Source organism: Flavobacterium pectinovorum (assembly GCF_006438875.1).
Classification (GTDB): Bacteria; Bacteroidota; Bacteroidia; order Flavobacteriales; family Flavobacteriaceae; genus Flavobacterium; species Flavobacterium pectinovorum_A.
This window is the reverse complement of record NZ_RCZH01000003.1, coordinates 115,344-346,029: the sequence shown is the minus strand read 5'-3', so window position 1 is coordinate 346,029 and position 230,686 is coordinate 115,344. Positions and strand designations below refer to the sequence as shown.

203 protein-coding genes and 1 pseudogene (1 of these 204 running past the window's edge) are annotated in these 230,686 nt (G+C 33.5%); 118 read left to right on the top strand and 86 right to left on the bottom strand.

Going from position 1 to position 230,686, the window contains the following annotated elements; genetic code table 11:
* The 4 genes from EAH81_RS05900 to EAH81_RS05885 form a co-directional block, all read left to right on the top strand.
* Positions 1–1,278 carry the 3' portion of a hypothetical protein gene (locus EAH81_RS05900; protein WP_140504787.1) on the top strand. It extends 15 nt beyond the left edge of the window, so the window shows 1,278 of its 1,293 coding nt (coding positions 16–1,293); its start codon lies off the left edge, out of view; its stop codon occupies positions 1,276–1,278.
* A gap of 91 nt (positions 1,279–1,369) precedes the next feature.
* Positions 1,370–1,780, top strand: coding sequence for a hypothetical protein (locus tag EAH81_RS05895; RefSeq protein WP_140504786.1), 411 nt, complete (start codon positions 1,370–1,372; stop codon positions 1,778–1,780).
* Between the two features lie 40 nt (positions 1,781–1,820).
* Positions 1,821–2,768 carry a prolipoprotein diacylglyceryl transferase gene (gene lgt / locus EAH81_RS05890; RefSeq protein ID WP_140504784.1) on the top strand — a complete coding sequence of 316 codons (948 nt, stop codon included), beginning with the start codon at positions 1,821–1,823 and terminating at the stop codon, positions 2,766–2,768.
* Between the two features lie 185 nt (positions 2,769–2,953).
* Positions 2,954–3,337, top strand: a complete 384-nt coding sequence (locus tag EAH81_RS05885) for a DUF1573 domain-containing protein (protein ID WP_140504782.1) — start codon at positions 2,954–2,956, stop codon at positions 3,335–3,337.
* A 230-nt stretch (positions 3,338–3,567) separates the two neighbouring features.
* On the opposite strand, the gene EAH81_RS05880 is transcribed toward EAH81_RS05885, so the two are convergent.
* The 4 genes from EAH81_RS05880 to EAH81_RS05865 all read right to left on the bottom strand — a co-directional run bounded on the left by EAH81_RS05880 (position 3,568) and on the right by EAH81_RS05865 (position 10,103).
* The gene (locus EAH81_RS05880; RefSeq protein ID WP_140504780.1) at positions 3,568–4,650 is read right to left on the bottom strand and encodes an efflux RND transporter periplasmic adaptor subunit; all 1,083 of its coding nucleotides are present in this window, start codon (positions 4,648–4,650) and stop codon (positions 3,568–3,570) included.
* Positions 4,647–7,892: an efflux RND transporter permease subunit gene (locus tag EAH81_RS05875; protein ID WP_140504778.1), complete on the bottom strand. Its 3,246-nt coding sequence runs from the start codon at positions 7,890–7,892 to the stop codon at positions 4,647–4,649. Before EAH81_RS05875 ends, EAH81_RS05880 begins: the two co-directional genes overlap by 4 nt.
* A 6-nt stretch (positions 7,893–7,898) precedes the next feature.
* Positions 7,899–9,284 carry a TolC family protein gene (locus EAH81_RS05870; protein WP_140504776.1) on the bottom strand — a complete coding sequence of 462 codons (1,386 nt, stop codon included), beginning with the start codon at positions 9,282–9,284 and terminating at the stop codon, positions 7,899–7,901.
* Positions 9,285–9,698: 414 nt separating this feature from the next.
* On the bottom strand, positions 9,699–10,103 hold the full coding sequence (locus tag EAH81_RS05865) for a hypothetical protein (protein WP_140504774.1): 405 nt from the start codon (positions 10,101–10,103) through the stop codon (positions 9,699–9,701).
* 335 nt (positions 10,104–10,438) lie between these two features.
* Here EAH81_RS05865 and EAH81_RS05860 point away from each other — a divergent pair, with 335 nt between their 5' ends.
* The gene (locus tag EAH81_RS05860) at positions 10,439–10,897 is read left to right on the top strand and encodes a sensor of ECF-type sigma factor (protein WP_140504772.1); all 459 of its coding nucleotides are present in this window, start codon (positions 10,439–10,441) and stop codon (positions 10,895–10,897) included.
* A gap of 114 nt (positions 10,898–11,011) precedes the next feature.
* Here the strand turns inward: EAH81_RS05860 and EAH81_RS05855 are convergent, their stop codons facing one another.
* Positions 11,012–12,064: an alpha/beta hydrolase gene (locus EAH81_RS05855; protein WP_140504770.1), complete on the bottom strand. Its 1,053-nt coding sequence runs from the start codon at positions 12,062–12,064 to the stop codon at positions 11,012–11,014.
* A 392-nt stretch (positions 12,065–12,456) separates the two neighbouring features.
* On the opposite strand from EAH81_RS05855, the gene EAH81_RS05850 reads away from it, so the two are divergent.
* The 3 genes from EAH81_RS05850 to EAH81_RS05840 all read left to right on the top strand — a co-directional run bounded on the left by EAH81_RS05850 (position 12,457) and on the right by EAH81_RS05840 (position 16,074).
* Positions 12,457–12,660 (top strand): hypothetical protein, encoded by a 204-nt coding sequence (locus tag EAH81_RS05850; RefSeq protein ID WP_140504768.1) that lies wholly within the window; start codon positions 12,457–12,459, stop codon positions 12,658–12,660.
* Between the two features lie 56 nt (positions 12,661–12,716).
* Complete coding sequence (locus EAH81_RS05845) at positions 12,717–14,510, top strand: T9SS type A sorting domain-containing protein (RefSeq protein WP_140504766.1); 1,794 nt, start codon at positions 12,717–12,719, stop codon at positions 14,508–14,510.
* 79 nt (positions 14,511–14,589) lie between these two features.
* Positions 14,590–16,074 (top strand): hypothetical protein, encoded by a 1,485-nt coding sequence (locus tag EAH81_RS05840; RefSeq protein ID WP_241676516.1) that lies wholly within the window; start codon positions 14,590–14,592, stop codon positions 16,072–16,074.
* A 990-nt stretch (positions 16,075–17,064) separates the two neighbouring features.
* Here the strand turns inward: EAH81_RS05840 and EAH81_RS27695 are convergent.
* The 10 genes and pseudogenes from EAH81_RS27695 to dnaK all read right to left on the bottom strand — a co-directional run bounded on the left by EAH81_RS27695 (position 17,065) and on the right by dnaK (position 28,953).
* Positions 17,065–17,394, bottom strand: a complete 330-nt coding sequence (locus EAH81_RS27695; RefSeq protein ID WP_194150813.1) for a hypothetical protein — start codon at positions 17,392–17,394, stop codon at positions 17,065–17,067.
* Positions 17,395–17,475: 81 nt separating this feature from the next.
* Positions 17,476–17,733: a hypothetical protein gene (locus EAH81_RS27690; protein ID WP_194150812.1), complete on the bottom strand. Its 258-nt coding sequence runs from the start codon at positions 17,731–17,733 to the stop codon at positions 17,476–17,478.
* A gap of 875 nt (positions 17,734–18,608) precedes the next feature.
* Positions 18,609–21,995 (bottom strand): type II CRISPR RNA-guided endonuclease Cas9, encoded by a 3,387-nt coding sequence (gene cas9 / locus EAH81_RS05825; RefSeq protein WP_161595784.1) that lies wholly within the window; start codon positions 21,993–21,995, stop codon positions 18,609–18,611.
* A 130-nt stretch (positions 21,996–22,125) separates the two neighbouring features.
* Positions 22,126–22,437, bottom strand: a pseudogene (locus tag EAH81_RS28105) (hypothetical protein); the annotation flags it as partial.
* Positions 22,438–22,922: 485 nt separating this feature from the next.
* Positions 22,923–23,327 (bottom strand): hypothetical protein, encoded by a 405-nt coding sequence (locus tag EAH81_RS05820; protein ID WP_140504762.1) that lies wholly within the window; start codon positions 23,325–23,327, stop codon positions 22,923–22,925.
* 532 nt (positions 23,328–23,859) lie between these two features.
* Entirely contained in the window at positions 23,860–24,201 is a 342-nt protein-coding gene (locus tag EAH81_RS05815; RefSeq protein WP_140504760.1) for a helix-turn-helix domain-containing protein, read from the bottom strand.
* Positions 24,202–24,308: 107 nt separating this feature from the next.
* A complete protein-coding gene (locus tag EAH81_RS05810) occupies positions 24,309–25,058 on the bottom strand; it encodes a hypothetical protein (RefSeq protein ID WP_140504758.1) in 750 nt (249 codons plus the stop codon).
* A gap of 5 nt (positions 25,059–25,063) precedes the next feature.
* The gene (locus EAH81_RS05805; RefSeq protein WP_140504756.1) at positions 25,064–26,314 is read right to left on the bottom strand and encodes a site-specific integrase; all 1,251 of its coding nucleotides are present in this window, start codon (positions 26,312–26,314) and stop codon (positions 25,064–25,066) included.
* On the bottom strand, positions 26,311–26,865 hold the full coding sequence (locus tag EAH81_RS05800) for a helix-turn-helix domain-containing protein (protein ID WP_140504754.1): 555 nt from the start codon (positions 26,863–26,865) through the stop codon (positions 26,311–26,313). Before EAH81_RS05800 ends, EAH81_RS05805 begins: the two co-directional genes overlap by 4 nt.
* A gap of 204 nt (positions 26,866–27,069) precedes the next feature.
* Positions 27,070–28,953, bottom strand: coding sequence for a molecular chaperone DnaK (gene dnaK / locus EAH81_RS05795; protein WP_140504752.1), 1,884 nt, complete (start codon positions 28,951–28,953; stop codon positions 27,070–27,072).
* A 370-nt stretch (positions 28,954–29,323) separates the two neighbouring features.
* Here dnaK and EAH81_RS05790 point away from each other — a divergent pair, with 370 nt between their 5' ends.
* From EAH81_RS05790 to EAH81_RS05760, 7 genes are all read left to right on the top strand, one after another.
* On the top strand, positions 29,324–30,592 hold the full coding sequence (locus EAH81_RS05790; protein WP_140504750.1) for a Na+/H+ antiporter: 1,269 nt from the start codon (positions 29,324–29,326) through the stop codon (positions 30,590–30,592).
* 207 nt (positions 30,593–30,799) lie between these two features.
* Positions 30,800–31,252: a carboxymuconolactone decarboxylase family protein gene (locus EAH81_RS05785; protein ID WP_140504748.1), complete on the top strand. Its 453-nt coding sequence runs from the start codon at positions 30,800–30,802 to the stop codon at positions 31,250–31,252.
* 37 nt (positions 31,253–31,289) lie between these two features.
* A complete protein-coding gene (locus EAH81_RS05780; RefSeq protein ID WP_140504746.1) occupies positions 31,290–31,640 on the top strand; it encodes a YciI family protein in 351 nt (116 codons plus the stop codon).
* A 248-nt stretch (positions 31,641–31,888) separates the two neighbouring features.
* The gene (locus EAH81_RS05775) at positions 31,889–33,124 is read left to right on the top strand and encodes an RNA polymerase sigma factor (RefSeq protein WP_140504744.1); all 1,236 of its coding nucleotides are present in this window, start codon (positions 31,889–31,891) and stop codon (positions 33,122–33,124) included.
* Between the two features lie 276 nt (positions 33,125–33,400).
* Complete coding sequence (locus EAH81_RS05770; RefSeq protein WP_140504742.1) at positions 33,401–33,991, top strand: hypothetical protein; 591 nt, start codon at positions 33,401–33,403, stop codon at positions 33,989–33,991.
* A 72-nt stretch (positions 33,992–34,063) separates the two neighbouring features.
* Positions 34,064–34,501, top strand: a complete 438-nt coding sequence (locus EAH81_RS05765; protein ID WP_089354405.1) for an acyl-CoA thioesterase — start codon at positions 34,064–34,066, stop codon at positions 34,499–34,501.
* Between the two features lie 88 nt (positions 34,502–34,589).
* Positions 34,590–35,435 carry a mechanosensitive ion channel family protein gene (locus EAH81_RS05760; RefSeq protein ID WP_140504740.1) on the top strand — a complete coding sequence of 282 codons (846 nt, stop codon included), beginning with the start codon at positions 34,590–34,592 and terminating at the stop codon, positions 35,433–35,435.
* A 238-nt stretch (positions 35,436–35,673) separates the two neighbouring features.
* Here EAH81_RS05760 and EAH81_RS05755 read toward each other — a convergent pair whose 3' ends face one another.
* Positions 35,674–36,366 carry a hypothetical protein gene (locus tag EAH81_RS05755; RefSeq protein WP_140504738.1) on the bottom strand — a complete coding sequence of 231 codons (693 nt, stop codon included), beginning with the start codon at positions 36,364–36,366 and terminating at the stop codon, positions 35,674–35,676.
* Between the two features lie 294 nt (positions 36,367–36,660).
* On the opposite strand from EAH81_RS05755, the gene EAH81_RS05750 reads away from it, so the two are divergent.
* From EAH81_RS05750 to EAH81_RS05725, 6 genes are all read left to right on the top strand, one after another.
* The gene (locus EAH81_RS05750) at positions 36,661–37,653 is read left to right on the top strand and encodes an alpha/beta fold hydrolase (RefSeq protein ID WP_140504736.1); all 993 of its coding nucleotides are present in this window, start codon (positions 36,661–36,663) and stop codon (positions 37,651–37,653) included.
* A gap of 154 nt (positions 37,654–37,807) precedes the next feature.
* On the top strand, positions 37,808–38,197 hold the full coding sequence (locus EAH81_RS05745; RefSeq protein ID WP_140504734.1) for a DUF1398 domain-containing protein: 390 nt from the start codon (positions 37,808–37,810) through the stop codon (positions 38,195–38,197).
* 34 nt (positions 38,198–38,231) lie between these two features.
* Positions 38,232–39,086, top strand: a complete 855-nt coding sequence (locus EAH81_RS05740; RefSeq protein ID WP_140504732.1) for a ThuA domain-containing protein — start codon at positions 38,232–38,234, stop codon at positions 39,084–39,086.
* Between the two features lie 12 nt (positions 39,087–39,098).
* Positions 39,099–39,947 carry a sulfurtransferase gene (locus EAH81_RS05735; RefSeq protein WP_140504730.1) on the top strand — a complete coding sequence of 283 codons (849 nt, stop codon included), beginning with the start codon at positions 39,099–39,101 and terminating at the stop codon, positions 39,945–39,947.
* 136 nt (positions 39,948–40,083) lie between these two features.
* A complete protein-coding gene (locus EAH81_RS05730; protein WP_140504727.1) occupies positions 40,084–41,325 on the top strand; it encodes an ATP-binding cassette domain-containing protein in 1,242 nt (413 codons plus the stop codon).
* 9 nt (positions 41,326–41,334) lie between these two features.
* A complete protein-coding gene (locus EAH81_RS05725; protein ID WP_140504725.1) occupies positions 41,335–41,949 on the top strand; it encodes a family 16 glycoside hydrolase in 615 nt (204 codons plus the stop codon).
* 194 nt (positions 41,950–42,143) lie between these two features.
* Here EAH81_RS05725 and EAH81_RS05720 read toward each other — a convergent pair whose 3' ends face one another.
* Both EAH81_RS05720 and EAH81_RS05715 read right to left on the bottom strand, forming a co-directional pair.
* Entirely contained in the window at positions 42,144–43,187 is a 1,044-nt protein-coding gene (locus EAH81_RS05720; protein WP_140504723.1) for an RluA family pseudouridine synthase, read from the bottom strand.
* A complete protein-coding gene (locus tag EAH81_RS05715) occupies positions 43,177–43,800 on the bottom strand; it encodes a PASTA domain-containing protein (RefSeq protein ID WP_140504720.1) in 624 nt (207 codons plus the stop codon). The genes EAH81_RS05720 and EAH81_RS05715 overlap by 11 nt, the downstream gene beginning before the upstream one ends.
* A gap of 381 nt (positions 43,801–44,181) precedes the next feature.
* On the opposite strand from EAH81_RS05715, the gene EAH81_RS05710 reads away from it, so the two are divergent.
* The 3 genes from EAH81_RS05710 to EAH81_RS05700 all read left to right on the top strand — a co-directional run bounded on the left by EAH81_RS05710 (position 44,182) and on the right by EAH81_RS05700 (position 46,893).
* Positions 44,182–45,153, top strand: a complete 972-nt coding sequence (locus EAH81_RS05710) for a D-alanine--D-alanine ligase (RefSeq protein WP_140504718.1) — start codon at positions 44,182–44,184, stop codon at positions 45,151–45,153.
* A gap of 405 nt (positions 45,154–45,558) precedes the next feature.
* On the top strand, positions 45,559–46,017 hold the full coding sequence (gene coaD / locus EAH81_RS05705) for a pantetheine-phosphate adenylyltransferase (protein WP_140504716.1): 459 nt from the start codon (positions 45,559–45,561) through the stop codon (positions 46,015–46,017).
* Between the two features lie 297 nt (positions 46,018–46,314).
* The gene (locus EAH81_RS05700; RefSeq protein ID WP_140504714.1) at positions 46,315–46,893 is read left to right on the top strand and encodes a PhnA domain-containing protein; all 579 of its coding nucleotides are present in this window, start codon (positions 46,315–46,317) and stop codon (positions 46,891–46,893) included.
* Between the two features lie 164 nt (positions 46,894–47,057).
* On the opposite strand, the gene EAH81_RS05695 is transcribed toward EAH81_RS05700, so the two are convergent.
* Both EAH81_RS05695 and EAH81_RS05690 read right to left on the bottom strand, forming a co-directional pair.
* Positions 47,058–47,504, bottom strand: coding sequence for a hypothetical protein (locus EAH81_RS05695; RefSeq protein ID WP_140504712.1), 447 nt, complete (start codon positions 47,502–47,504; stop codon positions 47,058–47,060).
* A 345-nt stretch (positions 47,505–47,849) separates the two neighbouring features.
* On the bottom strand, positions 47,850–49,199 hold the full coding sequence (locus tag EAH81_RS05690; RefSeq protein WP_140504710.1) for a DEAD/DEAH box helicase: 1,350 nt from the start codon (positions 49,197–49,199) through the stop codon (positions 47,850–47,852).
* Between the two features lie 313 nt (positions 49,200–49,512).
* On the opposite strand from EAH81_RS05690, the gene EAH81_RS05685 reads away from it, so the two are divergent.
* The 3 genes from EAH81_RS05685 to EAH81_RS05675 all read left to right on the top strand — a co-directional run bounded on the left by EAH81_RS05685 (position 49,513) and on the right by EAH81_RS05675 (position 53,626).
* Positions 49,513–51,240 (top strand): M14 family metallopeptidase, encoded by a 1,728-nt coding sequence (locus EAH81_RS05685; RefSeq protein WP_140504707.1) that lies wholly within the window; start codon positions 49,513–49,515, stop codon positions 51,238–51,240.
* Positions 51,241–51,444: 204 nt separating this feature from the next.
* Positions 51,445–52,068: a hypothetical protein gene (locus tag EAH81_RS05680; RefSeq protein WP_140504704.1), complete on the top strand. Its 624-nt coding sequence runs from the start codon at positions 51,445–51,447 to the stop codon at positions 52,066–52,068.
* Between the two features lie 325 nt (positions 52,069–52,393).
* Positions 52,394–53,626 (top strand): hypothetical protein, encoded by a 1,233-nt coding sequence (locus EAH81_RS05675; protein WP_140504702.1) that lies wholly within the window; start codon positions 52,394–52,396, stop codon positions 53,624–53,626.
* 185 nt (positions 53,627–53,811) lie between these two features.
* Here the strand turns inward: EAH81_RS05675 and EAH81_RS05670 are convergent, their stop codons facing one another.
* From EAH81_RS05670 to EAH81_RS05660, 3 genes are all read right to left on the bottom strand, one after another.
* Complete coding sequence (locus EAH81_RS05670) at positions 53,812–54,423, bottom strand: hypothetical protein (protein WP_140504699.1); 612 nt, start codon at positions 54,421–54,423, stop codon at positions 53,812–53,814.
* 9 nt (positions 54,424–54,432) lie between these two features.
* Positions 54,433–55,851, bottom strand: coding sequence for a hypothetical protein (locus EAH81_RS05665; protein ID WP_140504697.1), 1,419 nt, complete (start codon positions 55,849–55,851; stop codon positions 54,433–54,435).
* A 233-nt stretch (positions 55,852–56,084) separates the two neighbouring features.
* The gene (locus tag EAH81_RS05660; protein ID WP_140504694.1) at positions 56,085–56,504 is read right to left on the bottom strand and encodes a helix-turn-helix domain-containing protein; all 420 of its coding nucleotides are present in this window, start codon (positions 56,502–56,504) and stop codon (positions 56,085–56,087) included.
* A gap of 783 nt (positions 56,505–57,287) precedes the next feature.
* Here EAH81_RS05660 and EAH81_RS05655 point away from each other — a divergent pair.
* From EAH81_RS05655 to EAH81_RS05645, 3 genes are read left to right on the top strand one after another with little or no spacing between them, the layout of a single operon-like run.
* Positions 57,288–58,670, top strand: a complete 1,383-nt coding sequence (locus tag EAH81_RS05655) for an energy transducer TonB (protein ID WP_140504692.1) — start codon at positions 57,288–57,290, stop codon at positions 58,668–58,670.
* A gap of 43 nt (positions 58,671–58,713) precedes the next feature.
* A complete protein-coding gene (locus EAH81_RS05650; protein ID WP_140504689.1) occupies positions 58,714–59,208 on the top strand; it encodes a hypothetical protein in 495 nt (164 codons plus the stop codon).
* A 32-nt stretch (positions 59,209–59,240) separates the two neighbouring features.
* Complete coding sequence (locus EAH81_RS05645; protein ID WP_140504687.1) at positions 59,241–59,588, top strand: cyclic-phosphate processing receiver domain-containing protein; 348 nt, start codon at positions 59,241–59,243, stop codon at positions 59,586–59,588.
* 457 nt (positions 59,589–60,045) lie between these two features.
* On the opposite strand, the gene EAH81_RS05640 is transcribed toward EAH81_RS05645, so the two are convergent.
* Together EAH81_RS05640 and EAH81_RS05635 are read right to left on the bottom strand one after the other, a co-directional pair.
* Positions 60,046–60,588, bottom strand: a complete 543-nt coding sequence (locus EAH81_RS05640; protein WP_241676515.1) for a methyltransferase domain-containing protein — start codon at positions 60,586–60,588, stop codon at positions 60,046–60,048.
* A 596-nt stretch (positions 60,589–61,184) separates the two neighbouring features.
* Positions 61,185–61,796: an NUDIX hydrolase gene (locus EAH81_RS05635; protein WP_140504683.1), complete on the bottom strand. Its 612-nt coding sequence runs from the start codon at positions 61,794–61,796 to the stop codon at positions 61,185–61,187.
* 7 nt (positions 61,797–61,803) lie between these two features.
* Between EAH81_RS05635 and pyrE the strand changes: the two genes are divergently transcribed.
* From pyrE to EAH81_RS05620, 3 genes are all read left to right on the top strand, one after another.
* Positions 61,804–62,448 (top strand): orotate phosphoribosyltransferase, encoded by a 645-nt coding sequence (gene pyrE / locus EAH81_RS05630; RefSeq protein ID WP_074657329.1) that lies wholly within the window; start codon positions 61,804–61,806, stop codon positions 62,446–62,448.
* Between the two features lie 244 nt (positions 62,449–62,692).
* Complete coding sequence (locus EAH81_RS05625; protein WP_140504681.1) at positions 62,693–63,085, top strand: SRPBCC family protein; 393 nt, start codon at positions 62,693–62,695, stop codon at positions 63,083–63,085.
* A 486-nt stretch (positions 63,086–63,571) separates the two neighbouring features.
* Positions 63,572–64,228, top strand: coding sequence for a hypothetical protein (locus tag EAH81_RS05620; protein WP_140504679.1), 657 nt, complete (start codon positions 63,572–63,574; stop codon positions 64,226–64,228).
* A gap of 188 nt (positions 64,229–64,416) precedes the next feature.
* Here EAH81_RS05620 and EAH81_RS05615 read toward each other — a convergent pair whose 3' ends face one another.
* Complete coding sequence (locus tag EAH81_RS05615) at positions 64,417–65,145, bottom strand: biotin--[acetyl-CoA-carboxylase] ligase (RefSeq protein WP_140504677.1); 729 nt, start codon at positions 65,143–65,145, stop codon at positions 64,417–64,419.
* Positions 65,146–65,238: 93 nt separating this feature from the next.
* Between EAH81_RS05615 and rsfS the strand changes: the two genes are divergently transcribed.
* The 14 genes from rsfS (at position 65,239) to EAH81_RS05545 (ending at position 86,331) form a co-directional block, all read left to right on the top strand.
* Positions 65,239–65,610, top strand: a complete 372-nt coding sequence (gene rsfS / locus EAH81_RS05610) for a ribosome silencing factor (RefSeq protein ID WP_007809313.1) — start codon at positions 65,239–65,241, stop codon at positions 65,608–65,610.
* Positions 65,611–65,625: 15 nt separating this feature from the next.
* Complete coding sequence (ftsH, locus tag EAH81_RS05605) at positions 65,626–67,551, top strand: ATP-dependent zinc metalloprotease FtsH (protein ID WP_140504674.1); 1,926 nt, start codon at positions 65,626–65,628, stop codon at positions 67,549–67,551.
* 114 nt (positions 67,552–67,665) lie between these two features.
* The gene (locus tag EAH81_RS05600) at positions 67,666–68,271 is read left to right on the top strand and encodes a lactate utilization protein B/C (RefSeq protein ID WP_140504672.1); all 606 of its coding nucleotides are present in this window, start codon (positions 67,666–67,668) and stop codon (positions 68,269–68,271) included.
* Between the two features lies 1 nt (position 68,272).
* Positions 68,273–69,163, top strand: coding sequence for a phosphatidate cytidylyltransferase (locus EAH81_RS05595; protein ID WP_140504670.1), 891 nt, complete (start codon positions 68,273–68,275; stop codon positions 69,161–69,163).
* A complete protein-coding gene (locus tag EAH81_RS05590) occupies positions 69,153–69,806 on the top strand; it encodes a phosphatidylserine decarboxylase family protein (protein ID WP_140504668.1) in 654 nt (217 codons plus the stop codon). Before EAH81_RS05595 ends, EAH81_RS05590 begins: the two co-directional genes overlap by 11 nt.
* On the top strand, positions 69,807–70,076 hold the full coding sequence (locus EAH81_RS05585) for an acyl-CoA-binding protein (RefSeq protein ID WP_140504665.1): 270 nt from the start codon (positions 69,807–69,809) through the stop codon (positions 70,074–70,076). It begins immediately after the preceding gene.
* A gap of 8 nt (positions 70,077–70,084) precedes the next feature.
* The gene (locus EAH81_RS05580; protein ID WP_140504663.1) at positions 70,085–70,864 is read left to right on the top strand and encodes a superoxide dismutase; all 780 of its coding nucleotides are present in this window, start codon (positions 70,085–70,087) and stop codon (positions 70,862–70,864) included.
* A gap of 237 nt (positions 70,865–71,101) precedes the next feature.
* Entirely contained in the window at positions 71,102–75,319 is a 4,218-nt protein-coding gene (locus tag EAH81_RS05575) for a hybrid sensor histidine kinase/response regulator transcription factor (protein ID WP_140504660.1), read from the top strand.
* 203 nt (positions 75,320–75,522) lie between these two features.
* On the top strand, positions 75,523–78,582 hold the full coding sequence (locus EAH81_RS05570; RefSeq protein WP_140504658.1) for a SusC/RagA family TonB-linked outer membrane protein: 3,060 nt from the start codon (positions 75,523–75,525) through the stop codon (positions 78,580–78,582).
* A 23-nt stretch (positions 78,583–78,605) separates the two neighbouring features.
* A complete protein-coding gene (locus EAH81_RS05565) occupies positions 78,606–80,075 on the top strand; it encodes a RagB/SusD family nutrient uptake outer membrane protein (RefSeq protein ID WP_140504656.1) in 1,470 nt (489 codons plus the stop codon).
* An 84-nt stretch (positions 80,076–80,159) separates the two neighbouring features.
* Positions 80,160–81,218, top strand: coding sequence for a glycoside hydrolase family 130 protein (locus tag EAH81_RS05560; RefSeq protein WP_140504653.1), 1,059 nt, complete (start codon positions 80,160–80,162; stop codon positions 81,216–81,218).
* Positions 81,219–82,505 carry an MFS transporter gene (locus EAH81_RS05555; protein WP_140504651.1) on the top strand — a complete coding sequence of 429 codons (1,287 nt, stop codon included), beginning with the start codon at positions 81,219–81,221 and terminating at the stop codon, positions 82,503–82,505.
* A 260-nt stretch (positions 82,506–82,765) separates the two neighbouring features.
* On the top strand, positions 82,766–84,478 hold the full coding sequence (locus EAH81_RS05550; protein ID WP_140504648.1) for a hypothetical protein: 1,713 nt from the start codon (positions 82,766–82,768) through the stop codon (positions 84,476–84,478).
* Between the two features lie 269 nt (positions 84,479–84,747).
* The gene (locus tag EAH81_RS05545; RefSeq protein ID WP_140504646.1) at positions 84,748–86,331 is read left to right on the top strand and encodes an alpha-glucosidase; all 1,584 of its coding nucleotides are present in this window, start codon (positions 84,748–84,750) and stop codon (positions 86,329–86,331) included.
* Between the two features lie 185 nt (positions 86,332–86,516).
* On the opposite strand, the gene EAH81_RS05540 is transcribed toward EAH81_RS05545, so the two are convergent.
* Positions 86,517–88,385: an alpha-amylase family glycosyl hydrolase gene (locus EAH81_RS05540; RefSeq protein WP_140504643.1), complete on the bottom strand. Its 1,869-nt coding sequence runs from the start codon at positions 88,383–88,385 to the stop codon at positions 86,517–86,519.
* Positions 88,386–88,859: 474 nt separating this feature from the next.
* Here EAH81_RS05540 and EAH81_RS05535 point away from each other — a divergent pair, with 474 nt between their 5' ends.
* The 7 genes from EAH81_RS05535 to EAH81_RS05505 all read left to right on the top strand — a co-directional run bounded on the left by EAH81_RS05535 (position 88,860) and on the right by EAH81_RS05505 (position 98,803).
* Positions 88,860–90,530, top strand: a complete 1,671-nt coding sequence (locus tag EAH81_RS05535; protein WP_410501099.1) for an OstA-like protein — start codon at positions 88,860–88,862, stop codon at positions 90,528–90,530.
* 237 nt (positions 90,531–90,767) lie between these two features.
* Positions 90,768–91,964 (top strand): aspartate aminotransferase family protein, encoded by a 1,197-nt coding sequence (locus EAH81_RS05530; RefSeq protein WP_140504640.1) that lies wholly within the window; start codon positions 90,768–90,770, stop codon positions 91,962–91,964.
* Positions 91,965–92,243: 279 nt separating this feature from the next.
* Complete coding sequence (locus EAH81_RS05525; protein ID WP_140504638.1) at positions 92,244–93,641, top strand: tetratricopeptide repeat protein; 1,398 nt, start codon at positions 92,244–92,246, stop codon at positions 93,639–93,641.
* Positions 93,641–94,390, top strand: coding sequence for a shikimate dehydrogenase family protein (locus EAH81_RS05520; protein WP_140504636.1), 750 nt, complete (start codon positions 93,641–93,643; stop codon positions 94,388–94,390). The genes EAH81_RS05525 and EAH81_RS05520 overlap by 1 nt, the downstream gene beginning before the upstream one ends.
* A 580-nt stretch (positions 94,391–94,970) precedes the next feature.
* On the top strand, positions 94,971–95,717 hold the full coding sequence (locus EAH81_RS05515) for a lipid A phosphoethanolamine transferase (RefSeq protein ID WP_140504634.1): 747 nt from the start codon (positions 94,971–94,973) through the stop codon (positions 95,715–95,717).
* A gap of 247 nt (positions 95,718–95,964) precedes the next feature.
* Positions 95,965–97,956 carry a DUF349 domain-containing protein gene (locus EAH81_RS05510; protein ID WP_140504632.1) on the top strand — a complete coding sequence of 664 codons (1,992 nt, stop codon included), beginning with the start codon at positions 95,965–95,967 and terminating at the stop codon, positions 97,954–97,956.
* Between the two features lie 427 nt (positions 97,957–98,383).
* A complete protein-coding gene (locus EAH81_RS05505) occupies positions 98,384–98,803 on the top strand; it encodes an OsmC family protein (protein ID WP_140504629.1) in 420 nt (139 codons plus the stop codon).
* Positions 98,804–98,983: 180 nt separating this feature from the next.
* Here EAH81_RS05505 and EAH81_RS05500 read toward each other — a convergent pair whose 3' ends face one another.
* Together EAH81_RS05500 and gyrA are read right to left on the bottom strand one after the other, a co-directional pair.
* The gene (locus EAH81_RS05500; protein ID WP_140504627.1) at positions 98,984–100,255 is read right to left on the bottom strand and encodes a tetratricopeptide repeat protein; all 1,272 of its coding nucleotides are present in this window, start codon (positions 100,253–100,255) and stop codon (positions 98,984–98,986) included.
* A 48-nt stretch (positions 100,256–100,303) separates the two neighbouring features.
* Positions 100,304–102,946 (bottom strand): DNA gyrase subunit A, encoded by a 2,643-nt coding sequence (gyrA, locus tag EAH81_RS05495; protein ID WP_140504625.1) that lies wholly within the window; start codon positions 102,944–102,946, stop codon positions 100,304–100,306.
* A gap of 258 nt (positions 102,947–103,204) precedes the next feature.
* On the opposite strand from gyrA, the gene EAH81_RS05490 reads away from it, so the two are divergent.
* From EAH81_RS05490 to EAH81_RS05475, 4 genes are all read left to right on the top strand, one after another.
* Positions 103,205–105,751: an ATP-dependent Clp protease ATP-binding subunit gene (locus tag EAH81_RS05490; RefSeq protein WP_140504623.1), complete on the top strand. Its 2,547-nt coding sequence runs from the start codon at positions 103,205–103,207 to the stop codon at positions 105,749–105,751.
* Positions 105,752–105,891: 140 nt separating this feature from the next.
* On the top strand, positions 105,892–107,262 hold the full coding sequence (gene rimK, locus EAH81_RS05485; protein ID WP_140504621.1) for a 30S ribosomal protein S6--L-glutamate ligase: 1,371 nt from the start codon (positions 105,892–105,894) through the stop codon (positions 107,260–107,262).
* A gap of 31 nt (positions 107,263–107,293) precedes the next feature.
* Complete coding sequence (locus EAH81_RS05480; RefSeq protein ID WP_140504618.1) at positions 107,294–107,914, top strand: hypothetical protein; 621 nt, start codon at positions 107,294–107,296, stop codon at positions 107,912–107,914.
* Positions 107,915–108,246: 332 nt separating this feature from the next.
* Entirely contained in the window at positions 108,247–108,762 is a 516-nt protein-coding gene (locus EAH81_RS05475; protein ID WP_140504616.1) for a DUF421 domain-containing protein, read from the top strand.
* Positions 108,763–108,812: 50 nt separating this feature from the next.
* On the opposite strand, the gene EAH81_RS05470 is transcribed toward EAH81_RS05475, so the two are convergent.
* Genes EAH81_RS05470 through hutH form a run of 3 tightly spaced genes read right to left on the bottom strand, consistent with a single transcriptional unit; the run spans position 108,813 to position 112,388 of the window.
* A complete protein-coding gene (locus tag EAH81_RS05470; protein WP_140504613.1) occupies positions 108,813–110,147 on the bottom strand; it encodes an inorganic phosphate transporter in 1,335 nt (444 codons plus the stop codon).
* A gap of 33 nt (positions 110,148–110,180) precedes the next feature.
* On the bottom strand, positions 110,181–110,825 hold the full coding sequence (locus EAH81_RS05465; RefSeq protein ID WP_134146523.1) for a DUF47 domain-containing protein: 645 nt from the start codon (positions 110,823–110,825) through the stop codon (positions 110,181–110,183).
* A gap of 48 nt (positions 110,826–110,873) precedes the next feature.
* Entirely contained in the window at positions 110,874–112,388 is a 1,515-nt protein-coding gene (hutH, locus tag EAH81_RS05460; RefSeq protein ID WP_140504611.1) for a histidine ammonia-lyase, read from the bottom strand.
* A gap of 914 nt (positions 112,389–113,302) precedes the next feature.
* On the opposite strand from hutH, the gene thrA reads away from it, so the two are divergent.
* From thrA to EAH81_RS05430, 6 genes are all read left to right on the top strand, one after another.
* Positions 113,303–115,750 carry a bifunctional aspartate kinase/homoserine dehydrogenase I gene (thrA, locus tag EAH81_RS05455; protein WP_140504609.1) on the top strand — a complete coding sequence of 816 codons (2,448 nt, stop codon included), beginning with the start codon at positions 113,303–113,305 and terminating at the stop codon, positions 115,748–115,750.
* Positions 115,751–115,880: 130 nt separating this feature from the next.
* On the top strand, positions 115,881–116,816 hold the full coding sequence (locus tag EAH81_RS05450) for a homoserine kinase (RefSeq protein WP_140504606.1): 936 nt from the start codon (positions 115,881–115,883) through the stop codon (positions 116,814–116,816).
* Positions 116,817–117,318: 502 nt separating this feature from the next.
* Entirely contained in the window at positions 117,319–118,608 is a 1,290-nt protein-coding gene (gene thrC, locus EAH81_RS05445) for a threonine synthase (protein WP_140504604.1), read from the top strand.
* Between the two features lie 260 nt (positions 118,609–118,868).
* Positions 118,869–119,297: a hypothetical protein gene (locus tag EAH81_RS05440; protein WP_140504601.1), complete on the top strand. Its 429-nt coding sequence runs from the start codon at positions 118,869–118,871 to the stop codon at positions 119,295–119,297.
* Positions 119,298–119,312: 15 nt separating this feature from the next.
* Positions 119,313–119,720 carry a hypothetical protein gene (locus EAH81_RS05435; RefSeq protein ID WP_140504599.1) on the top strand — a complete coding sequence of 136 codons (408 nt, stop codon included), beginning with the start codon at positions 119,313–119,315 and terminating at the stop codon, positions 119,718–119,720.
* 183 nt (positions 119,721–119,903) lie between these two features.
* On the top strand, positions 119,904–120,344 hold the full coding sequence (locus tag EAH81_RS05430; protein ID WP_140504596.1) for a hypothetical protein: 441 nt from the start codon (positions 119,904–119,906) through the stop codon (positions 120,342–120,344).
* Positions 120,345–120,504: 160 nt separating this feature from the next.
* Here EAH81_RS05430 and EAH81_RS05425 read toward each other — a convergent pair whose 3' ends face one another.
* Positions 120,505–120,897: a helix-turn-helix transcriptional regulator gene (locus EAH81_RS05425; protein ID WP_140504594.1), complete on the bottom strand. Its 393-nt coding sequence runs from the start codon at positions 120,895–120,897 to the stop codon at positions 120,505–120,507.
* Between the two features lie 701 nt (positions 120,898–121,598).
* On the opposite strand from EAH81_RS05425, the gene EAH81_RS05420 reads away from it, so the two are divergent.
* The 6 genes from EAH81_RS05420 to EAH81_RS05395 all read left to right on the top strand — a co-directional run bounded on the left by EAH81_RS05420 (position 121,599) and on the right by EAH81_RS05395 (position 129,043).
* Positions 121,599–122,597 (top strand): hypothetical protein, encoded by a 999-nt coding sequence (locus EAH81_RS05420; RefSeq protein ID WP_140504592.1) that lies wholly within the window; start codon positions 121,599–121,601, stop codon positions 122,595–122,597.
* Between the two features lie 770 nt (positions 122,598–123,367).
* The gene (locus tag EAH81_RS05415) at positions 123,368–124,309 is read left to right on the top strand and encodes a class I SAM-dependent methyltransferase (RefSeq protein ID WP_140504590.1); all 942 of its coding nucleotides are present in this window, start codon (positions 123,368–123,370) and stop codon (positions 124,307–124,309) included.
* Between the two features lie 20 nt (positions 124,310–124,329).
* Positions 124,330–126,846, top strand: coding sequence for an FAD-binding oxidoreductase (locus tag EAH81_RS05410; protein WP_206669074.1), 2,517 nt, complete (start codon positions 124,330–124,332; stop codon positions 126,844–126,846).
* A 17-nt stretch (positions 126,847–126,863) separates the two neighbouring features.
* Positions 126,864–127,451, top strand: a complete 588-nt coding sequence (locus tag EAH81_RS05405) for a hypothetical protein (protein WP_140504587.1) — start codon at positions 126,864–126,866, stop codon at positions 127,449–127,451.
* Between the two features lie 411 nt (positions 127,452–127,862).
* On the top strand, positions 127,863–128,369 hold the full coding sequence (locus tag EAH81_RS05400; protein ID WP_140504585.1) for a GNAT family N-acetyltransferase: 507 nt from the start codon (positions 127,863–127,865) through the stop codon (positions 128,367–128,369).
* Positions 128,370–128,494: 125 nt separating this feature from the next.
* A complete protein-coding gene (locus EAH81_RS05395) occupies positions 128,495–129,043 on the top strand; it encodes a HutD family protein (protein WP_140504582.1) in 549 nt (182 codons plus the stop codon).
* 212 nt (positions 129,044–129,255) lie between these two features.
* On the opposite strand, the gene EAH81_RS05390 is transcribed toward EAH81_RS05395, so the two are convergent.
* A complete protein-coding gene (locus tag EAH81_RS05390; protein ID WP_140504579.1) occupies positions 129,256–129,825 on the bottom strand; it encodes a Crp/Fnr family transcriptional regulator in 570 nt (189 codons plus the stop codon).
* A gap of 215 nt (positions 129,826–130,040) precedes the next feature.
* Here EAH81_RS05390 and EAH81_RS05385 point away from each other — a divergent pair, with 215 nt between their 5' ends.
* Positions 130,041–131,147 (top strand): polysaccharide lyase family 1 protein, encoded by a 1,107-nt coding sequence (locus tag EAH81_RS05385; protein WP_140504577.1) that lies wholly within the window; start codon positions 130,041–130,043, stop codon positions 131,145–131,147.
* A 317-nt stretch (positions 131,148–131,464) separates the two neighbouring features.
* On the opposite strand, the gene EAH81_RS05380 is transcribed toward EAH81_RS05385, so the two are convergent.
* From EAH81_RS05380 to EAH81_RS05370, 3 genes are all read right to left on the bottom strand, one after another.
* Positions 131,465–131,848: a DUF3037 domain-containing protein gene (locus EAH81_RS05380; RefSeq protein WP_140504575.1), complete on the bottom strand. Its 384-nt coding sequence runs from the start codon at positions 131,846–131,848 to the stop codon at positions 131,465–131,467.
* On the bottom strand, positions 131,838–132,620 hold the full coding sequence (locus EAH81_RS05375) for a HipA family kinase (RefSeq protein ID WP_140504572.1): 783 nt from the start codon (positions 132,618–132,620) through the stop codon (positions 131,838–131,840). Before EAH81_RS05375 ends, EAH81_RS05380 begins: the two co-directional genes overlap by 11 nt.
* Positions 132,621–133,255: 635 nt before the next feature.
* Positions 133,256–134,104 (bottom strand): NAD(P)H-hydrate dehydratase, encoded by an 849-nt coding sequence (locus EAH81_RS05370; RefSeq protein WP_140504569.1) that lies wholly within the window; start codon positions 134,102–134,104, stop codon positions 133,256–133,258.
* Positions 134,105–134,551: 447 nt separating this feature from the next.
* Here EAH81_RS05370 and gcvT point away from each other — a divergent pair, with 447 nt between their 5' ends.
* The 3 genes from gcvT (at position 134,552) to EAH81_RS05355 (ending at position 139,063) form a co-directional block, all read left to right on the top strand.
* Positions 134,552–135,634, top strand: coding sequence for a glycine cleavage system aminomethyltransferase GcvT (gene gcvT / locus EAH81_RS05365; RefSeq protein WP_140504566.1), 1,083 nt, complete (start codon positions 134,552–134,554; stop codon positions 135,632–135,634).
* A 297-nt stretch (positions 135,635–135,931) separates the two neighbouring features.
* Positions 135,932–137,962, top strand: a complete 2,031-nt coding sequence (locus EAH81_RS05360) for a S41 family peptidase (RefSeq protein ID WP_140504563.1) — start codon at positions 135,932–135,934, stop codon at positions 137,960–137,962.
* A 387-nt stretch (positions 137,963–138,349) separates the two neighbouring features.
* Entirely contained in the window at positions 138,350–139,063 is a 714-nt protein-coding gene (locus tag EAH81_RS05355) for a YebC/PmpR family DNA-binding transcriptional regulator (protein WP_140504561.1), read from the top strand.
* A 91-nt stretch (positions 139,064–139,154) separates the two neighbouring features.
* Here the strand turns inward: EAH81_RS05355 and EAH81_RS05350 are convergent, their stop codons facing one another.
* A complete protein-coding gene (locus EAH81_RS05350) occupies positions 139,155–139,898 on the bottom strand; it encodes a hypothetical protein (protein ID WP_140504559.1) in 744 nt (247 codons plus the stop codon).
* Between the two features lie 501 nt (positions 139,899–140,399).
* Here EAH81_RS05350 and EAH81_RS05345 point away from each other — a divergent pair.
* The 3 genes from EAH81_RS05345 (at position 140,400) to EAH81_RS05335 (ending at position 143,013) form a co-directional block, all read left to right on the top strand.
* A complete protein-coding gene (locus EAH81_RS05345) occupies positions 140,400–140,951 on the top strand; it encodes a hypothetical protein (RefSeq protein ID WP_140504557.1) in 552 nt (183 codons plus the stop codon).
* Positions 140,952–141,017: 66 nt separating this feature from the next.
* Complete coding sequence (locus EAH81_RS05340; RefSeq protein ID WP_140504555.1) at positions 141,018–142,316, top strand: hypothetical protein; 1,299 nt, start codon at positions 141,018–141,020, stop codon at positions 142,314–142,316.
* 85 nt (positions 142,317–142,401) lie between these two features.
* On the top strand, positions 142,402–143,013 hold the full coding sequence (locus EAH81_RS05335) for a hypothetical protein (RefSeq protein ID WP_140504553.1): 612 nt from the start codon (positions 142,402–142,404) through the stop codon (positions 143,011–143,013).
* Positions 143,014–143,175: 162 nt separating this feature from the next.
* Here EAH81_RS05335 and EAH81_RS05330 read toward each other — a convergent pair whose 3' ends face one another.
* From EAH81_RS05330 to EAH81_RS05315, 4 genes are all read right to left on the bottom strand, one after another.
* Entirely contained in the window at positions 143,176–144,090 is a 915-nt protein-coding gene (locus tag EAH81_RS05330) for a LamG domain-containing protein (RefSeq protein ID WP_140504551.1), read from the bottom strand.
* 410 nt (positions 144,091–144,500) lie between these two features.
* On the bottom strand, positions 144,501–145,367 hold the full coding sequence (locus EAH81_RS05325; protein WP_140504549.1) for a LamG domain-containing protein: 867 nt from the start codon (positions 145,365–145,367) through the stop codon (positions 144,501–144,503).
* Between the two features lie 323 nt (positions 145,368–145,690).
* Complete coding sequence (locus EAH81_RS05320) at positions 145,691–146,731, bottom strand: PLP-dependent cysteine synthase family protein (RefSeq protein ID WP_140504547.1); 1,041 nt, start codon at positions 146,729–146,731, stop codon at positions 145,691–145,693.
* Between the two features lie 70 nt (positions 146,732–146,801).
* The gene (locus EAH81_RS05315) at positions 146,802–148,862 is read right to left on the bottom strand and encodes a S9 family peptidase (RefSeq protein ID WP_140504545.1); all 2,061 of its coding nucleotides are present in this window, start codon (positions 148,860–148,862) and stop codon (positions 146,802–146,804) included.
* A 144-nt stretch (positions 148,863–149,006) separates the two neighbouring features.
* Here EAH81_RS05315 and EAH81_RS05310 point away from each other — a divergent pair, with 144 nt between their 5' ends.
* A complete protein-coding gene (locus EAH81_RS05310; RefSeq protein ID WP_140504543.1) occupies positions 149,007–149,327 on the top strand; it encodes a YbaB/EbfC family nucleoid-associated protein in 321 nt (106 codons plus the stop codon).
* A 191-nt stretch (positions 149,328–149,518) separates the two neighbouring features.
* Here EAH81_RS05310 and EAH81_RS05305 read toward each other — a convergent pair whose 3' ends face one another.
* Positions 149,519–150,538, bottom strand: a complete 1,020-nt coding sequence (locus EAH81_RS05305; RefSeq protein ID WP_140504541.1) for a threonine aldolase family protein — start codon at positions 150,536–150,538, stop codon at positions 149,519–149,521.
* A gap of 457 nt (positions 150,539–150,995) precedes the next feature.
* Between EAH81_RS05305 and prfB the strand changes: the two genes are divergently transcribed.
* The 4 genes from prfB (at position 150,996) to lpxD (ending at position 154,436) form a co-directional block, all read left to right on the top strand.
* Positions 150,996–152,094, top strand: a protein-coding gene (gene prfB, locus EAH81_RS05300; RefSeq protein ID WP_140504539.1) for a peptide chain release factor 2 whose coding sequence is annotated in 2 segments (ribosomal slippage) — positions 150,996–151,058 and positions 151,060–152,094 — 1,098 coding nt in all. Because the reading frame shifts where the segments join, the coding sequence is not laid out codon by codon here.
* Positions 152,095–152,259: 165 nt separating this feature from the next.
* Positions 152,260–152,706: a peptide-methionine (R)-S-oxide reductase MsrB gene (gene msrB, locus EAH81_RS05295; RefSeq protein ID WP_140504537.1), complete on the top strand. Its 447-nt coding sequence runs from the start codon at positions 152,260–152,262 to the stop codon at positions 152,704–152,706.
* 71 nt (positions 152,707–152,777) lie between these two features.
* The gene (locus EAH81_RS05290; RefSeq protein ID WP_140504535.1) at positions 152,778–153,323 is read left to right on the top strand and encodes a DUF1697 domain-containing protein; all 546 of its coding nucleotides are present in this window, start codon (positions 152,778–152,780) and stop codon (positions 153,321–153,323) included.
* 114 nt (positions 153,324–153,437) lie between these two features.
* Positions 153,438–154,436 (top strand): UDP-3-O-(3-hydroxymyristoyl)glucosamine N-acyltransferase, encoded by a 999-nt coding sequence (gene lpxD / locus EAH81_RS05285; RefSeq protein ID WP_140504533.1) that lies wholly within the window; start codon positions 153,438–153,440, stop codon positions 154,434–154,436.
* Positions 154,437–154,509: 73 nt separating this feature from the next.
* Here the strand turns inward: lpxD and EAH81_RS05280 are convergent, their stop codons facing one another.
* The 4 genes from EAH81_RS05280 to EAH81_RS05265 all read right to left on the bottom strand — a co-directional run bounded on the left by EAH81_RS05280 (position 154,510) and on the right by EAH81_RS05265 (position 156,185).
* A complete protein-coding gene (locus EAH81_RS05280; RefSeq protein WP_140504531.1) occupies positions 154,510–154,716 on the bottom strand; it encodes a hypothetical protein in 207 nt (68 codons plus the stop codon).
* A 34-nt stretch (positions 154,717–154,750) separates the two neighbouring features.
* Positions 154,751–155,059: a DUF3817 domain-containing protein gene (locus EAH81_RS05275; RefSeq protein WP_140504529.1), complete on the bottom strand. Its 309-nt coding sequence runs from the start codon at positions 155,057–155,059 to the stop codon at positions 154,751–154,753.
* A 7-nt stretch (positions 155,060–155,066) separates the two neighbouring features.
* Positions 155,067–155,525: a hypothetical protein gene (locus tag EAH81_RS05270; protein WP_140504527.1), complete on the bottom strand. Its 459-nt coding sequence runs from the start codon at positions 155,523–155,525 to the stop codon at positions 155,067–155,069.
* Between the two features lie 69 nt (positions 155,526–155,594).
* Positions 155,595–156,185 carry a TetR/AcrR family transcriptional regulator gene (locus EAH81_RS05265; protein ID WP_140504525.1) on the bottom strand — a complete coding sequence of 197 codons (591 nt, stop codon included), beginning with the start codon at positions 156,183–156,185 and terminating at the stop codon, positions 155,595–155,597.
* A 772-nt stretch (positions 156,186–156,957) separates the two neighbouring features.
* Between EAH81_RS05265 and EAH81_RS05260 the strand changes: the two genes are divergently transcribed.
* The 5 genes from EAH81_RS05260 to hemN all read left to right on the top strand — a co-directional run bounded on the left by EAH81_RS05260 (position 156,958) and on the right by hemN (position 161,687).
* Positions 156,958–158,586 carry an acyl-CoA carboxylase subunit beta gene (locus EAH81_RS05260; RefSeq protein WP_140504523.1) on the top strand — a complete coding sequence of 543 codons (1,629 nt, stop codon included), beginning with the start codon at positions 156,958–156,960 and terminating at the stop codon, positions 158,584–158,586.
* Between the two features lie 121 nt (positions 158,587–158,707).
* Entirely contained in the window at positions 158,708–159,130 is a 423-nt protein-coding gene (locus tag EAH81_RS05255) for a DoxX family protein (protein ID WP_140504521.1), read from the top strand.
* Between the two features lie 120 nt (positions 159,131–159,250).
* The gene (locus tag EAH81_RS05250; RefSeq protein ID WP_140504519.1) at positions 159,251–159,613 is read left to right on the top strand and encodes a hypothetical protein; all 363 of its coding nucleotides are present in this window, start codon (positions 159,251–159,253) and stop codon (positions 159,611–159,613) included.
* 113 nt (positions 159,614–159,726) lie between these two features.
* Entirely contained in the window at positions 159,727–160,203 is a 477-nt protein-coding gene (locus EAH81_RS05245) for a hypothetical protein (protein WP_140504517.1), read from the top strand.
* A gap of 119 nt (positions 160,204–160,322) precedes the next feature.
* Entirely contained in the window at positions 160,323–161,687 is a 1,365-nt protein-coding gene (gene hemN, locus EAH81_RS05240; RefSeq protein ID WP_140504515.1) for an oxygen-independent coproporphyrinogen III oxidase, read from the top strand.
* Here the strand turns inward: hemN and EAH81_RS05235 are convergent.
* The 8 genes from EAH81_RS05235 to EAH81_RS05200 form a co-directional block, all read right to left on the bottom strand.
* The gene (locus tag EAH81_RS05235) at positions 161,684–162,385 is read right to left on the bottom strand and encodes a sulfite exporter TauE/SafE family protein (protein ID WP_140504513.1); all 702 of its coding nucleotides are present in this window, start codon (positions 162,383–162,385) and stop codon (positions 161,684–161,686) included. The two genes, hemN and EAH81_RS05235, sit on opposite strands and share 4 nt — an antisense overlap.
* A 649-nt stretch (positions 162,386–163,034) precedes the next feature.
* A complete protein-coding gene (locus tag EAH81_RS05230; protein WP_140504511.1) occupies positions 163,035–163,484 on the bottom strand; it encodes a FixH family protein in 450 nt (149 codons plus the stop codon).
* Positions 163,485–163,496: 12 nt separating this feature from the next.
* Entirely contained in the window at positions 163,497–164,915 is a 1,419-nt protein-coding gene (ccoG, locus tag EAH81_RS05225; RefSeq protein WP_140504949.1) for a cytochrome c oxidase accessory protein CcoG, read from the bottom strand.
* Positions 164,916–164,927: 12 nt separating this feature from the next.
* Entirely contained in the window at positions 164,928–165,866 is a 939-nt protein-coding gene (locus tag EAH81_RS05220) for a cbb3-type cytochrome c oxidase N-terminal domain-containing protein (RefSeq protein ID WP_140504510.1), read from the bottom strand.
* A gap of 1 nt (position 165,867) precedes the next feature.
* Positions 165,868–166,062, bottom strand: a complete 195-nt coding sequence (locus tag EAH81_RS05215) for a CcoQ/FixQ family Cbb3-type cytochrome c oxidase assembly chaperone (RefSeq protein WP_140504509.1) — start codon at positions 166,060–166,062, stop codon at positions 165,868–165,870.
* A 7-nt stretch (positions 166,063–166,069) separates the two neighbouring features.
* Positions 166,070–168,256 carry a cytochrome-c oxidase, cbb3-type subunit I gene (ccoN, locus tag EAH81_RS05210; RefSeq protein WP_140504508.1) on the bottom strand — a complete coding sequence of 729 codons (2,187 nt, stop codon included), beginning with the start codon at positions 168,254–168,256 and terminating at the stop codon, positions 166,070–166,072.
* 3 nt (positions 168,257–168,259) lie between these two features.
* Positions 168,260–168,451, bottom strand: a complete 192-nt coding sequence (gene ccoS / locus EAH81_RS05205) for a cbb3-type cytochrome oxidase assembly protein CcoS (RefSeq protein ID WP_140504507.1) — start codon at positions 168,449–168,451, stop codon at positions 168,260–168,262.
* A gap of 109 nt (positions 168,452–168,560) precedes the next feature.
* Positions 168,561–170,954, bottom strand: coding sequence for a heavy metal translocating P-type ATPase (locus EAH81_RS05200; protein WP_140504506.1), 2,394 nt, complete (start codon positions 170,952–170,954; stop codon positions 168,561–168,563).
* Positions 170,955–171,158: 204 nt separating this feature from the next.
* On the opposite strand from EAH81_RS05200, the gene EAH81_RS05195 reads away from it, so the two are divergent.
* Positions 171,159–171,839 (top strand): Crp/Fnr family transcriptional regulator, encoded by a 681-nt coding sequence (locus EAH81_RS05195; RefSeq protein WP_140504505.1) that lies wholly within the window; start codon positions 171,159–171,161, stop codon positions 171,837–171,839.
* On the opposite strand, the gene mazG is transcribed toward EAH81_RS05195, so the two are convergent.
* From mazG to def, 3 genes are all read right to left on the bottom strand, one after another.
* Complete coding sequence (mazG, locus tag EAH81_RS05190) at positions 171,840–172,610, bottom strand: nucleoside triphosphate pyrophosphohydrolase (protein WP_140504504.1); 771 nt, start codon at positions 172,608–172,610, stop codon at positions 171,840–171,842.
* Between the two features lie 100 nt (positions 172,611–172,710).
* Positions 172,711–173,199 (bottom strand): DUF5606 domain-containing protein, encoded by a 489-nt coding sequence (locus EAH81_RS05185; protein ID WP_140504503.1) that lies wholly within the window; start codon positions 173,197–173,199, stop codon positions 172,711–172,713.
* A 69-nt stretch (positions 173,200–173,268) separates the two neighbouring features.
* The gene (def, locus tag EAH81_RS05180) at positions 173,269–173,859 is read right to left on the bottom strand and encodes a peptide deformylase (RefSeq protein ID WP_140504501.1); all 591 of its coding nucleotides are present in this window, start codon (positions 173,857–173,859) and stop codon (positions 173,269–173,271) included.
* A 201-nt stretch (positions 173,860–174,060) separates the two neighbouring features.
* Between def and EAH81_RS05175 the strand changes: the two genes are divergently transcribed.
* Complete coding sequence (locus EAH81_RS05175) at positions 174,061–176,283, top strand: FUSC family protein (protein ID WP_140504499.1); 2,223 nt, start codon at positions 174,061–174,063, stop codon at positions 176,281–176,283.
* 24 nt (positions 176,284–176,307) lie between these two features.
* Here EAH81_RS05175 and EAH81_RS05170 read toward each other — a convergent pair whose 3' ends face one another.
* The 6 genes from EAH81_RS05170 to EAH81_RS05145 form a co-directional block, all read right to left on the bottom strand.
* Positions 176,308–176,883: a cysteine hydrolase family protein gene (locus tag EAH81_RS05170; protein WP_140504497.1), complete on the bottom strand. Its 576-nt coding sequence runs from the start codon at positions 176,881–176,883 to the stop codon at positions 176,308–176,310.
* 93 nt (positions 176,884–176,976) lie between these two features.
* Positions 176,977–178,473: a malate:quinone oxidoreductase gene (locus EAH81_RS05165; protein ID WP_140504495.1), complete on the bottom strand. Its 1,497-nt coding sequence runs from the start codon at positions 178,471–178,473 to the stop codon at positions 176,977–176,979.
* Positions 178,474–178,594: 121 nt separating this feature from the next.
* Positions 178,595–179,011 (bottom strand): Holliday junction resolvase RuvX, encoded by a 417-nt coding sequence (ruvX, locus tag EAH81_RS05160; RefSeq protein WP_140504493.1) that lies wholly within the window; start codon positions 179,009–179,011, stop codon positions 178,595–178,597.
* Positions 179,012–179,035: 24 nt separating this feature from the next.
* Entirely contained in the window at positions 179,036–179,317 is a 282-nt protein-coding gene (locus EAH81_RS05155) for a type II toxin-antitoxin system RelE/ParE family toxin (protein WP_140504491.1), read from the bottom strand.
* Positions 179,307–179,591, bottom strand: a complete 285-nt coding sequence (locus EAH81_RS05150) for a hypothetical protein (RefSeq protein ID WP_241676513.1) — start codon at positions 179,589–179,591, stop codon at positions 179,307–179,309. The genes EAH81_RS05155 and EAH81_RS05150 overlap by 11 nt, the downstream gene beginning before the upstream one ends.
* Positions 179,592–179,712: 121 nt before the next feature.
* Positions 179,713–180,342 (bottom strand): PAS domain-containing protein, encoded by a 630-nt coding sequence (locus EAH81_RS05145; protein WP_140504489.1) that lies wholly within the window; start codon positions 180,340–180,342, stop codon positions 179,713–179,715.
* A 292-nt stretch (positions 180,343–180,634) separates the two neighbouring features.
* On the opposite strand from EAH81_RS05145, the gene EAH81_RS05140 reads away from it, so the two are divergent.
* The 3 genes from EAH81_RS05140 to EAH81_RS05130 all read left to right on the top strand — a co-directional run bounded on the left by EAH81_RS05140 (position 180,635) and on the right by EAH81_RS05130 (position 183,399).
* Positions 180,635–181,450, top strand: coding sequence for a 2,3,4,5-tetrahydropyridine-2,6-dicarboxylate N-succinyltransferase (locus tag EAH81_RS05140; protein WP_026982140.1), 816 nt, complete (start codon positions 180,635–180,637; stop codon positions 181,448–181,450).
* A 105-nt stretch (positions 181,451–181,555) separates the two neighbouring features.
* The gene (locus EAH81_RS05135) at positions 181,556–182,632 is read left to right on the top strand and encodes a glycosyltransferase family 9 protein (RefSeq protein ID WP_241676512.1); all 1,077 of its coding nucleotides are present in this window, start codon (positions 181,556–181,558) and stop codon (positions 182,630–182,632) included.
* Complete coding sequence (locus EAH81_RS05130; RefSeq protein ID WP_140504487.1) at positions 182,629–183,399, top strand: glycosyltransferase family 2 protein; 771 nt, start codon at positions 182,629–182,631, stop codon at positions 183,397–183,399. Before EAH81_RS05135 ends, EAH81_RS05130 begins: the two co-directional genes overlap by 4 nt.
* Here EAH81_RS05130 and EAH81_RS05125 read toward each other — a convergent pair.
* Positions 183,396–184,166: a Kdo domain containing protein gene (locus EAH81_RS05125; protein WP_140504485.1), complete on the bottom strand. Its 771-nt coding sequence runs from the start codon at positions 184,164–184,166 to the stop codon at positions 183,396–183,398. The two genes, EAH81_RS05130 and EAH81_RS05125, sit on opposite strands and share 4 nt — an antisense overlap.
* A 133-nt stretch (positions 184,167–184,299) precedes the next feature.
* Here EAH81_RS05125 and EAH81_RS05120 point away from each other — a divergent pair, with 133 nt between their 5' ends.
* The 4 genes from EAH81_RS05120 to EAH81_RS05105 all read left to right on the top strand — a co-directional run bounded on the left by EAH81_RS05120 (position 184,300) and on the right by EAH81_RS05105 (position 188,754).
* A complete protein-coding gene (locus EAH81_RS05120) occupies positions 184,300–185,400 on the top strand; it encodes a glycosyltransferase family 4 protein (protein WP_140504483.1) in 1,101 nt (366 codons plus the stop codon).
* Between the two features lie 352 nt (positions 185,401–185,752).
* Positions 185,753–186,715 (top strand): hypothetical protein, encoded by a 963-nt coding sequence (locus tag EAH81_RS05115; protein WP_140504481.1) that lies wholly within the window; start codon positions 185,753–185,755, stop codon positions 186,713–186,715.
* Between the two features lie 10 nt (positions 186,716–186,725).
* Positions 186,726–187,697 carry a hypothetical protein gene (locus EAH81_RS05110; RefSeq protein WP_140504479.1) on the top strand — a complete coding sequence of 324 codons (972 nt, stop codon included), beginning with the start codon at positions 186,726–186,728 and terminating at the stop codon, positions 187,695–187,697.
* A 238-nt stretch (positions 187,698–187,935) separates the two neighbouring features.
* Positions 187,936–188,754 (top strand): glycosyltransferase, encoded by an 819-nt coding sequence (locus tag EAH81_RS05105; protein ID WP_140504477.1) that lies wholly within the window; start codon positions 187,936–187,938, stop codon positions 188,752–188,754.
* 73 nt (positions 188,755–188,827) lie between these two features.
* On the opposite strand, the gene EAH81_RS05100 is transcribed toward EAH81_RS05105, so the two are convergent.
* The 6 genes from EAH81_RS05100 to EAH81_RS05075 are packed head-to-tail and all read right to left on the bottom strand — an operon-like array spanning position 188,828 to position 193,586.
* Entirely contained in the window at positions 188,828–189,463 is a 636-nt protein-coding gene (locus EAH81_RS05100; protein ID WP_140504475.1) for a sialic acid O-acetyltransferase, read from the bottom strand.
* Positions 189,463–190,473 (bottom strand): 3-oxoacyl-ACP synthase III family protein, encoded by a 1,011-nt coding sequence (locus tag EAH81_RS05095; RefSeq protein WP_140504473.1) that lies wholly within the window; start codon positions 190,471–190,473, stop codon positions 189,463–189,465. The genes EAH81_RS05100 and EAH81_RS05095 overlap by 1 nt, the downstream gene beginning before the upstream one ends.
* Positions 190,463–191,551, bottom strand: a complete 1,089-nt coding sequence (locus EAH81_RS05090; protein ID WP_140504471.1) for an aromatic ring-hydroxylating oxygenase subunit alpha — start codon at positions 191,549–191,551, stop codon at positions 190,463–190,465. The genes EAH81_RS05095 and EAH81_RS05090 overlap by 11 nt, the downstream gene beginning before the upstream one ends.
* 6 nt (positions 191,552–191,557) lie before the next feature.
* Entirely contained in the window at positions 191,558–192,295 is a 738-nt protein-coding gene (locus tag EAH81_RS05085; RefSeq protein ID WP_140504469.1) for an SDR family NAD(P)-dependent oxidoreductase, read from the bottom strand.
* 3 nt (positions 192,296–192,298) lie between these two features.
* A complete protein-coding gene (locus tag EAH81_RS05080; RefSeq protein ID WP_140504467.1) occupies positions 192,299–193,351 on the bottom strand; it encodes a 3-oxoacyl-ACP synthase III family protein in 1,053 nt (350 codons plus the stop codon).
* Between the two features lie 4 nt (positions 193,352–193,355).
* Positions 193,356–193,586: a phosphopantetheine-binding protein gene (locus EAH81_RS05075; RefSeq protein ID WP_140504466.1), complete on the bottom strand. Its 231-nt coding sequence runs from the start codon at positions 193,584–193,586 to the stop codon at positions 193,356–193,358.
* Positions 193,587–193,842: 256 nt separating this feature from the next.
* Between EAH81_RS05075 and EAH81_RS05070 the strand changes: the two genes are divergently transcribed.
* A complete protein-coding gene (locus EAH81_RS05070) occupies positions 193,843–194,919 on the top strand; it encodes a DegT/DnrJ/EryC1/StrS family aminotransferase (RefSeq protein WP_140504463.1) in 1,077 nt (358 codons plus the stop codon).
* A 41-nt stretch (positions 194,920–194,960) separates the two neighbouring features.
* Positions 194,961–195,533, top strand: coding sequence for an L-threonylcarbamoyladenylate synthase (locus EAH81_RS05065; protein WP_140504461.1), 573 nt, complete (start codon positions 194,961–194,963; stop codon positions 195,531–195,533).
* A 494-nt stretch (positions 195,534–196,027) separates the two neighbouring features.
* Here the strand turns inward: EAH81_RS05065 and EAH81_RS05060 are convergent, their stop codons facing one another.
* On the bottom strand, positions 196,028–197,152 hold the full coding sequence (locus tag EAH81_RS05060) for a cysteine desulfurase family protein (protein WP_140504459.1): 1,125 nt from the start codon (positions 197,150–197,152) through the stop codon (positions 196,028–196,030).
* Positions 197,153–197,238: 86 nt separating this feature from the next.
* Here EAH81_RS05060 and EAH81_RS05055 point away from each other — a divergent pair, with 86 nt between their 5' ends.
* On the top strand, positions 197,239–198,198 hold the full coding sequence (locus EAH81_RS05055) for a hypothetical protein (RefSeq protein WP_140504456.1): 960 nt from the start codon (positions 197,239–197,241) through the stop codon (positions 198,196–198,198).
* Between the two features lie 143 nt (positions 198,199–198,341).
* Here the strand turns inward: EAH81_RS05055 and EAH81_RS05050 are convergent, their stop codons facing one another.
* Complete coding sequence (locus EAH81_RS05050) at positions 198,342–198,893, bottom strand: Smr/MutS family protein (protein WP_140504454.1); 552 nt, start codon at positions 198,891–198,893, stop codon at positions 198,342–198,344.
* A complete protein-coding gene (locus EAH81_RS05045) occupies positions 198,883–199,068 on the bottom strand; it encodes a hypothetical protein (RefSeq protein WP_140504452.1) in 186 nt (61 codons plus the stop codon). Before EAH81_RS05045 ends, EAH81_RS05050 begins: the two co-directional genes overlap by 11 nt.
* A 124-nt stretch (positions 199,069–199,192) precedes the next feature.
* Here EAH81_RS05045 and EAH81_RS05040 point away from each other — a divergent pair, with 124 nt between their 5' ends.
* A complete protein-coding gene (locus tag EAH81_RS05040; RefSeq protein ID WP_241676521.1) occupies positions 199,193–199,459 on the top strand; it encodes a DUF2752 domain-containing protein in 267 nt (88 codons plus the stop codon).
* A 26-nt stretch (positions 199,460–199,485) separates the two neighbouring features.
* Here the strand turns inward: EAH81_RS05040 and EAH81_RS05035 are convergent, their stop codons facing one another.
* Positions 199,486–200,187, bottom strand: a complete 702-nt coding sequence (locus EAH81_RS05035) for a DUF1003 domain-containing protein (RefSeq protein WP_140504448.1) — start codon at positions 200,185–200,187, stop codon at positions 199,486–199,488.
* Between the two features lie 190 nt (positions 200,188–200,377).
* Here EAH81_RS05035 and epsC point away from each other — a divergent pair, with 190 nt between their 5' ends.
* The 3 genes from epsC (at position 200,378) to EAH81_RS05020 (ending at position 203,264) form a co-directional block, all read left to right on the top strand.
* Entirely contained in the window at positions 200,378–201,169 is a 792-nt protein-coding gene (gene epsC / locus EAH81_RS05030; protein ID WP_140504446.1) for a serine O-acetyltransferase EpsC, read from the top strand.
* Positions 201,170–201,171: 2 nt separating this feature from the next.
* On the top strand, positions 201,172–202,059 hold the full coding sequence (gene cysM / locus EAH81_RS05025) for a cysteine synthase CysM (RefSeq protein WP_140504444.1): 888 nt from the start codon (positions 201,172–201,174) through the stop codon (positions 202,057–202,059).
* A 218-nt stretch (positions 202,060–202,277) separates the two neighbouring features.
* Positions 202,278–203,264: an aldo/keto reductase gene (locus EAH81_RS05020; protein ID WP_140504442.1), complete on the top strand. Its 987-nt coding sequence runs from the start codon at positions 202,278–202,280 to the stop codon at positions 203,262–203,264.
* A gap of 254 nt (positions 203,265–203,518) precedes the next feature.
* On the opposite strand, the gene EAH81_RS05015 is transcribed toward EAH81_RS05020, so the two are convergent.
* Positions 203,519–204,574 (bottom strand): sensor histidine kinase, encoded by a 1,056-nt coding sequence (locus EAH81_RS05015; RefSeq protein WP_140504440.1) that lies wholly within the window; start codon positions 204,572–204,574, stop codon positions 203,519–203,521.
* A gap of 161 nt (positions 204,575–204,735) precedes the next feature.
* On the opposite strand from EAH81_RS05015, the gene rlmD reads away from it, so the two are divergent.
* The 3 genes from rlmD to EAH81_RS05000 are packed head-to-tail and all read left to right on the top strand — an operon-like array spanning position 204,736 to position 207,536.
* Positions 204,736–206,148: a 23S rRNA (uracil(1939)-C(5))-methyltransferase RlmD gene (gene rlmD, locus EAH81_RS05010; protein WP_140504437.1), complete on the top strand. Its 1,413-nt coding sequence runs from the start codon at positions 204,736–204,738 to the stop codon at positions 206,146–206,148.
* Positions 206,149–206,161: 13 nt separating this feature from the next.
* Positions 206,162–206,728 (top strand): DUF6452 family protein, encoded by a 567-nt coding sequence (locus EAH81_RS05005; RefSeq protein ID WP_140504434.1) that lies wholly within the window; start codon positions 206,162–206,164, stop codon positions 206,726–206,728.
* Entirely contained in the window at positions 206,700–207,536 is an 837-nt protein-coding gene (locus tag EAH81_RS05000; RefSeq protein ID WP_140504432.1) for a DUF6048 family protein, read from the top strand. Before EAH81_RS05005 ends, EAH81_RS05000 begins: the two co-directional genes overlap by 29 nt.
* 72 nt (positions 207,537–207,608) lie before the next feature.
* On the opposite strand, the gene EAH81_RS04995 is transcribed toward EAH81_RS05000, so the two are convergent.
* From EAH81_RS04995 to EAH81_RS04985, 3 genes are all read right to left on the bottom strand, one after another.
* Positions 207,609–208,301, bottom strand: coding sequence for an aspartate/glutamate racemase family protein (locus EAH81_RS04995; protein ID WP_140504430.1), 693 nt, complete (start codon positions 208,299–208,301; stop codon positions 207,609–207,611).
* Between the two features lie 265 nt (positions 208,302–208,566).
* Positions 208,567–208,803 carry a hypothetical protein gene (locus tag EAH81_RS04990; protein WP_140504427.1) on the bottom strand — a complete coding sequence of 79 codons (237 nt, stop codon included), beginning with the start codon at positions 208,801–208,803 and terminating at the stop codon, positions 208,567–208,569.
* Positions 208,804–208,895: 92 nt separating this feature from the next.
* Positions 208,896–210,059: a class I SAM-dependent RNA methyltransferase gene (locus EAH81_RS04985; protein ID WP_140504425.1), complete on the bottom strand. Its 1,164-nt coding sequence runs from the start codon at positions 210,057–210,059 to the stop codon at positions 208,896–208,898.
* A 133-nt stretch (positions 210,060–210,192) separates the two neighbouring features.
* Here EAH81_RS04985 and EAH81_RS04980 point away from each other — a divergent pair, with 133 nt between their 5' ends.
* Together EAH81_RS04980 and EAH81_RS04975 are read left to right on the top strand one after the other, a co-directional pair.
* On the top strand, positions 210,193–210,957 hold the full coding sequence (locus EAH81_RS04980; RefSeq protein ID WP_140504423.1) for a class I SAM-dependent methyltransferase: 765 nt from the start codon (positions 210,193–210,195) through the stop codon (positions 210,955–210,957).
* Between the two features lie 90 nt (positions 210,958–211,047).
* A complete protein-coding gene (locus tag EAH81_RS04975; RefSeq protein WP_140504420.1) occupies positions 211,048–211,716 on the top strand; it encodes a ZIP family metal transporter in 669 nt (222 codons plus the stop codon).
* Between the two features lie 252 nt (positions 211,717–211,968).
* Here the strand turns inward: EAH81_RS04975 and EAH81_RS04970 are convergent, their stop codons facing one another.
* The 3 genes from EAH81_RS04970 to EAH81_RS04960 all read right to left on the bottom strand — a co-directional run bounded on the left by EAH81_RS04970 (position 211,969) and on the right by EAH81_RS04960 (position 216,902).
* Positions 211,969–214,353 (bottom strand): outer membrane beta-barrel family protein, encoded by a 2,385-nt coding sequence (locus tag EAH81_RS04970; protein ID WP_140504418.1) that lies wholly within the window; start codon positions 214,351–214,353, stop codon positions 211,969–211,971.
* Between the two features lie 154 nt (positions 214,354–214,507).
* Positions 214,508–215,656, bottom strand: a complete 1,149-nt coding sequence (locus EAH81_RS04965) for a helix-turn-helix domain-containing protein (RefSeq protein WP_140504416.1) — start codon at positions 215,654–215,656, stop codon at positions 214,508–214,510.
* 100 nt (positions 215,657–215,756) lie between these two features.
* Entirely contained in the window at positions 215,757–216,902 is a 1,146-nt protein-coding gene (locus tag EAH81_RS04960; RefSeq protein WP_140504413.1) for a helix-turn-helix domain-containing protein, read from the bottom strand.
* Positions 216,903–217,007: 105 nt separating this feature from the next.
* On the opposite strand from EAH81_RS04960, the gene murQ reads away from it, so the two are divergent.
* The 10 genes from murQ to EAH81_RS04910 all read left to right on the top strand — a co-directional run bounded on the left by murQ (position 217,008) and on the right by EAH81_RS04910 (position 223,899).
* The gene (murQ, locus tag EAH81_RS04955; protein ID WP_140504410.1) at positions 217,008–217,820 is read left to right on the top strand and encodes an N-acetylmuramic acid 6-phosphate etherase; all 813 of its coding nucleotides are present in this window, start codon (positions 217,008–217,010) and stop codon (positions 217,818–217,820) included.
* Positions 217,821–218,187: 367 nt separating this feature from the next.
* Positions 218,188–218,409 (top strand): DUF6095 family protein, encoded by a 222-nt coding sequence (locus EAH81_RS04950; protein ID WP_140504408.1) that lies wholly within the window; start codon positions 218,188–218,190, stop codon positions 218,407–218,409.
* A 27-nt stretch (positions 218,410–218,436) separates the two neighbouring features.
* On the top strand, positions 218,437–218,667 hold the full coding sequence (locus EAH81_RS04945; protein WP_140504405.1) for a hypothetical protein: 231 nt from the start codon (positions 218,437–218,439) through the stop codon (positions 218,665–218,667).
* Positions 218,652–218,966, top strand: coding sequence for a type II toxin-antitoxin system RelE/ParE family toxin (locus EAH81_RS04940; RefSeq protein WP_140504402.1), 315 nt, complete (start codon positions 218,652–218,654; stop codon positions 218,964–218,966). Before EAH81_RS04945 ends, EAH81_RS04940 begins: the two co-directional genes overlap by 16 nt.
* Positions 218,954–219,526 (top strand): pentapeptide repeat-containing protein, encoded by a 573-nt coding sequence (locus EAH81_RS04935; protein ID WP_140504399.1) that lies wholly within the window; start codon positions 218,954–218,956, stop codon positions 219,524–219,526. The genes EAH81_RS04940 and EAH81_RS04935 overlap by 13 nt, the downstream gene beginning before the upstream one ends.
* Positions 219,527–219,649: 123 nt before the next feature.
* Entirely contained in the window at positions 219,650–220,225 is a 576-nt protein-coding gene (locus tag EAH81_RS04930) for a DUF1572 family protein (protein ID WP_140504396.1), read from the top strand.
* 31 nt (positions 220,226–220,256) lie between these two features.
* A complete protein-coding gene (locus tag EAH81_RS04925) occupies positions 220,257–220,721 on the top strand; it encodes a hypothetical protein (protein ID WP_140504394.1) in 465 nt (154 codons plus the stop codon).
* A 167-nt stretch (positions 220,722–220,888) separates the two neighbouring features.
* Positions 220,889–221,260: a DNA topoisomerase IV gene (locus tag EAH81_RS04920; protein WP_140504392.1), complete on the top strand. Its 372-nt coding sequence runs from the start codon at positions 220,889–220,891 to the stop codon at positions 221,258–221,260.
* A 90-nt stretch (positions 221,261–221,350) separates the two neighbouring features.
* The gene (locus EAH81_RS04915; protein WP_140504390.1) at positions 221,351–223,270 is read left to right on the top strand and encodes a DUF294 nucleotidyltransferase-like domain-containing protein; all 1,920 of its coding nucleotides are present in this window, start codon (positions 221,351–221,353) and stop codon (positions 223,268–223,270) included.
* 2 nt (positions 223,271–223,272) lie between these two features.
* Positions 223,273–223,899, top strand: a complete 627-nt coding sequence (locus EAH81_RS04910) for a PolC-type DNA polymerase III (RefSeq protein WP_140504389.1) — start codon at positions 223,273–223,275, stop codon at positions 223,897–223,899.
* A gap of 7 nt (positions 223,900–223,906) precedes the next feature.
* Here EAH81_RS04910 and EAH81_RS04905 read toward each other — a convergent pair whose 3' ends face one another.
* From EAH81_RS04905 to EAH81_RS04890, 4 genes are all read right to left on the bottom strand, one after another.
* Positions 223,907–224,239 carry a carboxypeptidase-like regulatory domain-containing protein gene (locus EAH81_RS04905; RefSeq protein ID WP_140504387.1) on the bottom strand — a complete coding sequence of 111 codons (333 nt, stop codon included), beginning with the start codon at positions 224,237–224,239 and terminating at the stop codon, positions 223,907–223,909.
* Between the two features lie 185 nt (positions 224,240–224,424).
* Entirely contained in the window at positions 224,425–227,142 is a 2,718-nt protein-coding gene (locus EAH81_RS04900) for a DNA gyrase/topoisomerase IV subunit A (protein ID WP_140504385.1), read from the bottom strand.
* A 207-nt stretch (positions 227,143–227,349) separates the two neighbouring features.
* Positions 227,350–228,573 (bottom strand): IPT/TIG domain-containing protein, encoded by a 1,224-nt coding sequence (locus EAH81_RS04895; RefSeq protein WP_140504382.1) that lies wholly within the window; start codon positions 228,571–228,573, stop codon positions 227,350–227,352.
* Positions 228,574–228,659: 86 nt separating this feature from the next.
* Positions 228,660–230,528 carry a DNA topoisomerase IV subunit B gene (locus tag EAH81_RS04890; RefSeq protein WP_140504380.1) on the bottom strand — a complete coding sequence of 623 codons (1,869 nt, stop codon included), beginning with the start codon at positions 230,526–230,528 and terminating at the stop codon, positions 228,660–228,662.
* Positions 230,529–230,686: the final 158 nt, after the last annotated feature.

The following is a 230,686-nucleotide window of genomic DNA, read 5'->3' as shown; positions in this document are numbered from 1 at the left end:
CAGATTATCTGTATTTTTTTGACAGTTACCAGTATGAGTGCCCAGCAGGAGAAAGGAATTATAGGCTACACCAACTGGCTGGACAACTGGACCGAATTTAAACCTCATAAAACAGAGTACGGCGATCCAAACCAAATTTTAGCAGGAAATATTAGTGTTAACACAAAATTGCTCAAGAGGAATATCTATGTGTTACAGGGAAACGTATATGTTACAAACAATGCTGTTTTAACCATTGAACCAGGTACCTTAATTATCGGTGATTTTGAAACAAAAGGCACGCTTGTAGTAACAAAAGGAGCGCAGATAATTGCCGACGGGCAGGAAACAGACCCAATTGTTTTTACTTCTAACCGCAGCATGAAAAAAGCAGGCGACTGGGGCGGGGTTGTAATCCTTGGCGATGCTCCGATCAATAAATTCGGAAATATTGGTTCTTACAACTTAGATCTTGACCCTTCACTTACCACCTATGGAGGCGATAACGCCTCTTCAAATTCGGGTATTCTAAGATATGTAAGGATTGAATTTGCGGGAAAAAAAGTAAAAGGATCCGATACTTTTAACGGCCTTACCATTGCAGGAGTTGGAAACAAGACCATATTGGAGAACATAATGGTGAGCTACTCGGGAGGTGATTCATTTGCCTTTTACGGAGGTGATGTAAATGCTACAAAATTTGTTTCTTATAAATCCATCAATGACGATTATAAATTCACACAGGGCATTCAATGCCGCCTGTACAACTCACTGGCAGTAAGATCTTCTTATTTATCAAGTAATAAAGACGGATCACGCTGCATGGAAGTAAAATCATACGAAAAGAAAAACGAGACCGATTTTACCAAAAACCAGACTCTTGTTACCGCTTCCAATATAACAATGCTTAACGACAGCGAGAACATCAAAGCCGATATTCAGTCAGGTTTGGTAAAAGAAGCTGTTTACGTAGGGGAAAATGCTTCCCTTGAAATGAAACGCAGCGTAATTTCAGGATTCAGCCCTGCTGTTTTATTGGACAGCAAAACAGAGGTTAATGATGTTAATCTGAAGAAAGTACAATTTCAGGAAATGTTTTTTAACCTGTGTAAGGGGAATATTTTTACCGAGTACAATACAAACAATGAAGATTTAGAGCACTGGTACGGCAACAGCCTGTTTTTTAATGTTTCCGCACAAAGCGACAACAAAGAAACCTTCGTTGATATTTTCAATGCAAAAAAACCGGACTTCCGATTACAATTAGGCAAAATTACGGCCTCCAGCGGAAACAGATAATTTTTTTATATTCAAGGGCGCCAAACTGCTTAAGGGGCGCCCTTCACATTTATGTATTTGTCGTAAACAAGACCAAAAAAACCAAAACATAATGGCCTTACCTCTAGAAAAATATTTTATCATCTTACTATGTTTTATTTCTCCTGCTGCCGCTAGTTTATCTGCGCAGAGTTTAAAAATCAAACCCCTTTCCAATCAACAAACCTATACTGCACAAACACCTGAAAATGAGTTACAAAAGCATACTGCTGCTGCATTGAGCATCAAAACGGATGCTTCATGTCATTCTCAAACAGCAGAAAAATATATCACTGCCAGGGACGCAGGGGCTGCAGTTAATTTGAACAGCATTTTAGAATATACTCCCTGTTCTATTCAGACAGCTTCCTATTCCGCGCTTGTAAAAAATATTGTTGAAAAATACAAATATGATTTTTCAGAAACATTTATAGAGATTTTGTTTTTTGAAAATATCGATTTGGCAAGGCAGCGTACTATATAAGCAAAAAAAGAGCTATTTTTTTTTATATTTCCAGATAATTATGATACAGGCACTTGCTATAATATGGAACCCTTCAGATGGGATTCAAATCGGTTTTTTCACACTTCACTTCTACAGCCTTATGTTTCTGATCGCATTTGGCACCGGATGGTTTATAATGAAAAAAATATACGACCGCGAGAATGAACCTGTGGAAAAGCTTGACAAACTTTTTATCTATACAATAGCCGCCACGATAATCGGCGCAAGATTAGGACACGTCTTTTTCTACGACTGGAATTATTTTTCCAAGCATCCTGAGGAAATCCTGCTTCCTTTTCGTTTTAAGCCGCAATTTGAATATACAGGTTTTACAGGGCTTGCAAGTCATGGGGCTGCCATTGCAGTGATTCTGGTTGTTATCTGGTACAGCAAAAAAATAATCCATAAGCCTGTGTTCTGGGTACTGGACCGTATCGTGATACCGGTAAGCAGCGGAGGAGTTTTTGTAAGGCTGGGAAATTTTTTTAATTCTGAAATTACAGGAAGACCGGTATCCTCCACATTTCCTACAGCCGTAAAGTTTGTGAGGGATGAAGACAATCTTTCCAGGGCCAAAGCCATGAGCATAACTGGTAAACAAGACTACAGTCAGGCCTATGATTTAATAGAAAAAGATCCCCGGTTTTCAGATATTCTCGCTGCCATACCCTACAAGCATCCCGCGCAGCTTTATGAAGCCGCAGGATACATCGTTGTTTTTATAATCCTTTACTATATGTACTGGAAAACCGATGCACGGACCCAGCCTGGATTGATCTTTGGAGTTTTTCTGGTTTTACTTTGGACAGTCCGCTTTTGTGTAGAATTTGTAAAGGCCAGCCAGGGAGGATTTGAGGGAAAAGACCCTGTACTGCTAACAGGCCAGTGGCTAAGTATCCCATTCATTTTAGTCGGTTTTTTTATAATTCTCAGATCACATAAAAGAAAATCACTTTTTAAGAACTGATATACATACAATTTATTTATATTAAATCACTATATTACAGCCCCTTTACTACAACTTATTTATTAATAATAACCATGTTTTAAAATTCCGGCCAGTAGATAATCAATACTTATATTGTATCGGGGAAACAGTTTTTTTTATTTAATTATGAAAGTAAATTTACTTACGTCTTAAAAACAATCCAAATGAAAAATATCAGCATTTTTATTGCAGTAGTATTATTCAGCACCGTTGGTTACTGCCAAAATGGTCCCAGAATTGAATTTGAAGATGCGGATAATACCATAGATTATGGTACAACTTCCAAAGCGGATAATAAAGTTCGTTCATTTGAATTTAAAAACACCGGAAACGCACCGCTGCTGATCACACGCGCAGAATCAACACTAAGTTCAATCGTTGTTACAAAACCTGCTTCGGCAATTATGCCGGGTAAAAAAGGAAAAATTAATATCAAATACAACAATCTGACTGAAGGCCCGATTCGTAAAACAATTACCGTGGAGAGCAATGCCGTAAACTATCCGGACGGCAGGGTTGCCTTAAGAATTAAAGGGGAAGTCCTTTAAAAATAAAAGCTTAAAATAGTGAATAGCTGTTTTTTGAAACTTTTGTGATATAAAATATAATGCACGAAGAGTAATAGCTTACTAAAACTTAAAAACAGAATTTATATTTAAAGACAAGACCAGATAATAATAAGGCTGCACTATTTGAAGGCAGCCTTATTAATCTACTAGAAATAATATGAGTCAGTTAGGAGCATCGGGGATTTAATTCCATTTTTTTGTTTCCTGTATTACTTGATGATTTCACCCTGTTTTATTTCTTCCCCGGCTTTTAAAATGATACGGTCTGATGGTGACAAAGCCCCAAAAATTTCTGTATCATCTTTACTTGTCATACCTTCCTTAACATCAACAAAGGTAGCCCTGCCCTTTTTAACTACAATGATATATTCTTTTTCCGTTGTCTGAACAATAGCCGTATTGGGCACCAGCAGGGACTTTGCACCGGATACCATAGCAATTTTAACCTCTCCATACATACCGGGTTTTAGTTTATTATCGCTGTTGATCACATCTATTTCTATGGCTTCTGATCTCATGCTTCCCAAAGCATTGGCAACACGGCTTATCTTTCCCGTATACTCTTTTCCTTGTATTGCATTAAAGTTAAAGGTTATGGCTTTATTCAGGTCAACTTTATCCACATAGTTTTCCGGAACAGCAACCTCCAGACGTAATTTTCTGGTATCCTGTAAAACCAGCATGGGCTGGTCACTGGCCTTCCCTGGTGCAACAAGGGCACCCGGGGATATATTTCGCTCTACGATCATGCCATCAAATGGTGCATATATATTAAGATAGCCCTGCATGGTTTTTACCGACTGGACATTTGATTTTTCGGAATTAGCCACTGCCATATCAGATTTCATCTTGGACATCGCGCTGTCCAGTTCAAGGTTCGATACCGAGCCCGGTTCGGCTGCGGCCTCTTTGAGCCTCTTATACTTCTCCTTACTCGCATTTGCAGTTTCCAGCGCCTGCAGATAGCGCGAATTTGCTGCCTGAAGCTGTGACTCCATCTCAGGGGCTTCCAGTGTCAGGAGCAGTTCTCCCTTTCTAACCTTTGAACCACGGTCAACATAGATCGATTTTACAAACCCGTTTACCCTGGGAAACAAATTCACTTCATTAAAAGGGTTCAACTGTCCGGGCAGACGAACATAACTGGACAAGGCTTTCTCTGTGATAGTTCCAATTTCATATTCACTTGAGTTATTTTTCTTTGTCTGGGTCAGGTCTACCGGTTTTTCACTCTGGCCACAGCCAGCCAAAAGAACAAGGGATAAACCCAGTATACTTAATTTTGCTTTCATTTTTTTACATCGTTTAAATTTAAAATAGGTGATTCTTCGGGCATTAATGAGGGCGACTTATAAGTTGACTTCTCCTGCATCCAGGCAAATACCAGCGGCAGGATAAACAAAGCTGCCAGAGTGGAGGCAAATAATCCCCCAATTACAGCGCGCCCCAGTGGAGCAGTCTGCTCGCCGGCCTCTCCCATTCCTGCTGCCATAGGGACCATACCTGCCATCATGGCTAAACTGGTCATAAGGATAGGGCGTAAACGTATTGCAGCACTGGTAATAGAGGCGCGGGTTGCATTTTGAAATTCCAACCTAAGCTTTTCGCCATTGGTCACAATCAAAATTGCATTGGCAACAGACACACCTGTCGACATTATCATCCCCATGTAAGACTGCAGATTAAGGGTAGATCCTGTTAACATTAATGCCGTTAAGGAACCTAAAATTACGGCCGGCACTGTTGAGAGTACGGTAAGTGAGAGCTTAAATGACTGATAATTTGCCGCCAGCAGTAAAAAGATAACCAGGATGGCAAAACCCAGACCCACCTGCAGACTATCCATGGTTTCGGTCAGTAAGTTGGACATTCCTTTTAATTCACATACTAAACCCTTTGGCGGTACTCCTAATCCCTTGAGGGCTTTTTCAACATCAGCTGTGGCAGTACCCAGATTCATTTTATGGATATTGGCACTCACTGTTAAAAACCGTCTTGGTCCGGAGCGGTCATATTCACCCGGGGCATAATTTATTTTAAAATCTGCCACTTCGCCAAGCGTAGGCGTGTTTTGTCCTTTCAGCAGTGGGATTTCCTTTAATTCTTCTATAGTATTCATCGTAGACTCAGGTATCTGAACCTGAACCTGATACGTATATTGTTTATCTTCGTCCAGCCATTGGTTTTTCTCGGTAAAACGGCTTGAGGAGGTGCTGGCTGTAACAGAACGCGCCACATCTGTCACATTGAGTCCAAATTGCGAGATTTTTTTTCGGTCAAGTGTAATGTCGATTACCGGTATTTTCAGTGGCTGCACAATCTGCACATCGCGCAGATAAGGAATCTGTTTTAGTTTGGCTACTGCCTTATGGGCATAACTTTCAATCTCCTGCATGTTTTTCCCTGTTACCCTTAATTCAATTGGTGTGGCAGCTCCCTGACTCATTATTTTCTCGGTCATGTCTATAGGCTCAAAGGTAATACGAAGCTCAGGTCTGGCATGACGTATGTTTTTTCGCAGTGCATCTTTGAGCTCGTCCATATTTACTTTATAATTTTCATCCAGTTTGACCTGCAGTACAGCTTCGTGGGTACCGGTATTAAAAATATAAAGGTTACTTGTTCCATAGCTGCTTGGAATTATTCCTACATAGCCCGAACTGATCTCAATATGGTGATCCACTGTTTTATCAATAATGGATAATACCTGCTTAAACTTATCTTCGGTTCGCTCCAGGCGCGTGCCATCGGGAGCCTTAATTCGGATAAGAAACTGGCCATTATTCACTTTTGGCATCATATCTTTTCCGATAACAACAAATCCAATCCCCGCTAAAACAATAACAGCAGCTAAATAAACAGAAACAATAAGTTTTTTCTTTGGCATCCAGTTTGTGATAATATTCATAAACTTCATTTTAACAGTCTCAAAAAAATCATTATCTTTTGGATGCTCCACTTCATTTTCCAAATGTTCATTCACCTGAATTATTTCCTCCTTATCCAGTGCCTCCCCGGCATGCGCGTGAAGCTGCTTATGATCATAATGCTGGTATTGCTCTTCTTTTATCAGCCAGTTGCTTAGAATAGGCACCACTGTCTGGGCAAGGATGTAGGAGACGATCATCGTTAAGCCAATTGACATTGATAATGGAAGGAACATGGCTTTGGGCACACCATTCATTAGGAATGACGGCGCAAAAACAGCCAGAATACATAGCAGGATAAGCAAAAGCGGGAAGGCTATTTCTTCACAGGCATCATAAATGGCCCGCTTTTTTGACTTGCCCATTTCAAGATGCTGATGGATATTCTCTATCGTTACTGTTGCCTGATCCACTAAGATACCAATAGCCAATGCCAGACCGCTTAAGGTCATAATATTGATGGTTTGTCCAAAGGCCCCTAAGAGCATAACACCTAATAAAATAGATACCGGAATAGTAATCACTACAATCAGACTGCTACGCCAGTCACGCAGGAACAACAGTACCATCAATCCTGTCAGCAAGGCCCCTAGGCTGCCCTCGGTTATTAAACTTTTCACCGCATTAATCACAAAAACAGACTGGTCAAATTCGTATGATACTTTTATGTCATCAGGCAGCAAACTCTGCATTTCAGGCAGTTTGCTTTTCAGGCCCTGCACGACAGACCAGGTAGAGGCATCGGCAGTTTTTACAACTGGAATATAAACAGAACGCTTTCCATTAATCAGCGCATAATCAACCGTAATATCAGATGCATCGGCTACACGCGCCACATCTTTTACCAATACTGAAATTCCATTTTTAGTTTTGATTGGAATTTCACCAAACTCCTCCGATTTTTTTACCAGTGAATTTATCGTAGTGGTAAACATCGTATTATCAATACGAAGGTTACCCGAAGGCGACATCACATTGAATTTAGCAAGCGCTTCGACAACCTGGTCCGGGGTAAGGTCGTAACTGCGCAGTTTTGCCGGATCAATATTGACGGTAATCGAACGTGAATTAGCCCCAAAGGGAGGAGGCGCCGATAATCCGGGTACAGAAGCAAACATGGGTCTGATACGGGTGGCTGCCATGTCATAAATTTCTTTCAGGCTTCGGTTTGGAGCTGACAACACCAGCTGCCCCACTGGCAATGAGGAAGCGTCATAGCGCACTACCTGAGGCGGGAGCGCGCCAGGGGGGAAAAACTTCATTGCCCGGTTAACCTGTAAGGCAACCTGAGCCTGCGCTTCGGCCATGTTCGTATTTTCATAAAAACTGATCTTAAGCATCGTGAGCCCCTGAATGTTCTTGGCAGAGATGTTTTTTATTCCATTAACATACAGGAACTGATCCTGCAGACGGGTACTGAAAAAGCCTTCCATTTGCTGGGGCGACATACCGCCGTAAGATTCTATTACATATATCGTGGGCAGGTTGAGCTGCGGAAAGATATCTATAGGGATCTTCACAGCGCTTAGTATCGCGAAAATCAAAAGGCTCAAGGTAATGACCACTGTAGTAATAGGCCGTTTGAGTGCTGAGGTAACCATTGACATAATAAACTAATTTAAAAGGTTTAAAAGCGAACTGACTTGATTTGTAGTAACCGCTTTTTGAAATAGGGCGCTGATGTAAGAGAACCGTGCCTGTGCATAATCAGTTTCGGAACGGTATAAAATAGTAAGTGCTGCGTTGAGATCAATGATATCAGTCAGACCACTTTTATGTAAAGACAGCTTTTGACGGTATCCGGCTTTGGCAGCCTGAAGCTGGTTTGGAATTTCAGCCAGACGCTGTTGGGCGGTTTTTAACTCAAGGTCAGCCTGGCTGACTCCTAATGCCAGTAATGATTTCTGGGCAGCCAGATTCTTTAAGGCATAGTCGGTAGCCTTTTTCTGTGTGCGTAACTTTAATTGCTGATGCCTCAGATCAAAAAGGCTGTAAGAGATTCCAACACCAACCAGGTAGTTGCTGCGGTCAAAATTGAGACCGGTCGATAATTTATTGAAATGATCCTCAGCATCCACGCTTGCCCCGCGCTCCCATGCAGCTGCTTCTAGTAAAACCTTAGGGTTATATTGTTTTTTGACTAGTTTTTCTCTATCACGGCTGTTGCTCACAAGAGCATTATAGTAATTAATTATAGGGTGATTAGTGGTATCGGAAACCATAAGCCCGGAGATATCGGCTCGCTCTATAAGCCGTGTTTCTGCCAGGGTATCGGGCAGGATATTTTCAAAAGGCAGATCACTGATTGCAGCTAATTGCAGCTGGGTTTGTTTTAACTCATTATCGAGTTCAATATAGGTTAAGCGTGCTTTGGAAAGCTCCGCTTCGGCAATACTGCTTTCTACAGCCGGCCGCACACCGCTTTTGACAAGGGATTTAATGGATCGCACTATCTCCTCGTTGCGTTTTATAGCGTGGGACTGTATAGAGCGAAAATCCTCTAAACGCAGCAGTTGCAGGTAATTGCCTATGGTATAGGCCTCGAGTTTATATTTGGCCTGCTGGAATTTATTTTTTTCAACTTCGATGTCCGATCTGGCTAAGTTATTCTGCGCCCGATAAGCCCCGAAATTATAGATTTCCCAGTCTAATGCAGCAATTCCTAAATTTGTAAGTACAGCACTTGTGTTGCTTTCAGTACGCACACCGCGTGAGTTGGACGGGACAATACCAAAACCAAAATAAGGCCCCGGTGTATTATTGTTTGTGCCTATATCAGCCTGGTAATTAAGCTTTAAAGTAGGCAGCCAGCTGGCGCGGGTCTCATTGGATCTTGCCTGTACAATAGCAATCGAAGCTGAGTCAGCAATTAAGCCTGGAGCTTTTTTATAGACGTTACTAAGGAGCTCTTTTAAGGTAATGTGCTGCTGTGCATGACTGGTTATGGCTGCAAAAAGGCATAACGCAATAAATGCGCTTTGTTTTAGATAATGCATCATGATGATATATTAAAGATTATGGGATAAAAAGATTTTCCTTTAAGCACAAGGGAACGGATCTTAACGCCCTATAGCTATCACATACCTTATCCTGCAAGAGAAAACAGTTATTGTCTTTATTCTATTGCACCTTGATCCCATTGAATCCATATAAGAAAAAAGCATACATGGAAATGTGCGCAGAAGAATCTGTGCCGTTTTCAATCTCATAAAATTTTACGAAAACGCAATACAAGGTCCAGACACATAAACTGCAATCTGTAAATCAGGATAGGCGATGTAAGAGGAATTGGAAATTTTACAGAATATGTAAAGCATCAGCATATAAAACATAAAGTAAAAAAAGCAAAAGCTTAATAACTCAAGAGGTTAAAGAAAGTGATAATCAGGAATCTGTAAAATGGTACAGTTGTGCTAGAATAGCTGGTAAAGATGCAGGTAATTGTTTCTTGATGCGTATTTTTTTACAATACCCTCACATTTTTGGGTATCATAAAAGGATTTTAAAGTAATCCATTCACTGGAATATAAATCCGATAACAGGTAATTGTCCAGGCTATCTGCGGGAATTGCCTTTCTATTGATCCCTTTGGCAACTAGTGGATGAAATACTTCAATTTTATCCAGTGCATGATAGTTAGAATAATCTATTTTTTGGACTCCTTCTAAAAAACAAAGTTCAGTCCCTAAAAACATTTTTTTTACAAATGTACTCTCTGCAGTAAAATTTACAGATACAGGTTCTGCCGCATTAGCAAAAGCATTTCCACAAACGGAAATCCAAAACAGAATAATGTAAATAATTTTAAGACATTTCATTTGGGCGTCAAAATGAGAAGTTAGTTTTTGGATAGAATTCTCGGGATCAAATTTACTGCATTACAAGGCTAAACCATAAACTTTAACATAAATTTATGGCTGTCAGCTTCCGCTGATCCCTTAATAAAAAAATAAATTATTTGCTTGCTCAAATTAAACCTTTTACTGTTTAAACCTTTTACTGTAAAACATATCTTATAATATGTAAAAGGATGTAAGCTGCAGCTGCACTTAAATAATGTAATGATGGAAAACCTCGAAAATTCAATCAAGAGCAGGAAAACAGCAGATAACCCAAATATTAGAAATTTAATTTCACAACAAAAACTAAAAAAATGAAAATCAAAAACATACTGCCGATACTTCTATTTTTGACCAGTTTCTCATTTTATGCACAAAATGAAAAAACAAACGAAAAACTCGAGAAAATTAAAGCTTATAAAGTTTCCTTTTTAACAGCAGATCTTGAACTTACTTCGGCAGAAGCGGAGAAATTTTGGCCTATTTATAATACGTATGACGATAAACAATATAAGCTGCGTCATGAAAAAATGAAAACATATTTACGAAAACTCAATGATGATAATATCAATTCAATTTCAGAAAAAGAAGCAGCAATACTATTGTCACAAATAGAAAATACCAATAGGGAATTATATTTATTGAAAAAAAATTATATCAGCAGTCTTCAAAAAATACTTCCGGCAAAAAAAATATTAAAGCTTAAAAAATCTGAAAATGATTTTAACCGAAAATTGTTAAAACAATATCGGGATAAAGCTGGTAAAAATTAATACTACAAAATAAACAACAGCGATAGGAACCCTATATAATAATACTTACTTTATTATTTAGGGTTCTTATTATTTTAACCAGATCCGGAAACAGAAAATACGATATGGTGATCTTTAATTACAATTTGTAATCCGGGGATTATTTAATGCACCACACTGGAAAGAATATTTACTCTGTGGATATAATGGAGAAGGATTATCGGTTACTTCGAGTGGAGACAATGCCTGCCCATTATAGCTCGGCATTGTTACCTGCTCTTTAGATCCATTGCCAAGGGCTGTATTTTTGGCAGTCAAATTTCCATTAAAACTATAATCGATCATGGCATCAAGTAATCTGTAAATACCATAATAGTCATATGCATCATACGAACTTTGCGTATTGGGAAGATTATGCTCAGCCGTGTAAGTAAAAGTCGGTAAAACTGATTTTTTTATTAAAATAAAATCTTTTTCAGAGTTTGGAATATTTATATTTTTAAAAATATCAATTGCCAGCCTATGATCATTTGTTACGTCATCATTATAGACCTGGGTTATTAATTTTGTATTTTCCGGGAATTCCTGTAATTCAGCCTGTGTAATTTGGTAAGAATACCATTGTGCCATTGCGAAAATAAAACGTCCGTTCTGCCCCCATCCTTCGTCAATAAATCCTCTGTGAGCCAAAGCAAAGGAGGCGCCTGCACCAAAGGAATGCCCCATAAAACCTACTTTTTTTGTGTCAATTATACCAGGATAATCTGTAACAGCTTTTTTGAAACTTTCCCATAGTGTCTCGTATCGTTCATCAACCGTTACACCCGCGGTTGGATATGGCGCAAATACTACCACGTACCCTTTCTTTGCAATAAACTCATACAGGCCTATATTATATGCACTTTCTTCACCTCCGTAAGGGTGCGAATAAAAAATAACAGGTTTCGGTGAAGTAATATCCTTTGGATAAAATATTTCAACATTTTTTCCACTGTATAAGGGGCTTGGAAAACTAATTTTTGCTACCTGATAATTGCCGTCCGAACCATATCCTGTTTTTGGCCTGGAAATAGGCCCTGCCAAATCATCATCTATATATGCAGAATCTTGATTTGACTCATCTGCGTCATTTTTTGAGCAGGATAATAATAGAAAAAAAGAGATAACAAATAAAATTGGGGTCTTCATTTTTTATGTATTTTAAGATTATTTTAATAAGACTGCTTTTATTTAAAATGGTTTAATTCGGATTTTAATATTTTGATTTGATACTTTTTTTATTCTATCAAGATTAAATTAAATCTTATTTTTTTTAGATTCAATATATTAAGTTTTTTTGTTTTTAGATGTGGGAATTATGTAACATTTAACTAAAAATTATGTAAGAGGAAAGCCAAATATTAGAGTCTACTTTGTAATGACCCAGATTTGATATTGTAATACAATAATTACAAACTTTTTTTAATGCTTTTTCTACTCTCTAGCTTACAGCAAATTAACAATACTAAGATTGAAAATGAAAGTTTAAAAACAAATCAGAAGGGAGACAGATAAATTTAATTTAAACCTGCACCTCAAAAATGAAAAAGTCACTTTTTTATACTATTTTTTTTTCAGCAATTTTACTTATTCAAAACATCGCTTTTGCTCAGAATCCACCACCTCCGGGATTGCCTGATGATCCAGTAGCGGCACCAATAGATTCATTTGTCTATGTATTATTTGCACTTGGAATTATTTTTGGGTTTTATATTATAGGTAAAAGAAAAAAAAGTAAGCTATAAGTGTTTCCTATCAAGAGAAGTCCTTATCCTTTAGTATTAAAAATAAAGAAAAAATCATGAAAAAAATATTACCATTATTTTTTGTTTTTATTTCTATTCAAACATTTTCACAAATATATATTGGTGCAAATTCTCCTTTATATGTTAAAAATGAAGTATTGTATGTAAATCAGAATATAGATTTAGCAACAAATTCAAATCTATATTTAAGAAATAACTCTCAGTTGGTCCAGGGTACTACGGGAGTATCCAACAATAGCGGGACAGGTATTGTATCTGTTTATCAGGAAGGTACTTCAGACAACTTTGAATATAATTATTGGTGTTCCCCTGTTGGAAACCCTATTGCATCAACAGGTAATACACCTTTTGGAATTTCACTGCTAAATAGGCCAACTACTTCAACTGCTGTGGTGCCTGCAACGATACTTCCACTTACAAATTATGATGGATCAGCAAGCCCACTTGCAATAGCGTCATATTGGATTTATAAGTTAACCAATGCCAATAACTACTCGCAATGGGTTCAGGTTGGAGGCGCTACAACAATAGCAGCTGGAGAAGGGTTTACAATGAAAGGCACAAGTGGTACCGATACAAGTGATCCAGAAGGAACCGGCATACTCAATAATCCTGGAACTGGAGCTCAAAGATATGATTTCAGAGGTAAGCCCAATGATGGAAATATAACAGTAGCCGTAGGAGCTGGAAATGCAGCAACACTTACAGGGAATCCTTACCCTTCGGCACTTCATTTAAATGCTTTCCTATTAGATCCCTCAAATGCAGCCTGCACTGGGGTTGCTTACTTTTGGGAGCAAGATAAAACGGTAAATTCCCATTATCTATCTGCTTATAGAGGAGGTTATGGTACTTATTCACCGGTAGCATTAGGATCCACAGGACTATATGTTGCAGCCACATTTAATAGCTATAATAGTAATGGCAGTTTAAACACTACCGGCACATCTTCTGGCTTAATAATAGAGCGAAAATACAGTCCTATTGGACAAGGTTTTCTAATTAATGGTGCAGCTAACGGTTCGGTTACTTTTAAAAATTCGCACCGTGCATTTTATAAAGAAGGTACTGGTTTATCTCAATTTGCAAAATTAACAAAAGATAAAGCTTTATATACTCCAGAGGAGAAAAATACTCCTGTGTCTCACTTTAAAATAAACACAATTATAAATAATCAATTTACCAGGCAACTTGCTTTGGCATTTATACCCGAAGCGACAGATGGGATTGATGTTGGGATTGATGCTTTAAACATGGATCAAAGCCTTCCTAGTGATATTTCATTTTGGTTGGAAAATTCCAACTATGTAATCCAAGGAGTTAATTTTGAACTCTCAAAGAAAATACCTTTAACCGTTAAAGCCACTGCTGGTACTACTCTGAAATTTTATATTCCTGAGATTGTTAATTTTGATTCTTCACAAAATATTTACTTATATGACGAATTAGATTCATCTTATCATGATATTAAAAATGGAACTTATCAGGTTGTTATTGCACCTGGCGTTTATTCTGACCGATTTAAAATAACTTTTACAAATCAGACCCTCGGTATTAATGAAGAAATAAAAAGTCAATTCTTAATAGTTCAAGACAATATTAATGAAGTCTTAAAAGCTTCAAATCCAAATAACATAGCTTTTGAATCATTTGTTTTGTTTGATATTCTTGGAAAGGCTGTATTAAACAAAAGTGATTTGGGAGTTGAACAAAATTATAATTTTTCAACTTCGGGCTTAAGTTCTGGAATTTACATTGCCACTTTTCTAACTTCTGACAATGAAAAAATAACCCAAAAAATTATTATATCAAATTCGGGCAAAAAATAAGTACTATTCCTGAATTCTTAATGCCCTATGTTGCTGATAAAATATCTTAATCTTCAAAAACTAATTAATAATAAAAATTATGGTAAATAAATACACTCAGAGACAGCATAAAATATTGCTGCTCTTTTTTTTCTTATTATCATTTTTAGGAAATGCACAAATCGGTATAGGTACCGTAACTCCGGCTGCAAGCTCTATTTTAGATATAACTTCTACTACCCAGGGCTTGTTAACACCACGTATGACTACTGGACAAAGAAATGCTATAGCTGCTCCAGCGGACGGGTTGATGGTCTATGATACAGATTTTAAATTGTTTTATTCTTATATATCGTCTTCATCATCATGGTTACCTATAAGTGGTGCACTACCGCGATTAAATTTTAAGCGTATTAGAGCTGGCGACAATTTAGCAACTGTATTAGCCACTGAACTTGCGGCAGGTGGTGGTGCTAAATATGTTTTGACATCGAATACTTTGTATGAAATTAATGGTCAGATTGTATTTAATTTTCCAATAGATTTAAACAGTGCTTATCTTGACGGTTTGGATGCTAATGAAGATATTATTGTGAAAACATCAGGAAATCTTTTTGATGGAACAACAGGCGGAAGCATAAGGAATCTTACCATTACGACACCAGGAGCTACAGTTTTCAATCTAAGCGGTACGGCGGCTCAAACTTTTTTGCTTAGAGATTGTATTATCGCCAATTCCAATAATATAGGGACTATATCTGGTTATGGTTTAGCTTTTCTAAGTATTGTTAATTTTTCAGGAAACACCAATGGAATTACCTATAATAATATCGGTCAATTGCTATTGAGTAACCAGGCATGGTTTAGCAATAATTCAGGTACTTATGAAAAATTTACAGGAACGTTCAATTTGATAGAAAAGCAAGGCGGTTTCTCAAATGTCAATACCGGAGCTTTTGGTCTTGATGTTTCTACGACAGGGCTTACTATCACAAGTGATGCTGTTTTAGAGTCAGTTGTTTTTACAGGACCAACTCCTGCAAATTATGTTAAGCCATATACAACGGGTAGTTATACAGGATACAATTTTAATAATAGCTGGAACGTTCGATCTGCTGGAATTCCAACTGAGACAGATGCAAATGCCAGTGCAGATTTTGCAATGGATTATGCAGTAGGAAGTGGTCTGGGAGTTGCTTTTAACAATTCAAATCCGAGCGATATTGTAAAAGTAGGGTCAGGTACACCGTCAACAACTTATTCCAATTTATTCAGATTTTCAACTGATTCCCCAAATAGATTAAGATACATAGGAAAAAAGAAAAGAATTTTTCAAATATCGGGTTCCATCTCTTTTCAGGTTCCAGCAGCAGGTACTTACATTGTTTATATAGCAAAAAATGGTACACTTTTAAGTCAATATAAAATTTATGGTAAGGGCGCATCTACAAATGATATTGTGGTTCTTCCTTTAAATGCTACAACTGAAATGTTAACTAACGATTATATAGAAGTTTATGCGCAGCGTTATACAGGAAGCAATGGAAGTATTGTAGTTCCTAATATGACAATTACAATTAAATAATTTATAATATATAACTTATATATTTCATTATAATAAAATAACACTTACATATTTAATAATGTAAAAATCAAACAAATCTTCATGAATTAAATATTTAAGAAACGTATTTTTTGCATAGAAAATTGCTAAAAAATGTAATTAAGTTGAAATATTCATCTATAACCGAAAAGAAACAAATTATAATTAATATAATCATCTTTGAAATTTGCTACATGATATCATAGTTATATATTTTGTAACTGTAAAGTATTTTTTTAGTTTCAATAATAATTTAAATTTTACGTTAAATCGTAGATTATGAATTATTTTAAAAACTGATTAGAAAAAGCTGTTATTTAAATCAATAAGATCATTTTCTTAATATGGCTTAAAATCTTGAAACTTTATTTTTTACAAAAAGCAGATTCAAAAATGATTCTGCGATTCAATTGATTTTAGAAATTTATGAATTTTGTAGTTAAACATATACTGGAAGATTATGTTTAATGGACAGCCCGTCAAGCATTTAGTGTTTGGCGGGTTTATTTTTAGTGCTTTGTGAGATTTTTATATTACTTCAAGTTTATTCCAAGTATACACTTTCGATTTGAAATTGCTACTTTTCGTGCTGAGAGATATATTTCCAGCCACAGTTTAGAACCCAAATTCTGTAGGCCACGCATTTACCGCAATTCTAATTTTCCAAAATTACTTATGCCACGATTTTGCCACAAAACTTAAAGTGTCTTTTTTTTACGCCCATTAACAATCTGTAAACTTTTATCTTATATTTACCTCACATGCATTTTGTATTATTTAATAGGTTCTGTCGCATCTGTCAGAATCAAATATAAGATTTTAAGTAATTTAATAATTAGCTCGCCAATTTACAAAAGGATTTAAACATAGTTTTCTCAGGATTAACCATCTGATTCTTTCTAAGCGTATTAACAACCTCAATACCGCTTAAAGTTCTCTTTGCAGATTCAAAATTTTTAAAACCTAAACCATTTAAAATCCTCCACTATTATGCTCAGCTGTGTAAGTAAAAGTCGGTAAAACTGATTTTTTTATTAAAATAAAATCTTTTTCAGAGTTTGGAATATTTATATTTTTAAAAATATTAATTGCCAGCCTATGATCATTTGTTACGTCATCGTCATAGACCTGAGTAATTAATTTTGTGTTTTCCGGGAAACTTTCTAATTCCTCCTGCGTAATTTGGTAAGAATACCATTGTGCCATTGCAAAAATAAAATGTCCGTTCTCCCCCCAGCCTTGGTCAATAAATCCTCTCTGAGCCAAAGCAAAGGAGGTGCCTGCACCAAAAGAATGGCCCATTAAACCTACTTTTTTTGTGTCAATTATAGCAGGATAACCTGTAACAGCTTTTTTAAAACTTTCCCATAGTGTCTCGTATTGTTAATCGACCGTTGCACCCGTGGTTGGATATGGAGCAAATACTACCACATACCCTTTCTTTACAATAAACTCATACAGGCCTATATTATATGCACTTTCTTCACCTCCGTAAGGGTGCGAATAAAAAATAACAGGTTTTGGTGAAGTAATATCTTTTGGATAAAATATTTCAACATTTTTCCCACTGTATAATGGGCTTGGAAAACTAATTTTTGCTACCTGATAATTACCGTCCGAACCATATTCTGTTTTTGGCATGGAAATAGGCCCTGCCAAATCATCATCTATATATGCAGAATCTTGATTTGACTCATCTGCGTCATTTTTTAAACAGGATAATAATAGAAAAAAGAGATAACAAATAAAATTGGGGTCTTCATTTTTTATGTATTTTAAGATTATTTTAATAAGACTGCTTTTATTTAAAATGGTTTAATTTGGATTTTAAACAAAGTTAGCAGATCCAAATTACGCAAGTTGTGAAAGAGCCGATGTTCATGAAAAGAGAATCCACAAACTTCTGCCACCTTTAGGAAAAGTAAGTGTACTTCGAATAACCAATAAACAATTTGGCAATATTTTATTTTTTTTGAGGGAAATCAGCATTACCATCAGCACCTCTATCCACACAACTGGAATTATTTTACTGCTGCTGCATTTACAATTATCAATAATATATCAACGTCCCAAAGCTTATTTACTAAACCTTACAATAGAAAAAATGCCGCAATTATGGGTTATCAATCCATAAAAGAGGCATTTTTCTGAACGACATTCACAACCAAAACCCTAAATAACAAATCAATTAATATCGTGTTTTTATAATCTTTAATCAAACCACAACTGATCTTTCTTTATCTATTTCTTTTGGTTCAATATCGTGTTTTCTAATCTTTAATCAAACCACAACTGACCTTTCTTTATCTATTTCTTTTGGTTTAATATCGTGTTTTCTAATCTTTAATCAAACCACAACTAGATTCTATAACAAGTGGTTTAGCTAAGAAATATCGTGTTTTCTAATCTTTAATCAAATCAGAAAACGTAAATGGTTAGAACCAAAATCGAATATCGATTATAGTTGTGGTTTGGATGTTTAAGACAGAAAATAGCATTAAAAAACTGTTTTTAAATTATACTTTTTGAATCTTTCCAGAAACTGAAACTTTTACTTTAATTGGTTTAAAAGTTTCCCATCCCGTTTTTCCATCACCAAAACTTTGAATTCTAACATAAAAAGGTTGAAAATTATTCTGTATAGATGACTCCGAACTTAATCTAAATTCATAAAATTTAGACGATAACTTTTGCACCCTAAATAGATTCTCTTTCAAATTTTCATAATCCGGATATTCCCAATCAATTGCCTCTTCATTTAAACGGAGTAAAAACATATCATTAATATGCAAAGTGGTAATTATTTCACTGCCATCTGCTGGTAATTGATAGATTGGAAGCCCTTTTCTTTTTCTTTCTGTAACTGTCCAAAATGTAACTACCTCTTCTTTTAAAATCCCTTTTTCATCTTTGTAAATTAATACATGATGATTATTTCTGGGATTTACCCATTGATTTAGATCATCTTTTAACTGCTCGGCTCCACCAATATTTTCTTTCATTCTTATTTTTAAAATAGGAACTGGGCTTCCATTTTTATTAGGCAAAAATATTTGTGGATGTTTAATTCCATTTTCATCAACGTTAAAAAATGTATTTGAAGGAATAGAGCCTTTTACAAATCCACCTAATTCTTGAATTCTTTTATGTATTAATTTTTTAATCGTTTGGTCAACTACTTTTTCTAATTGCTTTTCAGTTGTTAAACTATCAATTGCCTTTCTAACATGAAATGCTTCCTCTCCATTAAAGTTTCGCTTTCCAAAAACAGTTTCTTTATGCAATTGTCCTCTTGCTGCTACTCCAATATTTTTAAAAACAACTCCATTTTTTTTAACTCTGTGTGCCTTAATAGTTACAATATTATTGAGTTTTTTGTGTGAAATCAATATTTTGTCAACAGCTTTTTCTGCATCAAAATTAAAGCCAACCCAAGGCAGTGGGAAGTTCTTTAATTCTGATTTCCTGTCATATCGATTCCATCTCGACAATTCTTGCAAATAACTTGTCTTTACACATGCCATAACTAATGCATCAATAGCATGATGACGGTGATCTTCACGAGATTTAGCATCGTTATCTGTATTTAATATATGGTTCAATCCCCACTTTTGACGTAGATTAGAAGTCAGTTGTCCGGGTGATACATTTACTTTTTTACAAACTAGTGACAAATAATCTTTAGCTTCCTTGCTTATATGGTGAGTATCATTTAACTGGTAAGATGAAAAATCATCATCAAATTTTTGCTGCACAAATCTTTTAAATTTTTGATATGCATTTGGATACTCCTTTGTGTCAGAAAATAATTTTAATGCCCTTTCTTTAATACTTGGCCAATTAGACTCATCATTTCCATAAAACTCAAAGGGTGTTCTGTCTCCTTTAAGTATGTTTTCATCAGCATAACATAATGTCTTATTATTAAAGCTATCATTTAATGAGCGACTCCAAGGGTGAATATGTACTATTTGAATTTCACCTGTAAATAATTTAGTAATAGGAATTGGAATTCCAGTATACGCACATGTTTGTTTGCACTCCTCCCAAAGCTTAAATTTTAGAATGTTATCATGAGAAACTCTTGTATATTTTTCAACTTCCGCTTTAACTCTATCGTTTTCTCTTTCTAACCGTTTTTGATCCCTGCGAATTTTATTTCGTTGTGATTTAGATATTTTTAAATCGCGAGCCATTTCGACTTTTATTTCGTCAAGTTGTCCGTGGTCATCAATTAATTCATTAACGAGCCTACGCAATTCAAACAACGCAGTAATAACAATAGGATTTCTAATAGCTTGAATTTCCTTGTCCGCTTTTTTTCCAATTGGTAATTTCTCGAACAATGATGTTACATCATCTGCTACAGAATGTTGATAGAGTTTTTTTAGTTGTTTGTCATCAAACTCAAATTCTTTACGAAGCAAATCTTTTACTGTATCTATAAAGCTTCCAGAGTTTTTTGATCTGATAGTTCCTTCAATATTCTCAATTAAATCTAATTGCCTTTGATTATTTTCAACAGTATCGTTTTGCCATTTATCTCCAAAAGCATTTTTAACGCCTCCCATTACAACTGCAACATCATAGGTATATCCTTGTCGCATAAATGGCAAAATATTACCAATAGCTTTTCTGCTTAAACTCGCATAACCATCTTTTACATTGAACTTTGATATTGTATCAGCTTGCTCTTCTGTAAAACTCCAATTTTTAACCGCATATTCTCTAAGATTCGATTTACTGTCAAAAAAATACAAAACATGCCAGATATCTTCTTGCTGTTTATCTGAAAACTCAAACCATTTTTTACCAAAGAATTTTTTATTTGATAAATTAGAAATAGTGTATGTTCCAACAATTTTATCATCATCTTTATAATTAAATTTAAATTCAGCACTTTCTTTGCCAATTGCTTTTCGCAATTTTTTAAATTCTATTTTTTCAAATGATAATAGTTGTTCAATTAATTTTTCTTGTTCTTCTTTAGATACTTTCTTTCCATTATATTCAACTGTATTTACCCATTGATAAATGCTGAACATTTCAAAAGGAATTGCATTAATTGGGCATTTAGTTTTAGTTGGCTCAAAAGAACATTTACCAACCAAATGTTTTTGAGAGCGCAAAGGTCGCTGATGAAATAAAATTCCGTCTTCTTTGTAACCATCTAATTTCCTTCCACCAAATAAAATTTTCAATTCTTCATTTAAATTTGTATGGAATTGTGCTTGTTTACTCCATATTAGTTCAAATTCATCTACATACATTTTCCGTGTTGTATATCTATTTCTAATTCTTTCCAAACCATTTTGAAAAGGGCGGTTTTCTTTTGGATATATTTCAAATAGATATGCACCCAATGTTTTATCTTCTATACTCGCTAATGTATCATCAATTCCTATTTTTCCTTCTTTTTGATTTCCTTTAAAAATGGCTCCGTCATCAATACCCCCCTTTCTGCTATTACTCAAAAATCCACGTCTCTGAATCAAATGATAAAAAATTCTGCCAATTTCCTCTAATGATAATTTTTCGTTTAAGGCTTTGTGTCGAAGTTCGTATGGGTTTAATGCAAACCATTTTACTAGCTTAGCTGTTGGAAATAATTTTGTCTTTTTCCAATCTTCAAAATCTTGAGCATCCATTGGACACATATTATTTTCAGAAAGTTTTTGAAGTAAAATTTTCTTTCTTAATCTTCTCCTAAAAAATTGACGTCTAACTCCTCTTGCACCAGTTCTACTTGCATTTTTAGAAATTTCATTATCACCATCGCCAAGATTTTCAACTCCCATTGGAAATATTCTACTTCCTATCGCTAAAATCTTATTTAACTTATCGTCAATTAATGCCCAACCTATTGAGTTTGTCCCTAAATCTAATCCTAAAATTCTTGCCATAGTCATTAAAATTAATCTGCATGGATTTTACCATTAAAAAAAAATAAAGTAATTACTGTTTTCCTTATTCAAACCAATTTATTTTTTCTATACATTTGTAACTGATTAAAATTTCTAATCTTTAATCTTATCACAATAAGGCTATATGCCGTAGATGAAAATCTTTAGTCCTGCTTCGGTAGGACTTTTTTATTATGTCTCTATGTTGTACTACCTCTACTATTTTTGATATGGGTAAAGCTGAAACCCAAGCCTTAGAAGGTTCTTTCACTGTAAATTCTCTTTTTAAAATATTTGGAACAACGAAATGATTATGTTTTGAATTGGTTGTTACTTTAAATTTCTTACTCAATTTACTGTATAAACCTAATTGCTTCATGTATTTGGCTACCGTTATTCTGGATATTTGATACCCAATATTTTGCAGCTCTAAAGTAATCCTAGGGCTCCCATATCACTGTTTAGCAGTAAAATAGACGGAGGTTATTGTTGCTTTTATTAAAATTACTCCTTTATCTATTCCTGAAATAACTTGTTTTTCCATTTATAGTAACGGCTGTTAATTATTTCTAAAACTTTGCACCTCTTTCAATCGAATATATTTTTTCATGGTCTTTTATGAAAAGATAAATAATCGACCTCCCTTGGAAAAAATGCTTATTGCCTTTTCCAGGAAAACTTCCCGTTCTAAATTCTTGATAATTTTGGCGCCACTTATAACGCAAAACAGTTGTTATCTCAAGTTCCTTAGAAAGTTGAGAGATATTATCTCTTTCATAACTTAATTGAACTGCTTTCTCTTTGGAAAATGCGGTTGTAATTTTTGAGATTTTCTTTCATGGTCTACAGTTAAGATTTTGTCCTTAACTAAAACTCCGCGCTAAGTGAGCACATCACAAATAGAATCTGTAAAGTAATACGATTGTGCTAGAAGAGCTGGTAAAGATGCAGGTAATTGTTTCTCGAAGTATATTTTTTTAAAATACCCTCACATCTTCTGGTATCATATAGAGATTTTAAAGTAATCCAGTCACTGGAATATAAATCCGATAACAGGTAATTGTCTAAATTATCTTCAGGAATTGCCTTTCTATTGATAGCTTTGGGGGCTAATAGATGCAATACCTCAATTTTATCTAGTGTATGATCGTTACGATAGTTTATTTTTTTGACCACTTCGAAAAAACAAAGTTCAGTCCCTAAAAACTTTTCCTTTACGAAAGTATTTTCTGCAGTAAAGTTTTCACATACAGGTTCTGCTGCCTTACCAAAAGCATTTCCACAAACTGAAATCCAAAACAGAATAATGTAAAAAATTTTAAGACACTTCATTTGGGTGGCAAAAATTGAGAAGTTAATTTTTGGATAGAATTCTCGAGTTCAAATTTACTGTATTACAAGCCTCCACCAAAAACTTTAACACAAATTTAGAGAAGTCAAGGTTGTGCTAATATCTAAAAGAAAAACTCAGTTGGGAGAACTGGAGTTGATACCTTTTTTGCGACTGTGCAATAGAGCTTTTAATTTCTTATTTAGAAATATTCAATATTTTAAATTATTTGTAATACAAAAAAGAATAATACTATTGTCTTTTTATTAGTTAGTTTTGAAGTTTTTTGTAATTATTTAATATTGAAATAGTAAAAATTTGAATTTGGGTGCAGAATCGGTGCACTTTGTTCAAAGACATTTTATAAAATCCAGTATAGACAAGACTTCAGCGATAAAGTTAGAATCCTGCACTCTTTGAAACATTTGAAATCGTGTTACAGCAAAAAACACTGTATTTTTATTTAGATAAAATATCGCTTTCCATTAAATGCCTTTTGATTATCCAATAGAGTGATATAAGTATTCCTGCTGGCTATTTCTTCCGGTTATGATTAGATTTCATCGCTTCTGATTCGATTTCATGTATTGTTTTCTTTTTGCCTTTAGAAATCCATTCTAAAAGTTCTTCTTCAAAAAAGTACAGCTTTTTACCGTACTTATAGCACGGTATTTTTCTCTGCCTTACAAGAGTGTAAATTGTAGACTTTGCTTTTCCTATGAGCCGGCTTGCTTCTTCAATACCAATAGGAATACTTTTTTCTTTCGATTCATATACCTGTACATTCTGAATCATAAGTTTAATCTCGGCAATTTCTTTCACTAAGTGTGCTACTGCTTTGGGCAGGTTCTCAAAAGAGATTTCGTTTGTGTCCATAGCTATCGTTTTTAACAGTTATGGTGCAAATGAAAAAAGTGTTTCTGCTGGGTCCTTCTTCACAGCAAAAACACTTGAAAAACACAGTGCTTTATAGTTATTGGCATTTAAAAATCGGTAAAATCTTCCATAATTTTTATAAGACCTTTCTGTTCATCATCTTTGAGATGCGTTTTAATGCTTTTCTCTTCAACATCTTTTAAAGCGTCAGCAAAAGTCAGCTTTAAAAATTGTGCGGCTCCGTCCTGTCTGCTGACTTTAAAACAATTCCAGATATTCCAGCCAAAATGATACAGATCCAGATTGGACAGATCTTTAACTTTTATCGGTTTAATCTTTTCAAAATTTATGCCTTCAGCATATATGATTATATTCCTGCCCAATTGCTTCAAATCATCATCCGACGCATACAGCGCAAACTCCTGCTGTGCATAACGGATGGCAATATCAATTCTGGCTTGTTTTTGATTTTTGATTGTATTTTGCTGCTGCTCCCTTAACTGCTGAATATCGATGGCTGCATTTCTATTTTCAGGCATTTCGGGCTTAATTAAAGCATCCTGCAACTCCTCTTCTATTTTTTCAAGGTCTTCATTTGGAATCCGGCTTTCAGGCGATTCATTTTTTTTTGCACTCAAAAACCGATTCAGTAATCTCTCAGCCAAATCATTAAGAAATAAACTTAGAATTGCAAACATTAAAATTCCAAATCCAGTGCTGATCCAGAAAAAAACGCCGGCCGTATATTCATCCGCACCTTTTTCCAGCAGCACCAATCTTCCGATTACACCGACAAAGACGCAGACTAAAAAAACAGACAGGTAAACTGTGATATATTCAAAGTATTTAATTTTCATTGCGCTTATTTCTTTAAAGATTCCAATTGTATTGCCTGCGAAGCTCTGTTTTTCTTCTCATCTATTACTTTAGCGTAGATTTCAGTAGTTTTTACGTTGGTATGCCCCAGCATTTTGCTGACCGTATAAATGTCTGTCCCGCTTGATAGCTGCAGTGTTGCAAATGTATGGCGGAAGCAGTGGAAGGTAATATTTTTTTTAACGCCTGCAGATTCAACCCATTTTTTCAGAGGGCGTGAAATCCACGACGGGTCCGGCAGATCCTCAAAGACAAGCTGTCCGGGAAGTCTCGGTTCTCCGCAGAGATCTAAAGCCTGCTCAGAAATAGGCATGTATTCGACACCCTTTGTCTTTTTCTGCGTGAAATGCAGTTTGGCCCTGCCGTCTTCCAGACTTATCTCTTTCCAGCGGAGCTTCTGAATGTCGGAATGCCTCAGACCTGTAAGCGCTGAGAAAAGCGCGGCTCTTTTAAGGACGTCTTTTTCGCAGGGCGTTTGGGCCAACCCGTTCAATTCTTCAATGGTAAGATATTCGCGTCTTGATTCCTGCTCAGGTATGCCTCTTATTTTTGAAGATAAATCAACGGTTAAATATCCATCAATAAAAGCCTGTTTCAAAGCGGCTTTAAATATGGAAAAATACGTTCCCGCAGTGTTGCGGGAAATGGTTCCCTTTTTGCCTCCTCCGAGCGGCGCAGCCAGCAGAAACAGTTTAAAATCTTCCGCCATTCTGCTGTCAATCTGGGAAAATATAAGGCTGCCTTTGGAATAGCTTTTTAAAAATTCTCTGGTCCGCTGCCAATTGATCTGAATGGATTTTGAACTTCGGGCGTGTCTTTTAGCCGCTGTAGCAGCAATGTATTTAATAAAATCCTCTTTCCCTTTTTCTTTCTGTTGAGCCAATAGGTTCTCAGCATCACTGTACAGATCTGTATTATCGTATTCTTTCTGCCGGATTTTACGCACTGCATCCGCATAGAGCATTATCTCGCGGTCGCTTTCGCTGCTGCAGATTATTATTCCGTTATCGCTGCGTCTGGGTTTATAGGATTTTATACCCTCTGCATCTGTGCGGGCAGTTCTTTTCTTGTCCCACTCCACTGTTGTTACGGATCTGTTTAAATATTCACGGATTCTCTGGGGCGCTTTCTTTCCTGAAACCTCTACAGGATAGCTTTCTATGTAAACATACCATTCCTTTCGGTCTTCTGCCTTTCGGAGACGCACAGTCACCTTGGTTTTTGCTAATTGTTTCATATAAAATCATTTCCGTTATACAAATTATCAATTTCCGTTTTGGGGGCATATACATGCTTTCCGATCTGTCTGGTTGGGATTGAATATTTCCTGATATGGCTGTAGACAGAACCTTCTGATATCTGAAATCTCTGAGCTATTTCACCGATGGAATAGCAGTCTTCTTTTTCAAGGCTGTATAATTTTTTCTTCGGTATACTCTCAGCCTGCGGCAGGCTGCGCTCAGGGCCGAACATCCCTTCCATGACGGTGCGGTCTATCCTTACAAGGCGGGTTCCAAGATTAACTGACGGAACTTTTCCCTGGCCGACAAGCCTATAGAGGGTTCTTTTGGCAATGCCAAAAAGCATGCCAGCCTCAGAGACGGAAAGAAATGCCCTGTCCTGCGGTATTTTCTCTATCATCGCTTTGATTTCTGCTTCATTTTTAAGCTGCTTCATCTTCTGCTTGTATGCTTTTTTACTGCATTTTTGTGAGCAGTAGACAGAAGTTACGGTCTTGGGCAGAAACACTTCCCCACAGACAAGACATTGTTTATTTATTCTTTTCATCGCCTTTATCCCCAATTTAAGTGCCATAAGTATACATAAGTGCCACATTATCGCCTTTTAAGTGCCGGTACAAATATGGTACAAATATATGGCAAAAAATGATTAAAAAACAGCAGAAACAAAAAAGACTAAAAAAGAAAAACCGCTGTAAACATTTCGTTTACAGCGGTTTAGTACTTATTGTTAACTGATATTAATCAGTAATTATTTGACTTCTTCGAATTCAACGTCTTCAACATTGTCACCTTGCGATTGCTCTTGTTGTGGAGCTGCTTGTTGACCTTGTTCACCTTGAGCATACATAGCTTCTGTAGCTGTTTTCCAAGCTGCATTGATGTTGTCAAGAGCAGTTTGAATAGCTGGAATGTCTTGAGATTGGTAAGCCATTCTCAACTCAGTTAAAGCGTACTCAACAGCAACTTTATGATCGTCAGCTAATTTGCTTCCTAACTCTTTCAATTGAGATTCAGTTTGGAAGATCATACCGTCTGCTTCGTTTAATTTCTCAGCTCTTTCTCTTGCGATTTTGTCAGATTCAGCATTAGCTTCAGCATCTTGTTTCATTTTTTCGATTTCTTCAGATGTTAATCCAGAAGAAGCTTCGATACGAATATCGTGAGATTTACCAGTTCCTTTATCAGTAGCAGTTACTTTGATGATACCATTAGCATCAATATCAAAAGCAACTTCAATTTGAGGAACTCCTCTTGGTGCTGGTGGAATACCATCTAAGTGGAAACGACCGATAGTTTTGTTATCAACAGCCATTGCTCTAGCTCCTTGTAATACGTGAAGCTCAACAGATGGTTGAGAATCAGAAGCAGTAGAGAATACTTGAGATTTTTTAGTTGGAATAGTTGTGTTAGCCTCAATTAAGATAGTCATAACACCACCCATAGTTTCGATACCTAAAGATAAAGGTGTAACGTCAAGTAACAATACATCTTTTACATCTCCAGATAAAACTCCACCTTGAATAGCTGCTCCAATAGCAACAACCTCATCAGGATTAACTCCTTTAGATGCTTTTTTACCAAAGAATTTCTCCACTTCGTCAGCAATTCTTGGCATACGAGTAGAACCTCCAACAAGAATAACTTCGTCAATATCAGAAACAGATAAACCTGCATCTTTTAATGCTTTAGCAACTGGCTCCATAGAACGTTTTACTAAAGAGTCAGTTAATTTTTCAAATTGAGCTCTTGATAATTTTTTTACTAAGTGTTTTGGTCCTGAAGCTGTAGCAGTTACGTAAGGTAAGTTGATTTCAGTTTCAGCAGAAGATGATAATTCAATTTTTGCTTTCTCTGCAGCTTCTTTCAAACGTTGCAATGACATTGGATCAAGACGTAAATCAATACCTTCTTCAGCTAAAAATTCATTAGCTAACCAGTCAATAATTTCGTGGTCAAAATCATCTCCACCTAAGTGAGTATCACCGTTTGTAGACAATACTTCAAATACACCGTCTCCTAATTCAAGAACAGAGATATCAAAAGTACCTCCACCTAAATCGTAAACAGCAATTTTTTGATCAGTTCCTTTTTTATCTAATCCGTAAGCAAGTGCCGCAGCAGTTGGCTCATTGATGATACGCATAACTTTAAGACCAGCAATTTCTCCAGCTTCTTTAGTAGCTTGACGTTGTGCATCGTTAAAGTAAGCAGGAACAGTAATAACCGCTTCAGTTACAGTTTGACCTAAATAGTCTTCAGCAGTTTTTTTCATTTTTTGAAGAGTCATTGCTGACAATTCCTGAGCAGTATATAAACGACCATCAATATCCACACGTGGCGTATTGTTGTCACCTTTTACTACTTTGTAAGATACTCTTTTTGCTTCGTTTGTAGTCTCAGCAAAAGTGTGTCCCATAAAACGTTTAATAGAAGCAATCGTTTTAGTAGGATTCGTTACCGCTTGTCTTTTTGCAGGATCACCCACTTTAATTTCTCCACCTTCAACAAAAGCGATGATAGATGGTGTTGTTCTTTTTCCTTCTGCATTAGGAATAACAACTGCTTCGTTACCTTCCATTACAGAAACACAAGAGTTCGTCGTCCCTAAATCAATTCCGATTATTTTACCCATTTTTTATATATTTAATTTTTGATATACATTTTATAACTCAGGTGGCATAAGTCAATCTTTGTGCCAATATAAAAAACCAAAGTAAATTGTCAGTTTTCATGTCGAGACTCTAAAAACAATCTGACAACATGACATTTTTAAAACCTGACATCTGTGGCATATCAGTACGTTACGTGTCATTATCAGGAGCTTTTTCCTGCTCTTCACTATATCTTTTGTGGTGAACCCCACCACAAAAGGATGCCGTTCCTATCAGGGCTAGGGCAATTGTTTCCATCAGAAAATCATCCTAATTTGACAGTTTAATGTCTCTCAATGCTTTCAACTAAAACCCTAAATAGCTATATTAGCTACTTCAAATTTTATTTTAATGGAAAACTACAGCATCATTATTTTTATACTCGCCATCGTGATCGGACTTTCTGCTTTTGCAGATAAAGCCAAATTACCTTATCCAATTCTCCTTGTAATTGTTGGAATCGCAATTGGTTTTATTCCCACAATGACCGAAATAGAAATTAATCCCGAAATCATCTTCCTGATTTTCCTGCCTCCATTATTATATGATGCCTCGTTCAATATTTCGCACAAACACTTCAAAACCAATCTTAGTACAATAAGCACGTTAGCAATACCACTTGTCTTCCTGACCACATTCTGGATTGCTGTAGTGTCACATTATATGATTCCCGGTATGACCTGGTCCTTATCCTTTACACTTGGTGCCATACTTTCTGCTACAGACGCAGTTGCTGCAGTAAGCGTCACAAAGGGCCTCGGAATACCCGAAAAAACGATTACCATACTCGAAGGAGAAAGCCTCATTAATGATGCCTCAGCATTAGTTGCTTATCGTTTTGCCGTTGCAACTGCAATGGGTTCAGCCTTTATAATCTGGAAAGCAACACTACAATTTGTACTCTTATTAGGAGGCGGATTTTTAGTAGGCTTTCTAATGGCAAAAATCTTAGCTTTTATCCTTACAAAAGTCCGTAAAAACATAAACGTAACTGTTAGTTTTATGTTATTAATGCCATTTGTAACCTATTTAATAGCAGAACATTTGCATGTTTCAGGAGTAATTGCAGTTGTGTTTTTAGGATTATCTATTTCACGTTTCAGTAAAAAAATCTTTCCCGAAAGCTTAAAAAACAATTCAAAAAACCTTTGGGACGTCATTATTTTTATCCTAAACGGATTAATCTTTATCCTAATCGGACTCAATTTCAGATACATCCTCAAAGATATTGATGACCATATGATCTTGCCTTATATTGGCTATGCATTTATTATCACGATAGTTGCATTACTAACGAGAATGGTCAGAATCTTTTTTCAAAAATCAAATCTGCAGAAAAATTTTCTCAGCACAAATACCAAAAAACGAAAAGTTAGTGAACACGCTTTATTAGACACTAAAAACAGTCTTATTATAAGTTGGTCAGGAATGCGTGGTATTGTTTCTCTAGCCATCGCTTTAGGTTTGCCAAAACTACTTCCGGACGGAACGCCTTTTCCGCAACGAAACGCTATACTCTTTATTTCGGTTATGGTTGTACTAATAACAATCGTGGGACAAGGACTTACACTTCCGTGGATTGTCAAAAAAACAGGTATAAACGATCCAAAACCGGAATAAAGAATCATTTCTATTGTCCATTTATTTTATTGGACATTAACTTTATAAAAAAATAATTTCAAAAAACTCCAACATTTACAAGGCTTTACAAGTTTTTTAAAATAAAAGCTAAAATAATTTCAAAAAAAGTAAAACATTTTGTCCAATTCTGAAACTTCGATTGTTATTCCATTATAACAACATTTATAAACATTAAATTTAAACAAAATGGAAAATCGAATTAACATTCACGTAAAAGGACAAGAAGCAATAAAAACACTTTACCCAGTTGGAGGATATTTAAAAAAATCTCCACTAGAGCAATCTCTTATCGAATTGGTTCTTTTTAGAGTTTCACAAATCAACAAATGTGCCTATTGTTTAGACATGCATTATAAAGATGCAAGACACAAAGGCGAAACGGAACAACGTTTATACGGATTAAGTGCCTGGAGAGAAACTTCCTACTACAGCAACCGCGAAAGAGCTGCATTTGCATGGGCAGAAGCTTTAACAGCGTGTGACGTTACAGACGCAGTTTACAACGAAACAGCAAAAGAATTTTCAGAACAAGAATTAATTGATTTAACTTTAGCAATCACAAACATTAATACCTGGAACCGTATTAATCTTGCTTTTCCAAACGAACCCGGAACTTACAAAGTTGGGTTATTTGGTTAATTAAAAACGAAAATTATAACATTAAAAAAATAGCATTATGAACGAATTTGTATTAATATTTCGCAGAGATTATATCACAAAAGAAACACAGCCTTCACCTCAGGAATTACAGGATTCATTAAAATTATGGCAAGATTGGCTGGGCGGAATCGCTGCTCAGGACAAACTGGCAAAACCTTTGCAACGTTGGGATGGAGAAGGAAAAATTGTAACTACAAACAAAAGCGTAATCAACGGACCTTATGCTGAAATCAAAGAAGCAATTGGTGGATTAATCATGATAAAAGCCACAGATTACGACGAAGCTGTTGCAATTGCAAACGGATGCCCGATATTAGATCAGGGCGGAAATGTTGAAATACGTATGGCCGTTACCGGAACATACTAATTTCTAAATATTGCTTTAATTCTAATACATAGAATTATTTACTGCTTTTTTTCGCCACAAATTTCACTAATTTACACGAATTAAAAATATGGTAAATTACTGTAATACCATTGTTTATTTGCAATAGCACGAAATTGCAGCAATAATTTTACACAAGCAATAATCCAGAAAATCTCTTTAATCTGTAGCAAAAAAATAGCAAATAGAATTAGTGAAAATTCGTGAAATTCGTGGCAAAAAACAATTCTATGGAAGAAAGTCAGCTTTTACCACATTTATTCAGAACAGAGTACCGAAAAATAGTTTCGGTACTCTGTTATTTATTTGGAATCGATAATATCGAAATTGCCGAAGACATTACAAACGACACATTTCTCGCCGCAACCGAATTATGGAGCGTAAAAGGAATCCCTGAAAATCCAACCGCATGGCTTTATACTGTTGCCAAAAACAAAACCAAAAATTACCTCAAACGGAATTCCGTTTTTGAGCAGAAACTTTCCGTCGAAATAAAACATACCGCAAATAAATCCGAAGAAATTGAAATTGATTTGTCTGTTAAAAACATAAATGACAGTCAATTGGCCATGATATTTACAGTTTGCAACCCTGCAAATTCAACCGAAGCGCAAATTGCATTAGCTCTAAATTTACTCTGCGGATTTGGAATTCAGGAAATTGCCGACGGATTCTTAACCAATAAAGAAGTCATTTACAAAAGAATCAATCGAGCCAAAGAAAAACTCAAAGAAGCCAATATCAAAATTGAGCAGCCAACAATTTCTGAAATCAACAATAGATTAGAAACCGTTTTAACAACATTATATTTATTGTTTTCTGAAGGTTATTATTCGACATCACAAAATACTATTCTTCGAAAAGATCTTTGTGCAGAAGCCATGCGATTGACCTTTTTATTGATCGAAAATCCAACAACAAATTTGCCTGCAGTAAATGCTTTACTTTCTCTAATGTGTTTTCACAGTTCAAGATTTGATGCCAGAATCAATGAAAATGGAGAAACAATTTTGTATCAGGATCAGGACGAAACACTTTGGAATCAGGAATTAATCGAAAAAGGACAGCTTTATTTAGTTAAAGCATCTACGGGAAACAACCTTTCAAAATACCATCTTGAAGCCGGTATCGCCTACTGGCACACACAAAAAGAAGACACGCCTGAAAAATGGCAAAACATACTACAGCTTTACAATCGTTTGCTTATTTTAGAATATTCGCCTATCGCAGCTTTAAACCGAACTTTTGCCCTTGCCAAAACCAACGGTAAGAAAGAAGCCATAATCGAAGCCGAAAAACTAAACCTGACTAACAATCCTTTTTACTACTCCTTATTAGGAAATCTTTACACGGATATCGACAATAAAAAAGCTATAGAAAATTTCGAAAAAGCATTACAGATTACCAATTCTCCGGCTGACAAAGCCACAATAATCAAAAACATTAATTTGATTATTAGAAAATAAATAAATTTCACTGTCGTTATGTAAGACATATTTATATTTGTTTTTTGTTCCATCAGAACATCTCATCGGTAGCCCCAATAAAATATGGCATTTTTTTCGTTCCGTAGAAACGTTTGATTTTACAAATAATAATGATAAAAACATATCCAGATTACATATACAATTTTTCAAACGTCCCAATGGGACGATATTTCTCACGATGCATTTTTTCTCTACCGATGAAGTGTTCCGATGGAACAAATTTGACAAACCTGCAATTATCAAAAAAAAACCTTAATGACTAAATTTATCACGCTATTTTTTCTGTTATTTTCAGCAATTCTTTTTGCTCAAAATAACAACTTCAATAAAACAATCACAAAAGTAAAAGGCGATCTAAACAAAGATGGTTTAATTGATTATGTTCAAGTTTTACAAGATAGCATAAGCGAAACTGCGCCTTATAAACTCGAAATTTATTTTGCTGAAGCCAATGGTAATTTCAAAAAAGTTGTATCAACAACCCAAGCAATTGATGCGCAATATCCAGACGGAAGAAATGGTTATTATAACGGTAACTCTTTTTATAAAATTGATATAGTCAAAGGGATTTTAAGCATTCAGAATGAACTTATTCGTGGGAATTTTGAACATAAATTCAGATATCAAAATGGAAACTTTGAACTTATAGGTTTCTCCCAGGTGTATTCTGACGGACAAGGAACAATGGGTACAATCGATTTTAATCTCTCCACCGGAATTCGCATTAAAACTACAGAACCTTATGGCGAAGATGATTTTCCTAAAACAAATAGCAAGCAAAAAATCATGATTAAACCCTTGCCAAAATTACAGGACTTTTCACCGTTTAAAAATGAATATTACTAAGACTTTAACTTTTTAAAAAAGCCGCTTTTATATTTTTATTCGTAATTTCGGTTTTTATAAAAAATAAAAAAAATGGCTTCATTTATTAAAGAAATTTCTTTTCGCTGGTCAGATCTTGACCCAAATTTTCACGTTCGTCATAGTGCTTATTATGATTTTGGTGCGCAACATCGTATCGAAATCCTCGAAGAACTTGGCTTGACATTAAAAGTGATGCAAACACAAGGTTTTGGACCTGTTTTATTTAGAGAAGAATGCATCTTTAGAAAAGAACTAAAACTTTCAGACAAAATTTTCCTTCATACCAAAACTTCAAAAATGAAACCCGATGCTTCGCGCTGGTCAATCATTCACGAATTTAGAAGAGAAGACGATACACTTTGTGCAGTAATTACCGTTGATGGCGCATGGATGGATACCAAATTACGCAAATTAGCCTCTCCAACACCAGAAATTGCTATTGAAGCTTTAAGCATATTCCCAAAAAGTGATGATTTTGTTGGACTATAAAAACAAACTTCATTTTTCTTAACTTTATGAAATCCAAAAAACTATAATTTAAATATATGTTTTTTGGATTTTTTAAAATTCAAAACTTATGATCGATTACTTAAAAGACTTTAGAATAGCTATCATTATCGCCATAATCGCACTCGTAACAATCGTTCTGGGCGCAGTTACAGACAAAGTGCTTCGTTATTTTTTGTATCGAAAATTAACCGATAAAGAATATGATGCAACAGGATTTAGGTTTCTAAAACATTTAGTTATAACAGTAATTTACATTTTAGGTTTTGCCTTTGCGTTAATACAAATTCCGGAATTCAAAATTATCGGGCATTCATTTTTAGCTGGTGCCGGAGTGATTTCGTTAGTAGCAGGTTTAGCTTCTCAACAAGCTTTGAGCAATATCGTAAGCGGAATTTTTCTCGTCATTTTTAAACCTTTTCGTATCAATGATAAAATCACCATCAATAATTTTATAGGAACCGTAGAAGATATCAACTTAAGGCAAGTTGTTTTGAAAGATGCTGAAAATAACCGAATCATAATTCCAAATTCGGTAATAAGCAATCAGATTATTGTAAACACAAATATGCACGATACTAAATGCTGCAAAATCGTAGAAATCGGAATTGGTTATGAATCTAATGTCGAAAAAGCATTAGAAATCATGCAGGACGAAATTGCCAAACATCCACTTTTTATCGATACGCGAACTGCCGAAAATAAAAAACAAAAAACACCTCTCGTTGTAGCAAGAGTCGTAGCACTTGGAGATTCAAGCGTAAACTTAAAAGCCTGGGCGTGGGCAAAAAATTCAACAGATGGTTTTGTAATGTATTGCGATTTACTGCAAAGCATCAAAAAACGTTTTGATGAAGCAAAGATCGATATTCCGTATCCACAACGCGTAATCACGATCAAAAACGACAAAGAATAAAACAGTTCAAAAGAATATAAAGCAAACTGAAACGATGTAATTTCGCCAAGTTTTTTTGTATCACGCAGATTTAAAAAGATTTAAGCAGATCGAATTTTTCAAAATAAATCTGCTTAAATCTGCTTAAATCTTTTTAAATCTGCGTGAAACTTTTTAAATATTTTCAATTCTATGTATCGAATTCCATGGTTCAAAAAACCAGTGGTAATCTGTTTAACCCGTTAAAATCCGCGGGCAATTATTGAAATTTCAAACCAAAGTTTACCTTATCAAAAGTAGTACTGCAAGAAACGGCAAATCTGCCAATATTAAGCGTTCCAAAAATACCTCCGACTCCATGTCCGGAATAAAATCCACCGGTTGAAAATCGATCCATTTGGTATTTCAAAGCAATATCATTAACCCTGCTGCTCAATTGACCAAAAGCAATAACATGTGGAATAATCTCATAACTTGCAAAAACCTTTGGAACCAGTTTTTTATAGTAATCAAAACTTTCATCCGTTTCATAATCAACACTTGTAGAATGTAAGTTCTCTAAACTTGCACCTACAAAAGTATTCTCACCAAAGTGATATGAAACACTAAATCCGGTAAAAGTTCCCTGATAATCACTCCGGGAATCAACATAACCAATAGCAATAGTCGCTCTGAACTTATCGCATATTTTGCCTATATAGCCAACATAAGTTCGATCGATTTCAGACTTATCAATTCCGGCGCCTAAAATAATATCTTCATCACACATATCAAATGCATACTGAAAATAAGACGAATATTCGTCCTTATTGGCCGCAACGACGCTCCGACCATTATCGAGATCGATATTGGGAGATATTAATGTAGAGTTTATAACTGCGAAATCAAATGTATTGATTTCCTGGGCAAATGTGGGGACTGTGAGCAAGAGTAAAAGTATTGTTTTTTTCATAATACCTGTTTTAGCTGACAACATTCTAACTCTAATTTACAAATAAAATCCTATTAATAAAAAGAAATTCTTCGAAGTACAGCATTACTCGTTTAAGTGCAATAATTTCACAATCAAAAACTTACAAACTAAAAAATATCATCCTTAAATTTAAAAATTCAATAAATGAATAAGTATCTCATGTATAAAAACCTCATTTCTTTAATTTTTCTGATAATTTTAAGACTATATTTTTTGCATTTATAGATGCTTAACGGTAATTTTATAATCCTTAAATTCAAAATCTACCCGAAAATGAAAATTATAAAGTTAATAATCCTTCTATTTCCTGTTTTTTGTTTTTCGCAAGAAGTAAAAATCAAGTCATTAGACATTAATCTGACTAATTACGAATATCCTTTTCCTGTAAAATTCATAGAATTAAGCATTCAGCGCCAATCCTTAAAAATGGCTTATATGGATATCATTCCGGAGAATTACAACCATAAAAACATCGTTTTGCTTCATGGCAAAAACTTCAATGGAGCTTATTGGGAAACTACTATAAAAGCACTGACTGCAGAAGGATTCCGTGTTATCGTTCTGGATCAAATAGGTTTTGGAAAATCGTCAAAGCCGGATAATTTTCAATACTCGTTTCAGCAATTTGCTGAGAATACCAAAAAGTTACTGGATCATTTAGGAATCAACAAAGCAACTATTCTGGGACATTCTATGGGCGGAATGTTAGCAACAAGATTTGCCTTGATGTATCCTGAAACTACAGAGAAATTAGTACTCGAAAACCCAATTGGTCTTGAAGACTGGAAACTGGTTGTTCCGTACAAACCTGTTGATTGGTGGTATGAATCTGAATTAAAACAAAACTATCAGAACATAAAAAGCTATCAAATGTCAAATTATTATGATGGAAAATGGAATGCCGATTTCCAAAAATGGGCAGAACTAAGCGCCGGCTGGACAACGGCTCCTGATTATGACAGAGTAGCCTGGAACTCGGCACTTATGTATGATATGATTTTTACACAACCGGTTTTATATGAATTTAAAAACATCAAAAGTCCAACGCTTTTAATCATCGGAACAAGAGATAAAACGGCTTTAGGAAAACCATTAGTATCTGAAGAAGTTCGAAAAACAATGGGGAATTATTTGGAATTGGGCAAAAAGACACAAAAAGCAATTCCGTATTCAAAATTAGTTGAAGTTCCAAACACTGGACATTTGCCACATATTGAATCTTTCGATCAATTTATAAAACCATTAATTGTATTTTTGAAACAGTAATACTATTTTTCTTGCCACGAATTATTTTTTTTCGCCACGAATTTCACAAATTAGCACGAATTATTAGCTGAGTATTATGTAAATAAAAATTCGTGCTAATTTGTGAAATTCGTGGCAACCTTTTTTTTTAATCAATAATCTAAAACTAAAATATATGTTTACAATAGAACAAATCAAAGAAGCACATTCGAAAGTAAAAAGCGGAGCCGATTTTCCGAATTATATACAAGACTTAATCATTTTGGGCGTAAAAGGTTATGACACATTTGTACATGACGGACATGTTGAATATTATGGCGTAAACAATTACAACGTTACTTCTGACGAAAAATACGATGAAATCAAAGTGGCAGCTTTTGCAAATAAAGAACGTTTTATCGAATTTCTTGTTATACACCAAAGTGGACAAACCGATTATCTAACTTTTTGCAATCATGCCGCACAATGTGGTATTGCCAAATGGAGAGTTGATATTATCGAAATGACCTGCACATATTATGACAAATCCGGAGACGAAATATTGATTGAGAAAATTCCTGATTAATTCAAAAATTAACTAACCAAACCAACCACAATCAATGTCAATTTTCAGTCAAAAAACTTGTTTTCTAGCGACGCAAAGTATCTTAATCGTTCTTTTTTTTAGTTGCTTTTTAGGATATTCTCAGCAAAAAAAAAGTAAATCCAAATTTAAAGTAATTGCTTTTTATACCGCAAAAAATGATCAGGCACATATAAGTTTCGTTCATGAAGCCAATAAATGGTTTCCGAAACTCGCCGAAGAAAATCACTTTGAATACGATTCGACTAACAATTGGAACAATCTAAACGCTGAATTTCTGGCAAAATATCAAGTCGTTTTATTTTTGGATACAAGACCTGAAACACCAAGTCAGCGAGAAGCATTTCAGAAATACATGGAAAATGGTGGAGGTTTTATCGGTTTTCATTTTTCGGCATTTGCTTTAAATGATTCTGATTATCCGCAAAACTGGAATTGGTATCACAATACTTTTTTAGGCTCAGGCGAATACGGAAGCAATACCTGGCGACCAACATCGGCAGTTTTAAGAGTAGAAAATCAACATCCGGTTACGAAAGATATTCCCAAAACATTCTCATCGGCACCAAACGAATGGTACAGATGGAGTAACGATCTGACTAAAAATCCGGATATTAAAATTCTTTTGGCAATTGACGAAAGCAGTTTCCCATTAGGAACCGGACCAAAAGCGCATGAAATCTGGCACAGCGGTTATTATCCCGTGGTTTGGACGAATAAAAACTACAAAATGCTTTATGTAAATATGGGGCATAATGATATTGATTACGAGCACGGAACTAATAAAACACTTTCGTACACCTTTGAAAACAAAGTAGAAAGTCAATTAATATTGAATGCTTTGCTTTGGTTAGGAAATTCTAAAAAATAAAAATTATTTAAGATGTCAAAACTTTCCCCAATTATAAATCCCGAAGAATTATTAAAACTAAACAATGCTTCTGATTTTATTTTAATAGATGCCAGAGGCGGAGCTAACGCCGAAGAAAATTATAAAAACGAACATTTAAAAGGTGCTCGCTATATCGATTTGAATAAAGATTTAGCAACCGTAGAAACTGATCCTGCAAACGGCGGAAGACATCCTTTGCCTTCTTTCGAAAAATTTTCAGGTGTACTTTCAAAACTCGGAATTTCTCCTTTGAACCATGTTATTATTTATGATGATAAAAATGGCTCAAATGCCGCAGCAAGATTTTGGTGGATGCTAAAGGCAATTGGTCACGAAAAAGTGCAGGTTTTAAACGGAGGTTTACAAGCCGCAATAAAAATAGGTTATCCTGTAAGTTCAAAAACTGAAATTTTTGAAACAACTGAAAATTATCCAATATCCGAATGGAAATTACTTCTGGCCGATATTGAAGAAGTCGAAAAGGCACGAAATAACGATCAAAATATTGTAATCGATGTTAGGGATAAAAACCGTTTTGATGGTTTAACAGAACCTTTGGATTTAATTGCCGGACATATTCCGGGTGCTATAAATGTTCCTTTTAGTGAAAACCTAAATGAAGATGGATTTTTCAAATTGGCAGAAACATTAAATGAAAAATATAAAGATATTTTAGGTCATACAAAACCAGAAAATGTAATTGTACATTGTGGTTCAGGCGTTACAGCTTGCCATACTTTATTAGCAATGGATTATGCGGGAATTGAAATTCCAAAACTGTATGTTGGATCCTGGAGCGAATGGTCTAGAAACGATCGTGAATTGGCAACAAAAGTGTAAAATTAAACACATAGAAACATAGCTAGTTATTTGCCACAGATTAAAAGATTAAAATGATTAATCCACATAATCCTTTAACCTTTTAATCTGTGGCAAAAAAAACACAATCTATGCTCACATAAATAAATAATACAAAATGCAGCATTGGGATATACTTTTATCGAATCAGGTAAACAAAAAAGCTTTCATTGACACTTTACTTTCGGGCGAAGCCAGAGGAGAATTAGCCGTTTTTAACGACCAAAAAGGAATTCTGTTTTCGGACATTGCCATCGAGAAATTCATCGAAAAAGAATATCAATACGATATTGTAGAAGCTTCTCCGGAATCGCACAGACAATTGAGAACGTTTTCATCAGGCGAACGCAAAAAAGAATTCCTGAAATACTGCATCAATCAAAATCCGGATTTTATAATTTTCGACAATCCGTTTGATCATTTAGATCAGGCTTCGAGAATTGTTTTGGCACAATCTCTGGAGAAATTAACAGACAATATTGCGATTATTCAACTGGTAAATCGTTTAGTCGATGTTTTAGATTTTGTTCCGAATAAAGCGCAAATTAAAGACAATTCCTTTAAATTACATCCGATTTCAAAAACCGAAAATCATTTTAAAACCTTAAATACAGCGGCAATTCCAAAAGCTTTAGAACCGCATTCCTTCCACGAAAGTGTACTAATCAAAATGAACAATGTGTCTGTAAGCTATGACGGCCGAAAAATTGTAGATCAAATATCATGGACGATAAAACAAGGCGAATTCTGGCAATTAATTGGTCCGAATGGTTCCGGAAAAAGCACGATTCTATCTTTAATTACGGGAGATAATCCAAAGGGATTTGGTCAGGATTTATTTTTGTTCGGAAGAAAAAAAGGAACTGGAGAAAGCGTTTGGGATATCAAAAAACAAATCGGAATCTTTACTACTTCTATGACTGATTTGTTTCAAAAAGGACATACTTTAGAACAAATGATTCTATCCGGTTTCTTTGACTCCATCGGATTATATAACGAACCAACCACTTTACAAAAACAAAGTGTAACGCAATGGCTTGAAGTAATTGAAATGACAAGTCTGAGAAAAAAACGTTTCATAGATCTTTCTATCGGTCAGCAAAGAGTCGCATTGATTGTTCGCGCCGTATTAAAACATCCGCCATTATTAATTCTCGACGAACCTGTAGAAGGATTAGACGACGAAAATGTAGATTTGGTTATTCAGCTTATCAATACCATTAAACAAGAAACAAATGTTAGTATTTTGTACGTTTCACATCGTATAGAAACTGGCCTCGCTCCTACTTCGGTTTTTGAACTTTTACCAAATTCAACAGGATCAATCGGTAAAATAAAATACCATTCAGAGCTTAATTAAAATACAAAAATGAAAATTAAATATATCACATTATTAGTTTCATCACTAATAATGATTTCGTGTTCAACCACAATTTCCACAGCAAAAAAAGAATACAAAACAACTGAAGTTTCTAAACTAAAATCAGATTGGAATTTCGACTCAAAAGAATGGTTTCTGGAAAAAGATACCTTAACAGGAAATGGAGGTCCGATGCATTGGGGCGTTATAGAATCTAAAAAATTACTTCCTAAAAATTATGAAATCGATTTAAAAGTAAACATGACCAAAGAATCATTATTCGAGGTTATGCTCAACATCGATCAGGAAAAATACATCAGAACTTATCTGTATCAAATCGATCAGAATATTGTAATTGGTCAAGGTGTTTACAACAAAAATAGCGACGAATACGGTAAACGCGGCGGACCAACTTTGTTCAAAAAAACCATGAAATTAGAAAATAACAAATGGTATTCTATAAAAATTAGAGTTACAAACAATCAATTATACTTTTCAGTAAATAACGAAACCACATTAGAATGTTCCCTTGATAAAAGCAATCTAAGCCCACAAGGAAAACTAGGTTTCTTAACCAACGGCGAAGCAAAAATAACCGACTTAACAATTAAAACGCTTCAATAAAAAATATTTGAACCATTAAGAGATTAAGAAAAGTAAGCGTGATACTTATTTTTTCACCATTAAGAGATTAAGTTAGATTAAGGCACACAGCTTAATTTTCCTTAATCTCTTAATGGTAAACAAAAAAAAGCTCCATAAGGAGCTTTTTTAGTATATAACAAATTATCTAATTTTCTAATTGACAAATTATCTAATTAATTCTCGTCATCTTCCATATTATGCGTCTTCCCGTAATTGCGCCATTTCTCGATACAATCCTGAAAATCCTGAGGCAATTCAGTATCAAAACGCATCATTTCGCCCGTTGTTGGGTGTACAAAACCAAGCGTTTTAGCGTGCAAAGCCTGACGTGGCAAAGCTTTAAAACAATTTTCTATAAACTGCTTGTATTTTGTAAAAGTCGTCCCTTTCAAAATCAAATGTCCACCGTAACGTTCATCATTAAATAACGGATGTCCAATGTGTTTCAAGTGCGCACGAATTTGGTGTGTTCTTCCCGTTTCTAATCTGCAAGAAATCAAAGTTACATAACCAAAACGTTCCAAAACCTTATAATGTGTAATTGCAGGTTTCCCAATTTCAGGATCAGCAAAAACAGCCATTTGCATGCGATCTTTCAAGTGTCTGGCAAGATTTCCTTCAATCGTTCCCTCCTCTTCGGTCACATTTCCCCAAACAAGAGCAACATATTCACGTTCAGAAGTTTTAGCTTCAAATTGTTTCGCCAGATGCGTCATTGCTGCTTCCGTTTTGGCTACCACCAAAAGTCCGGACGTATCCTTATCAATTCGGTGAACCAAACCTGGACGTTCACTGCTGTTCATTGGCAAATTATCAAAATGATGCGCCAAAGCATTTACCAAAGTTCCGGTATAATTTCCGTGACCAGGATGTACAACCATTCCAGGTTCCTTGTTAATCAACAACAAAGCATCATCTTCATAAACAATATTAAGCGGAAGATCTTCCGGCAGAATATGGTTTTCAAACGGCGGATGCGTCAACATTACCGTAATAAGATCCAATGGTTTTACTTTGTAATTTGATTTTACAGGAATTTCATTTACAAAAACACTTCCTTCGCTTGCAGCATTCTGAATTTTGTTCCGTGTTGCATTCGGAATCATATTCATCAAATATTTGTCAATTCGCAAAAGCGCTTGACCTTTAGGTACATCAAATCTAAAATGTTCGAATAATTCGTCTTCCAGATCTAAATTTTCAATATTATTGTTCATCTTTTGGGGTTTCAGTAGCTGGCGCAGCTAAACTATCTGTGGCCTGACTTTCATCTACATAAGATGCTTTTCCGTCTCCTAAAACCAAGTCGATTTTAGAAGCCTTCAGCACGCGATCACCTACTTTTAAGTTTCTACCTTTATAACGCATCTCCAAAACCATATCCTTTCCAAGGTTCGGAATATAAGTAATCGTTCCTTCTTCAAGCCCTAAAGCCTTCAAAGTTGGAACCGCTTCACGATATGTTTTCTCAATTAAATCAGGAATTTTGACAGATGAAAACCCTGATGCATTAATTTTAATATATATTTTTCTTCCTACTTTTACCATTGTTCCCGGCAACGGATCTTGCTCAACAACACTGTATTTAGGGAATTCACTTCGGTAATCAACACTATCCAGAAGCACATAATCAAGATCTAATTCGTCCAATTTTGCCTCAACTTGTTCCTCCGTTAATTTCGTTAAATTCGGAACGGCAATTTCATGACCGTGATCAGTTGTAAAAGTCAACCAATGCATAAACAAATAACCTAAAACGGCAATAATAGCAGCCGCACTTAATACTTGCAGAAAAAATACCCGGCTCGTTAAATACTTACGTAAACTCATAAATTTATTTTTATTAGTGGCAAAGATAAAGCTATTTCGTTTCAAAAAAAATGATAATTTTGTTTTAAGTAACATTAGTAATATTATGTTACTAAATATTGAAAATTTTTGGAATTTTTAAATTTCGAATTTCGATTTCAGGAGCTATTTCCTGCTGTACGCTATATCTTTTCCTGGCTAAAGAAGCCAGAAAAAGGATACCGCTTCCATCAGGGCTAGGGCTTTAGGTTTCATAAGAAGATTTTTCTTTTTTTGTCATTTCTGACAAGCAAAACGAGAAACGCAATCCAAATAACACAAAGCAATTAGCGGAAATTCGTGCAATTCGTGGCAAAAAAACGATTAAACAATTACATAAATAAACGATTAAACATCAAATCAATGAAAAACATAGCCATCATCATGGGCGGATATTCAAGTGAATATAAAATTTCTCTTATCTCAGGAAACGTCGTTCACCAATATCTTGACAAAACAAAATACAACGGATTCCGCATTCATATTTTCAAAGAAAAATGGGTTTATGTAGACCAAAATGATGCAGAATTTCCAATCGATAGAAATGATTTCTCAGTTACGGTAAACGGAGAAAAAATCACTTTTGATTGTGTTTTCAATGCCATTCACGGAACTCCGGGAGAAGATGGTTTAATGCAGGCTTATTTTGAATTACTGGGAATTCCGCAATCATCTTGCGATTATTACCAGGCGGCGCTTACCTTCAATAAACGTGATTTATTATCGGTTTTAAAACCATACGGAATCAAAACGGCAATCTCTTATTACCTAAACAAAGGCGATATTATCAATACCAAAGAAATTGTTGCAAAAGTAGGTTTGCCATGTTTCGTAAAACCAAACAAAGCAGGGTCAAGCTTCGGAATCTCAAAAGTAAAAACTGAAGCTGAATTACCAATCGCAATTGAAGTTGCCTATAAAGAAGACAACGAAATCATCATCGAAAGTTTCCTTGACGGAACTGAAGTTTCTGTTGGAGTAATCAATTATAAAGGTGAAATCAAAGTTTTGCCAATCACCGAAATTGTTTCAGACAATGATTTCTTTGATTACGAAGCTAAATACGAAGGAAAATCACAAGAAATTACACCGGCAAGAATTTCAGACGAACTAACTAAAAAGGTGAGCGAAACTGCAAAACGTGCCTACGAAGTTTTAAAAATGAAAGGATTCTCAAGAAGCGAATTCATCATTGTAAACAATGAGCCATACATGCTGGAAATGAACACAATTCCGGGATTAACAACCGAAAGTTTGATTCCGCAACAAGCCAAAGCAGCCGGAATATCTCTCGAAGATTTATTCACAAATGCAATTGAGTTGGCGCTTTTGTAACTAAAAAGGTTCTGAGATTCTAAGTTGCTAAGGCACTAAGATCTCAGAACCTTTTTTTTTATTATAATATTGTCATTACAACGAAGGAAAAATCACATCTAGAGATTGACGCAGTGAATAGACGCAGCAAACGTAATTACTTGTGTGATTTCTCCTCCGTCGAAATGACAAGTTAGACGAAAAGATTCTTATGAAAATGATTGACCTAGCCCCGATAGAAGTGGAAATCCTTTTGTGGCGGTCCCGAGGCTTCGGGAGCCACAAAAGATTGAAACGGATAGCGGGATTAGCTCCTAAAAAAATTGCTTTTATTATAGAAATCAAAACGACTAAAAATTAAACTCTTTTAAGATGCAAAGAAACCTTAGAACCTTAGCGACTTAGAACCTTAGAACCTCAAAACAAATGCGAAAAGCCATATTCCCGGGATCATTTGACCCAATTACCCTAGGTCACGAAGACATTATCAAAAGAGGAATTTCCCTATTTGATGAAATCGTAATTGCGATTGGTGTTAATGCCGAAAAAAAATACATGTTTTCTCTTGAAGAAAGAAAACGTTTTATCGAAGAAACCTTCAAAGACGAACCAAAAATCTCCGTTATAACCTATGAAGGTTTAACAATAGATTTAGCAAAAAAACTAAAAGCCAATTTCATTTTAAGAGGTCTACGCAATCCAGCCGATTTCGAATTCGAAAAAGCCATCGCACACACCAACAGAAGACTTTCGAAAATAGAAACGGTATTTTTGTTAACCGCAGCAAGAACGTCTTATATTAGTTCCAGCATTGTTCGTGACGTATTGCGAAATGGCGGTGAATACGAAATGTTGGTTCCGGATTCGGTTAGGGTGAAAAAATAATTCAAGTACAAAGTCATTGCGAGGAACGAAGCAAACACACTAAAAAAGTATGATTTAGAGATTATTAAAACAGACAAACTAATATGAGATTGTTTCGTTTCTCGCAAAGACAGTTTCGCTAAAAAAAGCCTTACGCATAAATTATTTGTAATGATGGATTAAAATCCATCCATAATAATAACCCGCATTAATCCGTTCAACCCGTAAAATTCGCGGGCAAAAAACAAAACCCAAAAACATAAACTTGCAAGCAAAGCGAATTATAAGTAATTTCGCATTTTTAAATAAACAAAAATAATGAGCATCGAAAGAGAATTAAACAAACGTAGCGGATCGAAATGTGAACTTTGTGGCGCGGAGGAAAACCTAAAATTATATGAGGTATTACCAACTAAAAAAGGTGGTCTTGACGAAAGTATAATGGCTTGCAGTACTTGTATTGACCAAATTGAGAACCCGGACAATGTCGATTTAAATCACTGGAGATGTTTAAACGATAGTATGTGGAATGAAAATGTTGCGGTGCAAGTTGTTGCGTGGAGAATGTTAAGCCGTTTGCGTGCCGCAGGATGGCCTCAGGAATTACTTGATATGATCTATTTAGACGAAGATACTTTGGCTTGGGCACAAGCAACAGGCGAAGGCGAAGAGGACGAAAACAAAATCGTTCACCGTGATAGTAATGGCGTAATATTAGAACACGGAGATTCTGTGGTTTTAATCAAAGATTTAAAAGTAAAAGGTTCCAGTATGGTTGCCAAACAAGGAACTGCCGTACGTAACATCCGCTTAGACCACGAAAATGCCGAATATATTGAAGGAAAAGTTGATGGTCAGCAAATTGTGATTATCACGCAGTATGTGAAGAAGATATAAGGTTTTCAGTCTCAGTCGCAGTTTTCAGTCACACTGTAAACTGTAAACTGTAAACTGTAAACTGTAAACTGTAAACTGTAAACTGTAAACTGTAAACTGTAAACTGTAACAAAAAAAGGGCTATTCAAAATGAATAGCCCTTTTTTTGTATGTATGAGGATAAATTATTTTTGGAATAATTTACTAATCTGATCTTTTACAAATGGCTCAGAAACGCTGCTTGTCGCTGAAGAAGCATCTTTAGATCCAACCATAAACTGAACTGTTGCTTTTTCAGGAATAACACTTCCTGTGTAATGCAACCAAATATAGTTATTTGGTAATTCTAATTTAATATCATATAAAGGGTTTGCTGTAAAACCATTTACAATAATGCTATAAAGATTAGCATAATCATTATTAACATTTTTAAATGTAAACTTTCTCAAACTTGAAGATTCATCATCATTTTGAATACTTGTGTAATACACTGTATATTCATCTCCAATTTTCTGAATATAGTTGTTATTTACTTTTCCTAATTTTTCAACCGGTACAGTTTCAATAACTTTAATTTGTGCGAAAGACACAAAACTAAACAACAAAATAGCAATCGTAATAATTCTTTTCATAATTAATTTGGGGTTTATTATTTACCAGCACAAGAAACGCAGAATTTATGATAAATTAAAACCTAAACCGTTATTTTATTAACATTCATTTAAGATTGTTGTTCAAAATTAATCAAATCCCATTACAATATTCAATTAAAATACTGAAATTCAATTAATTAAAACCACCTAAAACAATATTAATTCCTCAGAAAAGGACCGATATTTAGTTGCAATTACACTTCAAAACGCACTTAAATCAATGCTATTTTGGTACAAATCTCACTTCTAAACTTCGTCAAAGTTTACAATTTTGACGTGGAGCTCTGAAAAAAAATCTGAAACCTGAAACTTGAAACAAAAAATCTATCTTTCCTCCTCTTTCTTTACCACTTTTCTGGCAACTTCAATTTTGAATTTCTTGCCTTTCATTTTTTCGTCTTTGATATTTTTAAGCAAGTCTATTACTTTATTATACCTAACAGCTGCAAATGAAATAAAATCTTTTACCTCGATTAAACCCAAGTCACCTTTTTCTAATTTCCCTTTTTGAGAAAAGAAACCAACAATGTCTATTTTATTCAGTTTTGTTTTCTTTCCGCCACTAATATAGATTGTTTGATATTCGGGTGGTTTTGGCAAAGTAGTCGTATTTTCAACTTTTAAAACTTCCATTCCGTAGTCAATATAATCCATTTTTTTTTCACTTTCGTGAATAATGATATATGCCGTTCCGGAAGCTTGCATACGAGCCGTACGACCGTTACGATGCGTAAATTCGTCTTCTTTTAAAGGTAAATGATAATGAATTACGTGTTTCATTTCCGGAATATCCAATCCACGAGCCGCCAAATCAGTTGTGATTAAATAACTCATACTTCCGTTTCTAAACTGAATCAAAGCACGCTCACGTTCATCCTGATCCATTCCACCATGATAATAGGTCGAATAAATCCCTTTTTCATTTAGCGTGTCGCTAATTCGTTCTGCCGCATCACGGTGATTACAAAAAATAATTGCCGATTGTGATTTCAACGAACAAATCAAATGGAACAAACTTTCTAATTTATCTTTGGCTGGTGAAACAACCATTTTCATCGAAAGATTTGCTTTTTCTTCTTCCTCAGGAATAAAATCCAAAACAGTAGGATTAACAACCCTCGTATATCTTGGAATCTCAATATCTGAAGTTGCAGATACCAAAACACGTTTGTTAAGCTTCGTTAATTTACCAATGATATAGGACATTTGCTCATGGAAACCCAATTGCAATGATTTGTCAAATTCATCCAAAATCAAAGTCTGAATTTTATCGGTACGAAAAGTATCTCTGTCAATATGATCTGCAATTCTTCCCGGAGTTCCAATTAAAACTGCAGGCGGATTACTCAAATTCTTTATTTCAGTATCAATTGAGTGACCTCCGTAACAAATGTTTACTTTATATTGCGTTCCCATTTTTTTCCAAACCTGCTCGATTTGCAAACCTAATTCGCGCGAAGGCACTAAAATTAAACATTGAACCGAAAGAATTTCAGGCTGTAATAATTCTAAAACAGGCAGTAAAAAAGCCAATGTTTTTCCCGATCCTGTTGGAGAAAGCAGTAAAACATTGTTATCGTTTAAAATAGCATCTTGCGCTACTTCTTGCATTTCGTTTAGGGTCTCAATTCCTAAATTCGAAAGTATGTTATTGGAATGGTGTTTTTTATTCATTTTGCAAAAGTAGTCAAAAAAAGTTGTTTCAGGTTTTTGTTTGTTTCAGGTTTCAAGTTGAAATGAGAGAAAGTTACTTTGAGACTTTACCGCAGAGTGGGCAAAGGTTTACGCAAAGTTCACAAAGCTATATTCACAAAGCTTTGCGATCTCTGTGTTTTTCACCACAATCAAAAAATAAAAAACTTTGTGCACTCTGCGGTAAAATGCTAAAGCTGCTCTATTCTCATTTCAACCTGAAACTTGAAACAAAACAAACAAAAACCTGAAACTAAATTTAATTATATTTGATTTTTCTATTAAAACCCAAATCATGAAACTTTTTACCCTTCCTATTTTACTTTTTACAATCGCAATTTTTGCCCAAAACAATAAAAAATACGACACTTTTTTTGAGAAAGGCAACGGAAATCAATCGGCTTCGTACGAAGAAACTATAAAGTATTATAAACTTCTTGCCAATGATTTTCCGACAATTCAAATTAAAGAAATGGGTTTGACCGATTCCGGTGAACCATTGCATATGGTGGTTTATAATCCTGAAAAGGAATTTGATTTTGAGAAAATTCAGAAAAACAAAGCAGTACTTTTTATCAATAACGGAATTCATGCCGGAGAACCTGACGGAATCGACGCAACAATGCAGTTCTACAGAGATTTGGCAATTGGAAAACTTAAAGCGCCTAAAAATACCGTTTTGGTTACGATTCCGGTTTACAATATTGGCGGAGCTTTGAATCGAAATTCGACTACAAGAGCCAATCAGGATGGACCCGAAATTTATGGTTTTAGAGGAAACGCCAGAAACTACGATTTGAACCGCGATTTAATGAAATCCGACACTCGAAATACAAAGAGTTTTGTGGAGATTTTCCAAAAGATAAATCCCGATGTTTTTATTGACAATCACGTCAGTAACGGATCTGATTATCAATACAAACTAACCTATATTATGACACAGCATAATAAACTTGGAACTGCTTTGGGCGATTTTATGAATACCGAAATGATGCCGGCTTTGGTAAAAGATTTACAGCAAAAGAAAATTGAAACTACGCCTTATGTAGATTCTTTTAAAGACACTCCTGACAAAGGTTTTGGGCAGTTTGTAGACAGTCCAAGATATACAACGGGTTATACTTCGCTTTTTAATACAATAGGTTTTGTGGTTGAAACACACATGCTGAAAAAATATGCCGAACGTGTAAAAATGACGTACGAATACACCAAATCAACTTTGGATTTTACGGATGCAAACTACCAAAAAATCAAAGAACTTAGAATTAAAAACCTGGAACAATATCAGCCTAAAAAGCCCTATACTTTAAAATGGGAATTGGATAGTACCAAAGCAACTAAGTTTACGTTTTTAGGATATGAAGCGGGTTACAAAAAAAGTGAAGCCACAACCGGAAATCGTTTGTATTATGACCGAAGCAAACCTTATAAAAAAGACGTTCCGTATATTAAAGAATTCAAATCAGTAAAAGACGTTGTTATGCCTTTTGCTTATATCATTCCGCGCGGTTATTGGAATATCATTGAGCTTTTGAAGAACAATAATATTACCTATTCTCAACTTAAAAATGACACTATCATTGAAGTTGAAAGCTATAAAATTGCCGATTTTAAAACGGTTCCAAATGCTTATGAAGGACATTATTTGCACTTCAATACCAGTATAAATTCTAAAGTTGTAAAAATGGCTTTTGCCAAAGGCGATTATATAGTTCCAACAACTCAAAAAGGTGTAAAATACTTAGTTGAAGCTTTTGAACCTGAAGGTGTTGATTCATTTTTTAATTGGAATTTCTTCGATCCTATTTTACAGCAAAAAGAACATTATTCTGAATATATTTTTGAAGATACGGCGGCAAAATTGCTAAAAGACAATCCAACTCTTAAAGCCGAATTAGAATCTAAAAAACAAAACGACGCTGAATTTGCTAAAAATTCTGCTGCACAATTAGACTGGATCTACAAACATTCGGTTTATTATGAAAAGGCGCATTTGCAATATCCTGTTTATAGATTGTTGTGATAATTTAACCGCAGAGTTTGCTAAGTTTTTTATTTTTGATTGTATTGAAAAACGCAGAGATCGCAAAGCTTTGTGGGTAGAATCTTAGTCAAAGTTTAAAAATTTGACAAAGATTAAGTTTATTATTCCTTTACGTCTTCCCGTAATATTGTGTTAGTTAAATCATTTACATTTGAAAAAGTAACCAACCAATTAAAAACAAACATGCAAACCGTTTTAAATGCCAACAAAGTAAAAAATTTATCTACAAGAAGAAGACGTGATTTAATCCCGAAATGGATAAAGTTTTTTGTTTTTCTTTTTTTACTTCTTGGGTTTTTAGGAGTTTGCATGATATTTATAAGAACTTTAATGGGATCACAAATTGGTGAATCAACCATTTATGGTCTGGAAAGCACTGTGTTTTTTTCGCCGCTTGGTATATTAATACACGCCATACTTATTTTTAAAGTAGTGGTTTCTTACGGTCTTTGGACGGAAAAAGACTGGGCTGTAAAATGCGGAATTATTGATGCCATTTTTGGGCTAATTGTATGTATTACGGTTATGGTAATTTTACCTTTCGTAGCATCTAAAGGTGGAAAAAACGAACTAAATCTAAGATTCGAAATCCTTTTATTGATTCCGTATTTGTATCAATTACTAAAAATCAGAAGAGAATGGGAAATTTGGAGTGATATTGTTCCGGTTAATTCAACAGTTCACGGAAACATCGAAAATAAAATTGTCATTGAAAAAATCAATCAAGATGAAAAAGAAATCGAAATCGAAAATCATGTCGAAGAAACAATAGACAAAGAAGATCCAAGTCGCTTTATGCCGAAGTAATTTTGCCACAAAGCTATGCTTGTAGACCTTTGTCAAAGTTTTGAACTTTGACAAAGGTTGGCAACAAACCCAAATAATCAATATTACATTCAGAAAATTATCACTAATTAAAACATACTAAAATGGGGCTTTTTGACTTTTTGAAGAAAAACAAAAAAAAGAAATACTTGAAACGCAAGAAAACGCAGCTTCTACGATTAAACATAGTGGAAAATCGCTTAATGAAATATATGCTGAGAAACTAAATATTGTTACTCCAAAAAACCAAGATGAAATCTTTGATTTTATTAAAATTTACGCTGAATATATCGTTCGGTTTATAGGTATGCAAACTCAAAATAATTATTCTCCCATTGCGGCTTACGAAAAAAATGATGGTGAAATAATTGGATATCTTTATATCGCCAAAGATCCAAGTTATAATTCTCTTATAAAAGATGTTGTTCATAATATGGAAGTTGAATTTGAAAAAAGACTTAGCGAAAAAAAGATAAAATCTTATACTATTTTCTTTCACTCACAATTCAATAACGATAATAATCATTCTGTTTCACATAAAAGTGGGGAATTTAACGCAATATCTATTCAATATAAAACCGCTGAGAATTTATCCGGTTTTATTGGTTTGCCTTATTTTTTTAAAGAAGATGAAATCATGTATGCAGGTTTTCCGAATTTTTCAAAGGAACAAAACAATTTCATTTTAAACACGCAATTAAAAGAAGGGAAAGAGTATTTTCAAGAGTTAATATACATAGATTCTCCAATAATTGAAAACGAAATTGGGCTGAAAATAAAAAAAGTCAATAACGGAAGCGTTGGTGATATGTGGGCTGGAATTTTTGGTTTTGACAGATTAAGAGAAGAAGGAGGCAAAGAATTTCTTCTTAATAATGCTGCTATGGTTTTTATTCAGGAAACAATAAAATCAAATGATGAGGTTTTAATTTCAGAGATGAGCTTCGACAATATTGTTTTTAGAGGCGTTAAAACAATTGATGATGAAACCCGCACAACGTATCCTTTACTTAAAACTGATATTTTTATTGATGTCGAAAATAAACAAATCAACGAATGGGAAAATATTAATAATCTTGAAGCGGTTATTACAGGAAACGGAAGAGATACTTTTGGACTGACTTATTTTGCTACTGATTATGCCTTAAATAAAGAAAAATATAAAACCGAAAAAAAACTAAACATTGAATTAAGCGGAATCATTTATCATTTAGAAATTTCGAATATTGCAGATTCAAATACTCCAGATGGTCCAAATTTTAGTGACACTTTTACGATGTATATGCCCAATAAAGAAATGTCTGAATTTGGTTGTTTCGATTTTATAGGTTTACTCGAAGACTTTAGAGAAATAAAAGTTATGGATAATCGAAAATCAGAAGGTTTTATTTTGAAAGTAAAACTAATAACGAACGAAGATTATCCTGATTTCTTTACAATTGAAATGTTTGTAAATAAACAAAACATGAGTTTTGAAGATCTTACCATTGGAATGCAATTAACGGGATTATTTCAATTGCAAGGACAGATTAAAGAATAATGTAAACAACAGGACGTTCGTGCCAAAGTAATTTTACCGCAAAGTTCGCTAAGTTTTTTATTTTTGAATGTGGTTACAAAACGCTGAGATCGCAAAGCTGTACGTAAAATCTTTGTCAAAGTTTTCAACTTTGACAAAGATAAATGAGATAAAAATATTATTGCTTACTAGTAGAGAATGCAATTTTAATAATAATTTCCGTCATTTATTTCTTGTACGAATTTCCATTTTTTATTTTCCATTTTCATTATAACTATACAATTAGGATCATTAAATTGTTTTTTAGTAGTAGTTTCAGATTTTGCAAATATTGCATATCTACCATTGTCATAAAGAATTGGATTAGAGAATGCGAAGACAATAACTTCAGCTTTTTTTTCAGTCATATATTCATTAGAAATCCAAGGTTTAGGAAAATCAACTTCTTTTATAAATTTAATTTTAAGATTTTTAAAATCATTTTGGTTCCAAAAATCACTTTTCAACCAAATTTCTTTTGTTTTATCATTGTGATATTTTTCATTCATCACACTCCAATATTTTTCATTGAATTTTGGATCATCTAAAAGGACGCTATTTTCAAGGGTATTCGCAGTTACTGGAACTAGAGATCTTGTTTTAAAAAGTTCAATTGCATAATTATTATTTATTTTATTTGCAATGACAATGATAGTATCATTGTTTTTAATTCTGGAACTTAAATATGTATTTACAGGAGATTGTAAATTTTCTTTAATAGAAGAGCATCCATAAATTGATAAATTCAAAATTAGTAATAGAATGATATATTTTTTCATGATTTTATATTACTTAGTGTTACATGGTTTTCCCGCTGGAGTTTGTCCATTAATAGTTGAGTTAGTACTCTCACCATTATATCTACCAATGATTCTCTTATACTCTTCGCTATTTACAGGAAACTTTTGCATAAATATAGGAGCTTCTTGCAGACCTCCCCATGCTAAATCAGTATATATTTGATTTGGAGTCTCCCCCTCCTTAACTGCAATTCCCGTTTGAAATTCTTGTAATGCTGCACCGATAGCATTTACATAACTATTTGCCATTTCATCATGGTGGGCAGAGTCTTTAGAACCAGGATATTTTTTATCTACAAATTTTTGAAATAACGTTGGAAAATCATTAAAAATTGCAGGGTTATTTTTGGCAGTATAGTCATCAACTAAGCTAAAAAAATAGCAATGTACAATTTCATGTAATAAATTTGAGGCTCTAAATAAACTTGTCGCACTTGTGTAATTTGTACTTACAGCAATATTATAGTTATTTGGGCTAGAAATAGTTGATGAAGCTGGTCTAACGACTTTAGAACTTGATTTTATTGTTACAGTAAAGACTTTGCTAGCTCCCAATTTACTTAATATTTTTGCAATACTAGCATTTGTTCCTTTTTTTAATTGTTCTAATGCTTCTTTCGGACAGTTGTTTAGACTGTCAGAAATGATTTGTTTTTCAATAGCAATTGGAGCTGTAGTTGAACTTGAACTACCGGCACCACCACCTCCTGTAGAATCCCAAGACATTCCACCACCACCACCTACAGGGCTCCACCCCATACTTGAACCTGCACTTCCCCAAATCGCGTCCCAATCAGTACCGTTTGTGAGTTTAGGTTTGCGGGGAACAAGTACTTCCTTTAAATCTACTATATTTGTTTTTGAAGTTGAAGATGTTGTTGAGTTACTCTTTACATATTGAGTTTCAATAATTCCATCTTTTACTCTATACCCGTTAATAAAATCGCCCTCGAGTGAGTATATAAAAAGCTTTCCAGAAAAAAAACCTTGAACAAGTTTCTCGTCAGCTTGCATACTATAGATTACGCTTCTTATTTCATCATTAATCTTCACTACCAAAACACGATCATTTCGAACTTCGTTATTTGTTGCAAAAGGAATTACAGTCAATAGCTGATCGCTACCATTTATTTTTTCCAGAGTTGCTTTATCAAATTCAAGGTTACTTATTTCACTACTTGATAATTTAGATGAAGGGCTGTTGGTTGACCTTGTTAAAAATGCTTTAGCGTCATTAATGCTTACGGTCTTAATTGTGCTTTGTTCCTGCGTTGTCAGATTTTCACTGTCCTGACAATTGGTTAGTGCCAACGTTAAAACAAAAAGGAATATTCTTTTTGTAATTTTTAATTTTCCTAGTTTGTTATTTTTCATACCTTTATTACAGTTTTTTCTTTCGAAAGCCAAAAGTATACATTTTAGGTATTTAAAAACTACTGTTTAGGTATTTCTTACTAAATTTTCCAAAAAAAATGGTGTTTTTTTGCAATGCGTTACAAAAATTTTGCCAAATCTTTACAATGATAAAAACTATGACGCATCTTCTGCGAATCTTCGCAATCATTCAACCAAAAGCACAAAAAAAGCCTAATAAACATAAAATTTATTAGGCTTTTTTTTATTGTAGAAAGAATAAAAAACTATTTATCCTTCAATATTTTTTCTAAAAATTCAACTTTGTCTTTTTCAGCCTGAACTAGACGTTCGTAAAGTTTTTTATTTTCATCGTAAGCTTCAATTAATTTGTCCAAAGGATTAAAAGTAAGATTACTGCAAGAATTATTTAGTATTTGTCCTTTTGCACTATTATCATAGAAATTATTAAAATAATTAATTGCGGCTTCGTCAGAAAAGTTTTTAAGGGCTTCAACACTTACTCCCAAAGCTTTTGCTACTTCAATAAGCTTTTCATCGCTTATCGTTTCGCTGTTTTCAAGTGCAGAAATAGCTTGTTGGTTCGTGCCTAAAGCCTGCGCCAAAGCTTCTTGTTTCATGTCACGAAGTTCACGAATTCGGCTAATTTTTCGCCCTATATGGTTTGATTTTGTAAGTGTGCTCATAATTCAAAGATAATATTAAGGGTAATAATAAGCAATTTATAAAAAACATATTATGTTAGATACGATACAATCAAAATGATTTGTAGAGTTACAATATAATTACTTATTGCTTGCTAAACAAAAGTACGATTTTTGAGACATGAAATAGTTAAAAAAGAAAAACTATATAAGGGATGTTTGTGAAAAGAGTATAGAGGAAAGAGTATAGAGGAAAGAATAAAGATGCAAGATGCAAGACGAAATTGAAAACCTGAAACTTGAAACATGAAACTTGAAACATGAAACCTGAAACTTGAAACCTGAAACAAAAATCAGTGTAGCTCACGTGAGGAATAGAAGCCCAATGTCATTACGTTAAGATATTTTAGATTTTGTTCCATCGGAACATCTCATCGGTAGAAAAAAAAATGCATCGAGAGAAACATCGTCCCATTGGGACGTTTGAGAAATTATATACGTAATCTGTATATGTTTTTAACAATTATTATTTATAAAATCAAACGTTCCTACGGAACGTAAAAAATACCGTATTTATTGGGCTACCAATGAAATGTTCCGATGGAACAAAAACAAATTTGTTCCATTGGATTTTTTCCTAACTTAATGACATTGGGATAGAAGCTGTCCGCCGCGGCGGAGCGGACTAGCCTGACAGCATCCCAAATTGGTATCAAAAACTAATTTTAAAGATTTATTTAATAGTCTGTCTTTCCGTAAAAATATTCAATTACAATGCCTTACATTTGAGTAAGAATCTAACCAAATCTTTAAAACAAACTGCTGATGAAAATTAAACTGTCGCTGTTTTTCATACTTCTTTTCATTGCTTTTTCATGCAAAAATGAAAACACAAAAAATGATCCTGATTTTAAACCTGCAAAGTCAACTACAAAAACAAGTGTTGCCGATAGTCTAAAAAGTGATTCGGTTATAGTTGATTCCGATGCAAATGATTCCGAGAACACAAAAATGCTGTTGGATTTTTATATCAAAAATGACAAAAAAGCGCAATTTTTTTTAATCAATACTTCAAGAGATACGACGATTGTCTGTGCCGAAAAAACCCGAATCAGGATTGAAGCCAATAGTTTTATTTCGTCGAAAACCGGAAAAAGTGTAATTGGTCAAATCAAAATTTCGGTAAAAGAATACTATACGATTTCGGATATTTTGATGGGACGACTTTCGACAATTTCGAATGGAAAACTCCTTGAAACCGGCGGAATGCTAAATATAAATGCTGTTTCGAATGGGGAAAACTGCGAATTGAAAAAAGATAAAAATATTGAAATTGAATTTCCAAGAAAAGTCGAGAAAGAAGGAATGCAGCTTTTTAATGGAAACTGGAAAAACAATGAAATCAATTGGAGTGTGGCTGCAAATTCTGTCGATTTGAATCATATATTTACTAAGGTTGATGAAAAGCCTGTTTATCCGGGTGGGCTTCAAAAAATGTATAGTTTTATAGGCAATAATATTAGATTGCCTGATGACTATATTAATGGTAAAGTTTATACTCGTTTTGTGATTGATAAAGAAGGAAACGTAAAGGACATACAAGTAACAAAAGGAATACGAAAAGATGTTGACGATGCGGTAATTAAAGGACTTCAAAAACTTCCAAAATTTATTCCTGGCAAAGTAAATGGTGTTGCGGTAAATACGACTTACAATTTGCCAATTACTATTAAACAAGAAGATGAAGATGTTCGTAGTAGTTCTGTATCAAGTGCACAGAAATACGTTAAACCACTTTATGATGATAAAACGTTGAAAAATGCAGATACGGAAAGTATCCAGTATTATTTGCTTAGGAGCTCAAAATTAGGAATGATAAACTGTGACCGTTTTTGGAATTATGATGAATCGCCAAAAATAGATTTTGTTATTAATTTAAAAACTGATGCTAAAACTTCTGTAAATGTGATTTTTCATCGTTTTAAATCGGTAATGAGAGGATTTTCGGCAGATGATACTATCTTGTTTAATAATATTCCATCAGGAGAAAAAATTACCATTTTTGCGATTAAATATTTTTACAAAAAACCATTTTTGGCCGTAAAAGAAACCGAAATATCATCGAAAATTGAAAATGATTTAGTTTTTCAGGAAGTTACTTTTGAAAAATTAAAAAATGAAACGGAAAAACTGAATCGCATTAATTGAGAAATCGGTTAGATTAAGACTTAGGATAAATAAATTAAACGTAATGGATATTTCTTTTTATTTGGATGAATTTCAAAAAGCAGCAAATCATCTTGATCAAAAACTTTTGAAGGAGAAATCAGTCGAGGTTTCTGTTGGTGTTTATATGGATTCTGCTTTTATAAAATTATACAAAAAAGCGTGGTCAAACAATCCGCAAGAAGCTTTAACTGCCGAATCACGTATCTTTTTTTCGGTGTGGATAAATGATAGTACAAATCATAAACAAAGGATTATGTACAATATTCATGCTTTGAAATTGAGAAAATTAAAAGGTTATACTATTCAAAGCAGAAAATTTGCTGAAGAATTTAGAAAACACTTTAAAAATTATGAAAACAATTGGTCAAATGTAACCACAAATCATGGTCCGTTGACTTTGATGGAAGGTTGGCTAAAATTTGATTTAGAAAGTTTTCAGAAAGATGTTTTAGGACTCTGCAATAACTTTTTAGAAATTGAGCATTTAATTGATGATGCTCTTCTTCAATTTAAATAGAAATATACAAAGTTTTAAACAAAATATAAATAATGAGATACAAACTTTTTCTTGATGATATAAGAGATGTCAAAATGGTTTACAAAAACCTGACCGACGACGATTTTGTTATAGTTCGGAATTTTCATGATTTTAAAAAAGTAATCCTTGAAAACGGACTTCCGGAATTAATTAGTTTTGATAATGATTTAGGATTGGATGAAAATGATCTTATTGCCGAAGATGGATATGCTGCCGCAAAATGGCTGGTTTATGAATCGGGACTTGATTTAGTGCATCTAAGATTTAATGTTCATTCGGCAAATCCTGTTGCTGCTCAGCAAATTCAAAGTTTACTGGATAATTATATTAAGCATTTGAAGAGTTTAAATGAGTTATAATAAGGGGTAAAGTTGCGCGTAGAATCTTTGATAAAGTTTTGAACTTTGACAAAAGTTATTTGTTAAGGAGAATATCTCATAATTTTGTTTTTGTTCCATCGGAACATTTCATTGGCAGCCCAATAAATACGGTGTTTTTTCACGTTCCGTAGGAACGTTTGATTTTATAAATAATAATTGGTAAAACATATACAGATTATATACAATTTCTCAAACGTCCCAATGGGACGATGTTTCTCACGATGCCTTTTTTTTCTACCGATGAAGTGTTCCGATGGAACACAATCTAATCATAAAGTGTAGCTCGCGTGAAAGATAGAAGCTTGCTACCGAAGTAGCGCGTATAGCTTGACAGCATCCCGATAAGAGGGCGTATAAGCGCAAAGTAATTTGCCCTCTTATCGGGATGGTGGCACGCCCTGCTAAAGCTTCTAATTTGCATTTGATCCGTAATAAACTAAGACCTTTTTTTCCAGAAGTTTAAGATTCCGTCACAGGCAGTATATTCTAAATCAAAACTTTCGGGTATTTCTTCCCACGTGCTCCAATAGGTTACAAGTCTTGTGTATTTTGGCGTCTTATTGAGTTGATCTCTTACATAATTGGAATAGGAAAGAAACAGTTCACTATTGGGAACTACTATTTTATCGATGGGACAGGAAGTGTCTATGTTTTCGAAAAAGGAATTGTAAAAATAAAAAGCATCGTAGTCTGAAAAGGAAATATCGGTGATATTGGAATGAATAAATTCTACGTTCTCGACATGGTGTTTTTCGGCTATTTTTTGGGATAGTTTGGTAAGTGATGCTCTTTGTTCGACTCCATAAAAAAATCCTTTTGTAGAAGCCGCGCCTACTAAACAAAATTTTCCCACTCCGGCGCCAATATCTAATACTTTTTTGTTGGGTTTGTCAACCAAATAATCTGCCGCAATTTTGGCTATGGCAACTGGAGTCCAATGTCGTTCTGAAAGTCTTCGGATTCGAGTTGAGTACAACATATTAAACGCGCTGTCTTCTATGTCTATATTTTTTTTTAAGGATTTAAAAATCATTTAATGTGTTGTTTATATTCTTCGTGGCATAAAAAAATAATCATTATATTTCTAATCAATTACTCTTAGAAACCAATAATCATAAGGATGACTATTTATTATCGAAGTATTTTCTTGCAATATAGTGTTAGTTGTCCTGATTTCACAATCTAAAGGAGCAATAAGTGTGAATTTTTGATTTATAGCATGAATTAGTCCTCATTTGCATTAAAAGGGCTAATAATTATTTTTCATTCTATTGTTAAAAAGTTTAAATCAAAAATTTAGTGTGACAGCAATTCTTATAGCGGAATTACAACAAGGAACTATTAGAGACGGGGTTTGCTCTTAGTTTGTTGATGTTTTATGATAAATACAAAATAAGCACTATTAGAAAAGTAGTTTTTATTTAGCAAACATAAACGGTACAGCAATAAAGCGTTGGCTAGGGTTTTACAAGATTTAAATATGATAATCTTATTTGGATGGGGCGCCTAAAGCTAGTTTTTGAGTAAGGAACTAAGGTTCTGAGATAATAAGTTGCTAAGATTTTCCCTCACTCTTTACTCTTCAACTGAAACTTTATTCTCTTCTTCAAACAACAATTTAATGTTTTCATAAGAATTTTTAAGGGCTTCTTTGATTTGTTCCGGATTTAGCCAGGCTACTTTTTCGATACCTTCGTCGGCTTGACCTTGTGGAGTTCCTTCAAAATCTGAAAACATTTCGAACCAATGCGTGATTTTGAGTTTGTATTTTCCGTTACGTTTAAAAACGTGATATGTTTTTTGGAGTTTATTGGTAATTCTAAGTTGGTTTACACCGGTTTCTTCTTCGACTTCGCGCATTGCGGTGGCTTCAATCTCTTCGCCTTTCTCGATTCCGCCTTTTGGTAAGTCCCATTTTCCGTTTCTGAAGATGAATAAAACTTCGCCTTTTTTATTGTACACAAAGCCTCCTCCCGCTTTCTGTACAGGAATTTTGGCTTTTAATGTCTTCATTATTTCCTTTTCATCGGGATGATATAAATAAGCCTTTTGAATTTTATTTTGAAATATTTTCACTATAAGCTGCTCGATATCAATACTCTCTAATAGGAATAATTGAAAATTAGTCTCTCTTGAGATTTCATTTGTCAAAAAAAGTGGTTTGTCGTTCACAAAAACTTTATACATTTGTACTATGATTTTTAATAAAGATACTGCCGAAAAAACAGCCGAATTGCTTTTGCAAATAAATGCAATTAAATTGAATCCCGAAAATCCTTTTACATGGGCTTCAGGTTGGAAATCCCCTATTTACTGTGATAATAGGTTAATTCTTTCATTTCCGATCATCCGAAATTACGTTCGTGATGAGTTTGCGAAAAATATTGAGAAACAATTTGGGAAACCAGATGTCATTGCCGGTGTTGCCACAGGTGCCATTGGTATTGGAATTCTTGTTGCCGAAAGCCTTGGATTGCCATTTGTATATGTGCGTCCGGAAGCAAAAAAACACGGAAGACAGAATCAAGTTGAAGGTTTTTTACAAAAAGGTCAAAATGTTGTTGTCGTTGAAGATTTAATCAGTACAGGAAACAGTAGTTTGATGGCTGTAGAAGCTTTACGTAATGAAGGTGCCAATATTAAAGGTATGGCAGCGATTTTTACCTATGGTTTTGGTGTTGCCGAAGAAAACTTTAAAAATGCTAATATCGATTTGTATACATTAAGCAATTACGAAAACCTATTGGACCTAGCGGTTCAAAAACAATATATTACTGAAGAGCAACAATCTACTTTGCAGGAATGGAACGCAATTCCATCGACTTGGGGACAGGATTAGAGATTTTAGATTTTAGATTTTAGATTTTAGATTTTAGATTTTAGATTTTAGATTTTAGATTTTAGATTTTAGATTTTAGATTTTACTAAAAAATCGCTTCGCTCTTTTTTGGAATTTTAAAAAATTGGGATTTAATCATAGATAAAGCTTTGCGTCCCGATAGCTATCGGGATCGCGATTATAAAGTTTTACAACATAAAAAAAACTTGCGCCCTTTGTGGTAAAAAAATAAATATAAAAAATTATGAACTTAGAAAGTCCAAAAGTTACTGTTCAGAAATCAGCTCAAGATTTATTTGATTTATTGACTGATGTTAGGAATTTTGAAAAATTAATGCCGGATAATATCGCTAAATTCGAAGTGATTGGCGAAGATGCTTTTATTTTTGGATTGAAAGGTATGCCGGAAATAAAACTAAAAATGAAAGAAAAAGTAGCTCCAAATAAAATTGTTTTGGGAGCTGCAAGTGATAAACTTCCTTTTACTTTGGTTTCAAATATCGAAAGCGTTTCGGATTCTGAAAGTGCTGTTCAACTTCAATTTGAAGGAGAATTTAATGCAATGATGGCAATGATGATCAAAGGGCCAATTAGCAAATTCATTGAAACTCTTGCAACTAATATGACGAAATTATAATTGTTGATTATTGATTGTTGATTATTAATTCTCGATTACATAAAATTTAAAGCCTGATTTAACGATCGGGCTTTTTTTTTGGGGTTGCTGCGAAGGCACGAAGACACAAAGTTTTATGTTTTTTCTTTGCGACTTTGTATGATTATCCTAAAAAAACTTCGCGCCTTATTAGCGCCTTCGTGGCAAAATGTCCGTTAGACGCACTCCTGTGCGCCTCTACAGAAAACCTTTGAACCTTTGCACCTATAAATAAAAAAGCTTTGTGTCTTAGTGCCTTCGTGGCAAAACGTCCGTTAGACGCACTGCTGTGCGCCTCTACAGAAAACCTTTGAACCTTTGCACCTCTAAACAAAAAAGCTTTGTGCCTTAGTGTCTTCGTGGCAAAACCTCCGATTCATCCTCAAAAACCTACAGTTCAGAACTATAAATTATTCTACGATAAATTATTATACGAAGTTTGATCCATCAAAACTAACAAACCTAAAAATGGAAGCAACTATCAAGATTTTAATTTACATTCACGCCTTTTTTGGAGGAATTGGACTAATTACCGGAATTGGAAGTATTTTGGTCAAAAAAGGAGGATCATTACACAAGACAATGGGGAAATTATTTTCTATAGGAATGATAACCAGTTCTCTAATTTCAATTCCGATTTGCTGGATGCCAAAACATCAGAATATATTTTTATTCTTAATCGGTTTGTTTACCATTTATCTTGTGATTTCCGGAAATCGTGCCTTAAGTTTTAAACGCAAAACAAAAGCCGATTTTACTGATAAATTAATTTCGGGAAGTATGTTATTCTTTTCTGTAATAATGATTTCTATTGGGCTTTATTGCCAAATAAATGGTGTCGAAAATGGAATTCTATTTACTTTCTTTGGTGGTTTTGGGTTTTATATGACGGTGAAAGATTTTATATTTTTCAAGAACCTTTCAGTTTCTAATAAAGACTGGCTTTCTAAACATATCGGAAAAATGATTGGAGCCTTGATTGCATCCATAACTGCCTTTATCGTTGCCGGAATTGGAATTGGAAATATGATTGCCTGGATGACGCCTTCAATCTTAGGAACTTTTTATATTGTTTATTGGAATAGAAAAATAGCGCCAAAAACGGATAAATTATTGAAGATTTAATTATTAAAATGGCACGCGGATTTGACGGATTAAACAGATTTACACGGATTATTCTAATTTAAAAATCATTTTAATCTGTGAAATCTGTGGCAAAAAGACTTTTCATTTTCGAACAATTTAGACGCACTGCTGTGCGTCTCTACATAAAACCTTTGAACCTTTGCAACTTAGAACCTCAGAACCTTCCTTTAATAAAGCATCTGCACTTCTTTGATATCAAATTCTGAAACAGAATCATCTTCCAATAGAATCTGAATCTTTCCAACCGAAGAAACACCTTGAATAATTCCCATGAAGTTTTGCCCTGAAAGATTTTTAAAAGGCATTGGAACTCCCTTTCTAAATAAAGTCTCAAAGTAAATTACCCAAAAACCTTCTGAATTATTTTCCCATAATTCGATTTTCTCTTTAATTTTTTCGATGATTAAAATTGGCAACGCCTCTTTGTCAAAAGATTTTCCTGCAATTACTGCCAATGAAGAAGCATTTGGCAATTCATCAAAATTAGTTTGATTGACATTTAGTCCTAATCCGACAACTGACACAATCCTGCCATCACTTTTTAGGGTATTTTCGATTAGTATGCCACCAATTTTCTTATTATATGACATAATGTCGTTTGGCCATTTTATACTTAAATCAGAAATATTTAACGTTTTTAAAACCTCAATTACTGCTAATGACACGATTATGCTCAGATTAAAAACCTGTTCATTATCATATAGAAAATCCTTTACCAAGGCACTCATAATTAAGTTTTTACCTGATTCTGACTGCCACTTCGCCCCCATTTGTCCTTTGCCTTTTGTCTGATTTTCAGCTGTTACGACGGTGAAGTTCTCAAGTTCATCTTGGCTTGACAATGATTTTAAGAAATCATTTGTTGAATCTATGGCATCGAGTTTGATTAGTTTCATTTAAGTAATTTAAATAACTTAATTTAATATTTTGTTAAGGTTCAAAAATAATCACAAAATTTGGTAACTTTACAAATTCATATAAAATAATTCATGGCGAAAAAGACGATTAATAATGATGTTCTATTGGCGAACATAATCAAAGGGATTGAAGAAGTAAAAGGAAATGATATCGATATTCTTGACTTAAGAGAAATAGACACGGCTGTTTGTGACTATTTTGTTATCTGCAACGGAAGTTCTAATACCCAAGTTAACGCCATTGTAAACTCAATCCAAAAAACAGTATCTAAAGACTTAAAAGATAAACCCTGGCACGTAGAAGGAACCGATAATGCAGAATGGGTCCTAATGGACTATGTGCATATCGTAGTACATGTTTTCCAAAAACACATTCGTGAATACTATAATATCGAAAGCCTTTGGGGTGACGCCAAAATAACTACAATCGAAAACAAATACTAAAGAAAATTTTTTCTAATGGCTAAAGATAATAATCCAAATCCGAGTAAATTTAAAATAAGTCCTTGGTTAATATATACCGCAATACTTTTAGTTTTTTTATTTATAAGTTTTGCAACCGGAGGATCTAACTTAAGCGAACCTGCTCAATTAACTTCTTCTAAGTTCAACGTTTTATTAGAAAAAGGACAAATTGAAAAAGTAATCGTTTACAACAAGGCTGAAGCCGAAGTATATTTAACTGCTGCTGCTCTTAAAGACAAAGCAAACGAGAAAGTATCTAAAGATATTTTTAAAAATGAAAATAAAGGTCCTCACTATACTTTAGAAATTGGTAACGATCAAATTTTTCAGACTAAATTAGAAAAAGCAGTTGGCGAAGGCAAACTGAAAGATTTTAATTTCTTGCAAAAAAATAACTGGAGCGATATTCTAATTAGTTTACTTCCAATTATCATCATTATTGGTGTATGGATATTCATTATGCGTAAAATGTCAGGTGGCGCAGGTGGCGGTGGCGGACAAATTTTTAACATTGGAAAATCTAAAGCTAAATTGTTTGATGAGAAAACAGATATCAAAACTACATTTAAAGATGTTGCAGGTTTAGAAGGTGCTAAAGAAGAAATACAAGAAATTGTAGAATTTCTGAAAAATCCTGAAAAATACACGAATCTTGGAGGTAAAATTCCCAAAGGAGCCTTACTCGTAGGACCTCCGGGAACTGGTAAAACTTTGCTTGCAAAAGCTGTTGCCGGTGAGGCTCAGGTACCTTTCTTCTCTTTATCAGGTTCTGATTTCGTAGAGATGTTTGTAGGAGTTGGTGCTTCACGTGTTCGTGATTTATTCAAACAAGCTAAAGAAAAATCTCCTGCTATTATCTTTATCGACGAGATTGATGCCGTTGGTAGAGCAAGAGGAAAAAGCAATATGTCAGGCGGAAATGACGAAAGAGAAAATACTTTGAACCAATTATTGACAGAAATGGATGGTTTTGGTACAAACTCTAACGTAATTGTTCTGGCAGCAACAAACAGAGCTGATGTTCTTGACAAAGCTTTAATGCGTGCCGGACGTTTTGACAGACAAATTTTTGTTGACTTACCGGACATTCGCGAAAGAGCTGAAATCTTTAAAGTACACTTAGCTCCCATCAAAAAAGTTGAAGGTCTTGATCTTGATTTCTTAGCAAAACAAACTCCGGGATTCTCTGGTGCTGATATTGCAAATGTTTGTAACGAAGCTGCATTGATTGCTGCACGTAACAATAAAACAGCAGTTGACAGACAAGATTTCCTTGATGCTGTAGACAGAATCATTGGTGGTCTTGAAAAGAAAAATAAAATTATTACTCCGGAAGAGAAAAGAGCAATTGCAATTCACGAAGCTGGTCACGCAACTGTAAGCTGGATGTTAGAACATGCTGCACCACTTATTAAAGTAACTATTGTCCCTCGTGGACAAAGTTTAGGAGCGGCCTGGTACTTACCGGAAGAGAGACAAATCGTAAGAACAGATCAAATGTTAGACGAAATGTGCGCTACTATGGGTGGAAGAGCTGCTGAAAAAGTAACTTTTGACAGAATTTCGACTGGTGCATTAAGCGATTTAGAAAAAGTTACACGTCAGGCTCGTGCTATGGTAACTATTTACGGTTTGAATGATAAAATCGGAAATGTTACTTATTACGACTCAACCGGACAAAGCGAATACAATTTCTCAAAACCGTATTCTGATGAAACGGCTAAAGTAATTGATAAAGAAATTTCAGAATTAATTGAAGGTCAATACCAAAGAGCCATTCAGATTCTTCAGGAAAACAAAGACAAGCTAAATCAATTGGCTGATATATTAATTGAAAAAGAAGTTATTTTCAAAGATGACTTAGAAACAATTTTCGGAAAACGTACTTTTGATAAAAATTTAGAAGAAGTGGTTTCGTAAATTATTCAGAAATATGTAATATTTTTTAAAATCTTAATTCAAAATAGCCTTTTGAATTAAGATTTTTTTATCTTTGAACGTTTTCAATTAACATGTAAAGTATTTCATATAAAAATGAATTTTTTCAAAAAAATATTTGGTTCAAGCGATGCCGCATCTGACGACGAAAATGAAAGTGAATATGCTGGCAATTCCATCCAGGATAGCCATTTGTCTATAGACGAAAGGTTCATTTTCAATTTTAAGAAAAATGGAGGTAAGTTTTTGTATTGCGAAAACAAACAAGAAGTAGCGGAACAATTTGAAAATATTTTAGAAGAAAACGATTGGTTCGAAAGTGAAGTGCTTTGTTATGAACAAGGTCTTTTTCATTTACTAGATGAAAACAAGTTACTTTATATTGCACCAACAAGACCAAAATTCCTTTTAGCAAGCTGCGAAAATCTAATTGCTGATGAAGGTTCTATTTTGTTTTCTTCAAAACAAATCAGACAAAACAAACCAAACGAATTACCTGCAAATATTGTAATTATTGCTACAACAAGTCAGATCCTTTCTATAAAAAGTGACGGTTTAAGTGCTATTAAACGTAAATACGAAAGAGATTATCCTACTAACATTACCACAATAAAATATTTCGAAAAAGCAAAAGAAGAAGATTTTACGCAATACGGAAGCGTTGCCAAAAATTTATATTTATTGCTCTTAGAAGACCTTTAAGATGAATGAAACACTTAAGAGAACCATTTCTGGTGCTGTTTATATCGCTTTATTACTAACGTCTATTCTGTTTTCTACCGAAAGCTTTATCGTTCTTTTTGGCATTTTCCTAATTATTACAATTTACGAATTTTGCAATTTGGTAAACCTAAATAAAGTATTTTCTATACTATTTGGAACCTTGTTATATGCCGTTATTATATTAATTAGTCATTACAACAAACAAACTACTTCCTTTTTAAACCAATTATTTAAATCAAATTTTGATTTAGAAATAAATATTCAACAATTAGATTTAATACTTCTTGCTGTTACTATTGTAATATCAATCAAATGTATTTTATTCTTATTTTACGACTCTGTACAAAAAATCAGTATTTCTTCTAAATACTTATATCTATTAGGCTACATCACACTTCCTTTTGTTTTTATTGTAAAAATTTCATTTGGAACTAATAATTACAATCCTAAAATTATCCTTGGTTTATTTATCTTAATCTGGACAAATGATACCTTTGCTTATTTAGTTGGAAAGTCTATTGGAAAACATAAATTATTTGAACGTGTTTCGCCTAAAAAAACAATAGAAGGATTTCTTGGAGGAGCCGTTTTTGCTGCTTTTGCCGGTTTTTTAATTTCCAAACTCTACATTCAGCCTAATCCTGATTTTAGCAGTAGATCTATTTTAATATGGACAATTATTGCTTTGATTGTTAGTATTTTTGGAACGATCGGTGATTTGATCGAATCAAAATTCAAAAGAATTGCCGAAGTAAAAGACAGTGGTTCCATTATGCCAGGACACGGAGGCATCCTAGATCGATTAGATAGTGTTATATTTGTAGCACCAATTATATTTTTATTTTATCAAATTTTATATTATGTTTCATAAAGAAGGAGCCCCATCCATTTTATTAGGTACTGTTTTTGCAGTAGCTGTACTTTTAATTGCTGACAAGTTTATTGATATTACCTGGCTAAGAATGCTTGTGCAATTTGCCGGCTTAGTAGTTCTTATCATAATTTTACAATTCTTTAGAAACCCTAAAAGAATCGCCATTAGAAACATCGATCATATTCTTGCTCCGGTTGACGGAAAAGTTGTAGTTATAGAAGAAGTATATGAAGGTGAATATTTTAAAGACAAACGTTTACAGGTTTCTATTTTTATGTCTCCAATAAACGTACACGTTACTCGTTATGCAATGGACGGGATTATAAAATTCAGCAAATACCACCCTGGTAAGTTTTTAGTTGCATGGCATCCAAAAGCAAGCGAGGAAAATGAAAGAACAACTGTTGTAATCGAAAACGAAACTTTCGGTCAGATTTTATACAGACAAATTGCTGGTGCGCTGGCACGCCGAATTGTAAATTATGCAGAAGAAGGAATGCAGGTTGTTCAGGGAACTGATGCCGGCTTCATAAAATTTGGTTCAAGAGTAGATTTATTTTTACCTTTAGGTACTCCAATTAATGTAGTATTAAACCAAAAAGCAATTGGAGGAAAAACCATTATTGCTACAAAAGCTTAAATGACCGAAAAAGATTTAGATACTCGTTTTTTAGAGGCCGTAGATACTGCTTTGAAAATGACTCAAGCCTCATTGCCACAAGATGTGCAGCTAAGGCTTTATGCGTATTACAAACAGGCAACGTTTGGAACAGCTGTGTACAATCAATCTGAGAATTTTGATTTACGTGATGCTTTCAAAACAAATGCATGGATGCAAATAAGCCATATATCAATTGATGAAGCTAAAGAATGCTATATAGAAATCATTAATTCAATAACATCAAAATAACTAACATTATGGAGAAAAACATTACTCGTTTTGTCATTTTAGCTTCATTTTTACTATTATTTTCTTGTAATGATAATAAGCTAACTGAAGTTGTAGAAGTTCCTTTGCCAACAAAAGAAGAAAAGATTACAATTGGATCTCCAAATGACGTAAAAGCAGATCCAGGATCTTTTGAGTTAACAAAACTTTCCTTTTCTTATGATGGATTAGCGCCGGCAATAAGAACGCTTACTATGGAAACGCATTATTCGAAACACTATTTAACGTATACGAACACTCTGAATAAAGAGATATTAAATACTGAATTTGAAAATATGTCAATTGAAGATATCTTAAAAAAATTAGATCTCAACAATGCAAAACTTCGTCAAAATGCTGGTGGATATTATAATCATACGATGTATTTTAATCTTTTGACTCCTAAAGAAATCACTCCGAAAGATACTTTGGCAGGTTCTATTAATAAAGAATTTGGTTCTTTTAGTAATCTTACCAACCAGTTTAAAGGTCAGGCAACAAAGCAATTTGGTTCTGGCTGGGTTTGGTTAGTTGTTGACCGATATGGAAAACTACAAGTAACTACAACTGACAATCAGGATAATCCATTAATGAAAAATGCCCTGATTCCGGGAACGCCAATTTTAGGAATCGATTTATGGGAACATGCATACTATCTGGATTATCAAAACAGAAAAGGAAGTTACATTGACGCTTTTTATCAACATATAAATTGGGAAAAAGTAAACGAAAACTATATTGAGGCTTTAAAGAAAGTCAAAAAAGTATAAACAAAAAAGCTGATACAATTAAGTATCAGCTTTTTTTGTTATATTACGTTTTATTAAGCAGTTCTTTTATTAATATAGTAAATTAAATATGACAAAAATCATATATCATCATTTTAGTCCATCATACTTTAGCGACAGTATAACAGCACTTTAATTTTAATACTTTACCTCCTATATTAATAATATCAAAGAATACAAGGATTACTTGCTGCCTGGAAAACGCTATAACAAAATCTTTTGAAAATTAAAATTGTTACAATCTGTTTCGCTGTTATGGTGCTCTTGTCATGTGACAAAGAGAAAGCTATTGCTGTTAATAACGATCCTTCAAATCAATTATCCGGAAATACGGCCGCATCCAAAAATCTTCAAAATCCTAAAGCGTTTTCAGACGGCTTAACAACAACTAAAGCAGAATATTCATACGAGCAATTAGATAACACAAAAGGTCTGTCTAATAGCTCTGTCAATACTATTTTTCAGGATTCTGAAAATCTGCTTTGGGTTGGAACATGGGATGGTTTGAATCGTTTTGATGGAAGCAATTTTAAAATTTTCAGACCTGAACTTAATAATGAAAATAGCTTAAGTAATCAGGTCATTCTCAAAATAGAAGAAGATAATACCGGAAAAATTTGGGTTCTGACACTTCACGGATTAAATCAGTACAATAAAAAGAATGGTACTTTTCAGCGTTATTTCTTTTCGAGAAAAAATATCCCCCCATTATCTGAATCTGAGTTCAACATGGCTCTTGACACTTCTAAAAAAGTATTTTGTGCTGTAAAAGACTGGGGAATTGGCTACTTTGACGGTGCTAAATTTCAATTAATAAAAGCAGCAAATATCCCGAAGAGCGCTGTAAAAAAAATGCAATTCACAGCAACAGGTGAATTATTGGTTTTATTTGAAAACAATGATCTTTATTCATTAGCTATTGTAAACGCTCAAAATGGAGAAAAAAGAATTTCAAAAATAAAATTGATCTCAAAAAAAATAGAATCCTTCGAAGAAATTTCAAAACAAAAAATAGTTACGATATCCTCAAACGGAAACAGTAATTACTATTCTTTGGAAAACAATACATTCTTAGGTTCTTCTGAAAAAAATATTGAAAAGTTTATCGGCAAAACTTCTGAAGGCGTAATCGCTTTAGACAAATCAGGATATTTTATTATTGATCAAAATGGTGGTTTTTTAAACTATGATTGGTTAAAACAATTAAATACTCATAAACCTACTGTATTAATACGTGGAACTGAAAATATTTTGTGGACTGGAACTGACGGTGATGGAATTTTTAAAATAAGTCCGCTAAAAAAGCCTTTTAATCTAATTTCTAAATTAGAAGTTCCAGAATTTGACGGTGCAATTGTTCGCACATTTTTAGAAGGAGACGAAAACTCTTTTTGGGTTGGCACAAAAGGAAAAGGTCTGTTTAAGTTTTCCTCTAATTTTTATCTCAATCCGGAAAAACCTTTAGAATATAGAAATTACAACGCCAGCAATAGTGTGCTTAATAATGCTGTTTTTTCATTATGCAAAGGTTACAATAATCTTCTTTTTATTGGTACAGACGGGGATGGAATTACGGTTTTTGACTCAAAAAAATCAAAATTAATTTCCTGGAAAGAAATTATTGGAACTGAAAATTGTTCCTATTTCAAATCTGTGTATTCTATAAGTCAGGATGCGGATGGATTTATTTGGATTGGAACAAATGGATATGGAATGATTCGCTGTAAGATTGAACGTCTGGGCGAAAAATTAATAATCTCGGAGTTCAAAAATTATCTCGCCGGAAGCAGTAAAAAAAACGCATTGAGCAGTAATATCATTTTTTCGATAATTCCAAAAAATAAAAATCAATTATGGATTGGAACACGATTAGGAGGATTGAATTTATTTGATAAAAAAACAGAGCATTTTATTTCTTATAAAAATATCGAAAATGATCCTGAAAGTTTATCAAATAATGACATTTTATGTTTGATAACGGATGCTAAAAACCAACTTTGGATTGGTACTAGTTTTGGTTTAAACCTACTGGAATCTATCAAAAAAGATGGAAAGGCTGTATTTAAAAACTTTACAGTTAAAGATGGATTGCCTAATAATACGATTCATGGAATTGTTTCTGACAAGAAAAATAATCTGTGGCTGAGTACAAATTTTGGTTTATCGAACTTCAATAGTAAGGAATTAAAATTCACCAATTATACCCGAAATGAAGGTCTCCAGAATAATGAATTTGCAGATGGAGCATTTTACCAAGACCTGAATTCTGAATTTATTTTTATGGGAGGAATAAAAGGGTTTAATTATTTCTTACCTCAAAAAATAAAAGAATCTACTATTATTCCTGATCTTTTTATTGATGAAATTAGCGGTCAAAACCAGCCAATTCCTTATTATCAGGGTTTGGTAATAACACCGGATTCAAATACCTATCCTTCTATTGTTTTAAATCATAATCAGAATTTTTTTGATATTGAGCTGACTGCTTTGACTTATATCAATACCGAAAAATGTCAATATGCGTATCAATTAATGAATTTTGATAAAGGCTGGAATACCATCAATAACCGACGAATTATTTCTTTTACGAATGTTCCTAAAGGAAACTATTCTTTATGGATTAAATGGTCCAATAGTGACGGAGTCTGGAGTAAACCGGTTCATGCCATCGATATTTGTGTTAAACCTGTTTTCTGGCAATCAAATCTTGCACTTATAATCTATTCTTTACTGTTTTTGGCATTTGTATTATTCGTACTTAGTTACTATAAGAAACGACAATCTTTGACTCAAAATATTCTTTTCAGACAAAGAGAAAAAGAGCTTCATGAAAACAGATTGACCTTTTTTACCGATATTGCCCATGAGTTTCAAACTCCGCTTACGCTGATTGTAGGTCCTATTCAAAAACTTTCTGAAGCTACAAACCTCAACGAAAGAAATCAGAAGTTTATACAAATGATCCAGCGAAATTCTTCAAGATTGTTGTTCTTAACACAACAATTACTCGAATTTAGAAAAGCTGAATACGATTATCTGGAAGTAACAGTGAAAAAATTTGATTTGGTCAATTTAGTAGAGCAAATTGCTGAATTATTTGATGAATGGGCTTTAGAAAAAAACATAGAATATAATCTCAACATTCCTCCTGCTCTGGTTGGATGGTTCGACAAAGATAAAATTGAAAAAATAGTATTCAACCTAATGTCTAATGCTTTCAAATATACTCCTGTAAACGGAAAAATTGACCTTAAATTTTATATTGAGGACAATGATGCTCCAAAATTAAATATAGCGATCACAAATACCGGAAAAGGGATTCCAAAAGAAGAATTGGATTCTTTGTTTACTCAATTTTTTCTGGCAGATATCAGCAAAGAAAAAGAAACTGATAATAATATGTTTAGAACGGGTATTGGTCTTGCCTATGTAAAGAAATTAGTTACGGTATTAAAAGGCGAAATACAGGTTGCAAGCACTTTAAATAAAACCACAACATTTACTATACTGCTGCCTTGTAATAAAGAGGCTTTTAACGAAAAGGAATTAGATAAGGCAATAAGTCCTATTTTAATTTCACATCATTTAAAGAATATCCTGGAAGAAAACCCAATTAAATTTGAAGATATTCCACATAAAATTGTATCGCTAAATGAACTTGCTGATAATCGTAAAGTAATTTTAATAGTCGAGGATGAAAAAGATATTCATAGGCTCCTTGAGGAATTATTAAGCGAAAAATACAAACTTATTGTAACATATAATGGTTTGGAAGCTTTAGAAATCATTGAAAATGAAATCCCTGACATCATTATTAGTGATGTAATGATGCCCTATATGGATGGAGTCGAGCTTTGCAAAAAGATTAAAACGGATATTAAAACCTGTCATATTCCATTTATAATGCTTACCGCAAAAGATTCGGTTTTACATCGAATTGAAGGAATAGAAAGCGGCGCCAATTCTTATATTCCAAAACCATTTTATCCGGATCATTTATTAATAAGAATACAAAAACTTCTCGAAGAGAAAGAATTGATCTCAAAACACTTTAAGCAGGATACTTTGGTTGAAAACCTATCAGATCTTCCGATTAACAATGATGAAAAAGACTTTATAAAAAAAGTAATAGAACTTATTCGCCATAATATCGATAATGAAAACCTCCAAAGTTTATTTATTGAAAAAGAATTGGGAATCAGCAACTCACAATTGTATCGTAAAACCAAACAGCTTTTTGGTTTTACACCGGGTGATTTAATCCGAACCATTCGATTAAAATATGCAGCAGAATTATTACGCAAAAATAAACTAACAGTATCCGAAGTCTGTTATCAATCCGGCTTTAATAACCGCTCCTACTTTTATCGTGAGTTTAAAAAACTATACGATCTGACTCCCAAAAATTACCAGCTCAAATACAAATCAAAGAGCTAAATAATTACAAAACACTGATTACCAGTAAACAAAACAACAGTGTACACTTTTGAAGAAATAGTGTACACTGTTTCGTGTATGCGCAAGCTAATTTTATAAACGATAATTAATTCAAACGTTATCGTAAATTCTAAAACTAATCTAACCTTAAAAAAAACCATGAAAAAAATCAAGCTAACTATTAATTTAACCCATACCACTTTATGAAAAACTATATTTATAAATTATTCTTATTGGGAATAATTTTATCAGGGAGTATTATGCATGCCCAAACCGTAAAAGGTGTCGTTTCAGACAAAGGCGGACCAATACCACAGGTCAACATTACTGTAAAAGGAACTACCAACTATGCTATCACAGATTTTGATGGAAACTATTCTATAAGCAATGTGAGTACTAATGCCATCTTGGTATTTAGTTATATTGGATATCAAACCCAGGAAATTCCAGTTAATGGGAATAAGGTAATAGATGCCTTTTTAACCGAAGATTCACAAAAGCTAAACGAAGTTATTATTGTGGGTTATAGCAGTCAAAAAAAGGGCGCTATAAATGGTGCAGTCACTACAGTTGACATGAATGAACTTTCTAAAACCCGAGTGGCAGATGTTGCACAGGCATTGCAGGGTCAGGTAGCCGGAGTTGTTGTTTCGGCCAATACCGGTGCTCCAGGTGATGGTATAAAAGTCAGGATTCGTGGAGAAGGCACATTGGGAAATAACGACGCTCTCTATGTTATTGATGGAGTTGCAACCCGCGATATTTCTTTTTTGAATCAATCAGATATTAAATCGATGACAGTTCTAAAAGATGCATCAGCGACCGCAATTTACGGATCTAGAGCTGCCGGTGGAGTTGTTATCATTACAACAAAGAATGGTATAAAAGGAATGACCAGTTTTGACGTTGAACTTTTTTCAGGGATTCATTATGCTACCAATTTACCTAAAATGCTAAATTCCAGTCAATATTTAAGCGTTAAAGACCAAGCTTGGCATAACACTAAAGGAAATGCCGCCAATGCAGAAAGTCCATACGCATTTGACAGAAGAACCAGAACAGATCTGGCCGATACAAATTGGCAAGATCAATTATTTACAACAGGACTATCTAAAAATTTACAGATTTCGGCAAGCGGAGCTACTGAAAACCTGCAGTATTTAATCTCCGGCGGTTACTACGGAATTGATGGAATTGTAGTCGAGGATAATGACCAATACAAGCGTTATAATTTTAGAACAAATGTCAACGCAAATATTACTGACAGATTTAAAGTTGGTACCAATATGCAAATTGGTTTTACGAGACAAGATAAATTATCGTCCAGCGGAGATTCACCCGGTATTATTCGCCATGCTTTATTGCGCTCACCGGTCATAAGTGTTTATAAAGATGTAAACGATCCAACTTATTCTGCAAATGATCCTTATACAGATTTGCCTTTCTATACAGGTCCCAATGACGGTTGGAGTAAAAACTATGAATATACCTCCAACCCTATTGCTATGGTTCATTTTACAAATGATGTAAGAGAACAATTTAGAACATTTGGTAATGTTTATGCCGAATTTGCCTTTTTAGGAGACAAGTCATTAAAGTTCAAAAGTAGTTTAGGAGTAGACGTTATTTTTTCTCATAACAAAAGTTTTGGCGAAAATTATGGCGATAATAATATTGCTGATACCAGCTATCAATATTACGGAATGGGAAGACAAAACCGTCCTAATAGTTTGAATGAAGATAGAGGTCAGGACATGACTTTTACTTTTACCAATACGCTGAATTATACTAAAACCTTTCATGAAGCTCATAATGTATCTTTTTTATTAGGTATAGAAAGTATCAATAATAAACAATCTGCAATTGGCGGAAGTCGAAATAACTATGAAAACAGTTCTCCCGAATTTCAATATTTAGATTATGGAAATAGTACGTTGGGCTTGTGGAATTCAGGAAAAGCAAGCAGTTGGTCTTTACTTTCTTATTTTGCCTCAGGAAATTACGGATACAATAATAAATATTTTGCTACAGCAACCATAAGAGCGGATGCTTCATCACGATTTGGTCCCAATAATAAATGGGGATACTTTCCCTCTATTGCGGCAGGTTGGGTAATTTCTAAAGAAAAATTCATGTCAAAAGTCGATTGGATTTCTAACTTAAAATTAAGAACAAGCTGGGGACAATCAGGAAATCAGGAAATAAAAGACCATCAATGGTATAACTTGTACTCATTAGGAACAAATCCTAAACTTATTCGTATTGGAAATCCTGATGTAAAATGGGAAACTACAACTCAGACAAACGTAGGACTTGATTTAGGTATTTTGAAAAATAAGCTTGCCTTTACGGTAGATTATTTCTCAAAAATAACAGACAATATTTTACTCGATGTGGTTCCTCCGGGAACGGTAGGTGATTTTTTGCCAACCAGTGTAAACTCTGCATCTGTAAGCAATAAAGGATTTGAATTTGGATTAAATTTTCAGAACAACGATCATGAATTCAAATACGGAATCAATGCTAATGTCGCTACATTAAAAAATAATGTAGACAGGCTGCAACAAAACGTTAACAATATTACCGACGATGCGACTCATACCAAAACGGTTGTTGGTCAACCTATAAGCTCTTATTATGGTTATCAGTTTGACGGAATTTATCAAAATGCAAGTGAGGTAAGTTCTCATTTATTTACTGCTTCTAATGGTACGCAACCGGGTGATATTAAATTTAAAGATCTTAATAACGACGGACAGATAAATGCCGATGACAGAACTTTTATTGGAAGTTCTATTCCTAAAATAACCTATGGCTTTAATTTTAATGCCGATTATAAAAACTTTGATCTTTCATTTTTACTACAAGGTGTTGGCGGAGTTGATCGCTACAATGACTCTAAACAAATTTTGAATTACGATAGCCGTCCATTCAATTCGACAACGGCTGTCTTAAATAGCTGGAACGGAGAAGGAACAAGTAATACTACTCCAAGGTTGACTTTTAATGATAATGGCGGAAGCAGAGTTTCGAGTGTATTTGTTGAAGATGCTTCTTACTTAAGATTAAAAAATATCGAAATAGGATATACTTTTTCAAAATCAATTCCGGGACTTAATAGTTTGCGTTTGTATGTATCAGGACAAAATTTATTTACCATAACAAGTTATACAGGTTTGGATCCTGAATCGACTTCACTCATTGATAAAGGTACTTATCCACAATCGTCAGCTTTCATTTTTGGAGCTAAAGTGAAATTATAATTAACTATTTAAAGTATTAAATCATGAAAAAAATATTTATAGCCTTACTTATAGCTTCCTTCTCATTAGTAAGCTGTCAGGACGAATTAGACACTGAACCAACAGGATTGTCTACAAAAGAAGGATTGGTTACCGCTACTGTCGTAGAAAATAGTATAAGTTCCTCTTATCAATTACTTTCAAACACATTAAATATTATGGGAGAATGGAATTGGAACGGCGGTTTGGTTTTCCAGAATGATTATATCATGCAGGATATTGCCTCTGATGATATGGAAAAGAAATGGAATTCTGACGGCGATCAGCCATGGATCGATGAAATCAATAATTTTACTTTTACCTCTACCAATGGCGGACCCAATGGTTTATGGAAATACAATTACGAAGGTATAAAAAGACTTAACCTTGGGATTGAATTATTAACCAGATCAGATATTGAAGCCGTTACAGGAATTTCAACTGATAGAAAAAAACAGTTATTGGGCGAAGCATACTTTTTAAGATCCTACTATTATTTTTCATTAGTAACCAATTTTGGAGATGTTCCCTTAATTGTAAAACCTGTTGAATCTCTTGAAGAAGCTTTTGCAGTATCAGTAAGGGCAGATAAAGCAGTAGTATGGAATAAAATAAAAGCGGACTTAATTCTGGCACAAGATTTACTTCCAAATTCTAAATATTCATCAACTACAGAAAAATGGAGAGTTTCAAAAGGTGCTGTTATCGCATTACAGGCAAAAGTGGCTTTATACAACCAAAAATGGGCAGAAGTTATACCATTGGTAGATCAATTAACAACATTAGGTTATAGCTTAAATGCAAACTATTTTGACAATTTTACCGTAGCCAAAGAATACAGTGATAGTGAAGTTATTTTTTCATACGATCATCAATCTAATATAGTTCCTAAAAGAGGAAACGGAATTTGTGCTCCATTAGGATGGGGATTTTTTGCTCCGAGTACTGATTTCCTAAATTCTTTTGAACCTAACGATCCCAGAAAATTATATACTGTTGATGTACCAAATCAAAATATAAATAAAATGCTGGGCAGCACAAATGGAACCAACAAAGGAAATGATGACGCTCCTAACAATAAAGTGTACATGCGCTACGCAGATGCCTTACTTTGGAAAGCTGAAGCATTAAATGAAACAGGAAATTATTCTGAGGCAATTACAATTATCAACCAAATCAGAGCAAGAGCAAGAACTACTATTACTGCAAATGGAGCTCCTGTACCTGCAGGAACGTTACCGGATCGCCCAATATCATCAGATAAAACAACGATTAAAAATTGGTTAATTTCTGAAAGAAGAGCTGAACTTGGTTTTGAAAATCAAAGAATGCTTGATTTAAAAAGATGGGGAATTGCTAAAGAAGTAATGACGGCTCACGGAAAAAATTTCCAGGACAAACACATGTTATATCCAATTCCTCAATCTGAAATTGACAGATCAGCAGGAACTTTAACACAAAATCCTGGATATTAATTTTTCAATAAAGTGTAACCTGATTTACTTCAATAAAAATTAGGTTACTCTTTAAATTATACTAAAAAAACAGAATCTAATATTATGACAGACATAGCAAAGCGTTTTGCAGAAAACCCATTATTATCACCTATAGATATTCCTGCAAGCAGAGAAGGATTAGAAATTACTTGTTTATTGAATCCGGGAGTATTTCAATATGAAAATAAAACATGGTTAGTAGTACGAGTTGCCGAAAGACCAAAGCAAAAAGAGGATGTAATTTCTTTTCCTATATTAACAGAAACTGGGGCTATTAAAATTATTGAGATTCCAAAAGACGACCCCGAATTAATTGCCAATGATGCAAGAGTAATTAATTACAAAGGAACGGATTATTTAACTACCCTTTCTCACTTACGCCTTTTACGAAGTGACGATGGACATTCTTTTTATGAACCCGAGAATTATCCTTCTTTGGTTGGAGAAGGTATTTTGGAAACATTTGGAATTGAAGATTGTCGTGTTGCCTTAATTGAGGGAACCTACTATCTAACCTTTACTTCCGTTTCTGATAATGGTGTAGGTGTTGGCTTACGTACTACGACTGATTGGAAAAATTTCAAAAAACACGGTATGATATTACCGGCACACAATAAAGACTGTGCCATTTTTGAAGAGAAAATTAATGGATTATTTTATGCCTTACACCGCCCAAGCAGTGTCGATATTGGAGGTAATTATATCTGGTTGGCTTCTTCTCCTGATGGTATACATTGGGGAAATCATCATTGTATTATAAAAACAAGAAAAGGGCTTTGGGATAGCAAAAGAGTTGGTGCCGGAGCAGCTCCGATTAAAACTGAAAAAGGCTGGTTAGAAATTTATCATGGTGCCAATGAAGCCCATCAATATTGTTTGGGTGCTTTTTTAATGGATCTTGAAGACCCTTCAAAAGTACTTGCAAGAACAGAACAACCGATTATGGTTCCAACTACAACTTATGAATTAAGCGGTTTTTTTGGAAACGTAGTCTTTACCAACGGTCATATTATTGAACCTGATGGAGATACCCTTACTATTTATTACGGTGCTTCCGATGAATTTGTTTGTGGTGCTCAATTTTCGATTAAAGAAATCCTTTTACTTTTAAAAAATAACTAAATGTTTAAAAAACTTATATCAGAAATTGACCATTTTAAAAGCCAGACCCATAATTTTCGCATACTAATTTTTACCAATTTAGTGTATGCATTGGTATTGCCCGTAATCGACATTTTTGTCGCTGCGTATATCATGCGAAACTCGAATGACACTTCGAAAGTTGTTATTTATCAATTGGCAATTTATACCGGAATTCCGCTTACTTTTCTATTGAATGGCTTTTTATTAAAGCATTTCAATATCCGAAAACTATATTCTATCGGAATGATGCTTAGCGGTGTTTCGATGATTATCATGATGTCATTAAAAACGCTTGATTTGACCGGAATTGGTATCGCAGGTATCACGATGGGGCTTTCATTTGGCTTATATTGGTCTAATAGGGATTATCTGGCTTTGTCCATAACAAACGATAACAATCGAAATTATTATTACGGATTAGAAACTTTTATTTATACCATAATCGCTATTGCAATACCAGCAACAATTGGTTGGTTTATTCAGTCAAAAACAGGTGAAGATCAAAAACATGAAGCCTATGTTATCATAACCGGAATTGTTTTCCTTATTACGATTGTCGCTTCAATAGTTTGCTATAGAGGTAAATTTGAAAATCCTGCCCAAAAGCAGTATATCTTTTTCAAATTTCACCCGCTTTGGTACAAACTACTATCATTAGCTACCTTTAAAGGTTTAGCACAAGGATTTTTAGTTACCGCTCCCGCAATGTTGATTTTTAAAATACTGGGAGAAGAAGGCGCATTAGGACAAGCGCAATCTATTGGTGCAATTTTGGCTGCCATAATCATTTATTTTATCGGTCGTTTTTCGAAACCATCAGATAGAATCAAAACCTTTTCGGTCGGATTAATTTTATTTGCTTTGGGAGCATGTATCAACGGGCTTTTATTCGATAAAACAGGAGTAATTATCTTTTTGTTACTATTACTTATTGCAAAACCTTTAATGGATTTAGCCTACTTCCCTATTCAGTTAAAAGTAATTGATATTGTATCCCGCATAGAAAAAAGAGGTGAATTTGCTTATATCTTAAATCATGAAGCCGGACTTTACGTAGGAAGACTTTTGGGAGCTGGAACCTTCCTAACTCTTTATTATGTAGTTTCTGAAGATTTTGCATTAAGATATGCCATCGGAATCATTGCTTTATTACAATTGTGTTCGATTTTTATCAGTAAAAAAATTATCAAGCAAGGATTGGAACTTTCTCCAGAAGAAGAAATTACTCCAAAAGTACTGGAAGAAGTCGCAGTTAAACTACTCTAACACGCTGAGTGTAATTGTGAAAATTTTATTTAACACATAGAAACATAAATTTTAAATAAGTGAAACGCTTTTTTTTGAGAGTATAAAATCTATGTTTCAATGTGCTCGAATATTAGCCACAGATTAAAAATTTTAGAATCTGCTCAATCTGCCAAATCTGCGTGAAAAAATAAAACGCCTTTTTTGAAAGTGCAAAATCTATATCATGGTGTGTTAAAATTAATTACAACCAACCATTATATTAAAATAAAAAATTAGAAATGAATACATTTATAAAACTCACTGTTTCGTGTCTGTTCGTTTTAAACGCAAGCGCACAAATACAGCAACAAAAGATTTCTCGAGTAGATCAAATGCCTAATCTGCCACAACCCTTAAAAATCATCGATTATAAAAAACTGGCTTTAGATTTTGATAAAACAGTTTATGATTTTAATGCCAAAGGAAAATTTTGGCCAATGGTATGGATGGATGATACTAAAAAGAATTTTCCGGAAACCGTAGTTGGATTATATACTGCTGTTGGAGATGTACGACAAGGTCCTGATCATAATAAAGGAATGTTTCATGAAGCGCTTGCTACTATGGGAGCAACTTTAGGAGCTACATTAGTTGGAATTGTCAAAAACAAACCCAATCTGAACTATGTGGGAATGCTTAAAAACTATTTCAATAAAGAAACCAACTGGAATATTATGATGAATAATACCTGTCCGGAAGTTGCTTTGTTGGGTGGTGGTTACGGTCGCGACTGGTGGTATGATGTATATCCTAATTTACTTTTTTATGCCGTTTATGATAAATATCCTAATGAACCGGGTTTTACAGAAATTGCCAAAAGTATTGCCGATAAATTTTATGAGGCCGATGTAATTTTAAATGGGAACTATAATTATTCTTATTTTGATTATAACAAAATGACGCCAATGACAAACAACATCTGTGCACAACCCGACGCAGCGGCCGGACATGCCTGGGTTTTATATATGGCGTACAAAAAAATTGGTGATCCCAAATATTTAAAAGGAGCTAAAAGTGCATTAGCCGCCTTAGAATCTCAATCAAAAAATCCGACATATGAGGTACTAATGCCTTTTGGAGCCTATTTAGCCGCAAGAATTAATGCAGAAGAAGGTACAGAATACGATACTCACAAAATGCTCGATTGGTCATTTGACGGAACACCAATCTGTCGTGAAGGATGGGGAGCATTGGTAGGTAACTGGAATGGTATTGATATATCAGGTACTTTTGGAAGTACGGTCGATCATGGTGGTTATGGTTTTTTGATGAATACTTACGACGCGGCCTGGCCATTAGTGCCAACGGTAAGATACGATCAATCTTATGCGACAGCAATTGGAAAATGGATGCTGAACGCAGCAAATGCTTCCCGCTTTTTCTACCCACAATATATGCCTGATGAGCATGAAACTATCCCAGAACTTGCCGAAGTTACCAAAGGAGTAATTGCCTATGAAGGAATAATTAAGAAATCAAGTTATAAAGAATATGAAAATCTAAAAGGTCCTGTAGCACAAGGTGACGGCCCGCTTTGGGTATTGGGAGAAAACCCTAAAGAATCTCAATTTAGCGTTTATGGAAGTGGACACGTCGGGATCTTCGGCAGTATTATTCGTGCAACGAATGTTACGGGAATATTGCAACTGAATTTATTAGCAACCGATTTTTTTAGCGCAAAAGCCTATCCTTCATACTTGTATTATAATCCATATCCAACAAGCAAAACCGTTATTATAAAAGCAGAAAAAGGTAAAAAAATAGATTTATACAATACCGTTTCGGGAAATTTTATCGCTCGAAATGTTACTTCATCTGCCAAAATAAAAATTGAAGGATTAAGCTCAGCAGTTATTGTTTGTGTGCCTGCTGGCGGAAAAATAACTCACGAAGGAAATAAGATGCTAATTGATGGTGTTGTGGTAGATTATAAATCGTCAGAGAAAAAATAAATACCATTTTCGGTTTAGTTTGTCATCCCGAGGTTTAATTTTTATGCGATTGTCAGGCAGAGCGGAGTCGAAGCCCGTTCCAATTGGTGCGCCCTTCGCCTCCGCTCAGGGGGACAAGCTGTGTGTTGATACAAAAATGAGAATAAAAAATGTTGTCAATCTTCACATATCTAGGTAAATAAATGGCTATAAGCCTACTATAATAACTTAACCAGACAACAAATATTATGAGATTGAATCTATTGAAATCCATATTCTTTTTTCTGCTAATGATAAACACAAACCCAACTTTTGCCCAAAAAACGGCTGACGAAAAATGGTGGAAAGAATCTGTTTTTTATCAAATCTATATGCCAAGTTATGCAGATAGCAACGGCGACGGATATGGGGATTTTAAAGGAATGACTCAAAAATTGGATTACTTAAAAGGACTCGGAATAAAAGGGATTTGGCTTACCCCATTTCTTACTTCTCCAAAAGTAGATAATGGTTACGATATTGCTAATTATTATGAAGTAGATCCCACTTATGGGAGTAAAGCCGATTTTGATGCTTTTCTAAGTGAAGCTCACAAAAGAGGAATTAAAGTAATCATAGACATGGTTTTTAACCATACTTCTACCGATTGCAAATGGTTTCAGGAATCCCGAAAATCAAAAGATAATCCGTATCGTGATTATTACATCTGGAAAGACGAACCTAACAACTGGGAATCTTTTTTTGGAGGAACAGCCTGGGAAAAAGACGCTGCAACCAATCAATATTACTATCACAAATTTGATAAACGAATGGCTGATCTTAATTGGTCGAATCCTAAAGTAGTTGTTGAGGTTCAAAATGTATTGCGTTTTTGGCTTGACGCGGGAGTAGATGGTTTTCGATTGGATGTAATTAATTTTTTAACCACCAACGGAATCACAAAAGACAATCCAATAAAAGACGGACAACAAGATCATATAAACGATATCGATCAGGAAGGTGTAAAAAATGCCATGCGCACAATAAAAGCTACCGTAAGTGAATACGACAATCGTTTTATCGTGGGAGAAATTGGAAGCGATAAAATCGAAGTTTTAAAACAATATCAGTCACAGGATTTACTGGATGTTGTTTTTAATTTCAACTTCGGAAGTATCAAAGAATTTTCGACGCAGCGGATTTTTGATGAATTACAAAGTATGGAGAAAAATATGAGCAATTATCCCACTCTTTTTTTCGGAAGCCATGACATGCCCAGAATGATTGATCGACTTGCAGATGGAAATCCTGATAAAGCTACAGCACTTGCTGCTTTGATACTTACTGCAAAAGGAGTTCCGTTTATTTATTATGGCGAAGAAATTGGAATGCATAATATTATTGCTCAGAACATCGCTGAAATGGCAGATATACAAGGAAAAACACATTATCAAATCGCACTTGCTCAAGGCAAAAACAGTAATGAAGCACTTCTGGAAGGAAACGAACACAATCGCGATAAATCCCGCAGTCCAATGCAATGGAATGCAGATTCTTTTGCTGGATTTTCTAAAGAAAAAAGCTGGATTAAAATAAATCCTGATTATAAGAAAACAAATGTTGCTGTTTTGGAAACGCAAAAAAACGCTATTCTAAACAGTTATAAAAAACTAATCGCTTTACGAAATAAAGAAAGAGTTTTACAATATGGATCTTATGAAAATATTGAATATCAAGAAGATCAAATTTCATTTACAAGATTTTATGAAGGCGAAAAAATTACGGTAATAATAAATTTTGGTATAAAAAAAGAATTAACACTACCTGCTAATGCTAAAATATTATTGGGGAACAAAGTCTTGAAATCAAATAGCTTTATTGTTTATAAAAATTAGGTTTTCATCCTGCAAAGTTTTCGAAACCTTGTAGGCATCGAATTTATCTCTAAAATATTGAGCGTTTTATCCTAACAGGTTTTTAAAACCTGTTAGGTATCTAGGTATTCAAAATAATACCTACAAGGTTGAAAAAAACCTTGCAAGAAAAGGACTTTTATTAAAACCACTATATTACAAGAGAACTATTTCACTTCATAAATAAACGATTCCGATGGTGCTATCTTAACTTTAGCTTTGCCTTCACCATTATTTACAATTAGTTTTATTTCATTTTTCAAATACAATTGATCTTTAAGCGAATATTCTCCATCTTTTAAATTCCATTTTGAAATAATATCTGACGGAATCTTTAAATCAAATTCACTTGTTTTATCCGATGAAAAATTGACAACTACAATCAACTTTTGATTTTCGGACCAACGCACATACGAGTAAATTAAGTCATCATACCCCAAATTATTCTGACGGTTTACGGATTGAATCTCCTGAAAATTTCCCATTAAGGCAGAACTTTTAATCGAAAAATTTAATAATCGTTTGTAGAAGTCACGCAGGCTTTTCTCTGATTCAGAAAGTTTTCCACCATCAAATTTCCCCTCATTCATCCAACGCTGGTGATTTGGAACTCCGATATAATCAAAGATTGAAGTTCTGGAATGAGTTCCAAAACCTGCATTTTCATTTCCTGCTTCCCCTACTTCCTGTCCAAAATAAACCATTGTTGGCGAAGTACTGATTGTTGTTGAAACCACCATTAAAGGTTTCCCACGTTCCGGAGTTCCTGCAAATTCAGGACTTGCTAGTCGCTGTTCATCGTGATTGTCTAAAAAATGCAACATATGATGCTCAATATCCGACATTCCTTTTTGAATATCAGATAATCCATCAGGATTTGATTTGCCACGAATAACATCTTTCAGCTTATCATACGTTTCTACTTTATCATATAAATAATCCATTTTTCCCAAACGGATATAATTGCGATATTCATTGGGATTATAAACTTCAGCCAATAAAAAAGCATTTGGATTTTTCATTTTGATTGCCGAATTCATATAACTCCAAAATTCATACGGAACCATCTCTGCCATATCATAACGAAAACCGTCTACGCCTTTTGCTGTCCAATACAAAGCAATCGATTTGAACTTTTTCCAGGAATCCGGAACGTCTTTATCTTGCCAAAAAGCAAAATGTTCCTGATAAGATTTTCGATCAAATCCAGCCGGAAGTTCCGGAAAATCTTTTGATCCGTCAGGACGAATTCCGTAATTTACTTTCACGGTTTCGTACCAGTCATTTTGATCAGGTTGCACTTTACGCGAACCATTTCCGGTCCATTTTGCAGGGTTTTCATCAAAGAAACCGTCAACCATTGGATTCTTTTCTCCGTTTAACGGAATATCCCCATTCGGAATTTCAAAATGCTCTTTTGGAATGTAATAGAAATTATTATCTCTCTTATATTCAACATTAACATCATCATCTGCACCAAAATCTTTAACACCTTCAGGATTGCTTTTTCCTTCGTATTTTCTCGCAATATGATTGGGAACAATATCTATAATAAGCTTCAATCCCGCTTTGTGAGTTCGGGCGATTAAAGCTTCAAATTCCTGCAATCTATTTACCGGATTAACTGCCAAATCTGGATTTACATTATAATAATCTTTTACTGCATACGGTGATCCAGCGCGGCCTTTTACAACTTCAGGATCATCATTTGAAATTCCGTACGCTGTATAATCACGAACCAAAGCATGATGTGGAACTCCTGTGTACCAAATATAAGTTACGCCTAAATCCTTAATTTCATGAAGTGCTTTATCCGTAAAATCGTTGAACTTCCCTACGCCGTTTTCTTCGATTGTTCCCCAAGGTTTGTTGGTCGTATTTTTATTTCCAAATAAACGTGTAAAAACCTGATACACGACAATTTTCTTATCTGTAGGAACTTCTTCTTTAGTCGTCATTTTTAAATCTTTGGTTTTACATGCCGAAAACAGCATTGTTACAGCCATTCCCGCAACTATAATTCTTTTATTTATCATATCTCTTTTAATAAACTGCTTCTTACTTGAAATAAAAAAATAAATCAATACAAGAAACCATTTTTTAAATTTAGACTAAATTTTAAAATTTAAAAGAAACACATTTTGATTTATCATCAAAAAGCCAAACTACAACGAAATAGTTCTATTTTTTGTTGGTAACTTAAAAAAGGTTCAATCCCGAAACTTCCGGACAGACAGACAAAGTTTTTTTTAAGATGAATTAAAAATTAAAAAAGCATTTGGATTAGATCACTTCTTAATCTTAGACGCACTGCTGTGCGTCTCTACGATATACATTGTGAATAAAATTCATTTACAAAAAACGCTAACAAACCTTTGTTCCTTTGAACCTATGCCGCTTTGTCCCGAAGTTTCGGGATTGAACCCCCTAAAAAAAGAAACATTTAAATTAATCCTAATAACATTATAGGATTGTAACCTTTTTCATAAATTTGACAAAAATTTAATCAATTGAAGAAATCACTCTTTTATATATCTTGTTTGCTTTTGTTAAGCGTTCAATTCATTTTTGCACAAGCGCCAAAGCCAAAAACAATTAATATTGAGAATTCTGACCTCGTAGAAGTGAATCAGGTTTTAGTCCCTGACGGAATTTTGCTTACCGGAAATGTAAAAGTAAATCACGATGGTGTCGTATTAACTTGTAATAAAGCTTATTTTTTTCAAAAAGAAAACTATATTAAAGCTTTTGGGAATGTACAATTAGTGCAAGGTGATACTTTGTTTTTGAATAGTAAATATGCCGAATACAGTGGAAACTTAAAAAAGGCTTTTGCAACCGGAGATGCTGTAATGAGTTCTCCTGACGCTACTTTAAGAACCGATACGATTAATTTTGATCGAAATGTTCAACAGGTTTTTTACAATACAAAAGGTACAATTGTCAATAAAGACAATACTTTGGTAAGTAAATCAGGAAGATATTATGTTGAAGAAAAGAAATTTCAGTTTTTAACCGAAGTAACAATCACAAATCCAAAATATGTTATAAAATCGAATCACTTAGATTATTATAGCAATTCCGGGCATACTTATTTGTTTGGACCATCAACTATTACCAGTAAAGCCAATTATATTTATACAGAAAAAGGCTTTTATGATACCAAGAAAAACCTCGCCCACTTTTTACGGAAATCCTACATAAAATATGACGACAGGCTCATCGAGGGCGATAGTTTGTATTATGACAGAAATGTTGAATTTGCATCGGCAACACGAAATGTAAAGATTACGGATTCTATAAATCGGGGAATTGTAAAGGGACATTATGCCGAAATTTACAAACTAAAAGATTCCATGTTTGTGACCAAAAGAGCGGTTGCGATTAATCTTATTGAGAAGGATTCAGTTTACATTCACGGACAAAAATTAATGGTTACTGGCAAAGAAGGCGAACGAATTTTAAGAGCGTACAAAAATGTTCGCTTCTTTAAAATAGACATGAGCGGAAAATGTGATTCTATACATTCGAATTCTAAAACTGCTTTGACAAAACTGATAGGTAGTCCGATTTTATGGAATGGAGATAATCAAATTACCGGAGAAGTCATGCATTTAATTGGTGATAATACTACCAAAAAACTAGATTCCTTAAAAGTGCTCAATAACACCTTTCTCGTCTCGCGGGACACACTCGGAACCGGCTTTAATCAAGTCAAGGGAATCAATTTATTTGGAAAATTCAAAGATGGAAAGCTTCACGATGTAGATGTTATCAAAAATACCGAAGTCATTTATTACATGCGGAATGACGAAAAAGAACTTATTGGAATCAATAAAAATGTGAGCAGCAAGATCAATCTGATTTTGGAGAATAATGCTATAGAAACGATTACATTTTATAATAAAGTAGACGGAGATATCTATCCCGAAGCCGATTTACCCGAAAATGCCCGAAAATTGCGTGGTTTAGTCTGGCGCGGCGATGAACGAATAAAATCGAAAGACGATATTTTTACTGCAGAAGAAAATGAACTCAATGACAAATTAGTCCAGGAAGGAAAAGATGAAGAAGCCACGAACAAAGATGTTCCTATGAAAGTCAGAAAAGAAACCCTCGATTACGATAAAAAGAAATCGGCAATAAAACCAGTAAAGGCAAGTACAAAAACTAAAAAGTAGTTTTTTCAGTTTTCAGTCGCAGTTTTCACTACAAAGCTTTGTGATCTTTACTGTTAAAATTTAGTCCCAGTCGCAGTTTTCAGTTTACAAAGCTTTGTGACCTTTGCATTTTCATAATGTAAACTTGATTACAACTTTGCGATCTTTGCGGTAAAATTTTCAGTTTGCAATCAACATGAAACCTGAAACTAAAACCTCAGAACCTTAGTACCTTTGCCACTTTGAACCTCAAAAGAAATGAATCCAGATTTTATAAAATACCAGGCACAAACTTCTCCATACCCATTAGGTATGGAAGTTTCGCATGCCATTGGCTCCTACATTTACGATACCAGCGACAAAAAATACTTAGATTTTGTAGCAGGCGTTTCCGCTTGTACACTTGGACATCAACATCCACGAGTTAACCAAGCCATAAAAGATCAGTTAGACAAATATTCGCACGTCATGGTTTATGGCGAATATTCGCAAAGTCCAGCCGTTCAATATTGCAAACTATTGGCTTCACTCCTACCGGAATCTCTAAACAAAACCTATTTGGTAAATTCAGGTACAGAAGCTATTGAAGGCGCATTAAAATTAGCCAAACGAACAACAGGAAGAAGTCAGCTTATTTCATGCCACAACGCCTATCATGGTAACACAATGGGTTCTATGAGTGTTATGGGATTCGAAGAGCGCAAACGAGCCTTTCGTCCTTTGCTTCCGGATGTTGATTTTATCACCTTTAATAACGAAGCCGATTTAGAAAAAATAACAACCAGAACTGCTGCAATACTTTTAGAAACTATTCAGGGAGGTGCCGGATTTATTCAGCCTCATGATAATTTTTTACAAAAGGTCAGAAAGCGCTGTGACGAAGTTGGAGCGATGATGATTGTCGACGAAATTCAGCCTGGATTTGGTCGAACCGGAAAACTTTTTGGTTTCCAAAACTACGATGTCGTTCCTGATATTGTCGTTATGGGAAAAGGAATGGGCGGCGGAATGCCCGTTGGTGCTTTTACAGCATCAGCAGAAAAAATGGATCTTTTGACCGAAAACCCAAAGTTAGGACACATCACCACTTTTGGAGGTCATCCTGTCATTGCGTCAGCATGTTTGGCAACTTTGCAGGAATTAACTGAAACAAACCTGATGCAGGAAGCCTTAGATAAAGAAAACCTCTTCAGATCGCTTTTGGTACATCCTTTGATAAAGGAAGTTAGAGGAAAAGGATTAATGCTCGCAGCAATGACTGAAACTGCCGAAATAACCAACGAGGTTATTTTGAACTGTCAGGACAAAGGGCTCATTTTATTCTGGTTGCTATTTGAAGGATGCGCAATACGAATAACACCACCATTAACCATTTCTGAAGAAGAAATAATAGAAGGTTGTGCCATAATCTTAAGTGTTATGGATGAAATCCTGAAAAAAGAGCAAAAAGCATAATTTGGAGCTATTTCCTGCTCCCGAAGTTTCGGGACGCTTTATCTTTTGTTTAAAAAAAACAAAAGGATATCGCTGCTATCAGGGCTAGTGTTCTACGCTAAAAATAAAATATAATAATAACTAATAATCTCTTTTAAAATAGGAAGATTATGACAAAAAACAGAATCGTAATTCTGTCCATATTGTTAATTAAATTGTTCAAAACAATTAATTTCCTTTCCCCACAACAATAATATGGTTGCCTAAATTTATATCAGGCTAATTTCAAATAAACAAAGTATGCAATTAAGCAACGAAGAAGAAGATTATAACCTATCCCTATCCAAATTTGAGTCGATGTTAAAAACTAACAAAGTACTCTTTTTTGATTCTGAAGAATTCGAAGAAATTATTCTTCATTATTTAGACATAGGTAAGGCTAATTTAGCAAAAAAGGCCTTGAAACTTGCATTAGACCAACACCCAAAATCTACGGGCTTAAAATTAGTACAAGTAGAAATGTTGGTTTACGACGACAAATTAGAAATCGCCGAGAAACTCTTGAATGAGCTATATGCAATCGAACCTAACAACGAGGAAATTTACATCCAGAAAGCTAATATTTGTTCTAAGAGAGACCAACACGAAAAAGCGGTAGAATTGCTTAAAATTGCCTTGCAATATACAGACGACTACGCTGATGTGTACAACTTGATCGGAATGGAATATCTTTTTATGGATAACCTTGAGTTGGCAAAAGACAGTTTTATCAAATGTCTTGAAGAAGATTTAGAAGATCAATCTGCCTTGTATAACGTGGTGTATTGTTTTGAATTTTTAGATCAAAACCAGGAAGCCATTGTTTATCTTAACGATTACATCAACAAAAACCCATATAGCGAAATCGCCTGGCATCAGCTTGGGCGCTTGCATTATGGTGTAAAAGAATACGAAAATGCGATTCGCGCTTTTGATTATGCAACACTTATTGACGATGAGTTTTTGGGTGCTTTCATGGAAAAAGCAAAAGCGTATGAACGTCTAAAAAAATACAGCGAAGCGATTGAAAGCTACAACCGAACCATCGAGTTAGACGATGCAACTTCTTATGCCTTATTGCGTATCGGAAAATGTTACGAAAAACTAGGAAATTCGGCGAAAGCTCTTCAATATTACAATCAAACTGTACACGAAGATCCGCTTTTAGACAAAGGCTGGATTGCGATTACTGATTTTCATGTTCGCCAAAAAAACTTTCAAAAAGCATTGTTTTTTGTCAATAAAGCATTAGCAATCGACAATCAAAATCGCTTGTACTGGAAACGTTATGCAACGATCAATAAGCAAATGAACTTTTTTGAAGAAGCTGAATTTGGTTATAGAAAAGCAGTAGAATTTGGAGATTATGCCTTAGATACCTGGTTATTTTGGGTTGACATTCTTCAGTTTTTAGGTGAATTCGAAAGTGCCATTCAAACCTTATTACAAGCTACTGAATATTTTCCGGAAGAAAACGAAATCGAATATCGTTTGGCTGGATTATATTTCATGATTCAGGAGAATACCAAAGCAAAATTTCATTTAAGCAATGGTTTGCGTTTAAACTTCGATAATTATATCTTAATCGAAGATTTATTTCCGGTAGTCTGGTCAAAAAAAATGGTTAAAAATTATATTGAAAAACATAGAAAAGAATAATGATTGATATTTTAAGAAGGCGTTTTGGCTTGTTGGGTCGTAATATTAGTTATTCTTTTTCGAAAGGATATTTTACAGAAAAATTCAGTGATGAAGTTTTTGCCGGTAACAGTTATGAGAATTTCGATATTTCTGAAATAAACTACTTTACTGAATTGGTAAAAAACAATCCTGATTTAAGAGGTTTAAATGTTACAATTCCATACAAAGAACAAGTCATACCTTTTTTAGATAAGCTCTCCAAAAAAGCAGCCTTAATTGGTGCTGTAAACACAATCAAATTTACCAAAAACGGCAAATTGAAAGGTTACAACACCGATTATTATGGCTTCAAAAAATCATTAGAGCCATTATTAGAACCACATCATAAAAAAGCGCTTATTTTGGGTACTGGCGGTGCGTCAAAAGGAGTTGCTTTTGCTCTTGATGAACTTGGTATTCCTTATACTTTTGTATCCAGAGAAGCAAAGGAAAACATTATCGACTACAACCTGATTAATGCGACTACTTTTGACAATTTCAAGATTATAATCAATTGTACTCCCGTTGGAACAAGTCCTAATATAGAAGCTTGCCCTGATCTTCCTTATGAGTTTTTTACGGAGAAACATATTGCTTACGATTTAATCTATAATCCGGCAGAAACTCAGTTTTTGAAAAATGCAAAAGAAAGAGGAGCCGTAATTAAAAATGGTTATGACATGCTTATTTTTCAAGCCGAGAAAGCCTGGAAAATCTGGAATAAATAAGATTTAGAAAAATATATAGTAAAGACTACAATTGCAAGATTGTGGTCTTTTTTTATTTACAGTTGTTTGCGAAGTTTCACAAAGAAAAACAACAAAGAATCACAAAGTTTTTTTTATTCTTATTAATTCGGGATTCTTGTTCATTTAAACACTGATTACACTGATTCACTTTCGCGAAGAAGCTTATTAAAACGGATTTTGTTTTAGTTTTAGTATAAAAAAATCCGTTCTTTTCCGCGTTTTTGCCTAGCAAATCCGCGTCATCCGCGTTACTTTTTTCAAACTGTTATTTCACAAAACTTCACAAAAAAACAAAAAACAAAAAACTCATTTGAACGCAGATTACACGGATTCACTTTCGCGAAGACGCGGATTAAAACGGATTTTATTTTAGTTTTAGTATAAAAAATTCGGTCTTTCCGCGTTTTTTGCTTTAGCAAATCTGTAGCATCCGCGTTACTTTCTTCAAACTGTTATTGAGTAAAGCTTCACGAGGAGAAATTACAAAAAATAAAAATTAAGCTACAAATAAAAAGTTAAAGTAATTTTCGTAAATTAGACTACTCATTTATAAGTAGTTATGAAAAAATTACAACTGTTTTTCTGGATATTTTTTTTATTTACTCTTTCAATAAAAGCTCAGGATACAGCTGAAACTAATAGTCCATTTTCAGAAGCACGCTACAACTATTTTCTGAAAACAATTTTACTATTCAATGAATATCTGGACACTGATACTGGATCATTCAATACTACACAGCTCCGTATTTTGCATCCAATTGGCAATAAAGCCTGGAATTTACGACTTGATGTTCCTTTGATTTCAACAAATACAAGTTCAATCAATAAAACCGGATTTGGAGATGTTGGTGTAGGTGTAAGTTACATTCCGTTTTTTAAGAAAAATAAGGGTGTTGCTTTTAGAGCCAGAGTAGTTTCAAATTCAGCCGTAGATCCAAGTCTTGGCAGCGGAAAATGGGTTTTCATTCCAACCGTTTTTTATGGAAAGTATTTCAAGGGAAAACAATTTTTATGGATTTCTTCTTTAGAATATCAAACCAGTTTTGCGGGTTCAAGTAATAGAAACGATATAAGTGTTACAGCTTTTGAAAATGTAGTACTTTGGTTCTTTGGTAAAAACTGGATTGCCACTGATGCGGCTTTTAGATACAATAGCAGATTAGACGGTTTTCAGAACAATGCCTTTTTAGAATTTGGACGAAAAATAACTCCTGTAAACTTAGTTTATATTCACCCAAGTGTCGCTTTTGGAGGCGAGAAAACCTACAATTATGGACTTGAAGCAGGCGTTTTGATTCTGTTTTAAATCAATATTTGATTATCAATTTAACTTCATACTATTATTTTTATCTTGTTTTTCTAAAAATATCAGTAATTCAGAATTTAAATTTACTTCAAAAAATCAATAAAAAAAGACAGATCATAATCGTAAATTTCTTCAATAAATAAGAATTTAATCCCAAAATAGCGTATAAACAAACGATTTATTTTGTATTTAGAAACTCCTTTACTATCTTTCGCTCTGTTTAAAATAAAAACCTTATACATTTAAAATGTTAGAAGAAAAGAATGATAACCTGCAAGAAGCAGACGGAAAATTAGAAATCGAAATTAGCGATTCTACACAAGATAATGCAATTGAAACATCAGAGCCTGAAACAGCTGCTGAAATCCCAACTTCGGAAACTGAAACTGAAGTAGAAAATACAGCCGAAACTACAGAAACTGCTCATCAAACTGCATTAGATGCTATAACAAATTCGAACGCCGAAGAAAGTGAAGATGAAACGCTGAAAGAGCGTCATGATATTCCTATGCAGGATTATAATACTTTTACTTTGGATGCACTTGTTGATGAATTAAAAAAATTGATCAGCGATGAGAAAGTAATGTCTGTAAAAGACCATATCGAAGAAATTAAAAAAGCATTCTTACTACAATACAACCATCTTATAGAAGAGAAAAAAGAAGAATTTAACGCTTCTAAAGAAGATCCGAACGAAGAATTCGAATACCATTCTCCTTTGAAATCTAAATTTGATGAATATTATAATGTTTTCAGAGAAAAAAGAAATGCTCATTTCAAGCATTTACAAACCAACCTAAAATCAAACTTAGACAATCGTCTTGCAATAGTCGAAGAGCTAAAAGAACTTATAAACCCGCAGGAAAACATTAAAGACACGCTTAAACATTTTAATGATTTAAGAGAACGATGGAAAAATGCCGGAGCAATCCCAAAAGATAAATACAATCACGTTTGGAATAATTATCACTTTCACGTAGAGAATTTTTATGATTATCTGCATTTAGATCGTGAAGCAAGAGATTTGGATTTTAAATACAATCTGGACCAAAAGCAAAAAATTATTGCTCGCGTTGAAGAATTGGTTAATGAAACCGATATCAGCAAAGCATTCCGTGAATTACAGGATTTACACCGAATCTGGAAAGAAGATATTGGACCGGTTTCTAAAGAACACCGTGATACGATCTGGAATAAATTTAGTGAACTGACTAAAAAAATTCATGACAAAAGAGAAGTTTTATTCGAAAGCCAAAGAGCAAACGAAGTAAACAACCTTGAAGTTAAGAAAGAAATCATTGCCAAAATTGAAGTTTTAGGAACTGAAAAAGTAAACTCTCACTCGCAATGGCTGGTACAAATTCAGAAAGTAGAAACACTTAGAAATGAGTTTTTTGCTGCCGGAAAAGTACCATCAGAAGTAAATGAAGAAACTTGGGCATCTTTTAAAACTGCTGTTCGAAATTTTAATTCTTTTAAAAATTCATTTTACAAAGACATTAAAAAAGATCAGAATGACAATCTAAATAAAAAAATGGCTCTTGTTGCAAAAGCCAAAGAATTACAAGAAAGTACTGATTTTGGCGCTACTACTCCAGTTATGAAGCAAATTCAGGAAGAGTGGAAACAAATTGGTCACGTTCCTAAGAAGTATTCAGATAAAATCTGGAAAGAGTTCAAAGATGCTTGTAATCATTATTTTGACAAATTAAAAGAACACAAATCAGAAGAAAACGTTGACGAAGTAGCTGCTTTTGATAACAAAAAAGCTTACTTGGATACCTTAAGAGCATATCAACTTACAGGAGATCACAAAACTGATTTGGATGCCATAAAAGCACATATCGGAATCTGGAAAAGTTACGGAAAAGTGCCTTTTGCAAGACGTCATATAGAAGGAAAATTCAATAAAATCCTGGATGCGCTTTTTGAAAAACTAAGTTTGAGTAAAAAAGAAACTGAAATGATGCGTTTTTCTAACAGAATTGATTCTTTATCTGATAGTAACGATACTCGTAAATTAGACAACGAGAAAATTTTCTTAATGCGTAAAATTGAAGAAGTTCAAAACGAAATTTTTCAATTAGAGAATAATATTCAGTTTTTCACGAATACTAAAAATGCTAAAAAAGAAAATTCAATTGTTCTGGAAGTTCGCAAAAACATCGCGATCCATAAAGAAAGCCTTGATGTTTGGAAAGAAAAATTGAAACAATTACGAAACTTAGGTCAGGAATAGACTTTAGTTTATATATTAAATTTATTAAGGAGTAATGATATTTTTCATTGCTCCTTTTTTTTTGTGGTTATTGTTGGAATGAATTTTACCGCAAAGTTCGCAAAGCTTTATCAAAAAAAAAATCTCGCGACTTATCTTTGCGAGCATATTTCACTCTGACAAAATAAAGTCTGCAAGAAATATCACAAAGTCAGTTCAACACAAAGCTTTGCGAACTTTGTGTTTTTCTATGCACAATCCAAAATTAACCCTTTGCGAACTCTGCGGTAAAATTTTTCATCCCTATTTCATACTTGAAACTTAACATTCCCCACTTAAATTCATAAAACAATTCTCTAAAATATTGATTATATTTGAATAACCACATTACTTATTGACAATCAACAAAGTAAATAATTACAATTATTAATTTTAATAACGACAAAAAATGAAATTTACAAGAAAAGCAAATGCCAACTGGCAAGGAACAGGCATGGAAGGAAAAGGAAGTATAAGTACTCAAAGTACCACACTGGATAATGCACAACTATCATTTAAAACAAGATTTGCAGACGGAGTTGGCACTAATCCTGAAGAACTTATTGCTGCAGCACATTCGGGCTGTTTTACGATGCAATTAAGTTTTTTACTGAATGAAGCTGGTTTTACGGCAGATGATTTGTCTACAGAAGCAACCGTTACTTTTGAAGACGGAACAATAACATTGATTCATTTGGATTTAAAAGGAAAAGTTCCTTCAATCTCAGCAGAACAATTTGCTGAAACTGCTGCAAAAGCAAAAGAAATTTGTCCAATCTCGAAACTTTTGAATACGACAATTACTTTGTCTGCGACTTTAATAAGCTAATTAATTCAAACTACTACTTAGAAAAGCAAAGTTTTTAGCCACAGATTATTAAGATGAAAAGGATATTTAAATTCTGTGCTAATCTTTTAACTGTTACTTTTCTTTTAATTAAATTATGAAGCATAAAAAAAAGCACCAACCTTGCGGTTGATGCTTTTTTTTATGTAAGAACAAAAATTCTTAGTTCATTGTCGCTTTTAATGCTTTTGCTTCAGCAGTCATTTCTAAAGCTTTGTAAACACCTAATAATGTTTTAGAAACATCTTCATTTTTAGGATCTAATTCATTTGCTTTTTTAAGATAAGGAATAACTCCTCTAAAAACATTTTCTCTTTGCGCTTTCAACACATCGTAACGTTTCATGTCTTTTGCAGAAGTACCCAATTTATTCATTTCATCAATGATTGGTTTCTCTGCCTCTAATTTTAATGCTGCAAGATTAAGATAAGCATTTGTATAGTTTGGATTGATTTCGATAGCTCTTAAATAGTATTTTTCAGCATCTGCACTATTTTTTGCATTTCCACTGATTACACCTAAATTAAAAACAAGATCAGCATTGTTTGGTTCTTTTTCTAAAGCCTGAGTTACTAATTTTTTATAAGTCTCATAATCTTTAGTTTCAAGATATAAATTAGCTTCTGAAAGAATCAAAGAAGAATCGTCCGGATTTGCTTTTCTTGCATCAGCGATAGCTTTTTTAGCATCTTCAATACGTCCTTTTTGAACTAAAATTAAAGCTAAGTTTTTGTAAATCTCACCTCTTTTAGAAGGAATAGCTTCTGTTTTTGGTTTTTCGTGAGTTCCTAATTTTACAGCTAAATCTCTTTCTTTTGCAGTATTGAAACCATCTTCGCTACCTGAAGCTTTATTTACAGCCGTATAAGCAGTTCCTTTTCCTGAAAAATTCAATTTTTTCAATTCTTCATACATTGGCAAAGCACTGTCATAATCTTGTGCGTTTACTGCTGTTGATGCTGCATAATACAAATTGATTGTATCTTTTGTATCTAACAAATAAGCATCATACAATTTTTTAGCACCTTCTTTAACTTTGCTCGCTTGTGTATCTGCAATAGCCGAATTAATTAATTTTCCTTTGATTTCAGTAATTGAAGTAGCAGCCTGAACTGAATACTTTTGTTTACCTGACGTTTTTTCAATCTCAATTAATTTTTTATAACTCTCAGCTGCAAGAGATAAATTTTTACCTTCTTCTACTTTTTTGTTTGCTAAATCTAAATAAGCATTTCCTTGTACAAAATAGTATTGCGCTTGTTCAACGTCTTTGGCATTTACTACCAGGTTTTCAGCGTCTTTCAATATTGTAATTGCTCCTTGAGCATCGCCGCTTTTTAATGCTTTTTCAGCACTTTTAATTTGATCTTTTTGAGCAAAAGTAGCTACCGAAATCAATAATGCTGATGCTAGTATTACATACTTACTTTTCATAATATTCAATTTGTGTATTTAATTTTAATTTTACGTGGTTTTTATTTTTTATTCCTCAGATTCTTCTTCTTCAGAATCCTCTTCGTCTTCTGCTACTTCGTCAGAATCATCGTCATCGTCATCTTCTACAGTACCATCATCTTCAAGAACTTCCAGATCCGGCTTCACTCTTTCGATAACAGATTCAATAACATTACCGTCTTCATCGACAATAACTTCCGCAACGTCATCTTTCATAACCTTTGTAACAGCTGCGATAGAATCTTTACCTTTTAAGTTAATCAATCGAACACCTTGCGTTGCACGACCCATTACACGTAAATCTTCAATAGCCATTCTAATTGTTAATCCTGATCTATTAATGATCATTAAATCATCAGCATCACTAACAGCGTTGATAGAAATCAATTTCCCTGTTTTTTCTGTGATATTAAGAGTTTTAACCCCTTTACCGCCACGGTTTGTGATTCTGTAAACATCTTCACCATCATCATCAACCAATTTAGTACGTTTACCGTAACCATTTTCAGTTACAACTAAGATCTGAGAATCATTAACATTCTCTTTATCAACAGTAACCATACCAATTACTTCATCAGTATCGTCTTTTAAGGTAATTCCGCGAACTCCAGAAGCTGTTCTTCCCATCGGACGTGTTTTAGTTTCCTCAAAACGAACTAATTTACCAGATTTAACAGCAAGGATAATTTGACTTTCTCCGTTTGTTAATTTTGCTTCAAGTAATTCATCACCTTCTTTAATAGTAATAGCAGCAACACCATTTACCCTTGGTTTAGAATATTTCTCTAAAGATGTTTTCTTAACCTGACCTTTTTTGGTTACCATTACAAGGTTATGACTGTTGATATAATCTTTGTCTTTTAAGTCTTGTGTACAAATGAAAGCTTTTACTTTATCATCGCTTTCAATGTTTACCAAGTTCTGAATCGCTCTACCTTTTGCAGTTTTGCTTCCTTCCGGAATTTCGTAAACGCGCATCCAGAAACATTTTCCTTTTTGCGTAAAGAACATCATATATTGGTGGTTGGTTGCAACGAACATATGCTCAAGGAAATCCTGATCTCTTGTTCCGGCACTTTTTTGTCCAACTCCTCCTCTATTCTGAGTTTTATATTCTGTTAAGTTGGTACGTTTGATATAACCGGCGTGCGAAATAGTAATTACAACATTTTCATCGGCAATTAAATCCTCGATACTTACATCTCCACCAGAATATTCAATTTGAGAACGACGGGCATCTCCGTATTTCTCACGAATTTCTTCTAGTTCTTCTTTGATTAACGCTGTTCTTAAGTTCACATCAGCCAATAAGCCTTTCAAATGCTCAATTAATTTCATTAATTCGTCATACTCAGCTCTTAACTTGTCTTGTTCCAGACCTGTTAACTGACGTAAACGCATCTCAACAATAGCACGAGCCTGAATGTCTGACAATTTGAATCTTTCGATCAATTTCTCACGAGCTTCTTCTGTGTTTTTAGAACCTCTGATCAATGCAATTACTTCATCTATATTATCTGAAGCAATAATTAAACCTTCTAAAATATGAGCTCTTTCTTCTGCTTTACGCAATTCAAAACGAGTTCTTCTTACAACAACATCATGACGGTGCTCAATAAAATAATGAATCATATCTTTTAGATTCAACATTTGCGGGCGCCCTTTTACCAGTGCAATATTATTTACACTAAAAGATGATTGTAGTGCTGTAAACTTATATAAGGTATTCAAAACTACGTTTGGAGTAGCATCGCGTTTCAGGATATAAACGATACGCATACCGTTTCTATCAGATTCGTCACGAATGTTTGCAATACCTTCAATTTTTTTATCGTTAACTAAATCAGCCGTACGTTTGATCATTTCGGCTTTATTTACCTGATATGGAATCTCCGTAACGATGATACATTCTCTACCGTCAACTTCTTCAAAACCAACTTTAGCACGCATTACAATACGTCCTCTACCGGTTTTAAAAGCTTCACGAACACCTTCATAACCATATATTATACCTCCTGTTGGAAAATCCGGAGCTTTAATATGTGTCATTAATTCGTCTATTTCAATATCGCTATTATCAAGATACGCTAAGGTACCGTTGATAACTTCAGTTAAATTGTGTGGAGGCATATTTGTCGCCATACCAACTGCGATTCCTGTTGCTCCGTTAATTAACAAAGTAGGAACTCTTGTAGGCATTACTTTTGGCTCATATAAAGTATCGTCAAAGTTCAATTGAAAATCAACTGTTTCTTTTTCGATATCTGCCATAATATCTTCTGATATTTTACGCATTCTGGCCTCAGTATAACGCATTGCCGCAGGACTGTCACCATCGACAGAACCAAAGTTACCCTGACCATCTACTAATAAATATCGCATACTCCATTCCTGAGCCATACGTACCATGGCATCATAAACAGAGGTATCTCCGTGTGGGTGATACTTACCCAGAACCTCTCCTACGATTCTCGCAGATTTTTTATGGGCAGATCTTGATGTTACTCCTAAGTCATACATTCCGTAAAGAACTCTTCGATGAACTGGTTTCAAGCCATCTCTAACATCCGGAAGTGCTCTTGATACGATTACTGACATCGAATAATCGATGTAAGCTGATTTCATTTCATCTTCTATGTTAATAGGAATTAACTTTTCTCCTTCAGACATAAGTTGTTATGTTTAAATAATTATATTAGTTTCAAAGCGTGCCAAGATACGTTTTTTTGGAATTTTTTCAGCTATTTCCTTACACTTATTTCAATGATTTATTAACAACTTTATTTTAGCTTTTGGTTAATAAATTAAGCGTATTTTAACGCTTTTATTGTTATTTTTTTTGTCCCTTAGCTGTCAGGAGATCTCGAAGGGTACGGTTTTTGTTTTTCAAACACTAATTCACTAAATTTACAACACCAATTAGATATTATGGATGATAATTTTTCACCAAGAGTAAAAGATGTTATTACCTACAGTAAAGAGGAAGCCTTACGTTTGGGCCACGACTTTATTGGTACTGAACATCTAATGCTAGGCATTTTAAGGGATGGAAACGGAAAAGCTATTCATATACTTAATAACCTGGCAGTCGATCTAGATCATTTACGCAGGAAGGTAGAAATACTGAGTCCGGCCAATCAAAGCGTTGAAGTAAATGCCGAAAAGAAAAATCTTCATCTTACCCGTCAAGCGGAAAGAGCACTGAAGACAACCTTTCTTGAAGCTAAAGTATTTCAAAGCTCGTCGATTAGCACGGCGCACTTGCTTTTATGCATCTTACGAAACGAAAACGATCCAACAACCAAGCTATTGAATAAACTAAAAATAGATTATGACATAGCTAAAGAACAATATTTAAATATGACTCCAAACGAAGAAGAATTCTTAGAAAACTTGCCAAGAAACGAATCGTATAATGACGATTCAGGACAAGATGACAGTCTTAAGGAAAGTAGTTTTAACAATCCCGCCAATAAGTCAAACAAAAAATCTAAAACTCCGGTTCTTGATAATTTTGGGAGAGATTTAACAGAAATGGCTGAGGAAGGAAAACTAGATCCTGTTGTAGGGCGCGAAAAAGAAATTGAACGTGTTTCGCAAATCCTAAGCCGTAGAAAAAAGAACAACCCGCTTCTTATTGGAGAACCCGGAGTTGGTAAATCTGCTATTGCTGAAGGACTTGCACTACGTATCATTCAGAAAAAAGTCTCTCGTATTCTTTTTAACAAACGTGTGGTTACGCTTGATCTTGCCAGTTTAGTAGCAGGAACAAAATACCGTGGTCAGTTTGAAGAAAGAATGAAAGCCGTGATGAACGAGCTGGAGAAAAACGACGATATCATTCTTTTCATTGATGAAATACATACTATTGTAGGTGCCGGTGGAGCAACAGGTTCACTTGATGCTTCAAATATGTTTAAACCTGCATTAGCAAGAGGCGAAATACAATGTATTGGTGCTACAACTCTTGATGAGTACAGACAATATATAGAGAAAGATGGTGCTCTTGAAAGACGTTTCCAGAAAGTAATTGTTGAGCCAACTTCTGTTGAAGAAACAATCACTATTTTGAACAACATCAAAGACAAATACGAAGATCACCACAATGTAACCTATACTCAGGAAGCCATTGAAGCATGTGTTAAATTAACAAACAGATATATGTCTGAGCGTTTCTTACCGGACAAAGCTATTGATGCTCTTGATGAAGCAGGATCACGCGTACACATTACTAATATTGATGTTCCTAAACAAATTTTAGATTTGGAACGTCAGTTAGAAGAAGTTCGTGAAATGAAAAACATGGTAGTCAAAAAACAAAAATATGAAGAGGCTGCCAAACTTCGCGATGATGAAAAACGTATCGAAAAAGATCTTGCAGTTGCACAAGAACAATGGGAAGAAGATTCTAAAAACAACAGAATTGAAGTTACAGAAGATAATGTAGCCGATGTTGTTTCGATGATGACCGGAATTCCTGTAAACAGAATTGCACAAACAGAAAGTAACAAACTGGCTAAATTACCTGAATTAATTCAGAACAAAGTAATTGGTCAAAACGAAGCAGTTTTAAAAATTGCACGTTCTATTCAGCGTAACAGAGCCGGACTTAAAGATCCTAACAAACCTATTGGTTCGTTCATTTTCTTAGGTCAGACCGGAGTTGGTAAAACACAATTGGCGAAAGTTTTAGCAAAAGAATTATTCGATTCAGAAGATGCATTAGTTCGTATTGACATGAGTGAATATATGGAGAAATTTGCGATCTCTCGTTTAGTTGGAGCGCCTCCGGGATATGTAGGATACGAAGAAGGTGGACAATTAACTGAAAAAGTTCGCAGAAAACCATATTGTGTTGTGTTATTAGATGAGATCGAAAAAGCGCATCCGGATGTATTCAATATGATGCTTCAGGTTCTTGATGACGGATATTTGACAGATAGTTTAGGTCGCAAAATCGACTTTAAAAACACTATCATCATCATGACATCTAACGTTGGAGCACGTCAGTTAAAAGATTTTGGACAAGGTGTAGGATTCGGAACTGCTGCAAAAGTGGCTCAAGCCGATGAAAACTCAAAAAGCATTATCGAAAATGCATTGAAGAAAACCTTTGCTCCTGAATTCTTAAACAGAATTGATGATGTAATCGTATTCAACGCGTTAGAAAAATCTGATATTGATTTGATTATCGAAATCGAACTTGCAAAATTATATTCTCGCGTTTCTGAATTAGGATACAAATTGAATCTTACTGATAAAGCAAAAGCATTTATTGCAGAGAAAGGTTTTGACAGACAATTTGGAGCAAGACCTCTAAAAAGAGCGATCCAGAAATATGTTGAAGATTTATTAGCAGAAGAAATCATAACTTCAAAAATACATTCAGGTGACGAAATCTTAATGGATTTAAAAGATGATTCTCAAGAACTTTCAGTAGAAATACATAAAGCCGAAGAGCCAACTAATCAATAAATTATTTAAATTTCATAACAAATTTAATTTACCCGTTACGTTTTCATAACATAACGGGTATTTTTTTTAGATAATTTACTATCTTTAATAAAAGCAAATAGCTATTTTTGGCTATTAAATTCTATAATAAAAAACAACGTATGCTTCAAAACAAAGTCATTTTAGGTAGCGAAGAATGGTGCTCATTTCCAGAACTAGGAATCCCGACAATCAAGGCTCGTGTTGATTCCGGTGCCAAAACTTCGGCAATGCACGCCATAAACATAGCTCCTTTTATTAAAAATGATGCCAATTGGGTAAAATTTGATATTAATCCTATTCAGAATAATATCAAAACCATCATTCATTGCGAAGCTCCGTTGGTTGACAAGAGAATTGTAAAAAGTTCCAGTGGTTTTAGAGAACATCGTTACGTTATTCAAACCAGCATAAAACTTGGCGATGTAAAGTGGCCAATAGAAATGACATTGACAAACCGTGACTCTATGGGATTTCGCATGCTTTTAGGCCGCGAAGCCATGAGCGGACGTGTACTAGTTGATCCGGAGCAAAAATACATGCTGGGACAACCAACAGCCGAAGCATTAAAAGAATTATACCAAAATTCAGAAAAAGCTACTTCCGGTTTACGAATCGGACTTTTAGCCAGTAATCCTGAATTATACAGCAATAAACGAATCATGGAAGCGGGTGAAATGCGCGGTCATGAAATGCATTTTTTGAATATCAAGGAATGTTACATGAAGCTCGATGCAAAAACACCTGAAATTCACTATCGTGGCGGAAAAATATTGAATCAGTTTGATGCTATTATTCCAAGAATCCGACCAAGTATTACTTTTTACGGTTGTGCTTTGACGCGTCAGTTTGAAGCTTTGAAAGTTTTTGTTTTAAATTCGGCTACAGCCATAACACAATCACGAGATAAGTTATATTCTCTGCAATTGCTTTTGAATAGCGGAATTGATATTCCGACAACTGGTTTTGCTAACTCTCCTTTGGACACTGACAATTTGATTAAAATGGTTGGAGGATCACCTTTAATCGTGAAATTACTAGAAGGAACACAAGGAAAAGGAGTTGTTCTTGCCGAAACAAAAAAAGCCGCAGAAAGTGTTATCAATGCTTTCAAAAGCTTAAATGCAAATATATTAGTTCAGGAATTCATCAAGGAAGCCAACGGAAAAGACATTCGCTGCTTTGTAATCGATGGAAAAGTTGTTGCCGCAATTCAGCGCGAAGCTATGCCTGGCGAATTCAGAGCAAATATTCACCTTGGCGGAACTGCTTCTGTTATAAAAGTTACCGCCGAAGAGAAAAAAATCGCTATAAAAGCCGCAAAAGCAATGGATTTAAAAGTTGCCGGTGTTGATATTATTCGTTCTTCAAAAGGGCCTTTATTATTGGAAGTAAACTCTTCTCCAGGCCTTGAAGGAATCGAAGGCGCAACAAACAAAGATATCGCCGGAGAAATGATCAGAGCGATTGAAAAGAATTTTAAGCTGATATAAAACAGCACAAACATCAAAGTAAAAAATCTAAATGAAGAAAATTTCGATCTTTCTAATGCTACTTATAGTGAGCTGTAATAAAAATGACTGCACCACTAATGAAAAAATTAGAAAAATTGAAACTGATAAAATAATAGAAACTTTTCTCGAGGATAAATATTTTAAAAATAATAAAGATGCTTATGCAGTTTGTATAAGTTTTAAAAAACTTAAAATTAATACAGAGAGTTTATATGCAGAACCAACAAAAAAAGCACAAATTATAAAACTTCCACCTCGTTTACCAAAAATTCTTGAAAACACGAAAGTTTATATTGAAATGCTAACGAATGCAAATTTAAAAGGAAAGAAAATATTTAAACCTAAAGATTCGATAAACTTTATAGAACAAAACAATTGCTTTTTTAAATACACCCTTCCTAAAAATATAGCAGGAAGAATAAAAACAATATCTGCATCAGAAATAGAAAACGCTACAGATTATGTGATTTTCTCAATTCCTATTTTTTCTGAAGATAACAAAAAAGCCTATCTGGAAATGGATTGTTACTCAAAAGAATTACCATATGGACAATCCGTGTACTTAGAAAAAAAAGATAATATTTGGAAAGTCATCGACACTAAAACTATCTGGGTCAAATGTCAAGGTTAAAATAACAATATCCATTAATCACCAAAGCTTTGTCAAAGTTTAAAACCAAGAGTGCAAGGAATTTTGTCGAAAGTCTAAACTCAAAGTTGATATAGGCATTTTTGTCATTTCGACAGAGGAGAAATCTCCGCAAGTAACTCTACAAAGATTGGATTCTCGTTACGGAGCTACTTGCGGAGATTCCTCCTCCGTCGGAATGACAATGATTATGGCTACTTTGTGTAAAATGTTTAATTTAATCTTTGTCAAAATTTAAAATTAAAGCTCCTTACACTCTTGGTTTAAAATTCTAACAAAGCTTTTTTTATTTAACTTTAATATAAAAAACAATTATGCTATTCCCCTATTTAGATATTATTTTAAGAAGTCTTGCTGTCTATTTTTTCATGACAATTGCTTTGCGAATTTTTGGCAAAAAAGAACTTTCACAATTAAACACAGCCGACATTATTCTGATTCTATTAATTAGTAATTCTGTTCAAAATGCAATGGTTGGACCAGACACCAGTCTTTGGGGAGGTTTAGTTGCTGCTTTAGCTTTATTTATAATTAATTATATCATCAAAAAACTGACTCATAAATACAAAGTCATCAATGACCTGCTTTTAGACAAACCTGAAATCCTGATTCATGATGGAAAACTAGATTTTGACGCTTTAAGCAAATTAGACATCTCACACGATGAATTAAAAGAAGCAATGCGTGAACATGGTTTAGAACATTTTACTGATGTAAAGCTTTGTATGCTGGAAATTGACGGTACTATTAGTGTTATTTCTGAAGACAAAAAGAACCTTAAACAAACACATTATAAAAGAAAACACAACCATAAGAATTTTAGAAAATAAACTATCTTAAAATGCGATTTTAGTTCTCACATTTTACAAAAATCATTTTACTAGGAGATAAATACGCTCAATACAAAGTAAACCAATCCTGCTAAAATAGCCGAAATAGGAATCGTTAATATCCAAGCCCAAATCAAACTTACAGTTACACCCCAACGAACGGCAGATACACGTTTTGTTAATCCAACCCCAATGATAGAACCTGTAATTGTATGTGTTGTACTTACCGGAATTTTTAAATGTTCTGTGAAATAAAGTGTCAAAGCTCCAGCAGTTTCAGCAGCTACTCCTTCAAAAGAAGTTACTTTTGTGATTTTAGAACCCATTGTTTTCACAATTTTCCAACCACCACTTAAAGTTCCCGCAGCAATAGCAGAATAACAAGCTAATGGAATCCAACCTGGCATTATTCCTTTTACACCCAAATCATCATTTGGTAAAACAACATCTAACCACGAATCCATATGCACACCAGGATTTGTGTGAATATATACCGCTACAGCAGCAGCAATAATACCCATTACTTTTTGAGAATCATTTCCCCCGTGTCCTAAACTAAAAGCAGCAGAAGATAATAATTGCATCTTTTTTAGCGCTTTATCAGCTTGATGAAGATTTAAACTGCTAAATATCAAACAAAATAAACTTACTGTTAAGATGATAAATGCAACCAGAAACCATTTAATATTGTGTGGATCAAAAGCTACACTCCAAAAATGCGACGCGAACCTAGGTTTGTCGATTTCTGCATAAGGCACCATTAGACTACTAACAAGCCAAACTGTTGCAATCATTAAAGCTACAGTGAATATTTTAGGTCCAATAATTTTACGGGAAGCGTTTAGTAACCAAATCGAAATTAAATAAGAAGCCAATGCTCCCAATAACGGTGCTAAAACAATAAAAGCGATAATAATCAGTACTCCTGACGGCATTCCGCCATCTTTTCCTGCCTTATACCAACTTACGATTTCGTACCAATAATGAGTAACTCCATCTTCGCCAATATAACTTGAAAAACCATGTACAGCAATCGCATGCGCAACTGCAGCTCCGGCAAAACCACCAATTAAAGTATGTGATGAACTTGAAGGAATACCTAACCACCAAGTCAATAAATTCCAACAAATGGCTGCAATAACACCCGCCAGAATCACAACAAGGTTAATCTCCATAGTGTGCGCTGTTTTTGCAACAGTATCCGCAACACCAAATCCGAAAACCCAATAGGCCAGAAAGTTAAAAAATGCTGCCCAAAGAACGGCCTGAAAAGGCGTTAAAACCTTTGTAGCAACAACGGTAGCTATAGCATTTGCCGCATCATGAAAACCATTGATGTAATCAAAAATTAAAGCTAATACTATAATAATTATAAGTAGCGTCATAAAATTATAACTTCAGAATGAAATAAATTGAATTTAAGAATGTTTTACAGAAATAGATTCCAGTATGTTCGCAACACTTTTACATTTGTCTGTTGCTGATTCTAAAACAGATAACACCTCTTTATATTTAATAATATTTTTAGCGTCTGTTTCGTTTTCAAAAATTTCAAAAACTGCTTTGTTATAAACGTTATCAGATTTGTTTTCCAGTTTATTAATTCTGGCACACGCATCTTTAATAATGTTCATGTTTTTTAAGTTACTCAACTCTTTTACCGCACTGTCAATGTTTTGACAAGCTTCAAGGTTGATTTCTGTCATCTTTCTGATAGATTTTGTAATCTTATCAACCTGATACAATCTCATTCTGCTTGCTGCACCATGAAGGTAATCAGCAACGTTATCAATAGAAGTAATTAATGTGTGAATATCCTCTCTATCAAATGGAGTAATAAAGTTTCTGCTCAATTCAAGATTGGTCTGACGCGTGATGTCTTCTCCTTTTTGCTCTAACTCATCAATTTTTTGAAAAAGAACTTCTCTTTCTTTCAATGGAAGGTTTACAGCTTCGTGTAAATTAGAAGCTAATTCAATTAAATTGCTTGAAGCCTCTTCAAAAAGTGGAAAGAATTTCTTGTCTTTCGGCACTAAAAATTGGAAAATACTGTTTATTGACATTTTTATATTTTTGATAGTGCAAAATTACTTCATTATTATTTTGTCATGTTAAGCCATTGTTAACAAATCGTTTTCAATTTGGAAACTATTTAGGAACGCAACTGTTTTTTCGATATCATAATGTAAGATTCTATCCTCTTTTACCAACGGCACAACTTCTCTGTAACTGCTCAAAAACATCTCGATAAAATCACTTGATTTCAAAGGCTCTCTGTAAGCAATCGCTTGTGAAGCATTCATTAATTCGATTGCCAAAATGCGCTCTAAATTATCCATAACACGTAAAGCTTTTGTAGCTCCGTTTGCTCCCATACTTACGTGATCTTCTTGTCCGTTACTCGAAACAATACTATCTATACTTGACGGAGTTGCCAATTGTTTGTTTTGACTTGCGATACTTGCTGCCGTATATTGCGGAATCATAAATCCTGAATTTAATCCCGGATTATCCACCAAAAATGCCGGAAGATTACGTAATCCTGAAATTAACTGATACGTTCTTCTTTCTGAAATACTTCCTAATTCTGCCAAAGCAATTGCCATAAAATCTAAGGCTAAAGCCAAAGGTTGTCCGTGGAAATTTCCTCCTGAGATAATCTGATCGGCTTCAATAAATATATTTGGATTATCTGTTACCGAATTAATTTCGGTTTTGAATACTTTTCTAACATAATCAATCGCATCTTTTGAAGCTCCGTGAACCTGAGGCATACATCGGAAAGAATACGGATCCTGAACGTGTTTTTTCTCCTGAACAATGATTTCGCTTCCTTCAAGAAATTCATTGACACGCTGTGCTGTTACAATTTGCCCTTTGTGAGGGCGTATATAGTGAATCAATTCGTTGAAAGGCTCGCTTCTTCCATCAAAACCTTCTAAAGAGATTGTTCCAATTAAATCTGCTAAATAAGAATATTTATATGCTTTTAATAAAATATGAGCTCCATAAGCACTCATAAACTGAGTTCCGTTTAATAAAGCCAAACCTTCTTTTGACTGTAAAACGATTGGTTCCCATTTGAAATGTTTTAAAACTTCGGCAGAAGCCACTTTTTTACCTTCAAAAAATACTTCACCTTCTCCTAATAAAGGCAAAGATAAATGTGCCAATGGCGCTAAATCGCCAGAAGCCCCAAGTGAACCTTGTGTATAGATTATAGGTAAGACATCATTATTATAAAAATCAACCAAACGCTGTAAAGTTTGCAACTGAATTCCTGAATGACCGTAGCTCAAAGATTGGATTTTAAGCAACAACATCAATTTTACAATTTCAGCAGGCACTTCTTCTCCAGTTCCACATGCATGCGACTTAACCAGATTTTCCTGAAGCTGAGATAAGTTTTCGTTCGAGATTTTTACATTACAAAGAGAACCAAAACCTGTATTGATACCATAAATAGGTTCAGAATGTGAAGCCATTTTTTTATCCAAATAATCGCGGCATTTCTGCACGTTTACTTTAGCTTCTTCTGATAATTCAAGTGTTTTTTGATTAACAATAATTTCTTGTAAAGCTTCTAAACTTAATGTTTCAGTACTAATATAATGGATTTCTGTCATGGTGTTTCTAATTTAAGACCCCAAAATTCAACAAATCAATATTAAAAAGCAACATTTGTTCATAATAATTAAAATTAGAGGAGCACAAATTATCCACTTTTATCTATTTCACAATACTAATCACACAAAATCAGCCCTTTATTTCTACTTCAATTTTAAATACAGTTAACCCGTTGGATGTAATGCATAAAAATTTAATTAAACACATAGTAACATAGATTTTATGTGTTTGGAAAAAGCAAATCAAGAAACTCGTTTCTAACACATAGCTATGTGTATTAATGCAAGTGAAACGCCTTTTTTGAGTTCAATAATGCTATGTTTCTATGTGTTAAAAACAATTGCGCCCAACGGGTTACAGTAATAAAAATCGTAAAAAACACAAATCCTACTTACCATATAGGTTAAATTACATTTATTTAGAAATTTTTTTATTAAAAACCAGATCATTAACGCCTGCCAACATCAGTAAAAATAAGCTTAAATATACGAATACATCAATTTATCATATACTATCCTGACAAAAGCTCAATATTAATTTCATGAGATTTAAATTATTAAAATATTCGTAAAAAGACATTTAGGTTTTTTAACGTTTATAAAAAACTGTACTTTTGAAAAATCAAAAATGAAAAGTAACAGCGCAAAATATCAATCTACAATGACAACTCAAACAAGAGTTGCAATTGCTGCTACAACAATTTCTACTACAACAACTACTACCCCTTAGGGGTATACATTTTACATATAATCCTGGTTATCTATACTTTTTTCTAAAAAGAAGAAAGGCATTGGATACATAAAAAACATTTACAAAGAAAAAAAATAGTCGCAGTTTTCAGTTTCAATTCACCGTTGATAACCTTTGAACCTTTGTTACTCAAAATCTTTGCACCTTATTAAAAAACATCAAAATGAAAGTATTAAAATTTGGCGGAACTTCGGTTGCCAATGCTCAAAATATAAAGCTCGTTCTCGAAATCATAAAACAAAATTCTAAAGAAGATAAATTAGCAATTGTAGTTTCTGCTTTAAGCAAAGTCACAGATTTATTGCAATTGGCGGCTTCAAAAGCAGCGGCAAACGACGAAAGCTTTAGAGATATAATTGCCGAAATCGAAAAAAAACACCTTGACACTTTAAAAGAATTAATTCCGGTAAGCGAACAAAGCAGCTTGTTAAGTCACGTAAAAAGAATCATCAATCATTTAGAAACTTTATTGGACGGTTGTTTCTTGTTAGGCGAATTATCTCCAAGAACTGCCGATACTATTTTGAGTTTTGGAGAATTGCTTTCGTCTTATATTATTGCACAGGCGTACCAACAATTAGATAAAGATGTAGTTTACAAAGACAGCCGCGAACTAATTAAAACCGATAATAATTTTGGTAAAGCCGTTGTAAACTTCGAAGTTTCAAATCAATTGATTCAGGAATATTTTGGAGGGAATCAATCGCAAATCAATATTTTACCCGGATTTATCGCTCAATCTCCTGACGGAATCACTACAACTTTAGGTCGTGGCGGTTCTGATTATACTGCGGCAATTATCGCAGGAGCACTTCAGGCATCTCAATTAGAAATCTGGACGGACGTAAACGGAATGTTTACAGCAAATCCTAAAATTGTAAAACAAGCACAGCCAATTGCAAACATATCTTATCAGGAAGCGATGGAATTATCGCATTTTGGAGCCAAAGTGTTGTATCCGCCAACGATTCAACCTGTTTTAAGAAAAAACATTCCTATTCTGATCAAAAATACTTTTGAGCCGGAAGCCGTAGGAACTTTGATTTCTAATCAGGTTTCCTCAAAAGATACTGTTGTAAAAGGAATCAGCCATATAGACCATATTTCGCTAGTAACACTTGAAGGTCCGGGAATGATTGGAGTTTCGGGTTCATCAAAACGTTTGTTTGAAGTATTATCACAGGAAAAAATCAACGTAATTTTTATTACTCAGGCTTCTTCTGAGCATTCGATTTGTATCGGAATTTTAAATTCAGATGCTGAAAATGCCGAAGCTGCGATTAACAGAGCATTTGAGGTTGAGATTTTACAAAATAAAATCGATCCTGCCATTGTAGAAAAAGACTTATGCATTATTGCTTTGGTTGGTGAAAACATGAAAAATCACCAGGGTTTAAGCGGAAGAATGTTTAGTACTTTAGGAAAAAACAACGTAAATATCCGTGCCATTGCGCAAGGTGCTTCTGAACGTAATATCTCGACTGTTATCAACGAAAGAGATGTTAAAAAAGCATTGAATACTTTGCACGAAAACTTCTTTGAGGAAAACACCAAACAGCTGAATCTATTTGTAATGGGTGTTGGAAATGTGGGTGAAAAATTCATCGAGCAAATTCACAATCAGAGAAAATTCTTAAAAGAAAATTTAAAGATTAATGTTCGTGTTATCGCTTTGTCAAACTCCAGAAAAATGCTTTTTGACGAAGACGGAATTTCTTTAAAAGACTGGAAATCGGCTTTAGACAAAGGCGAACACGCAATTCCAACTGAATTTATCGCACGTGCCAAAGAACTAAATTTACGTAATAGTATTTTTGTTGATATTACAGCAAATGCAAGCGTATCTGAAACTTACGAAAAATTCTTAAAAGAAAGTATTGCCGTTGTAACTTGTAATAAAATTGCTTGTTCATCTGCATATGACAATTATAAAAAACTAAAAAGTTTATCACGCCAATATAATGCTCCATTTTTGTTTGAAACGAATGTTGGTGCAGGATTGCCAATTATTGATACTGTAAAAAACTTAATCGCTTCTGGTGATAAAGTGCACAAAATTCAGGCGGTTTTATCTGGAAGTCTGAACTTCATTTTCAATAATTTTGATAAGAACAATTCTTTTCATGATGTTGTAAAAGAAGCCGGAGTTCAGGGATTTACAGAACCGGATCCGAAAATTGACTTAAGCGGAATCGACGTTGCCCGTAAAATCCTGATCTTAATTCGCGAAAGCGGTTACGAAATGGATATTGACGCCATCGCCAACGAATCGTTCCTTCCAGCGGATTGTTTAGCAACTACTAATAATGAAGACTTTTTTGCTTCGTTAACAAAACATGCTTCTCATTTTGAGAAAATTTATGAAGAAGCTTTGTCAAAAGATTCAAGATTAAAATACGTTGCACAATTCGAAAACGGAAAAGCAAGCGTTGGTTTACAATTCATCCCAAAAGATCATCCTTTTTACAATCTTGAAGGAAAAGATAATATCGTATTGTTCTACACAGATCGTTACGTAGATCAGCCTTTATTAATCAAAGGTGCCGGTGCCGGAGCAGCAGTTACAGCTTCAGGGATTTTTGCAGATGTAATTCGAATAGGAAATAATTAGTATTAGCCGCTAAGGCACTAAGACGCTAAGTTTCTAAGTTTTTTTCTTAGTACCTTAGAAACTTAGCGTCTCAGAAACTAAAAAAATAAAACTTTGTGACTTTGTGCCTTCGTGGCAAAACCAAACAGAAATGAAAGAAATAAAACTATTTTGCCCGGCAACTATCGCGAATCTTTCGTGCGGATTTGACGTACTTGGACTTTGCTTAGACAATGCGGGCGATGAAATGATTATTCGTAAAGTAGACCAAAAAGGAATTCGTATCACTAAAATCGTTGGTGCCGATTTACCTCTGGAAACCGAGAAAAACGTTTCGGGTGTTGCGGCTATTGCAATGCTTGAAGCTTACGAAAGCCATTTTGAACCGATAACTTTTGGATTCGAAATCGAAATCTACAAACATATCAAAGCCGGAAGCGGAATTGGAAGCAGTGCCGCAAGTTCTGCCGGAGCTGTTTTTGGGATTAATGAATTATTAGGAAAACCATATTCTCGCAAAGATTTGGTGCAATTTGCGATGCAAGGCGAGAAATTAGCCAGCGGAAACGCTCATGCTGACAACGTTGCTCCTGCCCTTTTGGGAGGTTTTACTTTGGTGAGAAGTTACAGTCCGCTGGATATTATTAGAATTGATAGTCCCGAAGAATTGTTCGCTACAGTAGTTCATCCACAAATAGAGTTGAAAACTTCGGATGCACGTTCCGTATTAAAACAAAACGTTTCCCTAAAAAGCGCGATTATGCAATGGGGAAATGTAGGCGGATTAATTGCCGGTTTATATACTAAAGATTACGATTTGATTGGAAGATCACTTCATGACGAAATCGTAGAACCTTTAAGAAGTGTCTTGATTCCGGGTTTCGACCTGATCAAACAAACGGCTTTAGAAAACGGCGCTTTAGGTTCCGGAATTTCAGGTTCAGGTCCGTCTATTTTTGCTTTAAGCAGAGGAAAAAACACCGCAGATCAAATCGCCAAAGCCATGAGCGAGGTTTACGAAAACATGAATTTACCGTATGAAATTCACGTTTCTAAGATTAATCCGAACGGAGTGAGAATTATATAACACTAATTTCACGAATTTACACAAATTGGTTTGTGCAATAATTAAACAAAAAAAAATACACGAATCATACGCGATGTTTGTCAGACTGAGCGGAGTCGAAGTCCCGCAAAGTATGACACAAAGTATAACACATATAGTTTGTCATTCCGAGGAACGAGGAATCTCCACAAGTAACTCCGTAATGTGAGTCAATCTTTGTCGAGCTTCTCGCGAAGATTCCTCGTTCCTCGGAATGACAAAAAAGAAGCTAATTGAAATTAAAAAAATTGATATTTTGTTACCACAAAGCATAGCCATAAAGTTTGTCATTTCGATCCCGAAGCTTCGGGAGAGAAATCACACTAGTAATTAACGTACAGTGCGTTGCTCTCTGGATGTGATTTCTCCTCCGTCGAAATGACAAAACGAGACTTGAATAATATAAAATTGGAATTTGGAATTTAAAAATTGGAATTTAATTTTCCCATTTCTAAAATCTAAAATCTAAAATCTAAAATAACCAATGAAATACTATAGTTTAAACCATAATGCCCCGGAAGTTTCTTTTAAAGAAGCCGTAATACAAGGATTAGCGAGTGATAAAGGATTATATTTCCCTCAAACTATTACGCCATTAAATCCTGCATTTTTTAATGTAATAGAAAATCTAAGCCATAACGATATCGCTTTTGATGTGATTCAGCAATTTGTTGGTGATGAAATTCCGGAAGCTAATTTAAGAGAAATTATCGCCGAAACTTTATCTTTTGATTTTCCGGTTGTAGAAGTTGAAAAAGGAGTTTATTCCTTAGAATTATTCCACGGACCAACAATGGCTTTTAAAGATGTTGGAGCGCGATTTATGTCACGTTGTCTGGCTTATTTTAATAAAGACAAAAAAGACAGTAAAAATACGGTATTAGTAGCAACTTCCGGAGATACAGGCGGAGCTGTTGCAAGCGGATTTCTTGGTGTTGACGGCGTTGATGTTGTCATTTTATATCCGTCAGGAAAAGTAAGTGATATTCAGGAAAAACAATTGACTACTTTAGGACAAAACATCAAAGCACTTGAAGTTGATGGTGTTTTTGATGATTGTCAGGATATGGTAAAAAAAGCGTTTTTAGACGAGACTTTGGCGCATAAAAACCTGACATCAGCAAATTCTATAAATATTGCGCGTTGGTTGCCGCAAATGTTCTATTTCTTCTTTGCTTACAAAGCTTTGAAAAGCCAAAATAAACCATTGATTTTCTCTTGCCCAAGTGGGAATTTCGGAAATATATGCGCGGGAATTATGGCAAAGAAATTAGGTTTGCCAATCGAACATTTTGTAGCATCTACAAACGTAAATGATACGGTACCAAGATTCTTAGAAAACGGAAAATACGAGCCAAAACCTTCTAAGGCGACAATTTCTAACGCAATGGATGTTGGAAATCCAAGTAACTTTATTAGAATCCAGGAATTATATAATAACGACTTAAAAGCTTTCGAAAAAGATTTTTCTTCTTATAGTTATACTGACGAAGAAACATTAGAAGCTTTAAAAAATATTTACAAAGCCAACGGTTATATCGCAGAACCACACGGTGCTATTGGTTATTTAGGTTTGAAAAAAGAATTGCAAAAGCATGAAAATGCGATTGGTGTTTTCTTAGAAACGGCGCATCCTATAAAATTCCTTGATGTTGTTGAACCTGCTTTAGGGATTACACTTCCTATTCCGGAACAAATTGAAAGTGTTATTAATGAGGAAAAAGTTAGTGTGAAGATTGGGAGTTATGAGGAATTGAAGGATTTCTTAGATTAAAAAAAATATACAAAGATGATTAAGCGAGTAAAAAAAATTACTCGCTTTTTTTATTGCACTACCATTAATTATTTTGAATTAATATATAAAAATATCAAGTACGGAAATCCGTAAAAATTGGCAATAAAAAATACATATATTTGAAAAGTAAGAAAACGAAATAAAGTTTCGTATATCTATCCCTATTCAGGGGTACAAACGAAAGTTTGTTTCGCCTATAAAAAAGTTGGTAGTAATTTTGCCGAATAACTAACAGAATTATGAAATTAAAATTACTTTTTGTATTGTTAATTCTTTTTGCAAGTTGCAAAAACAGTTCAAATTATGAAACAAATTCAGAAGATGAAAATTCTACAGAATACGTAAATGATGAAAATACAAATTATGAAGTTGCTGATGACGAAAGTGAGGATGAAAACTTATCAGAAACTAAAAATTATGATGATGGCTCATACAATGCGAGTGTAGATTATTACAATCCGAAAACTGGCTATTCCGCAACTTATGATTTGGATGTTGATGTTGAAAACGGAGAAGTTGTTAGAATTAATTTTCCTAAAGGCGGTTGGCTAGATGATGATGTTCATCCATCTGAAAGTCAAATAAGTCCTGCTGAATTGAATGAAGAGGGAGAAGCCACAATGGAAGATGAAAATGGAAGAACTTTTGAAATAAAAATAGACAATTAAAAACCTTAAAAAAATATGAAGAAAATATTATTCACGTTACTAATTTTAGTAATATCAGGTAAAACATTTTCTCAAACTGATGATGAATTTCAATATGTAACATCTTCTAAAAGTGGCAATGAAGTTTATATACATTTTGAAAAAGATAATTATGGGACAAAAGAATTTTGGTTGAAAATGACGGAACCTATTAAAATGACTAAAAGTAAGAGTGGAAAAATTATAAAAACTGGCGGTGGTTATACTCTTGAATATATTAAAATGAATTGTTCAGAAAAAGAATATGCATCATCTGATGCAGTAAAGTATGATAAAAATGGAAATCCAACACAACGTCCAGAATATTATGATACTTACAACCAAAAAATTATTCCCGGTTCAGTTATGTCTGGTGTTTACAAATATATTTGCGAATCAGAATAAAAAACTACTGCCAACAGCTACTACAACGGATTTGGGGCAATAGGCTTAATGGAAAAATGGTTTTGGTACTTGCTATGATTTTGCAAATCCGAAGAATGGGCTAATTTAGTCCCAAACCCGCTGTAGTGCCAGAACATTAGAAACAATACTAAAAAAACGAACCTTAAAAAAACAATAAATTAAATGAAAAAATACCAAGATATTTTAGACGCTCAAAATAATTTCATATCAAGACGTAATAATTTTTTAGAACTTAACTATTCTTTCTTTTTGAAGTTAATAAACGAAATATATGAAAAAGCAGAATTGCCTAAGGATGGAATGATAAAATACAAATATGAAACTAACGATAATATAAACTTCGTTGAAGGATGGGTAGATTTAGATGATGATGAAATTTGTTCTATGAGAATAAGTTTAAAAATTACAGAAGTTTATCACGACGTAAAATTTTATACAACAAAAGTTAACAATAATATAATCTTAAAGGTTGTAATTGATACATTTTATGATGAATTTAGTTTTGATATGAACAAAAATGAAGTAAAAGATTTAGACTTTGAAAATATTATAGAATTTATAGTTGAATCTATAATATCTGTTTATAACCAAAATCTTGCATAAAAACCCCGCTAGCGCGAGCGTCCCGCTCATGAACACAAAGAAATTCAAAAACCAATTGGAACGTTCACGAGCGGGACGCTCGCGCCAGCAATTGAACATAAAGAAAAAAGAGATCTTAATTAAGATCTCTTTTTTCTTTAATATATATATTTAAAAAACGTTATTTCCCGTTTAATAATTTCTCTAAATATTCAACTTTATCTTTTTCAGATTGCACCAAACGTTCGTAAAGTTCAACTACTTTATCTAAAGGATTAAAATTGCAATTGTAATTAAGTCCTGCATTTACAATACCATTATCATGATAAGTATTTCCAATAATATTTAAAACTGCTTCTTCCGAAAAGTTTTTAATCGCTTCAACAGAAACTCCAAGAGCTTTTGCAATCTCAATTAGTCTTTGTTCTTCTACAGTTTCGCTGTTTTCAATAGCCGAAATTGTCTGTTGATTTGTTCCTATAGCCTGTGCCAGAGCTTCCTGTTTCATATCTTTAAGCTCTCTGATACGGCTTATATTCCTGCCGATATGTTTTGATTTTATTGCTGTACTCATAATTCAAAGATATTTAAAATTCTTAAACGAAAATAAATTTCGGTAAAAAACAAAACGGTTTTTGTAAGATACTCTTTTCATAATTGATATAAATTGACAAATTCGGCTTTAGCAAAAAAAACTAAAGATTAGGTGAAGCTATTTTCTAATTTAATTTTGTTGTTTCAGCTATAGTTCAATGTCATTAAGTTAAGCTTTTTTTAGATAATTAAGACTGGGGAAAAAATCGCGCAAAGTCGCAAAGCCGCCAAGTTTACATACATTTTCTTTGCGACTTTGCGACTTTGCGCGAGATTTATTCGGCAATATTCCCTTAACTTAATGACATTGAGCTAAAGCTGGAGGCAATTCATATTTTACTAAATAACACGATTACAAAAGCAGTACTCGAAGACATTTCAGCATTAATAACTTTAATCAATTCAGCATTTAGAGCAAAAACTTCCCGAAAAAGTTGAACTACAGAAAGTCGTTTACTAAAAAATTCCAATTTATAAAAAAGCTACTATAATTTAGTCCCTTTTTTTATATTACTTTAACCAAATTACTACAAATTTACAGGGTATTCTTCTTCAAATATTATTGCCTTTTTACGGGTTCCCGTAAGAAAATGATAAAAAAATAATTGAAATTTGCCTATTATAATTAAAGATTAAGAATCAATCAGAAATCAAAATCAAACTAAAATCAAAAACCAAAACATGACAAAAATTATTCTAAAAACAACACTTGCTTTTATAGCATTATTATTTGTGAATTGTGCAAGTAATGACGACAACACGGTTACGCCAGAAGTGGTTGATCCAAGATTGCCTAATCAGGAACTTTTTAAACCGGCAATACAATTAGTTCCCAAAAAACAAACGGCAAAAAGTACCGGAAAATCGGCTTTGACTACTAAACGCCTTGTTAAAATGTATAGTTTTAGACTGGCAAAAGATCAGACAGGAAATGAAATTCAAACTAATATTAGTGATAATCGTTATACATATGATTCTAAAGGTCGTTTAAATTCGGTAGACAGATTTAAAAATAACGAGTTTTATAAAAACATTACCAAATTCAATTTTAATGATGCTAATCAGGTAACAAGTACGTATTATGCTGATATTGTAGCAGAAATTAATAGCGGAGGTTTTATCTCGAAAGTAACCGCTCCTGACGGAATTATAACTGATATCACTTACGATGAAATTGGTCGTGATATAAAAGAAGTTGCAAACGGAACTTACACGCAAGAAATTGAAAAACTGGAAGAGAATGGTGATTATACATATACAACAGTTACAAATCCGTTCTCAGCAACTTATTTATATAGTTATGATGGCAACAAAGTATTCGTTAACATCGTTCAGACCGAAAAGAATTTTGGAACTATTAAAGAAGGTTCTACAACTAGTGAATACGAGTACAAAGATAAGGTCACAAATATAACTTATGAGCTTACGGTAGATTATACTAAAGCTGGAGTTTATTCTAGTGAACCAATCTTTAGATGTTATATTTATGATTGGATGCATATTGTAGATTGGAAATTTAAAGCGGTTTCTAATGGTGTAACCGAATATGAACAGCGATACGATTATGAGTACGTTTATGATGCTGATGGTTATTTAACCGAATCAAAACGTACAACAACTAATATTGCTAATCCGCTCGCAACACCATATGTATTAAAAACTTTATACACATACGAATAACAAATCATACAGAAAGCTACAAACTCAAAACTTGTAGCTTTTTTTATTTAAAATTAAGTGTATTGGGGTTTTGTTATGTGTTGGAATTTTATTCAGAAAATAGGCTTCTGATCAAATTAGTCACCAGCGAGACACTCGCACTCAATATCATTACGTTAAGGAAATATCTATCCCGTCCCGACGTTTCGGGATCGGGACTTTGCCGAATAAATCTCGCGCAAAGACGCAAAGGCGCAAAGAAAATGTATGTAACTTGGCGGCTTTGCGCCTTTGCGCGATTTTTTTAGTCTTAATTGTCTAAAAAAGCTTAACTTAATGACATTGCACTCGCGCTAGCAAATCAAAAGAAATAACATCAAACAATGAACAGAACATATAATTTCGAGAAATTTGAAGTAATTAAAAGTTTACTCAGAATTGCATTAAAGCTTTTAATTTTAATCCTTTCGTTTGCCATCATTACAACTCTGTTTGCAGGTGCTATGGTAAGTTTTTTTATAAATTATTTCATAGCGTTTTTATCGCTTTTCACACTGTTTTTATCAGGTTTAGCATTAATAGTTATTTCTATTTGTTATAAATTAAAGAAAGAAAAAATCTTCTACAATATTAAAAAAGAGCTAATTCTCTTTCTAATATCTATAACAAGTCTGCTAATTTTAAGTGCTATAATAAATTTGAAAATGTAGATTAATATTTTCTTTCTATTATAAAATCAAATTAGTTTTTTGTAAGCATAATCACTATGTTTGGCACCATAAAAATCAATCATGAAGAGACGGAATTTTCTTAAAACAACATTACTTTTTGTTACAACTGCACAGTTGTTTCCTAACAAAATATTGAGTTCGGTTTCTGCTGTTACAAGTAATTTCAAATATATTTACACAAATTCTAAACTTAAAAGTCAGTTCTTTCTGTTTTTAAAGAACGTGTTTAACTTATATCCCGAACAAGAATTTCATAAATTAATTTCTGACAACACCGCTTCAAAAACTACAGATAAAGAAATTTACATCGCAACACAATCAAAGTTAGACGACATTACGCCTATTTTGTCAGGTATTCGATATCAGCTTCCGGCTTTAATGCATCAGAAAAACGAAATGGCAGAAGAAACCGTTGCTTTACTGGGACAAGGCACTTCGTATAATGGTTATTTAGAAATTGGTTCTTCGGGCAGATATCTGGATTATCTCGAAGAAAGCATTTCCATTAAAGGAAAAAGATATTATGCTGATGGCAGAAAGCCAAAATATTCCTTTACCGAAATGGTCGAACGTGGTCAAATTGCCGTTGGCGCAGAATATATTCAGTTTACGAATTACGAAACTAAATTTGCAGATCATTTGCCGCATAATAGTTTAGATCTGGTAACAGTATATATTGGTTTTCATCATTGCCCAATTGATTTACGAACACAATATATTTCTTCAATCAGAGATACGATGCGAGTGGGCGGAAAATTGATTTTAAGAGATCATAATTGCGATACCGACGATCAGAAAGTCTTAGTGGCGCTTGCTCATGACGTTTTTAATTTGGGCGTAAATGAACCTTGGGAATACAACGCCAAAGAAATCAGAAACTTTTATTCGTTAGACTTTATCATTGCTTTTGTTGAAAAAATCGGATTTAAATTCACTAAAAAAACATTGTATCAAAAAGGCGATCCAACCAAAAATGCTTTAATGGTTTTTACCAAAATCTAATTATTTTCCGACACACTTTTATGAAGAAAATCTACCGCTTTATCCGATTTCTATTTGCCTTTTTACTAAAAATTATAAAATTCATATGGGTCGGAATTAAGAAATCGATTCGGTTTATTAATCGAAAAAAGCGAAGAGCAATTCCGTTTTACGGTTTCCTTTTATTTGTTTTATACATTTTCTTATTAGTACAATTCTCCGGAGATTCAAAGTTTGGTACTACAATTAAGAGTAAAACCCTGAATGATATTACACAAATAAACCCTATTCAGGTTAATCAGATTATTGAACCAACTACGGTAAATGAAATTATTTCGGCTATAAAAAATACAACCGGACCAATTTCTATAGGCGGCGGAAAATACAGTATGGGCGGGCAAACTGCCTTCGAAAATAGTTTGCATATCGATATGAGACATTTTAATAAAATCGTCAATATTGATAAAACAAAAAAGCAAATTACAGTACAAGCAGGAATCCGATGGAGAGATATTCAGAAAGTAATTGATCCGTTGAATTTGTCTATAAAAATCATGCAGACGTATTCTAATTTTACTGTTGGAGGCGCTATATCTGTAAATTGTCACGGAAGATATATTGGTCATGGTCCAATAATTTCGTCTGTTTTAGGATTAAAAATAATTACAGCAAATGGCGACATTATAATTGCCAATCGAGAAGTAAATCAAGACGTTTTTAATGCTGCAATTGGCGGTTATGGCGGAATTGGCGTTATTGCCGAAGCAACTTTGCAATTGGTTGATAATGAAAAAGTAGAACGATTTCATCAGGTAATGGATATTGAAGATTACAAAACCTATTTTGATAAAAACATTCGAAATAACACCAATGTGGTTTTTCAAAATGGCAATTTATATCCTCCGAAATACGACAAAATAATGAGTATTTCCTGGCAAAAAACTACAAAACCCTTAACTGATACAGACCGATTAATAGATGAAAATGAGAATTACTGGTTAGAATCAAACTTATCTGGAGTTGTTTCCTGGGGAAATTCAGGAAAATGGATTCGGGAATATACGATTGATCCGTTGTATTATATTCCTGAAACAGTACGTTGGAGAAATAAAGAAGCAAGTTATGATGTAAAAGAATTGGACCCTTCTTCACGAGAAAAGTCAACTTATGTTTTACAAGAATATTTTATTCCGGTTGAAAATATAAAATCGTTTATTCCGAAAATGAGTGCTGTATTTCAGAATAATAAAGTGAATGTTATCAATGTTTCGCTGAGACATGCTTTGCCGGATCATGAAAGTTATCTTTCGTGGGCGAACAAAGAGGTATTTGCTTTTGTAATTTATTATAAACAAGGAACTGATCAGAAAGCAAAGGATGAAGTAAAAAAATGGACTCTTGAAATGACGGATGCTATTTTAAGCGAAAATGGAACCTGGTACCTTCCCTATCAGCCTCACGCAACTATTGAACAGTTTAAAAAAGGATATCCTAATAGTGATAAATATTTTGCCTTAAAAAACAAATTAGATCCGGATCAGCGGTTTACAAATAAATTACTGGACAAGTATAATCCTTATGCTCAGAATAATTTATCACATCAAAAAAAGAAAATAAAAGAATATTTCAGAGCCGAAGAACAAACGATTCTTACCGTTCCTGAATGGTACTTAGTTTACAACCCAAAAGAATATGCTGATTATCTGAAAAGCGGTAAAAATCCGTCTGATTTTCCATTCTATAAATCGATAGATGAATACTGGAAATTGTATGATCGCTCGATAAAATTAACTTCAGAAGCTTATCCGGAAAACGGCGAGTATAAGACAATGCTTCAAGTTATTGGCGTTAGTATGACAATGGAATATGGGGCAAAAATACTTTATGAGAATACAACAGGACGATTTTTTTCGCTTTTTGCAGAAGAAAAAAAGTCGAAACAGGAACAAATAATAATTGAAGCTCAAAGTGCCTATAGTGATTTTATATACCAAACTGCGTGGTATGAATTTAAGTTTATGCCGTGGATTAAAAAAGTTTGGTCAGCATCTGATAATTCAGATTGCAGCACCTTACGAAAATGGGAAAGAACTTTATTATTTACATTAGAATTCTCCTTTAAGGCTTTTTATTCCAAACTTATTGAATACGGAGCAAAATCGACCTACGAAACTCCTTCAAATCTTATCTATTTAATAGTTTCTAATTCTGATGTTATCAAAGAAAATAAAGACCTGAAAATCATTCAAAAAGGAAATGAAAAAATGATTATTGCAGTTACAAGATGGGATGTTTTTACAAAGGAAATGATTAAACTTTCGGAACAAAATGTGAAGATTTTTGAAATTTCCGGAAATGATGAAATTGCCGTTTCTGTTATCATGAATAATTCACAGGAAATAAAATCAAAGGACGTAAGATTATTATATAAATCCAGAATTGTTACAGATGACAGGTTAAAACGAAATGTCTACTTTTTGCCCGTTACTGAATTATTGCCTTTTATTAAGAAGGCTAAAAGCGAAAATATAACTATTGAACATGTTTATGATTATTAAAATTTTAAAAAAAAACTATGCTAAAAAAAATCGCTTACTTTTCATTAATTCTTCTGATATCTTGTGGAGAAAACGAAACCAATCACAGAAGTAATGAAGAACCAGAAGCATTTCAGGAAAAAAGTATTGATATAGGAAGATTTAGAAAAGGCAATGATTTAGTCGAAGACTTGTATCAGGAACTTGTAGAGAAATCTCCTGAATTGAAATCTTTAGAAGACGAATTAAGTCAATTAAATACAAGAGATACAGCCAACATTTTTTATAATTATAATCAAAAATCTAATGATTATTACAGAGACGCAGAAAACCATATAAATAGTATAACAGATAGCGTAATGAAACAGAAAATTGTAAACTTAATTAAGAAAAGTAGCGATAAATATGTCTCTAAAAAAGCTGATTTGAAAAATTTAATGAATAATATCAATGAAAAACGAAACGAAATAAATAATTATCATAATGCCTTGAAAATTATTTTAACGATTCCGCTTATTGAGGAATATCAAAAACAACATCTGCCAAATAAATCTCCTTATGAAAAAGTAATTAAAAAAGAAGATCTATTACTTGAAAAGATAAAAACCAAGACTCCAAAATATTAATTGGAAACAAATATGATTTTATAATAATATTTAAAGCCTCCTGCTTTAGCTCAATGTCATTAAGTTAAGCATTTAAAAAATAAAATCCGTTTTTTTCCGCGTTTTTACGAAGTAAATCTGTTTCATCCGCGTCAAAATTAGACGCTGATTTTACTGATTCGCTAAAGCGAAAACGCTGATAAAAACGGATTTTTATAATTACTTTCTTGATTAAACTGGTAAGTAATTTTATAGATTTCCCCTGAACTTAATGACATTGTGCTTTAGCTGGAGGTTAATAAGCAAATTTCAAACTGGCTTTAGCCAAAAAAATAAATTTTAGTTAAAGCCTCAATATTGTAATTTTGTTCCTCCAGCTAAAGCAGATGACAATTCAAACTTTAAAATTATAATTACAGCATAAATAGTATCATGATTACAAAAGCAACATTACAAGATATTCCGGCATTAAACATCTTAATCAATTCGGCTTACAGAGGCGAAACTTCGAAAAAAGGCTGGACTACAGAAGCTAATTTATTAGAAGGAAAAAGAACTAACGAAGACGAATTGACAGAAACAATTCTGGATCCTAAAAATACGATTCTCAAATATACCGAAGGCAATCAAATTATTGGTTCGGTTTTGTTAGTAGAAAAAGAACATCAATTGTACTTAGGAATGTTAACCGTTTCTCCTCAATTACAAAATAGTGGAATTGGCAAAAAGATGCTGGCTGAAGCCGAAAATCACGCTAAATATTTGGAATTATCGAGTATAATTATGACGGTTATTTCGGTTCGTGAAGAACTTATTGCGTGGTACAAACGTCATGGTTATATTGATACGGGAAAAAGGGAAGCTTTTCCTGTAAGCGATATTCATGTTACGATTTCGGAGAAACCTTTGGAATTTATTTATCTGGAGAAAAAGATTTAAGTTTTTTTTGCCACGAAGGCACAAAGGCGCAAAGTTTTTTTTACCATATAAGTCATATAAGTTCATTTAAAACCAAGGTCAAAGATGTAACTGGAAACTTGAAATCCTATTAAAATATTCAATAAATGAACATACTCCTTTTACCTAAAAAAGATAGTAAAGCCTCTATTTGGAGTGGTGGATTGACATATGAATATATGATTTATCCGAAAACAGCAAACTATACCGATAGAGATTTTACATTGAGAATAAGCAGTGCCACAATAGAGGAAGTTCCTTCAGTTTTCACCAAATTCAAGGGCTATCACCGATATTTGGTTATGCTGGATAATAGTTTGCATATTGAAGTAAACAAAGAAAAAAAAGTATATGAGAAATATGAAATCATAGAATTTAATTCGGATGATGACGTGATTTCTTATACAAAAGGTATTGATTTTAATTGGATGGTTTCTGAAAAAATACGCCATCATAAACTAAAAATAACGAATAGTACTGAGAATTCTAATGCTCAAATAATACTTTTATTTTCTTTAGATACAACAGTTATTAGAATTAATAACGAATCATACGATTTGGAACCTCACGATTTATTAGTAATTGAAAATCCACAAAAGAAAAATATAATACTTAATTTTTCTAATGAATGCCTCTATGGAATATTGGATTTTTAATCCGGAAAAGACTCTAAGTTTTTTTTAATCTCGCAAAGACGCCAAGTCGCCAAGCTATTATCAAACTTTGCGACTTGGCGTCTTTGCGAGATTTTTTTTCAACAATACAATAGACGCACTGCTGTGCGTCTCTAAGGAAAACCTTTGTCCCTTCGTTACTCTACACCTTCGAATCTCTACGGAAAACCTTAGAAACTTAGTACCTCAGAACCTTAGCACCTCTTTTTAATCTTTGACAAAAACTCGTGTGAAACGCCTAAATAAGAAGACAAATTTCTGTTGTTGATTTTATCGACTTTGTGTGAGTACTTTTCGATAAACTCCAGATATCTTTGTTTGGAGGTTTTGTTTAATACATCTAAAAGTCTTTGCTGAATGGCAATGTTTGCTTTTTCGACCATGAGAATGTGAAACTGGATTAACTTGGGCACTTGCTCAAACAAAAGTGCTTTGTTTATTTTACTGATAACCAAAATCTCGCTGTCTTCTATCGCCTTAATATTGTAAGTTGTAGGCTTTTGATGATAGAAACTTTCGAGGTCACACATCCATTCATTTTCGAAAGAAAAGAAAATCACACTTTCATTACCATTATCATTTAAAATGTAGGTTTTGAAAGCACCTTTTAAAATAAATCCTTCATAGGAACTGTTGGAATCCTGAATTTGCAGGAATTCGTTTTTTTTGAGTTTAATAAACTGAACTTTTTCAACGACAATTTTCCATTCTTCATCTGTTAACGGAATTTTGCGTTCAATACTTAATCGTAGGTTTTTGTACATGCTTTTACTTTTATTCTTACTCAGGGGCGTAAGTAGGTGAATGAATTAAAAATAATGTAATCGATTGCGCAAAAATATAGTTTTTTGTAATGCGATTGGTGTTAAAAACACATTTAATAGTAAATTATTTTCAAAACATTGAACTTGTTCAACTTTTTTCATAGTTATTATAAGCAGATTTGCTGTCTCAAATATTTGTAACCAAACTTAACATTATGAAATTTAGATCAACGTTTTCAGTGTTTCTACTAACACTGGTTTTCGGTTTTACTGCGTGTAATACTGAAGAGATTTCTTCTCCTGAAAGCAGCGAGAGTGCTATTAATAACACTGCTTCTTCCGGCAGTATAACAGCCAAAGTTGGAAACTGTGCGCAGGTTCCGGGTTGGGCATCTCAAAACGGCAGTACAACTGGTGGCGGAACTTCTACAGAAACTGTCGTGACCACTTATGCACAACTTAAATCGGCAATTGAAAACAGCGCCGTAAAAGTGGTAAAAGTTACCGGTACAATTACCGTTACTACAAGATTATCATTGCAAGACCAAAGTGGTAAAACCATTTATGGCGCAAGCGGAGCAAAACTGGTTTCTACGAACCAAACTAAAGATGGTTCCGGAATAATCAATATCAAAAGATGTACGAATTTAATCATCAGAAACTTAATTTTTGAAGGCCCGGGCGCGTATGACACAGATGGTTGGGACAATGCAATTCTGGACGATTGCCAAAATGTATGGGTTGATCATTGCGAATTTAGAGATGGCGTGGACGGAAACTTTGACATCAAAAACAAATCAGATTATGTAACTGTTTCTTACTGTAAATTCGGATATCTAAAAGCGCCTAAAGCTGGAGGTCCCGGAGGTTCAGACGATCACAGATATTCAAATCTAATTGGATCAAGTGATGGCGCAACTGCCGATCGTGGAAAACTGAGAATTACTTTTGCCCGTTGCTGGTGGGCTCCAGGATGTAAAGAAAGAATGCCAAGAGTTCGTTTTGGAAAAGTGCATTTGATCAACAACTATTTTAATAGTACTGTAAGCAATAAATGCATCGCAGCAGGCTTTGAGGCTAACCTTAAAGTAGAAAACAATGTTTTTGAAGGAGTAAAAACGCCAATCGATTTAATGACAGGTTACACAGCGGTTACCGCAGTTGGAAACGTATTTACAAACACTACCGGAAATACTGCAGGAAGCAATACCGCTTTCACTCCGCCCTATTCTATCGTGACGCTTGCGGCTTCTGCTGTTAAAGCTGATGTTACTGGTGGTGCCGGCGCTACATTTACAGGTAATACTTGTGGATCGTTTTAATAAAAATTGAGTTAGTTTTTTAGTTTTGAACCATATAAGTTATTTAAGTTCATTTAAGTCTTAGGCTTCGTTTTCTTAAATTGCTTATGTGGTTGTTTTTTTGATGGCGATTTTTTTTTGCCACGAAGACACAAAGACACGAAGTTTTTTTATAGCAAGACTTTTATAATCTCGCGAAGACGCCAAGTCGCAAAGAATATAAAACTTTGCGACTTGGCGTCTTTGCGAGATTTTTTTAATATTATATTAGACGCACTGCTGTGCGTCTCTACGGAAAACCTTTGTTCCTTTGAACCTCTGTCCCTTTGAACCTTTTTTCAAAGAACTAATTCTTCAAATAATCTTTGAATCGTTTTTTCTAAATCCTGACATAATCCCGGATGTGGTCTTGAAGTCTGAATCGCTGAACTGCGAATTGCTGTTAACCATCGAAAACGTTCCGGAATATCCATTTCTCCAATTGGACCGCCGTCTTTGGCGCCGTTGGTGATTTTTTCTAATGCGGTAATATTACAATGCAATTGCTCAATATCAAAATCATTTGAAAGAGCTTCGATCTTTGCATCGTTTATGTGGTGTAATACTTTTATAAATTTGGCTTTTTTGCAAAACAAAATGATTCCGATGTTCAGGAATTCTTCGCGTTCCACTCTTGGTACCACACGAATTACGGCATACTCATATAAGTGACTATCTTGCATTTTGCGCTTGGTTTACAAAGATTTCTGAATTGTTTAATCTCGTTTGCAAAAACTGTAAATATACGTTGCGCAAAGCTTCCGGTGTTTCGTCCGTATCTTCCCATTGCAGCCATTCTTGTGGAATTGTATTTACAATATCTGCCAAAATTTCTGGTGTTAAAAGTGCTCTATATTCGGCATCAACTTCTTTTAAAAGTGTGGCTTGCGGTAATAAAACGTGATCTTTTATCAAAGCAAACGGACTTTTGGCATGTTGCTCCCAATTGTTCCAGGAATGGTGAAAATACAAACATGCTCCGTGATCAATAAGCCATAATTCTTTATGCCAAATCAACATATTGGTGTTTCTAAACGTACGATCGACATTGGTGATATATGCGTCTAACCAAACGATTTGTGAGGCTAACTTGGCATCTACAGTGGTTACAACGGGATCAAAAGTGATTGCGCCTGATAAAAAATGAAGTGCCAGATTTAATCCCTGACTTCCTTGCAGTAAATCCTGAATTTCTTCGTCGCCTTCTGATCTTCCAAAGGCTTCATCGAGATGGGCAAAAACCAATTCCGGCAATTGCAATTTTAAAGCTTTGGCAATTTGTCCACCCACTAATTCGGCTATCAGGGCTTTTACACCGTGACCGGCTCCTTTGAATTTCAGGACGTATTTAAAATCGTCGTCGGCTTCTGCCAAAGCGGGTAATGAACCGCCTTCGCGCAAAGGCGTTATGTAACGTGTAACATTTACCGTTCTTAGATCGAAATTGTTTTTCATAAGCAGTATTTACTGAAATACAAACTTACGGATTTTGATTTTAGAATTTAGATTTTTGCTTCTTTCCGTATAATGACCGGAAAACTTCATGCGAAAAATGTACGCGGATGAAACGGATTCGCTAAAGCGAAGACGCTGAAAAAAACGGATTTTTTATTCTCATTTTATGTCATTGCGAGGAACGAAGGATTACACTATCCCGAAGCTTCGGGACGTATAGAAATTTGCCACTATTTGTCGAACTATTAGTGTGATGCCTCGTTCGGGATGACAAGATTGGGTTTTGATTGCGAATGATGGATTAAAATCCATCCCTACAATATAATTTGTTCCTTCGGAACTGCCAAAAAAAATTCCGAAGGGATAATTTCTATTGCAGCAACTTCCCGATCCCAAAACGTCGGGACGGGATTGATCCATTGAACCGAAAAAAGATTTAATTTTATCATAGAAATCGAAATGACAAAACGTTGGCGATATCTTTTAGTGAATTAGCTTTCGTATAGACTTTTGTTTATAAACAAAAGTCTATACACAAACCGCATGAACTTGAAACCTGAAACAAAGAAAACCTGAAACAAATTTCCCAATTATCTAATTATCTAATTATCTAATTATCTCAATTGCCTAATTCTCTAATTCTCTAATTCAAGAAAAGCTTTTCCAAGATTCTCAATAATATCTGAGGCTATAAACGATTGATAACCTGTTTTTGGCAAGGCAATATCGGCGGTTAATCCGTGGAGGAAGACGCCTAGTTTTGCTGCATATTTAGGTTCGTAACTTTGGGCGAGCAAACTTGTAATGATTCCGGTTAGGGTGTCGCCGCTTCCTGCGGTTGCTAATGCCGCGTTTCCTGTGGTGTTTTCGTAGATTTCGGATTTATTGATGATGTAGGTTGGCGCGCCTTTCATAACAATTATGACTTTGTGTTTTTCAGAAAAGGCGATTGTTTTTTGAAATTTTTCGGATTCTGAATTCCACTTTCCTATTAAGCGTTCCAGTTCTTTGGGATGTGGTGTCAGGATGGTGTTTTCGGGAACTAAATCTAGCCAGGATTGATTTTCGGCTAAGATGTTCAACGCATCTGCATCGAGAACTAAGGGTACATTGTTGATTCTTAAAAATTCGAAAAGGGCTTTTTGTGTGCCTAACTCCTGCCCTATTCCGGGGCCAATTGCTATTGCTTGCGGAATTAAAGGGAGATGTATATTGGTGATAAAATTGGCGTTTTCATCGGTTACAACCATGACTTCGGGAATTGAAATTTGCAGAATTTGATACCCGCATTTTGGCGTAAATGTGGTTACGAGTCCGCAGCCTGATTTTAAACAGGATTTTGAGGCTAGAACTGCTGCGCCTATTTTGCCGTAGCTTCCGGCAATAATCACGGCGTGTCCCTGAAGTCCTTTATGGGTTAAGGGATTTGTGGGTTTGTAGAATTTTAGAATATCTTCTTTTGTGATTAGAAATGGATCTTTCATTTGGCTTATTTATTGTATTGATGTTTAATCACTTTTGGATTTAGATTGATGTTATTTATGACGCTGATTAAACGGATTTACTTCGTAAAAACGCGGATAAAAACAGATTTTTAATTAGCGGATTCCTCTATCTTTTCGATTCATTTTAATAATAAAAATTCAGGTTATTAAAGTTACATAAAAATTGAAGAGGAAAATGTTTATTGTTATGGGAATGTCTAGCCCAGATTGAAGTGGAAAGCCCGGAGTAAAAAAAGCAAAAGTTTCTTGTTCTAAAAAAGCGACCAACGGAAGCTCTTTTTGGAACATTAGAAACTTTGCTTTTTTTATGAGGACTTGTAACGGAAAGCTGGAATTGCTCCTAATCATTGCGAAATTTATAATTTTGTGTGCCTCATTTTGATATTTTTTGAATAAATTTGCGACACAATTTTTTAAAACAACACAATGAAAAACACTGCGCTTACGCACATACATGAGGGTTTGGGAGCGAAAATGCTGCCTTTTGCCGGTTACAACATGCCTATTACATACGAAGGTGTTATTGCTGAACACGAAACGGTTCGAAACAGTGTGGGGGTCTTTGACGTTTCGCACATGGGAGAATTTTTGCTGACTGGATCAAATGCTCTGGCCTTGATTCAAAAAGTGACTTCAAACGATGCATCGACTTTGACGATTGGAAGAGCGCAATATTCTTGCCTGCCTAACAATGATGGCGGAATCGTGGATGATTTGATTGTATATAAAATGAAAGATGAGGAGTATTTATTGGTTGTAAATGCTTCGAATATCGAAAAAGACTGGAACTGGATTTCATCTCACAACGATTTGGGTGTTGATATGAAAAATATTTCTGATGATTATTCTTTATTGGCGATTCAAGGACCAAAAGCAGTTGAAGCGATGCAGCCTCTATCTTCTTTAGATTTGGCAGCGATTCCTTACTATCATTTTGAAGTAGGTGATTTTGCCGGATTTAGTGATGTAATTATCTCGGCTACTGGTTATACCGGTTCTGGTGGTTTTGAAATTTACTGCAAAAATGCTGATGCTGAAGCAATTTGGAATAAAGTTTTTGAAGCTGGTGCAGCTTTCGGAATTAAACCTATTGGTTTGGCGGCTCGTGATACTTTGCGTCTTGAAATGGGTTTCTGTTTGTACGGAAATGATATTAATGATACTACTTCTCCGCTTGAAGCCGGATTGGGATGGATTACTAAATTTACTAAAAACTTTACAAATTCTGAAAATTTTAAAAAGCAAAAAGAAGAAGGTGTTACCAAAAAACTGGTTGCTTTTGAAATGCAGGAACGCGCTGTGCCAAGACATGACTACGAAATTGTAGATGCTGAAGGTGCTGTTATTGGTGTTGTAACTTCTGGAACTATGTCGCCTTCTATGAATAAAGGTATTGGTTTAGGATATGTTACGGTAAATAATAGTGCTGTTGACAGTGATATTTTTATCAGAATTAGAAAAAATGATGTTGCTGCAAAGGTGGTTAAATTACCTTTTTACAAGAAATAGTTTTTAAAACATATATTTTAGAAATGCGTTACTTTTTTTGGGTGACGCATTTTTTTTTTGCCACGACTCGAGCGCTAGCGAACAGGCGAAGCAATTCACGAATTATTTTAATTTCTTTTAAAGAAAAAATTCTTGAATTCGTGGCTTTTTCCTTGTTTTGCATTTTGAAAAACGTATCCCGAAGCTTCGGGACTATATGTTAAAATAAATCGTTGGATGTAAGAAATTTTAGAAAATAATATAACCGTTTATGAAAAATTAAATGTAACTTTAGTCTAAACGATAGATTTTCTATTTATGAAAAAAATTTGGCTGGTATTTCTGTTGACTTCTACTGTTCTATTTAGTCAAAATAGCGCTGAAACGTGCGAATTGGTAAACAAAATAAATGCTCTTATTCAGGCAGAACATGTCAGACCAAAGCCTGTGGATGATAGTTTGTCTATTTTTGTTTTTGACAACCTAATCAATGGTTTAGATCCTTCCAGAAACATTTTTTACAAGAGTGAATACGACGAAATGGCCTCTAAATATCGTTTGAATTTAGATGATTTAATCCTGAGTGATGATTGTAGTTTTCTAGCTGATATTACGGATAAATACAAAACCGGTCTTTTGAGAACTAAAGCCGTTTTAGAAAAAATTCAGGCTGGACCTATTGATTATACCAAGAAAGATACGATTAGGTTTTATAAAAAATCATTTCCGTTTTATCTTAAAAAAGAAGATTTAGAGAAAGTCTGGCTTAAAAAACTCCGTTATCAGATTTTGGATGAAATATCCGAAACCAGCGAAAATCTGGATTCGATTAAAGCCAATTTTAAATCTATTGAACTTGCTTCAAGAAAACTGATTTTGACGAATGAAATCTGCAGAATCAATACGCTTCTTGAAACTAAAGTAAAACAAGAGGAGAATTTCTATAATTTCTTTTGCACTTATTTTGATCCGCATACGGCTTATTTTAGTGATGATTCTAAAACGAGTTTTGTAGCTTCATTGTCTAAGGAGCATTTGTCGCTGGGAATGAGCGTGAATCTAAATGAGAAAAATGAAATTATTATTGAAGAAATTGATCCAAATGGTCCTGTCTATAAAACGGGTCAGGTAAAAAAAGGAGATCAGATTGTTTCTATTTCGAATCAAAAAGAAACTTTGCAGGTTTCTTGTGCTTCATTAGAATCGATTTCGACTATGATTTTATCAGAATCGAATAAAAGTATTACGCTTACGCTAAAGCGAAATTCGGGTAAGAGTTTTGACGTCTATGTCGAAAAGCAAATAATGAAGGACGAAGAAAACTCGGTTTTTAGCTTTATTGTTGGAAAAGAAAGTAAAATTGGATACATCAAAATTCCGAGTTTCTATGCAGATTTAGATGGAACCAGCAGAAAAGGTTGTGCGGACGATGTTGCCCGTGAAGTGATAAAATTGGAGAGAGATAATATAAAAGGTTTGGTAATTGATTTGATCGATAACGGCGGCGGATCTATGGAGGAAGCCATAAAAATGGCGGGAATGTTTATAGATTATGGTCCGCTTTCTATTGTTGTAGATAATAAACAACAGACATCTGTGATTAATGATCCTTATAAAGGCTTGATTTATAAAGGTCCTATTGTGGTTTTGGTTAATAGTAATACGGCTTCTGCGAGTGAATTTTTCTCTTCGATATTGCAAGATTATAATCGAGCTTTGTTGTTAGGAAGTACGACTCTTGGAAAAGCTACTATGCAGACTATTCTTTCGCTTGACGAAAGCAAAAACACCGATTTTTTGAAAATTACAATTAACAAATTCTATAGAGTTACAGGCAAAAGCCATCAATATATTGGGGTGACTCCAGATGTAGTTCTTCCGGAATTTTATGAGGGCGTTTATCAAAAAGAAAGCGATTTCCCTACTGCGATTAAAAATGATAGTATTGCGCCATTCTTAAAATATAAACCTTATGTAAAAAGGGCTCTGATTGATAAACTGGCAAAAAATAGTTCACAAAGACTGGCTGGAAATTACTTTTTTAATAACATAAAAAAAATCAATCTGAAAATTGATCAATTGGTTAATACGCCTAAAGCAGAAGTTCCGATGACATTGGACGCTGTTTTTCAACAAAAGAAAGTCGTAAACGCTCTTTGGATGGAAATCAGTACTTTTAATGACGAAAATAATCCATTGGATGTTTACAATTCTACGGTAAATCAATTTTTACTTGGCACTTATCCTACTGAAAAAACGATAAATCAATATCAAATCGATAATCTAAAAACGAATCCATATTTGAATGAAGCGGTGAATGTTATTAATGAGTTTAATGCGTCGAAGTAGATTTTAGATTTTAGATTTTAGATTTTAGATTTTAGATTTTAGATTTTAGATTTTAGATTTTAGATTTTAGATTTTAGATTTTAGATTTTAGATTTTAGATTTCTCTCTTTTTTCAAAGTCTTCGACTTTGAAAAAATCTTACTTTGTCAGAGAAATCACAGTCGTAATTCGACAACGATTGAAGATTATGGGAGTGGCGTTTCTAGTGTGATTTCTCCCTTGGTCGAAATGACAAGATTGATTAGAAATTGCGATTTTTGACTCTATTAACCCCAGCAAAACCTGAAACCTGAAACCTGAAACTTTTTAACTTAAAATATAATTGAAATTGATTTTGGAAAAATAAGGAATAACCGTATTTTTGCATCACAAAATAAAAAATTAGTAATGGGAAGAGCGTTCGAATTTAGAAAAGGAAGAAAAATGAAACGTTGGTCAGCAATGGCTAAAACATTTACCCGAATTGGTAAAGACATCGTTATGGCCGTTAAAGAAGGTGGTCCTAACCCAGATGCCAATTCTAGATTAAGAGCTGTAATACAAAATGCAAAAGCCGCCAACATGCCTAAGGACAATGTGGAGCGCGCGATAAAAAATGCAAGTAATAAAGATACTGCCAATTATAAAGAAATTTTGTTTGAAGGTTATGCTCCTCACGGAATTGCAATTTTAATTGAAACTGCATCTGACAACAATAATAGAACGGTTGCAAACATCCGCAGCTACTTTAACAAATGCAACGGTACAATGGGAACGCAAGGTTCTGTTGAGTTTATGTTTGACCATACTTGCAATTTCAGAATTGCAAAAGGGAATCTTGATCCTGAAGAATTAGAATTGGAACTAATTGATTTTGGTGCTGAAGAAGTTTTTGAAGATGAAGATGGTATCTTAATCTATGCGCCTTTTGGAAGCTTTGGTGCTATGCAAAAAGAGTTAGAAAATAGAAGTCTTGAAATTCTATCTTCTGGTTTTGAGCGTATTCCGCAAATTACCAAAGAACTTACTGAAGCTCAAATCGCTGATGTTGAGAAACTAATCGAAAAAATTGAAGAAGATGATGACGTTATGAACGTTTATCACACAATGAAAGAAGAATAAAATTCTCTTTTTATAAATAACAAAAGCCCTGAAAAAATTTCAGGGCTTTTTTGTTTTTAATTGGCCTTTGATTGAGTTTACCTGGATTTTGTTATTCCTTTTTTTCGTCAACAAAATTGGCACGAATGCCTCCTAATTGATATATTTTATTTATAGTTTCACTTTCGATAATTATATCTTGCTGAAAAATATTCTTTTTTACGGACTTAGCATCAAAAGGTATGACTTTAGAAAGATAATAATCGCTGCCGGAAATATTAATAATCAATACCTTATCATCTTTTGAAAGTGTAACCGGAATAGAAAATCCGCCTGTTTTTGGATTTACCTTAACGGGAATTGGTTCATTATTAATAGTAAGCGTCAAGTCAGGATACGCTCTTTCGTCCAAAGGTCTATGAGTTTTAGCATCTAATAGTTTTCCTTTAATTATTATTGAAATTTCCTTTTTTACATGTTGGTTAACAGCAATTTTACCAACGAGATGATGAGTTGGTTCTACAGATATCTCGGTTACAACAGGTTCTTTTTCCTGCGCTGTAACACTTGATGTTAGCAAAACCGAAGCAGCAATTGCAGCATATTTAAGATTGTTCATTTTAGAAACTTCATTGTATACAAATTCGCTTTCTAATTGCGTTGTTTTAACTCGTGCGCAAATGTTTTCATTTTTATGCTCTACCATAAATCTGGCGATTTCTGAATTTGTTTTTCGGCTTAAGTCAATTACATTTTTTGCACAGGAATCACAAAATGAACCTTTTGAATTAGGAACCATTTTATCAAAATTTTCAGAACAAGGAGTTGCTATTTCTAAGGTGAATTTCTTTTTCATACGCTATTTTTAAAGTTAAAACCATTCTAAAGATGATTACTATTTATATAGAGTACTTTTAAACAGAAAGGTTGGGAAGCAAGAAGACTATTTTTATTTATTTATGATTATTCTTATAATTATCTATTATATTTGCCGATCTCAAATCTTAATTAATTTTTAAATAAACATTATGCAAACATCTAAATACACAAAATTCGCCGTAATTATTTTGGTAATTTTATTTGTTGTTCTTAGCGTTATTAACTAAAAAACAACAGATTAAAATAGTAAAAAAAGCTTTCTGAAGATATACTTAGAAGGCTTTTTTAGTATTCATAATATTGAAAAACTATTCTTCTATTATCTAAAATCTTATTCTGAATTTCAATATCTTTCACTACTCTTTTTGTAAATAAAATCAATTAAATATTCTGAACAGATTATATACTATTACAGAGATATACATCATGCATACAATTTAAAGAGTTTAATAATATATTATTTTTCAAAAATAAAAAGATGATAAAAGTATCAGAAAAAGATTGGGAAATCTTTCATGAAAATTATAGAATTAGCAGAGAGAAATTGTTCCTTATATTTCCTTACAGAGCAAATTTTGAAGAGCTCAAGCAATTACTATTGGAGTCAAAAACTGATTCTATTTACGACACGCCATTTACTGACATATTATGGAGATTTCCCATTTCAATGTCCGATAATGATTTTATGAGACTATTGCAATTCTTTTTATTAGAGAATTGGCATCATAATCATGAATCCATAATTGGATCATTCCAGGATTCTTTTAATGAGGATGAAAATAACATCAAATATTTAATGCAAATATTTCATTCACCTCCTGAGTTTTATAAACATGACGAAGATCTTAAATATCCGTTTATTCGGAAAATTATCTATGCCATTGGTGCGCAACCAGAACCTTATAATATCGAAGCGTTAGAAAAAATTTCACTATCTGAGGATGAGGTAATCAAAGAATTAGCATTACATCAAATTGAAAAAAGAAAACGACTTGGAAGATGGGAAGCTAAACAGAATGAACAGTTTTAAATTGATTTAAAGATTTGAATTAATTTTAAAAAAAGTACTCTTATGATAAGAAAACAATACTAAAAGATGAAGTATCAATTTAAGATGCATAACTATTTCGATGATAGAAATAACTTAAATAAGTCTGTACCAATACTATTAATTGAAAATCAAGAAAGATATGGCGAGCATTTTTCTACCGAAATAACAAATTTAAGATTTGAGTATTTACAAGAAATAGTTGAATCTCTGGAAAAGGTCTTATCCGGTGAATTACAATACTATGATTTTGGGTATGAGGTTTATAGTATTGAATGCAAAAAAGAAATAGCACAAGTCATTGATACTTATAATTATTGGAAATGTATCGCCGAGATTCCTACTCAGGCAATATATCTTTTGCTGAAAGATTGGAGAGATTATTTGATTAGTAATCCTGTAATAACCGAAAGTAAGGATGTTGCAAAAGATTTAGAAATTCCGTTTAATTATATCTTTTTCGATGGAATTAACTTACTTGAAGTTACTGGATCATATGACAATTGGCTAAGCTCTGACGATTATGCCGTGTATAGTAATTCATATGTAGAAATACGAGAAAAACGAATTTATATCTTTAAAGAAAACGTAAAAACATTATCTACTTTTAGATATTTTAGTAAGCAGGAACTCGAATTGCTAACTAAAAAACACAATCTAAAAATAAAACAACGGGATGATTGTTTTTATGCCTACGACGATAATTATATTTCAAGAACATTAGAAATTTCTCAAAATGATCAATTAACTGTTATTTATTGTCTTACAGGATCATATGGTCCAGAAGGTATTTTTATTTATGCAGTTTTTGAAAATCAAAAAGAAATGAAACTAATAGAACAATTTTATTGTATTCAAACTGAAATTTTTGGAAATGGAAGTAAAAACATTAATGAAAGTATTGCTTCAATAAAAACAGAATTAATACGGCCTGATATAAAAATTTTAGATCCAAATGGAAATAATTTATCTTCTGAGAGAAAAACATATAGAAAACAAATAACTGCCAGACCTTCTGAATACTCACAGGAATCCTTTATTATAGATGAATTATTGTTTTTATCCAAAACCTATGGATTTGAAATCGAAGAGCATGCAATTTATAAAGGATATTATACTAGTGTTTTAAAAATTCACAAACTATACGATTGTCCGGGAGAAATTATTCTAATTGAACATCAAGGAAAGCAATATATAATGATTGAATTTAAAAGATGGCAATTTGAATATCAACCAAGAGGCGCCGGAGAAGACAGTTATGGAGAAGATGTTACTTACGTTCTCGGAATATGGGAAAACCCATTGTTAACAGATGAAATAATCACAAAAATCAAACTTAAGAGGTAACAAATCAGGAAATATAAACCGTTACAAATGTAATTCTCAATATAAAAATAGCTGTATTTGTTGGAAAATCAGCATCTTAAATAAAATGAATAAATTAAAAGTAACTAAAGAATGGATTAACTGGTTTCATAAAAAAACAATAGAGATAGTTACTACAATTGATAATAGAGAATTGTTTACTCAAACCTTTGAAGGAAGTTTTCCTGGTGATCAATTGAATTACGAAACTGTATTTAAATTGATAGATGCTTTTATATCTTCATACGACTTTCTGGAATTAGAATATATCAGATTAATATGGTCAAAAGAGTTGGAAAACAAAAACTTACAATTTTACAGAAACGAAAACAATATTTTGGTTTGGAAAGAAAGTGTAATTAAAGATAACTTCGAAATAGAAAATTCATATTTGGGAGATTATGAAGATCCTTCAGAAATATTCTATAATTACTGTCTTAATGTGGAAGACGGAGAAATATCCTTATATAAATATGGCCTTAATGATAGAACAGCAATGTATTTGTGGTATAATGTAAAAACCGAAACATCTCACTACTCTATTACTATAGAATTTAGAAAGAGTTTGTTTATGATTGATAAACTTTTTGAAACGAATTTACCCCAAGATTATCTTGATTTTAATAATTATTTGAAAACAACTGCAGAAACGAAAATGTTAGAAAAACTTAATAGCTAATATTTTTCCTGTTTAGTAATACAGAGGATTATAGGAACATAATTATAAATACAAAAAAACCTTCTGAAAGGATCTTTAGAAGGCTTTTTCTACTATTCCAAAAAATTTAACTCTACTAAACAACATAAAAAACTAACTAACTATTTAAAAATTATTCTTTATCTATTTTGAAGTAATTTTTTTAGAGGGAGCATTTGTTATTTTCAACAAATAAGTTCCTTCCGGCAAATCATTTATACTCATTGAGTTATTACCCACTACTTTTTGTCCCTGCGAATAAACCTCAACATTTTTTGAAACTCCGCTCACATCGCTTGTCGCAATAATTGAAGCATTTGGAGCTGCTGCTTTTGTCGCCGTTTTTCCTTTTCCGCTAGTCGCAACTTTTGGAGCAACAACTGGTTCGGCAATAACAACCAAGGGTTTAGAACTGTCATAAAGCGCTGTAACCTGACTGTCTGTTAATGCTACATCATATATTTTTAAATCGTCTACATCTGCATTAATTCCCACCGTTATATTTATTTCTCCCATTCTAAATATATTTCCTTTTGTAGCGCGAGTGATTCCGTTTACAGATTTTAATAATTGACCATTTCTGTATATTTTCGAAACTTTACCATCATAAGTTATCGTATAGTTGTACCAAACATCTTTTGCAAGAGCAGTAGAAACAATAACATCGTTTGTAGCTCCCCAACCCGCCAAACTTAAATCTGAATTTGATGATGTAGTACCTTGTTGCAATAAGCCACAATATTGGGCATTATAAGCGGTCCCGTATCCCCAAATATAGTTCGCCGATGAAATATCATTAAACTTAACCCAAATACTTACGGTTCTGGCGCTATTTTCCTGAGGAAGATTATCAATAACAGCTTCAAGAGCTTTATTGCTTAACCGCTGAGCTCCTTTTACAACTCCCGCTCTATCGGTTACGAAATTATCGGTTCCCATGAAAGAAGTTGTATTGTTGGCATTATTTAAAGTACCATTGAAATTAAATTCCTGAATCGGATTTTGTGCATTAACATTCAAATAACTTACAAACATTAATGTGAGTAGTAATTTTTTCATAATAGTAGATTTAGGGTATTAAAAAACTTTGTGTCATTTTAACACTGCTAATCTATATTATTATGCATTTGAGCGAAAATTTTTTCGATGATTAACCTAAATAATCGTTAAAATAACCAAAATTGATGATTTCATACGCTCAATTGTATTTATTTATACTTCTGTTAATTATATTAAAATAATAAATTAACCTCAACCAAAACAAAATAACCCTACGTATAAATACGGTATTTACAATTAAAACACAAAAATTAACATTCTCCAATAAATGAAAATATCCGAATATTAAATACCTATTAATTCCGTAGAAGTTCTAATATAATTCAAAAAAAAACTCCATTCGCTTTTGCAAATGGAGTACTATATTTAAAAAGTAATACTTATTATTCGTTACTCATAATTGCCAATTTTTAATTTTGACCATTTGTTATTTTCAATAAATAAGTTCCTTCGGGTAAGTCACTAATATTTGAAGCATTGGTTCCAACTATTTTTTTTCCCTGAGAGAAAATTTCAACTTTTTTTGCAATAACATTTCCTTCAGTTGCATTTTTAGTATCATTTTTTATAATTGTGGGACCTTTTTTTACCGTTTCTGTTTTCTGAGCAACTGCAGTTATCGGTTTTGAACTGTCATAAGATTCCATAACCTGCTCGTCTGTCATAGCAACATTATATATCTTAATATCGTCTATATCAGCATTAAGTCCAACAGAGGTATTCATTTGCCCTAACCTAAAGATATATCCTTTTGTCAAACGGGCAATTCCTCCTAATGACGTTAATAATTCACCATTACGATATATTTTAGATGTAGTACCGTCATAAGTAACATTGTATTGATACCAAATACCTTTTGCAAGCGGAGCCGTAACTACGACATCATTTGCAGGGCCCCAACCAGCCAAACATAAATCAGAATTAGGTCCTGTTACGTTTTTCTGTAATAAACCAAAATATTGTGCATTTACCGGACTTCCATATCCAAAAATATAATTAGCAGGAGCAATTACATTAAACTTTACCCAAATAGATATTGATCTTGGTTTATTGTCTTGCGGAAGATCCCCAACAACAGTCTGCAAAGCTTTATTAGTAAGTCGTATGGCGCCATTGGCAACTCCCATTCTGTCATTTACAAAAGCAGAAGATCCCAAAAAGGAAATTGTTTTATCGATATTACTTAGGTTTCCATTAAAATTGAATTCCTGAACTGGATTTTGAGCATTCGCATTAAAAAAACTTACAAACATTAATGTCAGTAATAATTTATTCATAGTGACAGATTTTAGAGGCATTTAAAACGAGATTCATTCAACAATAGAAAAAGCATATGGAATGAACAATTTATTAAATAATCAAAATTGATACTTTTAATTTTTTAATTAAATTTCTTTATACTTTTCATAATTTTGTTAAAACTATAAATTTTATTCAACTTAACAAACGATATCCAAGTATAAATGCGGGATTCTCATAAAAATAAAATTTTGTAGCAATTCAAGGCAATATACGCTACTTATTTGTAAAAACATTTTTACAAAAAAAACTCCATTTGTCGAAACAAATGGAGTTCTATATTTAAAAAAGTATTTTATTACTACTTTACAAATTCAATTTTTTGAACTTCTTCTTCATTGACACTGTCAAAGAATCCTTGTTCATTCATCCAGTCATCGCTAAATACTTTACTCATATAGCGAGAACCATGATCGGGGAAGATGGCAATAATATTACTATCTTTTGTAAACTCGCCTTCTTCTGCATATTGCTTGATAGCCTGCATTACTGCTCCAGAAGTATATCCAACAAATAAGCCTTCTTTTCTGGTAATCTCTCTGGCAGAGTGAGCACTTTCTTCGTCGGTTACTTTCATGAATTTATCAATGATATCAAAATCTGTTGCTGATGGAATCAAGTTTTTACCTAAACCTTCTATACGATATGGATAAATTTCTTTATTATCGAATTCCCTGGTTTCGTGATATTTTTTTAATACAGATCCAAAAGCATCTACTCCTAAAATTCTGATATTTGGATTTTGCTCTTTTAAGAACTTTGCAGTTCCTGAGATAGTTCCTCCTGTTCCGCTACAAGCAATAAGGTGTGTAATTTGCCCTTTTGTCTGTTCCCATATTTCCGGACCTGTACTGTTATAGTGCGCATCAATATTTAATTGATTAAAATATTGATTGATATAAACCGAGCCTTTTGTTTCTTCGTGTAAACGTTTGGCTACGTTGTAGTATGATCTTTCATCATCTGCAGAAACGTGCGCCGGACAAACATATACCTTCGCTCCCAAACTTCTCAACATGTCAATTTTATCTTTCGATGATTTTGAACTTACTGCTAGAATACAATTGTAGCCTTTTATAATGCTTACCATTGCCAAACTAAAACCTGTATTACCAGATGTTGTTTCTATGATGGTATCTCCCGGTGATAGAATTCCCTTTTTCTCGGCTTCTTCAATAATATATAACGCTATTCTATCTTTTGAGGAATGTCCCGGATTAAAAGCTTCTACCTTTGCGTAGAAATTTCCTTCTAAGGCTTCGGTAATTTTATTTAGCTTAATAAGTGGGGTGTTACCTATTAATTCTAAAACATTATTATAAGCGTTTATTTCTTCTTTCATAAAAAAATAGTTAATCGAAGGCATTTTAAAATAACCTTGATAGGTTGCAAATTTAACAAAAAATTTCTAATTAGCTTTTAATTTTTTCTAAATCTAATAAAAAACTAAATTCTTTTGCTAAGTCTTTTAAAGCCTCAAAACGTCCTGAAGCTCCACCATGTCCAGCATCCATATTGGTATCTAAAAACAAAAGATTATTATTTGTTTTTAGATTTCTCAACTTGGCTACCCATTTGGCTGGCTCCCAATACTGTACCTGCGAATCGTGCAATCCGGTAGACACATACATATTTGGATAATTTTGCGCTTTTACATTATCGTAAGGTGAATACGACAACATATAATCATAATATTTTTTATTGTTTGGGTTTCCCCATTCGTCATATTCTCCAGTTGTCAACGGAATACTGTCATCCAGCATTGTTGTAATAACGTCTACAAAAGGCACCTGAGCAATAACTCCATTATATAATTCCGGGGCTTCATTTACGATAACTCCCATTAAAAGTCCTCCCGCTGATCCTCCTTCTGCATACAAATGTTTAGAAGAAGTATATTTTTCGTTAATTACAAATTTAGAGCAATCAATGAAATCTGTAAAGGTATTTTTCTTTTTTAACAGTTTTCCGTCTTCATACCATTGTCTTCCTAAATCTTCTCCACCTCTAATATGGGCGATTGCGTAAACAAAACCACGATCTAACAACGAAAGTCTTGTGGATGAAAAATAGGTATCCATTGTTATTCCATAAGAACCATATGAATAAAGCAATAACGGATTTTTACCGTCTTTATTTAATCCCTTGCGATAAATCATCGAAATAGGCACTTTTACTCCATCTCTGGCTGTTGCCCAAACGCGCTCTTCGATATAATTTTCTTTATCAAATTTACCTCCTAAAACCTGTTGCTCTTTTAAGATTTCTTTGGTTTTAGTTTTCATATTAAAATCAATTACAGACGATGGTGTCGCAAGTGATTGATAACTATAACGCAAAATATCAGTATCAAAATCAATATTTGTCGTAGTAAAAGCACTGTAAGTTTCGCTGCCAAAAGGAAGATAATAATCAGGCTCATCATTCCAGGGCATAATACGAATATGATTTAATCCGTTTGAACGCTCTTCTATAACTAAATAGTTTTTAAAGATTTCGATGTCTTCCAGCAAAACATCTTCGCGATGCGGAATAAGATCTACCCAGTTTTTCTTTCCTGTTTTATTTTCAGGCGTTTTCATCAACTTAAAGTTAGTCGCCTTATCTTTATTGGTCAGAATATAAAATGAGTCTTCAAAATGCGAAATACTATATTCTAAACCGCGAACACGTGGCTGAAATACTTCAAATTCTCCGTCAGGATTATCTGAATTCAGAATTCTGTATTCGGTTGTTAAGGTACTTCCAGAACTAATAACAATATATTTTCTTGATTTTTCTTTGCTTACAGAAACATTAAAAGTGTCATCAGTTTCATTAAATACCAAAATATCCGTTGCAGAATCTGTATTTAATTTATGTCTGAAAATTTTATCAGCTCTTAAAGTAACTTCGTCTTGTTTGGTATAAAAAACAGTTTTGTTATCATTTGCCCAAACTGATCCGCCGGTAGCGTTTTCGATTTTATCAGATAATATTTCTCCTGTTTCTAAATTTTTAAACTGAATGGTATAAATTCTTCTTCCAACAATATCAGTTCCAAAACTGGCAAATTTGTTATCGGGACTTATACTCAAACCTCCCAATTTAAAATATGCATGCCCTACTGATAATTCATTACAGTTGAACAAAATTTCCTCTTCTGCCGAAAGACTTCCTTTTTTTCTGGCAAAAATTGGATAATCTTTACCGGTTTCAAAGCGGGTGATGTAAAAATATCCATTGTAAAAATAAGGAACAGACGAATCGTCTTCTTTAATTCTGCCCTTCATTTCTTCATACAAATCCCCCTGAAGTTTTTTTGTATGCGTTGTCATACTTTGGTAATAAGCATTTTCCTGATTCAAATAATCAATAACCTCAGAATTCTCGCGGTCATTTAACCAAAAATAATTATCTATTCGGGCTTCTTTGTGTTTTTTTAATGTTTTTGGAATTTCTTTGGCCTTTGGAGCCATTATATCGTTTTGCATTGATTAAGCATTGGTTTGTAAATTCGGAGCTGCAAAAATACTACAATCACAATAGAACCAAATTAATTTTTTCATAAAATATTCTATTGATATAATACAGCAATATACTAATTTTGTATGAAATAATTTAAAAATCAACAAAAAATGGATTTAATGGGAATGATGGGCAAACTTAAAGAAACCCAACAAAAAATTGAAGATACAAAAAAGCGTCTGGATACAGTTTTGATTGATGAACAAAGTGCTGACGGATTATTAAAAATAACGCTTACTGCAAATAGAAAAGTAAAAACAATCTCTATTGATGATTCTTTACTGGAAGATAAAGAACAACTGGAAGATTATTTAATCGTAACGTTAAATAAAGCAATCGAAAGAGCTACGAGTGTAAACGAACAGGAACTTGACGCCGTTGCAAAAATGGATATGCCAATGATTCCGGGAATGGATAATTTGTTCAAATAGGTTTTAAAAAAGGTACTAAGGAACAAAGGTTCAAAGGTTTTTACATTGTAAACGACCTTTGAACCTTTTATATAACTTTAAAAATCTGTTCCTCAATCTTTTGCAACTTCGAACCTCTATTATGTTGAACCTTTGTTCCTCTGAACCTTTGCCACTTTGCCACTTTGAACCTTTGCCACTTTGAACCTCTTTTAGAACTTTTGAAGCGTTTCAATAACGTAAGTATGCATCACTTCTTTGTAATCAAGATGTGTAACGATTCTAAGTTTATTGTGTCCCATTGAACTTATTAAAATATTTTTAAGTTTCAATTTTTCAATTAAAAGCTGATCGCTGTAACCTTCGGCTAATGAGAAAATCAAAATATTGGTTTCTACAGGTTCAATTGCCGATACCCAAGGTTTTGTGCTTAAAACTGCTGCAATTTCTTTGGCTCTTCTATGATCTTCTGCCAATCTTTCTATATTATTGGCTAAAGCAAACAATCCGGCTGCTGCCAAATAACCTACCTGACGCATTCCACCGCCTAATATCTTTCTGATTCTCAACGCTCTACGAATATCATCCTTAGTTCCAAGCAAAATAGAACCTATTGGAGCGCCCAATCCCTTTGATAAACAAACTGAGATTGTGTCGAAAATAGCTCCAAATTCTTTCGGATTTTGTCTCTTTGCAACCAATGCATTCCAAATTCTGGCTCCATCCAAATGAAACTTCAGATTATTGGCGTCGCAAACCTTTTTTATCTCTTTTAAATCATCTAATTCATAACAAGCTCCACCACCTTTGTTTGTGGTATTTTCTACACAAACCAAACTGGTTAACGGGCTGTGGTAAAACTCAGGATCATTAATAGCTGCTGCTACCTGAGAAGCGTTTATCATTCCGCGATTTCCGTCTAACAAGCAGCATGAAACACCGCTGTTAAAAGAAACTCCTCCTCCTTCATAATGATAAACGTGGGCATATTTATCGGCAATTAATTGCTCTCCCGGTTGTGTATGTAATTTAATTGCGGTTTGGTTTGCCATAGTTCCGGATGGAAAAAAAAGTCCGGCTTCCATACCAAAAAATTCAGCTACTTTAGTCTCTAACTCAATAACTGTGGGATCTTGCCTGTATACATCATCGCCAACTTGAGCGTTAAACATATACTGCAACATTTCGTATGTTGGTTTGGTAATGGTATCGCTAATTAAATTTATTTCCATATTCTAAAAAGTATATCTTTTTTGTGCAGCAAAATTACGTATTACTAATAGTTATTCTTGGCAAGTTTTACTAAAATTTAACTTGTGACGTACTATAGAACCAAATTAACGTAATATTTACAAAAAACATATAAAACTAGTATAATATTCTAAATCTGACTTACAATTTTAGAAACTATTTTGTTTGCCGAAAAAATAATTAAACAAATATGGTTTAGCGTCATTCATTTCAAAATACAATTTTAAGAAATCATCTTTATGTAATTATATAGTATTTGGCAAGTATAGACTTTTGAATTTACTTTCTTCTTCTGTTAAATTATTTTGAATATTCTGAAAACTATATCTTATTTTTGTACAACAAAATTACGTTTTGCAATTGGTTCTGTTTGATAAAAATTCAGCTCTTAAAGAATTACGTAATATTTACAAAAAACCTAAAAACTACTATTAATTTATGACAACTACCGAACAAATAAAAGGTATTGTGGAGCGCCTTGGTGCGTTGAGGAGGTATCTTTGACGTTGATGCCAAACTAATTGAAATTGCCAACGAAGAAGAAAAAACCTTCGCACCTGACTTTTGGAACAATGCAAAAGAAGCCGAAGTCATTGTAAAAAACCTTCGAAACAAGAAAAAATGGATCGAAGATTATAACAAAGCCATCGAACTCACGGATGAATTGCAGCTTGCCTATGATTTCTATAAAGAAGGGGAACTTTCCGGAGAAGAATTAGACGAACATTATAAAACAACGCAAACTCATATTGAAAACATTGAGTTCAAAAACATGCTTTCTGACGAAGGTGACAGTTTAAGTGCCGTAGTTCAAATTACTGCTGGCGCCGGAGGAACTGAAAGTTGTGATTGGGCAGGAATGCTGATGCGTATGTATATGATGTGGGGCGAAAGTTATGGTTATAAAATAAAAGAATTAAACTTTCAGGCTGGCGAGGTTGCAGGTATTAAAACTGTTACATTGGAGTTTGAAGGCGATTATTCTTTTGGATATTTAAAAGGAGAAAACGGCGTGCATCGTTTAGTTCGAATCTCTCCTTTTGATAGTAATGCCAAACGCCATACTTCATTTGCATCTGTTTATGTTTATCCGCTTGTTGACGATAGTATCGAAATTGACATTAATCCAGCCGATATCGAAATTACAACTTCCCGCTCTAGTGGAGCCGGAGGACAAAACGTAAATAAGGTTGAAACTAAAGTACAATTGGTACACAAACCAACCGGAATCCAGATTCAATGTTCTGAAACCAGATCGCAACAAGACAACAGGCAACGTGCCATGCAGATGTTACGTTCTCAATTGTATGAAATCGAGTTGAAAAAACAGCAAGCACAACGTGCCGATATCGAAGCCGGAAAAATGAAAATCGAATGGGGTTCGCAAATACGTAATTATGTAATGCAGCCTTATAAATTAGTCAAAGACGTTCGTACCGGTTATGAAACCAGCGATGTCGACGGCGTTATGAACGGAAATATTGACCCATTTTTGAAAGCATTTTTAATGATGATGGGACAAAAAGAAGAGGAGTAAAGTTTGCAGTCGCAGTTTTTTAGTTTTCAGTCGCAGTGCTCAGTTTTCAGTTTTCAGTCGCAGTTAGCAAATGAAAACTGAATACTGACATTAAAACTGAGACTGAGCACTGCGACTGAAAACTGCGACTTGAGACTGAAAACTGAAATACTAAACACAAAGATTATGATCAAATGGGCAGATATAATTCGTTTTACGAATAAAGGAAATCCGGTTCCGGAAAAAAGAGTGGAGAAAACAGCAGAAGAATGGAAACAGATCTTAACACCTGAAGAATATCAGGTAACACGTCTAAAAGGCACTGAAAGATCTTTTAGTTCTGAGCTTTGCAGTTTATTTGACCCCGGAATCTATGAGTGTAAATGTTGCAGAACGTTACTTTTTGATGCTTCCGAAAAGTTCGAATCAGGAACAGGCTGGCCCTCCTTTACGCAACCTCTAAAAGAAAATGCGATTGCTTATAATGCAGATAAATCATATGGGATGATTCGCGTTGAAGTGGTCTGTAATACTTGCGATGCGCATTTAGGACATGTTTTTCCTGATGGTCCGGAACCAAGTGGTTTACGATATTGTATAAATGCTATTTCGTTATCCAAAATAACAGAATAATTATTTTTAAAAAGCGATTCCTTTATCAAAAGTGAATCGCTTTTTAAATTCTAATCTAAACTTCAAAGACAATGCAAACTTATATTGCTTTTCTGCGTGGTATAAATGTTAGTGGACAAAAACTTATTAAGATGGAAACTTTAAGAACCATATTAACAGAGCTTTCCATTGAAAATATCAGTACATATATTCAGAGCGGAAATATTATTTTTACTAGTAATCTTACTAATATTTTCGATTTAGAAAATCAGATCGCAAATAGTATCGAAAAACATTTTGGATATCAGGTTCCCGTCCTTGTTTTGACACTGGAAGAATTACAAAAATGTGCAGAACAAAATCCATATGCTGATTTTAAAATAAATGATCCGGTACAACCATACGTTACTTTTTTATCAAAAGAACCAGCAATTACAGATCTTGACATTTTTAAAACAATTGATTTCAAAGAAGATAAGCACATCACAATCAACAAGGTAATGTATATTTTTTATCCCAATGCAACAGGAAATTCGAAACTTACAAACAGTATAATCGAGAACAAACTAAAAGTAAAAGCAACGACCAGAAACTGGAAAACAATTAATAAATTGATAGATTTAATGTTAAATTTGTAATATTAGGGGCGTTATTTTACACACTTTTTAACAAACGCAAAAAAAATATTAGGTAATTAGGATCTAATTGATTTTATTTGGCAAAAAATAACCCTAAGTCAATAAATTCACTCAATGAAATCCTATTCAATTCAAGAAATCAATGAAGTTATAAATGGCGTAATTTACGGCACTACTTCGCAAAGCGTAACTGCAACAGAGCAACTAGAAAAAGCTACAACTTCAGAAATTTCATTTATAGGAAACAAAAAATACGAAAAATTTTGGTCTGCTTCAAATGCATCAATTGCTGTAGTAAACGAAGATATTTCGATAGAACCTGGAGAAAATCGTGCTTTTATCAAAGTAAAAAATGCCGATTTGGCGATGTCTCAAATTTTGGCTCTCTTTGCTCCGCCTACTCCTTTATTTCACAATGATATCCATAGAACTGCCGTTATAGACGAAACAGCAATCATAGGTGAAGGCGCACGAATTGGTGCGGGTTGCTATATAGGTCCAAAAGTTGAAATTGGTGCCTTTACTACTATTTACCCAAATGTGACTATTTTAGACGAATGCACAATTGGTAAAAATACCATAATTTGGTCAGGAACTGTTGTTCGCGAGCGTTGTCATATTGGTAATGATTGTATCATTCACCCAAATGCAACAATTGGAGCCGATGGTTTTGGATTTCGTCCTTGTAGTGAAAAAGGTTTGGTGAAAATTCCACAAATTGGAAATGTAATTATCGGAAACGGTGTTGAAATTGGAGCAAATACTTGTGTAGATCGTGGAAAATTCAGCTCTACTGTACTTGGTGACGGTTGTAAAATTGATAATTTAGTGCAAATTGGACATAATAGTAAATTAGGTAAATTTTGTATTATGGCCGGAAACAGTGGTTTAGCAGGTTCTGTAACTTTAGGAAATGGTGTTATTATTGGCGGAAGCGCCTCTATAAAAGATCATACCACTATTGGTGACGGAGCTGTTGTAGGAGCTGGTTCAGGAGTTACCTGCGATGTTCCTGCCGGAAAAACCATGTTGGGTTATCCAGCTGTAGAAGCTCGTGATGCTCTAAAACAATGGGCAATCTTAAAACGAATGGTTTGTGATTCAAAAAAATAATCAAAACAATATTATACAAAAAACCAGAAGCTAGCTTCTGGTTTTTTTATGCCTATTCACAACGAAAGAGAATTTATAAGGCTTCACATTTAAAACCTAAAACTTTCATTAAAAGAATAATCTCTTTTATAATATCATTATCGGATTCAAGCCGTAAAATACGATCACAATCTTCGAGATCAAAATTCCACTTTGTTCTGGGAAATAACCTGTTCAGTTTTGGAGCGATTCGATTCACTTTCGAAATAGAATCTACATTTGTTTTAAATACTAAAACCATCTTTGAATTCTTTTGAGTTGATTTAATTTTCAGATTATGCCTTTATTTTGCTTAAAATTTTAGTATCAATATAAAAAGTTCCAAACGGAATAATACAGGCTAAAAGTACTTTCCATGTTGTAGCTGCAAATCTCCAGTTTTGCTCTACTCCAACACTTAAAGTATTAAAAATAAAAAGTAAAAACAATGCGCCATGAACAGTACCAACTGGTCTTGTTAAAAATGGCATTCCAAAAATATATTTTAGAGGCATCGCAATAAATAATAATATCAATAAAGATGTTCCTTCTAAAAATCCAATAATTCGTAATCTTCCGGTATTTGTTTGCAGTAAATTTTTCATAATAATGTTATCTAATATAAGGTCTGTTTGCTAAAGGAGAGAAAGGCCACGGAATGGCAATAAAAATGATAATCAAAGCAATAGAAAACCATAACAGCATTGTTTTGAACTTGTCGTTGTCATTTTGATTTCTTTTGGCTAAAGCCGAACCAATCGTGATTAAAACAATTGCGAAAAGCATTAAGAGAATATGAAGTATTCCGAAAAAAGCAATTTCAGTATTTTGAATTCCTTCCCTAAAATTTTTCCAAAAGTATTTTACGATCGGACTTTGCACATAAATAAGAATTCCAAAAATTAGTTGAATGTGTGCGATTGTAGCCGTCCAATGTCGGATTGTATTATCTGTTTTGGTAAAAGGCAGCTTTGACGAATAACCTTTATAGGCTCGAAAAATAGCGTATAATAAGCTTCCCAAAACAAACCATCGCAGTGCTGAATGGCAGAATAAAAGTGATTGTTGCATTGTTTTTTGATTAAGACAATGCAAATATATATCAAAACATACTAAGTAGTATGTTTTTTGAATGTAAATTTATTTCAAACTATTCAGGTAATTCCTAAATTCCTTTAAATAAACAATATAGCAAGAATTACTATCCTTAAGTTTTCCAAAATTACGTATTCCCCAATACCCGGACATCACAAAAAAAGCTACTTGCTGACCGTTTACATCTTTCCTTATTAATCCTAAAGTCTGAGCTCTTAAAATTGCTTTTTCAATTGTCAACATCCACTGATCTACCAACTCTGACAAAGCCTTACTAAATTGATTGTTCCAGGGCGTCATTTCCTGAGTCAAATTTCCAACCGGACAACCATACTTTACATCCAATAACGGATCTTCCAACAACAAATAAGAAATCATATTGTAAAAATCTTCAATTGGGTTTTCTGAATTTTCTATTGGTTTTATAAAGTTACCCAGCATTGTAGGTTTTAGAATTTCCTCAATAATAGCCACTCCCATTTCATCTTTTGTTTTAAAATGGTAATAAAAAGCACCTTTAGTTACTTGAGTTGTCGCAATTATTTCATCAATACTTGTTGTTTGATATCCCTTTGAATAAATCAATTCAAATGCTTTCTGAAGAATTGTAAGTCTTGTATTTGCTGCTTTCGACATAAAAAATACTAGTTAGTATGAAATAACAAATTAAGGCAAAAAAAATGACTTAAGCCTAAAATTTCAGATGTCAACAAATCAATTTCTATTTAAGTCTTAAAAAATTACTTAACAGTTTAATCAAGAAAGTAATTAGAAAAATCCGTTTTTATCAGCGTTTTCGCTTTAGCGAATCCGTAAAATCAGCGTCTAATTTTGACGCGGATAAAACAGATTTACTTCGTAAAAACGCGGATAAAAACGGATTTGATTTGCAATAATTTTATTTTTTAAAGCTTAACTTAATGACATTACCCGTCCCGAAGTTCAATGTCATTAAGTTAAGCTTTTTGGATTTTGTTCCATCGGAACACCTCATTGGTAGAAAAAAAATGCATTGAGAGAAACATCGTCCCATTGGGACGTTTGAGAAATTGTATATGTAATCCGTATATGTTTTTATCAATTATTATTTATAAAATCAAACGTTCCTACGGAACGTAAAAAAATGCCGTATTTATTGGGCTACCAATGAAATGTTCCGATGGAACAAAAACAAATTATTCTATTGGATTTTTCCTTAACTTAATGACATTGCCCGAAGTTTCGGGATCGTGCCTATGTGTGAGAAACAAATTTCTTTTAATTTACTTTTTTCAAACACATAAATCTATGATTCTATGGGTGTCAATTAAATTTTTTATGCATCATACCCAACGGATTAATTTATTATGTCAGTTTCAATTGATTTTGTAAATTAGCCAACACTATTTTGTAAAAACATCAATATATTATGGATTTAAACTTCAATAAAAACGAAGATCACAATAAATTACTACTTTCAGACTTAAAACAAAGATTTGCCAAAGTAAAAATGGGCGGAGGCGAAAAACGTATTGAAAAACTACACGCCGAAGGCAAAATGACTGCACGCGAACGTATAGATTATCTGTTAGATGAAAATTCTAAAAGTATAGAAATTGGAGGTTTTGTTGGGGATGGAATGTATGCAGAACATGGCGGATGCCCGTCCGGAGGTGTTGTTATAAAAATAGGATATATAAAAGGCAAACAATGTATTGTTGTTGCAAATGATGCTACTGTAAAAGCGGGTGCGTGGTTTCCTATCACAGGAAAGAAAAACTTGCGTGCACAAGAAATTGCAATGGAAAACAGATTACCAATAATCTATCTGGTAGATAGTGCCGGTGTTTATTTACCGCTTCAGGACGAGATTTTCCCCGATAAAGAACATTTTGGACGTATTTTCAGGAATAATGCCCAAATGAGCAGTATGGGAATCACTCAGATTGCTGCCGTTATGGGAAGTTGCGTTGCCGGTGGTGCCTATTTGCCAATTATGAGCGATGAAGCTCTAATTGTTGATAAAACGGGCAGTATTTTTCTTGCCGGAAGTTATTTGGTAAAAGCTGCAATTGGCGAAACCATTGACAATGAAACTTTAGGTGGTGCAACCACACATTGCGAAATCTCAGGCGTGACCGATTATAAAGCCAAAGATGATAAAGATGCTTTAGATAAAATAAAAAATATTGTAGATAAGATTGGTGATTATGACAAAGCGGGCTACAGCCGAATAAAAGCGGAAAAACCAACGTTGGAGCCAAAAGATATCTACGGAATTCTGCCAAAAGCCAGAAACGAGCAATATGATATGATGGAAATTATCAACCGTTTGGTCGATAATTCAGAATTTGAAGCTTACAAAGACGGTTATGGTCAAACCATTATTACGGGTTATGCCAGAATTGACGGCTGGGCAGTAGGAATTGTTGCCAACCAAAGAAAAGTGGTAAAAACTAAAAAAGGCGAAATGCAATTTGGTGGTGTTATCTATTCTGATAGTGCTGACAAAGCGACTCGTTTTATTGCCAATTGCAATCAGAAGAAAATTCCACTGGTTTTTCTACAAGATGTTACCGGATTTATGGTTGGGTCAAAATCTGAACAAGGCGGAATTATAAAAGATGGTGCCAAAATGGTAAATGCGGTGAGTAATTCAGTAGTTCCAAAGTTTACTGTGATAGTTGGTAATTCATACGGAGCAGGAAATTACGCCATGTGTGGAAAAGCATATGATCCGAGATTGATTTTTGCGTGGCCAAGTGCCGAACTTGCCGTAATGGGCGGAACTCAGGCGGCTAAGGTTTTAGCACAAATTGAAGCTTCTTCGCTTAAAGCAAAAGGAGAAATCATTGATGAAGCCAAAGAAACAGAGCTTTTCAATAAAATCAAAGCGCGTTATGACGAACAGACTTCGCCTTATTATGCCGCATCAAGATTATGGACAGATGCTATTATTGATCCTTTGGATACCCGTACCTGGATTTCCATGGGAATCGAAGCTGCAAACCACGCTCCTATTCAAAAAGCATTTAATTTGGGTGTTATTCAGGTCTAAACTTTCAAAAGTTATCAAAATACGTTAAATAAACAGTAAAAAACTTATTTTCAAGTACTTAAAAATACATATATCATTAAAAATTAGTAACTTTATTTATAATTTTTAATCACGTAGTATTATGGAAAATGTAAAAAGTTTGAATAAATGGGCAAATGCGCACACTTATTTACCTGTAGATTTAGTACGTATTGTATTGGGCGTTTTTTTATTTATGAAGGGAGTTTCATTTGTAACGAACGTTCAGTATCTGCATGATTTAATTTCTCCTATTGATCATTTCGGGGGCGGAATGTTTTTATTACATTACATCGCGCCTGCTCATATGATTGGAGGTATTATGATTGTTTTTGGGCTTCTGACCCGATGGGCAATTGCGGCTCAATTACCAATACTTTTTGGAGCAATTCTAATAAATTTCATGGGACACATGCGCTCTGAAAACTTAATTCTTGCAATTGTAGTTTTACTAATTTGTGTGTTTTTCTTATTTTATGGAAGCGGAAAACGCTCGGCTGATTATTATTTCAAAATGCAGCAATAATCTTACTTTATCCTCAATGGTATTAGTAAAATCTTGAGGATAAAATAATACACCTACTTTTAAAGTTAATTAATTCTTTAAAATTTCTTTACTTGTCATTTATGAGTTAAATTCGCCACCATGAATTGGATTCGTAAAGCCATTATTTTTGTATCACTTTTGATAGTAACCTTTTTTGCCTGTCAGGCAAGCGAGCAAGGTATGCAAAAAAGTGAAGTTCAGGAAAGTGAAGGCCAAAAAACGAATACCAATTTCTCTATCGATCACTCAGATTCTTTAGCTTTTATACAACCACAAGCAAATTATCAATTTGCGGCAAGTATAAAAACAAACCCTTCCATTTTAGTCAAATGGTTTGATGCTGTATTGATGGTGATTCCTCAGCATAAAGCGGTAAAATTAACATCAAACTTTGCAAATCAGTTTCTTACCCAGAGCAAAAAAGTTTTACTCATGCTCTATCCTTTCCATTTTTTCTGGTAGGTAAATACATGAAATTCTAATCAGGAGAACAATATTTCTTCTAAGCAATTAATGGTTTTCTTTCTGAGGACTATTTATCATTTCATATTATTTATCAAATTTTAAAAACAAAAATGGAAACAAGTGTAACCATAATCGGTATTGTGATTGCTATCATAGTAGCCGTTCCTATTTATTTTTCAGCACGATCGAGCGCAGCAAACAAATCAAAGATTTTAAACATAAAAAAGAAGTTCAATCCAACATATCCCGAAGATTTTGATTTAACGGAATCTCAAAGCAATAAAACGCTTACTATAGATCAAAAAGGTAGAAAGTTTATTTTAATGAATTTCAATCCAAATCAACAAGAATCAATTCATTTAGATTTAAAAAGTGTGTCTTCCTGCAAATTAGTACTGACTACCGATGGAAATTCAGACACTATTCTCAAAATAGACTTTGAATTTCAGGAAAAAGAAACAGCTAAAAAAATCACAATTCCATTCTATGATTTTGATGATGATCGTATCAAACAAATAAGCGCCTATCAGGATCATTTGTTTGCAAAGAAATGGCTTAAAATCATCCAAGATTCTATTTCACGTTAGTTATTTAATTCAGAAAAGAGGCTCATTATGAGTCTCTTTTTTTTGCTAATTACATGACATTTGTCATTTTATGTCTTAAACCTTAATCTTAATTTTGAAAGACACAAAATCCGCTTTTTATGAAAATTTCATTGACCCAAAAATACAATGTACCAGGTCCAAGATACACCAGTTATCCAACAGTTCCTTACTGGAATGAAACTGGCTTTACAACGGAAAAATGGATAGAATCTTTTCAAAAAGCATTCACGGAAAGTAATTCACAAAGCGGAATCAGTTTGTATATTCATTTGCCATTCTGCGAAAGCATGTGTACTTTTTGTGGCTGCAACAAACGAATTACAAAAAATCATTCCGTAGAGGAAACCTACATAAAAGCACTTATAAAAGAATGGAGTTTATATTGCAGGTTATTACCTGAAAAACCAATTATAAAAGAAATTCATTTAGGAGGAGGAACTCCAACATTTTTTTCCAAGAACAATTTGGAACATCTTATAAATGGTATTTTTAGTTTTGCCAATAAAGCTGAAAATTACGAATTCAGTTTTGAAGGTCATCCTAATAATACAACTTACGAACAACTCAAAAAACTATATGATTTAGGCTTTCGCCGGGTAAGTTTTGGTGTTCAGGATTATGCCGATAAAGTTCAGAAAGCAATTCACAGAATACAGCCTTTTCATAATGTTGCCAAAGTAACATTTTGGGCCAAGGAAATCGGTTATACTTCAATTGGACATGATATCATATTTGGTTTGCCTTTTCAAACCGTTGATGACGTAATCGATACTATCGAAAAAACAAATTCCCTTAAACCAGATCGTCTGGCATTTTACAGTTACGCTCATGTTCCCTGGATAAAAGGAAACGGACAGCGTGGTTTTGATGAAGAAAACCTTCCAAAAGATGTTGAAAAAAGAAAATTGTATGAAATTGGAAAACAATTGCTTTCAAAAAACGGTTACGATGAGATCGGAATGGATCATTTCGCTCTGGAATCTGACAGTCTCCACAAAGCAGCACAAAGCAAAAAATTACACAGAAATTTTATGGGTTACAGTGCTTCAAAAACCCAGCTTATGATTGGTTTAGGTGTTTCTTCTATCAGTGACAGCTGGTACAGTTTTGCTCAAAACACAAAGGATCTCGAAGATTATTATCAGTTACTAGAATGGGATAAACTTCCTGTTGTTAAAGGTCATATTTTAGACGATGAAGACTTGATTATTCGCAAACATATCCTAAACCTAACCTGTGAGTTTGAAACATCGTGGAGCAATGAAGAACTATATTTTGAAGAACTTCCAAGTGTTTTATCAGATTTAAAAGAAATAGAAAACGATCAATTAATTGTAATTGAAGGAGATAAAATTAAAATCACAGAAGCCGGAAAACCATTCGTCAGAAATATTTGTATGGCTTTTGATTTACATTTAAAAAGAAAATCACCGGAAACTAATTTGTTTTCAATGACCGTTTAATGACAGTTAGGAGTTCCTTGTACAAACAAACTCATGTTTGATGGGGAAATATAAGGAATTCCCAAACCTAGTCCTCGAAGGATAAATAAAACCCCAATAATAACCGCAACATAAGGAATTACTTTTTGTATTTTATTTCTAAAAGGAAGTTTTATCAATGAATTGACATAAACTACAATTGTCATTAACGGCATTGTGCCTAATCCAAATAAAATCATGTACAAAAACCCAAAGCTGGCACTCTGCATAGCGATTGCGCCAAATAAAGCAACATATACCATTCCGCAAGGCAAGAAACCATTTAATAATCCAATTGTGAAAAGGGATTTATAAGTTTTCTTTTTAAATTGATTTCCTAAGCTTGACTTTATACTTGAAATGATCTTGTAGACGGGTTTTGAAAAATTATACCTTGAGAAAACTTTCTCTGGAATCAAAACGACGATAATCATCGCTACACCAATAAAAATTGACATTTTTTGCTGCAATCCTGCCAGGAAAAAACCTCTCCCTAATAATCCAAAAATTAATCCGATTGTTGCATAGGCGGTCAAACGACCAAGATGATAGGTAATAATTTGGGTTACTCTCTTAGTCTCATTCTGGCGATCTACAGGTAGCATCATCGCAATTGGACCACACATTCCGATGCAGTGCAAACTACTAATTAGTCCTAATATAAAAGCGGAGTATAACATTTGGTATTTTTTATTTTTTTTTACCACTCCCGATGTCTATCGGGATAATTGGATTAAAATGATCTTGACATATTTCTATTTTAATTCCATTTAATATAGTGTAGTCCTATGGACAATGTCATTAATTTAAACTTTTTGGGCTACAATTTTTCTCTCGCAAAATCGCAAAGTTTTTTGTTTCACGCAGATTTAGCAGATTTTTTTTAATCCTTTAATCTATGCAGTAAAATAAAAAGCTTAATTTAATGATATTGAGCTTTTTCTACCACAAATTTCACAAATTATCACAAATTATTAGAATGCTTATCTATCTGCTTTGTCATTTTTCGACAAAGGAGACTCGAGCGATAGCTAACAGATTAAGTAAATCTCCGCAAGTAACTCCGTAATGAGAATCTAATCTTTGTCGAGATTCTCGCGGAGATTTCGATCCCGAAGCCTCGGGATCGAAATGACAAAACCTCTGCGATTTTTTGCCTTTGCGAGAGATTTATTAGCTCAGCTTTAAAGCTGTTTTCCTTAACTTAATGACATTGAGCTAAAGCTGGAAGCTAATCAAAAAACTTTGCGACTTCGTGACTTCGCGACTTTGCGAGAAATTTATTTCGTATAGTATTAAATACCTTCTTTAACTTAATGACATTGTTTACTAATTCACATAAATAACTTCTTTGGACAGATATTTTGTGCCTTTATATTCCCATTCCATATTAACATCCCAACGTCCTTTTATCAGCTTCTTTTGAGGAATAAGTAACGATGAGTTGATCAAAGCAATTTGAGTATCAAAATCAAATTTCTTGTTTGAAGGTCTGTACAATAATACATTTCCCTTTACTTTATCATTTTCATAAATGTTTGGAAAAGCGATTTTTACACCATTTTCACTATAGGTAATAGATGGTTTTTGCTGTAAATCATGAGCATTTTGAATTCGTGCCATTTCATCCTGAAAATGCGAATCATGTTTGTAATACTCTTCCACAACTAAATCATTGTCATATTTACTATTTGACTGTACTTCAAAAACAAAATATAAAATAAAGGTCATAAATAATGCAAATGCAATAACAATTCCTGTTCCCCAATTTATTTTCATGATAGTATATTTTTAATTAAAACTTCGTGGTCCCAAAAAGTTAGTCGTTGTAGTTTCAATCAGTTCTTTACCATTATAAACCCCAATTTCAACCTTGGTTTTGTCACTTTCCAAAAGAGCTTCATCAATTTCTATAAATAAAGTTCCTTGTGATATTCCTTCTTTTAAAACTGTAAAATGCTGTTTTCCGACATTTTTAATCGTTCCTTTTTGATCAATTAATTCAAAATGAATATCCTGATAATCTTTCATCGTCTTATTTACAATCTTGTAGGTATAAACATTACTGATTTTATCCCCTTTATGTTCAAACAATTGTCCCGGTAATCTTAAAATCACGGCCTGAACATCAGTTCTAAGAAATAACATTCCAACAAAAACACTTAATAGAATAAATAGAACGGCTGTGTAGCCTTTCATTCTTGCTGTAAATTTAAAAGGCGCTTTTTTTACAATTTCATCTTCAGAAGCATATCGTATAAGTCCTTTAGGCAACCCTACGCTTTCCATAATGGTATCGCATTCATCAATACAAGCAGTGCAATTGGTACATTCCAGCTGCGTTCCGTTTCTAATATCAATTCCCATTGGGCAAACGTGTACGCATTGATGACAATCGATACAATCTCCCTTTCCGGTTACAACTCTATCTTCTTTTTTATTGAATTTTGCACGTCCGGCTTCTTTTTCTCCCCGTACAAAATCATAAGCCACATTGATTGATTTATCATCTAAAAGGACACCTTGCAATCTTCCATAAGGGCAAGCAATAATACAAACCTGTTCGCGAAACCAAACAAAAACAAAATAAAAAACACTGGTAAAAATGAGTAATGCAATAAAATTACCAGATTGTTTAATTGGTCCTTCTTCAACCATTAAAAACAAAGTGTCACTACCCACTAAATAAGCCAGAAAAACATTTGCAATTCCAAACGAGATTAAGAAAAAAACAGTCCACTTAATAAGTCGTTTTCTAATTTTTTCTGCGTTCCATTCCTGTCTTGCCAATCGTGATTGAGCACCACGATCACCATCAATCCAATATTCTATTCGGCGGAAAACCATTTCGAGAAAAATAGTCTGCGGACAAATCCATCCACAAAAAATCCTGCCAAATACAACCGTAAACAAGATAATAAATACAATACCAACAAGCATTGATATTACAAAGAGATAAAAATCCTGTGGCCAGAATGGAAATCCAAAAATATTGAAACGACGTTCCATAACATTGAACATCATAAACTGATTTCCGTTTACTTTTATAAACGGATTGGCAATTAAAATAGCCAGTAAAACATAACTAACTATTTTTCGATATTCATAGAATTTACCAGACGGTTTTTTAGGGAAAATAAATTTTCGATTACCTCCTTCATCAATAGTTCCAATGGTATCTCTAAAAGCTTCGTCTGGTAAATTTGACATCATTTATTGTAATTATTTTTTAACTTCAGTACTGTCTTTTTTTGTACTTGCAGTGGCATCTTTTGGAGCATTCTCATCAACCCAGATTTCGCCTTCCGGAGCTTTTGGCTCTTTTGGATTACTTCCTTGCAAAGACAGAATATAACTGGCAACTTTTTGAATCTCTTTTGGTTTTAAACCATTCGTTTTCCATGATACCATTCCTTTTCCGTCACGCCCTCCATTAGTTATCGTATGGAAGACATTTTTTATTCCTCCACCCAGAATCCAATGGTCGTCAGTTAAGTTTGGTCCAATTTGCCCTCCACCATCAGCACGGTGACAAGCCGCACAATTGGTTGTGAATATTTCTTTACCGGCTGCCAGACTTTCAGCATCGGTAAGCAAAACGACCGTTTTTTCATCCATTAAATCCGGAGCGGTTTTAAGATATTCATCTACATCAATTTTTGCCTGAGCCATTTCTTTTTTAAGCTCCATTTCCTGGTCATCACCTCCAAAGACTTCGTAACGAACAAAATAGATTACTCCAAAAATAATACAGATGTAAAATAAATAGACCCACCAAGGCGGCAAGTTATTGTCCAGCTCTTTAATTCCATCATAATCATGATCCATTAACAAATCACCTTCTTTTTCAATTGGCTGTGTTTGAGTTAGCTTGAGCATTAAATCTTTATACCAGGTGCTCTCGGTCAAACTTAAGCTATTCTCGTATTCTAATTTTGCCTTTTCTTCTGGTGACATCAATTGATACATAACGCGATTAACCGCACTTAACGTGATTTCGATGGCGATCAAAATAAAAAGAAAGACTAATAAGAAAACTGAAACCATTGGATACTTTATAAAAGCTGGTCTATCTCCTGAATCTATCAAATATTCCATCAAAGCAAAAGCTATGAAGAAAATCAGCGGTACTCTTATATATGCTGGGAAATTTTTTTTCATTTTAAATATCTTTTGAAATTATACTACACCCTTCATCTAATGGTATTTCACTCATTTCCTGAATTTTTTCTTTTTTATAGGAGAACACCCAAAAGCCTAAACCAACGAAAAAGAAAAAGAATATCAAGAGAGAAAGTATCGGGTAAATTTCTACACCCGATATAGTTTCCATATTGTGTTTTATTTGTTCAAACATAATGCTGTTATTTAGAAGTCTCTTTTACTTTAATATCAGTTCCAAGTCTTTGTATATAAGCAATCAAAGCAACGATTTCCCTCTCATTCATCGGAACGAATTTTTCGCCTTTTGCAGCTGCTTTTTTCTTGCTTTGCTCATAACTTTTCACATAGTCAGGATCATTTTCTAAGTTTTTTTCTATTGCAAGAGCCTGAGTTCTTAATGTTTTTTGTGCATTTGCAACTTCTGCTTCCGTATATGGAACACCAAGCGTAACCATAACCTGCATTTTCTTTTGAGTTAAAGAAATATCCATTGGTTCATTATCAAATAACCATTTATAACCCGGCATAATAGAACCTGCAGAGATACTTTGTGGATTCCAGAAGTGATTAAAATGCCAGTTGTCATTATATTTCCCTCCCACTCTTAATAAATCAGGACCTGTACGTTTTGATCCCCACAAGAACGGGTGATCATAAACAAATTCCCCTGCTTTTGATTGTGGTCCGTAACGCTCTACTTCACTTCTAAATGGACGTACTGATTGTGAATGACAACCCACGCAACCTTCTCTGATATATAAATCACGCCCTTCAAGCTCTAAAGGCGTATAAGGTTTAACACTTGAAATTGTTGGGATATTTGATTTGACCATAATTGTTGGTACTATTTGAATAACTCCTCCAATTAAAATAGCAACTGTTGCTAAAATGGTTAACTGAATTGGTTTTCTCTCTAACCACGAATGGAATTTTTCTCCTTGAAGCCTGTTATTACTAATTCTTTGTAAAGCCGGAGCCTGTGCTAATTCATCTTCAATAGTCTCACCTGCTCTAACGGTCATTATAATATTGTAAACCAATGTGAACATTCCCACTAAATACAAAGTACCTCCAATTGCTCTCATCCAGTATAACGGCATAATTGCAGTAACTGTTTCAAGGAAATTACCGTAGGTTAATGTACCATCCGGATTAAACTGTTTCCACATTGACGCTTGCTGAAAACCAGCTACGTACATAGGTAAAGTGTATAAAATAATTCCTAAAGTTCCAATCCAGAAATGGAAATTGGCTAATTTCTTTGAGAACAATGTACTTTTTGTCATTCGGGGAATCAACCAGTAAATGATACCAAAAGACATGAAACCATTCCAGGCTAAAGCTCCTACGTGAACGTGTGCAATAATCCAGTCTGTATAGTGGGCAATAGCATTTACATTTTTAAGAGAAAGCATCGGACCTTCAAAAGTTGCCATACCATAACCTGTAATTGCCACCACAAAGAACTTTAAAACCGGTTCTTCACGAACTTTATCCCACGCGCCTCTTAGTGTTAAAAGTCCGTTGATCATACCTCCCCAAGACGGAGCAATTAACATTACAGAAAATGCAACACCTAGATTTTGTGCCCAGTTTGGCAAAGCCGAATATAATAAATGGTGTGGACCAGCCCAGATATAAATAAATATCAAAGACCAAAAGTGAATAATAGATAATCTATAAGAATATATAGGACGATTGGCAACTTTTGGAATGAAGTAATACATCAATCCTAAGAATGGGGTTGTCAGGAAAAACGCAACCGCATTGTGACCGTACCACCATTGGACCAACGCATCCTGAACTCCTGCGTAAACAGAGTAGCTTTTTAAGGCTGATACCGGAATTTCGATATTATTAAAAATATGCAATACGGCAACGGTAACAAATGTTGCAAGGTAAAACCAAATCGCTACATACAAATGACGCTCTCTGCGACGCAACATTGTACCTATCATATTGATTCCCATTACAACCCAAATAAGTGCAATTGCAATGTCAATAGGCCATTCCAGCTCAGCATATTCTTTTGAAGAAGTATATCCTAATGGTAATGTAATTGCTGCAGCTACAATAATAAGCTGCCAGCCCCAAAAATGTAAATTGCTTAAAAAATCACTAAACATTCTGGCTTTTAACAAGCGCTGTAACGAATAATACATACCCGCAAAAAAGGCATTTCCAACGAAGGCAAAAATAACTGCATTGGTGTGTAATGGTCTTAATCGACCGTAACTAAGCCATGAAATCCCATCTGTAATGTTGGGAAAAAGGTACATAACCGCCAGAGTTAGCCCCACTAACATACCAACTACTCCAAAAAGGATAGTGGCATAAATGAATTTTTTTACAATTTTGTTATCGTAGTAAAACTGTTCCATTTCCATAATTTATACTTGTTTTTCTTCGGTTGGTGATTTAGTATCCTGAGGTGTAATTTTAGTTTCATCGTCAAAAAGCATTCTGACTGAAGGTGTATAGTCATCGTCATATTGCCCCGACTTGACAGCTATTATAAATGCAATGAAGAACCCTATTGCTACGAAAATACTGACTGAAATTAATAGATAAATAACACTCATACCCTAAAATTTATGTTAACAAACATACTATGTTAGCGGCTGGTAAAATATGATAATTATCATAGTGGAAGTATATTGTTAAATTTATAAAAAAATACTCACAAATTATTTATAATCGTTTTAAATTACTCTTACTGAAATAGTTAGACATTAAAGTAACAAAACTCACTATCGTAATAGTACTTAAAGGCATAATAATCGCAGCAACTAAAGGGAGTAAATTGCCTGTAATAGCGAAAGAAAGTCCTACAATATTATAGAGTAATGATAAAATAAAACTCATTTTAATTATTACAATTGACTTTTTCGACAACTTTAAAAAATAATTAAGTCGTGAAAACTCGTTTGCAGCCAAAATTGCATCACAAGCAGGAGAAAATACATTGACATTTTCAGAAATAGAGATCCCGACATTACTTTGCGCTAAAGCTCCAGCATCATTTAGACCATCACCAACCATCATTACATTTTGACCGTTTTCCTGCAGTTTTTTGATGAACTCCAGTTTTTGTTCCGGTTTTTGATTAAAAATCAATTCTGTATTTTTAGGTAAAATACGCTCTAGATTTGTTTTTTCACCATCATTGTCGCCTGAGAGCACTTTAATTTGATAATCTTTACTTAGTGTCAGGAATAATTTCTCTAACCCTTCACGATATTGATTCTGGAATGCAAATTTGCCATAATAGACATTATCAATTCTAATATGCAGACCTGTTTTTTCGATTTCTGAGCTATCTGAAATTGGGCTTTCGACAAATTCGGCAGATCCAATTTTGATTGTTCTATTCGCTAAAGATGCCCGAATTCCTTTTCCTGTTATTTCCTGAAAGTCATCAATTATAAGTCTTTTTGTATCGGGTAGAAAATCATACAACATTCGGCTTAAGGGATGATTTGAGCCTCGAAGAACATTTTTTATGAGTACATAATCTTCATCACTTAATACATTCCCTTCATATAGAATATTCGATTTTTTGTTCGTTGTAATTGTTCCGGTTTTGTCAAAAACTATCGTATCAACTTTTGCCAATTGTTCAATTACCAAAGCATTTTTTAGATACATTTTTTGCTTACCCATAATCCTCAGGATGTTACCAAAGGTAAACGGTGCCGTAAGTGCCAGTGCACAAGGGCAAGCCACAATTAAGACGGCTGTAAAAACATTAAAAGCAGTATTGGCATCCATAAATATCCAATAGCCAAATCCTCCAAATGCAATTAATAATAATATAGGAGTAAAATAACGACTGATTGCATCCGTAATTGTTTTGTGTTTTTGGAAGATCTTTTTCTGGAAAATCTCATTGCTCCATAATTGTGTCAGATAACTTTGTGAAACGGAATGCAAAACTTCCATTTCGACCACCTTACCTATTTGCTTTCCGCCCGCAAATACTTTATCTCCCGATTTTTTTGTTATAGGAACTGCTTCTCCGGTAACGAAACTATAATCAATTTCAGCACTTTCGCTTATTAAGATACCATCTACTGGAATTAATTCCTGATTTCTAATCAATAATCTGTTCCCTTTTAAAATATCATAAATAGGAACACTCTCTTCTGATGCATCCGGATTGATTCGGGTAACGGCAATTGGAAAATAGGATTTAAAATCCCTTTCGAAACTTAGGAAACTATAGGTTTTAATTTGAAACATTTTTCCAAGCAGCATAAAGAAAACAAGTCCTGTTAAACTGTCAAAAAAACCGGATCCGTAATTCATGAAAATATCAAAACTACTTCGAACAAACATGACAATAATTCCTAAAGCAATAGGAATATCAATATTCAGCATTCTTGATTTAATACTTTTGTAAGCAGAAACATAATAACCACTTGCTGAATATAAAAAACTCGGCAATGCCAAAATAAAAATTAGAATCCTAAAAAAAGGTTTATAGTTATCCAGCCAAAATTCCTTGATTTCAAAATATTCCGGAAAAGAAAGTAACATGATATTTCCAAAACAAAAGAAAGCGACTCCAAGTTTGTAAGTCAAACTTCGGTCAATACTATCTTTTCCTGTTTCGTAATTTTCTAGACTAATATAAGGTTCATAACCAATTGAACTCAGCAAATTTGCGATTGCCTTGAGAGAAACAAGGTCTGAATTGAAAGTGATGCGAACTCTTTTTTCAGGAAAATTAACTTGTGAGCTACTAATTCCAGACTGAATTTTATTTAGATTTTCAAGAATCCAAATACAGGAACTACAGTGAATGTGCGGTATATTTAAAGAAACTATGGCAGTGTTTCCTTCTTGAAATTCTAAGATTTTTGATAATATAGCTTCATTGTCCAGAAAGTCATATTTACCTTGTATGTCTTGCGGAGTAGCACCAGGCGATTTTTCAAAATCATAATAGCAGGTTAAATCATGAAGACTAAAAATTTCGTAAACAGTTTTACAGCCGTTGCAACAAAACTTTTTTTCATCAAAATTGATTTCTTCATTTTTAGGAATGGTAAGTCCACAATGAAAGCAACTTTGCTCACTCATAATTTGTTTCTTTTTTAATGTAACAAATATTCCAAATAAGAACCGACATTAAATATGACAATTATCATAGTATATTTAAATCGAATTCTAATTTACTGAAATAAAATAGGCGAATAACATCATTAAGTTTTTTCTGCTTTTTTTCAGTAATAATAGCACCTTCGAAAGCTAATATTGGTTAATTTTGCAGTAAATTATTTTGCTATGAATAAATGTGACCAATGTATCGTAAGACAATTATCTTCTCTTAAAGCACTCAATAAAGATGAAGTTATACAATTGGCAAATAGCAAAACTACCTACAAGATTAAAAAAGGTGAAGCTATTTTTGAGGAAGGTGAAGTTACTAATGGTGTTTTTTGCATAAAAGATGGTGTTGGAAAACTTTCTAAACTAAGCGCAAACGGAAAAGATCAAATCGTAAAATTAGTACAGTCGGGGGAGCTTTTAGGACAGCGTTCTATGATTAGCAATGAACCTGCAAACTTATCTGCTAAAGCTGTTGCCGATATGGAAGTTTGTTTTATTCCGAAAGCTGAAATTTTACATTTTTTTAATAACAACAATCAGTTCTCTATGAATTTGATGCAATCTGTTTGTGAAGATTTAAAAGAATCTGAAAATGATAAAATTGCATTGGTTCAAAAAACCGTAAAACAAAGATTAGCAGAAACCTTACTGCATTTGTATGATGCTTTTGGCGAAAATACGGATCAAACACTTAAAGTGCAACTGACAAGAGAAGAATTAGCGGGTATTATTGGTACAGCTACGGAAAGTTGTATCAGACTCTTGTCTGACTTTAATAAATTGGAATTGATTGAATTAGTTGGTAAAAAAATTAAGCTTAAAAATATAAAAGCATTAAAGAAACTATCAGAGTAATTATATTTTTTTAGCTTCATTCCAAAACACGTCCATTTCAGCCAAAGTCATATCCATTAAAGGTTTCCCCAATTCCCCTGCTTTACTTTCTAAGTATTGAAAACGCTTGATGAATTTTTTATTGGTGCGTTCTAAAGCATCCTCCGGATTCACATTTAGAAATCTTGCATAGTTAATCATCGAGAACAAAACATCTCCAAATTCGGCCTCAATTTTATCCTGATCGCCGGATTTTACTTCTACTTGCAATTCTTCCAGTTCTTCTCGTACCTTATCCCAAACCTGATGTGGTTCTTCCCAATCAAAACCAACTCCTTTTACTTTATCCTGAATTCGGCTTGCTTTTACCAATGCCGGCAAACTTTTTGGAACTCCTTCCAAAACTGATTTTTTACCTTCTTTAAGCTTTAGTTTTTCCCAGTTTTGTTTGACCTCTTCTTCATCTTTTACCACAGTATCACTATAAATATGCGGATGACGATGAATTAACTTATCACAGATTTCATTACAAACATCTGCCATATCAAAATCATTAGTTTCAGAACCTATTTTTGCATAAAAAACAATATGCAGTAATAAATCTCCCAATTCCTTTTTAACTTCATTCAAGTCATTATCCAAAATAGCATCTCCTAATTCATAGGTTTCTTCGATCGTAAGATGTCTCAGCGTTTGCAAAGTTTGCTTTTTATCCCAGGGACATTGTTCGCGAAGTTCATCCATTATGATTAATAATCTTTCGAATGCCTTAAGTTGAAGTTCTTTGCTCATTTTTTGAAGTTTTATTTAGGTTTTAACCGAAATGTAAAAGTAAAAAATCCTGTCAAGAAAACATCTCAACAGGATTAATATATTTGAATGTAATAATTTACTATTCTTCTTTTTTAACTTTTGCTTTTTTAGCAACAGGAGCTTTTTTTGGTTTTTCTTCAGCAACCGGAGCTTCTTCGGTAGTTTCAGCAGTTGGAGCTGGAGCCCAATCAGTAACTAAACCTTTAGATTGAAGCGTGTTATACCAATTTAATACTTTTTTAATATCAGAAGGATAAACTCTTTCTTCATCATAATCAGAAAGGATTTCTTTAAAATAAGCCGCTAATGTAGCATTATCTTCTTTGTGCGAAATTGCCTGACCTTTGTTTTCCTTAGTAGCAATACGTTGCATTATTTCAGTTAAAGGTTTTTCACCATTCTGTGTATATATTGAAATTTCTGACAATAGACTTACATTACTTTTTAAGTTTACTGTAATTTTTTTTCCGTCAATTAACGATTCTGCCACGAAACCTGTACGTGTTTGTACTTTCAATTCGTATAAACCTGGTTTCCCAGAAATGGCTAAAATTTTCTCTAAATTCATGTTTATTAAAATTAGTATTAAGAATTTGATTTATTATATTTTGTTGATTCTAAACTTACGTTAGAATTCTTATCTTCCTTTTTTAGCAGCAGCAAATTTCATTCGGTACTCTTGAAAAGTTTTACCTTCAGTAATATTTTTCAATTTCTTTTGAATTAAACGTTTTTTCAATGAAGATATTTTATCGGTAAATAAGACACCTTCAATATGATCATATTCGTGCTGAATTACTCTTGCTATTAAACCATCAAAAACTTCTGTTTTCATTACGAAATCTTCTTCACAATATTCTATTGTAACAGTTGGTTTTCTATACACATCTTCGCGAACATCCGGAATACTTAAACATCCTTCGTTAAAACTCCACTCCTCACCTTCTTCTTTAACGATCTTGGCATTGATAAAAGTCTTTTTAAATCCTTTTAAATCTTTTTGCTCTTCTGATGGTAAATCTTCATCATCGCTAAAAGGAGTCGTATCAATCACAAACAAACGAATTGCTATACCAACTTGCGGCGCAGCTAGTCCAACACCATAAGCGTTGTACATGGTTTCATACATGTTTGCTATTGTTTCTTTTAAGTTTGGGTAATCCGGCGTAATCGCCTCGCCCACTTTTCTTAAAACAGGATCACCATATCCCACAATTGGTAAAATCATTTGTATTATTTTAATGTATTATCTACTGAAAAACCTAAATATAGTCCTCCTTAATTCAGTTGGCAAAAATAGTAAAAAATAGTCAATGAATAATTTTCTATAATAGAATATATCTATTTTTTGATAGCTACCCAAAATCTCATCCATAATTATGCCAAAATAATTCGTACAATTCTTACCTTTGCTCGTAAACCGCAATTTATGCTTGATCGTATCTCGAAATTTACCAACAGTACTTCTTTTTTAAATGCCTCAAAAGTAACTATTGCTTCTGTTGTTCCTGTTTTGATTTTAAATTTTTTAGGGCATTTCGAAATTGGTTTTACAATTGCCTTAGGTGCTTTTTATACCTATCCAAGTGATATTCCAAGTTCATTAAGTCACAAAATAAAAGGACTTATTGTGGCTTCATTTATTGTATCCGGAGTCAATTTATTAGTAAATCTCGCTTATCCATATCCTTTTATATTTTATCCTTTTCTAGGTTTCCTGCTTTTTCTATGCTCCATGATTTCAGTATATGGACAACGTGCTACCTTAGTTTCATTCTCGGCTTTATTGTCTATTTCTTTATCATTTGGACATTTACATGAAGGAAGGGAAGCTTTTGAATATTCAGGATTTATATTTCTTGGTGGTATTTTATATTTGATTGTATCTCTTGTCTTTCATTTTGTACAGCCTTATAAATATGTGGAATTGCAAATTGCTGAAGGAATAAAACAAACGGCAAAATACTTAAAATTAAGAGGCGATTTATGGAGTCCTGAAGCTAACAGACAAGCCATAATAGAAAAACAATTGGCTGTGCAGGTTGATTTAAACCTGATTCATGAAGATTTAAGGAAGATGCTTATTGGCAATCAGAGTGCATCTGCAACCACGAGCCAAAACCGTAAAATGCTGCTGGTGTTCATTACATTAGTCGAAATTCAGGAATTGGCACTTTATACTTCATTTGATCACAGCAAGCTTCACGAGAAATTCGCCAAGCATCCGGATGTTCTTAGAACCTATCAGAATGTTGCTTATAAGCTAGCTTCAACTTTAAAAAAGTTATCTAAAAACGTACATCATATTGCGGTTTATGTCGACAAAAACGATTTAAAAAATGAACTCGACGCTCTTGAATTTGCCATTTTTGATTATGAGAAAACATTAGGCAAAGACGAAGCTGCTGAAGGTGTTTTGATGTTAACCAATATGCTGAAATACGCAAAAAATCAGGTTGGAAAAATCAAAATTATTCAACGTGCTTTCTCACTTGCAATGCAATCTTACAAGTTAAAAGATAAAGACAAAGAGCTTGAAAAATTCCTGACTCCACAATATTATCCATTACGTACATTAACCGAAAATTTAAGTTTATCGTCTTCTATTTTCAGGCATTCTTTGCGCTTAACAATCACTATTTTGATTGGTTTCGTTATCGGACAGCTTTTACCGTTTCAGAATGTATATTGGATTTTATTGACGATAGTAGTAATTATGCGTCCTGGTTACGGATTAACTAAGGAACGTTCCTACAATAGAATTTTCGGAACTATTTTAGGAGGATTACTGGCTTTTGGAATTGTTTCTGTCATTCAAAACCACGTTGCGCTGAGTATATTGTCTATTGTTTGTATGCTGCTTGGAATTTCGTTTACACAAATCAACTATAAAATAAGTGCTACGTTTGTTACTATGTATGTTGTTTTTATTTATGGAATTTTGACTCCCAATGTTGTTGAAGTTATTCAGTTTCGAGTTTTGGATACGCTCGCAGGAGCTACTTTAGCTTTTATTGCGAATCAGTTTTTATGGCCGGCATGGGAGTTTATAAATACGCCTATTCATATTGAAAATACGATTCGTGCCAATAGAAATTATCTTAAGGAAATCGCTGATTTTTATAATAAAAAAGGAGAAATACCAACTTCTTACAGATTAGCCCGAAAAAATGCTTTTGTTGAAATTGGTAATTTAATGACTTCTTTTCAACGAATGATGCAGGAACCAAAATCGAAGCAAAAAACATTGCCTCTGGTTAATAAACTTGTGGTTTTAAACCATTCGATATTATCTGCCTTAGCCTCATTATCAACTTACATTCAGTCGCACCAAACAACATCAGCTTCAGAATCATTCAATTATATTATCAAAACTATATTATCAAATTTAGATCATTCGATTTCTATTTTGAGAAATGAAGCAATTATAACAGATACATTTTTTGATAAAGAAGATGTGACTTTACAATTTGAAGAACTTAAACGTGTTAATTTTAAACGTTTGGCAGCAGATGACGAACTCGATAAAGAAACTCGTCAGGCCAAGATGCAGGAAGCTCAAATGGTAATCGAACAATTAATTTGGATGAGTAACCTTGCCGAAAAAATTCTGACAATTACAAAAGAATTTAAGGAAACAGAACAGGATTAACTGTAAAAAGATCCAAGATTTATCTTAAATAATATTTTGCTTCAGGAAATCTGTTGTTATAACTGTTGCAAATTCTTCATTTAAACTGGCAAGTGCTGTTTCGTGCATTAACTCCGCCGAAAAATTTTGCCCATCTAAACCTTTTTTATTAAAAGTTGCCGTTGCGTCTGAAATCACAAATGTTTCGTATCCAAAATTACCTGCCATTCTGGTTGTTGTTGACACGCAATGATCTGTTGTTAATCCTAAAATCACAAGAGTTTTAATATTAGCGCTATCTAATTGTTCTTTTAAATTTGTCCCAATAAATGCACTGTTTACATTTTTCCTGATGATTACTTCTCCATCAATTGGCTTAACTAATTCTTTAATTTCATTTCCAACATTATTCTCATTAAGCAATGAATTTGGATTAGAGGAACAATGCTGAACATGAAAAACAGGAAGTTTATTTTCTCTCCAAAGATTCAATATTTGACTTGCATTTTCTTCAGCATTCAAATTATTTCTTTCTCCACCCCAATATTCAATATTGTCAAATCCTTTTTGAATGTCAATTAAGATTAAAGCAGCCGGTTCATTTATTTTAGAAATTCCCATATTTTTGATTTTTATTTTAAACAATTAGGGCTTAGTTTATTTTCAAAACTAAGCCCTTTATTTTCTCTGATTAGAAATTGAGATTCAAATTTTCTAATTATTTAGTTTCAAAACTTCAGAAGTATGTTTTCTAAGTTCTGCTAAAAACTCTGGTTTATCATTTAAAGTTTGTCCGTAAGAAGGAATCATATTTTTCATTTTTGCTTCCCATTCCGGTGTTTTAATTTGGTCTGTAAAACATCTGCTTACCAAATCTATCATAATGGCAACTGCAGTGGATGCTCCCGGAGAAGCTCCTAATAATACTGCAAGAGTTCCGTCGTGTGTATTGATAACTTCTGTACCAAATTCTAAAACTCCACCTTCCTTTTCATCTTTTTTAATTACCTGAACACGTTGTCCCGCTTTCTCCAATTTCCAATCTTTAGAACGTGCTGTTGGCAAATATTCGCGTAAAGCTTTCATTCGGTCTTTTGGAGATTGACGTACCTGGTCAATTAAATATTTAGTTAATGGAATATTATGAAATCCCGCTGATAACATCGGAATTAAATTGTTTGCTTTTATAGATAATGGTAAATCTAAATAAGAACCATTTTTTAAGAAACGAGTCGAAAATCCTGCAAAAGGCCCAAAAAGCAATGCTTTTTCTCCATCAATTACACGAGTATCAATATGAGGAACAGACATTGGAGGCGCTCCAACACTAGCTTTTCCGTAAACTTTTGCCTGATGTTTAGCAATTACTTCCGGATTGGTACATTTTAACCATTGTCCGCTTACCGGAAAACCGCCATAACCATTTCCTTCAGGAACATTTGCTTTTTCTAATAAGGGCAATGAACCACCACCAGCACCAATAAAAACAAATTTAGTATAAGCTTTTCGCTTGTCACCTGTTGCAATATCAGTAACTTTAATTCTCCACGTTTTATCTTCACGTTGTTTTAATTTTGTTACTTCATGATTAAAGTATAGTTTAACACCATCTAGTTTCTCTAAATAATTAAACATACTTCTTGTCAAAGCCCCAAAATTAACGTCAGTACCAATTTCCATGTGAGTAGCTGCTAATTTTTCATTAGCTTCTCTACCTTCCATTACAAGCGGCATCCATTCTTTCAGCTTTTCGAAGTCAGAACTAAATTCCATTTGAGAAAAAATAGGATTGCTTTGCAATGCTTCGAATCTCTTTTTAAGATATTCTACATTTTTCTCTCCCCAAACAAAACTCATATGAGGAACACTTTTAATAAAATTATCGGGAGATGGTACTTTATTTTCCTGCACTAAATAAGACCAGAATTGACGAGAAATCTCAAAAGATTCTGCTATACTTATTGCTTTTTTAGGATCAATACTTCCGTCAGCCTGTTCCGGAGTGTAATTTAGCTCACAAAAAGCTGAATGTCCTGTTCCTGCATTATTCCAAGCATCAGAACTCTCGGCAGCAGCAACATCTAATCTTTCGTAAATTTCAATTTTTATGTCAGGTTGTAATTCTTTCAAAATTACTCCCAGAGTGGCACTCATAATTCCCGCTCCAATAAGTACTACTTCACTATTAGAACGTATTGTTTCATTAGGCATAACAGTATTGTTTTTAAAATGCAAAGGTACTTTTTATAATTGCAAAAAAAAACTAAAATTACATGATAAAAGTTATGTTTTTCTAAAAAATAAAAGACTAGGGCTTTGAACGTTAAAAAAATTAAAAACGTTTTGAAGAAAGATAATCCTGAAGCATTATTGTAGCCGAAATTTCATCAATTAAACCTTTATTCTGACGTTGCTTTTTACTCAGTCCGCTATCGATCATGGTTTGAAAAGCCATCTTTGAAGTAAAGCGTTCATCAACACGAACGACTTTCATATCCGGAAAAATATTAGAAAAATGCGTTACAAATCCCTTAACAATTGAAGCACTTTCTGAAGGCTGACCGTTCATTTGTTTAGGTTCGCCAATTAAAACTGCCTCGACTTTTTCTTTGGCAAAATAATCTTTCAAAAAATCAATTACAGTAGTTGTGGGAATCGTAGTCAAACCTGATGCAATGATCTGCATTTCGTCAGTAACGGCAATTCCGGTGCGTTTTTGTCCGTAGTCTATGGAGAGGATTCTTGGCATTTTTGAATTTTTAGCAAATTTACTTTAAAATAATTCTTTATGTTTTAAAATACCAATAATATAAACTATTTCTAATTCAGATTCTATTCTGATAATTGTAGTATAACCTTTAAAAACATAATCTCTATACTTTTCTTCCTTAAAGTAAATAGATTTTTTAAAGAGAAAAGGATTTACTAAATCCTTTTTTAAATTTTTAAGCAGATCTGTTTTAAATTTTTTCGCAGCAATTGGTTTATCTTTAGCTATATATTTTAATAATTCTTTAAGTTCCATCATAAAATCTTCGGTAAAACTAACTTTCATATTTTGAAATAGTTTTTTCTAAGATTTCATCTAATTCTTCAAACGTATAAAGCTTCACTGTACCATTATCAATTTTAGCCGCCGTAACTTCAAGTTTTCTTTTATTTCTCTCAAAATTAGGATCAACAAAAGTATCTTCTTCAACTATTTTCAATTCATCTGAAGAAAATGAACTTAATAATTTTAAGATTTTTTCTTTAATTTCTGGCTGAAATTCTAATCTAATCGCTTCCATAATACTTTCATTTATACTACAAATATAAGCTTTTTTCACACATCACCTTTTTTGGATTTAACTTTCCAAGCCAAAATCTATATGAATTAAAAAATCCGTTTTGAAAACTCAAAACGGACTTTTACCCAAATATCTGAAACTAAAAAAAATACAATTAATTTTACCTATTAAATAATCTTCTGAAAAAACCTCTTTCCTCCTCTTCCTCCTCTTCTGCTGCTACATACTGAGAAAACTTCGATTGCCCTTTTTCATGTTCATATATCAACTCCTTAATATATTCGACATAGGTTCTCTTTTTTTCTTCGAGAAATCCAATCAAATATTTTTCACTAAACTCTACTCCGCTTGCTGCTTCAATTTGCAAAAGCTTTTTATATAAAGGAATAATATGTTGCGTAATCACTTCTTGCGGAACAGATTGTCTTCGTCCAAAATAATTTACAATTACACCGTTTTCATCTTTTGCAATTTCAAAATCAGTAATTACCCAGTAATATCTGCCGGATTTGGCCAAATTTTTTACAATCGCGTGGAAGTTTTTTCCACTTTTAAGATTTTCCCAAAGCACTTTAAAAATAACTTTTGGCATATCCGGATGGCGAATAATATTGTGTGGCTGCCCCATTAGCTCGTAATCTTCGTAACCTGAAACGTCTACAAATGTCTCATTAGCATATTCAATGATGCCAAAAGCATTTGTTTTACTCATAATTACCTGAGTTTTGTCCCACGAGACTTCTTTATCAATAACTGGAATTCGGTTTTGCAGTTGATTTTCTTGATTCATTTTTTACTGATTATAATGATTTGTTTTGGAATGGTATTTTATAATTCCGAATTATTAAGTAGTTCCGGAATCGTGCCGCGAAATTAGAGAGAAGAAAAAATTCAAAATCTGATTTTTGTCATATTTTGATATTAAAAAAACTTTTAGAGGAAGTTATTTGAAAATTTTATCATTATTAGTCAAAATTTTATTTATCAAATTAAAAACAAAAAGTTATATCTGTAACATTTTACAAAGGTTTTACTTTTTTGCTTTTGCCCAAATACGTTATCTTTGCCAAAAATTAAATCATATGAATTCTTTACAAACTATAATTGAACAAGCTTGGGAAAACAGAGCTTTATTACAAGAAACTACTACAACTGATGCCATTAGAGAGGTAATCGAATTGGTTGATGCAGGAAAATTACGTTGTGCTGAACCAGTTGGTGATAAGTGGCAAGTAAACGAATGGGTTAAGAAAGCAGTTGTAATGTATTTCCCAATTCAAAAAATGGAAACATGGGAATCAGGTATTTTCGAATATCACGACAAAATGTTGCTAAAAAGAGGTTATGCTGAAAAAGGAATTCGTGTAGTACCAAACGCTGTTGCACGTTACGGAGCTTATATTTCAAGCGGTGTAATTTTAATGCCAAGTTATGTAAATATTGGTGCTTATGTAGACGAAGGAACTATGGTTGATACTTGGGCAACTGTTGGTAGTTGTGCTCAAATTGGTAAAAATGTTCACTTAAGCGGTGGTGTTGGCATTGGTGGAGTTTTAGAGCCATTGCAAGCTGCTCCGGTAATTATCGAAGACGGTGCTTTTATTGGTTCTCGTTGTATTGTTGTAGAAGGAGTTCATGTTGGTAAAGAAGCTGTTCTTGGTGCTAACGTTTGTTTGACTGCTTCAACAAAAATTATCGATGTAACTGGTGATGAGCCTGTTGAAATGAAAGGCTTTGTTCCTGCACGTTCAGTTGTAATTCCTGGAAGTTATACTAAAAAATTCGCTGCCGGTGAGTTTCAGGTTCCATGTGCCTTAATTATTGGTACACGTAAACCATCTACAGATTTAAAAACTTCATTAAATAATGCACTTCGTGAATACGACGTTGCGGTTTAAATTTTAAATTCTAATATTTTAAATTCCAAATTCCAATCTTAACAATTGGAATTTGGATTTTTTTTGCTTCAATTTGTAGCTCTATAATATGATTAAGCTTTCTAAATGAAGATACTTGTAATTCAACAAAAAATGATTGGTGACGTTTTGATTAGCAGTATAATATGCAATAATTTGCGTATTGCTTATCCTGATGCTCAAATAGATTATTTGGTTTATGCCTCGACAACTCCGGTTTTAGAAGGTAATTCAAGTATTGACAATATTATTTTATTCGAAGAAAAACATCGTAAAAGCAAAAAGGAATTATTAAATCTTGGTTTACAAATCCGAAAAGAAAAGTATGATTTATTAATTGACGCTTATTCCAAACTCGAAAGTTGGATTTTGGTATTAATGAGTAATGCCAAAAGAAAAATCTCATATAAAAAACCCGGAAGAACCTTTTTATATACTGATAATGTTCCGTTTGAACCTTTTCCCAAAACCAATTTAGGTTTAGCGATAGAAAGACGTCTTTCTTTATTAGAACCTCTAGATTTAAATATAAAAACAGATCCTATTCCTAAATTATTTGTTTCTGAAAAAGAAAATCAGGAAGCCATTGCTCTTTTTGAAAAACATAATGTTCGAAAAGATCGAAAAACCATTATGATAAGCCTTTTAGGAAGTGAAAAGTTAAAAACATATCCTTTAGAATTCATGGCAAAAGTAGTTGATTATATTGCTGACAATGCCGATGTGAATATTCTTTTTAATTATTTTCCGAAGCAGATTGAAGAGGCAAAAATTGTTTTTGACGCTTGCAAACCTTCCACTCAGGAAAAAATTTATTTTGATTTATTAGGAGGAGATTTGCGCTCTTTTATTGGTTTAGTAAATCAATGTGATTTAATAATTGGTAATGATGGCGGTGCAATCAATATGGCAAAAGCACTTGAAAAATCCTCTTTTATTATTTTTTCTCCTTGGATAGAAAAGAAAATCTGGGCTACTTTTGAAGACGGTATTCACCATCTTTCAGTACATTTAAAAGATTTTCGTCCTGATTTATTCGAAGAGAAAACAGAGAAAATGCTCAAAAAAGAGTCTTTATCTTTATATCAGGAATTTAAACCTGAGTTTTTTAAGGATAAAATCGAATTGTTTCTAAAGCAAAATCTAAGCTCTTCTGCAAAATGATTTCACCCGAAAAACAACTCTTAACGGCTTTGGTTATAACTTATAATGAAGAACAAAACATAAAAATTGTTCTCGACCATTTGGCTTTTGCGGATGAAATTATCGTGGTAGATTCTTTCAGTTCAGATAAGACCTTCGAAATAGCAGCTTCTTTCAAAAATGTAAAAGTTTTCCAGCGTTCTTTCGACAACTTTGCTTGTCAACGCAATTATGCTTTAAGTTTGGCTTCAAATTCATGGATTCTTTTTATGGATGCCGACGAAAGGTTAACGCCCGAACTTCAGCAGGAAATCAGTTTTGTGATCCATCAGAAAAATAGTGCTTCAGCTTATTTTATGCGTCGAAATTTTATGTTCGAAAATAAAAAATTACGCTTTAGCGGATGGCAAACGGATAAAATCATTAGACTTTTCAAGAAAGAAAATGCCAGTTATAATATCAAGAAAATCGTTCACGAAAAACTAATCGTAAACGGAAGAATCGGTAAGCTAAAAAACAGGCTTGTTCATCATTCCTATTCGAATTATGACGATTACAAACAAAAGATGGTTTTCTACGGACAATTAAAAGCTCAGGAAGAAATTTTAAAAGAAACGTCTCCCAATTTTTTCCATTTTTATATTCGTCCTGCCTATCAATTTCTGAATCAATATCTGGTTCGCTTTGGTTTTCTGGATGGTAAAAAAGGAATAATAATTTGCTATTTAAATGCGTTGAGTGTTGCCGTACGTTTTCAGGAACTTAAAAAGATTAAGGCAAAAAATTAAGATTTTTTCCAGAATTTCAGTTTCTTTTTAAGCCTTTTCTTTTTTGCAAATCCTTCTTGAAAATCAGCAGTTGCCTGCCACATTTTTTCGAAAATCTCAGCTTCGGTTTTCTCCGTATAAAACTTTGAATATTCGTTGCTCATTATTGCAATCATTCCTTTTTGCGGTGTTAAACGACTGAAGTTATTCATGCGTTGCTCAAAACTCATTGAATCGTGAAAATTCATTCGGTTTAAATCCACTAAGAAAAAATCATATTGATTTTCAGCTCCTTTTTTGATCAAAGTATTTCCCGGAGAATGATCGAGAAACTCCACTCCTTTTTCGTGCAAATCAAATGTAAACTTCGTAAATTGTCTTAATATATTGTCATGATCCGGATAATCAGGAATTTCTACAAGCTCTCTATATGTCAATTCAGTTATCAAATGTTCGCTGGCATAATAACTATCTTTTAAACCAATAGCATTAAAATTTTCAAGAAATGCAATAGGTTCTGGAGTTCCTATTTTCTTTTCTAATAAAATTGTAGCATATTCAAAAGATCTTCTTGCTTTTGATTTTCTGAAATATTTATAAGCAACTTTGTTTATTATATTCGGAATTTTAAATGATTTGACATTAATTTTCTTTCCGTTTAGATCAAACAACTTAATTTTATTACGATCTCCATTGCCAAAAAGCTCACCAGAAGCACTAAAATCATTGATAATCTGTGTTATAGTTTTTTCTTCGCGCTTAAATTTTTCGTTTATTTGTATGGCCATAGCAAGTATCTGTAATTTTTCAAAGTTCAAAAATAACTAAATGCATTCATAGTAGTAATAAAAACACAACTAATTATTAATTTAAGTCATATTTTTTCTTATATTTTTACACAAAAAAACAGTAAGTCAGCTAATGAAAATATTAAATATTACATCTATCACTGAACTGCGAGGCGGTGATACTCAAATGTATACGGTTTATAATCTTCTAAAAGAAAAAAGTGATTTAAAACAATATATTTTATGTCCTGACAATTCTACTCTTGCAAAAATTTGCAAAAAAGACAATGCTAATTTTTTTACTTATAATAAAAACGCTTTTAAATTATTCAATCTTGTAGTAACGATAATCGATATTTGCAAAAAAGAATCAATTGACATTCTTCATATTCATGATTCTTCGGCACTAAATGCAGGATTAATTGCAGTGAAGTTTTTAAACAAATCAACTACTTTAATCTTAAGCCGAAAGAGAAACAACAGTATCAAAGAGAAATTTTTAAACAGATATAAATATTCGCATCCAAGAATTGAAAAAATTATTTGTGTATCTAAAGCAGTTGAATCCATCTTTGATAAAATTATATTAGATAAAGAACGCCTGATAACTATTTATGACGGCATTGATGTAGAGAAATTTGCTCAAAATACGAATAAAAAGCTGCTTCATGCGGAATATAAATTTTCATCTGACACAAAAATCATTGGGAATATTGCGGGGTTAACAAATCAAAAAGACATCTATACCTTTATTGATACAGCAAAAAAAATTAAAGCAAAGAATGATACGGGTCATCCAATAAAATTTGTTATTATTGGTGATGGACCTTTAAAAGACGATTTAATTAAATACACGATCAAAAATGATTTAGAAAATGATATCTTTTTTACAGGCTTTAGAAGTGTACCGGATTTACTTCCTGAATTTAATGTATTTCTATCAACCTCAATTACTGAAGGACTTCCGCTTACTGTTTATGAAGCATTTGCCAGTAGAATCCCTGTTGTTTCGACAAAAGCAGGAGGAATTCCAGAAGTTGTATCAGATGGAGAAACAGGATTTTTAGCTGCCTTAAAAGATGCTGAAACATTATCGAAAAGAGTCCTTGAAATTTTAATTAATCCTTCGTTAGAAGAAAATATTAAAGTAAATGCGTACAATTTAGTAAAACAAAACCATGATTTATGTGTAATGCAAAAACACTATTATGATTTTTATAAAACTTTATCTTAATAACTGGTCATTTTTTAGATTTCAAAATAAATTAAAATTAGAAGTTTGTATTGGCTATCATTCTTGCCAAATTTGGTATTAAAATTTTAAAAAGACATGAAAAAAACTTTCAAAAATCACGCAACCTTTAACGGCTTTTGATATCTTAATAAAAAACCTGTGCTCATAAAAAATGAAACACATTTTTCTTTAATTTTTTAAAGATTTTTTTGAAAAAAAAGCACAATAAATTCTTTTTAATATCTTCGCCAACTTAAGAAACATCTGATATTATAAATATCATTCATTACCAGCCTAATAGACAATCTTAATTTTAACATTAAATATTACATTTCAACAACAAAAACAATTTATGCGTATCACCTTAGTAAGCTATGATAATTGGGGATTTAATAATCACATTGCGATCTCTTTAAGACAAAAGGGACATAATGTACATCATATTAATTTTAATAAATATGAATACAAGTATCCTAATTTTCTTTGCCGAATACATAATTTTATTCTGAAGACTTTTTTTAAGAAAAACTTAAAAACGATGTATTTTGGAAAAAAAATTCTTGAAAACCTAAAAGAAATTAATGAAATACAAGATGTAATACTAGTCATCAAAGGTGACTTTATTGATCCGAAAAGTGTTTTAGAATTAAAGAAATATGGAAAAAAAACAATTGCGTATTTTAATGATAATACCTCTCGTTGTCCAAAAATAATTAGAGTTATTCCTCATTTTGATGATGTTTTTTCATTTGAAAAAGAGGACTGCAAAAAATATAATTTAAAATCTGCTACAAACTGGATCTATAATTCTGGCTGTAATGTGCCTCAAAAACCATTTGAATATAAGGTTTTTAATATTATTTCAAAAGATAGAAGATTACCTATTCTTTCCAGAATTACAGCTGATCTTAAAGCAAAAAATATCAGTCACAAATTTTTTGTTTTTGATAAAAAATACAGACAACAAGCTTCGACTATTGAATTTATAACAAATCATATTCCGTTATCAGAAATAAATGAATATATAAACCGCTCGCAGGTTTTACTTGATGTGAATCGAAAAGGTCAAAGCGGACTTACATTTCGAGTATTTGAGAGCATAGGATTGCAGAAAAAACTAATTACCACAAATTCGGATATCGTAAATTACGATTTTTACAATCCTAAGAATATTTTGGTAATTAACGAAGATAATCCTGATATTCCGTTATCCTTTTTTGAATCAGAATATGAAAATTTACCTGATAATATTTTTTATAAATATACATTAGAAGGCTGGATTGATAATGTAATTTATAATACTCAGACAATTTAATAAAAAAATAATGGCTCAAAATATATACATCGTTTGTCCACCTAAAAAAGCGACTGGAGGTCCGGAAGCGTTACATCAATTAGGTTATATCTTAAATTCACTTGGATATAATGCTAAGATGTTATATTCTAAACATAAAAAAGATCCTGTACATCCATTTTACAAAAATTATAATGTTCCCTACGTTATGAAAGTAAAGGATAGTGCCGAAAATATAATGATTATACCAGAATCAATGACCAATCTTATTGCCAAATATCCTTTGGCACAGAAAAAAGTTTGGTGGTTAAGTCTTGATTTTTACGAGGTTTTGATGAATAGCCGTGAAAAGAAAAAAAATTGGATTCGAAAAATATTTGTGCCTTATAAACATACAGAATATCGTTTTGAACCAAATAAAACTGTTACGCATTGGTACCAATCACAAAGAACAAAAGAGTTTTTACTAACTAAAAAACTCGACAATGATATTGCTTATTTATGTGATTATGTGACGGAGCTTTTCTTTGAAAATTTGCCCGAAGAAAACAGTTTTCCAAAAGAAAACATTATCACTTACAACCCGAAAAAAGGATTGGATAAGATTGAAAAATACATGAATCTTCTTCCTCAATACAATTGGATACCGTTAAGCGGAATGTCACGAGAAGAAATGAGAGATACTTTACGAAAAACAAAATTGCATTTAGATTTTGGTTACTTTCCGGGAAGAGATAAAATTCCGAGAGAAGCATTAATTTCCGGTGTTTGTTTGTTAACAGGTCGTGATGGTACATCTGCCTTTAAAGAAGATCTGGGAATACCTGAAAAATATAAATTACATGCTGATGAAATGCAAACCGAAAAAGTAACGGAACTTATCAATCACGCAATGAATAATTACGAAGAAGTTTTTGAAGAATTATCCTCTTTCAGAGCCTTTGTTATGAATGAAAAAAGCCGAATGATCGAAGACGTAAAAAATCTTTTTAATAAAAATTAATTTTAATATTTTAATTTGAACCATTAAGAGATTAAGCTTATTAACCTTTGAACTTATTTTTTTTAATGTCTTATATAGTCTAGAAGAATTAATACTATATGACCATTGGAAAAAAACATAATAATTTGAACTATTAAGAAATTAAGTTTCATTAAGCAACCAAACTTAATTTTTCTTAATCTCTTAATGGTGAAAAAATATTAAAAACAACTTTTTAATAAAAACTAACTAAAAAACTATGCTTGTAAGCGTTGTAATGATTACTTATAATCACTCTTTATATATTAAACAGGCGATTGAGAGTATTTTATCGCAGGTTACTGATTTTGAATTTGAACTGATTATTTCAAATGATAAATCTACAGATGATACAGATCTGGTTATAAGAGAAACTCTGGCGCAAAACCCAAATGCACATAAAGCAAAATATATCAACCACGAAACTAATCTTGGAATGATGCCTAATTTTGTTTCTGCGCTTAGCAATGCTACCGGTAAATATATCGCATTATGCGAAGGTGACGACTATTGGTGTGATGATAAAAAACTACAAATTCAGGCCGATTTTTTAGAGAACAATCCTGATTTTAGTATTTGCTTTAGCAATGTAGGTTTATTGACTAACAGCGGAATGAAGGAAGATAATCGAAAAAAGAAAATTCCTGAAGTTTCGACTATTAAAGAACTTGCAAAAAACAATTTCATACACACGCCAAGTGTACTATATCGAAATCATCTTATTAAGGAATTTCCAAAATATTTTATTGAAGCTCCAATTGGAGATTATTTCCTGCACATGTTAAATGCGCAACATGGAAAAATTAAATATATCGACAAGGTATTGGCCGTTTATAGAATACACGATGCTTCGTATTGGTCTTCTAAGAAAAATGAAGAACAACGAACCATTATCATTAATTTTCTAAACACATTGAAAACATTTTTTGATGATGATATTCAAAAAATAATTAATCGTCAGATCGAGAAGATTCAATCAAAAGATATGTCGTTTTTCGAGAAAAAACTGTTTAAGCTAAAAAGTTTTTTCAACCGATAAAATAATTTCCAATAAAAAAAAGAAGCCTGTTATTACTACAATAACAGGCTTCTTTTTTACAATTATAATAGTTTTAGAAATTTAATGTTTTGGCAGGAACACCAAAAACAGTAGTATTTTCTTTTACATTTTTTATCACTAAACTCGCAGCACCAACAGTTGCCCCTTTTCTAACAATTATATTAGGTAAAACGGTCGATCTTGTATTCAGGCAAACTTCATCTTCTAATATCGCATATCCGCCAGTAAAACTATAAGCGTTTATATGGCACCATTTACCAATCTTAGAATCATGTCCAATCGCTACAAACCCCTGAATCGTTACAAAATCATCTACTGTACAATCATTACTAATATTAGAATACATAAAAGCAATTAAACCAATACCCAGTTTTACATTTGAATGGACAATTACAGTTGGATGTATTAAATTAATAAACTTACCTCCTTTACTCCCGATTATTTCAACATAATGCTTTTTCCATTTTACACTTCCAAGTGCGCAACAAAAAATATCATTTTCCTGAATTACATAATCTTCAACATTGCCAATAATTTCGGGATAATTTTCAAAACCCTCTAATGCATCTTCTTTGTCATCTAAAAAGCCTTTTACGATATAGTCTTTTTTATAACCTTCACACTGCAGGGCTAAATTATAAACCTCACGTCCATAACCTCTTGCTCCTATTATTATTAAGTTTTTCATCAGTTTATTATTAAATTACAAGCTCCCCACGAATATCCAACTCCAAAACCGGCTATTATCATATTTTGGATATTTTCTAATTTGCCTTCTTTTACAGCCTCATACAAAGCAATTGGTATTGTAGACGAAACCGTATTACCACAATGCGCCATGCTGATATAAAACTTATCTTCCGGAATTTTTATTTTTTTCCTAAGATGATTAAGCATATATTTATTAGCTTGATGAAAAACAAATAAATCAATATCATCCTGTTTCAAATTTGCTTTTTCAAGCATTCCCTGAATCAATTTTGGAACAAATTCTCCAGTAAAATTGAAAATTTCGGTTCCGTTCATAAACAGATTTTTATCGTTTCGAACATTTCCAAACTCATCACTTATATCTTCATTATCGTTTAAAACAGGAAAACGCATTCCGCCTTGTTTTACGATTAAGTTTTCAGCACCTTTTCCATCCGTTCCAAAAACAAAATTACCAATAGAACAAAAACCTTTCTCGCTGGATATTAAAGTCGCCGCGGCGGCATCTCCAAATATGGTTTTATTACTTTTATCTTTTGGATGTATAAATTTTGAATACGTTTCAGATGTAATCAGCAAAATGTTTTTCGCCATTTCACCGGCAATTAACCCTTTTGCCAGACTTAATCCATAAACAAAACCTGAACATCCTAAATTATAATCTAAAGCTCCGATTGTTGTATTCAATCCAAGTTTTTCCTGAATAATACAAGCAGTTGTTGGCAAAAAATAATCAGGACTTTGGGTACAAAACAATAAAAAATCAATTTCTGATCTGTCAATATTATGTTCCTTGAATAATTTTTCGGCCGCTTTTATGGCCATGTCAGATGAAAATTCATCTTTGGCACTTATATGTCTTGAATTAATTCCCGTTTTAGAACTGATTTTTTCAATGTCCCATTCCGGAAATTCCTGATTGATCAAATCATTAGATAAAATTTCTTCAGGCAAATAATACGAAATAGCTTTAATATTAGCTTTCATGCTGCAAAAATTTTAAATACGTTTTTTGAAAATGATGTACGCGTTCTTCTTCATCAGAAAGCTTTCCGGACAAATTAGTATGTCTTACCCCTTGCTGAACCAACTGACAAACTGCTTTGTCTTCATCAAATACCTGTCGGTTAAAATTGGTCAATGATTCCTCAAAAGCTTTAATCAGAATGGACTTCTCATTAGGATTCTCCGTTTTTGTGGTAAAAACATGACTTGTAAATCTTGAAACATCTGAGGTAATTGGTTCTATTACAGAATAATTAAACGATATACCGTGTGTACTTGATATCAATAGATTAGGGAAAATCAAAATGTGCTTATACCCTTCAATATCATAATTTCTAGGCGAAAAATAAGTATTGATCTTTTTATATCCTCCCTTATCTTTTACAATATTTAAATCACTTGTCCAGCTTGAATTATTCTTATCAAATTCAAATTCTAAGCCTGAAGGTTCTAACTTGGCAAGCGTTTCGGCATGAATTAATCCAACATGATAACTTTCTAATGTATTTTCGACAATTACCTTCCAGTTTGCTGTAATTTCCATCGAATTAACATCAATTCTATCTCCTAAAGACAATGACATTTCTTTTAGTTCCTTATAAAAAATGCCTATAAAATCCTCCAGAGGTTCCATGTTTTCGTTTAAAGTAACAAAACATAAATTGCCGCAAAAAGAAACTTGAAATTCTTTCAGTTTCATTTCGCAAAGTTCTTCTTTTGTAAACTTCTTGAATAATGGTTTTTTAGGAATCCCACTCGGAATTCCTTCTTTATCGTACGCCCAGCCATGATACGGACACATTAAAGGTCTGTTACCTGATTTTTCTTGTTGAATTATAGAAAATCTGTGTGAGCAAACATTCAAAAAAGCTTTAATGGTTCCTCTTACATTTTGAATGACAATTGGTGTACCCGAAATTTTCACGGTAACAAAATCGTTGTCATTTTCAAAATCAGATTTAAATCCCACAAAATGCCAAACCTTATTAAACAACATCTCATTTTCCTGAGTAAAAATGTCGTTGTCATGATAATGAATAGCGGGTATATTTGAGTTCATATATTTTTATTTCAATGTAAATCCTCCGTCAATAATTAAATCTGAACCCGTCATCCATTTACTAATATCACTTAATAAATACATAATCAGTCCCGCAACATCTGATGGTTCACCGTATCCTAAGGGATATTCTGATTCTGCTTTTTTTAATTCTTCATCAGAAACCACATCACTGGCTTTATCTGTCATTGCCGTTTTTATAATTCCCGGACTTACGCTATTAGATCGTATTCCCTGAGAAGCTAATTCAGAAGCCAACACCTTAGAAAAAGCACTTAGAGCCGCTTTTGATGCTGTGTACATTGCCGTCCCCGGAACACCTAATTTTGAAGAAATCGAGGAAACAAAAACAAGTGATCCTCCTTTTTTTAGTAATTTACTTTTTATCAATTTCTGGCTTAACACCACATTGCTGTCAAAATTGGTAGCAAAAACCGAATTTATTTTACTTTCGTTTAAGAATTTAACTGGTAAATATTCGACTACACCTGCATTAAAAACAACGCCATCATACGGTAAACTTTCACTAATTAATGCCGTAAAATTAGCCGAATCAGAAAGGTCTACAACTTGTATTTTATGACCATCACCACTTAATAACGCCAATGTTTCATCCAATTTTTCGATGTTTCTCCCAATAATGGTAAGTTTTGCACCCAACTCAGAAGCCGTAATCGCAATTTGCCTTCCTATTCCTGATGAAGCGCCGGTAACTAATATATTTTTATCCTTTAATGTAATCATATTTTACAATTCAATTAATTCTAGTGATTCAATCTTACAATCTTTCGCCAACATTGTTCCCCATGATAATCCAACACCAAAACCGCACATTATTATATTTGACGGTTTGTTTAAAATGGCTTCTTTTAACTCTGAAACAATTGTCAACGGAATTGTTGCTGAAGAAGTATTCCCGAAATTTTTCAGAGAATAAGGCACTTTCTCCGCAGGAAGTTTCAGTTTTTTGGCGATCATTTTATTCATCATCATATTTGCCTGATGAAAAACAAAATAATCAACCTGATCTTTATCAATTTTAAAATCAGCAATTAGTTTATTGACTGTTTTAGGTCCTTGTGTTATTCCAAAACTAAAAACATCCATACCATCTAAAACCAGATCGCAGGAAGTTCTCTCAATTCCTTTTTCTATGGTTTGAATTTGCAATGAATCATTATTGATTCTATTTCTTGAACCTCCGTCAGGAACTATAATTGTTTTATATCCTGATCCGTCAGATCCTAAATCAAATGAAAATTCTGCACCATCAGAAAATTCCAATGCTGTTGCAGATCCCGCATCTCCAAAAAGAGGCAAAGTACTTTTATCTGTTTTTGAAATAATTTTACTGATTGTATCTCCCGCAAGTAATAATCCTTTTTTAATTCCGGTTGTTTTCATCATGCTTGTCAAAATCGACAATCCATAAACATAACCGGAACAGCCCAAAGGCACATCAAAAGCAATGCAGTTTGTTGATAAACCTAACCTGTCCTGAAGTATCGACGCCGAAACAGGTAAAATATAATCGCCCGTTTGTGACACAAAAACTAAAATTTCGATTTCTTCTTTTTGCCAGTTTAAATCTTTGATTAATTTTTCAGCAGCTTCACAGCATAAATCAGAAGTACAAATTTCTTTTGTTGCAATACGTCGTTCTTCAACTCCGGTTACTTCAATAAACTTTTGAATTTCTTCCTGCGTCAGTATATCTAAGTCAATGTTGCGTTCCACATCTTTGGGAACACAACACGAAATACCTTTTATTGCAATATCCTTTACTGAAAAAGTAGCCATTTAATTATCCTTTATTTTTAATTATTTCGAAGATATCATTTAATGAAGTCGAAGATTTAATATCATCACCCGTTAATTTTACAGAGTATTCTTCATCAGCCATCGCAATTAATGATAATGCTGTTAATGAATCCCATTCTTCCAAATCTCTAAAAACAGTTTCTTGTTTAATTAATGCAGCATCTGTATCATCTAAAATATCTGCAAAATTTTGCAAAAAAGTGTTGATTTCCATAGTATTCTTAAATTTATTTTGAGTTTATTATTCTATTAATTTTTATAAAAGATCAGATAAAAAATATTCATTTGACAAATAATTAAAAAAGTCCTTAAAATGTTGTCATTCAAACATGTCAGATATTAATCCTGTTACATATACTGTTATAATGCTGGCTTATGCCAAAAATTCAGGTTTCTTTTCCTATTTTTACCCCACAAATATAACAATAGTTTACCCTTAAAGGAAATTAAACTCACTAATCAATAATTAAATGATTCCCGTAACCAAAACTTTTTTACCTCCACAAGAAGAATATAATTCTTTTCTAAAACGGGCATGGGATAAAGCTTGGCTCACAAATCGTGGCGAACTTACAATAGAATTAGAAGATAAACTAAAAAAACATCTTGATGTTTCTCACCTTATAATTACTAATAACGGTACAATTCCTATTCAAATTGCATTAAAACTATTTGGTAAAGGTGGAGAAATTATCACAACTCCTTTTTCTTATGTTGCTACTTCGGCAGCAATTGTATGGGAAAATTGTACGCCAGTTTTTGTTGATATCCATCCAGAATATTTAACAATTGATGAAACCAAAATAGAAAGTGCAATAACGCCAAAAACAACAGCGATATTAGCAACTCACGTTTTTGGAAATCCATGTCATGTTGAAGCTATTGAAAGCATCGCCAAAAAACACAATCTAAAAGTGATTTATGATGCAGCACATTCTTTTGGAGTTAAGTACAACAACCAATCTATATTTAATTTTGGAGATGTAAGCACTTGCAGTTTTCACGCCACAAAATTATTTCACACCGGAGAAGGTGGCGCAATGTTTTGCAATAATGACGAAACTTATCATCAATTATTTTACAGTCATAATTTTGGACATAACGGACCTTTGGAATTTCATGGATTAGGAATTAATGCCAAAATCTCTGAGTTACAAGCAGCAATGGGTCTGGCAGTTTTTCCATATATGAATCATATTATTACAGAAAGAAAAAAAGTAGTCGATTTTTACCGTGAAAATTTAAACTTTGAAGCTGTAAAAACCATAAAAATAAGAGAAAATACAGAGTGGAATTACAGCTATTATCCCATAATTTTTAATTCAGAAGCTACTTTATTAAAAATTCAGGAAGCTTTATTAAAAGAAGATATTTTACCACGACGCTACTTTTATCCTTCTTTGAATACAATCGATTATGTAAAAGGAGCCGAAATGCCAATATCAGAATCTATCGCATCACGAATCGTCTGTTTACCTCTTTATGTAGGACTTTCGAAGGAAGTTTTAGAAAAAATAACTCAAATTATAAATACAATAACAGCATAATATCAAAGTCATTCTGTTATTAATAAAATATTTCTAAACTTATGAATCAAGACATAAACACTGAAATCCATAACGCTTACGAAGTTATCAAAGAAGGCGGAATCATTCTTTATCCTACTGATACCGTTTGGGGAATTGGCTGTGACGCTACAAATCCTGAGGCTGTTGCCAAAATATACAAATTGAAACAACGTGCCGAAACAAAAAGCATGATTGTATTGATGAATGGCGAAAAGATGATGTACAATGTGTTCAAAAACATTCCTGAAGTTGCCTGGCAAATTTTAGATTTATCTGAAAAACCAACTACTTTGATTTTAGATGAACCAAGAAATGTGGCCAAAAATATCATTGCAGAAGATAATTCTCTTGGAGTTCGTTTAGTAAAAGACCCTTTTTGCTTCAAATTGTTAGAGCGAATGAAAAAACCTTTAGTTTCAACTTCGGCTAATATCTCGGGGCAACCCACACCTATCGCTTTCAAATATATTAGTCCTGAAATCATAAAAGGTGTTGATTATGTAGTGAAATTAAATCAGGATAAAGTTGCCGGAAAACCTTCGACGATCATCAAATTAACTAATGATGCGCAGGTAAAAGTGATTCGTAAATAATTGTTGATTATTAATTGTTAATTATTAATGTCTTAAGTTCATCTAAAAAAAGCTTAGAAGCTTTTATATTCAAAACTGACTTCGACTTCGTTCAGTCTGACAAAAGATTCAATTGTCGTTTGAGTGAAATCGAAGAATATTCAAGAAAAAAAACTCAGCAACTTAGTCTCTCAGTCCCGAAGCCCAATGTCATTACGTTAAGGGGAAATCTATAAAATTACTTAACAGTTTAATCAAGAAAGTAATTAGAAAAATCCGTTTTTATCAGCGTTTTCGCTTTAGCGAATCCGTAAAATCAGCGTCTAATTTTGACGCGGATAAAACAGATTTACTTCGTAAAAACGCGGATAAAAACGGATTTGATTTGCAATAATTTTATTTCTATAATGACATTGCCCGATCCTGTCCCGAAGTTTCGGGATCGGGACGGGATCGGGACGAGATTGCAACTCAAAAAAACTTTGAACCTTTGCAACTCTGAACCTCTGAACCTTTTATAAAGTTTTCAGACTTTGAACCAACCAATCGATATCCTCTTTTGTATTATAATGACTAAATGAAATTCGGAGATTTGGCAATTTTAAATCCGTTTCCGATAACATTTCTTTCAACACATGCGATGGCCTAATACTTCCGGATTGACACGCACTTCCTCTTGAAACTGCAATTCCCTTCATATCCAGACTAAACAAAAGCATCGAAGTTTTATCTTCGGAAAAAGGCAAAATAATATTGATGATATTATAAAAATCATCTTTTTTACCATTGATTCTAAAACCCGGGATATGCATTTCCAGTTGCTCAATCAAATACATTTTTATATCTGTAATGTATTTTCTTTCCTGATCTAAATTTTCGTAAGAAAGCGACAAAGCTTTTGTCATTCCCGCAATTTGATGTACCGCTTCAGTTCCTGCGCGAAGTCCTTTTTCTTGTTCTCCTCCAAAAATTAAAGGCTGTAAACCAGAGTTTTTTCGAACAAAAACAAAGCCTACTCCTTTTGGTCCATGAAATTTATGCGCACTTGCTATTATAAAGTCAACAGGCGTTTTCTGTAAGTCAATTTCGGTTTTCCCGATAGATTGTACGGTATCTGAATGAAATAAGACACCATATTGCTTGCAAATAATCCCAACTCTATCCAGATCTAAAATAGTTCCGGTTTCGTTGTTTACATGCATTAAGCTGACAATCGTCTTTTTTTCCTCTGATAATAAATTCGACAAATGAGTCAAATCGATACTTCCGTCAGGATTAACAGTAACATAATCAACCTGAATATTATAATCAGATTGCAATGCCATAACGGTATGCAAAACGGCATGATGCTCAATTTTTGTCGTAATGATTCTCTCCACTTTAAGATCTTCAACCGCAGAGCGCAGTATCCAGTTATCCGCTTCAGTTCCTCCCGAAGTGAAAATAATTTCCTGTGCAGAGCAATTTAAATGCTTGGCAATACTTTTTCTTGAAAGTTCTAAAACAGTTTTTCCATTGCGTCCAAAACTATGTGTAGAAGACGGATTACCATAATCTTCTGTCATAACTTTAATCATTTCCTGAATGACTTCAGGGCGCATAGCTGTTGTAGAGGCGTTGTCGAGGTATACTTTTTTCATCGCTGCAAAGTTATGAAATATCAATTGTGAAATCTTAAATATCATTTGCGAAATTTTTCACTATTTTTGCTCCAAATAAAATTACGATGAAAAAATACGCAAGCCTTCTCTTCTTTGCATTACTTTTAAATGGTTGCGATGATGGCGATTTAAAAGTTGATACTATAGATTTTAACACTGTTGCCTCAACAAACTGCGATACAACAAACACCTTACTTTATAAAATTAAAGACAGAGAATCATTGTTGCTGCAATTAGCTCCAAGCAGCTTAATAAATAACCCCACCCTCCTGGATACGCTAACTTACAACATCGACAATAGTAATTTTCGTGTTCTATACAGAGCTTATGATGGTGCAGTTGGTGTACCAAACATCTGTGGTATAATACCTCCTAAAACACCTAATGTTATAGAAGAATGGGTAGGAACTCAGGGAAAAATACAAATTACAACTACGCAAATTACCTCTGTTCCAAGCGAAGTAGACGGTAGCACCCGGGTTACGGGATATAACCACAGTATCGTTTTTAAAAATATAACCTTTTTAAAACCTAGCGGACCACAAGTTGAGCAAGAATATGTTTTTGGTGATTTTAAAATTACGATAACACCAACTCCTATAACTTTTGCGAAACCGGAAGAGGCAGGAGAATGCCCGGATTTAAAACAAGTTTACAATTATAATGCAGCATTCTATATCATGCTTCAAAATTTTGATCCTACTTTATTTGTAAATGAAGCGACCCCAGCAGGACATCCCAGAACAAGAGATATAACTGCCACACAAAACAATGTAGTATATCGTACCCTTACCGGTGTTGCTTTAAATAAAGATTATTTCTGTCAGGTTACCACTCCAACAAATCCTGCTGTAAAAGAAACCTGGAACGGTACTAATGGAACTGTTGAAGTTACTACACAAATAGCAGGAAATTTAGTTCAGCACACAATTGTAATAAAAGATGTAACGCTTGTAAAAGGAAACAGCAGCTTTAAACTAGGTAATAATTTTGCGATGGGAACTATCACCAAATCGTTAAATTAGGTCTTAAAAAACTGGTCTCAAAACCAATTTAATTCTTACAAAAAACGTCCGTTTTTCTAAACTGATTTATATACAAAATCAGAGAGAAAAACGGACGTTTTTTTATGCTTTAAAACGAACTGCTTTAGATCAAAAAAGTAATTTTATTTATTATTTTGTCTAAAATAAACTTCGGTTGCACCTAAACCATATTTTTGATAATTGGCATCCTGAAAATCTATTCCGTCATAACGGCCTAATAAAAAATCAAGTTCGGCTTTCAAAATTCCTTCGCCAACACCGTGAATAAAAACGATTTTCGGAATGCGATTTCGGATCGCAAATTCAATATGTCTTTTGGCAGTTTCTGTCTGTAAAGTCAGGATATCATAATTTGACATTCCGCGTTTGTTTGGAACCAGTTTTTCGATATGCAAATCAAATTCCGGAGCGGGAATTTCACGTTTATCTTTCTTTTCTTTTACAAAACTCCTTGGTTTTGGCTCTGTTTTCTCTTTTGTAATTTCATCTAAATTAATTCTTTTAATAGAATTCATTAAATTACTGAAATCATGAATTTTAAGCAACTCATTGACAAAAAATGTCATCACGAATCCATCCTCAGTTTCAATCAAAACTTCATTATTTTTAACCGAAACTACCGTTCCGTTTATGGCTTCGTCCAAGACTGAAACCTTATCTCCTTTAGTCAACATCCTGCTCCTCTTTATTTTGATTTTTACTTGGTGTTTTTGCGCTCAGCTGCATCATTCCAAACATGAAAACTGCAATTGCAATTACCGTGATATAGACATTTTTTTCTGGTGAAACCTGCTCGTATAATGCAACCGAAATAGCAAGAATCATTATTATAATCTTAATCGCTTTCATATTTTAAAGTATAAGTCTTCAAAAGTATAAAACTTTAAAATAGCAGTTCCTTTCTTTTGAAATGTTATCAATTATTTTTTTTGTAAAATTGTAAAAAATAATCGACTTGAACTTAGAAAAATATATGATCCCTTGCCTATTCAAAACATTCTTTGGAGTTGAGTGTTTAGGATGCGGTTTTCAGCGTGCTTTAGTCTTACTTTTTCAAGGTAAATTTTCGGCTGCTTTTCAGATGTATCCGGCAGTCTTCACTACTCTTCTATTTTTTACTTTTGTCGCTTTATATTTTTTAGACAAATCAAGAAACTACAAAAAAATCGTTTGGAATATAGCACTTCTAAATCTCGTTTTTATGCTTGGCGGATATTACTATAAACACTTCTATCTTTAATTTTTTTGAATTAAAAATGGCTGAAATTATTTCTTGATTTGGTTCAAAATATCATTCATCATTTCAATTTGAACTTTTTGAATTTCGATTAATTCTTGTTGCTGATGCATAATCATATGATCGATTTTGTCATGGATCATTCTAATTTCCAATTCGGATTTCAGATTGATCATATAATCTTTTTTAGCTCTGTTTCTGTCTTTCTCTTCCTGACGATTTTGGCTCATCATAATTACCGGAGCCTGCAATGCTGCAATACAGGATAAAATCAAGTTCAGTAAAATAAACGGGTACGGATCAAAACCTTTATTGACTAAAATATAAACATTCGCAGCAATCCAAACTATGATAAAAAATAAAAACGAAAGAATAAATGTCCAGCTTCCGCCAAAATCAGCCACTTTATCCGCTATTTTTTGACCAAAACTTCTCGTTTCCGGCTCATCTTCCACAATACTAACTATTGATTTATCTTCTTTTAAAGAAGTAATAACACTTTTTTCAAGATCAGAAAGCGTTCCAATTTCGGTAGATAAATAATTCGAAACATATACTTGGCGATATTCATTTAGTTCTTTAACAGCAATACAATCGTCTTCACTAAAAGAAGGATGATCCTTGACAATTAGCCCTAAAATTGGATCATGTATCGATTTTCCACAAATTTTCTCACTTTCCGGAAATTCAAGATTGGAAATAGCGCTCTTAAAAGTTGAATTATTTTTCATTTTTATAAATTTTACTGGCTAATTTACGCATTTAACTTCTTAAGAATCATATAAAATAATCGCTTTTATCATTCTTTTTTTTATCACAAATTGAATTCGCTATGCAAAATTTCTTTAGTTAATTCGTGCCCTTATTTACAAAAAACACCTTACTTTTAACGTTTTAAATTATCCACTCAATTTTACAATTGTGACAAAAGACAGCATCATACAAAATATAAAAGCTCTAAAAAGCCATTCAAACATTAATTACGGAATCAAAACCAAAACTGAAGATTTTACCGAAAAGCTTTTCTATACTCTTTTTGATTCGAATGCCGCTTTAGATGAAAGCATCGACGAGCTCGAAATTCGCTTTAAAGAGATTGCTGTTCTGGCTTGCAAAAAACCGGAAAACTTATGCGAATCGATTTGGGATCGATTCCTCGAAAAACTACCAATTGTCTTAGAAAAACTAAATGACGATGCAGCCTATATTTTAGAAAATGATCCTGCATCAAACAGTATTGACGAAGTTTATTTGGCATATCCCGGTTTCTACGCAATTGCCATTTACAGATTAAGTCACGAGCTCTATAATCTTGATTTATTATTGTTCTCGAGATTAATGAGCGAATATGCACATCGAATTACAGGAACTGATATTCATGCCGGTGCTCAAATTGCCTCACCGTTTTTTATAGATCACGCCACCGGAATTGTTATTGGTGAAACGAGCGTTATCAAAAAACATGTTAAAATTTATCAAGGTGTAACCCTTGGCGCATTAAGCGTAAGCAAGGAAATGAAAAATGCAAAAAGACATCCAACAGTAGAAGCGAATGTTTGCATTTATGCCAATGCGACTATTTTGGGCGGCGAAACCACTATTGGCAAAAACAGTATTGTTGGAGGAAATGCCTGGATTACAAAATCCATTCCCGAAGATTCAATCGTGCTGAATACTACTACAACTGAAGTTAAAATAAAAGAAAAGAAATAAAAATGGGTCCACAGAAATTGCTTAACCTAATTGGAAATACTCCATTGATGGAAACTGTCAATTTGGTTAAAAATAAAAACGTAAAACTTTTACTGAAACTTGAAGGAAATAATCCGGGTGGAAGTGTAAAAGACAGAGCTGCGTACAATATGATTGCTTCTGCTCTTGAAAGAGGTGACATTAAAAAAGGTGATAAACTAATTGAAGCAACAAGTGGTAACACTGGAATTGCGCTTGCAATGATTGCACAATTGTTTCAAATAGAAATAGAATTGGTTCTGCCGGAAGATTCTACAAAAGAACGAACGCAAACCATGCGTGCTTATGGCGCTACAGTAATTTTAACGCCCGCTAGTGAAGGAATTATTGGTTCAAGGGATTATGCCGATAAAAAAGTAGCCGAAGGCGGTTATTTGATGCTAAATCAGTTTGCAAATGACGACAACTGGAAAGCACATTATAAAACCACAGGTCCTGAAATCTGGAATGATACTGATGGAACGGTTACACACTTTGTTTCGGCAATGGGAACAACCGGAACAATCATTGGAACTTCGACTTACTTAAAAGAAAAAAATCCGGCTATTCAAATCATAGGCGCACAGCCAAGCGATGGATCTCAGATTCCCGGAATCCGAAAATGGCCTCAGGAATATTTACCTAAAATTTTTGATGCTTCAAAAGTGGATACTGTTGTAGATGTCAGCGAAGAAGAAGCGCGCGAAATGACCAAAAGATTAGCACTTGAAGAAGGTGTTTTTGCCGGAATGAGCAGCGGAGGTTCTGTTGCTGTTGCCCTTAAAATTGCCGAAGAATTAGAATCAGGCGTAATTGTAGCCATTATATGCGATCGCGGTGATCGTTATTTGTCTTCGGATTTATTTGATTAAGAAAAGGTGCAAAGTTGCAAAGGTTCAGAGGCACAAAGGTAAATCCCAAAAAGACGCACTGCTGCGCGCCTCTACAGAAAATCTTTGCCTTAAAAACCTGTGTTAATCAGTTCAATCCGTAAAATCCGTGGGCACACAAAAGACGCACTGCTGTGCGTCTCTACAAAAAACCTCTGTCCCTCTGAACCTTTTTTTAAACCTTTGAACCTCTACAAAAAATGAACTACAGAAAACTAGGAAAAACAAACTTCAATATATCTGAAATCTCACTTGGCACCTGGCAGGTTGGAGGAAAATGGGGATCTGCTTTTGATAATAAAACTGCAGACAAACTTTTGAATACTGCAATTGACAATGGCGTAAATTTTATTGATACCGCCGATGTTTATGAAAATGGCTTAAGCGAAACTGCTGTTGGACGTGTAGTTCGCTCAAGATCTGAACGCATTTATGTTGCTACAAAATGCGGACGACATATCAACCCGCATGTTAGCGAAGGCTACCAGCCAAAAGTACTTCAGAAATTTGTTGAAGACAGTCTAAAAAGAATGAATTTAGAAACTTTAGATTTGATTCAGTTGCACTGTCCTCCTACTGAAGTTTTTTATCGTCCCGAAATTTTCGAACTATTTGACCGATTAAAAGAGCAGGGTAAAATCCAGAATCTTGGTGTTAGTGTCGAAAAAGTCGAAGAAGCCTTAAAAGCAATCGAATATTCGAATGTAACAACGGTTCAGATTATTTTTAATTTATTTCGCCAGCGTCCATCTCAATTATTTTTCTCTGAAGCCAGAAAAAAAGATATCGGAATCATTGCGAGAGTTCCTCTGGCAAGCGGACTTTTAACGGGTAAATTTGATGCAAAAACTATTTTTGAAGCTCAGGATCATCGAAACTTCAATAGAAACGGAGACGCTTTTGATAAAGGCGAAACTTTTTCAGGAATTGACTATGAATTAGGTTTAAAAGCCGTTGAAGAATTAAAAGCATTATTTCCGGAAACCGCAAATCTTGCTCCAATTGCACTTCAGTGGATTTTGAGTTTTGAAGATATCAGCTGTATTATTCCGGGTGCTTCAAAAGAAAGCCATGTTTTATCGAATTTATCTCTTTATGATTTACCAAAATTAACTCCGGATAAAATTGCGGCGATGAATGCAATTTACGACGAATACATTAAACCTTCTGTACATCATCTTTGGTAATTTTTTAAGGTTCTATCAAATCCGTTTTTATCCGCGTTTTTACGAAGTAAATCTGTTTTATCCGCGTCAAAATTAGACGCTGATTTTACTGATTCGCTAAAGCGAAAACACTGATAAAAACGGATTTTTCTAATTACTTTCCTGATTAAACTGTTAAGTATTTTTTATAGATTCCATTAACTTAATAACATTGGGCTTCGGGACTGAGGTTCTAAGTTTTTTTTAAGTAAAAACCTTAAAATTCTTATTTCAAATCAATAATTAATATCAAACTCAATTTTGAATTCAGCGCCCCTGTTTTTCCCTTCGCTTGTGGCGCTTAATTTACCTTTGTTTCTTTCGATAATTTTTTTGCACAAATACAATCCAATTCCGGTTGACAATTCATTGGCAGTTCCTAATCGGCTCATTTTTGTGAATTTCTTAAACAATTCATCAATCTGAGTTTTATCAAAACCAATTCCCTTATCTGCAACTGTTATAACCAAATTGGAGCTTTGGATGTATATTTTAACTTTAATCTCGCTGTCAAAGTACGAGAACTTAATTGCATTGCTGATTAGATTAACTAAAACCTGAACCAATAAACCTTCGTCAATTTTAAGTTTTGCTTCGACTAATTCTAAACTTAAATCCAACTTAATATTTTTATCGATTAAGCGCTGTTCAACCTGTTCGTTTATGAAAGGCAAAATATTAGGAAAGACAATATTTTTTGGATCATGATTTACTTTTACAATCTGATCTTGTTCTTTTAGCAGTTTTATAAAATTTTCGATGTATCGGAATTGCAAGTTTGTCGACTCACAAATTAATTCGGCAAGATGTTTAATCGACTCCGGTGGATCTTCACTCAAAATCAGTTTTGCCAAACCTTGAGGATTTCCGGCAAAATTTTTCAAATCATGAGAAAGCATATAAATCAAATCTTGTTTTTCATTGATAAAACTTTCAGATTCATAGATTGATTCCTGAATATTACACATCAACAACCCGGCTTCATCTGAATATTCTGTTGGCAAAACCGATAATTTTCTGTTATTTCTATAATCATCCAATGATTTTGAAGCTAACGAAATAGGCTTAATTAATTGATTCAAAATAATAAGCGTCACTAAAGTCGCTACTAAAGTCATTATTAAAGCAAAAATTACAATCGAAATTGGAGAAATAGAATGGTTTGAAAAAAGCACAAAAAATAGTATGCCAATTAAGGGAATATGAATACCTATAAAAGCAACAAATAGGAATTTGAAAACATAACTTTTTCTCAGAAAGCCAATTTGTGAAAGATTATGATACAACTTCATAAAAAATAATAACAATACTATAGGTTAACAATGTAGCATTTGGGGTTATTGCTATAAACAAAGTTAGTTTTTAAACTTGATAAAACTAGTAATTTGAAGAATTTGATAAAATATTTTGAAATTTAAATTTATAAAAGTTTACAAACCCTTATTTTTGCGCTATGGGAAGAAAAAATACAGACAAAGTTGTCTTTCATCAAATTCAAGTTCTTGATGCTGGAGCAAAAGGAGTATCAGTGGCTAAGGCTCCTGACGGAAAAGTAATCTTTATTCCGAATGTTGTTCCGGGTGATGTTGTTGACGTTCAAACTTTCAAAAAAAGAAAAGCCTATTATGAAGGCAAAGCCGTAAAATTTCACGAATTTTCAGAACATCGTATTGAACCAATATGCGAACATTTTGGAGTTTGTGGAGGTTGTAAATGGCAAAATATGAAATACAGCCAACAGTTGTATTACAAACAAAATGAAGTAAAAAATCATTTGCAGCGTATAGGAAAAGTTGAACTTCCTGAATTTGAAGATATTTTAGGTTCAGAAAAACAGTTTTTCTATAGAAACAAAATGGAATTTTCGTTTTCTAACAGTCGTTGGTTAACAGAGAAAGAAATTGAAAGCACAGAAGATTTAGGAAACAGAAACGCATTAGGATTTCATATTCCGAAAATGTGGGATAAAATTCTTGACATTAATAAATGCCATTTGCAGGAAGATCCTTCAAACGCGATCAGAAACGAAATTAGGGATTTTGCTAACGAACACAATTTAGCATTCTTTAATCCAAGAGAGCAATCTGGTTTACTTCGCACTTTTATGATCCGTACAGCTTCAACTGGTGAAATTATGGTTTTGATTCAGTTTTTCGAAAATGATAAAAAGAACCGTGAATTAATCTTAGATCATCTTTACGAGAAATTTCCGCAAATTACTTCATTGCAATATGTTGTAAATTCAAAACAAAACGATACTATTTACGATCAGAATATTAAGCTATATAAAGGTAGAGATTATATTCTGGAAGAAATGGAAGGTTTAAAATTCAGCATCAATGCTAAATCTTTTTACCAAACCAACTCTGACCAAGCTTATGAATTATACAAAATAACGCGTGATTTTGCCGGACTTTCAGGCAATGAAACTGTTTATGATTTATATACAGGAACAGGAACTATTGCACAATTTGTTTCTAAAAAAGCCAAAAAAGTAATTGGTGTCGAAAGTGTTCCAGAAGCAATTTTAGATGCTAAAGCAAATGCAGAACGCAATAATATAACAAATTGTGAGTTTTTCGTAGGAGACATGAAAGTGGTATTTAACGAAAGTTTTATCGCTCAGCACGGAAAACCTGATGTTATTATTACAGATCCGCCACGTGATGGTATGCACAAAGATGTTATTGATCAAATCATGAAAATTGCTCCTGAAAAAGTAGTTTATGTAAGTTGTAACTCCGCAACACAAGCACGTGATTTGGCTTTAATGGATGAAAAATACAAAGTAACACGTGTGCGACCTGTTGATATGTTTCCGCAAACGCATCATGTTGAAAATGTTGTACTTTTAGAACTTCGATAACAAAAAACTATAAATGAAAAAAATAGTAGCTTTTTTATTGCTCTTTACTTTTGGCTTATCAAGCTGTGAGAAAGATGATATTTGCGATCCAAATACCCCTACTACTCCTCGATTGGTAATATCATTTTATGATAATGCCGATGCGAATTTACCTAGAAAAGTAACCAATCTAAAGGTAGTTGGAAAAGATAAGGATGGTAATGATTTGCCTACTGGAGTTGTTTTTAACGAAAGCAGCACGACTGAAACCAAGTATTATGCAAATGGCACTTCTATTTCAATTCCGTTAAAAACAAATGAAAATACAGCCACTTTTAGTTTTATTTACAACGCTGCAAGTACGGATCCTACTTTGATTAATACAGATGTAATTCGATTTGACTATACACATCACGACACATATGTATCGAGAGCATGTGGTTACAAAACGACTTTTACATTAAATCCTTTTATTACTGCTCCTCCATCACAGCCTTATATATTAAATCCGGGATTAGATGGAGCTTGGATGAGAGTTATTAACGTAGAACAATTTAACATTGAATCTGAAAATGAGACACACATTAAAATATACTTTTAGTTTTTGCCTGTTGTTTTCAATGTTTTTGGTTCAAGCCCAGGAAACACCGACTACAGCAACAAAAGAAATTGTTCAGGAGAAACCAAAATTAAGCACAAAAACGGAACCTAAAACCGCTAAACCAGCGATTCAGGAAACACAAAAGGATACTATTGTTCCACCAAAAATAGATCGTTATGGTTTGCGAGTAGGAGTTGATTTATACAAATTGACTCGTGGTCTTTATGATAAAGATTATAAAGGTGTCGAATTTGTGGGAGATTTTCGCTTGACGAAAAAATATTACATAGCTGCCGAACTTGGTTTTGAAGATAAAACTACTGATGATGACCGACTAAACTCAACAGCAACCGGAACTTACATTAAAGCAGGTTTTGATTATAATACGTATCAAAACTGGCTGGATATGGAAAACCTTATTACGATAGGTTTAAGAGGTGGTTTTAGTAATTTTAGTCAACAATTAAACAGTTATAAAATCTATAATCCAAATCCGTATTGGGGAGAACAGCCTGCAATTGTTTCCGGCGAAAAATTCAATGGCTTAACAGCCGCCTGGATGGAAGTTGCTTTAGGAATAAAAGCCAAAGTTTTCAATAACATATTTGTTGGTTTTGGAGTTCAGCTAAAACTTTTGGCTATGAATAATAAACCAAGTGGTTTTGATAATCTTTACATTCCCGGTTTCAACAGAACTTATGACGGAAGCTTTGGAGTAGGTTTTAATTATACCGTTTCATACTTTATACCTTTATACAAGAAAAAAGTCATTGTTCCGGAAATAAAAGAAGTCCCTAAAAAGAAATAAGTATTTCTTTTCTTATAAATAAAAAGAGCCCCAAATTTATATTTGGGGCTCTTTTTATTTATAGTGTATTCATTAAGACAATTGAAATGCTATTGCAGCATTTGAATGTATTAAAGTGGTATCAAAAATTGGAACTGAAACATCCCCGGGTTTTATAACTAAAGGAAGCTCTGTACAACCCAGAATAATTCCTTCGGCTCCATTTTCTATCAGTTCATTTGAAATCTTCAAAATACGTTTTTTAGTTTCGTCGGTAACAATACCTCTTCCTAATTCTTCAAAAATTGCAGTGTGAAGAAAATCTCTGTCATCACTATTTTCCGGAATTATGGCTTCAATACCTTTATCAATCAGTTTTTTTGTAAAGAAATCAAGTTCCATTGTAAACTTAGTTCCCAATAGCGCTACTTTTTTAAGTTCTTCCTTCTGAATTTGAATAGCCGTTTCTGTTGCAATATGAATAACCGGTAAATCAATCGCCTTTTCAAGGCGGTCAGCAATAAGATGCATGGTATTGGCGCACAAAACAATCGCTTCTGCTCCACCCGATTTTAAGAATTGGCAACCTTTAAAAAGCATTTCAAAAGTACGATCCCAATCATTGGCGTCGTTATTCTTTTTGATATCAGCATAATTGAAAGAATAAATCAAACATTCTGAGAAGTTAAGCCCTCCCATTTTCTCATTTATCCCCTGATTTATAAGTTCATAATAATCCGCAGTCGAAACCCAGCTAATACCGCCTATAAGTCCAATTATCTTCATAAATAACTATTTTTTAATACTCCCAAATTATTTTTAACGCAGAGAACACAATCCCGATAGCTATCGGGATTCACAGAGTTCACTAAGATTTAAGTTGTGTTATACAATCTAAATCCACAAAGCTTTGTGAACTTTGGGCTTTTACTAAACTTACCATATTTAAAAAAACTTTGTGTTCTCTGTGGTATTTTTTTATAATCTGCTCAAATCTGCCAAATCTGCGTGAAAAAAATCTTTATAATCCTTTAATCTGTGGCTAACTAAATTAACCGATTTCTCTAATTCCTTTTATAAAAATCCATTTCATAAACAGCTTTTCTCCATCTTTGGTTTTTACTGCCTGAAATTTAGGCGAAATCAAAGTTGCCACAATAAATGAAGTCACCGGAATCCAAAGCCCTGTTAAATTTGTGTAGGTCGCTACGATATATCTTCCCGAAATAAATAATATTGCGAAACATCCTAATTGATATAAAAAACCTCTTAATTGTAGTTTAGTCATTTTTTTTCTTTTTTAAGGTTCAAAGTGGCAAAGGTTCAAAGGCACAAAGAAAAACCTTTGTCGCTTTGAACCTCTGAGCCTTTGTACCTAATTTATTCATTAACCTGAAATTTCGTTCTCTTACTTCCTTCGTACATTTCGTATTTTACCAAACGTGCTTCAAGGCTAGCGTTGAAAAGTTTGATTTTACGAGAAGGCTTTAAACCTACAAATTTCAATGCTTCAAGATTTGCTGTGATAAACCAGGCATTTGTTCCCGGATAGCTTTTCTTTAAAGTATCACCAATGCTTTTGTAGAATTCTTCCATGTGAATATCTAAACGCTCATCATAAGGCGGATTAAAAACCATGTGAAGCTTTCCTTCTACTGCTTTTTCAGTGTCAAAAAAGTTTTCTTCAGAAATGGTAATATAATCGTCCAAATTGGCGTTTTTGATATTGTCTTTGGCTTTATTTACGGCACTTGGTGCTTTATCAAAACCTTTTATTGTATAATGGAATTCTTTTGTTTTTTTCATCAGACTATTTACAATCTCATCAAATAAATCATTATCCCAATCTTTCCATTTTTCAAAAGCAAATTCTTTTCTATTGATATTTGCCGGAATATTACAAGCAATCATAGCCGCTTCTGCAAGGAAAGTTCCAGAACCACACATTGGGTCCAGAAAGTGACTTTGTCCTTCCCAACCAGATAATAATAGGATTCCCGCTGCCAAAACTTCGTTGATTGGTGCAATATTTGTCGCAGTTCTATAACCACGCTGGTGCAATGAATTTCCCGAAGTATCCAATGCAACCGAAACCTGATCTTTGTCAATATGAACATTGATACGCAAATCCGGAAATGCTTTGTCAATACTCGGACGTTGACCGGTTCTTTCTCTAAACTGATCTACAATTGCATCCTTACATTTTTGAGAAACAAACTCTGAGTGATTAAAATAAGTCGAATGCACTGTAGCATCAATTACAAAAGTCTGGTTTGCATTCAATAATTTAGACCAGTTTACACCAGAAATTCCTTTGTATAATGCTTGTTCATTATTGGCTCTAAACGAGTAAATTGGTTTCAAAACCTTAAGCGCAGTTCTAAGTGATAAATTGGCTTTGTACATAAAACCTTTATCCCCTTTGAAGCTAACCATCCTTACTCCTTTTTCGACATCCTGAGCGCCAAGAGCGCGCAATTCATTCTCTAATATTTCTTCAAAACCAAAAAAACATTTGGCAATCATTCTAAAATTTTCTTCCATCTTTATTTTTGTTTAAAAAAATAACTCCAATCGCAGACACATATCTGATTATTCAGGTATCGTCGCGAAATAGTTATTTTTCGGCAAAAATACACTAAATTTGCGGTACTTTGAATTAATTGAAATAGAATAAATGTCTGAAGCACCAAACTCATCAACACCAAATCAGGAGCGTAACACCGAAAACTGGTTCACATCATGGTTTGATACTCCGTATTATCACATTCTTTATAAAGACCGAAATTACCGAGAGGCGCAGATTTTTATGGATAATCTTACGCATTATCTAAATCTTCCTGAAAAAGCAAAAGTACTAGATTTAGCCTGCGGAAAAGGACGTCATTCCATTTACTTAAACCAATTAGGGTTTAATGTTTTAGGCGCAGACTTATCCGAAAACAGCATTGCCGAAGCCAGCAAAAACAGCAACGAAACACTGCATTTTAAAGTGCACGATATGCGTGAGCCATTCGAAGAAAAATTCGATGCTATCTTCAATTTATTTACCAGTTTTGGGTATTTTGAAAGTGACGATGACAATTTAACGACTCTAAAAGCAATCAAAGAAAGTTTGTCTGAATATGGTTTTGCCGTAATTGATTTTATGAATGTTGCTCAGGTAATTGAAACTTTGGTTCCCGAGGAAGTAAAATCAGTAGACGGAATCGATTTCAAAATTAAAAGATACGTTCAGGACGGGCATATTTTTAAAGAAATAGATTTTGAAGATCAAGGCAGAAACTACCATTTTACCGAAAAAGTAAAAGCCCTGACTTTAAAAGACTTTGAAGATTTAATGGCAGAAGCCGGAATTTTCCTGCTGGATATCTTTGGAGATTATAAACTCAAAAAGTTTCACAAAACCGAAAGCGAACGATTAATCATGATTTTTAAATAATTGGTAAATCGTTCAATTGTTTAAGCGTCTAAACGATTAAACAAATCAACAGTTAAACGATTAACCCTAAAAAAACCGATTAAACACGAAATGAATTACTTACTACCTTTATTTTCTGTACTTCTGGGATATATTGTGGCTTTGTTTTTGAAACCTCAAAACAAAACCAATCTAAAATTGTTGTTAGCATTTAGCGGTTCGTTTTTGTTATCGTTAACCGTAATGCATTTATTGCCTGAAGTTTACGAATCCCATAATCATCAAATTGGGTTGTTTATAATGGTAGGGATATTATTCCAGATCATATTAGAATTCTTCTCAAAAGGTGCCGAACACGGACACGTTCACGGACATGCACAAATGTCACAGATTCCGTGGTTACTATTCATTAGCTTGTGTATTCATGCCTTTTTAGAAGGGTTTCCCGTTAGTCATCACCACGATTTAGCCGTTGGGATCGCCATTCATCATTTGCCAATTGCAGTAATTCTGACAACCTTTTTCATCAATGCAAATCTGGACAAAAAAGCCATTTTTATGTTCATGATTACCTTTGCTGTCATGACGCCGTTAGGCACGATTGCTTCTGAATATTTATCCTTCTTAAATGAATATTACACGCAGATAACAGCAATCGTAATTGGAATTTTATTCCATATTTCATCTACCATTATTTTTGAAAGCAGCGAAGGACATAAATTCAATATTGCCAAAGTTTCGATGATAGTTCTGGGAATTTTATTAGCCTTTTTTATATAAGTTGGGCGTGCCCATATTTACAAAAGGCGCTATTTAACCAACCGCTTATAAGCGCCTTTCGCAAATCCGGTCGGGCTATCCATACTACTTCGGTAGTTTATTCCTATCCCTCACGCAAAAAAACTCCTCTCGTTTAAAATAATACCTAACAGGTTGAAAAAACCTGTTAGGACACTAATTACAGATAAAACAGTAAGTTCCAGAATTTCTAATTTTCCAATTATCTAATTGACTAATTGACTAATTATCTAATTATCTCGCTCTATTTTTCTCATCCTGATTTCCAAAACCCCTTTCCTGTACCTTAATTTTATTGTTTCCAAAATTATAAACCACAGATAAACGCGCAAATCGGTTGCTTTCATTTTGGCTATAAACCTGCTTTACGCCATTTACAATCGAAACATCATCTTTTAAATACGAGGTATTAAAAATATCATTTACTAAAAACGCAATCTGCATTGTTTTGTTTAACAAATCTTGTTTAAAACCAATATTCAAACTAGACACATAACCTGTTGCATACAAACCACTTTTATAAGGCGAAGTATAACTAAAATCTACTTGCAATTTTGATGTTTTGCTCAATGAAAATGTATTATTTGTCGAAAAATCTACTTCAAGACTATTCGCCGGAGTTGCATTGATATCCTTGATGAATTTTATTTTCGAGCCTAAAAAATACACTGAGTTCTCGCTCTGCCACCAATCTGCAAAATTTGCCGAATACGTTTCTCCAATTCCATAATTAATACCTTTAAAATAATTATCTCTCGATACAACCTGAGTTAATGTTTCTGGATTTGCAGTAAAAATCACGCCATATCCGTCTGTAATTGCATTTAAGAAAACATTGGTTCTCAATATTGTTTTATACGAATGTGTAAATTCAAAATTATCACTAAAAGACGGCTTCAAAAACGGATTCCCTTCTGAATAACTATTACTGCTAATATAAACTCGAAACGGATTCAACAAAGAGAAACCAGGTCTACGGATTCTTCTTCCATAGTTTAAACTAAAATTATTGTTCTCGTTTTTCTTATAAGATGCATAAAACGTTGGAAATAATTTAAAATAATTATTTACGGTTTCCTGATTTAAAGTTTCTGAAAAACCCTTCGTTTGCGTATTTTCAACTCGGAATCCTAATTGAAAATTCCATTTATCATTGATTTTTTTATCTCCACTAATATAGATTGCCTGATTATTTTCGGTGTATTTAAATTGGTTTGTTTGATTCGTATCTAATACAGGAGTTCCCGTAATTGTATTAAAAAAAACAACATCACTTTTACTATTTGTAAAACTCGCTTTGGCTCCATAAGATAAATTTATTGTCTGAAGCGGGTGTTCCATATCAACCTTAAAACTCAAATTATCAATATCCTGATTCGAAAGATTTCGTGCTGACTGATCTATGTCGACAAAAGTTCCATCTGGTGTATAGTTTTTTGCTAAAAAATTTCTGTCGAATTTTGAGTTATAATCAAAGTAATCAACGTCAAATGATAATTTCCTGTTTAGAGAATCAAGCTTTGTAATCAAATGTAAATTATACGTTTGATTGCCGGATTTTCTGTCTAAAAAACCTTCATTGATGATATAACTGTCTAATTTATTTTGAGCATTATATTTGTTAATTCTGATATTCGAGTCAAAATTAGGATTGGCATTATCTTTTAAAAACTGAAAACCAATCGTCGTTTTTTCTGAAAGATCATAATCTAAAGCTATTTTTCCAGAAGTGCTTTCCTCATTTAATTTTGATACCACATCCATTTTCGTAGGTCCTTCGACGAAATACATATCCAGCGTTTCTGTAAGATTCCTGTAACCTGTTTTTCCATTAATGCTGGCCGAAAACCTGAACTTATTTTTATTATAAAAAAAATTATTTCTCAAATTATAAATCCCATACTTACTTTGATCGTAAGAAGCCGTTGTCGTGTTTTTCCAGGAATCGCGAGCTCCTTTTTTCATAACAATATTAATCAATCCGCCAGTTCCTTCGGCTTCATATTTTGAAGAAGGATTACTTATAATTTCGATATTTTTAATATCACTTGCCGAAATAGATTTCAGAAAATTATTCAATTCTTCACCCGTTAACTCAATCATTCTTCCATCAATCATCACACGAGAAGCCCCTTTTCCTAATATATTAATAACATCATTTTGTACCACAACGCCCGGTGCCGTATTTATAGCACTCAAAGCGTCTCCGCCAACGTTTGTTACATTATTTTCAAGATTATAAACCAAACGATCTGTTTTTTGCTCAATTGTATTTTTTCTGGACTGAATGACTACTTCACCCAAATTTGTTACATTTTCTTTTAAGATAATCAAACCCAAATTGGTATCTTTTTCTATCGTAATTTCTTTCTCAAATTCAGAATATCCAATCGGACTTATTTTTACTTTATAGAATCCTTTGTTTAGTATCAATTCAAAACTACCATCTTCTTTTGTTGTAGATCCGTTTATAATTTTTCCTTCTTGATTTAAGATTACAACATCTGTCCAGGCAACTGGCGCTTTTTCGTCGGCAATTTTTCCATTTAATTTAAAGGACGTTTGTGCTAAACAAAAAAGAGGCAATAGTAAAAAAATAAAGAGGTTAACTTTTTTCATAATTTCTAATTTTAAACTTGTTCGATTAATTTGAAGCAAAGTTGCCTTAGAAATTCTGAGCATGCGACCGACAAAAAAAAGTCGAACCAATTTCTCCTTAAGAAATCAGTTCGACTTTATTGAGCCCGAAGTACGACTTTTTACAAACCCTTAATTATGAAGCGTTTCTATAAGCTGTAGGCGTTAAGTTTGTATATTTTTTAAACGAAGTGTTAAAAGACGATTTTGAATTAAAACCTACTTCATACAGAATTTCTAAAACTGTTAAATCCCTTTTTGAAGGATTTTTTAAAATACTCATGGCTTTTTGAATGCGATATTCGTTTACAAAATCAAAAAAATGCTGATCCATATGATGATTAATCAAAATCGATAAATCACGAACCGGAATCTCAATTTGATTGGAGAGTTCCTGAATCGTAAGTGACGGCTCCAGAAAAGGTTCTTTTTCGATCATATAATGTTTCAATATCGAAATTTGAGTCGTAATTACATCGCTTTTCTCCTCCTTTATTTCAATAGTATTTTCATTTTTCCTTGGAAGAATATCTCTTGCTAATTGCAATTTAGAATCTATTCCTCTAAAAAGTTCAGGATAGTTTAAAGCTTTCAGCACAAACCAGCAAGTTACTATTAAAGCCAAAAATTGCATAATAACATTTGCCCAAATCCACAATGACTCAAAATCAGTAAATCTTAAAACATTCTTAGCTATTGATAAATAATACAGCGCGAAGAATACAGTCGATATTTGAAATAACCATTTAAAAATAGAAGTTCTGGGATTGGTATAATTTTCCTGATATATTTCTTTGTACTTTTTTAAAACCAAAAATACTGCAATGCTATACAATATGATTTGGAAACCTAACATCAGCTGGAAACCATAAAATTCGGGCATTTGACTGCGATGGTTATAAAACTGCAATTTATCTGCATCATTTAAAAAGTAAACCCTGAATACAAAAACTGTATTTGTGACTATAAACGGAATCGCATGAATTAAATGCTTGGCTTTTAATCTAAAATCTGCAAAACAAACGGACAAAATATACAAGTAGAAAACCGGAATTGTCAAAGCGCAAGTAGTCCATCTGAAAAATTCTAAATTCAGATTATTTTTAACGAAATCTTCCGTAATAAAAATTCCGATATTGTCAATTACAAAAAAAAGTAAATAGGCCGCAAATAGTCGGTTTGCTAATTTATTTTGGGTTTTCACCGTAAGTAAAAAGAATGCCAGTAATAATGAAACAAAAACTGACATCCTGCCCATAATACCTAAAAAGCTATCTATATCCATTTATCTTTTGATTATTTAACAAATATAATATTTTAGTTCTTTTAACACGATCCAATAAAGAAAGCATTGCTAGAATTTTATGATAGAATCAAACCATTTATTATGAAGCGTTTCTATAAGCTGTGGGCGTGAGATTTGTGTGTTTTTTGAAAGAAGTATTGAATGATGATTTGGAGTTAAAACCAACTTCATATAAAATTTCCAAAACTGTAAGTTGATTTTTAGATTGATCCTTCAAAATATTCATTGCTTTTTGAATGCGATATTCATTCACGAAATCAAAGAAATGCTGATTCATATGGTGATTAATCAAAATTGATAAATCCCGAACCTGAACATTAAATTGATTGGCAAGTTCCTGAATCGTTAGCGACGGATCCAGATAAGGTTCCTTTTCTTTCATATAATTTTTCAATGCCGAAATTTGATACGAAACCGCTTCGTCCTGATTGCTAATAGTTTGGGTTATAGTCTGATTCTCTTTAGGAAGAAAATCTTTTGTTGGTTGCAAGTGAGAATTAATTCCTCTAAAAAGTTCCGGATGATTTAGCGCTTTCATTACAAACCAGCATATTACACACAAAGCCATAATTACCATCAAAACATTTCCCCAGAGAAAAGTATCTCTTGAAGCCGTATAACGCATTAAATTTTTTGAAGCCGCGATGCAATGCATTCCTAAAAAAACACAATTCATCTGAAAAAGCCATTTGTAAGTAGAAGTACTTGGATTGGTATAATTTTCAAGATAAATTTTTCGGTATTTTTTCAACATTAAAAAGATACAAACAATATAAAACCAACATTGTAATTCGATTAGAATATGAAAAAAATAAACTTCAGGCATTCGACTATAATTGGCTATAAACTGTTGTTTTAAATTGCCTGATTGCAAATAAAATCTTGGCATAAAAACCAAATTCATAACCACAAATGGAATTGTATATAATAAATGCTTCCACTTTAATCGAAAATCAGAATAACAAACCGCTAAAACATAAAGGTAAATCAAAGGCATTTCCAGCAAACAGATTGTAGATCTCAAAATCTCTAAATTCACATACTGATCGGGAAATGTATAATCTAAAAGTCCGGTGAAATCAATTGCCGAAAAAATAATAAAGCAGGCAAAAAGTCGGTTTGCCAATTTATTTTCAGTTTTTACTGTCAGTAAAAAAATTGCAAGCAATAACGAAACAAAAACAGCAATACGGGCAACGCCATCCAAAAAGCCTAACTTATCCATTTATCTTTTAATATGTAACAAATATAATATTTTAGTTCTTTTAAAAAGGTTCGAAAAATTGCGATAAAAAAGATTAATTTTGGACTGGAGTAATTATACGAGAAAATGACCTTTACAAAGACCACAGAACAAGCTTCAAAATACGAGCATTTAGAAAAAATGTCCGTTCATGAATTGCTTATGAATATCAATCAGGAAGACAAAACTGTACCTGACGCTGTAGAAAAAGCGATACCACAAATTGAAAATTTAGTAGCTCAGGTAGTTGATAAATTAAAATTAGGCGGGCGATTGTTTTACATCGGAGCCGGAACATCAGGGCGTTTAGGCGTTGTCGATGCTTCTGAATGTCCTCCTACTTTTGGAGTTCCTTTTGATTTGGTAAACGGAATTATTGCCGGTGGCGACACTGCAATTCGTCGCGCTGTAGAAAATGCAGAAGACAATGCAACACAAGCCTGGATTGATTTGCAAGCCAATAATATTGGTAAAAACGATGTCGTAATTGGTATTGCAGCTTCCGGAACTACACCTTATGTTATTGGTGGTCTGGAAACCTGTAATCAAAATAATATCGTGACCGGATGCATTACAAATAATGCAGGAAGTCCATTAGCTTTGACTGCCCAATTTCCGGTTGAAGTAGTTGTTGGCCCTGAATTCATTACCGGAAGTTCCAGAATGAAAGCTGGAACAGCTCAAAAATTAGTCCTGAATATGATTTCGACTGCAGCCATGATTCAGCTGGGGAAAGTAAAAGGAAATAAAATGGTCGACATGCAGTTGAGTAACGTCAAACTGGTCGACAGAGGTGTAAAAATGATTATGGGAGAAATTACGGTTTCATACGAAGTTGCTTCTGAATTATTAAAAAAATACGGCAGCGTGAGAAATGCTGTTGATAATTATAACAAGTAAAAAGTTTTTGAATAAAATGTTTGCCTAATCGCATAATTTTTACCGCAAAGTTCGCAAAGGTTTTTCGCAAAGATCTCAAAGCTATAAGTTGAAAAAACAAGTTTTTTAAGATCGTAAGGCTGGGTGTCGCTCTTTGTCAAAGTTTTAAACCAAGAGTGTAAGAAACTTTGTCGAAAGCCTAAGCTCAAAGCTGATATACGCATTTTTGTCATTTCGACCGAAGGGAGAAATCACATAAAGTAGCTCGGCAAAGATTAGCGATTATGGGAACGGAGTTTCTTGTGTGATTTCTCCTCTGTCGAAAATGAAAAGATTGTGATAAACCTGAAACTAAAAAAACTTGAAACTTTTCAAAACAAAACAAAAAATGGCAACAAATAAAGAATTACTGGGAAAAGGAATTAAATATTTAACGGGTTCATTGCCATTATTATTTATTGGTCCTTCCTTAATTTATAATGCTTTTATGAACCAACATACCAATTGGCATTATTTGGTTTTAGGAATTGGAATTGTGGCTTGTTTAAGTGCTATGTTTTTGATTTTTTACGGATTGAAAATCATCATGAAAGGTTTGTTTAACGACTAATTTGTATCTTTACTAAAATTCTTTATTATGAATATACAAGCAGAACTAAACTGGATTCATCAAGAAATTGATAAGGTAAAAGATCCTTCTTTTTTAGAAAAATTAAAACATCTTTTGCAATCTATAAACAACTCTACAGTTGACTCAGATGCAGCTTATAATTTGGATATTGAAAATGCCTTAGAAAATATCAAAAAAGGTAATTTTTATTCTGAAGACGAAGCTAAAGAAATTGCAAAAAAGTGGGGAAGACAATAATTTGGTCGAGCGATGCTTTAGATCAATTAGAAGACGTACATTTTTACATTTTCTTTGAGAGTAAATCAATTACAATTGCAGACAAAGTAGTTAATACCATTTTTGACAGCACAGAAATACTAAAAACACAACCGGAAATATATAAACCAGACAAACAAAAGATCAATAATGATGGTACTTTTAGAGTTTATGCTGTTTACAATTATACTATTTCATACCAGATAACACAACAGAATATTTACATCCTTCGAGTACGTCACAATGCTCAGAAACCAAGAAAACATTCATGGAAAGTCTAATTCATATTCAGAAAACCTTCGAGAAAGTCAACTATATTGACAAAAAAATAAACAATCGGGAGTTTGAAGATTGTGTTTTTAAAAACTGTGATTTTTCGAATAGCAATTTTGCCTACAATACTTTCTTAGATTGCGAATTTATTGACTGTAATTTGTCAATGACGAGTTTATTTAGTACCAGTTTGAAGAATGTTACTTTTAAAAATTGTAAACTTCTTGGAATCGCTTTTAACGAATGTGACGATTTTCTATTTCAGGTTTATTTTGAGGAAAGCACTTTGGATTACGCTGTTTTTTCGAATAAAAAAATGCCCAAAACCAAGTTTGTCAATTGTTCTGTAAGAGAAGTTACTTTTATAGGAACCAACTTAACAAGTTCGGTTTTTGACAATTGTAATCTGGAAGGAGCAATTTTTAATGATACACAATTGGCAGCGGTTAATTTTAAAACCGCATACAATTACAAAATTGATCCGGAATTTAATCCGATGAGAAAAGCGCAATTTTCAAATGACGGAATTGTTGGGCTTTTAGATAAATACGATATTAAAATTGTTTAAAAACAATCGTTAATAATTTAAAAAAACTGCCACAAATTTCACGAATTTTCACTAATTTTTAAACACAAAATAAAAATTTTTATTCGTGTACATTCGTGAAATTCGTGGCAAAAAAACACGAACATGAATGCAACAGAATCTTACTTAGAAAGCGTTAAAAAACAATTTTTGTATTATAAAATGTTAGGCGAAAAAGCAATGGATCAATTAGAACCAGAACAGCTTTTTGTAGCCATTAACGAAGATACCAACAGTATTGCCACCATTATAAAACACATCTCTGGCAATATGTTGTCTCGCTGGACCGACTTTTTAACTTCGGATGGTGAAAAGGAATGGCGTAATCGCGATGCCGAGTTTGAAAATGATTTGCAATCAAAAGAGGAAGTTTTAGAAAACTGGAATAAAGGCTGGGATTGTTTTCTGGATGCTTTAAATAATTTAAAACCAGATCAACTTTCTGATATTATTTATATTCGCAACGAAGGTCATACGGTTATTGAAGCCATAAACAGGCAATTAGCGCATTATCCGTATCATATTGGTCAAATTGTTTTTTATGCCAAGCAGCTAAAAAATAATAGTTGGGATAGTTTATCGATTCCAAGGAATAAATCAGGAAATTATAATGCCGAAAAGTTTGCCAAGGAAAAAGAAATCAAGAACTTTACCGATGACGAATTAAAAAGATTGAAATAGTAATTCTTGTATTTATTCCAGAACTATAAATATGAAAGACAACAAAAACGAAACACATCATTTCTTGCCAAGTGGAGAATGGGAAGGATTTTATTGCTATTCTAATTCACCTCACCAACACAAAATGTCTATTGAATTGAGTTTTGCAAATTCTATTATTTCCGGTTCAGGAATTGATGACGTCAACTCGTTTCGATGGAATGGTTCTTATAATTTGGAACAATTTAAACTTAAAATGATCAAAACCTATTCAACGCATATTATTAATTATGCCGGAGATATTGACGAAAATGGTATTTGGGGTCTTTGGGACAACCCAGAAGATTTGAGTTTTTTTGCTAATATTTCGACAAGCATTTTTCAACAAGCTGAAGCGATGACAAAAGGAGGTTTTCATATTTGGCCAAAAGCAGCAAAGAGTGAATCTAAAGAAGAAACGAGAGAAGAAGTACAAGAATCTAAAAAATTAAAAGAGTTTTATATCCAGAAAATTTAACTCTTATAAAAACATATTATAATACAACTGGTACTTGATTAACCGTTAACTTTCTAGCCCTGATGGAAGGGAAAATCCTTTTGTGCCGGTCCCGAGGCTTCGGGAGGCACAAAAGATTGGAAGGAACAGCAGGAAACAGCTCCTAAAAAAATAACTTAAACTTAAAAATGAAAAAAATTATATTCTTTTTACCGCTGCTAACATTATTGTCATGTTACGATGCAGAACACAATTGCAAGGATTTTAAAAATGGAAAATTCAAATTTGAATTTGAAGTTAATGGTGTTAAAAAAACAACCATTTTTGAACGCAAAGATGGTATCGAAATCGAAACTTTTGAAGGAAAAACCGATACGTCAACGGTGCGTTGGGTAAGCGATTGCGAATATATTTTGCAGAAGAAACATCCAAAAAACATGGCGGAGGAAAAAGCAATTAATATGAAGATTCTCACGACTTCTAAAGATTCTTATACTTTTGAATTTGGAATGGTTGGTTCTGATCAAAAACAACGAGGAAAGGTTTTTAAAATCGAGTAAATAACTACTAATTCTGCTACAAAGGCACAAAGGCGCAAATTTTATATCTTAGTGTCTTTGTGCCTTTGTGGCAAAACCTAAATTTTACGCATGAAAAATACCATTTCGCATAGAGTTGCTGATTTTTTAAAGGACTTTCCTCCTTTTAGTTTTTTACATCAAAAAGACTTAGAAAAACTATCTGAACAAATTTCAATTGTTTACAAAGATAAAGATGCCGTTATATTTGCCGAAAATGATAAAACGCATGACTCCTTTTATGTGGTTCACAAAGGTGCTGTAGCACTCAAAAAAAATCAGAAAAACAATGTTCTTGACATGTGTGATGAAGGTGACATTTTTGGATTACGTCCGCTTTTGGCACAGGAAAATTATATCATGGAAGCGGTCGCTTATGAAGAAAGCATTTTATATGCGATTCCAATTGCCGTTTTTAAACCCTACGCACTTGAAAATAGGACTGTTGGTAATTTCCTGATCGAAAGCTACGCCTCAAATACCCGTAATCCATATTCTGATATCCATAAGGATAAGTTATATGGCGACGATTTAGTCCACGATCATCTGCAATCTAATAAAGATTCATTTGATTTACAGCCTATAGAATATTCTAAAAAAATTGTCACTTGCAGTCCGTCTACAACCGCTAGAGATGTTGCAAAAATCATGAATAAGAAAAAAGTTGGTGCCATATTAATCGTTGATGAAATGTTGCCAATTGGGATTATTACGGACAAAGATTTACGTAATAAAATCGTAACCGGTGATTTTTCGATTCTGACAACGGCAGAAACCATTATGACGAAACCGGTTATTACGTATCCTAAAAAAATGACGGTTACGGAGGCGCAAATGGCAATGATGAAAAGTAATATTAGCCATTTATGTCTGACCAAAGACGGAACAACAAATACCAAAGCCGTTGGAATCTTATCCAAACATGATGTTATGGTGGCTTTAGGAAATAATCCTGCTGTTTTAATAAAAGCTTTAAAAAGGGCCAAGAAACCAAAAGAAATTAAGCCTATTCGCGCCCGAATAACGCAATTACTTCAGGGTTATTTAGATCAGAACATTCCTATGACGTTGATTGCTAAAATCATAACCGAGTTGAATGAGGCTTGTATGACACGGGTTATCGAAATTTGTATCGAAAAAATGAGCAGTCCGCCACCTGTAAAATTTGCGTGGCTGGCTTTGGGAAGTCAAGGCAGAAGTGAACAAATGCTGCATACGGACCAAGATAATGCTATTGTGTACGAGAATGTATCTGAGGTTTTTAGAGAGGAAACAAAAGTCTATTTTCTAAAATTTGCTGCGTTGGTTAACAAAGGTTTGTTTGATATTGGATACGATTATTGCCCTGCCGAAATGATGGCTTCAAACCCTAAATGGTGTATGAGTCTTGATGAATGGAAAAGTAAAGTGAATCACTGGATTACAAATCCCGGGAAAAATGAAGTTTTATTGTCTTTTATTTTCTTTGATTATAGCCTCACTTATGGTGAAGCCGAAATTACAAATGAACTTTCTGATTTTATTTTTGAAAACATAAAAGCAAACCCTATTTTTTATGTCCATTTGGTGAGTGGTGCTTTGCAAAGCCCATCTCCTACCGGATTTTTTAGACAATTTCTGGTAGAACAAGATGGCGCTAACAAAGATAATTTTGATATTAAAAGAAGGGCTTTAATGCCTCTTACTGATGCTGCACGTGTTTTGATTTTATCACATTCGGTAAAAGGAATAAGCAATACTGCAGAACGTTTTGAAAAATTAGCAGAGCTGGAACCCAATAATAGAGAATTGTATTTATCTTGTTCGTATTCGTTTAAGGCTTTATTAAAATTTAGAACCAAACAAGGGCTTTTGCACAATGATTCCGGTCAGTTTATTGCATTAGAATCTTTATCTAAAATGGAGAAAATTAAGCTTAAAAGGACTTTTAAAACGATAAAAGAGCTTCAGGAATTGATTAGTATAAGATTTAATGTTTCAAACGTTGTATAGATATGAATTTATTTAATTTTTGGAAAAAAGAAGAAAATCTGTTTGATGAAAGCATCAGTATAGAAGAAACTCGCTTTGTTGTTTTAGATACAGAAACTACCGGTCTAGACTATGATAATGACCGAATTTTATGTATTGGCGCATTAATCCTCCAAAACGGGATAATCGCCATTCAGGATAGTTTTGAGGTTTATATCGAACAGGATCATTATGATAAATCTACTGCTCAGATTCATGGTATTTTGAAAGCATTTATAATTCAACGTCCCACTGAATTAGAAGCTTTACAACAGTTTTTGACCTTTTTAGGCGATTCGATAATTATTGCGCATCATACTACTTTTGATGTTACTATGATTAACAAAGCTCTTGAACGAAATGGTTTACCTGAACTAACTAACAAAAGATTAGATACGACTATTTTATACAAAAAGACATTAATAAAATCTCATTTGTTTGAGCGCAAAGATCATTATACTTTAGACGATCTTGCCGATAAATTTGACATTTCAAAAAAAGACCGACACACGGCTTTGGGCGATGCTTATATTACTGCAATTGCTTTTTTGAAAATCGTAAGTAAATTGAGGGAGAAAAAAGAAATTAATTTGAACTCTTTGTTTAAGTAAGAAGCGTTTAATTATTATTAAAATCACTTTCTTTGGCAAACAAATAAAGTCTGTTATATTTCAAGCTATTTTGTGAATATTTCCCCAGAGAATCAGGTTTCCGATATATCTTTTTGGTGACATAACCTTCTTTTTTTAAGATCATTTTATACACAGAACTAAAGTTTACTTCCACGTAAAAATATCCTGTGCTGTCTGTTTGGGTCTTATGACCATTGATATCAATAGCAACATTTTTAATAGGCTTCTCTGTATCATAATCGTATACATGACCATTAAATTTATTACTGTTAATGCAACTGGTTAGTAGCAATATCGTAAAAATGAATATTCTCTTCATACCACTTCTTTAATTTATAAATCTTTTATTCAATTTCATCTAAAAAACAAATATAACCTTGAGGTCTTCAATAGAAAGTCTGCTATAAATTATAAAAGTATTGTTATAGGATTTTTAACAATCGAAAGAAAATCTATGACATAAAAAAAGCGCTAAGATTATCTTAGCGCTTTTTGTTTTTTATATTAGTCCAAAACTAAACCTATTTGACCATCGTCGTCTAATTCTGTTTCAACGGGATCGTCTTCTGATAATTCTGGTTTCTCTGGAATTTCTTCGACAGGTTCTTCATAAGGCAACGGATCTAATAAGTTAACTTGCTTTAATTTATCAGCTGTTAATTGATTTCCTAATGCTTTAAAACCTTTTACGGCTATAAAATCTTCAACATCTATGTGTAAATCTTCTTTTTGAACTCCTTTTACTTTTGCAAAAACCAATTGTGCCAATGGGCGATAATCTGTTGATACAATTTCCAGCTGCGAGTTTGGATGTTCTGTAATAAAACTTTCTTCCTTTTCACTTTCTACCAAGAAACGTTTTAAGAAATAACGTTCTTTTTCTCCATCGTAATAAATAGCCGAAATTGGTTTTTTAGGATTCCATTTCTCTAACACAATCATGTCTTCATCAAAGTGAGTCGATAATTCCGGAATTATAACTTTCAATTTACCGCTTTGATTTATGATTAAGATTTTGTCACTTGGTTTAAATTCTCCTAACAATTCTCCTCTGGCATCTACATTTAGACGTTTTACTGTATCATCAAACCAAACTTTTCTTGGCAATAAAGTCGAAATTCCTTTCTCTTTTAGTTCGATTTTCTTGATTGGATATTTTGTAACCAAATTTCCTTTTGAAGCACGACCTTTTATTGCCAATTTAGCAAAATCTATATCAAATTTCAATTTCTTAATTGTTCCAACCTGACGCAATAAAATGGTAATTACCTCAGCTTCGCCATTTGGATTATGCGAAAAATAAACGACTTGCGAACCTGCCGTTTCATTCGTTAAATCATACGGTTTATCACGCGTAACTCCTGAAACATTGAAACGTTTAATATACGATGGACCCGATTTTCCGTCACGATACATCATGTTATAAATCGTTCGTTTATCACTCTTATCAAATATCGCCACGTGAATAATATCTTTACCAACAAATGTTTTGGCATCAACTTTTGTTACCAGCATTTTTCCATCACGCAAAAACACAATTACATCATCAATATCAGAACAATCAGTAAGATATTCATCTTTTTTCAAGCTTGTCCCTACAAAACCTTCTTCACGGTTTACATATAGTTTTGTATTACGTAATACTACTTTTGTAGCCTCAACATTATCAAAAACACGAAGTTCTGTCTGACGCTCACGGCCTTTTCCGTATTTCTCTTTTAATTTGGTGAAATAAGCAATTGCAAAATCGGTTAGATTTTCCAAATGATGTTCCACTTCCTTCATTTCGTCTTCTAATTTGGCGATAAAATCATCGGCTTTATCAGAGTCAAAACGAGTAATACGAATCATCGGAATTTGAGTCAATCTTTGCAAATCATCGTCGTTGATTTCTCTAACGAATGATTTTTTGAAAGGCTCAAATCGGTCGTACAAATATTTATACAGCGATTCTCTATCTGAATATAATTTGAATTCTATATACATTTCTTCACGAATGAAGATTTTTTCTAAAGTGGAGAAATGCCATTTATTTTTTAATTCTTCTAATTGAATTTCTAATTCCTGACGAAGCAAATCTTGCGTTCTGTGCGTCGAAATTTTCAACATTTCAGAAACTCCGATAAACAAAGGTTTATTATCTTCAATCACACAACCCAAAGGTGCTACAGAAGTTTCGCAAGCTGTAAAAGCAAACAAAGCATCGATAGTTTTATCAGGCGAAACTCCCGGGAAAAGATGAATTAAAATCTCAACATCAGCTGCTGTATTGTCTTCAATTTTCTTGATTTTGATTTTACCTTTATCATTGGCTTTCAAAATACTATCAATCAAAGTCGTTGTATTGGTCGAAAACGGAATTTGTGTGATCACCAATGTATTTTTGTCTAATTGCGCAATTTTAGCACGAACACGCACACGTCCGCCACGAAGTCCGTCATGATAATTCGACACATCGGCAATACCTTGTGTCATGAAATCAGGATATAATGTAAACGCTTTTCCTTTTAAAATCTTGATCGAAGCATCAATTAATTCGTTGAAGTTGTGAGGTAAAACTTTAGTCGAAAGACCAACCGCAATTCCCTCTGCTCCTTGTGCTAACAGCAATGGAAACTTTACCGGAAGATTGTTTGGTTCTGCACGACGACCATCGTATGAAACTCCCCAATCAGTAATTTTTGGAGAATACAAAACCTCCAAAGCAAATTTAGATAAACGTGCCTCGATGTAACGAGAAGCCGCAGCTCCATCGCCCGTTAAGATATTTCCCCAGTTTCCCTGACAATCAATTAATAAATCTTTTTGACCAATTTGCACCATAGCATCACCAATACTCGCATCTCCGTGTGGGTGATACTGCATGGTGTGACCTACAACATTGGCAACTTTATTATAACGACCATCATCCAACTCTTTCAAAGAGTGCATAATACGACGCTGAACTGGTTTAAAACCATCTTCAATCGCCGGAACAGCACGCTCCAGAATTACGTACGAAGCATAATCCAAAAACCAATCTTTGTACATGCCCGTTACTTTGGTAATAACGTCTTCTCCTTCTTCTTCCTGATTTTCGTAAAAATGCTGTCCTTCAAAATTTTTAGCATCTACGTTAATAATTTCATCGTCATCTCCTTCTTGATTTTGGTCAAGCGGATTTTCATCTGAATTATTCTCGTCGTCCTTTGGAACTATGTTATCGTCTTCTTCGTCTTTCATTATTTTGATTCCGAAATTATTTATTCAGCCTTATTATTTTCAATTGTTTTGTGATTTTTAGAATAAAATCACTTATTGTTGTAATTTCTTACACAAATTCTATTCTCAATTATTCTCTTTTCTGAAATTATGCTTTTTATCTTTCTTGTTTTTTACAATCAATTAATCACAAGAATCACTAAATCAAACAATTAATTTTAGATATAATTATTCCAAAATCATTTTTCTCAATTCTCCATCTATCCAATCACTAACAAAAAGAGTTCTTCCATCTATATTCATAGCGATACTTGTTGGTTTATAAAATTCATTGTGATCTGCAATTGATATCACGTTACCTTTGGGCGTAATCATTCTTATTGAATTATTATCTGGATCTGATACATATAGATTATTATATTTATCAATTGCTATATCTAGTGGATAATTAAAAGTTGCTTCAGACCCTTTACCATCCTTATATCCACGTGTAGCTGATCCTGCAATTGTAGTAACAGTTCCATCTATAGCAATTTTTCTAATTCTGTTATTGTTATGATCTACAACATATAAATTGTCCATTTTATCAAAAACAAGTCCGTTTGGTTTGCTAAATTTCGCATCTTTAATATTTCCGTTTTGAAAACCACTCCCATTAGCACCTGCAAATATACTTAGTATTCCTGTTGGTGTTAATTTCATAATTTTACTAGTGTTGTACTCCGAAATATATAAATTATCTTTACTATCAAAACACATTCCTGAAGCAGCTCCAACTCTTACCAAAGCTCCATCACTGTTTCGAGGCCTGGTTAATGCTCCAGAAGGCGCATATTTAAATATATATCCATTTACATCAATTACATAAATATTATTATTGCTGTCTGCTGCAATTGCATTTGGAATATCAAGAACTAAATCATTTACAAATTCAGGATGATATGTTCCGTTTGAAGCAATTTCATCAACTCTACCGTCGCCAGCTGTAAAATATATGTTTCCCAATTTATCAATAGTGATCAAACCTGGAAATAGTTGAGTGCTAGCATATATTTTTTCATCTTTACGAACATAACTAAAAGTCACTGTAGGAATATAATCAAAATTAGTTATTTTAAATTCTTTACTATTCTTAACAATTCTTATAGTTGGATCTGTAACTTTATTGGGGACTAGTACTGTAATCTCATTTTCCTTAACCGATTGAACAGATGCGACTATTTCTCCAAAAAAAATACTAATATCTGATATATTTGTTCCTAAATTAGTTCCTGTTATAGTAAGCAATGTGTTTCTTTTTGCAAGAACTGGACTTACAGAAGCAATAGTTGTTTCTTTATTCTCAATATTAGTTGGATCATCTTTCTTAATATCTTCTTCACTACTATCATTACCAGAGCAGGAAATTAATATTGTACAAAACAAAAATGAAAACAGTATTTTTTTTATCATTACAATTTAGATATTTATATCTTCCTATTAGTTATTTTGAATTAGAACTCTTAATTAAATCGTGTATTTTTGATTTTTCAAAATTATTAAACTTCCTCAACCGCATCCAACTCTACCTTCAAGTTCTTGATAATAAACTCTTGTCTGTCCGGAGTATTTTTACCCATATAGAAAGATAGTAATTGCTCAATCGAAGTGTTTTTATCCATCATAATTGGATCAAGGCGAATTGTTTCTCCAATAAAATTCTTAAACTCATCTGGTGAAATCTCTCCCAATCCTTTAAATCGGGTAATTTCCGGTTTTGGTTTTAGTTTTTCAATAGCATCTCTTCTTTCCTCTTCAGAATAACAATAGATGGTTTCTTTTTTATTTCGAACCCTGAAAAGTGGTGTTTGCAAAATATACAAATGTCCTTCCTTGATTAATTCAGGAAAAAACTGCAGGAAAAAAGTAATTAACAACAAACGAATGTGCATTCCATCGACATCGGCATCGGTTGCGATTACGATATTGTTGTAACGTAATTTTTCCAATCCGTCTTCGATATCCAATGCTGCTTGCAATAAATTGAATTCCTCATTTTCATACACGATTTTTTTGCTCATTCCGTAGGAGTTCAAAGGCTTACCACGTAAACTAAAAACGGCTTGTGTATTCACGTCACGCGACTTTGTAATCGATCCGGAAGCCGAATCTCCCTCGGTAATAAAAAGCGTACTTTCTAAGTTTCTTGGATTTTTAGTATCAGGAAGATGCGCACGACAATCTCTTAATTTTTTATTATGAAGATTGGCTTTTTTAGCACGATCTGTCGCCAGTTTTCTAATTCCTGATAATTCTTTACGTTCACGTTCTGCCTGAAGAATTTTACGCAATAATGCTTCTGCAGTTGGCGTATTTTTATGTAAGTAATTGTCTAATTTATTCTTTACGAAGTCATTTACAAAAGTACGAACAGAAACTGCCGGTGTTCCATCATCAGAACCCATATCTGTCGAACCTAATTTAGTTTTTGTTTGTGATTCAAAAACAGGTTCCATTACTTTAATACTAATCGCACTTACAATAGATTTACGAACATCAGAAGCTTCAAAGTTTTTATTGTAAAACTCACGAATAGTTTTTACAATTGCTTCTCTGTATGCCGCTAAGTGCGTTCCTCCTTGTGTGGTGTTCTGTCCGTTGACAAAAGAATGATATTCTTCGCTATATTGTGTTTTACTGTGTGTTAAAGCGATCTCAATATCATGATCTTTTAAGTGAATAATTGGATATTCTAAATCATCTTCACTAATGGTTTCTTCTAATAAATCACGAAGACCATTCTCTGAAATGTATTTTTCACCATTGAATAAAATCGTTAAACCATTGTTTAGGTAACAATAGTTTTTAACCATTTTAATGACATATTCCATACGGAATTTGTAATTTTTAAAGATCGTTTCATCTGGCGTAAAGGTAACTTTTGTTCCTTTTCGCTTAGTTGTTTCAATTATATCTTCTTCTAAAACTAAATTTCCCGCAGAAAATTCAGCTCCTTTTTGTTTATCATCACGAACTGATTCTACACGAAAATAATTCGAAAGTGCATTTACTGCTTTTGTTCCGACACCGTTCAAACCTACTGATTTCTGAAAAGCTTTAGAATCGTACTTCCCTCCCGTATTCATTTTCGAAACTACATCAACCACTTTTCCTAACGGAATTCCACGTCCGTAATCACGAACCGAAACCGTTTTATCCTTGATAGTCACTTCAATAGTTTTTCCCGAGCCCATTACGAACTCATCGATACAGTTGTCTAAAACCTCTTTTAACAGAATATAAATACCATCATCCGGAGAAGATCCATCTCCCAATTTTCCGATATACATTCCGGGACGCATACGGATATGTTCTTTCCAATCGAGTGATCGAATATTATCTTCGGTATATTGATTTTGCTCTAGCATAAAGTAAATTGGATTTTTGGCTAATGTACCATTTATAGTCAAAAAATAAAAGCGTATTTTCTTTTTGTTACGATTAATAACAGCTTTGAATCCTATTTAAATTGATTTTAAAAAAACACACACTTTAAAAGTAGAAAAAATCAATTTCTAAGACAAAA

Excerpts from the sequence above, each read along its gene's own strand:
- EAH81_RS05895 (WP_140504786.1), top strand. The coding sequence starts at position 1,370 with ATGGCCTTACCTCTAGAAAAATATTTTATCATCTTACTATGTTTTATT.
- lgt (WP_140504784.1), top strand. The coding sequence starts at position 1,821 with ATGATACAGGCACTTGCTATAATATGGAACCCTTCAGATGGGATTCAA.
- EAH81_RS05885 (WP_140504782.1), top strand. The coding sequence starts at position 2,954 with ATGAAAAATATCAGCATTTTTATTGCAGTAGTATTATTCAGCACCGTT.
- EAH81_RS05880 (WP_140504780.1), bottom strand. The coding sequence starts at position 4,650 with ATGAAAGCAAAATTAAGTATACTGGGTTTATCCCTTGTTCTTTTGGCT.
- EAH81_RS05875 (WP_140504778.1), bottom strand. The coding sequence starts at position 7,892 with ATGTCAATGGTTACCTCAGCACTCAAACGGCCTATTACTACAGTGGTC.
- EAH81_RS05870 (WP_140504776.1), bottom strand. The coding sequence starts at position 9,284 with ATGATGCATTATCTAAAACAAAGCGCATTTATTGCGTTATGCCTTTTT.
- EAH81_RS05865 (WP_140504774.1), bottom strand. The coding sequence starts at position 10,103 with ATGAAATGTCTTAAAATTATTTACATTATTCTGTTTTGGATTTCCGTT.
- EAH81_RS05860 (WP_140504772.1), top strand. The coding sequence starts at position 10,439 with ATGAAAATCAAAAACATACTGCCGATACTTCTATTTTTGACCAGTTTC.
- EAH81_RS05855 (WP_140504770.1), bottom strand. The coding sequence starts at position 12,064 with ATGAAGACCCCAATTTTATTTGTTATCTCTTTTTTTCTATTATTATCC.
- EAH81_RS05850 (WP_140504768.1), top strand. The coding sequence starts at position 12,457 with ATGAAAAAGTCACTTTTTTATACTATTTTTTTTTCAGCAATTTTACTT.
- EAH81_RS05845 (WP_140504766.1), top strand. The coding sequence starts at position 12,717 with ATGAAAAAAATATTACCATTATTTTTTGTTTTTATTTCTATTCAAACA.
- EAH81_RS05840 (WP_241676516.1), top strand. The coding sequence starts at position 14,590 with ATGGTAAATAAATACACTCAGAGACAGCATAAAATATTGCTGCTCTTT.
- EAH81_RS27695 (WP_194150813.1), bottom strand. The coding sequence starts at position 17,394 with ATGGGCCATTCTTTTGGTGCAGGCACCTCCTTTGCTTTGGCTCAGAGA.
- EAH81_RS27690 (WP_194150812.1), bottom strand. The coding sequence starts at position 17,733 with ATGCCAAAAACAGAATATGGTTCGGACGGTAATTATCAGGTAGCAAAA.
- cas9 (WP_161595784.1), bottom strand. The coding sequence starts at position 21,995 with ATGGCAAGAATTTTAGGATTAGATTTAGGGACAAACTCAATAGGTTGG.
- EAH81_RS05820 (WP_140504762.1), bottom strand. The coding sequence starts at position 23,327 with ATGAAGTGTCTTAAAATTTTTTACATTATTCTGTTTTGGATTTCAGTT.
- EAH81_RS05815 (WP_140504760.1), bottom strand. The coding sequence starts at position 24,201 with ATGGACACAAACGAAATCTCTTTTGAGAACCTGCCCAAAGCAGTAGCA.
- EAH81_RS05810 (WP_140504758.1), bottom strand. The coding sequence starts at position 25,058 with ATGAAAATTAAATACTTTGAATATATCACAGTTTACCTGTCTGTTTTT.
- EAH81_RS05805 (WP_140504756.1), bottom strand. The coding sequence starts at position 26,314 with ATGAAACAATTAGCAAAAACCAAGGTGACTGTGCGTCTCCGAAAGGCA.
- EAH81_RS05800 (WP_140504754.1), bottom strand. The coding sequence starts at position 26,865 with ATGAAAAGAATAAATAAACAATGTCTTGTCTGTGGGGAAGTGTTTCTG.
- dnaK (WP_140504752.1), bottom strand. The coding sequence starts at position 28,953 with ATGGGTAAAATAATCGGAATTGATTTAGGGACGACGAACTCTTGTGTT.
- EAH81_RS05790 (WP_140504750.1), top strand. The coding sequence starts at position 29,324 with ATGGAAAACTACAGCATCATTATTTTTATACTCGCCATCGTGATCGGA.
- EAH81_RS05785 (WP_140504748.1), top strand. The coding sequence starts at position 30,800 with ATGGAAAATCGAATTAACATTCACGTAAAAGGACAAGAAGCAATAAAA.
- EAH81_RS05780 (WP_140504746.1), top strand. The coding sequence starts at position 31,290 with ATGAACGAATTTGTATTAATATTTCGCAGAGATTATATCACAAAAGAA.
- EAH81_RS05775 (WP_140504744.1), top strand. The coding sequence starts at position 31,889 with ATGGAAGAAAGTCAGCTTTTACCACATTTATTCAGAACAGAGTACCGA.
- EAH81_RS05770 (WP_140504742.1), top strand. The coding sequence starts at position 33,401 with ATGACTAAATTTATCACGCTATTTTTTCTGTTATTTTCAGCAATTCTT.
- EAH81_RS05765 (WP_089354405.1), top strand. The coding sequence starts at position 34,064 with ATGGCTTCATTTATTAAAGAAATTTCTTTTCGCTGGTCAGATCTTGAC.
- EAH81_RS05760 (WP_140504740.1), top strand. The coding sequence starts at position 34,590 with ATGATCGATTACTTAAAAGACTTTAGAATAGCTATCATTATCGCCATA.
- EAH81_RS05755 (WP_140504738.1), bottom strand. The coding sequence starts at position 36,366 with ATGAAAAAAACAATACTTTTACTCTTGCTCACAGTCCCCACATTTGCC.
- EAH81_RS05750 (WP_140504736.1), top strand. The coding sequence starts at position 36,661 with ATGAAAATTATAAAGTTAATAATCCTTCTATTTCCTGTTTTTTGTTTT.
- EAH81_RS05745 (WP_140504734.1), top strand. The coding sequence starts at position 37,808 with ATGTTTACAATAGAACAAATCAAAGAAGCACATTCGAAAGTAAAAAGC.
- EAH81_RS05740 (WP_140504732.1), top strand. The coding sequence starts at position 38,232 with ATGTCAATTTTCAGTCAAAAAACTTGTTTTCTAGCGACGCAAAGTATC.
- EAH81_RS05735 (WP_140504730.1), top strand. The coding sequence starts at position 39,099 with ATGTCAAAACTTTCCCCAATTATAAATCCCGAAGAATTATTAAAACTA.
- EAH81_RS05730 (WP_140504727.1), top strand. The coding sequence starts at position 40,084 with ATGCAGCATTGGGATATACTTTTATCGAATCAGGTAAACAAAAAAGCT.
- EAH81_RS05725 (WP_140504725.1), top strand. The coding sequence starts at position 41,335 with ATGAAAATTAAATATATCACATTATTAGTTTCATCACTAATAATGATT.
- EAH81_RS05720 (WP_140504723.1), bottom strand. The coding sequence starts at position 43,187 with ATGAACAATAATATTGAAAATTTAGATCTGGAAGACGAATTATTCGAA.
- EAH81_RS05715 (WP_140504720.1), bottom strand. The coding sequence starts at position 43,800 with ATGAGTTTACGTAAGTATTTAACGAGCCGGGTATTTTTTCTGCAAGTA.
- EAH81_RS05710 (WP_140504718.1), top strand. The coding sequence starts at position 44,182 with ATGAAAAACATAGCCATCATCATGGGCGGATATTCAAGTGAATATAAA.
- coaD (WP_140504716.1), top strand. The coding sequence starts at position 45,559 with ATGCGAAAAGCCATATTCCCGGGATCATTTGACCCAATTACCCTAGGT.
- EAH81_RS05700 (WP_140504714.1), top strand. The coding sequence starts at position 46,315 with ATGAGCATCGAAAGAGAATTAAACAAACGTAGCGGATCGAAATGTGAA.
- EAH81_RS05695 (WP_140504712.1), bottom strand. The coding sequence starts at position 47,504 with ATGAAAAGAATTATTACGATTGCTATTTTGTTGTTTAGTTTTGTGTCT.
- EAH81_RS05690 (WP_140504710.1), bottom strand. The coding sequence starts at position 49,199 with ATGAATAAAAAACACCATTCCAATAACATACTTTCGAATTTAGGAATT.
- EAH81_RS05685 (WP_140504707.1), top strand. The coding sequence starts at position 49,513 with ATGAAACTTTTTACCCTTCCTATTTTACTTTTTACAATCGCAATTTTT.
- EAH81_RS05680 (WP_140504704.1), top strand. The coding sequence starts at position 51,445 with ATGCAAACCGTTTTAAATGCCAACAAAGTAAAAAATTTATCTACAAGA.
- EAH81_RS05675 (WP_140504702.1), top strand. The coding sequence starts at position 52,394 with ATGCAAACTCAAAATAATTATTCTCCCATTGCGGCTTACGAAAAAAAT.
- EAH81_RS05670 (WP_140504699.1), bottom strand. The coding sequence starts at position 54,423 with ATGAAAAAATATATCATTCTATTACTAATTTTGAATTTATCAATTTAT.
- EAH81_RS05660 (WP_140504694.1), bottom strand. The coding sequence starts at position 56,504 with ATGAGCACACTTACAAAATCAAACCATATAGGGCGAAAAATTAGCCGA.
- EAH81_RS05655 (WP_140504692.1), top strand. The coding sequence starts at position 57,288 with ATGAAAATTAAACTGTCGCTGTTTTTCATACTTCTTTTCATTGCTTTT.
- EAH81_RS05650 (WP_140504689.1), top strand. The coding sequence starts at position 58,714 with ATGGATATTTCTTTTTATTTGGATGAATTTCAAAAAGCAGCAAATCAT.
- EAH81_RS05645 (WP_140504687.1), top strand. The coding sequence starts at position 59,241 with ATGAGATACAAACTTTTTCTTGATGATATAAGAGATGTCAAAATGGTT.
- EAH81_RS05640 (WP_241676515.1), bottom strand. The coding sequence starts at position 60,588 with ATGTTGTACTCAACTCGAATCCGAAGACTTTCAGAACGACATTGGACT.
- EAH81_RS05635 (WP_140504683.1), bottom strand. The coding sequence starts at position 61,796 with ATGTATAAAGTTTTTGTGAACGACAAACCACTTTTTTTGACAAATGAA.
- pyrE (WP_074657329.1), top strand. The coding sequence starts at position 61,804 with ATGATTTTTAATAAAGATACTGCCGAAAAAACAGCCGAATTGCTTTTG.
- EAH81_RS05625 (WP_140504681.1), top strand. The coding sequence starts at position 62,693 with ATGAACTTAGAAAGTCCAAAAGTTACTGTTCAGAAATCAGCTCAAGAT.
- EAH81_RS05620 (WP_140504679.1), top strand. The coding sequence starts at position 63,572 with ATGGAAGCAACTATCAAGATTTTAATTTACATTCACGCCTTTTTTGGA.
- EAH81_RS05615 (WP_140504677.1), bottom strand. The coding sequence starts at position 65,145 with ATGAAACTAATCAAACTCGATGCCATAGATTCAACAAATGATTTCTTA.
- rsfS (WP_007809313.1), top strand. The coding sequence starts at position 65,239 with ATGGCGAAAAAGACGATTAATAATGATGTTCTATTGGCGAACATAATC.
- ftsH (WP_140504674.1), top strand. The coding sequence starts at position 65,626 with ATGGCTAAAGATAATAATCCAAATCCGAGTAAATTTAAAATAAGTCCT.
- EAH81_RS05600 (WP_140504672.1), top strand. The coding sequence starts at position 67,666 with ATGAATTTTTTCAAAAAAATATTTGGTTCAAGCGATGCCGCATCTGAC.
- EAH81_RS05595 (WP_140504670.1), top strand. The coding sequence starts at position 68,273 with ATGAATGAAACACTTAAGAGAACCATTTCTGGTGCTGTTTATATCGCT.
- EAH81_RS05590 (WP_140504668.1), top strand. The coding sequence starts at position 69,153 with ATGTTTCATAAAGAAGGAGCCCCATCCATTTTATTAGGTACTGTTTTT.
- EAH81_RS05585 (WP_140504665.1), top strand. The coding sequence starts at position 69,807 with ATGACCGAAAAAGATTTAGATACTCGTTTTTTAGAGGCCGTAGATACT.
- EAH81_RS05580 (WP_140504663.1), top strand. The coding sequence starts at position 70,085 with ATGGAGAAAAACATTACTCGTTTTGTCATTTTAGCTTCATTTTTACTA.
- EAH81_RS05570 (WP_140504658.1), top strand. The coding sequence starts at position 75,523 with ATGAAAAACTATATTTATAAATTATTCTTATTGGGAATAATTTTATCA.
- EAH81_RS05565 (WP_140504656.1), top strand. The coding sequence starts at position 78,606 with ATGAAAAAAATATTTATAGCCTTACTTATAGCTTCCTTCTCATTAGTA.
- EAH81_RS05560 (WP_140504653.1), top strand. The coding sequence starts at position 80,160 with ATGACAGACATAGCAAAGCGTTTTGCAGAAAACCCATTATTATCACCT.
- EAH81_RS05555 (WP_140504651.1), top strand. The coding sequence starts at position 81,219 with ATGTTTAAAAAACTTATATCAGAAATTGACCATTTTAAAAGCCAGACC.
- EAH81_RS05550 (WP_140504648.1), top strand. The coding sequence starts at position 82,766 with ATGAATACATTTATAAAACTCACTGTTTCGTGTCTGTTCGTTTTAAAC.
- EAH81_RS05545 (WP_140504646.1), top strand. The coding sequence starts at position 84,748 with ATGATAAACACAAACCCAACTTTTGCCCAAAAAACGGCTGACGAAAAA.
- EAH81_RS05540 (WP_140504643.1), bottom strand. The coding sequence starts at position 88,385 with ATGATAAATAAAAGAATTATAGTTGCGGGAATGGCTGTAACAATGCTG.
- EAH81_RS05530 (WP_140504640.1), top strand. The coding sequence starts at position 90,768 with ATGAATCCAGATTTTATAAAATACCAGGCACAAACTTCTCCATACCCA.
- EAH81_RS05525 (WP_140504638.1), top strand. The coding sequence starts at position 92,244 with ATGCAATTAAGCAACGAAGAAGAAGATTATAACCTATCCCTATCCAAA.
- EAH81_RS05520 (WP_140504636.1), top strand. The coding sequence starts at position 93,641 with ATGATTGATATTTTAAGAAGGCGTTTTGGCTTGTTGGGTCGTAATATT.
- EAH81_RS05515 (WP_140504634.1), top strand. The coding sequence starts at position 94,971 with ATGAAAAAATTACAACTGTTTTTCTGGATATTTTTTTTATTTACTCTT.
- EAH81_RS05510 (WP_140504632.1), top strand. The coding sequence starts at position 95,965 with ATGTTAGAAGAAAAGAATGATAACCTGCAAGAAGCAGACGGAAAATTA.
- EAH81_RS05505 (WP_140504629.1), top strand. The coding sequence starts at position 98,384 with ATGAAATTTACAAGAAAAGCAAATGCCAACTGGCAAGGAACAGGCATG.
- EAH81_RS05500 (WP_140504627.1), bottom strand. The coding sequence starts at position 100,255 with ATGAAAAGTAAGTATGTAATACTAGCATCAGCATTATTGATTTCGGTA.
- gyrA (WP_140504625.1), bottom strand. The coding sequence starts at position 102,946 with ATGTCTGAAGGAGAAAAGTTAATTCCTATTAACATAGAAGATGAAATG.
- EAH81_RS05490 (WP_140504623.1), top strand. The coding sequence starts at position 103,205 with ATGGATGATAATTTTTCACCAAGAGTAAAAGATGTTATTACCTACAGT.
- rimK (WP_140504621.1), top strand. The coding sequence starts at position 105,892 with ATGCTTCAAAACAAAGTCATTTTAGGTAGCGAAGAATGGTGCTCATTT.
- EAH81_RS05480 (WP_140504618.1), top strand. The coding sequence starts at position 107,294 with ATGAAGAAAATTTCGATCTTTCTAATGCTACTTATAGTGAGCTGTAAT.
- EAH81_RS05475 (WP_140504616.1), top strand. The coding sequence starts at position 108,247 with ATGCTATTCCCCTATTTAGATATTATTTTAAGAAGTCTTGCTGTCTAT.
- EAH81_RS05470 (WP_140504613.1), bottom strand. The coding sequence starts at position 110,147 with ATGACGCTACTTATAATTATTATAGTATTAGCTTTAATTTTTGATTAC.
- EAH81_RS05465 (WP_134146523.1), bottom strand. The coding sequence starts at position 110,825 with ATGTCAATAAACAGTATTTTCCAATTTTTAGTGCCGAAAGACAAGAAA.
- hutH (WP_140504611.1), bottom strand. The coding sequence starts at position 112,388 with ATGACAGAAATCCATTATATTAGTACTGAAACATTAAGTTTAGAAGCT.
- thrA (WP_140504609.1), top strand. The coding sequence starts at position 113,303 with ATGAAAGTATTAAAATTTGGCGGAACTTCGGTTGCCAATGCTCAAAAT.
- EAH81_RS05450 (WP_140504606.1), top strand. The coding sequence starts at position 115,881 with ATGAAAGAAATAAAACTATTTTGCCCGGCAACTATCGCGAATCTTTCG.
- thrC (WP_140504604.1), top strand. The coding sequence starts at position 117,319 with ATGAAATACTATAGTTTAAACCATAATGCCCCGGAAGTTTCTTTTAAA.
- EAH81_RS05440 (WP_140504601.1), top strand. The coding sequence starts at position 118,869 with ATGAAATTAAAATTACTTTTTGTATTGTTAATTCTTTTTGCAAGTTGC.
- EAH81_RS05435 (WP_140504599.1), top strand. The coding sequence starts at position 119,313 with ATGAAGAAAATATTATTCACGTTACTAATTTTAGTAATATCAGGTAAA.
- EAH81_RS05430 (WP_140504596.1), top strand. The coding sequence starts at position 119,904 with ATGAAAAAATACCAAGATATTTTAGACGCTCAAAATAATTTCATATCA.
- EAH81_RS05425 (WP_140504594.1), bottom strand. The coding sequence starts at position 120,897 with ATGAGTACAGCAATAAAATCAAAACATATCGGCAGGAATATAAGCCGT.
- EAH81_RS05420 (WP_140504592.1), top strand. The coding sequence starts at position 121,599 with ATGACAAAAATTATTCTAAAAACAACACTTGCTTTTATAGCATTATTA.
- EAH81_RS05415 (WP_140504590.1), top strand. The coding sequence starts at position 123,368 with ATGAAGAGACGGAATTTTCTTAAAACAACATTACTTTTTGTTACAACT.
- EAH81_RS05410 (WP_206669074.1), top strand. The coding sequence starts at position 124,330 with ATGAAGAAAATCTACCGCTTTATCCGATTTCTATTTGCCTTTTTACTA.
- EAH81_RS05405 (WP_140504587.1), top strand. The coding sequence starts at position 126,864 with ATGCTAAAAAAAATCGCTTACTTTTCATTAATTCTTCTGATATCTTGT.
- EAH81_RS05400 (WP_140504585.1), top strand. The coding sequence starts at position 127,863 with ATGATTACAAAAGCAACATTACAAGATATTCCGGCATTAAACATCTTA.
- EAH81_RS05395 (WP_140504582.1), top strand. The coding sequence starts at position 128,495 with ATGAACATACTCCTTTTACCTAAAAAAGATAGTAAAGCCTCTATTTGG.
- EAH81_RS05390 (WP_140504579.1), bottom strand. The coding sequence starts at position 129,825 with ATGTACAAAAACCTACGATTAAGTATTGAACGCAAAATTCCGTTAACA.
- EAH81_RS05385 (WP_140504577.1), top strand. The coding sequence starts at position 130,041 with ATGAAATTTAGATCAACGTTTTCAGTGTTTCTACTAACACTGGTTTTC.
- EAH81_RS05380 (WP_140504575.1), bottom strand. The coding sequence starts at position 131,848 with ATGCAAGATAGTCACTTATATGAGTATGCCGTAATTCGTGTGGTACCA.
- EAH81_RS05375 (WP_140504572.1), bottom strand. The coding sequence starts at position 132,620 with ATGAAAAACAATTTCGATCTAAGAACGGTAAATGTTACACGTTACATA.
- EAH81_RS05370 (WP_140504569.1), bottom strand. The coding sequence starts at position 134,104 with ATGAAAGATCCATTTCTAATCACAAAAGAAGATATTCTAAAATTCTAC.
- gcvT (WP_140504566.1), top strand. The coding sequence starts at position 134,552 with ATGAAAAACACTGCGCTTACGCACATACATGAGGGTTTGGGAGCGAAA.
- EAH81_RS05360 (WP_140504563.1), top strand. The coding sequence starts at position 135,932 with ATGAAAAAAATTTGGCTGGTATTTCTGTTGACTTCTACTGTTCTATTT.
- EAH81_RS05355 (WP_140504561.1), top strand. The coding sequence starts at position 138,350 with ATGGGAAGAGCGTTCGAATTTAGAAAAGGAAGAAAAATGAAACGTTGG.
- EAH81_RS05350 (WP_140504559.1), bottom strand. The coding sequence starts at position 139,898 with ATGAAAAAGAAATTCACCTTAGAAATAGCAACTCCTTGTTCTGAAAAT.
- EAH81_RS05345 (WP_140504557.1), top strand. The coding sequence starts at position 140,400 with ATGATAAAAGTATCAGAAAAAGATTGGGAAATCTTTCATGAAAATTAT.
- EAH81_RS05340 (WP_140504555.1), top strand. The coding sequence starts at position 141,018 with ATGAAGTATCAATTTAAGATGCATAACTATTTCGATGATAGAAATAAC.
- EAH81_RS05335 (WP_140504553.1), top strand. The coding sequence starts at position 142,402 with ATGAATAAATTAAAAGTAACTAAAGAATGGATTAACTGGTTTCATAAA.
- EAH81_RS05330 (WP_140504551.1), bottom strand. The coding sequence starts at position 144,090 with ATGAAAAAATTACTACTCACATTAATGTTTGTAAGTTATTTGAATGTT.
- EAH81_RS05325 (WP_140504549.1), bottom strand. The coding sequence starts at position 145,367 with ATGAATAAATTATTACTGACATTAATGTTTGTAAGTTTTTTTAATGCG.
- EAH81_RS05320 (WP_140504547.1), bottom strand. The coding sequence starts at position 146,731 with ATGAAAGAAGAAATAAACGCTTATAATAATGTTTTAGAATTAATAGGT.
- EAH81_RS05315 (WP_140504545.1), bottom strand. The coding sequence starts at position 148,862 with ATGCAAAACGATATAATGGCTCCAAAGGCCAAAGAAATTCCAAAAACA.
- EAH81_RS05310 (WP_140504543.1), top strand. The coding sequence starts at position 149,007 with ATGGATTTAATGGGAATGATGGGCAAACTTAAAGAAACCCAACAAAAA.
- EAH81_RS05305 (WP_140504541.1), bottom strand. The coding sequence starts at position 150,538 with ATGGAAATAAATTTAATTAGCGATACCATTACCAAACCAACATACGAA.
- msrB (WP_140504537.1), top strand. The coding sequence starts at position 152,260 with ATGATCAAATGGGCAGATATAATTCGTTTTACGAATAAAGGAAATCCG.
- EAH81_RS05290 (WP_140504535.1), top strand. The coding sequence starts at position 152,778 with ATGCAAACTTATATTGCTTTTCTGCGTGGTATAAATGTTAGTGGACAA.
- lpxD (WP_140504533.1), top strand. The coding sequence starts at position 153,438 with ATGAAATCCTATTCAATTCAAGAAATCAATGAAGTTATAAATGGCGTA.
- EAH81_RS05280 (WP_140504531.1), bottom strand. The coding sequence starts at position 154,716 with ATGGTTTTAGTATTTAAAACAAATGTAGATTCTATTTCGAAAGTGAAT.
- EAH81_RS05275 (WP_140504529.1), bottom strand. The coding sequence starts at position 155,059 with ATGAAAAATTTACTGCAAACAAATACCGGAAGATTACGAATTATTGGA.
- EAH81_RS05270 (WP_140504527.1), bottom strand. The coding sequence starts at position 155,525 with ATGCAACAATCACTTTTATTCTGCCATTCAGCACTGCGATGGTTTGTT.
- EAH81_RS05265 (WP_140504525.1), bottom strand. The coding sequence starts at position 156,185 with ATGTCGAAAGCAGCAAATACAAGACTTACAATTCTTCAGAAAGCATTT.
- EAH81_RS05260 (WP_140504523.1), top strand. The coding sequence starts at position 156,958 with ATGGATTTAAACTTCAATAAAAACGAAGATCACAATAAATTACTACTT.
- EAH81_RS05255 (WP_140504521.1), top strand. The coding sequence starts at position 158,708 with ATGGAAAATGTAAAAAGTTTGAATAAATGGGCAAATGCGCACACTTAT.
- EAH81_RS05250 (WP_140504519.1), top strand. The coding sequence starts at position 159,251 with ATGAATTGGATTCGTAAAGCCATTATTTTTGTATCACTTTTGATAGTA.
- EAH81_RS05245 (WP_140504517.1), top strand. The coding sequence starts at position 159,727 with ATGGAAACAAGTGTAACCATAATCGGTATTGTGATTGCTATCATAGTA.
- hemN (WP_140504515.1), top strand. The coding sequence starts at position 160,323 with ATGAAAATTTCATTGACCCAAAAATACAATGTACCAGGTCCAAGATAC.
- EAH81_RS05235 (WP_140504513.1), bottom strand. The coding sequence starts at position 162,385 with ATGTTATACTCCGCTTTTATATTAGGACTAATTAGTAGTTTGCACTGC.
- EAH81_RS05230 (WP_140504511.1), bottom strand. The coding sequence starts at position 163,484 with ATGAAAATAAATTGGGGAACAGGAATTGTTATTGCATTTGCATTATTT.
- ccoG (WP_140504949.1), bottom strand. The coding sequence starts at position 164,915 with ATGTCAAATTTACCAGACGAAGCTTTTAGAGATACCATTGGAACTATT.
- EAH81_RS05220 (WP_140504510.1), bottom strand. The coding sequence starts at position 165,866 with ATGAAAAAAAATTTCCCAGCATATATAAGAGTACCGCTGATTTTCTTC.
- EAH81_RS05215 (WP_140504509.1), bottom strand. The coding sequence starts at position 166,062 with ATGTTTGAACAAATAAAACACAATATGGAAACTATATCGGGTGTAGAA.
- ccoN (WP_140504508.1), bottom strand. The coding sequence starts at position 168,256 with ATGGAAATGGAACAGTTTTACTACGATAACAAAATTGTAAAAAAATTC.
- ccoS (WP_140504507.1), bottom strand. The coding sequence starts at position 168,451 with ATGAGTGTTATTTATCTATTAATTTCAGTCAGTATTTTCGTAGCAATA.
- EAH81_RS05200 (WP_140504506.1), bottom strand. The coding sequence starts at position 170,954 with ATGAGTGAGCAAAGTTGCTTTCATTGTGGACTTACCATTCCTAAAAAT.
- EAH81_RS05195 (WP_140504505.1), top strand. The coding sequence starts at position 171,159 with ATGAATAAATGTGACCAATGTATCGTAAGACAATTATCTTCTCTTAAA.
- mazG (WP_140504504.1), bottom strand. The coding sequence starts at position 172,610 with ATGAGCAAAGAACTTCAACTTAAGGCATTCGAAAGATTATTAATCATA.
- EAH81_RS05185 (WP_140504503.1), bottom strand. The coding sequence starts at position 173,199 with ATGAATTTAGAGAAAATTTTAGCCATTTCTGGGAAACCAGGTTTATAC.
- def (WP_140504501.1), bottom strand. The coding sequence starts at position 173,859 with ATGATTTTACCAATTGTGGGATATGGTGATCCTGTTTTAAGAAAAGTG.
- EAH81_RS05175 (WP_140504499.1), top strand. The coding sequence starts at position 174,061 with ATGCTTGATCGTATCTCGAAATTTACCAACAGTACTTCTTTTTTAAAT.
- EAH81_RS05170 (WP_140504497.1), bottom strand. The coding sequence starts at position 176,883 with ATGGGAATTTCTAAAATAAATGAACCGGCTGCTTTAATCTTAATTGAC.
- EAH81_RS05165 (WP_140504495.1), bottom strand. The coding sequence starts at position 178,473 with ATGCCTAATGAAACAATACGTTCTAATAGTGAAGTAGTACTTATTGGA.
- ruvX (WP_140504493.1), bottom strand. The coding sequence starts at position 179,011 with ATGCCAAGAATCCTCTCCATAGACTACGGACAAAAACGCACCGGAATT.
- EAH81_RS05155 (WP_140504491.1), bottom strand. The coding sequence starts at position 179,317 with ATGAAAGTTAGTTTTACCGAAGATTTTATGATGGAACTTAAAGAATTA.
- EAH81_RS05145 (WP_140504489.1), bottom strand. The coding sequence starts at position 180,342 with ATGAATCAAGAAAATCAACTGCAAAACCGAATTCCAGTTATTGATAAA.
- EAH81_RS05140 (WP_026982140.1), top strand. The coding sequence starts at position 180,635 with ATGAATTCTTTACAAACTATAATTGAACAAGCTTGGGAAAACAGAGCT.
- EAH81_RS05135 (WP_241676512.1), top strand. The coding sequence starts at position 181,556 with ATGAAGATACTTGTAATTCAACAAAAAATGATTGGTGACGTTTTGATT.
- EAH81_RS05130 (WP_140504487.1), top strand. The coding sequence starts at position 182,629 with ATGATTTCACCCGAAAAACAACTCTTAACGGCTTTGGTTATAACTTAT.
- EAH81_RS05125 (WP_140504485.1), bottom strand. The coding sequence starts at position 184,166 with ATGGCCATACAAATAAACGAAAAATTTAAGCGCGAAGAAAAAACTATA.
- EAH81_RS05120 (WP_140504483.1), top strand. The coding sequence starts at position 184,300 with ATGAAAATATTAAATATTACATCTATCACTGAACTGCGAGGCGGTGAT.
- EAH81_RS05115 (WP_140504481.1), top strand. The coding sequence starts at position 185,753 with ATGCGTATCACCTTAGTAAGCTATGATAATTGGGGATTTAATAATCAC.
- EAH81_RS05110 (WP_140504479.1), top strand. The coding sequence starts at position 186,726 with ATGGCTCAAAATATATACATCGTTTGTCCACCTAAAAAAGCGACTGGA.
- EAH81_RS05105 (WP_140504477.1), top strand. The coding sequence starts at position 187,936 with ATGCTTGTAAGCGTTGTAATGATTACTTATAATCACTCTTTATATATT.
- EAH81_RS05100 (WP_140504475.1), bottom strand. The coding sequence starts at position 189,463 with ATGAAAAACTTAATAATAATAGGAGCAAGAGGTTATGGACGTGAGGTT.
- EAH81_RS05095 (WP_140504473.1), bottom strand. The coding sequence starts at position 190,473 with ATGAAAGCTAATATTAAAGCTATTTCGTATTATTTGCCTGAAGAAATT.
- EAH81_RS05090 (WP_140504471.1), bottom strand. The coding sequence starts at position 191,551 with ATGAACTCAAATATACCCGCTATTCATTATCATGACAACGACATTTTT.
- EAH81_RS05085 (WP_140504469.1), bottom strand. The coding sequence starts at position 192,295 with ATGATTACATTAAAGGATAAAAATATATTAGTTACCGGCGCTTCATCA.
- EAH81_RS05080 (WP_140504467.1), bottom strand. The coding sequence starts at position 193,351 with ATGGCTACTTTTTCAGTAAAGGATATTGCAATAAAAGGTATTTCGTGT.
- EAH81_RS05075 (WP_140504466.1), bottom strand. The coding sequence starts at position 193,586 with ATGGAAATCAACACTTTTTTGCAAAATTTTGCAGATATTTTAGATGAT.
- EAH81_RS05070 (WP_140504463.1), top strand. The coding sequence starts at position 193,843 with ATGATTCCCGTAACCAAAACTTTTTTACCTCCACAAGAAGAATATAAT.
- EAH81_RS05065 (WP_140504461.1), top strand. The coding sequence starts at position 194,961 with ATGAATCAAGACATAAACACTGAAATCCATAACGCTTACGAAGTTATC.
- EAH81_RS05060 (WP_140504459.1), bottom strand. The coding sequence starts at position 197,152 with ATGAAAAAAGTATACCTCGACAACGCCTCTACAACAGCTATGCGCCCT.
- EAH81_RS05055 (WP_140504456.1), top strand. The coding sequence starts at position 197,239 with ATGAAAAAATACGCAAGCCTTCTCTTCTTTGCATTACTTTTAAATGGT.
- EAH81_RS05050 (WP_140504454.1), bottom strand. The coding sequence starts at position 198,893 with ATGTTGACTAAAGGAGATAAGGTTTCAGTCTTGGACGAAGCCATAAAC.
- EAH81_RS05045 (WP_140504452.1), bottom strand. The coding sequence starts at position 199,068 with ATGAAAGCGATTAAGATTATAATAATGATTCTTGCTATTTCGGTTGCA.
- EAH81_RS05040 (WP_241676521.1), top strand. The coding sequence starts at position 199,193 with ATGATCCCTTGCCTATTCAAAACATTCTTTGGAGTTGAGTGTTTAGGA.
- EAH81_RS05035 (WP_140504448.1), bottom strand. The coding sequence starts at position 200,187 with ATGAAAAATAATTCAACTTTTAAGAGCGCTATTTCCAATCTTGAATTT.
- cysM (WP_140504444.1), top strand. The coding sequence starts at position 201,172 with ATGGGTCCACAGAAATTGCTTAACCTAATTGGAAATACTCCATTGATG.
- EAH81_RS05020 (WP_140504442.1), top strand. The coding sequence starts at position 202,278 with ATGAACTACAGAAAACTAGGAAAAACAAACTTCAATATATCTGAAATC.
- EAH81_RS05015 (WP_140504440.1), bottom strand. The coding sequence starts at position 204,574 with ATGAAGTTGTATCATAATCTTTCACAAATTGGCTTTCTGAGAAAAAGT.
- rlmD (WP_140504437.1), top strand. The coding sequence starts at position 204,736 with ATGGGAAGAAAAAATACAGACAAAGTTGTCTTTCATCAAATTCAAGTT.
- EAH81_RS05005 (WP_140504434.1), top strand. The coding sequence starts at position 206,162 with ATGAAAAAAATAGTAGCTTTTTTATTGCTCTTTACTTTTGGCTTATCA.
- EAH81_RS05000 (WP_140504432.1), top strand. The coding sequence starts at position 206,700 with ATGAGACACACATTAAAATATACTTTTAGTTTTTGCCTGTTGTTTTCA.
- EAH81_RS04995 (WP_140504430.1), bottom strand. The coding sequence starts at position 208,301 with ATGAAGATAATTGGACTTATAGGCGGTATTAGCTGGGTTTCGACTGCG.
- EAH81_RS04990 (WP_140504427.1), bottom strand. The coding sequence starts at position 208,803 with ATGACTAAACTACAATTAAGAGGTTTTTTATATCAATTAGGATGTTTC.
- EAH81_RS04985 (WP_140504425.1), bottom strand. The coding sequence starts at position 210,059 with ATGGAAGAAAATTTTAGAATGATTGCCAAATGTTTTTTTGGTTTTGAA.
- EAH81_RS04980 (WP_140504423.1), top strand. The coding sequence starts at position 210,193 with ATGTCTGAAGCACCAAACTCATCAACACCAAATCAGGAGCGTAACACC.
- EAH81_RS04975 (WP_140504420.1), top strand. The coding sequence starts at position 211,048 with ATGAATTACTTACTACCTTTATTTTCTGTACTTCTGGGATATATTGTG.
- EAH81_RS04970 (WP_140504418.1), bottom strand. The coding sequence starts at position 214,353 with ATGAAAAAAGTTAACCTCTTTATTTTTTTACTATTGCCTCTTTTTTGT.
- EAH81_RS04965 (WP_140504416.1), bottom strand. The coding sequence starts at position 215,656 with ATGGATATAGATAGCTTTTTAGGTATTATGGGCAGGATGTCAGTTTTT.
- EAH81_RS04960 (WP_140504413.1), bottom strand. The coding sequence starts at position 216,902 with ATGGATAAGTTAGGCTTTTTGGATGGCGTTGCCCGTATTGCTGTTTTT.
- murQ (WP_140504410.1), top strand. The coding sequence starts at position 217,008 with ATGACCTTTACAAAGACCACAGAACAAGCTTCAAAATACGAGCATTTA.
- EAH81_RS04950 (WP_140504408.1), top strand. The coding sequence starts at position 218,188 with ATGGCAACAAATAAAGAATTACTGGGAAAAGGAATTAAATATTTAACG.
- EAH81_RS04945 (WP_140504405.1), top strand. The coding sequence starts at position 218,437 with ATGAATATACAAGCAGAACTAAACTGGATTCATCAAGAAATTGATAAG.
- EAH81_RS04935 (WP_140504399.1), top strand. The coding sequence starts at position 218,954 with ATGGAAAGTCTAATTCATATTCAGAAAACCTTCGAGAAAGTCAACTAT.
- EAH81_RS04930 (WP_140504396.1), top strand. The coding sequence starts at position 219,650 with ATGAATGCAACAGAATCTTACTTAGAAAGCGTTAAAAAACAATTTTTG.
- EAH81_RS04925 (WP_140504394.1), top strand. The coding sequence starts at position 220,257 with ATGAAAGACAACAAAAACGAAACACATCATTTCTTGCCAAGTGGAGAA.
- EAH81_RS04920 (WP_140504392.1), top strand. The coding sequence starts at position 220,889 with ATGAAAAAAATTATATTCTTTTTACCGCTGCTAACATTATTGTCATGT.
- EAH81_RS04915 (WP_140504390.1), top strand. The coding sequence starts at position 221,351 with ATGAAAAATACCATTTCGCATAGAGTTGCTGATTTTTTAAAGGACTTT.
- EAH81_RS04910 (WP_140504389.1), top strand. The coding sequence starts at position 223,273 with ATGAATTTATTTAATTTTTGGAAAAAAGAAGAAAATCTGTTTGATGAA.
- EAH81_RS04905 (WP_140504387.1), bottom strand. The coding sequence starts at position 224,239 with ATGAAGAGAATATTCATTTTTACGATATTGCTACTAACCAGTTGCATT.
- EAH81_RS04900 (WP_140504385.1), bottom strand. The coding sequence starts at position 227,142 with ATGAAAGACGAAGAAGACGATAACATAGTTCCAAAGGACGACGAGAAT.
- EAH81_RS04895 (WP_140504382.1), bottom strand. The coding sequence starts at position 228,573 with ATGATAAAAAAAATACTGTTTTCATTTTTGTTTTGTACAATATTAATT.
- EAH81_RS04890 (WP_140504380.1), bottom strand. The coding sequence starts at position 230,528 with ATGCTAGAGCAAAATCAATATACCGAAGATAATATTCGATCACTCGAT.